This is a genomic window from Bacillus sp. PK6-026, assembly GCF_054161455.1.
This window is the reverse complement of record NZ_CP096418.1, coordinates 1,697,966-1,928,651: the sequence shown is the minus strand read 5'-3', so window position 1 is coordinate 1,928,651 and position 230,686 is coordinate 1,697,966. Positions and strand designations below refer to the sequence as shown.

Genomic DNA, 230,686 nt, shown 5'->3' with positions numbered 1-230,686 from the left:
GCCTTCATAGCCGAATTGGCCGAAAACCTCCATTGCTTTATGAAGGACGAGGGCGGTATCGAATTCTTTGCTTCTTCCCAAGCCTTTATCACCTCCTTTATTTGAAGAATACACTTTTTAGATCGATCAGTCAAGAATTATCCGCTTCACGGATCTATTCACCATTCCGATTGAGAAAATCGGCGCATGATCCTTCAGCGCCGGTCATAGACATAGCATAAAACCCCTGTCACATACAGAGGAACAAAAGGAAGTGTGCCCGTTGTTTATTTATACGGTTCAGCCGGGAGATTCATTATTTGTCATCGGTGCCAGGTTCGGAATTTCGATTGACCAGATCCGATTGGTAAACGGGTTGGTCGAAACAAACATTGTCCCCGGACAGGCTCTTTTAATACCGCTTTATACATATACGGTTCAGCAGGGAGACAATTATGATTCGATTGCCCGCCGGACGTTTGTAACCGCCGAAGCATTGCAAAAAGCAAATCCGTCTGTAACGCCTGCCAATATGAGGCCGGGGATGAAAGTGACGATTCCGGAATTACCGAAAAAACCGATCACCGCTTTAGGATATTACACATTGAGAAACCCAGGCTTAGACCAGGAATTGATTCATAATTTTGCCCCCTACGCCACATATCTGGCATTTTTTGAATACCATATTTCAAGCGACGGATCGTTAAGCGAGCTGAATGATTCACCGGCGGTACAAACGGCCTGGAGGCGGCGCGTTCCTCCCCTCATGACAGTCACCAATCTGACAGAAACAGGCTTTAGTCCGTCTCTTGCGCACCGCGTATTAAATCAGCCTGTCGTAAGAAACCGACTCATCGACAATATTGTTCAAACGATTTCCAGAAAAGGATATGCTGGCGTCAATATTGATTTCGAACAGATTGTGGAGGAAGACAGAGATTTATTTTCAGGTTTTCTCCGCCTGTTGAAAGAGCGGCTGAAGCCTTCCGGTTATGTGTTGACGGTTGCCGTTCCGCCGAAAACAAATGAAAATATCGCCTGGCTGAAAGGGTATGACTATGGCGGAATCGGCGCAGTGAGCGACCTTGTCTTTATCATGGCATACGACTGGCACCACGGAACAAGCGAACCCGGCCCCGTCGCTCCGATCAATGAAGTCCGGCAGACGATTCAATTTGCCCTTCGCCATATTCCAAAAGAAAAAATCATTCTCGGCTTTCCGCTTTACGGCTATAACTGGACGCTGCCCTATCAGCCTGGTACCGTATATCCGGGAATCGCCAACCAAGGCGCCGTTCATCTCGCCATGAAGCACCAGGTACCGATTCAATATGATACAAAGTCTGAGTCCCCTTTTCTCCAATACACAGATGAACAAGGCAGAAGGCACATCATATGGTTTGAAGACGCACGCAGTATTGGAAAAAAACTGCAACTCATCATCGAATACGGACTTGGCGGCGGCGGTGTCTGGCAGCTCACGCTCAGTTTTCCGCAAGGAACCTGGCTCTTGACCAAATTCTTTCGCGTCAGAAAAGCCTGACAGCAACATGTAATTTATTGTAAAACAGCAAACAGAATAATCCCGCTAACGAACCTTGATACTAATGATGTGTCCTTCACACCATAACAAATCTGAAAGGAATGTTTGCAATTGAATAATGGGATTCATGAAACATTGGAACTGCATGAGCTGTTAATGTTTAAAAACCTTTGCCTGACTAAGTCATCAACAATGACGGGAATGGTGCAGGATCAAGAGCTTCGCGACATCTTGGAACGGGATGCTTCCCAAACAAAGCATCAGATCGAGCATTTGCAAGGACTGCTGTCAATGAGAGGTGAAACCGTATGAACGAATTCATCCAAAACATGACAGGAATGGGCGCGATGACTGAACAAGTGATAGCGACCGACTTTTTAATCTCAGCGAAAACCGGTGTCAAAAACATTGCCACTGCTATCACAGAAACATCTTCTCCAGAAGTGCGTGAAACGCTTAAGCAGTATTTAAACGACGCGATTGATACTCATGAACAGATCACAAACTATATGATGTCAAAAGGTTATTACCATCCTGCCAATTTATCTCAACAAATTCAAGTTGATACCAAAGCTGCCGAAACAGCTAAAGATCTTCCGCAACTGTAATGAAAACGCGTGAATCCCCCGCAGTCCATACGCGGGGGATTCTTATTTAAACGGTTTCTTCTTTTTTCTCATCATAATCAATGACTGCCTTTGGAAGGGCCGTATATTTCGCCCAGTAAAATACCGCAATCGATCCTGCTGCGATCAAGATTAAATCGACCGGCGTCCTCAATAGGCCCACGCCGTTACCGAATGAGCCGAGATACGACAAAATCAAGAGCATGACATAATAACCGACAATCCACCAGCTTGATTTAAGCTGCTGTGCAAACGAAACATCGTCTTTGGGAACATATTTTTTACACGCGCAATAAACGGCAAACATCACGAGCTGCGATCCGAGCAGCCATGACACGGTGTTCCAGCCTGACCAATAGACGATATACGACGCAAATACGAAGGAGACAGGAGCAATGACAGCCATCCCCTTGATTTGCAGAGGCTTGTTGAGCTGCTTGGCATTCACATTCAGCGCTGCCGCTGAAACCGGAGCAATCGCATAGGAAAGAATCAAGGCTACAGAGCAAACATTGACGAGCGCGTCCCAAGACGGAAAAGGAAGCGTCCAAAAAACGGCGAGCGCGAACGACAGCCACAACGACGGACGCGGAATTCCCGTCGATTTATTCACCTTGGCAAACACTTTGAACAACGTGCCGTTCCGCGCCCATGCATAAACCAAGCGCGACGTCGTATTCATAAAAATATTGCCGTTTCCGCCGGGTGATAAGATCGCATCCAGAACGACAAGAGTGGCAAGCCAGCCCATCCCAAGAAGCACCGCGATGTCTTTGAATGGAAGAGAAAATTCCTTGCCGATCGCTTTCCAGCCGTCATTCAGCATATCAGTCGGGATTGCTCCGATAAACACCACTTGCAGTATCGTATAAATGCAAGCCGAAACAATGATGCAAATCAGCAGAGCGACCGGGATGTTCCGCTGCGGATTTTTCACTTCACCGGCGACCGAAACGATCGGATGAAGACCGAGGTATGCAAACATCACCCCGCCGGTCGAAATGGACGCCTGCACCCCGTCAAAGCCAAACGGGGCAAATTCTCCCGCAAAGTTGGCCGACTTAAAATGGAATATCAATACGACAATGATCGTCAAAGGAACAAAATACTTAAAAACCGAAATGATTAAATTTGATTTCGCAAACGCTTTGACACTCCAATAATTGAGTAAAAAGAACAAACAAAGCAGCACAAACTGCAAAAGCCAGCCGATAATCGTCGGCGATTCAGAACCTTTTATCGTCAAACCGGGAAACCAATAAGCTACGTATTGCCTGACAGCGGTCACTTCGATTGAAATCAGGCTTGTATAGGCAACGATCGTGATAAATGAAATCAAGTATCCGACAAGGTGGCCGTGGGTATACACCGGATAGCGGATAATCCCGCCCGTCCGCGGCAAAGCAGCTCCCAGCTCTGCATAAACGAGGCCGATTAAAAGGATAATGACACCGCCGATAATCCACGAAAAGCTTCCCGCGGGCCCGGCTTTTGAAGCGACATTGCTGACGGCAAACAGCCAAGCCGAGCCGAATATCGCTCCCATGCCGATCAAAATCAGGTCAAGCAGAGAGATCGTTTTTTTGAAATTGCCCTGATTTGACAAATCACTTCCTCCTTTTTAATACATTTAATAGAAGGTAGTATGTTCAAAAAGCGCCTCTGTATACTTTTCCCGCTTCCTTTCGGCTGCAACAAAAAACCCGGGGATTTCCCGGGTTCCTTCATATGGTTATTTCACTCCTGCCGGTGCTAAAAATGACTCAATTTCATCTGCGGCTTTCTCGGCTCCTCCTGCTTGTTTAATGTGCTCTTGCATGTCCTTTACGCGTTTCAGGACATCCAGGTTACCGTCCGTCTGGGAGACGGCTTCCCGCAATGAAGCAACTGTTGTGTCCTCCGGCTGCAAATGCTTGCCAAGCCCGAGTTCTTCGACGCGGCGGGCAGTGATTTCCTGTTCAGGCATTTGCGGGACGGCAACAAGCGGTACACCGGCATTCAATCCTTCCATCGTACTGTTCATACCCCCATGGGTGATGAAAAGCTCTGCTTTCTTCAGGATTTCCAGCTGGGGAACGCGCTGATGAATCGAAAAGTTATCAGGTATGTCGTCAAAGCTTTCAGGATCGATTGTCGTGCCGACAGCCATGATCACCTGCCACTTCGTGTCCCTGAATGCTTCGATGCACATATGATAAAATTCCGGCCAGGCATTGAACGCCGTCCCTAAAGAAATCAGCATGACAGGACGGCCGCTGTCCGAAATAACCGGCGTGTCTTTTTCCTGAAACTTGCGTTTGGCTAGAGAGGGACCGACAAAAGAGAACCGTTCATCAAACGTTTCGCCGTAAGGCTGAAAAGCACGAGGCATAAATACAATGTTCAATTTTGCCGGTTCGAACATCTCTTCAAAATTAAATGACGGAAGATTCGCATTTTTCAAAGCGGCTTCTTGCTCAGGCGTGAGCTCGATCTTAAACTCTTCAGACATTGATTTGAATGAAAAATGTTCGTTCTGTGCATATGTAGAACAAAGGCGAACCGCCTCTATTCCAAACTTCTCAGCCAGCATTTTTCCCGCCATGGCCATAAAGTCAAAAAGGATGAGGTCAGGCTTGTCATTCTCATAAAGCGCTTCAAGCTGAGGAAGAACCTCCTCCATTTCTTTCATAAACATCATCGGAGCCTGTGTCATATCCTTTTTATTTTTCATCAGCTCCCGAATTTGCTGCGGATCGATATTTAAAGTTGAGCGGTAGTTGAGCGGCTCTGCCCCAGTTTCCTCAACAGCTTTCACAAACTCATCCGTTACCGGATATGTTACCCGATAACCGCGTTTGACAAGGCTTGCCGTTAAAGCAAGCGTCGGATTAATATGCCCGTGAGCGGGAATATTAAAAATCGCGATATGTTTTTGGCCCATTTTTTAACCTCCCGTTATTTTTCGCTTCATAACAGTAACGATGATTTTAAATCTCTTTCACTATGTTAAACAACATATTATAGATAATAAAGGAAAAACCCTTCAAAATTAAATTAAAATTAAAAAATACTAATATAGTCCTTTTTCTCACAAAAAAACACCAAACTTTAGACCTTAGTTTAAGGCCGCACTCGACTTTATTCCCCTTTTCGATACTGCCGACTTATATTTCAATCGTTTTAAAACAAAAAACAACCGTCAAAACAGCACTCGTTTTAACGGATGTCATGAAATTGCCATATTTTAAATTTAGTTTAAATTATTCTGTAAATGATGGTAAATACAAAAAAATTTTTATAATGTTATTTTGTCGCGCTTCCTGCTTCATTTCCTTTCAAAACTATCGTTTATCGTTTCCTTCTCCTCATAATTAGATATGAAAGGACTGTTGTTATTGGTATATACAGCGGAACATCTTGATGATTATTTAATGGAACAAGCATCCAACAATCATTTTCACGGCAGCATTTTGCTGGCAGACTCAAACGGTATTCTGCTATCGAAAGGATACGGTTATGCTAATTGCAAGGACAAAGTGAAGAATAAACCGTCTACACGCTACCAAATTGCTTCGCTGACAAAGCAATTCACAGCCATAGCGGTCATGCAGCTGCAAGAAAAGGGGCTGCTTCGTACTGATGATCCGGTACAAAACTATTTAGAAGGCTATCCGAACGGCGACAGCATTACCATCAAACATTTATTAAGCCATACGTCCGGAATTCCTGATTTTCTAGAGGAAGAATTGCTCGATATTGAGCTGGAGCGCGCACCGTTAGACCAATTTATCGGCCGGTTTATTGACAAACCGCTCGAATTTCGCCCGGGACAAAGGTTTAATTACAGCAATTCAGGATACATATTACTCACAAAAATCATTGAAACAATCACAAATGAAGCTTATGGAGATGTCATTCAAGAATTGATCTTTGACCCTTTAGGCATGAAAAACTCCGGTTTCTTCGCTTCCCCGGAAGATATTTCGCCCACAGTCGGATATTTATGCCTGAATCGCGAAATGATCAAAGCGCCTATCGTATACGGCTACGGGGAAAGCGGGCTGTATTCAACCGTTGAAGACTTGTACTTATGGGACAGGGCGCTTTACACTGAAAAGCTTGTCACAAATGGCGCTTTGAAAGAAGCGCTTTACAGCTGTGTCAAAAAACCGGCTTTTACAGCCGAAGGCCCTTCTCCGGCACTCATTCAAAACAATTCGATCGGATACGGATGGTTTATTAATCATCAAAACAAGTATAAAATATGGCATGATGGAGAAATCCACGGTTTTATCAGCTCGATTAACCGATACATAAACGAGAAAAAATTGCTGATTATGCTCAGCAATTGCAACCTGTCAAAAACAGACGAGATTTTGGCAAACGTGGAACAAGCTTTATTGCAAATATAGAAGCTAAAAACAAAGAAAGGCAGCGGGAGCGGTATGATCAGAAAACTATTCACTATCATCATCATGGCAAGTATCATCGCGGTCGGATTCGTCTGCAAAGATTCCTGGCTCGGCATCATCAGGGACGGAGGCATTTATTCGGTGCTATTCAGCATGCTGCTTGTGGCGGCCTGTGTATTTTTCCCGATCGTCCCGTTTGCGCTCATTGCCGGATTAAACGGCGCTTTGTTCGGAATCGCAAACGGCGTGCTGATCACGCTGACAGGGTCGATGCTCGGCACCATGCTCTTGTTCTTCCTCTCACGTTACGGATTCAGAGATTTGGCTCGCAAACGCTTAACGAAATACCCGAAAATGAGCGAATATGAAGCCTATTTTAACCAAAATGCTTTTACAGCCGTACTATTGGGCAGACTGATCCCCGTTATCCCCGCCGTTGTCATGAATATTGTCTGCGGTTTAAGCAAGGTGAAATGGGCTGTCTTTTTCGCGGCTTCGACACTTGGAAAAATCCCTAACGTTCTCGTCGTCTCGATCGCAGGTGCCAATTTCAGTGAAAACAAGCTGATCTCTATCGGTGTCTACGGCTTATACATGGCGATCATAGCGCTTGTCATCTACAGAAAGTATCCCCATCTGACTCAAAAACATAAAGAGACCAAACAGACAGGGAAGCCTTCTTGACCCGCTGAGGCGGCAATGATAGCCGCCGCCTTCGTTTTTCGGTTGAACGTCAGCCGATTACAACAGCCGTACCATATCCGATTAGTTCGGAGGTACCCTGGCCTGCAGATAGTTCGAACCTTAGACCGACGATCGCGTTTGCTCCGAGTTCTTCAGCTTGATTCACGAGCCGTTCCCTCACAGCTTTTTTCGAATCCTCAAGCATTTGGGTGTAATTTTTTAATTCTCCGCCAATGACCGACTTCAATCCTGACAGAATATCTTTTCCGATATTCCGCGACTGAACGATGCTGCTGGTGACAAGCCCTTTGACTTCGACGATATTTTGATTCGCGATTGTATCTGTTGTGACGATGATCATTCATATCCTCCCTTTTCCTATACTTACTAGCTACCATACCATATACGCCGGAAGCGTGCAGTTATTTATCCATCATATCGGCTGGATTTTTAAAATGTTAAGTTTTTTATGCAAAGTTTTACCACATTGCATAACCGCATCGTTTCAATCGCGGGATTTCCGCAAAATGGAAAATGACTCGAAAGAAGTGAATATAGATAACTTTATAGCATTGTTAATTTCAGATTCACAAGAAAAATTGAGTTTCTTTTGAATGCACTTCTTCATGTTAACACTCTTTCATCCCAGTTGATTCTTCTTCCACTTCCTTATTTTAGTCCTGAAGTTTTTAAATGGAGCCACAGAGTTGACGTGAATGAACCTTATAGCGGGCCACTTCGGGTTTTCACCTGTCCAATTCAAAGTACCTTGGGTGAATAATTCTTCATCCGTGAGCGTATCAATCCAAGACTGAAGTTGTGCCTCTGCTTTCTTGAATTCTTGGCGAAGCTCAGTTAACGAAAAGTGAGAATACATATCGTAAAAAGATTGATAAAGAGCACCCAGTTGGTTCCATTTATAATGAGGAGAGGGAGTGACAACGGTTTTTCCCAAGCGCTCATCCCTGTCCCAGCTCATCAACAGGTTTAACCATCCGAGCTGATAAGCAAGGATTTCCCCTGGCGTTCGATCTACATCTTGATCCCGAACATCTCTAAACTGATCGGGGATATCGTCAAACTCCCCATCTAGTAACAAATAACGCTTATGAATTTCTTCTTTTAAATGTTTCTTGGACTCGTACACCGTAATCCCTCCTTGATATCAACTATAGTGTACACTACACGGATTGTCCGCCTTATTTTAAAACAAATCATGAACTTTTAAGAGCAGTTTGGGAGACTTCCCTTACATTGCATGTATATTAATTTGTTCGACGGTTCCCGCTTCAATATGAGGTAATGTGAATCGGCTCCCCTGCCGTCGTCTCTACGTCAACCTCTCTTGATACCCAAATTCAATTCAAATGCCTCCATGCATCACTAGAATCGGCTTCCCTTCACCTATTCGCGAATATTCAATTGTCAGTCCGTCAATTTCAAAGGTGCCGATGCTTCTTTCATAATTTCTTCATCCTTTACTTTCATCATGTTTCAGAAAATCCATACAACATAAAAAACGGCTGGGCGGTCCCGCCCAACCATTCGAATATGTTAAGATTTTTTGCGTTTGCAAGTCAATAAATATAGCAATCCGCCAGCCCATACAAAGACTGTGAATATGGCAAACGAGCGGCTGAATACAGCGCCCCAGGCATTGTCCATTGCCGGAAGCGCAGAATAGCCGAACCCGCGCACTGCCATCAAGCCTCCTGCAAATGCGACGCCTATTCCTTCAGATAAAAAACAGGCAAAATTCAGCATCCCCATTCCAGCGCCTGCAGCCTCTTCTTCCAAGCTTTCTGCGGCACTATTGGAAATCGACGTCTTCACAAATGAAAGACCGCCAAATATAAACACGAGCAGCATCGTCATCAACCATGGTGTCCGGTCACCGAACTGTGACGCGGCCGCTATGGTTGCCAAGATCAATAACCATCCAAGAGTAAAAACAAACCGGCTGCCGAAGCGATCGGTAAGGGCTCCCCCCGCGACGCCGAAAAAGATAACGCCCACACTACCCGGAAGCATAATGCCGCTTCCGATAATATCGGCATTTAAACTGAACAAGACTGTCATCATATATGGAACGATAGAGACGATTCCCGCAACGCTTCCCAATACGACACATCCTGCCAAAACGACGCCTATATATCTGCGATTCTTGATTAAAGACCGGTCAATAAAAGGATGTTCCGCATATCGGGTATGAACCGCAGCTCCAATCAAGCAAAAAATGCCCGCCGCTAAATAAAAGACATGATACAGCGATATATATACAGCGAACATCACAATGCTGATTGTCAGCAGGACGATCCCAATGATATCCAGATTTGCTTTTACAGCGGCTTCAGCAGGCATATTTCTGAGGAAGAAAGGAATCGACATCAGCGCCGCCATCGGAAGAAGGAACAGAAACGACCAATGAATATGATGTACAATCATTCCGCCGATAGCCGGACCTATTCCCTCGCCCATTGCCACTAGTGATCCGACAAGGCCGAACGCTTTGCCCCGGCCCTCCGGACGAACATAGCGTGTAATGATGACCAGGATAAGCGCGGGTACAGCGGAAGCCCCGGCTCCTTGAACAAAGCGCGCAAAGATCACGGCCGTGAAATAAGACTGAGCCGAAAGGCCTATTAATGAACCTCCGCCATAGATGATTAGTCCGGCCACAAACAGCTTTCTGACACCATACATATCAGAAAGCCTGCTGTAAACGACCGAACCAGCAGCAAAGGAAATGATAAAACTCGTATTCACCCAATTTGCCGCGGCAGGCGACACGCCAAATTGATTTTTTATGTCCGGCAATGCAACATTAAATACGGTTTCGTTCATCACACTGAAGAAAGCGACAAAGCTAAGCCACCAAAACGCCTTCTTTTGATGCTTGAAGGACTGCATTTTACTGTTTTTCAATTGAATGATACCCCCAAAATTATAGGGGAATCACGCAGTTTATAGGGTTAATGATGCGCTTTCCCCTCGAATGTTAACCCATTTATTTTTTTGCACTTCATCATTCATGCGCCTCCTCATATTTGATTTTTAAATTATACAATTGATCAACAAAGGGATCAATGTAAGGAACATAAGCTGAACTTTCACATTGCAAAAAAAGGCCAATGAAGAATACCGGTGCAGTACCCTTCATTGACCTTTATTCGTGACATACTGAGCAAGCAAGCCAGCCTTGTCCTGTGCTTTTCCGAAAGCTTAATCAAATTCCCTGTTTAATAATTTTTTCAGTTCCTTTTTTTGTTTTTTCGATACGAGAATATACAAAATATCGCCTGATTTAATTTTCGTTTCTCCGTGCGGCGTGACCAAATCCCCGTTTCGGATGATCGCATTGATCAGGGCATCTTTCGGAAAGCTGATGTCTTTCAGTGCCTGCCCGGTGATGGCTGTTTGGTCATCGACTTCAAATTCGATAATTTCGGCGTTCGCCTTGCCGATGGAAACAAGCTCGAGCGAATGCGGCGCTTCGACTTTCTGCGGTCCGTTCAATTTCAATTTTTCTGCGAAGACCGATATGGTTGATCCTTGGATCAAAGCAGATGTTAAAACGACGAAGAATACGACATTGAAGACCAATTGGCTGTTTTCAAGCCCCATCGTCATGGGGAATGTTGCGAGAACGATCGGAACGGCCCCTTTTAATCCGGCCCACGACAAGAAGATTTTTTCGTTAAAATGAAAGCCCATTTTGATGGTCGACAGAAAAACGGCAACCGGTCTGGCGATAAAAATTAAAATCAGCGAAAGCAGGAAGCCTTTGAAAATGATATCGAAAGATAAAAATTGGGCAGGAAAAACCAATAATCCTAGAATAATAAACATCAAAATCTGCATCATCCAGGCAAAGCCTTCATTAAACCTGAAAATAGAATGTCGGTAAGTCAAATCTTGATTTCCGATGACAAGCGCAGCAATGTAGACGGCAAGCAAGCCGCTCGCCCCGATGACATCTGTAAGACTGTAGGTAAGAAGCGCAAAAGCAAGAGCAAAGATCGGATAAAGTCCGCTTGAATCCAAGTTGATTTTATTGATGGCAAAGCTGGCGAACCGCCCGAGTACATATCCGAGCAAAAGCCCCATTCCCATCTGCCAGAAAAATGAAATCACAAGCATGAAATAAGATGAATGATCAGCCGTCAGCAGCTGGATGAGCGATAAAGTCAAAAACATCGCCATCGGATCATTTGTACCCGACTCTGCTTCCAGTGTAGAGCTCAATCTGTCTCTAATATTCTGACCTTTCAAAACGGCGAAAATCGCGGCCGCATCTGTAGAACCGACAATCGCTCCGAATAAAAAGCCTTCCATCCAGGAAACATTAAAAATCAGTTTGGCCGCAACCGCAACCACACAGGTGGTCAGCAAAACGCCAATCGTTGCGAGCGACAATGAAGGAACGGCGACCGCTTTGATTGAAGACCATTTTGTTTGCAGACCGCCTTCAAAAAGGATGACGACGAGTGCGATAACTCCGATCAGCTGGGCTAGCTCGGGATTATTAAAATAAATAATTCCGAGACCGTCGCTCCCCATGATCATCCCGACAATCAAGAACAAGACGAGAGCGGGCACTCCGAGCCTAGTCGAAAATTTCGTTGTCAGTACACCGATAATCAGCAATAAGGCCGCTAATAAAATAAACTGCTCCATATTAATGTGTTCCAACCATTTATCCTCCTCCCAATCTTAACCGATACTGGTGCTGTCCCCCGTTCTTTTACCCGAACAGGCACCCTCATAAAACGTATGTAACAAACGATGTTCGCGTATGCTCGTGTATGGGACCGTCCTTCAGTCTTCACTCCGTCCGTGAAACTTTGTGCCTGCAATCGCAATAATCCCAATAATGATTGTGATTGGAATCCAAATCACGGCAAACGGATGCGCAGGCTCAGCAAGTGCGGCGATGACGGCCCCCAGGCAATAGAGCACAATCGTCAAAGCGCGAAGCCATGCGTCCTTATGGATGACCTTTTGGTCGTTTTTGCTGAGGAACCGTTTTGTCACATCTTCGAAAAAGTTTGCGAGCGTCCCCGTTAGGACAGTAGTGGAAATCCCTGCAATGCCGAGCTTTCTGGCTGCTGTAGTCTGAAGCCCCATCGCCATGCTTAACAGCAAGATCAAAAAGTGTGGCGAACTTTCATAGAAAGTCAGACAAGCAAATAGAAGCAATACGGCTGCTTCAACAGCAAGTGCAATCGTGACGCCTGACGGCCAGAACGATTTTTCTTGTTTTCCGACAATGGCTGCTGAAATAATCACGCCGATGATAAATCCGAACAATGCGATCAGCGAGTACACGGCGGTCGCATGAAGAGAATTGCCGATTGATAATCCTAACAGTACGATATTCCCGGTCATATTAGCAGTAAATACGTGACCGATACTTAAGTACCCAATCACATCTACAATACCTGCTGTCAAACAGAGAAGCAAAAGCATGATGTTTCGTTCAAGAGCAGCATTCAATGTGATTCAATCCTTTCGAAGCTATTCTGCCCGGCGGAATGTTAAACCATTCCATCCGGTATGTCATGAGCCTTTCCTAAGGGAAAACTCGATTTGGGGGCTTTTTTATTGTTAGAAAAAGAGGGGTTCTTAACGAAAAAATGCGGGCGATCCGATCATGCACCTCAGCAAAACACTTATCGCTCATCGTGTTACATCTACAATTCAATTGTATCATAAGCATTAAAATTTTTTATAAATGAAGTTCTTAAAAACTTGTTTTTAAGAACCGGGAACACATTTCTTACTGTTTAGGAAGCAGCCGATCGGCGTTTATTGCATGATCCGTCTGTTTGCCTTAAATAAAAACGAACGAGCCGCCTTTTAAAAGCGACTCTTTCCCATTCCTTCAATACTTGCAAAGTTCATGGTTACACGCGGGAGGACTGATTCACTTCATATGCCGCCCGTATTCCCGATTCAATCGCTCCCTGCATCCACCCGTGAGTGAGGGAAGCGTGCTCCCCGGCAAAATACACCCTTCCCTCAGGCATAGGAATATAAGGATACAGCTCCAATTCCTGACCAGGTTCGAAAGCTGTAAATGCTCCCGCTGAAAAAGGATTTTGCGTCCAGCTGAAAGAAGCGCCTGATACAAACTCGGAATACACGATATCTCCATATATTCTCGCTAAATTTTTCAGCGTATAGCGGATCCGCTCTTCTTCCGGCTGACTGTCCCATATCAGCGCTTCATCAGCCCACGTATAGCTCGCTAAAATAACAGCATGACCGTGTGCCCCTATGCCGCTGCTTGGGTAATATGAAAAGCGAATCGGCAAATCGGTAATGGATCTCCCGCCGCGCTGCCCGACTCTTTCCCAAAACCTGCTCTTAAATTCGATTCCTATTTTTGTCGCGGCAATATAGTTAAGCTCCCGAATCGCTCTCCGCTTATGGTAGGAAAACGAATCAAACGGCTCAAAGGTCACAAATCGCAAAGTTGAAAAAGGAATTGTTACGATTGTGAAATCACTTGTCAGAGCTGAATGTTCTGCCGACTGTTGGTGGATACAATGGGCTGTCACATTGTTTTCAGTTTGAGATATTTTCATCAATTTATGACCAAATAAAATATCGCCCTTTAATTGCGGAAGAAAAGCTTGCGTCAGCAAGTCCATGCCACCTGTAATCTCATAGAAACGAGACGGCGATGTAAAAAAGATCGATTCCCTTAATACTTCGACAAGTGACAATCCCATGTACGCTTCCATGTCCAAAAGCACACCAATCATATCAATGGAGCCGTGTGAAAAATGAGTGTTGAGAAAAGAGCCCAACGATTCGTTTCTGTATTGTTTTTCAACAATACGCCAATTTCTCGCCGGATCTTGGCTGATAAAATTGAGGATAGGCTGCAATGCAGAAAGCATCAGCTGTTCAGCCGTTTTCCCCTGCTCATGGGGAGCAGCCGGGAATCTTAAAACACCCGGATATCTTTCAAACTCATGAAGACGAGTTTTCACGCCGTTGACGTAAAGAATATCCATGGGGGTTCTGTTGATAAACTCATTGACAGGCAGATTAAATTTCTTAATGTATTCTATCGTTAAAGTATGAATATCGGGGATGCGCATCGGACCGGCATTGAAATACAACCCTTCGCTAAAGGGCGCACGGGAAGTAAAAACACGTCCTCCCGCTCTGTCATTCGCTTCCACGATCGTCACTCTGTGCCCGGCACTCTTTAATAAAGACGCTGCGACAAGCCCGGACAACCCGGCACCAACGATCATTACTTGCTTGGGATACTGTGTTGTTTGAAGGCCGTTTCTAATGATATAAAGCATGTCTCCCTCAGTTAATTGAAAATTCAATTTACTCAGCGCCCTTTTCGGTGGATTTATTGCATTATATTCCGTTTAAAGGACGCCAATCACCATTTTCATCCTCTCTGCACGAAGACTCCGCATGAGGGCGCAGTTGCAAATGGGTCAACTATTTTTAAAAATGTAAATCAATATCCTATACCGAATTGATAAAGATACATAGGATAAACTATGTATCTTTAGGGAGGTGAAACATATGAGCGGAGGTTACGGATACGGAAGCGGTTTTGCTTTAATTGTTGTCCTGTTCATTCTCTTAATCATCATTGGTGCCAGCTGGTTCGGCGGTGGTTATGGAGGCTATTAAGTTCTAAAATGGTTCTGTTTTAAAAAGCAATAACCTATGACCTTCTCCTTATTTTACATGTTCTCCCCTCTTGCTTATCGTTATTGACTCCATTATGAAAGGCTCTTTTTAAAAAGAGCCTTTTTTTAATACAATACAGGAAAACGCCCCTCTATTGAGCTTCACTTTGCTCCAAAGAAATTCTATTTTCCACTATGCTTTTGTTTCGCTTTTTGCTTTCTGAGTAAATACTTTTGTTCTTTTTCCTTTTCCCGCTGCTCTTTTGTCAGCCGCTGTTTCTTTCGTTTTCTTGCTTCCAGCTCTTGTTTTATCGCTTCTTGCGCCTTATGAGACACACCAGCATTTTTCAATTCTTTAGACACTTGCCGCTGCAGCCTTTTCGGATTTATTTTGCACGGGCGGCGGGCGTCCAGCCTAACTCCTTCCTGATCTGCTTGTGACAGTGCCTGTAAAAGTTGATGATGAACAAAATGCAAAACTTCCGAATCCTTCGGCTCTTTGCCAAACAAATGCCGGACGGCTCTCAGCTTACCTTCAATCACAACTTCAATGACTCCTATCCAAAACTGACCATCATAGTAAACCGTTAATTTCATAACGATTCCCTCCTCCATCAACATGTACTTCAGAGAATGACGGACATCCCGAGGAGGGGAAGGTTACTGGCATGATCAATCATGCATCCGGACTACCAACCGAATCGTGTTTTTTCATTCTCCGCTAAAAATTTTATCAATTTTTCCAGCTTAGGAAAAGGGGTAAAGTTCTTTTATATTCAGTACAATAATATAATGCAAACCCTCCCCTGAGCCAGATAGGCTCTGGCTGAAAAAGAAGCTGCTCAGATCTCATTGGCACCGTTTAACCTCTTCTATTTGCGTTTGACTTGAAAAAGAGATAAAATGATTTTTAAATCGTAATAATTACGTTTTGTTTGCCGTATTGAAAGAGAGACCATATAAATAAACAACCAAAGGCGGCAAGAGAAGGCTGAAATATAGAGAGCTTGCGAAAGGAGTGAAAAGCTCAAGGTGACGATGAAATGCGGAGCTTACCCCACCGTCTCCCCGGTTATCGGTATCACCTTTCGGGACAGTTATCGACCGGGGCTTACTTAGTTCTTTATCATTTTACCGTTTGCAAATCGTAATAATTCTGTTTTACTCAGAGGAAAGATACATATGGCGACATGGGATTTAAGTAATATGAAACATCATATCTTTATCTGCAACGGCAGCAGCTGCAATCGGGTCGGAGCTGAGGAACTGACTCAAGTGATTCGGCAAGAAATTTCAGACCGGGAGCTTGACGATGTCATTCATACAACGCGCACGCGGTGTAATGGAAGATGCCAAGATAAGTGCGTGGTCATCCACTATCCGAAAGGAACATGGTATAAAGATTTAAAAACGGAGGATGTCCCCCTCCTGATTGACTCGCTTTGTACCAATGAAGATTATCAAGAAAAAGCAAGCCATTTGTATGATGGCCAACGTTTCGAACGTTCATCTGGCGTCATCGCCGGGATTCCAAAAGACAAAGAAAAAGTAATCAAAGTATCAAAAAAATTGTAAATGAGGTCGAATGATCATGCCTTTAACTAAAAAGAAAATTCCTGTCACTATTCTCACTGGATATTTAGGCGCCGGGAAAACCACACTTTTAAATCGAATACTTACAGAAAAACACAATCAAAAGATTGCGGTTATTGTCAATGAGTACGGAGAAGTCGGGATAGACAATCAGCTCGTCGTTGATTCTGAAGAAGAAATTTTGGAAATGAACAACGGCTGTATCTGTTGCACGGTCCGCGGAGATTTGATTCGCATTCTGAGAACTCTTGTATTCTCAATGGATCAAGGGAAAGTTGCATTTGATCGAGTTTTAATCGAAACAACAGGACTGGCTGACCCTGCCCCCGTTGCCCAGACCTTTTTTATGGATGAACTGCTATCCGACATATTTGAAGTTGACAGCATCGTCACGGTAGTAGACAGCAAGCATATCGCCAGACATCTGGATGATCAGGATGAAGCTCAAGAACAAATTGCTTTTGCTGACGTCATCATCCTCAATAAAACAGATTTAGTATCAAATGACGATTTGGAATCCTTGGAGCAAAGACTTGTCAACATTAATCCTACGGCTAAGAGGCTGCATGCCAGAGATTGCAACATCAATTTAAAAGATATACTGGGGATCAATACATTTGACGTCAATCGAAAAATTGAAATCGATCCTCATTTTCTGGAGGATCATCATCACCACCACCATGATGATAAAGTGTCTTCTATTGCTTTTCGGGAAGAGAAGCCTCTTGACTTGGCAAAGGTAGATCATTGGATGAGTTATCTCGTACGGGAAAAAGGCGAAGATTTATTGCGTTATAAAGGGATCCTTTCTATTAAAGGGGAAGAATATCGAATCGTATTCCAAGGGCTTCATATGCTGTTTTCAGGACGTCCGGACCGGAAGTGGAACGAAAACGAGACAAAACAAAGCGAACTTGTTTTCATTGGAAAGGACTTGGACAAAGAGGAACTGGAGCGGCAATTTAAAAATTGCATCGCAAAGTAACATTTCTCGCTTTGTTGGCCCTCTCTTTGCTTAATAGAAAGACCCGAGATTTGATTTTGCGAGTCTTTTTCAAGGGCAAAATGAGGTTTTAAGCAGGTTATTTGCCTGCTTTTCTTTTTTTATAAGGACTTCCCTGTGTCCCCTGACTATCGGGCTGCATAGTAGTTTACAGCCGCTCTTTTGGGAAAAGGCCCTCCATTTTGGCGGATATAAAACAAGCACTCAATCAAAGGATTAAGTGCTTAATAAGACATGAGAGAAAATACCAATATAAAAAAGGTCAATAGACCTAACTCTAGAAGCCCATAATTAGGGTTTAACTTCAGTTTGCCATTCCTACTGTCACTTCTCCATCATGGTAAAACTCAATGACATAGCCAAGTTCACTATACATAAACGTATCTGAACCAACCGCAGTCACGTCATCAATAACAGTTAAGGCGTTTTCTAAAGTAGTCTTAACTGCCGGATCATCAGAAGGATTCCACAGAATAATGACAGAAGTGTCAGTTATACCGTTATCTTCTAACCATTTGAATAATTCATCAGAATATTCTATTCTCTTTTTGTTTTTTACCTTTTCCCAATCAATTCTTGCCCAACTTGTTATAGGAAACTGCTTACTTAGAGAATTAAAGTATTCCCCAGTGAGCTCTTCAGATAAAATTTCTTTTTGCTCTCCTAAAGCTTCTAAACACTCATCAAATAAATCCAAAATATCCACCTCTATCTGTTAAGATGCTTCAATAGCGCTTTGAATGTCTTCTCGTCACCATCAAAAGGAATATAATATTTTTTTGCTTCTTTTTTTCCCTTTCGGAAATCTTCAATATTTATATGAGGTCCCTTTTCGGGATCGTAATCCAAACGCCACCTTACTTTTTTGTCACTAGATCTTCTGCCGATAATTTTACCATAACCTGCGCTTACTTCTAACCTCCCTACAAGTGGTTTTGAGTCCGGCCCTAGATCTCCAATAATCTCCATGGCTTTATTTCTAGCTTGCTCGTAAGTTTTTACCTTTGGAAGGGCTATTTCTTTTCCACTTTTAGAAGGTTTCCCAATAGATTTAGAGGATTTAAATAAAACACTCTTCTTCTTATCCTCAAGCAGCTCTCTCAGCAAAGGCGTATTTTTCACATTAGGGGCCTCTCCCGCTCTTTGGAGCATCCCTTCTAATGCAGGAGTATAGCGATTTTTAGGCGGGCTGAAATGTTGTTTAAAAGAGTTAACACTTTTCTTTGCTGTTTGGGCTGCAGCCTTGCCAGCTTTGCCGAGACTTTTTGAGCCTGATACGACAGTAGGCCCGGCCTCTGCCAACCCCCATATCGTACCAATCGCATAAGCAATATAGTGTCCGCGAGAATATGAATCCCCATGTACCATCTTTTCATCCCAAGAATCTGCAATTGATTGCAACATACTTTCAAAAGTGGCTTTGTAATCATACTCAAGTACTGAATTTACAGTTGCTTTTGGGTTTTTAACAAAGTTGTCTGCGTGTCCAATAAGAACTTTACCTGTTTCAATCGTTCCTTGGATCGTATCTTTTGCAAATTCATATCCTCCAACCACAAAGCCTTTCATACTTTCTAAGACATGTTTTCCATCTTCCAGAGTTCCTTTAATTGGATCTGCTCTGAACTCATAAGCTTCTTCAATGGCAGTAACATAATTCATCTGTTCAGATGTAAGATTATCATATCCAATCTCTCTAGCAACTTTGAGAAACTCATCCGGATCATCATACAACTTTTCAAGTTTATTCTTCAACGTATCAGTATGACTCATAGGTTCTATTTTGCTGGCCTCTTTTTCAAGCTTTGATCTCTTATCCAGCTTATCCAACATGACACCCATTGCTGTGTCTTGTCCACCACGCAAAGTATCCATCTCATCTGGCTTTAAAATCGAACCTTTTTGATAGCCGGTAATTTCAATTTTAGGCCCTGTGTACATTTTTTCAAGCCTGGTTATGTATCTCTGCATCGTTTCCAGGTCGTTTTCAGCGGTTTTAAGAGCACTTGTCTGTTCGCGGTCAAAAGTGTGCAGCTTTTCAATTGTCTGATTGATTTCCTTTAAGGCTTTCTGATTCTGTTCGTGAAAGCCGCTGTCATTCAAATCAGGCAAATCGACAATGTGGCTGACTTTTGCGACCGTGGCGTTTGTTTTAGATACCAAACGCTTCGTTGTGCGGTCGGCTGAATTCACCCCTTGTTCGAGCTCGTGTTCGAGAAAGGTTTGCGATATAAATCCGTTATGATTCGGTTCAAAGGAATTCAGCGCATTTTTGATTTTTTTCAATGCAGACTGATATTCCCTAATAAGAGTTTCGTAAAACTGAAGGAATGGAGTATGGCATTCTTCATAAAAGTTACGTATCGCGTCTCCCCCTTTCCCCTTTAAAGCATCATCAAGTGATGTAATGCCCTCAACACTTTTTTTAACTTTGGCAATTTCGTCTGATTGATGTTTTAATTGTTCCAGCGTTTGATCAATGGCTTTGTGCAACGCTTGAACATCCAGAGTCTTCATAGCATTCTCCTCTAATACTAAAGTGACATATCTCGAGATATTTTACCACTTTATAGAAAAGAATTGGTGAATAAAACCTGTCAATCCATGAAAATGAATCTTTTAGATTAGGTCATTGAACCTATTTGTTAAGGGATTGAAATACATAAAAAAAGCCGCTAATTAAACGGCTAAAAGGATATTCCAAAAACTCATTTTTAGATTAAATAACAAAATAATGATTGGGTGCGCTTGTGATGTTTCTTGAAGCTGTGTTGATATCATCGTTGTTCGAAAAATGACTGAGAAAGCCAAGTCCAATTATCATAATTCCTAAACCGATCTTCATTTTAGACTTCATACAAACATTCCCCCTTCAATATTTGCTTTTGAGCATAGACCATCTTTTTAAGACAGATGAGACTATCCTCTGTTTTTCCATTATAATCTAGATAGGTGCCGGCTAACAATGCCAGCTCTTCCAAATACGGAAATCCTTTGCTTGTTTCCAGTCGGTTGAAAATTTTAAAAAGTGATGTAGTTTCACCCCGTCTTATATAAAGTGACTCGAGAGCTTCAAAAAGGCTTATAAACAGATGATCTTTAAGCTCCACAGCACTTCTAAGCCCTTTTCGGTAATAATCCTTGGCTTTATCATGCTTATTTTGTTTGAAATTGATTAGTGCCAAGTCGTGATATGCTTGCGGCAAATTTTTTGATTTTAATTTTTTATATTGAATGAGAGCTTGTTCAATATATCTTGCAGCCTTGTTTAAGTTGTCCATTTTGTGATAGCAGTTGCCAAGGTTGTAAAAAGCAGAAGCGTATATCTGTGGATTTTTCTTTTTTAATAGTTCTGCGCCTCTAAGTGCTTGATTTAGGTGTGGAAGAGCCTTTTCATGATTCTCTAAATCATCATAATTCCCAGCAATGACAAAATGACACTGAATAAGGCGAACAGAATAGAGTTCATATTTTTTGTAAATGTTATATGCACGCTCTGCAAAGTACATCGAAACGTGGGTCATTTTCATGTGGTAATAGACTTCAGCCATTTTAAAGTAAAATTCCGCTTTTTCAATCGAATCTGATATAGCAGGAAATTGACGTTCCGCTCTTTTATAATAAGTAATTGCCTTCGTATATTCTCCATTCCTAAATTCGTACATCCCTCGAAAAAAATGATAATAATACGTAAGCATATGATCTAATTTTCGTTTATTCCCTTCAATCCTCTTTAAATATTCTGATAATTCCATCTGTTTTTTACCCGAAGGTGCTATATATTCAATCATTATACTGTGGCGGAAAGCCATCAACTGATAATAGATTAGTAAATCCTGATCTTCTTCCATAAGCTCTATATCCCTTTCAACTTCAGCTTTAAGCATTTCTGCGTCTGTCACATTGAATTTTTGAATATGCTGGTACCACTCAGTAATTTTCATCCCCACTTCTGCAGATGAGATTCTAACCAACCTTTTCACCCTTCCCTTAACTATACTAATGATGTAAATTTTAACAATATTTCATCATTCGAAAAAGACGTTCGGGCCACCGCAATTAAATTTTCGGTTCCCCCCGCAACAGCAATTTGAGAAAGGATTAAGAACTATTGATTTAATGGGGGTGATTTTAGGTGATTAAAGTTAGATGCTATTGCGGCTTTTTAAAAGGGAGCGCTATATAATCCCAAGAGCTGTCGAAAATTTGTAAATGGCTCGCCGTTTGACCAGATAGTATTTGTCCTTTTTCAACCCCATCTCCATATAAATCTCAATGTCCTTTATTTTTTGAGAGCAACAGGCTGGGAATTCATATACTTCTACCTAATCATAAACTTTATATAATGGCCTTTTTTGAACGTTGAAGATTGCATCACCGATTTCTAGGCATATATACAATTATGTATAGACAAACTTCCAGTCCAAAAATAGTCGAATATAATTCTTTATTATAAATCGTAAGATAAAAAGGAGTGATAGGGCTTGTTTTATGATCAATATCCTGTAAACCCGTTTTCATTCCCATCTTTTCATCGGCCATTTGGAATTGAATCCAGTACCTATGTTCGGAATATGCGAGCATTTAGAGATCTTGACCACCTTCGCAGAAATATTGTTCGTTTATTGGGCAGGATGGGGTATGTATTAGTCAGAATTGGAGTGGATCAATTTAATAATCTAGGAGTTACAGGCCAAAGACCCGGTACAGCCTACCAAGAGCTATGTGAAATCTGGATTTATCATAAACACCTTGAGGGCAGAAGTTACGAGGAAACCGTTCTTGCTGAATGTACTACTGATGAAGAGGCTAAAAGACATGTCGATCAGGTTGTCGCCGCGCTACAGGGAATGGTTCGACCTATAGAGCCTTAATTGTTAGAATTTGCTTCATTAAAGTAGAATCAGAATCACATTCAAACCATGCATCATTAGGGGAAAAGGGCCGACAAAGGAATAGAAAAAGTCCATCATTTTGTCGGCTTCAATCGAGTATCGAGTGCTGAAGCTATTGAAAAAATGAAGAAAAATAGCAATGGGCTTTCAGTCTTCAACTATTTTTTTATTTCACATCAGTAGAATTCTCATTAACCTAGCTTGAAGCATCAGGTAGCCGCAATTATCCCAGCGCCCGCGATGAACATATTATATCAATTACTGAATCCCAAGCTGTTGAGGTAGGATCAATAATTTTAAAATGTTCCACATATGGAAGCACAATTAATCTAACATTACTGCCTTGTTCGGTTGCCTTGAAATAGTAGTCCTTGCTTAACTTTATTGGAACATGACGATCCTTCACTCCATGAATTAAAACATGATCGGTTTTTATCGGCAACAACTCAATTGGAGAAACAACTTTATAGCGTTCAGCTACCTCTTGTGGTGACCCACCCATTAGTGCGGATACATGACTTTTCATTCCTTTTTCTTCGTGAAATTCCCACATTTTTTTTAAGTCTGTTACTCCAGCCAAACTTATTACTTTCTTGATAGACACTAACAGCTTATTAAACATTTGATCTGATTTTGTTTCAGTTCGAGAGGCTAGCCAAAGTGCTAAATGAGCTCCTGCCGAATGACCCATAACAATTACATTTGACAGGTCTAAATGATAAGATTCCTTTACCTGTGACAGATGATTTATAGCATCAATTACATCGTTAAATGTCCCTTTCCAACCTCCTCCTTCTTCCCCTACTCTACGGTACTCAATGTTCCAAGTGGCATATCCCCTACTAGTTAAATCCTCAGCAATAAGATTATTTTCTTCTAAGTCATATTTCGACTGCCAAAAACCCCCATGAATCAAAACAACTACTGGGCAAGGCTTTTTCCTTTCAGGCACCCGTAATACACCGTATTGCGAGTGATGTTTTCCATAAGATATTTTAACTTTATTAGACATCATTCTCCTCCCCCTTACGTGAGGCATCTGCAAAGGATCCGAAAGCCCCCATCCGATCGATGCGAAATCGAGCGGGGCTATAGCTGTAGATAAGCAATAATATCTTTTTTTAGTTCTGTCCTTATCGCTTATAAACCAATTTTCCTCATCTAAACATTTTGCGTCGTAATGTTCTTCCTGGAAGTCGTGATCTTCATCAATCAAAGCACTAAACATGTCCTTTTCCAATTAAAATCAAGCCATTCCTAATACGTTTTGATGTTGTCCTCGCTTTTTCAGGTTGACAAACTGATTTCAGGCGCTTTGATGTTCCTTGGCCGCTTTATAGTCTTAGTCAATAGAAAGTTTTCCCCTATACGGAAAAGAATTGATGAATAAATTCTGTCTCTCTGTGAAAATGAATCATTTTATTCACGCTGATAAGCCTAAATCAAAATTCCCCTTCCGAAAAACTTATAAAAAAGGAAAAAGATTGTCAAAGTGACCCATTCTGTAAAATAAACCATATGAAGAAAAAGAAAAGGCTACATACTCATTTTTTAAAAATTTTAAATAGACAAAAGAAAGGATGTAAAGGTCATTGGAAGTTAAACTCGCATCTGAAAAAGTTGCAAAGATGCTTAATCAATGGTACGGGATGATTAAACGCCATCAAATCACAGAAGCCATAGCAAAGTCTCATCAAGCACCTGAGTGAAGATCAAAACCTGCTGCTTTACTTTAATTTGTTAGACTTTAGATATAAGTTGATGACTGAAGAAATTGAGGAGTCCAATAAGCTTTATCAAAGTATAAAAACGATCGGAGCGGAAAATACAGATAATATGATTGTCTATTATTCTTTGTTTTTTTCAGGAGTTTATGAATTCTATAAAAAAGATTACGTTGAAGCCATCAACTTCTATCAGCTTGCCGAAGCCAAACTCCGCAATATACCCGACCAGATTGAGCATGCAGAATTTCATTATAAGATTGCTGAAGCTTACTACCAGATAGATCAACACCTTATTTCAATAAGCCACACCCAAAAAGCAAGAAGCATTTTCAAAGAATACCCGGATTATAAACTTAGATCTGTTCAATGTGAGATGACCCTTGGCGCTAATTTATATGACATGTACAGGTTTAGTGCAGCAGAAGAGCATTACCAAAAAGCGTTGAATGAAGCAAAAAGCGCAAAATACTATAGATTGGTTGGCATATTATATCATAACCTTGGATTAATTTATGACAAGAAAAACATTTCCGGGTTAGCTGAAGAATATTTTAAAAAAGCGATCGAGATCACAGAACATATTGAGTCAATAAATGGAGCCCGGACCCTTTATATGATGGCAAGCCTGTTGTATAGAAATGACAGAACAAAAGAAGCCAGAAGCTGGTATGAGAAAGGCCTTGAACATGTAGATTCAACAGGCGAAGATGAATACCAAGCAAAATTAAGATTAATTCACTCTTTATATGACCATCATAATGATGCTGCAGTGAACGAATCATTACAATACCTCGAACAAAAAAATTTATGGCCAGATATTTCAGAACTTGAAGAACAAATTGCAGAATATTATTTAAAACAAGGAAATTTATCCAAGGCTGTTGAATATTTAAAAAGAGCATTAAAAGCAAAAAATCAAATTTTGAAAGTAACGGAGGCGTTAGCATGAAAAAATTAAGTATCATCGGCGTATTAAGCATCCTTACACTCACTTTTGCTTTTGGCACTTTCGAAAAAGCGAGTAACTTTGGGGAAGAGCAAGAGTTTCATGTTGCCGAAAAAGCAATCACCGGCTAAAAATTAAATCAGTGTTTCAGATTAATTGGTGAAGCGGACTCCTAAAGGGTCTGCTTTTTTGTTCTTAACAGCCCTCGGGATTATCCGAGAGCTGTCGTGAGATTGTAAATTGACCCGCCGTTTTATTTGATAGTATTTCTCCTTTTAAGGCCATCTTCATATAAATCTCAAGGAGCCTTTTAATCCTTCACATTGCTTTTCATTAACCATTCTACTTCCGTTAATTCTTGTTTTTGAACGTCTTTTGTGTGTTTTTTTGTGAAATGGACCTCAAGAGCTTCTTCGTTTTCCCAAATCTCCCAGAGCATGATTTTGCGTTCTGATGGTTCAAGAGGATACGCATGGAATTTAATGCATCCTTCTTCTTTGTTCGTTTCTTCCTCAAGTATTTTGAATTCCTTCATTATTTCATTGAGGTCTTTATCACTGATAATTTTTAAGCATGCCGTTATGTAATGCATCCAAATTCCCCCTTCAAATCATTTATATACCCACCTCTTTAAAATAATGAGGGAGATAAACTCCCTCGCCCCTTGACCGAGATGCTTTTCGGTTACCTCATTTACTTCCTCAAGTCTACCTTCTTCGCTTAGCTTTCCATCGTTTCCATCCTTAATTCGATCAACATCATATTGGTCACATACATATTTCGTAGCATATTTTGAGAAAGCATCAACTTCATCAACAATTATGGTTTGATAAGCTTCTTTAGCCTTTTCGGGATTTTTTGTAAGCTGTTTGTTCACTTTTTTGAAATCTCCCCAGCTATTAATCGGCATGAAAGGGACTCCAGCAATTGCGTTCAATCCTTTTTCAAACGGAAGATAAAGTGGCTTTTTCATTCTGGTACTTTGCTTTGTTTTCCCTAAGTTGTAGATCCGTATATCGTAATAACTTTTCCTTCAAGTCCTTTTGTTACTACAGAAATCTGAGGGTTAAAAATGGCTATCGACATCAATATTCTCCTTTTAATTATTTTTATATTGCTTTCTTGATAGCCATTAATTATTAAAATGGCACATCATCTTTAGAGATCGATTGAGAAGAGCCTGTGACTACTTTCCCTCCGAATCCAGTTTTCTTCTCATTTTTATTGCTTTTCTTAGTGTCATTCTTCATTTCCTCTAGTTTAAGCTCTCTCTCAGTCAATGCTGCTTTAACTGCTGCTTCGTCAAAAGCTGCTTTATCGTCTTCGTCATAATGAGACTTTAGGTTCTTTTTGAAATAAGATATGTCTCGTATAATATCAAAAGGGACGCCTTATTACAATTTGTCAAACGACAGGAAGAGTTCAATAAAATGATGCTGGAACGCATTGAGCTTTTTGAGAAACGGCAGAAGAAAAGAGACGAAATGCTGATGAAATCCCTTCGCGAATCCCAGGAAACTCAAAAAATGCTAGCTGACGCTCGCGAGAAAAAATGGTGGCAATTTTGGAAGTAAATATCCTTTCCAAACAAACTTATAGTAAAATGACCTAATAAAGAGATGTACGTTTCCCTGATGCTCTTGAAAAGATAAAAAGGGAGGATAGTTTATTGTTTTTTAAATCAAATGAAAATATAGATAAAACAAGTGTTAATATAGCTTTTTACTGCTCATTCATTTATTGGTCAGGATTTTTATTAATCAATAGCATTCTTGATTTATTTAATAAGAGTATAAAAATAAATTCATTTTTGTTGTTAATAACAGGATTAATAGTTTTTTTTGTCAGTGAATTTGTAGCGAAATGTATCAGAAAAACAAAGAAAAGCAAAAAATAAAAAAAGTGTGAGCATAAAGCTCACACTTCATTCTTTTTATTGAGATCTACAACTATATGTATTTGTTGCTCCTGAGCCCATTTTTGTAATAATGATACCTTTTCCCTTAGAATTACAAGAATTTATAACACTCATGCCTAACATTGGGACAGCTGCTAACATTAGTGTAAGGGCAGTCGGACTTTTAGCGAAAATTTTAGCTATAGCCGTAGCTGTGGCCCAAAATCCGCTATTATAACCAACTGCATTACTCAATTGCTTTATTTTCGAGTTACTAATTTTATATTCTTTATAATTTATACCCAAACCCATTGTAGTGAAAGTTTGTTTCTTCGGGTTACTTAACTTATTTTTATTTAACTCACCAACATATTCACTGAATATTACAAGCGCATCGTCACTTGTCAAAGAAGCAGATGTTTGATTTTTATAACTCGCAATAGAGTCGTACAACTTCTTAGCTTCTGGGGTCAGTTGGTTTATTTCTTTTTGAGAATTAGCCGGCAGATTTTCCATATCCAGCTTTGCATCTAATTCATTGATAGCCCTAACTAAGACTCTAGTATTTTCTACTTCCTTCCCAGATACACTTATCATTTCATCACTAGATATCGTTTTACCTTCAAACGACTCTGTACTAGCTAAAGCACTGAAAGGCATCATACTAAACAAAAGCACTGATGAAAATAGAATTCCAAAAGATTTTTTCAATTAAATTCTCCTTTTTTTCTATATTTAGGCTGCAACCAATACCCACATTACAACAAAATACTTGTAAATGTAAACAATTTTGGAGAATATTCGAATTTATGACACACTTAAAATCAAGTATGGTTTTTAAGATTAGTGATCCGGAATTTTTAACATTCCTAAATCAAAAATAAAAGGAGCAGACCACTACTTACAAATTTCGGAGAAACAGCCGTTACTGTGGCATTAGTGAAAGCTGGAATTCCATTAGCTGATGCACAGTTAATTGCAAAGGTTGTTTATAACTATACATTAAAACAAAAGAGTGAGGCTTATAACCTTCACTCTTTTATTTTAATTAAGTAAGGAGTGCTACACCATGAAACTACTTGTAATGACGCTATCAATTTATCTTTTGTTTTTTATCGTCTTTTATTATGTAAAGGGGAGAAAAGAAAGAAGCTGAAGAAAAAAACACAAATGAAAAATTTTTATTATCTATAGTGATAGGAGCTTTGGTTTTATCACTAATTCCTACTGTAGTCATAATGGGGATAATCTTATTTGCAATCTGTGTTTAGGTTTGTATTTATATAGTAGCATCTTGTGTTCTATTGGGAGTATCGATAACGACAACTTTAAATTATCATTAGGATTAACTTTATTTTTTCTTTTATTAGAATGTATTTTCTCTAAAAAATCTAATCGTATCTTTAGGGCGGACATCGATAACCCTTTTCCATATCCCTCATTCTCCTTCCCGGCTCCGGCCGCTGATTTGTGTAAATGCGAATTAATAAACCCTGATACTTCTATTTTGATTTTGTCTTTATCCCCTAAACGTTTACGCATATGACACTTAATTTTAATGCTCTTTTCTCCATGTCTTTTCGCTGTTTTGGCGAGGCTGCATTACTTGTATTCAAAAATAAATCCCTCTTCTTCTTTTGGAACTTGTGAACATTCGTTTGTTTTCGGCTTAGAATTGACATATATATCCTCGCTTAATATTTTATATTCTTTACCCTGTTTAAAAATGGGATTACTGTGTTCATTCTCAAAAAAACATCTCTTTTAAAAACAACTAAATCCATTCTAATCACCCTTTCCTTATTTCGCTTCATCATTTAACAGCTAACAGTGCCTTCACTTCATTGTTGACGCCCACGTTTTCAGTGTATTACCAAGATCTAAATATTGTAACGCTCCTTCATTTCTTCAATTTTACAGTTAATTTTCAGCAACAGATCTTATTCGCTTTTAATGTCATCATCTGTTATACCTTCACGTTGCATATACTCCAATAAAGCGTGCTTCAATGTGTATAACTGTTTGTATGAAAGTTTTGTTCTAACACCACTCATCTTCCATCTCCATCCCTTTTCTTATTACAGTTCAATCCCTTAATTCTCGCCGAAATCCTCAATGTGCTCCTTCAGGATATCGTCTAATTGATCATCTTCAATACCGAGAATAATTTTATCTATTTCCGCATCAAATAGAGCCATTTCTTCACCAACACCGTTTTCTAATTGAAGTCTCATAAAGATTCTAAATGCTTGCCTTGGATTCATTTTATTCTCCTTGTCCTCGTTATTTATATTTTTAATTGCCTTTTAGATAATCGTATATTTTGATCTGTGCGGTCTTTTATGTATGAATTCAGGAATATCAATACGCTTATTGACTTTTGATTTAGTTCTTACAAGAACACGGTTTTCAAGAAACTGAACTTCTTCCACTTTCTGAGCATGAGACTCAAAGTAAAAATCAAAAATCTCTTTAAGAGTCTCATCATTAAGATTGTAATTCATCATTGAACCTCCTTAATATCTGTACTTTAACGTTTAAGCGACACACAAAATCCATATATATGGTAATTCATTCGCTATTTCTCCCTCCTAAAAAACCATATAATGTAATTGTAATAAATTCAAAGGAAATGGAGATGGTTTAAATGAAATTAAGAAAAGTATTGACTGGTTCTGTTTTATCTCTTGGATTACTCGTTTCTGCTTCTCCAGCTTTTGCTGCTACCCCATCACCTATGGTTAAAACAAATAACGTTGTCAAAGACGAAATAGGTGTAAAAGCCTTACACACAAAATACATTTATCATCACAATATCAATGATTTTAAAAATATTGAACGGGACGAAAACGGTAGAAACTGGTATTTGAAAGGTATTGAATATATAGATGGATGGTATAGAGGGGAGTACCAAGCAAATTTTTGATCTTTTGAGGGGGTTTCCCCCCTCTTTTATTATTTTAGACCATTTTCTTTGTGCTCAATGCTTCCAGTTACCCTCTAAGCACACAATCAAATCAGCGATTGATTGTGTGCAACTATCATTTTTAATCTTCTCTACCCTTATTTTCACTTCACAGTTATCAAGATGCCATTTAACCCACACTATGTTAAACCTGTTGCAACCTCCCCCAATAAGGGGAACGCTGGCGGCTTAATGCCTATTTAACGTCGCCACCACGACTGTTATACGATGTCTGCTGTATCCTTTTCATTATGAATATCCTTTTAATTTATATTTATTTCTATTTTAATAATCTTTTTTGTGTCATTACCCAGTCACCTATCTTTTCAACAACTTCACAAAAATCATTATCCTTATTATTAAATCACCACTAAATATATTGAATAATCATGGTGTGGAAATGGAAGTGCTAGGGGAATATTTGTTTACAATGCTTCTTATACCAAAATCAACAGATTCAATGTACTTGCATAGCCTATTCATTACACAGTCGCTCTCAATCACAGGGTTAAACCTTTCAAATAGCTTAAGGAATTCATGTTGCTCCTTTGTTTTTCGTTTTACTTTCCTTAGCCTCAAGGCTAATTCCAAACTTCTGCTTGCAAGTGATATCGTAGGTTTTGACATGTTTTTTGTACTTGTTCTTTGTGCCTTTATACAAATAGATAAAGAGGTAGGGGTGCTTATCCAATAAGATTTTATTGTGAAATTCCTTTTCCAGTTAGATGAGCATAGTGACGGTCTAATGACAGGTGCTAAAGCTGGAGCTAACCTTTCTATTTATGAGTCTGGTAAAGGCCGGATTATTCTCAGTACAATTACATATTGAACTAATTATATATTATTTTTGGGAAGGTCATGGTGGGGGTTGCTCCCACCTCCCTCTTGATAAAGAGGTGGAGAATTGATAATTGATCAAGAAATTAAAGTGAAGGCAATGTACAGAAATATAGAACATTATAAAAGCATAGGCTATGAGATCAATAAAGGTATGCAAGAATTATCGGTTAAAGTCGAAGACCTGCCTATAAATAGTCACTTAAAAATTAAAATACGTTGCGACTATTGCCAGTGCATATTCGAAAGATCATACAGAGATCACATTAAACATCAATCAAAGTCATCTATCAAAAAAGATACATGTAAAAACTGCAGAGGTTTAAAGATTAAAGAACATATGCTAAAAACCTATGGTGTAGAAAGTGGCATAGCCTTTCATTATAATTTTCTCGAAAAATGAAAACAACTGCGAAATTTGTCTAATGGCTGCCTTATGGGTTTCCACTTAAAAAATGGCTTCTCTTTGAGATGAAGCCCTTTTTCCCTATCTTGAGAATAACCGGACGATATACGCGCCGCTTCCTGATGTTCTGGACACTAAACTTTTTAATGGGTGTTGAAACAATCCGTCTAAAAGTGGTCAAAATGTGGCCAATAAAATGAAAATCGCTCACAGCCGTTGATGTAGCAAGGGCTGTGAGCGATTAGATATTTACATGACCCGTTTAAAAACAGCATTCCGTGAACATTCATTTCCTTTCGCTTTCTAAACAATTCTAAGTTTGCACAAACATCACTTTTACTATTTTTTTATGTTTTTTCAAGACGTTTTGAAAAATTTGTGGTCATTTTGGTGGTCACATTTAAGTATGTGGTCAAAAAGCAACTACACTGCCAGTGTAAATGATGCCTTCTGAAGACTATATTCAATCTGATAACCCTTTCACTTTCAAGAAACATTGAACTTATTAAGTTTACTAGACCGCTTTACGAAGAGTAAAATAGAAAGAGCATAATATGTAGTGAATAAATTACAATTCTTAAAATTCATCAAATGAGTTCACTATTTTTAGCGAATTTTCAGTTATCATTCTTTTTAATCCTTCTCCATAAGAAAGGGTCGGGCAATCGTGGATTTTGTAATTTTCGCATCCGTAAAATGATGATAGATTTTTATTGTTTAAGATTAAATGTAGTCTTCCCCCACAATTTTCACATTCTATGTATCTTTCTGAGAATTCATCAGCAAATTGATTAACACCCAAAACAACACCTGTCACTTTTTTTACACCTGCGTTATATAACGTTTTCGCACACTCTAACATTGTAGCACCAGTAGTAAAAACATCATCAATGATTACCACATGTTCTAAAGGTTTGGTGATATATGCTTTGAATTGATTTTTAACATTGATGAACCTTTGTTCTTTGCCAAGGTTTTTGTGAGATGGATAATTATTTATACAGTTTAAATTAGGTGACAAATCCGCAAATTCCAAATCACTTGATAGCATTTTAACTATAGGGGCAAGCCTATCCCCTTTTTCTGGTCTGCTTGGTACTCTTGTTATTCCGCTTACAGGATTTTGTTTATTAATAAATTTAATAATAGGTTGATAGATTGATTTAAATAATTTATTTTGCGAGGCTTCATTTTTACTTTTTTTTATTCTTTTAGATAATTGAATAGATTCATATAAAGAGTGTTTCGGCCCAAAATACCTTCCCGCTGAAATTATTTCAACATTTGTTTGTTCAGATTGAGCAAAAAACCTAAATACATAACCCGAACTACTTAAATTGTTATGTTGTGTCATATATGTTGACACTATTTCAGAGAAGTGCCCAGTAGATATCTTGAATAATTCCGGAATAATTTTAATATCTTCAACTTTTAAATCAGGTAAATGTCCAATATCCTCATATAATATATGAGGATTTTCATTGTATAGTACTGTACCAATAGGCAAGTTAATAGCAGGCTTCAACTTCTGATGGCTTTTTGTAACAATTAACATTTGGTATGACTCAAGGTCGGTGTGATTCATTGCACTTTCAATTAATTTTCGCGGACCAAACAACCTGTCTTGAATCGTTTCGTGTAATACTAACTCTTGTGATGGAACATTTTGCTGCAAGGCTTCATCACATTTTATAAAAATTATTTGTTTTCCCAAATCATTAATTTCTTTATAAAGGTAACTTATTTCTTGTTCTGTAAATGCCTCTAAATAAAGCAATAGGCACTGTAAATCATTCGTCTTTAGAAACATATTTTACTGTTACCTCACTTATATTTACTGGCGATTCTTCAGGGTCTTTATTGTAGTTTTGAAATAAAGCATTATTATTTGAAGCTAATTGGGACAATAGGTCATTAATTGTTGAAAACTTAAAAGCACCTCTCTTTGCAATATATTTATTTGGCCATTTTAATCTTATATCATCAAGCGCACTTTGCGGAATAAAAACTAAACGTCCTTGTTTGAGAGCATAATCTGCTTGAATTAATGAACCACTTGTTTCTCCAGCTTCAATTATTACAGTAGCTAGTGATAAGCCACTCATAACGGCATTTCTCATAGGAAAATTCCATCTTTGTACAGACATTGAAGGCGCAAATTGGGAAATAATCAATCCGTTTTCTTCTATTTGTTTTTGGATCTTCATATTTTCTTTTGGATAATACTTATTTAGTGGTGTTCCAATAACAGCTATTGTAGGATTCCCCATACTCAAAGCACCCATGTGAGCGTTAGCGTCAATTCCTTTAGCTAAACCTGAAGCCACCACAATTCGATTTAAACCCAATTTTTCAGCTAATTTTCTAGCCCTTAACGCTCCATTTTCCGAAGGATTTCTCGTTCCAACAACTGAAATAGCATTAAACTTTAATAAATTCGGATTACCTCTCATAAATAAGAACATTGGTGCTTGGTCAGTTTTGGCGAGAAGGGATGGATACATATCAGTCCCTATTTTTACTATTATATCATCTTTTTGTAAGGTATCAAACCCTCGTTTAACTTTATCTGCTTCAAATTCAATATCACTTTTTAAGAAACCTGTCACTTCTGATAATTTACCACTAATGCTACTTATATCCTGAGTTAAATCTATTTCATTCTCTAAATGATTGTATATAGGATCACACTTCTTTACTTTATTCTTAAAGAGAGCTAGAAGCGTAAAATAACAAATCGCATCGTTAACCACTTCCTTACTATTCATTTCTTCAATACTATTCAAAATTTTGTTGTTTCTATATGTTTTTTCAATTTCAAATTTTCTTTCATATAATTCATCTTTTAAGAACAACGACCCTGCCCTAGAGGACTTTATAGGTTGGATCTTTCCAGATTGAGTTAACTGATGGAGCCTCTGAGTGCTTATATCTAAGTATTCAGCTGCTTCTTTAGTTAAGAGAACCTCTTTTGAAATGAATTTTTTCAATTCATCTATATTCTCAAATTTAATCATAATAACCCTCCCATTATGTATAATAGGATTTTACACAAGTTCTTGATGATTATCAAGATGATTATCATCAAGATCTCTTTAGATTTCGGAAAACCTTGATTCTAAAAACCTTGACATTTGCTTTGCTGAATAAGCCTGTTATCTTTTAATCCCCTTGAGAAAAGTTTCAAACATGATTGATTTAGAAAAAAACTGAAGATTTATTATATGTCGAAGTATCGTGTTGATTAATACTAATAAACCTATGGTGAGGAAAATATTGAGCTAAATCACTGCTTTCTAAGCTGAAAAACTAGCAAAAATAAGGAAACTGACCTTGATGACAATGAATGTTATAGATTAGAATGTCAACATTTTTAAAATGTTTAAACAGTTAATGACGCAGGTGGGTAGAAATAATATTCAGAAATTAATTTTGAGTCTTCTTTTTAGAGGATCCTTTAGTGTTCAGGGCGGCTTTATCAATGACGGCTATTGATATCTCCATAAACCCCAATATATGCTAATAAGATTCCTACATTGCTTTAATTGTTAAAAAAAGTAAAAATGTATAATATCCCTTAAAAACGGTTAAACAAATATTAGTCAACTTAAAATTTAAAAATGAAGGAGAAAAAAAATGAGAAATATTCACACTGTTCCACCGTCTCCTGAAGTTATTACCTATTTAACAAATGACTTCAACAAAAATTGGAAGGATTTGGGTTTTTCTTACAGTCAATTTCTTTATTCACGTGGGTATACGAACCATGCTCACACTATTCACGGTATGGATGATCATATCATAGGGGTAGAAGATAAAAGAGATATTGACTTAATCAACATTCCTCGAACACCTGTGATTGGAAAATTAAACGTAATGGTCTTATTAGTTGATTTTCCAGATTTACAAGGAACATTGTCTAAAGAGCACTACGAAGACTTACTTTTCTCCAGAAATTCATATCCATCGGGAAGTATGGCAGACTACTACCATGAAGTAAGTAATGGAAAAGTTCAAATTCAAGGGGAGGTACACGGTTGGTTTAGAATGCCTCAAGACTATAAATATTACACTAACAAAAATTCGGGAATAAAGGAAGCTTACCCCCGAGATGCAAGAAAACTTGCAGAAGATGCTGTAGAAGCTGCACTTAGCCATGGAGTGAATTTCAGCTCAGATTTAGATAATCTAAGAAATGGTACTGTCACAGCACTATTTATTGTTCATGCAGGACAAGGCGCTGAAAAATTACATCCTTCCTTAAGCGGAGACCAAATTTGGTCACATAAGTGGAACATGGAAAAGCCGAAAGAAGTGGCGCCAGGCCTCAAGACAGTTACATATTTAATGGTTCCACAAGAAGCTTTACTAGGGGTCTGTGCACACGAACTTGGTCATTTAGCTTTTCAATGGGATGATTTTTACGATCCTAACTATGATGAAGATCAAGATTACTGGGACGGTAACGGTATGTGGGATTTGATGGCTTCTGGTTCATATGCTGGCAGAGAGTTGTATCCTGTTCATCCAGCTGGCCTCCATAAATTACAGCATGGTTGGGTTAGTGTTGAAAAAATAAATGAAACTCGTAAAGAAATTCTCTTAAAGCCCGTTACACATACAGACGGCAAGGTATTAAAAATCACGAGTCCGGGCTATAAAAGAAATCAGTATTTAATATTAGAAAATAGATGCAGAGAAAAATTTGATCGTTATTTACCTGGAGAGGGGCTTTTGGTTTGGAGAATTGATGAGGAATTAGGGCAAGAAAAAAGTACTTCACCAGGAATGTTTTTAATTCAAGCAGATGGAAATAACGATCTAAGTGATCCTTATGATAGAAACTCAGGTGATTCAGGTGACCCCTTTCCTGGGGTAAAAAACGTAACGGAACTTTCTGATATAGGGAGCGGCATATCAACCTCTTTCTCTGATGGCCCTTCAGGCGTAAAGCTAAAGAACATTTCCTTCAATCCTGTGAGCAAGCATATTCAGCTTGATGTGATAATCGACCATTAATAATTAAAGTTACTTGTTGAATTGGTTTTAGAATGAGGCCCTATATAAAAAGAAGAGCCTCATTCTAAACTTTATTTTATACGTATCTTGTTCCCAGCATATATTTTATTCGCACTCTTAATACCATTCCAATTCTGCAGCGTCTTTATTGATGTGTTGAATCTTTTGGAGATTCCGGATAAAGTATCGCCGGATTTGATTGTGTAATACTGTTTTTTAGTCGATGCTGTTGAAGCACTGCTGCTAATCTTTAATTTTTGGCCAACATAAATTTTATTAGGGTCTTTAATATTATTCAAACTCTGAAGAGCTTTGACAGTCGTGTTGTATTTCTTCGCGATAACTGAAAGTGCATCCCCTTTTTTAACAGTGTAAACCATCTTCGTTTTAGCTGGCTTTTTGTTTGAAACAGGTTTTACAGTAGTGGCAGCTTTTTCAGTTGCCACAGCCACCTGTGCCCGTAACCCGTCACGATAACAAATATTCATATCAACATTACCAGAAATACCTGACACCTTTCCGCTAGAAGAATACTGCCAGATATCCGCATGACGGCCAAGTGTGCTGTTATAACGAGCAACCCATAATGCAAAAGGCTTCATTTTAGATTCATCAAGACAGTACTTGCCGCTGTAAATCATGGCGAAGTAACCGGCTTTTTCAACTTCCCGTAAAAAGGCAACTGCTGCATCTGTCAAAACTGATTTACTGACATTCCGCTGATTGACTTCAAGATCAAGCACAAGCGGATATGTGAGACGGACCTTATTAGCAACTGACAAAAAGAACCTGGCCTCTGCCAATGCTTCTGACTTGGAACCGAATCTTGCAAAGTGGTAGGCTCCCGTTTTAATCCCCACAGCGTTAGCACCTGAAATATTCGTTACAAATTTATTGTCCTTTAATGTTGTCCCTTCTGTTGCTTTGATAAAGGCGAATTTAATACCGTCCCCCGCAACTTTCTTCCAATTGATATTACCTTGCCAGTGTGATACGTCGATTCCTTTGATTCCCATTATTAAAATCCTCCTTTAAATTATTAAAAGGCTGCCAGCCGGCAACCTCATTTTGTTAATCCTTTTTGTTTCAAAACTTCTTTTTGCTGCTTTCCTTTACCGGTGACATAGTTGTTTTTAAACCAAGCGACCAACGTCGTGAAGATTGTAAAAATCGTAGAGCCGGCCAAGTATAAAGCATCTGCAAGTGTATTGACCTGGTCCTCGTTGATCGGCAAAGCTGTCTTTCCAAGCATGATCAACGTCTGGTTAACCAATGCAATAAAAAGAAGCACCGTCCTGATGACCGTGCCTTTGTCTAAGTTTTTCATATTGTGTTTTCCTCCTTATTTCTGCAGTAAATTATAAAATACAGCGATTGCCCCGCCGATGATGCCGGTGCTTAACGCTGTAATGATCGCGCCAGTGATGCTGCGCTTGATCCAAGTTGTGTTTTCCTCGATCTTGTTCAGCTTTTCATTGATAGAGATAATCTGCTGGTCATGTCGGTCAGTCGTTCTTTCGAGAGTAGTGATCCGCTGATCTTGTGTTTTTTGATCTGCTTTGATCTCTTCGATTTCTTTCTGTAAAACATCATAATCATTCGGTTGCGCCATGTCCCCTAATCCTCCTGTTCTCACATCGTTTCCACCTCCTCCGAGGCAAAATAAAAACACCGTTTACGGCGCGAACTTACAAGAAATGAGTAACCACAAGGTTTTTAATTTTCACGTCTGTTTCCCCGTTATTGCTCAACATAAGCCGCGGAGAGGCAGCTAATAGATCAACCTTCTGAGCGTCCCGGTCATTATTTTCTAACACAATGACATCTTCATAACCCTTCAGTGTATAGTTGCTTGTTCCCGGGATAATGTAAGTCATTCGAACACTCAGATTCGTCTTTTCATAAAGATAAATCGCGAGTCCAAGCTGATGACCTGCCACATCAATATTTAGATAGATGGACTCTCCCGCTTTGATGACCTGTTCTTCTAAAAAGCTTTCTGAAGTAATAGTTTTCAGTGCTTTTACAGGGAGACCATCAGCTGGAATGTCTAAAGAAGGCGCCTCAAATCCTCCTGAAACCCGGACATCCTGTTCACCTGATCCAAGTGATTGATATAGGGCAAAATCAGACTGTTCCAAGTTGCCGTTAACATATCGAAAACGATAATACCTTTTGGATAGATAAACCCATCCTGTGTCACCTAACTCATGTTCTTTTACATCGATAGATTTCACTGTGGACCAAGAATTCCCGTCGTCACTTTCTTCAACATATAATGACCCAGCTTTATCTGCAAAAGCATGGCCCCTCACTTTAGAGATGAGTACATCTCCCAGCCGGTCCTGGCCATATTGGTTATAAACCTCTGTAGCTTTAAGAGGCAGATTGGTCAACAGCTCTGCACTGCCGCTGACATCCATATTAGGAACTGTAAAATCTGTATCCCCCTCCCGAAATGGTTTCACCGCACCTGGTCTTGAATCGGCATCCAACGGAAACAAAAAATTGTATTTAGCCAATGTTCATCCTCCTCTGTTTATATATATCTTTAATCTGGCTAATCGAACGGATGAAGCACGCGCCCATAGATCACCCCCTAAAAGGCAAAATAAAAAAGCCTATATGACGGCTTCCGGCGGGTATTCTTCATTAAAGATTTCTTTATATTGCTCAGGAGACACAAGCCTTTTATCTACACCATCTTTGAAGTCTTCTGCAGTGCAGTCTTTATAATAGAGTGCTTGTTTCACCATGTCTGTTGTGGCCCAATTATAGTAAAGTGCCAACACCCAAAAGTTCATTGCTGCTCCCCCCCTTTCAATCGAAGCGATTCAATCTTAAGTTTTGCCAATTCCTGACCCATAAGTTTGTATGACTCCTCGAGGACTTTTCGCGCCAGCCTCTCCTCTGTCAACTGACGGCCAAGGGACTCTGTTAAGCTTGGCGGCGTATAGAGCTGACTCTTTTTTGATTCTTCCCACCACAACTGCAGCTCTTCTTTCGTCGGAATAGGCGCCCTTAAATTCCATTCTTCAATATAGGATCCATTCCCATCGTTTCTCAAGACAAAATCCTTTTTTGGGATGGCCTCAGGATACTTGTACATGATGGCATCATATAAGATCATAAGCTCACCTCCTACATATTCGGGTAATTCCGACCACCTAATTCTAAAATATCGAAATAATTAAGCACCCCATCGCTGTCCATGAGATAACGGGTCTTGGTTCCGGAATAACCTGCATACACGTAAATTTCGATATAATCTCCTTCATCAAGTGGAACGCTTACTGTGCCTGTCACCGTCGCATGAAATTCAGTTGAATCACTGTTATCTTTTGGAGATGGAATGATGAAGCGATTCATCAATTTATATTTAGTGCCGTTCTTGTAAACATAAAGCTCAAAGTTTGAATATTGGAGTGAGTTTTCAATATACAGACTTGCGCCCACCAGGTACATTCCTGAATGACTGGCCTTAAACCTGTTGTTTTTCGTATCAAACAATTTATGGCTGTCTTTGATAATGCGATTGAATTTGATTTTCTGGAGTTCCCCTCTTATCAAAGCTTGTCTGCCTGTCGTCCCCACGTTCGCATGGGCAAAACCAGATATTTTTTCCCATTGGGTCCAGCCAGACTCATTCCACCAGTGCCGAATCCATGTCCCCGTATTATAGTAATAATCAACGGTTTCATTTGCGGTCCCATAAAAGTATTGAGTAAAACGATAGTTCGAACGCTTTTCGTTTTTCACAAATCCATAGCTAAGTGGATAGCCAGTTTTATTGCCCTGGCCAATATCCATTAACGTAATGCCGAGAGGATATTCACTTCCTGCAGTCCGGGCATCTTGAATCGCCTCTGAATCTGGTAAAACAGTCAATTTCTCATTGGTGAACGTCTGATCCGCGTATGTTTTCGCATTCTCTTCAGCGCGATCCGCTTTTTCCTGGGCAGCATCTGGGATTTCCTTGGCATTCCATTCTGCTCTTTCATCTGCTGTAATATGAATCGTTTCATCGCCAACATGCCGATTAAATTCAGCTTTTGAAGCTTGCTGCACATCTTCTACATTTCCAAGCCCGATTTGGTCCTTTGTCGTGCCATGCGGATTATTCAGGTCATTTTTATGGGCAGCCAAATCGGTATGCGCCTCTTTAATGCCTTTTTCCCAGCGGTTCACATCATCCTCATTTATCGGATCGTCTGGCAGCCAATCCGTCTTTGCTTTATAAGCCATTTATTCCACCACCTCAAATGCAAATCGGAAATCGAGCGTGCGGTTGGTGCTGACATCCAGATCGGGGGTTCGTTCTGTAATCACATGGTCTTGATCATCGATGACCTGGACACTTTCAATGTGACTGACATCTTCCTCACGTTTGGTCAGTACAGTGACAGTCGTGCCATTGATCGTGATGTCTGCAATCTCAGTTTCTTTCCCATTCAACAATACCTTTTTGATCTTGCTTTTCAGATCGGCAGCCACGCGCGCCCTGTATTTTTTTGTGATCATGTTAAAACCACCTCATTATTATCGAGAGTGACAGAGTAACCGACCCGGAGTTCCTTTATTTTTCGATACCTTCGATGATTCATGATGAACGTATCCTCAATCTTGAGCTGTTCATTAAAGCCCGGCCGAAATGTATATGCGAGGTGAGCCGGCTTTATATTTTCAAGTGTTTCAATAAGCTCTCTGACATTCTGCAAGTCGTCAATGTTGATATCTACATTAAAGCGGTTCTCCTTTGGAAGCAGCTGAACGCGAGCCGAAGGATTCTTTAAAAATCGGTTTAAAGCTTGTTCGATAGCCTGATAAGTAGCTGGCGGAATATTAGATGTCTTCGATATCAGCCGTAGTCGCCTTATCTCTATAGAATCTCCAGATTCTCTGGCCACATTTAATAAAGCTTCCCACCGATCAAGGCCCCATGTCGCTGTTGTAATGAACAGCTGATCTGTCAGATCAAAAATATCATTGTTCTGCTGCTCAAACTCCGGAGCCTCCGCTTGTAGAATCTCGCTCATTTCTCTGACTTTTGTGAGGAACGGCGGCAAATAGTTCTCCATTTCTTCAATCTTGCTCAAGGATCGTCACCGTCCCAAGCTTTGGAATGTCTTCGTCCTTCAGCTCTAAGTTTTTCGTGTCCCCATTGATTTCCACACCGGAATAATCGCTGACAGACTCCGCGTTAAACACAATGTTATTGATTTTCGAAAGCCGGATAATGCTTTCTGTAAAGGCGATATCCTTAAAAAAGCTTTTCACTTTTTCTTCAATTTCTTTTTGAACATCTTCAAGTGTGTAATCAGGTTCGGGAACAATAACGACTTCAATATCAATCGTTTTATATACCGCACTCTCGACGGTGACCGTCGCCCCGATCGGAGCCTGCCCCTCCCCGTTTCCGGGATCGGGATCAATATAGTCTTTTACCTTATCGACTAAGGTATCTGATGCAGGTTCCATTTTGGCATTCGTAATCACGATTTTAACCGTTCCGTCTCCATCCCAAAGAGGAAATACCTTCGCCCGACCAACGCCGTCTACCTCTTCCGCCCATTGCTTATAATGCATTTTATTTGCACTTACGGCTTCCCGCCGGACCCGGACGGAATACCGAGTATACAATTCTTCGTCTGTTTCCTCTTCTTTGCCTGGTACCAAGAGTTCCCCCATGACAGCTGAATCAAGTCCTGGAATTGTATCGAGAGAAAGAAGAGGACGCCCGTCTAAATTTGCGTTTCCGGCTTCTCCCGCAGTTTCACATTCCAAATATCCATCCCTCGTATATTTGAAATACAGATTGTCAATAAAGAAGCGGGAGCCTACGGGAATGTTAACGCCCTTTGTAAATCTTGCGGCCCTGACCGCTTTTGTTGCTGGCTGCCTTTCCAAACCGGCTTCAGTGGCCCGCCTGTCTAAAAATTCACCTTGGGCAGTGTCGGCGAAGACCAATTCCAACACCGTGTCCAGCCAGATATAGGATTGAGCAAGTTCTGCAGCCGCTGGCGCCAGCGCATTCCAAATCACACTGTTTTCCCGTTTATCAATATCAGCTGGGACACGATCAAGCATACGCTCCATAATCTCATCAAACGTCTGATCTTCAAACATCTTCGCCAATCACCTCCTCAATCTCCAAGGTTCCTTTATCTGTTTCAACCGTAAATGATACAAGAAAGGCGTCCTCTATTTTCTCGATTTCAAAATCTTTGACGGCCGTGATTCTTTCGTCAAAAATCAGAGCCTCCTCGATCAGTCGCGGGATCTCCATTTCCTTATAAGCATCGGTCGTTTCATTGTCAGAAAGAACCTCCTGCAGTTCATTTCCGATATCATGGCTATAGATCGGATAACCATAACGTTCCGTTCGAAGGGCTATATAAACCATTTGTTTAATGGCATCAAGTCCTGATATGATTTCATTCGTTATTCGGCCGGAATCAAAATCAATTTTGTATGTTTTTGAAGTCTCAATGACGTCACTGTCATCCTCGATATCTTCAAATTCCACTTCCGGGGAAAGCGCCATGTCAGACACCTCCTATATCTTGTCGATCACAAAAAAAGATTGCCCGCCTGGCATGGCTGCAATCATTACGTGGTCACCTGTATTCAATTGATTGTAAAAACGGATGGTCTTTTTCTCTCCGTCAAGCTCTATTTCCCTTGTATGTTCCATTAAATGTTCAGCCACAACTAACAAATCAGAGGGAATCACCAATTTGTCATTATCCCGAATTTTAATACTGAGAGGTGAAGCTGATACGATTTCCGCGGGCATCACATCGACAGGAGATTCTGCATTCACGGCTCCGAGAGCCAATTCCTTTATGGCATCACTTAATCTCATGATGCCGATGCTCCACTGGGCATATGGTTTTTAGGGACAACATCAATCGTCATCGTGTGTTTGGAACCCTTAAATTCATGCTTGTCTGTATCGACCCAATACTTTTGTTTAAGACCGATCTCCGGGATCGAGATGTAAACCGGCATGCCGCTTTGAAGATCCGGAATCCCAAGTGCCTGAATGCTCTTCAGCTCCTTTTTGACACCCTTTTTCTGTGACTGTCTAACTTTGGCCCGCTCTTGAAGCTGCGCCTGGTTGATGTTATCCGATACCGTTTCAACATACTGCAAAACACCGTATTTTTTTATGCCGGTGCTGTCGCTTGCAGCGGCCGTATAAGTTTTGTTGTCTTTCTGCCGGCGCATTTTAACGCGTGTTGCCGTATCATTTATGGATGTACTGTACTGATAGTCCATAATATTGACGCCGGTTTCTAATACCCAAATTTCCGACGGGTCCGGCCATGCCCGCAAACCGAGCTTTCCTTTGGATGAATAGAGCTGAAAGTTTTTTCCCGTTTGCTTCTTGGTCTCTTTTAAGGCCTTCAAAATAATGTCATAGAGCGATGTATCGTCTTTAATGACTAGGGATTTAATTGTATACCCTGTATTGGCGATCGAAGTCTTTGGGATTTGAAAATCATTGGCGATCCGGTGGACAATTTGATCCGCCCGTTTGTTTGAAAAAACATAGACATCTTTATTTTTCACAAGATACTGCAGCATATCATAAGCAGTGAACACTAACGTATGTTCATCAGGTATCCTGGAAAACACAATTCCGCGGAACAGCTCTTTGCCTTTCCACTTGAATAAAACCGTGTCGCCTTCCTGGACACTATAATATTTTTGATTACCTTGTTTGACAACGATCGTCGCTTGAATAGAGCGGGGAGCCTGGTACCGCTGCCCTTCAAGGGAAACACTTTCTGTCACCAGTTCCCGCCATTCCGTTTCTTCTACTACGAATAGTTCAATCATATTCGTTCACCCCACCTGTTTTCATTGAGGTATTTTTAGTTTCTGGCCAGGGAAAATCCAATGACCAGGCTGCCTTATGTTTCGTTTACTCCGCTTGATCATCGCTATTTTATTCGCATTCCAGATTTTCCGCCACTGCAGGCTGTTTCCATAAAATCGGCCAGCAATATGCCAGAGGGTATCCCCCTTTTTTACGGTGTATACTTTCGGCGCTGCCTTTGACGGCCGTTTCTTTTTCGTCTTCTTTTTTTGTTTGATCTTTCGCGGAGACGCTGTTTTATATTCCTTTAAGGTGATATCGAAATCACGATCCCCAATGTCTTTTTGGCCTTCATGATGAGTAAAAGCATCGATGCTGCAATTTAAATTGATCTTCGTTCCGGTAACGAGAAAACGAACCGGCTTTTTATTTTTCATCCACCGTTCGATCGTGGCAATTGCATTTTCCGGTGAAGGGAATCCCTTATATTCAGCCAAAGGGGAATACTTCTTCGGAAAATAAGAGGAGAACGAAATAGTTTTGGCATTCGGATCGTTGATGAATGTCAGCTCGCCAAATTTGGCCACTTGAACGGTTTCATTTGCCGTGTTGTTGGTTACGTCTATTTTTTCAGGAAGCACGGGGAAGCGCAGCTTTTCCTTCCCCTGAGATAGCCAAAATTCATAAACAGATTTAGTCAAAAGCTACACTTCCCTTCGTTCCAATATTGATGTCCTCTTCTAACTCATCAACTAAGGCCTGTTTGATTTTATCAATTAAGCGTTCCACATCTTGATCATTGTGAAAATGCTGATCGCCACTAAAATGGATGTTGATTTCTTTGGTTCCAGACGGGACGACAGTGGCAGCCCCAGTTTGGCCAGATGTGGCAATATCCACTTGATCAGATGACATGCCAGGTTGTTGAGCCGATGGATCGATCACATCAAGACCAAGAGCTTGTGCTGCCTGGGAAAGCAGATAACGACCGCGGATGCCGCGCTCTTCTGGAATAATCCATTCCCGTTTTCCACCTTCACCGATGCGAGCAATTTGTTCATTTGTGATTAACCCCCCGTTCGCGTAACCCTTATAGCCACCGCCATTTCGCTTACTTCTCATCCCTGGTGTATTAAATACAGAACCGTACCGAGCTTTGATGTAATTGATGGCAGCCACCGCATTATGAATCGGGTTCCAAATATCATTTAACCCTTTCATCTTATAGGCGTTAAAGGTTGGATCAATGGTTTGCATTAATCCTTTTGATGGCGTGCCGCGCTTGGCGTTGCTGTCCCACAGGTTAATGGCCCGCGGGTTTCCGCCTGATTCATGCATGGCCATTTGAGATAGTGGGCCAAGCCAACTCATCGACGTGCCTGTGATCATAAGTGCCTTCTGCAGCCAGTCTTTTATGTTGCCGCCGACTGACCCCATCCCTGCGAAGGCTGCGGCAAGAGAGCCGGCTTGTTTTTCGGCGAAGCTCTTCACATCAACTGAGCTTAAACCTTTCACGACACCGACAGACGCAAAACGCCCGAGACTCATCATGACTCGGGATGGGGAGTGAATATCCAACTCATCGCGGAAAGCTTGTTCCACTTTCTTGGCCAATTCCTTGGCAGCTTCTTTTACTTCATTCTCTTTTGAATTCATGCCGGATACGAAATTGCCAATCATGCCAGATCCCCAGCCTCTTGATGACTGTTTCGAATCAAGAAACGGCTTATTGATATGGGTGTTGACATATTGGTTTGTACCTGTAGGCGTAGCATTCTGGCCAGCCGCAAATCCTCTGACAGTATTCACACCCCATGAAGAAGCTGTATTCACTGTGTTTTGAAATGGCGTCTTCACTTTTGACTGCAGGAATCCATCTGTGCCGGTAGCTGTTGCATTCTGCCCTGAAGCATATCCGGTTACAACATTTTTCCCGAAGGATGGGGAGCTTGTAATCAGGTTATTAAAAGGCGTTTGAATGTTTTCCTTCTTCCAGTCTTCTATAGAGACAACGTTTGAATTGAGTCCTTCGTCAAAGCCTTCTGTAAATTGCTGACCAAAAGACGATGCTTGATTCGTCATGTTTCCCGCATTCATTGATGGCGATACAGAAGCAGAATAGGAAACTGCACTCGAAATAGGTGCGACAGTTCCGGCATCCGTAGAAACAGAGTCGATATCATCAACAACCCGCATACCGAGTTGAGTTGCCGCTTGTGAGAGCAGCAGCTTTCCGCGGCCCCGGTTGTTTTGAGTTGGGATAACAAATTCGTTCCCGGCTTCGCCGATCCATGAAATGGTTGGTTTTGTGATATAGCCACCTGTAGCATTTTTCTCAGGTTTATCTTTTGGCTTCCACCCTGTCTTTTCTTCACCGATTTTTTCAAATACTGATTTATCCTTACCATAGACAAGATTATCCCAGCCTTCTTTTATTGACCCTCCGAAACCTTTAGCTTTATCCCAGACTTTACCGACCCAACCAAACGCTTTTTCAAACGCTTTAGAAATATCATTGGCCACTCCAACAATTGGCTCTTTTACATTTTCATCAAACCAATCAGAAATATCGGTCCAGTATTTGATCACTTTATTTTTTGCCATCCAAAAATGACCGTAAATTTGGATAGCTGCTTTAATAAGATTTTTAATGATCGGATGCCAGACGTTCTCAGTGAACCATGTCGAAACAGTGTCCCATGTTTCCTTGATCCAATTCCATGCTTGGACAAGCCCCTTCCAGATATCTGTTGCGGTCTGAATCGCAGGCTCCAAAATTGGATCCCAGACATTTTCAACGAACCAAGTCGAAACAGTATCCCATGTTTCAGAAATCCAGTTCCATGCTTTGACGAACCAATCCCACACATCTAACGCAAATTGGACAACGTGGGACAATATTGGATCCCAAACATTTTCGACAAACCAGGTCGAGACGGTTTCCCATGTTTCAGAAATCCAGTTCCAAGCCTGAACAAGCCAGTTCCACACATCTATTGCGAACTGAACTACATGGGACAATATTGGATCCCAAACATATTCCATGAACCATGATGAAGCAATTCCCCATACCAGCTGAATGGTATACCAGGCTACCGCAAAGAAGCCTACGACATTGTTTATAACTCTTACTCCAATATTGTATATAGGCGTCCAAACGTTATCTTGAAACCATGTCTTTACGGTTTTCCATGTATCCTGTATCCATGCCCACGCTTGTTTGAACCAACCCCACACTTGAATGGCAAAATCGACGACAGGTTTCAGAAAAGGATTCCAAACATTTTCTTCGAACCACGTTGTGACGGTTGACCACGTATTCTTAATCCAGGTGAGCGCATCATCAAACGTTTTAGAGACAGGGTCGGATACATTTTCCTCAAACCAATCAGACACCTTTTCCCAGGTCTTTTGAATGTTGGTCCAAGCTTCTGACGATTTTTTCACAATAGTATCCCATGTTTTCATGATGCCGCCATCATCAATCCACTTTCCAATGGATTGTCCAAAGTCTGAACCGCCAATGCCGCCGGCGACACCACCAATAACACCACCGATTGCGGTTCCGACTCCTGGCGCAATTAAGGTTCCGACGGCAGCCCCTGCACTTGCTCCTCCAGCTGATCCTGCCAAGCCGCCACCAAAACCGCCTAATTTTTCACCAGCATTGTCTTTATTCATGCCAATGAGTTCGGTTGCAGCAAGCGCGGTTCCTAAGATTGGGACGCGTTTACCGACTGATTTGGCCCCTTTTCCTGCTTTGCTCCAGAACCCGCCGCCTCTCGTTTGATTTGGATTTGACGGAGAAACCTTCTCTCCTTGACCAAACCAAGGGTTGCGGTATTCTGGTCCTCGACGGCCTCCGCCAGCTCTTTTATTTCTACCACCAGGGGTGAGAGGGCCTCCTGTATTTCCACCGGAACCCGGTCTGTTTTTTAGCCACTTGTAGCCTGCGAAAACACCAGAAACAAGCTTTCCAACAGGCTTGAGAAGACGTCCCACCTTACCGATAAAGGCTAAAGCGAACGCATCAGCAAGAAGGGCCCCACCAACAGAACCTTGACCGGTGACCGCATCCCAATTTAATTTAGCGAGCTTTTTCGCAATCTGCATCGACAGCTCAACCGGATCCAAAGCATCCACAAAGCTGACAACAAATGTCCGGCCGGCTTTTGTTCCGGCATTGACGAATCCATTTTCGGATGATTTATCATCAATTCCAAGCAAACCATTGATAACCCCATTAATGATGCCGCCGTAAGTGCTGCCGAGATTACCAGCCATTTTAATTAAGCCAGGTTCTCCCGTCTTTTTCCACCATTCTCCGAAAACATCCTTCGTATTGTCGAGAACAATATGCCAGCGGGTTTCAAAATCCATATCCCTGTATTTCTGCAGCTGATCAAACCGTTTTTTCAGCTTAGGATCCTCTTTAAATTTAAGCTCCAGCTCTTTCTTTTGTTTTTTCGTGAGCTCTCCAGGAAAAAGGATTTTAAACTGTTCACCGATGAAGCCAAATACATTTTTTGTCGGATTCAAGAAGCTTTCCGCAAAGGCCTTTCCTGCCTTCTGAGCTTTATTTGTAAGGTCTGTCAGTACAAAAGAGTATTCACCGCGCCATTCTCTAAACGCTTCAAGAGCCGGCTGAAACGCCTCCGCCAGCCCTTTTCCCCATGGCATGAGAATGGAGTTATTGATAAAGGATTTAACCCCTAAAAATAAGTTAGCGAGATTGTCAGACATCTTGACCATCATGTCATTGTATTTGCTGAATTCTTTTGTGACCTGCGGCCAAGTTTTAGAAATGTCCTGTCCACTCTCTGCTAATTTCTCAAGTTTGCCGCGAACCTCACCCGATATCGCCCCCATTTCTTGCAGGGCTGCCGTAGCATCCCCGATGGGACGGCCAGACTTGATCCCATCATAGAGGCGTCCCATCCAAAGAGCGACTTCCGAGAATGGCCGCTGCACACCTGCAGCCACGTCCCCGACAAGCTTCATCCCTTCAGCAGTAGAAAGGGCATTTCCTGTAAAGACCTGCAGCACCCGGCTTGATTCAAATATTTCATCCCGGGTAAATGGAGTTTGACCAGCGAATGTTGTTAATTCGTCCAGCCTTTGATTGGCTTTAGCTTGGCTCCCAAGTAGGGTTTCAAATGCAGTCGTCATATTCTGACGATCGGCGACCATCTTTAAAGGAACAACAACCCCTCCGGTTGCCCCGGCTCCTACACCGAGAATTCCGAGTGTTGAAGTTGCCGCAGAAGCGATCGCCTTCAAAGGCTTAGTCGCAAGGTCTAACACTTTGACAGTGGCGGTCCATGTACGATTCAAGTGTTGGTTCGCAAAAGACGTAACCCGACGGGCAGGCGCTGTAAACCGATCAATCGCTTGAATGCTTGATCTGTAGTATTCCGGTATTTCACGCCTGGCACTTGAGACAATTCGATTCACGGTTTTCGTCACCATGTCTACCGCCCGAACCGTGACATGATAACCTTTTCCCAGCTGATCTTTGGCATACCTGGAAATACGGCGAATGACAGCTGTCGCCCGATCATTTGCCTCAATAAGGATTCTGCGAGAACCAGATAAGTGCCGATCCAAATATCGCCTCAGTCGCAGAATCTGCGGTGTTGCCCGGTCTACCACTTTCATCATGATTTCATGAGTACGCGGCATCCGCCGCGCGATAAACCGATTCATTTTTTGCATGGATCGGGTAGCCAAATCTTTCACAGAAAGGACAAGCTGATGAGACTTGCCGATATCCTGAAGGATGAACATATGAATTCTTCTCAATGTTTGGCTGGCCCTATCTCTTACCCGAATGACAAAAGGACGCTGTTCAGTCCTTTGTCTGAGTCTATCAATACGAACCATCTCACCACGAATCGCACGTAGACGGGAGGTCATGCGATCCTGCAGATCAAAGCGTGCAGTTAATTTGGCCATAATCTATTTACCTCCCTTCTTTGCCTCTTTCTCTAAAACTTCAAGCTTGTGACCGATAAGTCCAAATAAAAACGCCTTAAAATGTCGCGGCGCTTCATAGACTTCTAACAGTTGGGATGGAGAATAATGAAGCTCATGCATGCAGTAATACAAATACACGGCCTCCTTATTCCCATCCTTGATTAGTTTTTTACAGCGGCTTCTAAATCTTCTGGATCGTCTTCAAAGCCGTTGATTTCGATTGCTTTGTTGAGCCAGTTCGCATATTCACCGCCGACAGACAGCACGCGCTTGGCGACTTCTACTGGATCAGGTGTTTTATATGCCTCTCGCAACTCTTTTGAACGGAAATCCGGGTAAACAGTAGACTCAACCGCAATTCGGGCATAGAAACGTTGAGTGTCCAGGTCTTTCACGCGACCCCGGCCTTTCACATTTTTATAAGTTGTGTTCTCTTTTTCTAACTCATCGATGCGCTCTGTCGTGATGGCTTTGAACACAAAAGGAATAACGTTCCCCTCTTTATCTTTAAAACGCTTTGAGATAGGCACCTTTACTTCTTCTGCTTCCTCTGTTTGTCCTGGCATAAAGAAGGAAAGATCATATACTTTTTCATTTTGTTTTTCGCTCATGTGTATTAGCTCCTTTTCATTTTGTCTTTAGGCAATAAAAAAACACTCTCGGTGTTTGAGAGTGTTATGGTAAAATATTCTTTGTGCAAAGTTTTCGGCTCACTCAAGGGAAGTTGGCTCATCCCCTATGGAAGGGGGTGATGCTTATGACAACATACGAAACAATCTCATTAATGATTGCTTTTGGCATGTTAATTGCCGTGTTGTCTAAAAAAGAAAAATAGACTTCCCTTGAGACCCGCAAAAGTTTAAAGGGAAAGTCTATTTTAAAAAAGACGATTTTGAGCCAGCCCCTTGAGGGCCACTTTGTACATTTGACTCGACTGTTGGCCGCAGTCGGGTCTTTTTTAGTATATGCATTTTCTAAAGAAGTAATACCTCAATCATGTTGTAGTCATTTCACAGTCTTATACTATAATATAGCATATTTTATCCTAAAAGCGTACTTTTGAAAACAAATTCGCCCCAAAAGTTCTCTTTAAGTAAAAATTCAAAAAGTGTCTGTGGTTCTTAAAATCAATCCGACAAAATTGAAGAGCACTGTCTTTCTAACAAATTTGATAAAACGCATAAATAATTCTTCAAGTAACAACTAATCATCGTGCACTTAGTAAGAGTCTACTTTTTTTCTTGGACTCTTTGTATAATAAGTCATATAACCAAAAAGGAGGTGTCAAAATGAAAATAACACTATATGAGATGTTAAGCTTAATGATCGCAAATAACGCTTGCTTAATCTCATTGTTCACTCTCATATTGATGTTGACAAAAAAAGATCCTACTAACTCGTAGTAAGATCCAAAAAAAAAACAGAAAGAACAAAATTTGTTGACCGTACGGTGTAGCAGCACCTGCGGTCTTTTTTGAAATGCACTTAAAAATATTAGTTTAAACATCTTATTGAGATGAAAAAACCAAACTTCGCAATACTTTTGTTTAATGAAAATGTAATGCATTTCACTAATATTATTATTACATCATTATTAATTAGTTACGTCAATAGGTATACTTTTTGTCAATTGCGGCCTTCTTTGGTTTCAGTCGGTTAGAATATTCTAGACAAAAATTGAAGAAAAATTGTAATGCATTTCATCTAAAAATCAAAAAATATTACATAGCTCTCACTTGAATTGCAATACTTTTAAAAAGTGTCATTCAATTTCTCAGGAAGATCAAAATCTTCAAAAGTGAACGGCACTTCCTCCTCAAGCGCTTCTGAGTCCACGTCGAGACCTGCGATTTTGGCGGAGTCAAAGTTCACATCAAACAGTGTGACACGTTCTGTTCCGCGGCCGGAAGACTGGTCATCTAGGACGGCCTGCAATGTGAAGTATGGATCTTCTCCCTTTTTCACATAGTTCAGCATCAGCTGCACAAATCGTGATGTAACTTTGTAGAACGTGGCTGTTCCTGTTCCATTTGCCCCCGTTGTTTTATGCCCTGTCATACGACGACCCATGACATTGACCTCTGCTTTGTTTTTCTCCACGTTTGCTTCAAATGTTTTAATAAAGGCCAGTTCTTCCCCGTCCAAAAACAGACGGCCTTCTTTTCCTGAAATCGTGTTTTGAGCTTTAAAAGCCATCTTACTTCACCTCCACATTGAAGTAGAATTTTTCAGCTGCGTCAACCGGCTGAACGGCCAGGTCAATCAAGAATCCGTCACGGTCCTCATTCAGCTTGATAGTCAGATCATTTTCTGAATCAAAGCCTATAATCCCGTCTCCATCTTCAAGTGTCGTCAGGTATTGAATGATGAGCGTTTTGACATACTGCAAACCATCATCAGAAGCCGGGATATCGCTGCCGGTTCCTTTTCTGGATTTAATGAGTGCTTTCAGTTCCCGCGTGAGATCGTTATTGATCGCATCCAGAACCCGGATGATTTTGTTTTTTGAGAATTTCTTGTTTTTCTCGGCAGTAAAGGTCGTAAGAGAATTAATATCCTTTTCAACGCTGACAGATTTATCGCGAGCGTCAAAAGTGAATAAAAACTCCCCATTGTTCAGCTTCTCAATGACTGTGTCATCGTCAAGGCGGTTCAGGACATCCACCGCGCCTTCGTATTCAACAAAGGTCAAGGATTGATTGAAAGAAGCTCCCGCGCTGGCCCCGGCAACCCATGCTGTAGCCTGATGCGGCGCAATCTCTGTACCGTCTTCCAACAGCACACCTTCTGTCACATTGATAATGCCTTCATAATCGCCTTTATAACCGGAAAGGACACCTTGAACCTTGCGCCCCTGCTTATCGCGTAAACGTTGAATAAAGGATACGAATGTGGCTTTCAGCTGATCACTATTTTTCACCGGTAATGCTATGGTATCGAAGTATTCTGTCTCGGCTGCCTCCAAGAAGTCCATATAGTCTTCATTCGATACACTTTTGTCTGTGCCGCCAGACAACCGGACTCCGGCAGAAGTGTTTAATTTTCCTTCTTCCTTGTCACCTTCAGCCCCTGAAAGCGGAATTGTAATGGTCAGTTCTCCTTTTCCAGTGAAAGTGACGTATTGGTTTGACTTGAGTTCCTCTGCCTTAGAAACCGTTTGTTTATCGACTTCAGACTGATTAAAGAATGTAGTGACATCATATTTTGAAGAATCCAGGACATTTTCGCTGACTTGAATAATAATGTCATTGCCCTTTGTGCCGCCATAATTGGCCGTAGCCTTTACACCTTCGCCGATATCACCCGTAGCCCGGTTTCCTTCATTCAGACGATACAGGAGAACCGTCTGTGCTTTTTTCTTAGCCTCTCTGAAAAGGAGGAGGGTTGGATCATCAATTGGCAGACCGACTTTCTTATTCAGGTCCTCAATGCTTGAAATTGAAATGAACTTTTTCGCTTCTCCCCAGCTCGTTTTAACAGGTACAGCCGCAATCCCACGCTCACCAAGAGAAACGCGTTCCTGGGCTGTCGTTTTAAAATTAAAATAAATGCCGGCACGTTCTTTTTCCTTGCCGGGCGTAAATGTTCCGCCATTCATTTAGTTAGCCTCCTTCCGAAGAAATTCGCGAATGCGTTTCTTCGTCTCTGTTTTTGTCACTTGCTTCTGATCTAAACCAAAAAGAGCACCGTCCAGAACTTCAGGTTTAACCCCAAATAGCTCTTTACTGTGCTCCCGTAAGTCTTGAATATGAAAAAGAGATTCAGGGCGGCGCGTGGCATTCTCTTGCCCCTCAACCTCTTCATTTTTTGATTTCTTTGTATCCATTTATTTCACCCCGCTTGTAAAATCAAAATCTTGAAGAGACGGCTTTTCATCTCTTTTGTACCAATACCGGCTGTTCCATTGAACAACCAACACAGCGACCCCTTTATCGGATATTCGTGATTCTATCCGATTGATACGCAAAGATTCCCCCGTCTCCGTTCCTTCGGTATCAACAAGAGGAATCGTGCTGCGCCTTTCCCTTACAGCTTCAGCGATCTTCTCAGCTTCATCGTGGGCCTGTTGTGAATCCTTATGAAACAGCTTCACATTGAGGCTGTACGTTTTCATATACGTTGACACTGTGTCATTCCCATCCGCTACAGAAGGCGGCGGGAAATAGAGAGACGGGGTTTTAATTTGAATAGGAATCTCCCGGTCATATATTTGGACGGGAAACACCCGATAAAAGAAGTTCATAATGGACCCAACTTCATCGTTCAAGCCATCACCACCTTTAGAATTCATCCAGCCATTCCTGAAGCTTGCGGTCTAAACTTTTTTCAAACATTCGCTCAAAGATCGCCAGGGCATTGTCCCAGAACCCGGATCCGTCAATCCATTGAAACTTCAGCAGCATTCCAGTTTCCGCAGCGGGATCATATTCAAAGCGGTCACCTTTCCATCGCCCAGGAACCCACCGGCGGTCGAGATTCTTTGATGGATCAATTGTAAAGTGCCCATCGTTTACAAAAGAAGCATAGTCCAAGTTGGTCCCTACATCCAATGTCAGATTGCCGGCTGTCGTAGAGAAAATATTGTCTGCGTCACCCTTCTCAAAGGAGTTTAAAAGGCGGCGCGTTTCGACGGTTTCAGTTTTCATAATTTCATCTTGCACAATATCCAAAAACTCATAACCCATCGCCTCAAGCCAGAGTTCATATTGACTTTGAAGCCCTCCGTCAATTGCGTCATCGAGGGCCTGAATAAATTCATCTAAGCCGTCAATTCTCATAGATCGTCACTCCTGACTGCCATCACTTCGATGTGATGATTTTTAATTTTTCTTGGCTTCTGCAGCTTATAAGAAGTTCCTTCCCAAATCACTTTGTCATTGAGTCGAATATCCGCTGAAGCTGGAAAATGAACCAGAAAGGAGTGAACGATCAATGTATTCGGCTCCTGCTGCACAACGGATTGATTTTTCTCCGTAAAGTAACAAGCTTGATCTAAAATATCCGGTTCATCGGGATACGAGAATTCTGGCTGGCCATCCTGAACCGGAACACCATACCGGGATTCCGCCGGCTGTCCCTCTTTTAGATGGTAGATGTCACAGCGGTGTGTTAAGAGCCGGCTGTAGCTCATAACGCCCTCACCCTAAGGAGAACAGATCCTTTACCATCAGGTGGGACATTTGGATCCTCAACAAAATCTTTTAATAGATTTGCGACATCTGGCTTTTGAATGGTCTGACCATCTCCAAGCGTATAGGAATAGTCTCCGATTTTTTCAGATTTATAGCCCTTGACGATAGATTCATCAGAATTAATCAAAGCGAAATATTGCGCCAGCTTTAATAAGGCCAGCTTGACTTTTTCCGGCAGCGGCTGATATTTCTCACCAGAGAAATCATGGCCGACGATGCTTTGAATTTCGGTTTCTGCCTCCAAAATGTCATGCTGAAGCAGATCCTCAGGCCGAGCCTTGACCGCTTCGAAAACAGAATAGGCAATCACTTCGTCAGGAGTGATCAGCATGCCGCGTCACTCCCCTTGTTTCTGCAGGATGAAGGCAATCCTTTCATCTGCGTTTTTGAATGCTGTTGGATCGCCACCAAGATCAGAGATAATGTCCTCTTGTCCTGCCTTCGTCATGCCTCGCAATTCTGATTCTGTGTATGTTTTTGAAGCAGAGGACACCGCTGATGTTTTAGCGGCCGTTTCCTCTTCCTTCGATTCGCCGCTGTCCTCTGCACCATCATCCTTGGACTTGCCGTCAGTCTCAGGGTCTTCTTTCTCTTCTTTTTCTTTGATCAATTTGCAATCAAATTGCTCATTGTCTTTAAGATAGAGATACACCGATTCCTTGACGTCTCGCTCTGCACCCAGGGTAAAAACATGGTCCATAACATCGTAAGTTTTCCCTTTGATCAGCTGCGCTTTATAGGTATCTGCCATGCGTCTTCACCTACTCTTTGACCTTGATGATTTTGGCTACCGCGTCCTCTTCCTCAAACACGCTGTCCAGTTTTGCTGTCAAAACAATAATGAATTTTCGGCGGCGGATATCTTTATCGACTTCAATCCGGATATTACGAGAGAAGCCGAGCACGATGTTTTTCGGATGCGTCAAAATGACATCTGATACGTCGATCGCTTTTTCTCCTTCGCCGGTGGAATATGGCTGCATGTTTGCAATTCCCTTGATCGGCACACCAAAAGCAGAAGAAAGCCCGCCTTGAACAGCAGCATCCCCCAGGTTGGTTTGACGGTCAGCCACTTTATCCTTCCATTCAACTTCAATGCCAGGTGAAGTATAGAAACGGAATTCCTGCGGCACACGCAAATATTTAGGTGGTACAGCCTTATAACCCCGTTTGAAAATTTGCCGTGACAACTCTCCCCCCGCAGCATCTACAATGTGAGATTGGGCCTGCTTACGGATTCCATCAATTTGTGCAAGGAATGAATCATCTGATTTCGAATCACCGTTAATGATTAATTCCTCTATATCTACTGCTGCACGCTCGGCCAGCATTTGCATAATCGTTTTTTGCAGCCCATCTTTTTCGATGTTGTTTTCAAGTGTGTCATACGTAATGTGGGCTTCCGCGATAACTTCTTTTGTGTTCAGGCTGATTGTGCTTGTAGTTGGAACAGCCCTTTCATCAGAAGAAAGCGACTTTCCTTCCTCCGCTGCCCTGAGAATACGCTGGCCAAAACCGATCTTCTCAAATTTCTGTGTATCATGGTCCATCGGAATGACACGGGCATCATTTAAAATTGTTGGCGTATCTTGCACCATACGGATAAACGTTGACGCTTGAGTTGGGTTCATCAGCCCGCCGCTTTTCAGTGATGCGAGCGTCATTTCTGCCTTGTTGATAATCTCCTGGTTTCTCATCATATTCCTCCTTTAAAGTAAGCCGTCCCAAACGGACTTTTTCACTTCTTCTTTTTCTGATTCTTGATCAGATCCCGCTTGTTTTGAAATTCCGCGGCTCTTTTCCACAGCTTCTAAGCGTTCTTGAATAGGTGAGAGCTTTTGTTCAAGCAGCTCATCCATTTGTTTGATGACGGTCTGTTCTTGTTTGTCATCCTCTCTGTCGCCCGCTGCAGGCTCAGCTTCCTTTTCTATTTCATCAAGTCGCTTGGTGATCGGATTTAATTTGTCATCAAGCAATTTCTCAATATCCTCTTTTTTCAACTCGTCTTCCTCCTCTTCGACTTCTGCCTGACTCAACAAATTGCCGAGTGCAGCATGAGCACTTTTGATTTCATTCAGGTTGGATGCCGAAAACTTGCGACCGGCTTTTTCTACAGAGGTTTCTTCCTCCTCGCTTTTGCCTAAAAAGAAGTTTTTCAGCAAATTAAAAAGCCCTTTCTCTTCATTGGCAGAAGGAGAAAAAGGCTTCTCTTTTTGTTTCTCGATTGTCTCGGCGGTCCCGGCCATTGAATACCCGGTTATCTCACCTTTTTTGATCTGTTCCCAAACCTCATCCGAAGCTTTTGTGACAAGTACCCATGATCCTTTTTTAATGGTCTCGCCATTTATCTCAAAGTCCGCCGGCGCGACATAGGATTCAACCACTTCACCGACGCCGCCTTGAAAATCATGTTGCTTATCAATCTCCCTGGCATCCTTCAGGAAGCCGTGGGCAGCTTTTTCAATTTCTGCAGCTGTCATGAAGTCACCGTGTGCGTCTGGTGTATCTGGTTCATATACAATGCCGTATACAAGCTTTTTTTCATCATCCGCTTTTGTCAGGACCTTGATTTCTTTCTGAAAGTCCGGCTGTTTTTCTGACTTCATAAAAAAGAACTGCTTTTGATTAGCAGCCTTGTCTACGTATGAAACGTGTGTGATTTTTGCGTTTATCAATTCTCGTGGCAAGTTGTTCACCTCCTTTCAAAATAAAAAGACCTTTCAAAAGAAAGGTTTTTTCATCAGACTTTATTTAGATTCGTTATCATCAAATTTTGAGTTTACTCTACTTAAATTTAAAGCTAGAGTAGCCAAAGTTTCCTCTCGCTTTTTATCATCTTTGATATTAGAAATTAGATAGTTGCTAAAATATAGGTGATTAGTATTTACATATCTGTTATGGAACTCTGTCATTGTTTTTATTGTGTTTGTATGCATTTTTAAATAAATAGCCGCTATAAAATTAGAAAGTATAGCTCCCAATGCACCTATTGCAGCAACAATCATTTTGGTTTGGACACCCTTTAAAATATCACTTGCCAGTAAAACAAAGGTAACCCCAATGACAACAAAACCTAATATGATACATATTATACCTACTTTAAAAACAATTTTGTTTTGCTTGAGGTTAAGTTCATAGTAACCATTTAAATCAAAGTGGTGTTGTCTAAAAAGCGTTTCACTTCTGGACTCTGGAGAATCAAGTAGCGATAATTCATTTTTTATCACCTTAATAAATATATCCTCCTGATGTCGTTTGGGATATAAAGCATATACAACCCCTCCCATACCCAAAGTGATACCTATAGCTCCTAAATGAGAAGGATCATCCTTAACCGCAAAAATATAACCAATAGCTATAAGTATCATCGTTATTCCTACGTATAGACTAAATCGACTTAATCGTATAGCATAATCCTTTTGCTGCTCTAGCTCGTTCTTTTGCCTTTTTAATTGAGACTTTAATTGTTCCGTTAACTCTTTCTCGAAATTATCCATATAGTTAACTCCTATTTCCATTGCAAGCTAACATATATATTACAATTTTTTATAATTTTTTCAATAGCTCTTGTCTAATCTCTTCTTTTTCCTCAGCTGACAACCCTAAAATGTTGTTATCAACCACAGGTGATAAAACACAATGACAGTTGACTCGTTCCTTTGCTGACAGCTTTGAATCCCTCGGATGCATGCAGGTTTCACCGCTCCCCGGGATCGTAAATTCTTCATCTACTCCAACAATCATTCCATCGAGAGCCATATGATTTTCCCGAGGATTGTTTTTCTTTCCTCCGCTGTGCCTCCACTTTTTCCCGATGATAGCCGGCGATTGAGAATAAGCCTCCTGCTGCGCCGCAGAGGAAGCGGCAAGCACTTCAGTTATGGCAGTTGTCCGCGCTCGCGATCTATCAAACTGCGGCAAGTCCCGGAGAGTCAATTCAATGTCCTGAATAGAAGAACCGTTCTCAATGGCTTCTGTCAGAACATTTTCTACCGCTTCATGGGTATTTAATTTCATGATCTCGGCCAGCTCTTCGGACCAGCCTTTGATCCAATTAGTTGAACGACTCGAAAGAGCTTTAAACCGGACTTCGAGATCCAATGAATCCATGATGACAGAAGCCAGCTCCTCAATGGTCTGCTGAAGGAAACCTTCTGTCAGCTCCTGAAATTGCTCCTCGAAGTCATCCCCTGCAAATAGATTCTGCGTAAAATACACCAGAATGGCTTCTAACGTCTCTTTTGAGTCTTTGCTTACAAAATCATTCAGACCACTTAAAAACTTCTTACGCTGGCTTCTGAGTAATCTGGCGACCTTTTTTTCATATTCCTGGACATAACCGGGTATTTTAGAAAGGCCGGGGAAATCAGGTATAACCTCCACGAGTGATTTTTCATCATCTTCCTCGGCTTTTTGAATAAAGGTGTTCAGACTGTTTAATAGCTGATCGGTCTTATTCATTTTGCTTCAGCTCCTCGAGGACATCCCTCATATCCTTCAGCAACATGATCAAATCCTCTGACCGATTGTCTTTTGATTTTTGAAAAAGAGCCTGCAGCGGATCAGAAGAATTGTTTTGTGCTTTCCCAAGCGGCCGACTGTATTCATCCTCCGGCCATTCTTCAAGTGTTTTCCCAAGCACACGGCCAGCCAGATCCCGCAGATCGTTGGGAGATACAGCACCGGCATTAATAAAAGGCCCCAACACTTTGGCAATCTCCATCGGATCACGGAAGTCTGGACCTTTTAAAGTAAGCTGAGCATGATAAATATTCAAATCAGACAGAAACAAATTATTCAGTTTGCCGGTTATGATCTTCCTTTCCGGCTGAAAGACTTGTTCTTCTGTAATTTTTCGAGCGGTGTCCGCGGTCGCCTTGTTATACTCGTGTGCTTCCCCTGTATAAAGCGGCGGCAGGCGGAAGGCAGAACGCAGCTTGCTTCTGCTTTTCTCGTCATATTCAAGGAATAGGGCGTCTTGCTGCAGAATTTCGCCCAGGGACTTAATATCAACTTTGACGGAGGAAACATCCTCTTCCCCGGTAATGCCCTTTTCAGTTGGTATTCCCTCTACTTCAAGCAGGAGGAATTTATGAGCGTTTTCTGTTCCTTCAAGGTCATTCATGTACTCCTGAAGCTGTTGATAAGAGGATTCAGAAAGCATCCCGTTTTCAACTGTGATGGCTGCCGGGATATGGCGCCCTTGCTTAAAGTACATGTAATTCAGTTCTTCCGCTTTTCTGGCCCCGTATAGATTTACGATATGCCCAATCCAACGGGGAACGCCATAAGCACCGCTGCCGAGCTTGAAGTGAATGACTTCGTTAGCTTGAAGCTCCTCTGGAGTGTTGTCTTCGTATTTGCCAGTCCGCAAATTCATAATTCGCGGATCCCCGTATTCCTTGAAGAAGACCTGTTTTCCATCTACCATCTGAACGTACTTCCGGAATCTTTTCTTCCGCTTCATCGTTTTGATTTCATTGTGCTCCCGAAATGTGAATTCTACTTCGATAGGCTCCGTATAGTGGCACACCCTCATGTTTTTAACGTCCAGATATTCAACTCCCGCTGGTTTCCCGGCTCCGTTGCGGAGGACTTCTAGAAATCCGTTCCCGGTTTTCTCCCGGTCTTCTATAGCATACCCGACAACAATTTCGGCCGATTCGTCAAAATGAAGGTAGCGGATAAATTCCTCAAGCCGTGTCCAGTCATTTTCCGCAGCCTGCTTTTTTTCAGACTGTACATCATCCCCATTGATATCAAAGGTGTATTCCACATCAAAACCAAAGCCGAGAATATTCGTTTTGTAGGCATGAATGCATTGCTGCAGGATCGTCGAATACTCTGCGATGCTTTTCAGTTCCTTCAAATTGTAAGGAGGAGCAATGATGTCATTTCCTCGATAGGTGAACTGATCTTCATAAATCTGTTTGGTCGTTTCGCTCGGCGCATTCGCTTTGAACACAGTGGCTTTCACAGATTGTTGAGCCATGCTTTACCTCCTCTCTCTATTTGGCCGCGGCCGGATTTTCGGTTTCTCCTTCAGATCGGTGACCTCGTAATCATCGAGGGCGTACCAGATGGCTGAAAGAGTGTGGGGATCGATCTTGAATTCATCTTCAATGATGTTACCCAGCTTGTCCTTTTTGTAGGTCAGCGGCTTGAGTTCAAAAATAGTGTTTTGACATTGATCGGAACAAATGATCTTTTTAAACCGCTTGATTTTTTTCGTATACTGCAGGCGCGAACCCTGGTATTTATGAGCTCCCACCATATTGAAACCCTGCTGCCGGAAATACTGAATCGTTTTAGGCTCCGCTGAATCAGCTTTGATCAACTCCTGGGTTTTCTTGAATTCTTGGAGTTCCTCTGCCGTTCGATCATCCGTCATTCCTCGCTTGTAATACTCCCAGTAGACATAGAGATATTTTTTCTTATGGTCCACCGCAAGTCGGACAACAGCGTTATAGGATTCTTCAAAACCAAAGTCCATGCCTACCCGCTTGATGGGACGGTCAATGTTCGAGATGGCCTGCATAACTTCATCGTGTGGCCACTCTTCAAACTGAGGAAAAACCCGAACCCCATTCACACCAAAATGACCTTTCCTGGCGATGCGGTAAAGGTCTGGATCGTATTCTTTCAGTTCATCCAGCTGCATTACATAGCTTTCTGGTAGAAACAAATTATCTTCCGCCGTGGAATGATGATAGTATGTGTCATTTAAGACGATCGTTCGCTGTTCATAAAGCTCTTTATCATCCAGGACAAATCGATTGTTCAGATCGTCTTTAAAGAAATGCTTATACGTCCAGTTGTCTTCCCCGACCGGATTCGTGGAAAAAATCATATGAAGCGGTAGCGTAGGATGCCGCAGACGGCCGAGAAGCTCTTTGAAACCTTCATATTTGACCTCTGAACATTCCTCAATCCAAATGATCGAGATGTTATTGATCGATTTCAGTTTAGCCGGTTTATCCAGCCCCTTGAAGATGATCCGGCTGCCATTCGGAAACCTGACCTGCATTGGGGATGTCATACACCTCACAATATGATCAATTTCTAAATCATTGATGATCTCTTCAAAAAGAGAGAAAGTGGAATCCCGATGAGTGTCATACACTTCACGAATGACTAATACTGTCCGTTTTTCTTCAAAAAGCTTCAAAATGAGCTTGAGAGCAATGTGATAGCTTTTGGATGATCCGTAACCGCCGACGAGTAGCTGAAATTTTTGATTCCAGTCAAAAAGAAAGTCTTCGAAATGCGGATTGACTTCTTTTACCGTCATTTGCCGTCACCCTTACGAGTAATTGTGATATTCACAGAATTGTCCACAGGGCGAGCAGTCAAGCGTTCAAGCTCTGCCTGTTTCGTCTCGTTTGAAAGATAGATACCACGGAGCTTCAATTCATGCTCATCCATTAAGCGGATCATATCGTATTTCTGGCGAATGGCCTTCAATCGCTTATCCGTAACCCGGGTGAGTGCCTCTTCAATGTTCAAAATATCGTCAATAGCCCTCATCTCGGTTTCTTCAATTTCAGTCACAACAAGACGCTCATTCATGACCGGGACCGGCTTAACAAGTCCGTTTTTATCCGGGGTTTGAACAATGTCCTTGACCTTGCGCATTTGTTGCAGCACGCGGCGCTGTTTTTCAGACAGACCGTTTTCTATCCGGCTGATCCGCTGCATCATTCTCCGCTCCCGAAGGCTTAACTCCCTGATCGTTAAATCAATTTGAAAGAGCAGGTCCGTTTCGATTTCTCCGAACAGCCGTCTCTCATCCTCGTTTAAAAAATCCCACATGATGGTTTCATATTCGCCGGTACGGACGGAATTTTTATTCCCTTTTGGAGCGGCACCGCCCCTATTCCCTTTTGCATTTTCGTTTCCAGGGGGTGCCTTTCCACCCTTGTTTCCTTTGGCGTTTTTATTCCCTTTTGGAGCGCCAGGACGAAAAGGAGCGCTCCCATTCAATTTAGGAGCGCTCCTTTTGAGTTTTTCTTCCCATTTATCTGTTGCTTTCCACTTGCGGACGGTGCTGCTTGAGACGCCCAATTCATCCGCGATGTCTTTTAATTTCTTGGTTCCGCTGCTTTCTTTCCATAAACGGAACGCTTCGTCACGCCTTGGATCACGCGGTCTCGCCATTACATTTCACCCACCTCCGCAACCTGAATTGAGTTTGAGTTTGTTTTTAGAAGTTTAAAAGCATCCGACCATTAGATGCCTAATCAATGTACATTTTTATTGTAGCATCATATCTAATAATGCTTGCGCCCATCTAGGATCATCGACCACAGTTCGAAAAATTTTAAGTACCCCTTGTTCTCCAATATCATATATTTTTCGAGCGAGTTCTTTCAATTTGGATTCGGAGGGTTCACTCTGGGATAGCTCTTGTTCTAGTTCTGTTGCTACTTCTTCAACTACATCTATTGATTCTTCCGAAAGTAGATTCGCTTCCCTTACTTTTTTAATTATTTCTTCTTTAATATTTTTATAGTGTATAGATTGATGAATATCTTTACCAATAGCTATATTCCCCCCCCTTTCGGCATTAAGGGTTCCATAATTAATAATATTAAGTTCAGCACTTGGAATTTCTTTTCTTCCATCAACTTGATCTTCAATTAAGTCATTTAATTTATAATTTAATTCTCTTAAACACGGATAAGCAATTTGAGAAATATATCTTTGTATATTTTCTTGAGGACTTCTTTGTTTAAATATTTTGAAACCCAAACTCTCGAGGGATATTTCCTCCTCAGCAACTTGTTTAAAAACAGTTAAAACATAAGCAATTTGCTCATCCACATTCGATGGTAAATTTAATTCAATCCTATCAAAGCTTTTTACATGTATATGTTCCAACTTAATAGGTATAGAAAAAAAAGGTACAACAATAGAGTTAATAACAGGATTACCTTTACACAAACCCATTAAAGTTTTAATTCTTGATTTGTAAGTAGTATATCCAGCTTGTAAGATATCCTGAACTGTTGATTCAAAACTCCTAATTGATCTTAAAACTTCTTTTTCTGAAAACTCCATAATATCCCCTCCTCCTTATATAATATAATAATTTTCAAGTAGCTTCCAAGCACTCCTTTTCATCTATAAACTCTCGTCCTTCTGAAGCTGTATATCGAGCTCGATGAGCTTTTTTAAATCTTCAACAGTGTTCACCTTAATATGGCCGCTTTGAAAATCTTTGACCCATTGGGTGATACCTGCCTGAATAATTTTTCGGTATTTCTCTTTAGATTGACTGATGTTTTCAAGCAATTCAGCACTATGAAGGAGAAGCAGTTCTTCTTTTTCTTCATCGCCATAAGAACGTATGTTTGTATTTTCTGTTGCCATTTGCCTGGTCCTCCAATAGAATAGAGATGAGAGCGTGATTTTCCCACAAAACGCGGCCGCGTCTTCATCACGCTCTTACCAGGCTGATGGCCTTGGGTAAGGGAGGGTGTTGTCAGCACCCTCTTTTTTATTTTTCAAACCACTGTTTGTAAATTTGTTCCGATATTTTTTTCATCATGACCGGAGGAACACTCATCCCACAAACATATTGAACAGATGCGTCCATAAAATCATAATCCAGTGGGAAAGATTGCATCAAAATGATATCTCGTTCAGAGATATAGTAGGGCTCATCATAACGGACAAAGACCGAACCACTCGCGAGAGTAGGCGGGACAAGGCTATTTTTCACTAAAATCGTATTGAAATTAGATTCTTTCCCTTCAATCCTTTTCGTGATGTCTCCCACATTATTATCCGACGGCCGTCGCTTCACCCATCTTTTATAAAGCTTTGATGTTTCTTTAAGCCTTGCACCATGGCCGCTTCTGAATTCTTTATATACAATCGGCGGCTCATTGAAGGACAATTTAAGTGGCAGTAAATTCAAGTCCTTCCTTCGGCCAATAAAAAAGACCCGCTCTCTACGTTGCGGGACTCCCATTGTGGCAGCATTCAACAAGAACAGTTGAACATCATATCCAATTTCCTTTGCCCGTTCAATCACCAGCTTCACATAACCTTTTGCATTTCCACTGACCATTCCTTTGACATTCTCGGCCACAAAGATTTTTGGCCGCAACCTTTCAACAGCATCAAGGTAATGAAAAAACAGATCATCAAGTGACTGTTTGGCCTGTCCTTCACGAAAGGCTTTTTCTTTTCCCCAAGCCTTTTCCCGATCACCCGCAATAGAAAACACGCTGCAGGGCGGGGAACCATCAAAAATATCTAAATCGAACAACTCATCAGGCAGATTTTCCATTTTGTTAAAGTCTCTGATGTCCATAAGAAAAGGATATTTCGGATTATGATTCTTCCTGTAAATCTTCATCATTTGCGGATCGATCTCACAGTTCCCCAAAAGATCGTAACCGGCGAGCTTATAGCCCATAGAGGAACCCCCGCCGCAAGAAAATGTGCTGAGTACTTTAAGGCCATTTTTCTTGATGTTTTTTAAATCGGCCAACTTCCAACGATATTCTTTCTTTTCCATGTAATCACCTATTCATTAAATGAAAATCCGCATTTGGGGCAGGTATGTTGGAAATGATCATCTTCATAATCATCTAGGTCTAATTCCTGGCTGTCATTGATTTTTCCTCCGTTGCCTTCATGCTCAGCCAGCTCTCCCAAGATTTCATCTATTTCACTTTCTGAGAAGCCTGTAAGGGATAGATCAAAATTATTGTGCTGCAGGTCTTCCAAAACCTGTTCAAGTTTGTAATCATCCCAGTCACCGCTGATCTTATTTAAAGCCAGGTTGAGCGCTTTTTCCTCAGCCTCATCCAGATTTACAACTGAAACCAAGAGAGTCTTTGGATTTTCTTCTATGAGGATTTTAAAGCGTTGGTGGCCGCCTACAAGGTTGCCAGTCCTTTCATTCCAGACTAATGGTTCGACTGCACCAAAACGTGTCATAGACTGTTTAAGGGCTTCATATTCTGGATCCCCCGGCTGCAGATCGATGCGGGGATTATATGCTGCAGGATTAATTTTTTCAACCGGTATTTCTCGAATGTTCATACACTTACCTCCAATAAAAAAAGCGCCCCCGCTCATTAGCAGTGCCGCTCTTCGCTTTATTACCTATTATTCGCTCTAAGACAAAATGCTTTGCCAAGACCGTGTTATTTCATTTCCGCTTTGCTTTTCTAAGAATTTCACGATCACCATTTTCTTTAATACTAGTACGACCATGTAACCGCGGATCAAGATCAGCTCGATTAACGATGCGCGTTTTTCCTTTGTGAGATTTTCTAGCTTCTTCAGTTGCAGCTCTTGCCCCCTCTTTAACTCTTTGTAAGAGCTCTGGATTCTCTATGGCTCCAAAAAAAGCATCCGCAACCTCACTGCCATTGACCTCGGTCATCCGCTTCTTAAATTCTTCTTTATCCTTCCTCAAACTTAAACCTCCCGATTCGCCATGTTTTCATTAATTATAACACAATGGAATTTCTTTCTACTATTTGCGGCGAATGCGGCCGCCTTGTCGTTTATAGGTGTCTTTCCTGACTCCCATGAGCTCTTCCCAATGCCATCTCGTTAAATGTTCATCTTCCTTCGCTGAGGAGCTTAATACTTTTTTAAGCTGCTGCTTCATGTCAGCTGATAAAGCATCTCTCATCTTCATGTTTCATTCTCCTTACCGAATAAACACCACCTTGCGCTATTCGCTTTTTTGAATTAAAAATGGCTCCGGCTAATCTCCAGGAGGACGCAAAGATTATAGGGAGCCATGTGAAAATGACTTCCTTTGCAAACGGGATCTCACCGTTTACGTTCCCCGTGACTATCGCGCGCAATCCTGCATAGACTCCAGCCGCTCCTCCTGTGAAGCTGACGACCTTCATCATCATTCGATACATCCGGGTACACACTTGATAAGGGAAAGGTGCGTCTCCCATTCTGGCCAATAAAAAAGCGGCCACCAATCAGCTGCACAACATCCGTGTGCAAAAGATCAGTGTCCGCAGGCTCTCCTTCTTGGACTCGATATTCACGTTCGTTTTTCTTGTCTCTATCGTATGACAAAGTGGAATATAAAAAGTCCCCCATTTTATCCCCCTTTTTGTCGGATTTTTCTCGGATTTGAAACATAAAAAAAGCACTCAACCAAAGTTAAGTGCTTAATAATTTCTACTATCCACAGAAGGCTATATCAACGCAAAAATGGTGCAAAAATTTAAGTTCATCATAAAAAAACTTCTCTTTATTCCTCTTCTTCATACTCTCTTAGACTGTTAATTAATTCAGTGAAATTATCACATACATAGGTTACCGCTGCTTCTGGATTCTCAAATGCTTCTTCGTGATCCCAAAAAACCACAGTTGGGCTTGTTTCAGAATTTCTATAATCAAAGCAAAATAAGTTGCCTCCTGCATCAGTTGCAAAGGGAATAATGTTGTCAACTAATCTATCCTTAACATTATTGACTGTTTTATAAAGATCAATTGGCCTCTCTGGGTCTCCAATGCTTAGCAGGTTATTAATCGATTCTCTAAATCCCGCAATAACAACAACACGTTTATCTACTGGAGAGCATCCATTGAATTCTTTTATGTATTCTTTATAATCTAATGGAAATTTAATGTTAAGAGTTGCTTCAAGACTATGAATTTGCTCATGAGTTGGTTCTTTAAACGTACTGCGCTTTCTCCAGTGAATATGCTTCATAATTGACCTCCACATTTATATTACGGGTAGTTTGTCTTGGCCAACTATGTTGATAGTCAAAAGGATTTCCCCACAATCCAAATACCACAAAAGAAAGAAGGCACCAATTGCTCAAGAAAGACTTGTTCTTAACGCTTCTTCTAACATTGAATTGAAATTTTCGTATTCGTTCATTGTGGTTCCTGAAGGCTTATCTAATTCTAAATATTTCCCTTTGGCAGTGTCTAGACAGTACAATGAGACATCTGAATCTCCGAAGAAAAGATACCTTTTTTGCCAATCATTCTCATGCCAAAGTTCATTTGTTTCTATAAATCCATGTATTTCTTCATCTGCTTCATGTTCACTTATAGAACTGTCTACCCCATAAATCACCAACCCGTTAAAATCAAGTCCATTGACAGCACTGAGGAACTGTTTATATCCCTCAGGTAGCACGGCACTATAAAATTTTTCTTGAACGTTTTGTTCCAGTTCTTTTATGACGTCAATAGAGGCTGGTTTATTGAGATCATCTCCATATTTTCTCTCTATTTTCCGGATCTCTTCTAAATGTACTTTCCACATTAAAACTTCCCTCCCGTTACTTTTCAATAGGATAAATTTCCCCACTTGGTATTGGCCAGTTTTTTATTTTCTTTGTTTGTCCAGGAGTCAATCCTCTTGTTAAAGCATTCTGCTCATTAGTAATTGCTTTATGGAAAGGATCGTTTTTCATTAAAATTAAGTTATCCATAGAATTTGTGCCCCCATCATCTAATGGAAGTTTATGATGAACTTGCCAACCTTTTGGATTTAATCCATCCTGCATTCTTGCTATATCTGAATCAGACAAACCAGCATTCTTAAGCTGTTTCAATTTTTGAGGGTCATTAACCAGGCTTTTTAAAAACTTCTTTTTCACAGAGCCATTAAAAGTGCTTCTAAGTTTTTTTGTCTCTGCAGGATCTCTTTTAGTATAGGTTATTTCTTTAACTTTCACATTTTTCAGATGGATCTGTTCTCCCTTTAAGGAGCCCACAAAGTCACCATTCTTATCGATTGATTTGAAAAGCACACTTTTCTTTTTATCCTCAAGGAGCTCTCTCAGCAAAGGCGTATTTTTCACATTAGGGGCCTCTCCCGCTCTTTGGAGCATCCCTTCTAATGCAGGAGTATAGCGATTTTTAGGCGGGCTGAAATGTTGTTTAACAGAGTTAACACTTTTCTTTGCTGTTTGGGCTGCAGCCTTGCCAGCTTTGCCAAGACTTTTTGAGCCTGATACGACAGTAGGACCGGCCTCTGCCAACCCCCATATCGTCCCAATCGCATAAGCAATATAGTGTCCGCGAGAATATGAATCCCCATGTACCATCTGTTCATCCCAAGAATCTGCGATTGATTGCAACATACTTTCGAAAGTGGCTTTGTAATCATACTCAAATACTGAATTTACAGTTGCTTTTGGGTTTTTAATAAAGTTGTCTGCGTGTCCAATCAGAGCTTTACCTGTTTCAATCGTTCCTTGGATCGTATCTTTTGCAAATTCATATCCTCCAACCACAAAGCCTTTCATACTTTCTAAGACATGTTTTCCATCTTCCAGAGTTCCTTTAATTGGATCTGCTCTGAACTCATAAGCTTCTTCAATGGCAGTAACATAATTCATCTGTTCAGATGTAAGATTATCATATCCAATCTCTCTAGCAACTTTGAGAAACTCATCCGGATCATCATACAACTTTTCAAGTTTATTCTTCAACGTATCAGTATGACTCATAGGTTCTATTTTGCTGGCCTCTTTTTCAAGCTTCGATCTCTTATCCAGCTTATCCAACATAACGCCCATCGCGGTGTCTTGGCCACCACGCAAAGCATCCATCTCATCCGGCTTTAAAATCGAGCCTTTTTGATAGCCGGTAATTTCAATTTTAGGCCCTGTGTACATTTTTTCAAGCCGGCTTATGTACCTCTGCATCGTTTCCAGGTCGTTTTCAGCGGTTTTAAGGGCGTTTGTTTGCTCGCGGTCAAACGCATGCAGCTTTTCAAGTGTCGTGCTGATTTCCTTTATTGCTTTCTGATTTTGTTCATGAAAACCGTTGTCATTCAAATCCGGTAAATCAACGATATGGCTGACTTTTGCGATCGTGGTGTTGGTCTTAGAAACCAAATTTTTTGTTGTGCGATCAGCGGCATTTAAGCCATTCTCCAACTCGTGTTCGAGAAAGGATTGAGAAATAAATCCGTTATGGTTGGGTTCCAGGGAATTCAGCGCGCTTTTCATTTTTTTCAGCGTAGAACTGTATTCCTCTATGAAACTGTCATAAAACTGTAGAAAAGGGGTGTGACATTCCGCGTAAAAGGCGCGGATCGCGTCGCCGCCTTTTCCTTTTAAAGCATCATCAAGTGATGTGATGCTGTCAACGGCCTTTTTGACTTTGGCGAATTCGTCTGATTGATGTTTTAATTGTTCCAGCGTTTGATCAATGGCTTTGTGCAACGCCTGAACATCAAGAGTCTTCATAGCATTCTCCTCTAATACTAATGTGACATACCTCGAAATATTTTACCACTTTATAGAAAAGAATTGGTGAATAAATCCTGTCAATCCATGAAAATGAATCTTATTGAGTAGGTCTTATACCCTGACACGTTCGACTTGTTATTTTCAAATGCCAAAAAAGGAAAATCATTGTCAAAAAATGATCCTTTATGTAAAATGAATCATATGCAGAAAAAGGAAAAGACCAGACATTAATTTTTTGAATATTTAAAAACAACTATATGAAAGGATGCTGGGGGCATTGGAAGCTAAAGTTGCGTTTGAGAAAGTCGGTAAAATGCTTAATGATTGGTATTGTTTTATTAGACAAAACAATATTCAAAATGCTACTAAACTGCGGGAAGAAATTAAAAATATACTGCCTAATATGAAGGAAAATCAAAATGTGCTGTTATATTTTAACCTTATAGATTCACGATTTAAACTGATGACTGAGAATTACAAAGAATCTGGAGATCTGTTAAACGATATCAAATCAAAAGCTTTAGAATCCTGTACTGATGATATGATTCAGTACTATTTCTATTTCTTTTCTGGATTGTATGAGTTTTATAAAAAAAGATTTACCAAAGCCATTAATTTTTATAGAATCGCGGAAAGTCGTCTACATAAAATCCCTGACGAAATCGAAAGGGCAGAGTTCAATTATCAAGTTGCCATTGCATACTATGAAATTCGGCAAAATTATTTTTCCTTAAATCATGCTGAAAGAGCATTAGAGAGTTTTAAAGCAAACGGTATGTATTCCAATAGAGCAGCAACGTGTCAAATGGTTATTGCCTGTAACAAAATGGATTTACTTCAATACAATGAAGCTGAAGACATTTTCAAAAGAGCAATTAAGGATGCTGCTCAAGCAAATGAAAAAAGGGCTGAAGCCCTGGGATATTTCAACCTTGGCATATGTTATGAAAGACAGGAAAAGTTAGACGAGGCCCGACAATCCTTTGAATCAGCATTGGATATTCCAGAGCATCAAAGATCAGTTTATTCTGTCCGAAGTATGTATATGTTAACCCGGGTGCTCTGTAAAAAGGGTCTTATTGAAGAGGCGCAAGAATGGTACAAAAAAGCAATCTATGAAGCTGCTAAAGCTGGAGAAACAACATATGAAGCCAAACTGAATATCATAAAATCTTTATATATGGATTTAAACGAGACATCATTAGAGAAAGGATTTAATGTTCTCAAGGAAAATAACCTCTGGAGTGATGTTGCGGAGTTGTCACAAAATGCAGGTAAACACTTCAAAAAGAAGGAACACCAGGTACTTGCGGCGAAATATTTTGAGGAAGCATTAATTGCCAAAGACCAAATCCAACGATTAACGGAGGGGATTGACTGATGAAAAAATTCCTGATCACCCTGGCTACAGTATCATTAACAAGCTTTATGTTATTAGGAGCTGTTCATACACCGAGTGACAACTTAGTCAAGACAACAACTATAAAAGTAGCTGAAAATGGAGCTTTCGGATAAAAATTCGCGGACTCATAAGAGTCTGCTTTTTTTGTTCTTAACAGCCCTCAGATTATCCCGAGAGCTGTCGCTAAATTATAAATGGCTCGCCGTTTGACCTGATAGTATTTGTCCTTTTTCAACCCCATCTCCATATAAATCTCAATGTCCTTTATTTTTTGGGGAGAGAGATACTTGGCCTTTATAATCTTTAATTCATCATCATCAAGGCTTTGTTTAAGCGCCCTGTCCATCTGACAAACTTTCAATTCATTTAAAGAGTGCTGGTCCCTGAGCTGCGGGAAAAGGTTATTCATCCCGGCCTCTTCCCGTTCTTTCCGGTTTTCAAGCTGGACCTTCAAAGCCTTATATCTTTTAAGCTCCTTTATGATCGTGTTTCTGACTTCTTTTTCGTCTATAGGCGGCAGAAAAGTCAATTGTGTAGCTGACATGCTAAATCCCTCCTAAAAACAAATTAGACACTAAACAAACGCATCAAGCGTTGGTTCAGTGTCCGCAGGCTCTCCATCTTGGACAATTTAGGTAATCTTCTTCTCGAGAGTGATTCATTTAATTATTTTAAAGGCTCACTTCCCCCTTTTCAGTCGTATCAAGTTTGCTTTCTTTATTTGTCCGAAAACAACAGGCAAGTCTTAAGAACGACTGGCATATCTATAAATGAGGAAGGGGGAGCGCAATGGTTTTCCGAAAAAAATATCACCCAAGATTTAGAATATCACCTAAGGGGCCAATCTCTCCAAAACATTTATTTTTGTTTACATGTTTGATTTTCTTTTTTATGAATATTGTTTCGCTTTGGTTTATAACCACAGTTGTGGAACCATTAATAATGAATGTCGCTAAACACGAAGTTAAAGATACAGCAACAGAAGCAATAAATGAAGCAATTCACAATAACGCCAAAAATATTGATATTAATAAGTTAATTATTATTCACGAAAGCAGCGATAAAGCTAAACCAACATATAGCTTCAATCCCTCTATTTATAATGAAGTTTTAACGAATCTAACTTCAGGAATACAACATAATCTTGGACTCAAAGTAAACCAATTAAAGGAACGGAATTCCTTATCAAACAAAAATAAATCTGTGATCTATTACATCCCTATAGGTGCAGCAACTCAGAATGCATTGTTTGCAAACATAGGACCAAAAATGCCAATTAAAATGACTCTTCTTGGCAGTGTTGAGCCAGAATTAAAAACCAAATTAACGAGCACTGGAATAAATAATACTTATTTAGAGATATTTGTTCGTGTTAATGTTGAGATCCAAGTTGCTATTCCTTCTTTAACTGAAGATACCTCAATAGTTACTAACATTAAAGTAGGAGACTTATTTATTCCTGGAGAGGTACCTGATTATAATGGAAATGGTTCACCAGCAATTTCTTTACCTCCGAAAGAAAATTAAAACAAATCGAGAGTAAAACTTATAAGGTAAATACTTGAATTCTAACCATTTCATGATACAATAACTAACAAGGAAGGAGGTAAAAATATGAAAAGATTGATAATGTTGGCTGCCCCTCTATTACTTTTGGTTTTTCCAAGCTCAGTTTTAGCAGAATCACCACAACAAACCCCATCTAATGTAATCATTAATCCTGTTGGTGCAGGTGAATGGGACCTTATTGGCACAGAGTATCCTTATATTACACCATCAGATTACAAGACCAAAACATACGGCTCTGGTGGAGGTAATATAAAAATAACAGTTTCGAATGCACAAAATAAAACAGTATCAGTAGGATTATATAAATCTAACGGCACATTAGTTGGCAGCTATCAAGTTAAAAGTGGGTCTCAATCAACCAAAACTTTTACTTGGAAAAGTATAAGTAAAGGCTCTTATTACTTCAAAATAGGTTCAAACAAAAGTTTTTCCTCTACAGTAAGAATTTACGATTGAGCATCATTTGAAAAAATGCAGGAATGAAGGATTTTCCCTTCATTCCCTTCTCGTTTTTATTGCTCCAAAGTATTTCTATCAATCATGTGGGCTGGCAATTCCCAAGGATTTTGCATCTCAACATCTCTATCCTTTTGGAAGAACCAATGGACAATAACATTATTCAAATGAATATGCAGCTCTGCTTTTGGTTCATAGTGAATTACAAAAGCCACTGATCAATACAAAAAACTTGTTTATTTCTGTAATCTTCATTACGGTAGCTCCATCTTTAAACCCTGGCGGGTGGCATGGTTCGCTTCGCCCAAAATATAGGTATTTGAATTAACGGTGATTGATTTACTGACTTCATATTATTCAATCTAGAGGGGCAGAAGCCCCCTTACTTGATATAAAACGTCTTGGATTCAAACGTCCCGATATAGTTGTTTTTCTTCGCATCCGTGTAGCAATCAAGCTGAATGACATATGACCCTTTCCCGGTGCGCTTCCGAATCTCGTTGACACTGAAAGACTTTAACGGCGTTGAGTGCTTGAAGTATCCCCGCTGTACAAGGTTTGTATCAGTCAAGCCGCCGCCCGAACGTTTTTTATACACGCCCGTTGAGTAGTAAAGTGTGCTTGATCCTTTCTTTTCGGCTCGCCAGTCAACTGTTTTCGCTCCCGAATAGTAATTAGTGTCATCCGTAAAAACTCGCGCTGTATGGCCGAATAACTCTGTTTGCCAAGGCGACCAAACAGCCGCCACAGATTGTGAGAATAGAAGTGAACCAGCAAGCAAGAGTGACAACGCAACAATAGTTTTGAATAGGTTTTTCATCGATTTTTCCTCCTTTTAGTTTTCTTCCACAATCACAACAGCATTGTTGATCATTATTCGCTTGCCGTTCAGATCGAATTTGACTTTATTTCCATAGTCGTTGATCTCGACATCAAACATCCCTTGGTAAGTTTTGATCTTATTCCCGCTCTGGTCGTAGACGGTTGCTGTCCGCTCCAAACCGTTATGTGATGAATCAATATCTTTCACCATTCTGTCCCATGACTCACAGCCAGCTATAACTGCTATAAGTAGCAAAACCGCAATAGTTGCAATGAATTTTTTCATGTTTAATCCCCCTTTCAATCTATGACGTTTCCTTTTCCATCTAAATCAAAGTATTCATTTTGCATAACGCTATAGCTGACCTCTTTGATATTCCCCTCTACGATCTCGCCGTTTTCATAATTGCAGGATTGGCCTTTCATGAAAATTATCCCGCTTCTTAATTCAGAAATATCTATTTCGGTTGCGATGATAAACTCGTATTCGCCAGCTAATTCAATTAATTGCGGCGTTTCTAACTTCTGATAATCTTTCAGTTCTAAACCCCTCCCTGGCAGGGACAGCTGCGCGGCCCCTGCTTTTTATCTGAATTTGTATGACGACTCAATCTGAATCCTGGAAAAATCACCTTTTGCCGTTTCAATGATCGTTTTTCCGTGTTCCGGTGCCTCGGCTTCATAAGCTTCACCGTTTATGCCATCTAAAACGATGACAGTTACTTTTCCACGCTGAATTTTGCTTTTAACTGAAAAATCTTGATTGATGTCTAACACTATTGGACGGTTCACCTGCATCGCTCCCTGTGCTATGATAGAAGTGCCCATATTGTGTACCATAGCCGGAGCGATCGCTTCGGTTTTTTTATTGGTTAATTTCAATGATGTCGCTCTCTGCTTTTTTCTTGGTTCCAAGAACGACATAACCTGGTTTCTGCATATAATCTGTGACGTACGTGACCACAACATCCACCGATTGCCCAGTAAAAACACCGTCTTCCCATTCATGCAGACACAAGCTATCTCCTTCTCGAAATCCCCTGTCATTTTTTCTAATTTCAAAGTTCTTTCGTCCATCTTCTATAGCTTTAAAATATAGTGGCAAAACTTTAAGATGATGCGTCACACTCATTTTTAAAACTCCTTCCACATTTCGGACAGAAAGGTCCATTATATTTTTCTGTGGCTAAGTTATACCAATAACCCCTTTTTACTGACGTAATTGATTTACAGTTAAAACAGAGAAAATGCTTGTATGTGAAAATTCGTTTGATTTTCTTCAGCATTTTACTTTCCACCTTTCAAAGTCGGTAGGCTGCTGATATTTAAGGAATATAGAGGAGGCGGCTTGTCCCCCTCTATGCAGCGGTTGATCATGCGGCACCGTGTTCCTCATCTTCCTGGTCATCCTGATTGTCGTTTGCATCAGGAGAATCTTCTGCTACAGGCACATCGTTTTCTTGCTTGAACAGCGGCTCCGCTTCTGCGTCCTGGTCTTGCTTCCAGTCCCACCATGTATCAGCAAGCGGCGCAACTTTCGCGAAATATTGATCCATTAGATCAACAATTTTGCCTGAAGATATTTCAAGCTCCGACGCCAATTTGCTATAGGATTCACCTTCAATTTTGCGCTTCACGAAATTAGGAAAATCGCTCGGAAATTCCTCAAAATTAGGCGCCATTCCGCTGGTGATAAACTCCTCTATAATGGCTCGTTCAATCTGTCGTTTTTCTTTTTTGGTTGGAATGTTTTCTTTAGGCAACCCAAGCTCAGCCTCAAGTTGTTCGGGCTGCGGCTCAACCTCTGATACTACTCCATGCTGATCAACCTTATAGCTGGTTGTGGGTTTGTTCGTGTTAGGATTGATTTCAACGTTATAATTGACCAGTGTTGATTCCAGTTGAGATTCCACTTTTTGATCAATCATTTCAGAGAGGTGTTGAATCTTCCCGTCTAAATCCGCACTATTGACCTCCAAGGTAATTTCCGTTAAGCCCTTCGGTTTCATATTCACCTTTTTTACAATTGCTTTGAAATCAATGAAAGACATAATTGTTCCTCCTCCTGGGATAATGGGGTAACTTTAATTTCAATTCTTGGTTTCTCGCTATAAAATTTACTGACATGCAAATCAACAATCTGGCTGTCATCTTGCCATAGCACTTTGTTCAAGCCGTCCTTGATACCCTTGATATAGTTATCAACGTCCGGCTTTTTGCTGGGCCGGAGTTCTCCTCTTTCAGCTGCAGCGGCCTTTTTCTTGCTAAAACTCTTAAGAGTCGATTTATAAACCTTTACTTCTAACTCCAACGGCCCTTTGAATAGATTAGGAGGGCGATGATCAGAAGCGGCCAATTTCACATACTGCTTGAAATCTCTTGATTTCTTAGGATCATACATCCGCACCATTCCGTTGATAGTCGTCGCACGGGGACGACCTTGCGCAACTGGTTCTCCGTAAATCGTGAATTCAATCATTTCTGTGGCTCTCCTATTCTGATAAATAATGTGAGTGGCAGAAAGGTCAATCTGACCAATCTCATTCCGTTGACTAAATGAACTTCAAAGCCGATGTTCCAATTCAGAAGCACGATGGCAAGGAAAAACCTCGGCATTATCTCATGACCTCCCGGCGTCGCTCTGCCAACTCGTCAAACCATTTTCTATCTCCCAAATCCAAGGCAAGATCAATGAGCACTTGAAAATCTTTGTCTCTCAGTCGTTCATCGAGTTTCGTTACAGAACGGATAGAGACTCGCGATAGAGTGCCAGAAGGGATCTGAACTAAAAGAACATCTTGTGCTTTGTCCACCACAAATGCATTTCCTTTGTATTTTCGTGTACTTAAATAAACCCAATCGCCAATTCTAATCAATAACCTCTACCTCCCGTCATCAGATAGCCAGCTATGAAACTTTGAATCTTCTCTTCTGGCGTGAATAATAATAAATGCTAAACATCGTAGTGATTGAAACACACTCATCAATCTCCCGCCTCGCATGACATTTTACGGCCAAAATCACATTTCACTTTTATGTGAAGCCGCTCAAGCTCGGCAAGCGGTAGCTCATAGAGCTGACGGCCATCATCTGCTTCATATTGACCATATCGAATAAGATCATGAATCAAATAATCCTGCCGCTCACTGGCGGCGGTTATCGTTGATTTTTCAATCAAAAAACATTTCTCCCTTCTTATCCAACCAAACCGGCATCCATCTGCCTGGAAAGGTTTAAAAACCTTCCGTATTCTTTGATAAAGCTTGCTTGTATTATGCCGGTCGGACCGTTCCGCTGCTTGGCAAGATCAATTTCAATAATGTTTTTCAGTTCAGAATTCTTGTTGTAGTAATCATCGCGGTACAGAAACATGACGACATCGGCATCTTGTTCAATGCTTCCGGATTCCCTTAAATCGGACATCATCGGCCGCTTATCTTGCCGCTGCTCAACTGCCCTGGATAACTGAGAAAGAAGAATGATCGGTATCTCGAATGTCCGGGCCATTTCCTTCAATTCCGCGGTAATGCTCCCGACTTCTAAATCCCTTCTTTCAAATTTTCCAATCGACTTAATGAGCTGAAGGTAGTCAATGACAACCAAGTGCTTTTTATTACCTGTGTTTTCTTTTTTCGTCTTTCGTATTTTCGACCGTATATCAGCCAGTGTTTGGGCTGGTTTGTCGTGAATATTGATATTCCATTTTTCATATTCTCCAATGGCTTTGGTTGCATTCTCATAATCGCGATCGCTAAAGAATTTTCGGGGGTTCTTCCACTTCGACCCCTCGATATTCCCAAGATTACTTAGAAGGCGGTGAGTCAATTGCTTATTTGGCATTTCAAGCGAGAAAATATCTGTAACACCTGAATTATTTTCGCAATTTGCTTTCCCAAGACCCAAGGCAAAAGCAGTTTTCCCCATAGAGGGCCTCGCTGCCAAGATAATGAGGTCACCGTTTTGCCAGCCTCCGGTCATTGCGTCCAGATCCTGTAATCCAGATGGGATCCCCGTAATATCCTCTTTTTCTTCGTGCATGTCATTGTAAATCTCCATGAGGACATCCTGTTTCGTTCGAGTTTTTTCAATGCCGATTTCCTGAAGTTCCATTGCTCGTTTGTACAGCTCCGTGATCCCGTCGTCGGTCGGAGTGTTTGCGAACTCAATCGCGTTTTTTTTCATTTCTCGTAATCTATAAGCATCGTAAATCAATGTCTGATAAGCCAAGAAATTGGCGGTGCTGGCCACTGCACTACCTAAGTCCGTTAAATATTGAAGGCCGCCTACTTGCTCAACGGAATCGCCTAATTTTGTAACCGTGGTGACCATATCAACGGACTTACCGAGCCTTTGAACCTCACGCATGGCCTTAAAAATGACTTGATGTCTCGTTTCAGAAAAATGCTCGGGCTGCAGAGACATTTCTTTAATCAGGTCACCTTCTACGAGAATGCAGCCGAGCAGAGCCTGTTCAGCCTCAACGTTTTGGAGAATATTTTGCATGGCGTTCCCACTCTTTCTGTTTTGCTAAAAATTCGTTTTTCTCTGGCTGTCTGACTTTAATCTCAGCAATAGATGGTGGAAATCGATTGTTTAAAATATGCTCGTCCACTTTCGCGAGAACCGGTTCATATGGCAATTTGCTAAGATGATCAATCCAGAGTTCAATTCGCTTTTTACCAACATCACCGGTTAAATCAAATTTTGTATAAGCAGCAGCTATTCTTTGCAGGATCTCCATTGCCTGGTTCACTTCCACGTTTATCCCCCCATCTGAATACCGCGCTCTCTGGCGTATTCGGCCAAAGCATCAAAACTGTTCTTGATTTTCTTATTCGGGAACTCTTTGACATTCGATTGCTCTCGCTGAAGCTTGGCCAATCGATCAAGAATGCCTTTTTCACAGTAAGCAAAAGATTTGATGGTATCGGCACGATGTTTCGGCTTGTATTCGTCGAATATTTCATCAATCCATTTCAGGATGTTCTCCAAGGGAATTTGGTCTTTAAGAAGTCTGTTGATTGACTGCGAATCCATAGGCGATAAAAACAAGCTGCCTTTCCGCTGCAGAAATTTGTTTTCAATTTGTTGAAAAGCTGAGAGTTTCTCTTCCTCTTCTTCTCTTCTTAAATTCTTTAATTCTTGTTTTTGTTCCGCGATCGTTCCGTGATCGTTCTGCGGTCGTTTCGCTAAAGGTTCATTATCCGTTTCGTGAAACGATTCATCTGTAAGGCTAAACCCTTGATACAATTGATATTTAACGATGGTAAACAACGTTCCGCTATCCGTTTCACTAACGGTGATCATTCCGTTTTTCACGAGTTTTTTCACAGAACGTAAAATGGTGCTTTTTGAGACTTTTTTAAACGCCCGTCCTTCTTTAAATTCAAGGTCGTCACATAATTTTGAATAGGATCTTATGTACTGACCTTTTTTTAGCTCTATACCATTAATTTTTATTCCGTCCTGATGACTTGCCTTTAGCAGAAGTAAGGTGAACAGCCGAAATGTCGTTACATCACTCCATATCTCATGATCAACTATCTTCCGGTGCAGCTTAATCCATCCCTGCACGTCAATCTCCTCCTTTCTGTTTACAAAGAGCTGTCATGCCGCTGATGCGGACTAAATATAAATTAGGTTCACTTGCCCTTAAGTATCCCTCAACATAGGCGCGGAACAATTCAGCCCGGTTAGAAGCCCCTTCCGTCATCCACTTGTAACAGAAGGGAATTGCCACCTTAATCATCGAATGGGGACTCATCCTGCTTGATGTTTATAGGCTCGCTATTGAATGGATCAGCGTCGTCCTGCACGCTTGGTTTTACTTCTTGATTTTCTTCTTTTGTCTGTTCGGGTTCAGGGGCATTGATAACCGGGACATCTGAACTCCCGTGAACTAATTCATCATCATATACTGACTGTGCTTCTGCTGTTATATCCTTACGAACCGTCTCATCCTGAGAAACTTGTTGCTGAATTTCTATGCTTATCGGAAGGTACTTCCACATACGGCGAATGACAGTTTTCTTTGCCATTTCTTCATAGTCAGTTTTCCATGGGCCGTTATCCTTCGATTTACTCCGTTTACGCACGTTTTCAACATCTTGCTTGCTGAATACTTCGAATTGATAACCGCCGTCTTTAAAATGGGCAACTGCATAAACATGAGTCATAGCCCCTCTATTACCTGTCGCGGGTTTATGGATCAGCTTGGGATGCAACCCCAATTCATAGACAAAATCATCGTCTTCATGGACAGTATGAGCATATATGCTTTGTATATGTCCTGATCGCCTAGCAAGATCAATCATGCCTTTATACCCAATGATGAACTGAACCTCTTTTACCCATTGATCTGGCGCTCCATTTTGACCTTTAATTTTTCTATTGAATGGTACAAGGTAACAGTGTCCTACTATCCCAGGTTCGAGTCCTAACTGGGCAGACTGCATAACTGCACCAAGTAATGAAGCTGGTGAACACTCTTGCAATGCTGGATTGTTCCTAATTGTTGTCAAAACAATTCTTGTAATTCGCTCTGGTGTAATGTGTTTCGGTAAAGCTTTTTGAAGCTCTGGCTGCAGTTTCTTAAGATAACCTGCAATAGTTTTAGGTTCTTCCTCTGATTGTGTTTGAACAGCATTAACTTTATTTGCTAACTGATTACGAATATCTACGTTTTTAGCCATTTTCTTTAAGCTCCTTTACGCTGAATCTTCTATGAGTTGAAGGTTTAGTGAATTTTTCAAAGAGTTCAGGGTGTTCAGCAGCAAATGCTTTCTTATCAAAGCGGTTAGCCGTGACAGTTTTCCAGATGACTCGGACATTGCCGGCATTGCCCGTCTCATACTCTCCAAGCATCCCCTTTAATTGATTTTCTACCTCTTTCAGCTGTTCTTTTACTTTATTCTCTTCAGCCTTGGCTTCTTTATAGCGCTCAATCAGTCCATTCGCCGCATGAGGAAGTTCTTTTTCATCCTCAAGACCAATAGGGTACATATGGGTTAAAAGCTCTGTGGAAGCCTCAGAACCATCAAACATAGGTGGAATCTCATTCAGAACATGGTTTTCCCAAAATTCCTTTTCAACCTGAATGAGGTATTTGATAAGCTCTTCGTCCCGTTCTACCTTCTTATAAACGAATTTATTTCCGCCGATTAAAACAGCAATCCACCAAGCTTTAAAACCTGTCACCGCCATATAATGCTGGCATTGGACCAGGTAAGCGTCCGGAACTTCCTCATCATCCCACTCGTTCTTGAGGTATTCTGACGCCGTTTTACATTCTAGACCCACTTGTTCACCAACAATGAGCCTGTCAACATTGGCAAGCATAAAAGGATAATCAGGATGCTGCAGAATGGCCTTGCGACGGCGTACCTTTTTACCCGTCCGCTTTGAAAACTCTCGGGCAACCGTCTCCTCGAGAATATTGCCCCAATATGCTGCCTCGCCTGATGAGTCCTCTTTCGGAGCCTGCCCAACCTTATCCAGATAGACAGACATTGATGTTTTCCACTTACTCAGCCCGGCAATGGCCGCGGCGTCAGATCCACCGATGCCCGCTCGCCGCGCTTCAAGCCATTGTTCCTCTGTCATGTTCTCTGTTGGCATGTAAACCTGCGCCAGCATCAAACACCCACCCTTCCACGGAAGCTATTCAACTGAAGGTAACGGTCAAATTGTTCCTTTGTATCGAACTGGAAAGCAGGTTTTCGATCTTTCACAGTGATTACACCCTTTACTTCTGATAAACGCCATTGATCAAATCGATCTGAACTAAAACTAATGATTCTATATGGTTTTGCCATGTATTGAAACCTCCTTGTTTTTCATGAGGCATTTTGATAAACTATCATCAAGAATATTGTGTATTGTGAAAGAGACCCCAAACCCTTTCACCACCCACTTGTGCAGAGTGGGCTTTTTTTTATTTGCCGGTATAAAATTCAAATGCAAGCTCCTCTTTTAAATAGCGCGGCAGGTTATCGATAAAGATGATTTCGCCTTGATTTTTATCAAAGACATAATCATCATGAGCCAGCGATACCTCTTCACCATAGAAATCCCTGACTTTCTCATCCTCTTTTGGAACAGATGCGGGATAGCCCGTACGCTCAATTTGAGTGATGATTGGATGATCCATTCGATTTCCCCCTTATAATTTGTGTTTGTCTAACGTCTCGGAAAGTTCGCGAGCGATCTCTTCTAATGCACCCTGAAGCAAAGTGATGTCGTCTGAATCAGATAGCAACTCAGCTTTGGTCTTTGCTACACAGATCGCCATACGTAGTTCTCCAGCAACTTTTGTTGTATAAAGCAGTTCCTCTACAGAATCAAATGTTGCACCCATAATTTCACCTTCTTTCTGATGCTTGCGCGCATCGTCACAGCCAGGGACAGTATATGGAGGGTATACAAATGGAATGGATACGTCCCTAGCCATGACGACAAGCACAAGCTGGCTTGCCGATTTTCAGATAAAGTTTTATAATGAATTCACAACGTCTTTGGTTGAAGCAGTGAGCGTGCCGGCTTGCTGCTTTTTCATTTGTAATGCCCTTCTGATATCCGCTTCTACAAGTAAGAGAAGAGCTGGATTTTCTCTCATTCTCTTACAGTCTTCACGAATCTCTGAGCCTTTCTTTAACTGGCTTACAGTAAAAACAAACTTCATTTAAAACATCCTTTCCAATTTTTCAATTAATTCAGTAGGAGATTGAGACTGTTCCATAATCTTCATAGCATCTGAAAATTTCCGCTTGTTTTCTCTTAATCTCTTAAGCTCGTTATGGGATTTTTGTATATCTCGAATCGCATTGTCGACTTTTTCTGAATCCCCTTCATGTACTGCTCTAATCAACATCCCAGCTAACTCCTCGATGCAAATAATCTCGACTATTGCCATTGTCAAATCTGATTCAAGAAACTGATTCATTTTCACGATGTCATCCATCCTCTCGCTCTCCAAGTGATCTGGCGCTTTCGGTAACATTCTTTAAGAGAAATCCCATATTCTTTACAAAGTAAAGCAGCTAAATTTTTAGCCCATGCTTCTACATCAAGAAGCTCTTTTATAGCTTCTATCACACGCTCTTTTTCTTCTGCAGTCACAATTTTTGGGTTCTTTACAAAGCTGACTTCATGAAGGGTTTTAACGATTTCTTGTGCCTCATTGACCATGATTTCTTCAAAAGCCAGACGATGTCTTTCAACACTATCTCCTGAAAAAACAGGCGGCGCACATCCATCCGAAAAGTGATGCATGATGCCCATTGCAAAGAACGGTTGATCAAATTTTTTTAACGCCGCTTCCGCAATATCAATAGACATTTTTCTGCGATCATTTTTCATATGGCTGACCATTTGTTCAGACACATTCAAGTCATTAGCTAACTGACTTCCGGTCATCTTCTCAGCTTCAAGAAGATGTCGTATTGAACGGCTAATCACTGACATTTTCCATTCCTCCCTGGTATTTGTATAGAATCCCTTATTTTCTTATACATTTAAGGGATGTAAAGTTTATTTAGGATACATTGCTGGCGGCTATTCATTTAATTTATAAATGGGGGAGATACACCTTTGAATAGGCTTATGCTGTTACACCTTTCTTAAAATAATCTGTATTTTTTTCAACCCAACGTGTATTATTGTTTATCCATTCAAACAACATATGAGTAGGAACCTTTTTGCCAATGAGATCATTCACAGGAAAATCAGGCCTTTTAAAAAGCTCAGCAATTTTTGTGTCCTTTATCTTGAGTACTTCCTTCACTTCTGATCGAGTCAATACATGTGGAAGTTGTTCGGTAACACTTATTTTTTCTTTAAGAAGTTCGAAAGCTCTATCAGCGATTTGAGAAGCAATTTTTTCAATGAATTCATCATCAAAATTAATATTGACCATAGAGATACCTCCTACGCGGAATGAGACTCACGACTCGAATTGTGTACTGTATCTTCAAAAAAAAGAGTCCAGTCAAACCCAAGAACGTTGGCGATATTTTTTGCATTAGGAACACTAGCATTTCTGTCGCCTTTTTCTATTGATGCATAAGTTGTTCGTGCTATTCCAGCTCGTTTGGCAACCTGTTGTTGAGTTAAATTCATTTGTGTCCTTATATCTTTTAACCATTGGCGATACTTTTTTGATTTAGCCATTATCAACACCTCCATTACTCGCATTGCGTCCTGTGATTAAAATATAATACACATTAAGTGTCATGTAAACCCCTTTTTTAAAAAAATTACTCTTTTTGTGTAATATCCTCAACTACGCTATTTGTGGAGTTATAATACAAAATGTGTACTAAATTTTCGAGGAGAATCGATACATGGCTTTCTCAAAAAGATTAACTATGTTAAGAAAATCAAAAAATTTGCTTCAAAAGGAAGTCGCTGACAAGATTGGTGTAGCTAGAACAACTTACGCATCTTATGAGCAAGGCAAAAGAGAGCCCGATATCGAAACGATAAATAAAATCGCAGATTTTTTTGATGTTTCGACCGACTATCTTTTAAGGGGAATTATCAACCAAAAAGTAGATAAGATTATGAATGATCCGGAGACATTAATTGCTGCTCGGGACGGGGATATCACTAAGGAAGAAGCTCGCGAGCTTTTAGAGTGGTTATTGAAAAAAAGCTTTGATGATGAAAACAATTAGTGCTTCTTATTTTATTCCTTTTAGATTAAATGTTATCAAATAATTCTTTAGATGTTCTATTTCAAGTCAATGAAAAAGAACATCTAAAATAATATAGATACAATACAACAATATAAAAGGGGTTACAAAATTGAAGAAATACTATATGTCATTCATTGCTCTACTAGCAGCCCTAATGCTTTTAGTTGCTTGCAGTAACAATGAAACGTCATCATCTAAAAATGAAAAATCATCTCAAAAAAGCGAAGCAGAAGGAGATTCTCTTAAAACCGATGGCCCTTTAGAAAAAGTGGGTCAATGGAAGACGGAAAAGAACGGAACCAAAGTTACATTAAAAAAGATCGCAAAAGTTAATAAAACCTTTAATTTAGACCCAATTAAAATGAATCTTGACGAGATAAAGATTATTGAAAGATCTAATCTTCAAGCAAGCGATAAGGAGTTATTAAAAGAAAAAGGGATCAAATCCAATAAGTTCTTAACAATTCAATTTACATATAATATTGAAAATAAATCAGAGCAGGAGATTCTTTTCCAAGGAATAAAGATTATTACCACTAATACAAAAAAACAAATTGATGCCTCTCGTGACGATATGATTCAAAGCAGAGAGGAAACCGGGACGGGTATTTTTCATGGACAGGTACGTAAAGAAGGATATATAGTGGTTCCTTGTCTAAATACAAATCCGGATGACTTAAACTATATAAACATAAAAATTGGAAACGTTCTTAAAAATGAAGACGCATCAATATTGCATGAAGGAATTACTGAAAAAATAAACTTTTAAACCCGTTTAATCGGGTTTTTAAATCGCCAAAAAAGAGAACATACGTTTTCATTATGCAGGGGGATTTTAATGTACTACCTTTCAAAATTAGAAGAAGAAGTTCAAAACATATATAAAAAAATAAACATATTGGAACCTTCCCAAGTCGATATGGAAGTTATTGCTGATAGATTAGACATTCAAATTAGGTACATGCGTAACAAGTGTGGGATCTTTAAGTTTGGTTTAGGTAAAGTGATTATTTTAGATAGTCTTAAAAACAAGCAGCAGCACTGGGAAGATTTTTGCCATGAGTTAGGTCATATAATGAAACACGCTGGAGCTCAATTCAAAACACCACTTTTATTAAAGGAAATGCAAGAAAATCAAGCTAACTCTTTTATGTATCATTTCAGTGTGCCAACTTTTATGTTAAATAAAATTCAGTTACCGCCCTTGAAAAGAGACGCAGTACAACTATTAACTGACCTCTTTAATGTCACCCCCCCTTTTGCAGAAAAAAGGTTGGAAATGTACTTGAGAAAATTGTATAGCCTGAAATCTCAATCTTTTTTTGTACAGAAAATTCAACAACAAGCTTTATAAATAAGGTGAACACTTTAATTCTCTGGGAGATGATTTAATGGCTTATTTTAGAAAGGTATCTGCTAAGAATAATAAGGGTTACACTTGGTCATTCACTTTAGATCTCGGTCGAGATCCTTCAACAGGAAAGCGAAAGCAAATAACAAGACGTGGATTTGAAACAAAAAAAGAAGCGGAACAAGTGGCAGCTACTATTACTCATGAAATAGAAAAAGAAACATTTATTAGAGAAAAAGATATTCTGTTTAAGGATTTTATAACAGATTTTTTGGAGCTCGTCGCAAAAAGCTCTGTAAAACCGTCGACCTTCTCAGGCTATACCAAAGTAGTCAATAAACGGTTAATTAAAAGCTTTGGACATATGAAACTCAAAAGCCTTACCCCCCACCTCATAACAAAATATTATAATGATCTTTTAAGTGAGGGATTGACACCAGAGTACATTCAATATATACATTCCATCCTCAAATCATCATCTAAGGTAGCTGTGGAATGGAAGTATATAAAAAATAACTTTATGGATCATGTTAAAGCGCCAAGGCGTACTAAAAAAAATGTGGAGACTTGGTCGATTGAAGAATGTAATACGTTTCTAAACAGAATGAGGCAGCAAAAGGAGCATATCTTTATGCTTTATTATTTAGCCCTATACACTGGTATGAGACGGGGTGAAATATTGGGATTAAAGTGGCAGGACATTGATTTTGAAGACAAAAGGATATATGTACGTAACTCTCTGTATTATGTTTCTGGTCAAGGACTTGTCTTGCAATCTACTAAAACGAAAAGCGGAAATAGAAACATAGCCATCACAAAAGAAGATATTGGAGAATTAAAAGCATACAAAATCAAGAAACAAGAACAACTCCTACAGGTAGGAATGAACCTTACAGGAAATCATTTTGTAATCTCCGCGTTTGGTGGTGAACCAGTAAACCCAAATACAATCCATAAACAATTTTTATATGACATTAAATTGGCTGGTGTTAAACGGATACGATTTCATGATTTGCGCCATACCCATGCAACAATAATGCTTGAAATTGGGGAAAATTCAAAAGTTGTATCTGAACGGTTAGGACATGCAAATACCTCTATAACTCTAGATAAGTACAGTCACGTAACACAGAACTTACAAAAATCCTCTGCAGAAAATTATTCAAAAGCACTTAGAACAGACCAACTTGACAATTAATGTGGTCAAAATGTGGTCAAAAAATATACTAATCGCTCATAACCGTTGATGTATCAAGGGCTATGAGCGATTAGAAATTACATGACCCGTTTAAACATCTTCTCCATCTCATATGTCGAGTAGTGAATGATGATTGGCCGGCCGTGCGGGCATGTGAATGGGTCGGATGTTCTGCGCAGCTCATCGAGCAGGGCGATGATTTCGTCGTCCCGCAGATGATGGTTGGCTTTGATGGAGCCTTTGCAGCTCATCATGATTGCGGCTTCTTCACGCAGTTTTTTGATGTCGATCGTGCGGTCATCAAGGACCTGTTGAATGATGTCTTCAATGATCGTCGTTTCTTCCCCTTTTGGAAACCAAGTCGGGTGGCATCGGACGATATAGCTGCCGGCGCCGAACGATTCGAGAAAGACGCCGACTTTGGCTAAATCGTCCAAGTGCTGGTCGATCGTCAGCGCTTCATTTTTTGAATAATGGAATGTCAGCGGCACAAGCAGGTCCTGGACTTCCGATTCGACTTCCCCGACTTTTTCACGGAAATATTCGTATTTAATCCGCTCCTGTGCGGCGTGCTGATCGATGATGTACAGCCCGTTTTCATTTTGGGCGAGAATGTAGGTGCCGTGCATTTGGCCGATCGGATACATGATCGGCACCCTTTCTTTTGGCGTCTCTTCGTCATGGGCGTTTTCGCCTGCCTGTTCCGGTTCGGCTTGTACGGCCGGTTCGGCTTCCGCCGTATACTCTTCCGCTCCAGGCCATTCAGGTTTGGTGTCTTGCATAATGCTTTCTTCGCGCTCTGCGGGAGCGGGAGGAGGCGGGTCTTTGACTACCGAGCTTAATTTCATCGCCGAAAACGATGGCTCCGGCTTATATTCTCTTTCAATATCAGGATCAGAAAGAGGTGCCGGCTCTCGTACCTGGTCGAAATCAAGCTTTTGCTGTTCCGGTTTATTGATCAGAGGTGCGGTTTTTTTCGGAACTTGCACGCTTGGAATGAGCTGCTGCTGTTTAAAGACGTCTTTGATGGCGTCGCGAATCAGTTCGTGAAGCTCCGTCTCTTTGCTCAGCCTGACCTCCAGCTTTGACGGATGCACGTTGACATCCACAAGCAGCGGGTCCATGTTGATTTCAATAAACGTGATCGGATGGCGGCCGATCGGAAGAAGCGTATGGTAGCCCTCGTGGATCGCTTTCACGAGCGGAAAATTTTTAATGTATCTGCCGTTGACGACAGATGACATGTAATTTCGCGATGCACGCGTAATTTCAGGAAGGGCGATATAGCCTTTCACTTCAAAATCAAGAGATCTCGCTTCAAGCGGGAGCATTTTTTTGGCAACCGCCGTGCCGTAAATCGCCGCAAGCACGTGGCGGACATCGCCGTTTCCGTTTGTCTGCAGAAGCGTTTTCCCTTGATGACGCAGCCTGATCGAAACTTCCGGGTGGGCAAGGGCAATTCTGTTGACCACATCTGTAATGTTGCCAAGCTCCGTATGGATCGTTTTCATATATTTCAGCCTTGCCGGCGTATTGAAAAACAGATTGGTAACCGTAATTTCGGTTCCTCTGCGGCTTGACGCTTTTTGCTCGGAAATGATTCTTCCCCCCTGAAGCGTCAAATGGGTGCCTGCTCCTTCTCCGGTGCTCGTTTTAATGCTTAAATGTGAGACAGACGCGATACTTGGCAAAGCTTCTCCGCGAAATCCGAGCGTTCTGACGCGAAACAGATCGTTTTCGTCTTTGATTTTGCTTGTGGCATGACGCAAAAAAGCCGTTCTGCAGTCTTCTGCATCCATCCCTTCGCCGTCGTCAAGCACTTTAATCGAGGCGAGACCCGCTTCTTCAACATCGATTTCAATCACGGAGCTGTTCGCATCGATTGCATTTTCGACAAGCTCTTTGACGACCGACGCAGGCCTTTCCACTACTTCACCCGCCGCGATTTTATTCGATAAATCGTCTGGCAGCTGAACAATTTTTGCCAAGTTGGATCACCTCTTTATTACTTTAATTTTTTTTGCAGCCTGTACAGTTCATTCATGACTTGTATAGGCGTCATATCGAGCAGATCCATCGTTTTAAATTCGGCTAAAACAGCCTGCTCTTTTTTGGAGAGCTTCGTCTCTTTTTCTTTCGGCTTGTCCGTTTCAAAAAATGACAGCTGGGCCGGTTGATCTGCAACAGTTGCCGCGACTTCTTCCGCCGCCTCTTTTACCGTATTCGGAGCCGTTGATGGAACCGCTTCTTTGGCGCCGGATTCAAGCTCTTTCAGGATCGTTTTCGCCCTGCTGATCAAACCGTCGGGCAATTCGGCAAGCTGCGCGACATGGATACCGTAGCTTTTATCTGCTGCGCCTTCTTTTATCTGGTGAAGGAATACGACCTTTCCTTCGTATTCTTCCGCACGAACGTGAACATTCTTCAAGTCGGCAAGCTTTTCTTCAAGGGATGTCAGCTCGTGATAGTGAGTGGAAAACAAAGTCTTCGCGCCGATGTGCTCGTGAACGTACTCGATGATCGCCTGCGCAAGCGCCATTCCGTCGTAAGTAGACGTACCCCGGCCGATTTCGTCAAATAGAATCAAGCTGTTTTTCGTCGCATGAACGATCGCATTTTTGGCTTCAAGCATTTCCACCATAAACGTGCTCTGTCCGGATATAAGATCATCCGCAGCACCGATTCTTGTAAAGATCTGATCAAAGATCGGCAGCACCGCTTTTTTGGCAGGAACAAAACAGCCGATCTGCGCCAAAATGGAGATCAGCGCCATCTGTCTCATATACGTGCTTTTCCCTGACATATTCGGCCCGGTGATTAAAAGCATCTGTCTGCCTTTACCCATTTCGCAGCTATTCGGAACGTAAGACTGGCTGTCCATCACCTTTTCTACGACCGGATGCCGTCCGTCGATCACCTGAACGACGTCCTCGGAAAACTCCGGTTTAACATAGTGGCGGCTTTCGCTGATCGTCGCAAAACATTGGAGCACATCAAGCTCGCTCATCATTTTTGCCAGCTGCTGCAGGCGCGGAATATATTCCTTCACCTTGCTGCGAAGCTCGGAAAACAGCTCATACTCCAGCTCGCAAATATTGTTTTCCGCTTCGAGAATCAGCGCTTCTTTTTCTTTCAGCTCCGGCGTGATGTAGCGTTCTGCATTGGTCAGCGTCTGCTTCCGTTCATAGCGGCCTTCTTCAAGCAGATGGATGTTGGCTTTCGTCACTTCAATATAATAGCCGAACACCTTGTTAAAGCCGACTTTTAAAGAACGGATTCCCGTGTACTCGCGTTCCTGCTGCTCAAGCCTTGCGATCCAGTCCTTTCCGTTCTTGCTTGCGTCCCTGTATTCATCCAGCTTCGCGTGATAGCCGTCTTTGATCAAGTTCCCCTCTTTTAATGAAAGCGGCGGATTCTCGTATAGCGCATCTTCCAAAAGATTCAAAAGATCGCCGCACGGATCGATTTTCTCGGCGCGCGCTTTTGCTTTCGGATGGTCGAGGGAGCCGACAAGCTGTTTGATGGCCGGCACTTGTTTCAGCGATTCCTTTAGCTGGATCAAATCTCGGGCATTGACGTTGCCGTAAGCGACCCTTCCGGCGAGCCGCTCGAGATCGTATACTTCCTTCAGCCGTTCGCGCAAATCTTCCCGCTCAAACAAATGGGCGATCAGCGTTTCGACGATTTCCTGGCGCTCTTCAATCTGTCCCTTTCTGATCAGCGGCCTGTCGATCCATTGCTTTAACAGCCGCCCTCCCATTGCCGTTTTCGTTTCATCCAAAAGCCAAAGAAGCGAGCCTTTTTTGTTTTTCGAACGGATCGTTTCCGTCAGTTCAAGATTGCGTTTCGAATACAAATCGATTTTCATCGCTTCTTTGAGCTCGTAAGCCTGAACGTTTTGAAGGTGGTCAAGGCTTCTTTTCTGCGTTCGCTTCAAGTAGACGTAAAGCCTCATAAACGTATCGACAAGCTCTTTGGACGCCAGACAGTTCACAATGTCAGGCCATTCATCTGCTTGTTCATCCTCGAAAGAGATCGTGGCGCCGCAGCGCTCTTTCAGCAGCGCGACATCTTTCTCGTCAAAGTTGCGGCTGACGACGATTTCCCTTGCTCCGACAGAGTAAATCTCGGAAACGACATCATCAAGCCTTTCGATAATCGTCACTAAGTTCTCGCCCGTCGTCAAATCAGAAAAAGCGAGCCCGTATGTATGCTGAAATTCACTGACAGAGGCGATAAAGTTGTTTTCATTTTCATGAATTCCTTTTCCGTCCATCACGGTGCCGGGTGTGATCAGCTGCACGACTTCCCTTTTGACGACTCCTTTGGCCGATTTAGGGTCCTCCACCTGCTCACAGATCGCGACTTTATAGCCTTTTTTAATGAGCTGTTCGATATATGAAGAGCATGAATGATAAGGAACCCCGCACATCGGAATTCTTTCGCTCGATCCACCGTCTCTGCTCGTCAGCGTGATTTCGAGTTCCTGAGACGCCTTTTTGGCATCTTCAAAAAACATTTCATAAAAGTCTCCAAGACGAAAAAATAAAAAGGCATCCTGATACTCTGCCTTAATCTTTAAATATTGCTGTATCATAGGCGTGTAGCCTGCCATATTTAATCCCTCACTATGTATAAACGTTTCTATTGATTCCAACACTCATTATACCATAAAGATTCATGCTGAAAAAAAAGAAACTAGGGTGGTGTTTCCCTAGCTTCCTTTTATTCTTCTGGATCTCCGACCAAAAACTCCGGATTGATGTCCTCAAGTTCTTCATCAAGTTCTTCTTCCCACGCCTCTTCCTCATCGCTTTCCGTCCAATCAGAATTGACCTCAACGACGACCTTCGTCTCGCCGACAACCTCTGATAAAAATTCCCTTTCCGCCTGTACAACCACTTTGTTTCCGTTCGGAGAAATGGTCACTTCAAGGCAGTTCGGCTGCTGAAGCACCTTCGCAATCACTTCGTGTTCATCATCTAAGTAATTTTTGTCGCGATACCGGAGCTTAATAACATCAACATAGGAAACGCGTTCTGTCACAACTTCGGTTTTGGTGTTGTCCGCATATGAATACCAGACGTTGATATCATATGTCCCTTCAATTTCCACGGTTTTTCCGATTTTTTCGGCGTCATACTTATGATTGATAATCCAACCGCCTAAAATACTGGTTGGCTTTTGCGAAGGGGAGATTGTATGAGTGGACTGGGTGAATTTCCGGCCTTTCGCGACCACCGCTTTAGTAATAATTTCCCTGTATTCAGACATTCGGTCATGCCTCCTTGTTTTTCCTCGTATTATCCTATGCTGGGCATTCGTCTAATGTGCGTTCCTTGAGAAATCAAAATAACATCCCATATAATGAATCTGTTTAAGTGTATGCAGATAAAAGGATAAACTTGACTTAAATCAGAAAAGAAAAAGACAGACCGAAAACCGAATCTTTTCAATTAGCCGTCGCGGCGGGAAATTGCATTCAAAAAAACGACACCTTTAAAAGGCGCCGCCAAATTATAGAGAACAGCTCGGTGATGAATTTTTTACTCTTGAACCGGTCTCGCCTTTCAGCAGGTCTCCACCGGTTGATGTGATGATCTCGTTTGTCACTTGGTTTGATATTGTATGCGCGACGAGCTGAAGAAGGTCGTTGACTTCCATTTGGGAGTCTCTGAACTCTTGAATGATCGGGATCTCGTCAAGCTCTTCCTGAAGCGCGTCAATCTTTGCTTCCGTTTGTTTAAGCGCTTCGTGCTTTTCGTAATGTTTAAAGTTGACGGCTTGCTTTTGCAGGGCTTTGATTTGGTTGATAATGCCAGTTATTTTGGCATTCTCATTAATCTGTGCCTCCGCTTTTTTGAAAAAGTCGACTTCTTCCGTTTCGGCAATCATTTTTGCGAGCTCCCGCGCTTTTGCAACAATCTCTTTTTTCGTATAAAGCGTCACTTTATTTCACCTCGATTGCTTCTCCTACCATTTCTCCGTCAAGCGACCAAGTTTTCGCCTGGTGGATTTTCACGTTGACAAGCTGGCCGATCGCTTCTTTTGGTCCTTTGAAGTTAACAAGCTTGTTTTTCCGTGTATAGCCGGCAAGGATATCAGGGTTGTTTTTACTTTCACCCTCTACTAACACTTCGACAACCTGCCCCTCATATTCCTTCATTTTCTTCGCGGAAATTTCGTTGACCACTTCATTTAATCGCTGAAGCCGTTCTTTTTTCACGCGCATCGGAACATTGTCTTTCATTTTTGCAGCTGGCGTTCCTTCGCGAGGCGAGTAAATGAACGTATAGGCGCTGTCAAATTCAACTTCTCTGTATAAGGAAAGCGTTTCTTCAAATTGCTCATCAGTTTCGTTCGGGAAGCCGACGATAATGTCTGTTGTTAAAGACGCGTTCGGCATCGCTTTTTTAATTTTGGCGACAAGCTCGAGATAGCGTTCCCGGTCGTATTTGCGCGCCATAAGTTTCAAGACATCCGAGCTTCCGGACTGAACAGGCAGGTGGATGTGGTCCAGAAGGTTCCCGCCTTTTGCGAGCACATCGATCAGATGATCGTCAAAATCACGCGGATGGCTTGTCGTGAAGCGGATTCGCGGAATATTGATTTTGCGGAGCTCATCCATCAAGTGTCCGAGTCCGTATTCCATATCCTCGAAATCTTTGCCGTAAGCGTTGACGTTCTGTCCGAGAAGCGTGATTTCTTTATAGCCTTCAGCCGCAAGTCGTCTCACTTCCTGAATGATTTCTTCAGGACGTCTGCTTCGTTCTTTTCCTCTTGTGTACGGCACGATGCAGTACGTACAGAACTTGTCGCAGCCGTACATGATGTTGACCCAGCCTTTAATTTTGCCGGTGCGGACTTTCGGAAGGTTTTCAATGACATCGCCTTCTTTAGACCACACTTCGATGACCATTTCTTTTGACAGATAAGCTTCTGACAAAAGTTCCGGCAAGCGGTGGATATTGTGTGTACCGAAAATCAGATCGACGAACGGATGTTTCTTTAAAATCCGGTTGACGACTGATTCTTCCTGGGACATACATCCGCATACGCCAAGGATCAAATCCGGATTGTCTTTTTTCAAAGCTTTTAAATGGCCGATTTCACCGAATACTTTGTTTTCCGCATTTTCGCGAATGGCGCATGTGTTTAACAGAATCACATTAGCGTCTTCAGTCGAATCCGTCGGCTCATAGCCGAGGGTCATGAAAATACCGGCCATGACTTCTGTATCGTGTTCATTCATCTGGCAGCCGTATGTGCGGATGTAGAACTTCCGTCCTTCACCCATCCCTTTGTACTGCTCGGAAATTTTAAAATCGCTATGGTATTTAACCTCTTCTTTGCCGCGTTTTTTCGCATCTTTTAAGGAAGGCGGAACATAAACAGCTTCGAAGTACTTGCTGTAATCCTTCTCGGATTTTTTGTCCGATGGATTGACCTGTCCGCTTTCAATGCGCTGTTTCTCATTCATGTTTTTGATCTCCTTTCAAACAAAGCTCCACTCTTCAGTATAAAGGTTCTGGGTTGTCAGCACAACCCAGAACCTATCATTGTACACTAACTGAAAATGATTATCAATGGTTATTTGCTTTGTTTAAAAAGAAATCGACGAGTTTAAAGCAGACCCGCTTTTTTGGCGCCGGTTTCAATGATTTCAAGGGCTTTATCAAGTTCTTCTTTCGAATGCTGGGCGGTCATGATCGTTCTGATCCGCGCTTTGCCTTTCGGGACGGTCGGAAATACAATGGCCTGGGCAAATAAACCGAGCTCGAAAAGCGTGCTTGAAAAGCGGCATGCCTCGGCTTCATCACCTATTAAAATCGGCGTGATCGGCGTTTCGCTCTTAATCAGCGGAAGGCCGATTTTTTCAAGCTCTTTTTTGAAGTACGAAGTATTGTCCCAAAGCTTTTTAATTAATGAAGGTTCCTCCATCAGCACATTGACCGCTTCAATGCATGCCGCAGTGACGGCCGGCGGATGGGAGGTACTGAAGAGAAACGGTCTGCCTTTATGCTTTAAATAGTCGATCAGCACCTTGGAACCGGCCGCATAGCCTCCTAAAACACCGATCGCCTTGCTGAGCGTGCCGACTTGAATGTGAACCTTCCCGTCCAGCCCGAAATGGTGAACCGTTCCGCGTCCGTTCTCGCCGAGAACGCCGGACGCATGCGCGTCGTCGACCATGACAAATGCGTCATACTGTTCAGCGAGCCGGACGATTTCGGGAAGCGGCGCGATGTCTCCGTCCATCGAAAACACGCCGTCTGTAACGATAAGCCGCATTCTGTAATTCATTGATTTTTTTAAAATCTTTTCTAAATCTTCCATGTCCGCATGCTGATATACTTTTTTGCCCGCTTTGGTAAGTCTGATGCCGTCAATGATGGAAGCATGGTTTAATTCGTCTGAGATGACGATATCATCTTTGGTAAGAATGCTTGAAAGAATGCCTTGATTTGCGGTGAAACCGGACTGGAATACGAGCGCAGCTTCAGTATTTTTAAATGAAGCGAGCTTCTTTTCGAGCTCATCATGCATGGTGAATGTTCCGGCTATTGTCCGGACCGATCCCGTTCCAGCTCCGTACCGTTTTACCGCCTCTTCGGCCGCTTTTTGGAGGCGCGGATGTGACGTCAACCCGAGATAGTTATTGGATGAAAGCTGAATGATGTCTTTTCCCTTCATTTTGACAGTTGATCCTTGCAGCGATTCGATGATCGGCAGTTCCTGAAAAGTTCCGTTTTCTTTCATTGTATCAAGCTCGGAAGCTAAAAAATTAAATTCTTTCATATCCATCTCTCCCTTCACGGTATCAATACGACTTTTCCGCATTGCCCTTTTCTCATCAGTTCAAAGCCTTTTTCAAACTCTTCCATCGGGAAACGGTGGGTGATGACAGGCTTGATTTGAATCGTACCGGACTGGAGAAGACCGCTGACCTGCCTCCACGTTTCAAACATTTTGCGGCCGGTAATTCCCTGAACCGTCAATCCTTTAAAGACGATATCATTTGTCATATCGATGCATACGGGATGCTCGGGCAGACTTAAGACATGCACCCGCCCTCCGTTCGCAGCCATTTTTAAACTTTGGCGGATGGCCGTCGGATGGCCTGACATTTCGCAAACCAAGTCCGCCCCTTCACCGCCTGTTAAAGCGCTTACATTTTTGAGCGGATCTTCTTTTTCAACGGAGATGATATCGGTTGCCCCCATTTGCAAAGCAAGGTCGAGCCTGTATTCGTTTTTATCGATGGCGATCACTTGTGACGCGCCTGACGCTTTTGCAACTGCCACGGCCATCAATCCGATCGGTCCGCAGCCGACGACAGCGACTTTCACTCCAGCTGTCATTCCCGTCAGAACCGTATGCACGGCGTTTCCGAGCGGTTCTTGAATAGAAGCGAGATCCTCAGGCATGCCGTCCGGATTTTTCCAAATGTTTGCGGCAGGCACTTTGACATATTCAGCAAAACAGCCGTCTGTATCGACACCGAGAATCAGCGTTTTTCTGCAGACATGCTCTTTTCCGGTCAAACACGGCAGGCACTTTCCGCAAACGATGTGCGTTTCTGCCGAAACATACTCCCCTTCTTGTACCGCAGTCACATTTTCCCCCACTAGTACAACCTCGCCGGAAAATTCGTGGCCAAACACATAAGGCGGTTTCACCCTGCTTTTCGCCCATTCATCCCAATTATAAATATGGACATCCGTTCCGCAAATCGATGCGGCTTTGACTTTGATCAGCACCTCGTGTTTGTCGATCTTCGGTATCGGGACGAGCTCGAAGCTGGCGCCTGGCTCCCCCGGCTTCTTGATAAGCGCCTTCATATTTCCGTCCAAGATGAACAGACCCCCTTTGCAAAATCGCTTTACAAAAGGATTGTAGCACGATAATTCATATTGGTAAACACCTGTGTCCTCCTGATAAAAACAGATGAACACCCTCTGAAAAATGTATGATATTTTTTTAAAATGGGATGCGGCTGAAGAAATTTTGAAAGAGAAATCCGTCGACTTGACTTGGTGTATATGAGCGCTGCAAAGCTTCGATCAGATTCCCGTAATCTTTGTGGGCTTCCAGACCCGGAATGACCCGGTCGATGCCGTCAAAATCAGATCCGAATCCGATATGCCGCTCACCTCCCAAAGAGCAGACATGGTCAATATGTGAGAGGATATCTTTGATCACAGGCGTTTTTCCGTTTCTCACGAATTCAGGGACAAATGTCAAGCCGATGACGCCGTTCTTTTCAATAAGCGCTTTGATTTGATCGTCTTTTAAATTTCTCGGATGAGGGCAAAGGCTGTGCGCATTCGAATGAGAGGCGATCGGATACGCTGCCGTTTCAACCGCACCCCAAAAGCTTTTCTCTGATAAATGGGAGAGATCGGTCCATGCCCGGTTTTTGTTCGCCTTGCGAATCAGCCTTTCCCCATAAGAAGTCAAACCTGCGTTTCTTTCTTCTAAAGCGCCGTCTGCGAACGTATTGGCCCAGTTCCACGTCAGGCCGAAACTTCTGACTCCGAGCTGAAAAAAGATGTCAAACAGCCTTAAGTTTTTTGAGATCGGCTCACAGCCTTCCATCGTTAGAATGATGCCGGTTTCATCGCTTTTGAGCTTGTCGATATCGGCTTTATGTTTGATCAGTTTGATCCGCTTGTACTTTGCAATTTTTTCGTGAAACAGCCGGATCTGCACGAGCGCCATTTCAAGCCTTATTGTGTCGGGTACGGTTTCGGGCAGAAAAATCGCCAGACACTGCACTTTCGCCTTTCCGTTTAACAGAGCCTGAACCGGCGTTTGAAGCGACGGGTCACTGTACTCATTAAGCTTCGGATTTTTCCACAGCTTCAGCAGCAAATCAGAATGGGCATCAAAAATTTTCACGTTCATCCTCTCCCGGCTGCATTTTTCAAAAACGGCTAAACCAAAAACAACCCGCTTACGTGAAAGTAAGCAGGTTGAAGCATTTGAAAAAGAGTGATTTTTCTATCAGCGAGGCTCTACGATTAGCTTAATCGCTGTTCGTTCTTCACCGTCAATTTGAATGTCCGTAAACGCCGGAATGCAAATCAGATCGACACCGCTCGGTGCTACAAATCCCCGTGCAATCGCTACCGCTTTAACAGCCTGATTTAATGCTCCGGCTCCGATTGCTTGAATTTCTGCAGCTCCTCGTTCCCTCAAGACTCCTGCGAGCGCACCTGCGACCGAGTTTGGATTTGATTTTGCTGAAACCTTTAATATTTCCATTCCTGCTCCCCCTTAAGTTTACAATGGATAAGTGAGTGTTCATTAGAACAATCATTATTAGATGTTGCTATTTTCAAAGCCATCCCCTTTTAATTGCTTTTCAAAAATAGCAGGGTACCTTCCATTTTTACTATATTCACTATAGGACCGGGATATTCCTGCTTTCCTTTTAATATTTTTCTAAAATGATTTTCTGTTCAGTCATTCAAAAAACATGTGGTCATCATTAATTAATATCCGGTCAATTTTAACGGCTTTCTTGTTCTGTTCGTCAATGTCAATGACAACTCCGCTCAGTGTTGTGCGGCCTTCGGCAATCTCAAAACGAACGGGCAGGCTCGTTTTAAATCGTTTGATAATCGTCTCGCGGTCGACGCCGAGAATTCCGTCGTAAGGCCCTGTCATCCCTACGTCTGTTATATATGCCGTGCCTTTCGGAAGAATGCGGTTGTCAGCTGTCTGAACATGCGTATGCGTTCCGACAACTGCTGAAACGCGGCCGTCCGTATACCAGCCGATCGCCTGCTTTTCGCTTGTCGCTTCGGCATGAAAATCGATAAAAATGAACGGTGTTCTTTTTGACGCTTCTTCTATTAATTCATCAGCTTTTCGAAAAGGGCAATCGATCGCAGGCAGAAATGTGCGGCCTTGCAAATTGATCACAGCCAGTTCCTTCGAACCGTTTGTTTTTATGTATGTGATGCCTTTTCCAGGCGTGCCTTCGGGAAAATTGGCGGGTCTGACGATCTGCGGCGCATCATCAATAAAATCAAATATTTCCCTTTTATCCCATGTGTGGTTTCCCATTGTGAGAACGTCGGCTCCCGCTTGAATGAGCTGGTGGTATATTTTTTCGGTAATGCCTTTTCCGTGTGCGGCGTTTTCTCCGTTGACGATGACGGCGTTCGGTTTATATTTCAGCTTCAGCTTCGGCAAATAGGTTTTGATCATGTCTCTGCCGGGCGAACCGACAACATCTCCAATAAATAAAATTCTCATAATTTGACCCTTTCTTTTTTAAAATAGGTTTTAATCATAGTGTTACACAAGGAAACAAAAAAATAAAGTGGCGCATTCGCACCACTTTATTTTGCGTATTCAACGGCTCTCGTTTCCCTGATCACGGTTACCTTGATGTGTCCAGGGTAGTCAAGCTCGTCCTCGATTCGTTTTCGAATATCACGCGCCAAACGATGGGCTTCAAGATCGTTGATTGAGTCAGGTTTGACCATGATCCGCACCTCTCGTCCCGCTTGTATCGCGAATGATTTTTCAACACCTTCGTACGATTCAGAGATTTCTTCCAGCTTTTCAAGCCTGCGAATATAGTTTTCGAGCGTTTCGCTTCTTGCGCCTGGTCTTGCGGCGGACAGCGCATCGGCTGCGGCCACGAGCACGGCGATGATGGAAGTCGGCTCCTGATCTCCGTGGTGAGATGCGATACTGTTGATGACAACTGGATGCTCTTTATACTTAGTGGCCAGTTCCACACCGATTTCAACGTGGCTTCCTTCCACCTCATGGTCAATCGCTTTCCCGATATCATGAAGAAGTCCTGCCCTTTTTGCGAGCGTCACGTCTTCCCCGAGCTCTGAAGCCATCAGGCCTGTCAGAAACGCCACTTCCATTGAATGTTTCAGTACATTCTGTCCGTAGCTCGTTCTGAACTTCAAGCGGCCGAGGATTTTGATTAAATCGGGATGAAGACCGTGAACTCCAACTTCAAACGTCGTCTGTTCACCCATTTCGCGGATGTAATCATCCACTTCACGGCGGGATTTCTCAACCATTTCTTCGATTCTGGCAGGATGAATGCGGCCATCCTGAACGAGTTTATCAAGAGCGATCCTGGCTGTTTCACGCCTGATCGGATCAAATCCTGAAAGGATAACGGCTTCCGGCGTATCGTCGATGATCAGATCGATCCCCGTCAATGTTTCCAATGTACGGATATTACGTCCTTCACGTCCGATAATGCGGCCTTTCATCTCATCATTTGGAAGGTTGACAACTGAAACCGTCGTCTCGGCCACATGATCTGCCGCACAGCGCTGTAAAGCCAATGAAAGAATATTTTTCGCTTTTTTATCAGCCTCTTCTTTCGCTCGATTTTCACTTTCTTTCGTCATGATCGCGATGTCATGGGAAAGCTCGTTTTCAACCCGTTCCAGAATGATTTGCTTCGCTTCATCTCGCGTCAGACTTGAAATACGCTCCAACTCTGACTGCTGCATACGAATCATTTCATCCACTTTGCTTTCCATCTCTTCAATATGTTGTTGTCGTTCATTCAGAGAATGATCTTTCTTCTCCAACATCGCTTCCCGTTTATCTAATGATTCATCTTTTCGGTCAAGGTTCTCTTCCTTTTGAAGTAAACGGTTTTCTTGTTTTTGAAGCTCATTTCGTCTTTCACGAACTTCTTGTTCAGCTTCTATCCGAAGCGTATGAATCTCGTCCTTTGCTTCAAGAAGGGCTTCTTTTTTCAACGCTTCAGCATCCCGCTTTGCGTCTCCAAGAATTTGTTCGGCTGCATTTCGCGCACCTGAAATTTTTGCTTCGGCAATGATTTTACGAACATAGTAGCCAACAACTAAACAGAATAGGCTCAGCAAAATGGAGATGAGAATTGCTAAAGGATTCATAACTTTCACCTCCTCTTGCTATGAACTTGTCTTGCTAAAAGTAAGTGTCGGCATGTACATTGTACTTCTTCTCAACATACAGAACCTTCACAGGGAGTGAAGCGGCTTCACAGCCCTTGTCAAGTTTAAATGTTTATCAATCATGTTAAGAAAAACAAGTGATACAATTTCATTGTAATTGTGTGGGAAATACTTGTCAAGCTTACGGTCTTAACGTTTCCGGATTAAACGCCTTTTCAAACGGCGCGGATGAAGGTGATGGACAAAGGAGCTGCGTCTGAATGCGCAGATGAAAGGAAAAGGCTGCCGATCGGGCCGGCAGCCTTTCACATGTTTCATGATTAAAATTCGAGTTCTTCTTGAGCTTGGGCCTCGTCTTCCTGAGCAGGAGCAACGCCTCCAGTGTCCAAACCGTAGTGCTCCCGGATCTGTTCTTGAATCATCAAAAGGATGTCCTTGTTTTCTTTCAGGAACTGTTTGGCATTTTCACGGCCTTGTCCAAGACGTTCCTCCTGATAAGAGTACCATGCACCGCTCTTCTGAACGATGTCAAGCTCTGTTCCGAGATCGATGATTTCCCCTTCTTTTGAAATCCCTTCCCCGTACATAATGTCCACTTCGGCAGTCCGGAATGGAGGGGCCACTTTGTTTTTCACGACTTTGATTTTCGTCTTGTTCCCCATGACATCGTTGCCTTGTTTCAGCTGCTCTGCGCGGCGCACTTCAAGGCGGACAGAAGAGTAGAATTTCAGCGCTCTTCCGCCTGGCGTCGTCTCAGGATTTCCAAACATGACGCCGACTTTTTCACGAATCTGGTTAATAAAGATCGCGATGGTCTTCGATTTATTGATCGCTCCGGAAAGCTTACGAAGCGCTTGAGACATCAGTCTGGCCTGCAAACCGACGTGGGAATCCCCCATATCTCCTTCGATTTCAGCTTTCGGCACAAGCGCTGCCACAGAGTCGATGACAACGATATCCACCGCTCCGCTTCTGACAAGAGCTTCGGCGATTTCAAGCGCCTGCTCGCCCGTATCAGGCTGTGACAGCAAAAGCTCATCAATGTTGACGCCCAGCTTTTGTGCATAGACGGGGTCGAGCGCGTGCTCGGCGTCGATGAACGCCGCCTGTCCGCCCTGCTGCTGAACTTCGGCAATCGCATGAAGCGCCACCGTCGTTTTACCGGAGCTTTCAGGCCCGTATACTTCAATAATCCGGCCGCGCGGGTATCCGCCCACTCCAAGAGCCGTGTCGAGCGCTAATGAACCGCTCGGAACTGTTGAAATTCTCGTTTCAGTTTGTTCGCCGAGTTTCATAATCGAACCTTTACCAAACTGCTTTTCTATTTGTTTAAGCGCCATATCTAAGGCTGCCTGACGATCACTCATTCTATTTTCCTCCTTTATCACTTCCGCTATATCTACTATACCTTGTTTGCGCGGATTTGCCAAGAAAAAAGCGAACGCATATTCGATTTTTTTAAGAGGAAAAAATCGATCTCCTAAAATGGAATGACTTTTTTCATAAGAAAGATATACCGAAAATCCGGTTTCCGCTTATTTTTCCATCATTTTCAGCAACAGATGGCAGCCGTATTTGGCAGAACGCTTTCGCACCGCAGATCTGGATCCGGCGAACTGAAATTCGAACGCTTCTTCAGCCTGGTCCTTCACGGAGATGCCGATAAACACCTTTCCTGCCGGATGGCCTTCTTGCGTATTCGGCCCGGCTACTCCAGTAAAGCTGATGCCGATATCGCTTCCTGTTTTGACTCTGATGCCTGCGGCGAGTTCTTTTGCGCATTGCGCGCTGACCGCACCGTAGCGCTGCAGCGTGTCTTCAGCAACGCCGGCCGCTGAAACTTTCAATTCGTTTGTGTAGCAGACGGCACCGCCTTTGAAATATTCGGAAGCGCCGCTCATTTCCGTCAGCCAGGTGGAAAAAAGCCCGCCTGTAAAGCTTTCCGCAGCGGCCAAGGTCATTCCCTTGCTCCTGCATGCTTTCGCAAGCTCTTCTGCAAGAGATGTATCATCATACCCGTAAAAGAACTCTCCGACCCGCTCCAGGATGAGGTCTTCCGTTTCTTTTAACAAGCGGTTTGTCTCCTTCGGATCCGCATGCTTTGCCGTGAGCCTGAGCGTGACTTCCCCGTCGGCCGCAAGCGGGGCGATTGTCGGATTAGTCTGCGCATCGATGAGATCTTCCAAATCGGTTTCAAGCTGGGATTCTCCGATGCCGAAGAACCGCAGCACCCTTGACACGATCTTTTCCTTCGAGCCGAGCTTTTCCAAAATCAGCGGCTTCGCTTCGTTTTCAAACATCGGCTCCAGCTCTTTCGGAGGTCCCGGCAAGAGCATATAAAAGCGCGATTCATGCTCAAGCAGCATTCCCGGAGCCATCCCGAAGCGGTTCGGCAGAACATCGGATCCTTCGAGGATCAACGCCTGTTTGCGGTTGTTCGGCGACATCTCCCGGTTCGTTTTTCTGAAGTAATCCTGAATCGATTCGAAGGCTTCATCGTCGAGCTTAAGAGGGCGCCCGACAACTTCAGCGATCGTTTCTTTTGTCAAATCGTCTTTCGTCGGTCCGAGGCCTCCCGAAAAAATGATGAAGTCAGACCTTTTCTGAGCTGTCTGAATGACTTGTTTAAGGCGTTCCGGGTTATCTCCCACCGCCGTGTGATAAAAGACGTTAATGCCGATTTCGGCCAAATGCCTGCTGATAAACTGAGCATTTGTATTAGCGATTTGTCCGAGCAGAAGCTCAGAACCGACAGCGATAATTTCCGCTTTTCTTTCCAACTTCATTGTTTCCACTTCCCCACGTTTAGTTCGATGTTTTTAAAGCATCCCAGTTTTTAGCGAAATAATCCCATCCTGATACGACTGTGAAAAAGACAGCCACCCATAAAGCAAGCGATCCGAACGGGAAGGATACAAGCTCAAATGGAAGATTGTGAAGCAAAAGAGCAGAGATGGCGATGATCTGAGCCCATGTTTTCACTTTTCCAAGCATGTTGGCCGCGACGACTTCCCCTGTTCCCGCAAGGACGAGCCGCAGTCCCGTTACGGCAAATTCCCGGCTGATAATGACAATGGCCATCCAGGCCGGAGCAAGATGGTAATGCACCAGAATAATTAAAGCGGAAGACACGAGCAGCTTGTCTGCAAGCGGGTCAAGAAATTTTCCAAAGTTTGTTACAAGGTTCAGCTTTCTCGCGTAATAGCCGTCAACCCAATCGGTGACAGAAGCAAAAATAAACAACAGTGCGCCGATCAAATGGGTGACCGGAATCGACTCGCTGCCGAAGGAGACAGCCCCCCACTGAAACGGCACAAGCATGATGACCATAAAAACAGGAATTAATGCGATTCTAGAAAGCGTGATTTTATTCGGTAGATTAAACATAAAGGTTCCTCCAGATATGTATGTTTTCCTAATGATGATGAACGCAAGAAAAAGTCATCTGTGCAATTAAGATGACTTTTCCTCCTTTTTATTTTGAATCGTTATGTTTTGTGTCATCACAGTCTTAGGATCGAGCTTGTAAGAAAGAACTTCTCCGTTGATTTTAATTTCAACGCCCGGCGCATATCCGATCCGCAAATCAATTTGCGATTGATCGGTAATATTCTTTTGAAAGGTTTCTCCTTTTTTCATCATTCCTTCTTTAAGGGAGCTTCCTTTCTCGTCGCGCACCCTGACCCATGAGTTTGCGTTTGCCTTTACTTCAAGCTCCAGCTTGTCGGATCCTGATACTTCATAAGTTGTGGAAGAGCCTTCGCTTGCGGTCGCTTTCATGGTCAGCTTGTCGTTCTCATCAGACTGCTGATCCTTTTTTTCTTTGTCGCCTTCAGCGCTGTCTTTCTGCGCATCCGTGTTCTGTTGATTTCCCTTTGTCAGCGGGGAATCTTTTGAGACGTCATACTTGCTTTGCGATTCCTCTGTCTTAGGCTCTTCAGCCTGCTGGTTGCCTCCGCCGTTTACAGCCTGAACGATGACGTAAATGATCGCGATCACAACGATAACGCCGGCTGCCACAAGCAGGGTAGGCAAAAGTTCAAGCGCTTTTGAGGCAGACTTGGGCAGCTCTCTCTGCGGCTTGATTGAAGAAAGCTTCTCAGAAACCTCATCATTGTAAGAATTAGGGATATCTTTTTTAAACTCTTCAAACAAGAGCTCCGAGTCGAGGCCGACAGCTTCGGCGTACTGCTTGATAAAAGCCCGCACATAAAATTTTCCCGGAATGATATCATAGTTTCCTTCTTCAAGGGCCGTTAAATACCTTTTTTGGATCTTTGTGGCCGCCTGAAGATCGTCCAATGACATCCCTTTTTCCTCTCTGGCTTCTTTCAGCCGATTTCCTAGTTCAGTCACAACAAACACCTTCCATTTTAAAAATCAAAGCCGGAAAAACCTGAATGGTCAAACATCTGCGGTTCTTCAGCATGTTCATATGTAATCACCTCATCGGGGCTGTTACGCAATTCGATGATGTAATCAAAATCGTCCATCGTATATTCCGTATTTTGCACGAAAATGTCCGGATGCTCGACAACTTTGGTCGCCGGCAGCCGCATGATCTCACTGACGAGCTGCAAATGGCGTTCAGATCCTCTTCTCGTCGACACAATGCCGTCCAAAATGAAAACATTCTCCGGACTGTACTCATCGGCAATCAGCTGGCTTCTGATCGTTTGCTTCAGCAGTGTCGAAGAAACAAAAAGCCACCTTTTGCTTGCACAGACGCTTGAAGCGACAATTGATTCCGTCTTGCCGACGCGGGGCATTCCCCTGATCCCGATCAGCTTGTGCCCGTCTTTTTTAAACAGCTCAGCCATAAAATCGACAAGCAAGCCAAGCTCGTCGCGTTCAAACCGGAACGTTTTTTTATCGTCTGCATCCCGCTGGATATAGCGGCCGTGCCTTACAGCGAGACGGTCGCGAAGCTTCGGCTCGCGGAGCTTCGTCACTTTAATCGTATCCATCGTGTTCAGAATCGATTCCAGTCGCTTAATCTGATCTATATGACGGCATTTTAACAAGAGGCCTCTTCTTTGAGTATCGACGCCGTTAATGGTCACAATATTAATTGAAAGCATCCCCAATAAAGAGGATATATCTCCCAGAAGTCCGGGACGGTTGACTTGTATTTCATATTCTAAGTACCATTCGAGCTTTGCCAAATGATAACCTCCCTACCCATCATCGTGGCAAAAATTTACCTTCCTTTATCATAAAGCATTTTGTCTCAATTAGAAAGCAGAATGTTGTGATTAAATAAGAAAAACGTCCGTTTCCCATAATCGGGAAAAACCCGCTGTAACGGCGCCTGGATGATGTTTACCCTATCGGGGCGGAAAGCAAACAACAAAAGCGGTGCCGCTGACAAAGCCGCGCCTATAAAAAAGAGAGAGTGAACACACTCTCTCCTTAATGCGAGCCGTTGTTTTCAACAAGCTTAACCATCACATTCGCAATGGCGCGCTGCTCTTCTTCGGAAGCCACGCTCCAAAGGTCCGCGAGCACTCGTTCTTGATGGTTTTTTGAATCAACCTCACCGGCCAAATAATCGCCGATCTCATATGCGAGATCTGAGATGGTTTCGTTTGACATTCCTCTTTCTTGGGCATAGTTCAAACGGTCGCCCAAAAAGTTTTTCCACTGATCCCAATTATCCAGTACGGACATATCAGGCCCCTCCATTCTCTTGAAGTTACAGCCTTATTATTCTCTGGGGGACCGCAAACTATACATGTTTTTAACAATGCCAGCCGCCATTAACTGACAAAATTTGACCCGTGATATAAGATGCCTTAGCCGAGAGCAGAAACAGCACGGCGTCGGCAACCTCTTCGGCTTCGGCGAGCCTTCCCATCGGAATCTCATCGGCGATCATCTCTTCTTCCTCTTTTGAAAACGAGCCCATCATCCTTGTTTTCACAGCGCCCGGAGAAACGGCGTTGACTCTGATGCCGCTTGGCGCAAGCTCTTTTGCAAGGGCTTTGACAAACACATTTTGCGCGCCTTTTGTCATGCTGTATAAAACTTCGCACGACGCCCCTGTTTCACCCCAAATGGAGCTGACGGCTACAATGGCACCGGATTTTTTCCTGATCATCGCCGGCAGCAGATTCCTCGTCAACAGAAACGGGCTTGAGACATGAAGCTGCACCATGTCCTGCACAGCCTCATCAGTCATGTCTGTCACAAGCCCGCGAAAGCTTTGACCGCTGTTTAAGACGATGCCGTCAAGCGCCCGCCCGCCGATGGAAGCGGAAACGGCTTTTGCGCCGCCGGGGTCGGATAGGTCGCCGTGAATGATTTCGGCGTGAATGCCGTATGTATGTGACAGCCTTTCTGCAAGTGCTGCGGCTGCCTGCTCATTTGTATGGTAATGGAGGAGAAGATCATACCCGTTTTGCGCCAGCTTTTCGCTGATGCTTTGCCCGATTCCGCCGCTTGCACCGGTGATAAGAGCGAGTTTTGTCATACTATGTTTCCACCTTTCCGTTCAAAAGAAGAAAGGTTCAGCGTGCATCGGAAAATCTCCTGACACGCTGAACTTTCAGACCTTGCTTTATGATTTTGGAACGACTTTGCAGACGGTGATTCTGTCTTCTTCGATTTCTTCCTGAATGACGCGGTGAACGTCCTCAAGCGTAATCGATTCGAGTACAGTGACGATATCAAACAGACTCGTCTCCAGAAAAGCGTACCGTGTAAACTGGTTGGCGATATACTCAGGCGAATTCATCGATTTTAAGAAATTGCCGATTTTTTTCTTTCTAGCCAGCTCCAGCTTTTCGGCTGTGATCGTTTCTTTCGCCTTGAACAGCACTTGTTTCAGCTCCTCGGCAAGCTTGTCGGGCTCAGGCGTATCGCCGCCGACAGAGACGAAACCAAATCCGTGTTCTTCAGTATAGTCATAGCTGAATGTCTCATCGATATATCCTTTTTCATAAATTCTTTCATAATCGCTGGAGCTTTTGCCGAACAGGCACTCGAGAATGAGGTTGATGGTCAGCTCATGCTTCAGCAGGGCTTCTCCCGTATTCATCGGATGAGCGCTTTTTAAACCGACGAGACATTTTGAGCTTTGAACATTCATTTTAATTTCCTGTTCTTTTTTGAATACTGCTCCAGGCTCTTCAACTTCTTTGCGAACGATTTCAGGCTGGTCTGTATACGGCTTTTTCTGCTGATTTTCGCGGACCTGGCGGATGATCGCTTCGGGATCGACCGGACCAACGACAAACAGCAGCATATTGCTCGGGTGATAGAACGTCTCATAGCATTCGTACAAAAGGTCTTTTGTAATATGCGAGATGCTTTCGATCGTGCCTGCGATATCAATCCGGACAGGATGCTCCTGGTACATGTTTTCGATCAAGCCGAAAAACAGACGCCAGTCTGGGTTGTCGTCATACATGTTGATTTCCTGCCCGATGATGCCTTTTTCCTTCTCAACCGTTTTTTCCGTAAAGTAAGGGTCCTGCACAAAATCGACGAGCGTTTCCAAGTTTTCTTCCACGTTGGACGTGCTCGAAAACAGGTAGGCCGTTCTGGTAAAGGAGGTAAACGCATTTGCCGAAGCTCCCTGCCTGCTGAATTGCTGAAAAACATCGCCGTCTTCTTTTTCGAAGAGCTTATGCTCCAAAAAGTGTGCGATTCCGTCAGGCACACGGACCATTTCTTCTTTTCCAAGCGGGACAAACTGATTGTCAATCGATCCGTATTTTGTTGTAAAGACCGCATATGTCTTGTTAAATCCTTCTTTCGGAAGAACATAGACATCGAGGCCGCCAGGCATTTTTTCGTAATATAATGATTCCTTCAGCTGTTTAAATTCGATCGTTTTCGTCAAGATGCTCCCTCCGTCCCTTTGAGAAAGTACGTTGTATCCAAATCGATTTTCTTCCCGACTTCGATAATCTCGGCTTTTCTGACGTTGTCGATTCGTCCAAGCCAGTCTTCAAGAGAAAATTCGGTTTGGGCGGCAGCCTGCTGATAAATAAATTCGACTAAGCCGTACGGTGTATCAAGCGTTTCAAGAATCTGGTTTTTAATGACCGCTTTCGTCTGGTCGATCGCTTCTTCTGTAAAGCTGCCTTTTTTCATTTCCTGGAACTGCTCCTTGATGATGTCGACGGCTTTTTGATAATTGCCGACTTCAATCCCCGACATCACCATCATCAGCCCTTTAAAGCTTTCGATTCTGGAAGCCGCATAATACGCAAGGCTGGCCTTTTCCCTGACATTAATAAACAGCTTTGAATGTGAAAATCCGCCAAACAAACCGTTAAACAGCTGAAGCGCCGGATAATCATCATCCGTAAAATGCGTTCCCGTCCGAAATCCCATGTTCAGCTTGCCTTGCTTGACATCCGCATCCTCGACGACTTCCTGAGGCTCCTTTGCGCGGATTTGCTCAAGCTTGGGAACGGGTCTCAGCTCCCGCTCGTTTACTTCGAAGTATTTGGAAATGTACGAATCCACCTGCTGTTCATCCACATCCCCAACGACGTAAATGTCGAGCTGGTCTTCTGTGACCGCTTTTTGATAAGCTTCATACAGGCTTTGAGGCGTGATGCCGTCCACATCATCAAGCTCTCCGTTGACGTGAAGCGCGTATGGCTCATCTTTGCACATCACCTGAATCAGCCTCAAATTTGAATAGCGCATTTTGTCGTTATATACCGCCTGTATTCTTTGCTTTAGTGTGCGTTTTTCCTGAGACACGTACAGCGGCAGAAAAGCTCCGTCTTCAAGCGCCGGCGAAAAAATGATCTCTGACAAAAGCTCGAGCCCTTTTTCCAGAAGCGGTGTCTGATCCTTTAAAAATTTTTCGTTTGCGATATCGAGCCTGAATGTAATAACATGCATTTCCCCTTTTTTGGAGAGATCGCATGATACGGAAGTGCCGTAAAGTTCATCAAGATACATTCTGAGTTCTGAAGTTTTGGGGCGGGTGCCCGTTCCCCGCAAAAGCACATGCGGAAAAAGCGCCCTCTCTGTCACATCTTCCTTTGTTAAAGGAGCAAGCATTTTAAAAATAATCGAGACGGTTTTGAATTTTTCCGTTTTGACGATGTGGCTTGTCAATCCGCGGTGCTTTCTTTTTATTTCGTTAAGGTATGTCATATAGAACCTCCTTCGTCCTTGTTTATATTATGTATTATGACCACATTTCAGCATATGCGCTTGGACTGTATGGTTGTAATTATATCAACTGGAGGAGATTTAAGGAAACTAAAAACCTTATGAAAAAGACGGTGCAGATTTACACCGTCTTTGCCGCTTCACTTTCGTCTTCTTTCGGGTCGATATTAAACAGCACAAGCGCTAAGGCGGCTAAACCGCACAAAAGCGATACGATGAATATCAGCCAATCCGCATTTGTCATCATATAGGCGAAAACCGGCGGTCCGAGCGCAACCCCGATAAACCGCATACTGTTGTAAAACGAAGATATCGTGCCGCGTTCTTCTTTTTCAATTCCCTCGGTAATCAGCGCATCCAAAGAAGGGAGTGCAATTCCGATCCCGATGCCGCCGATGGACATAAATAAAAACAGCGGGTAAAAGCTGTGGTTCCACCACAAACCGGCAAACGACAGAGACAGCAGGACCATGCCGGTCAGTACGCAGGCCTTCATTCTGATTTTGTCGTTTCCGATCAGCTTTCCGGCAAGGTAGGAGCTGACGGAAAGGAAAAGCAGCGGAATGCTGAGAAGCGCTCCTTTTGCAATCCCGTCAATTTGATGCTGCTTCTCCAATGTATCCGACAGGTAGAAGAGAACTCCGAATAAAAGAAACATAATGATCCCGCCGATGACAAAAATGGAAACAAGCCATCGTCCTTCCCGTTTAAATATCTCCTTTACGTTTTTTGCGAAGTTTTTTAATGTTTGCTTTTCATCATCTTTGTCCTTCGGTTTGGGAACAAAGAACAAGACGAGAAAAAAGCTGGCAAGAGACACGACCGGAATAAACCAAAATGGCATGTACCAAACCCAAGATGCTAAAAAAGCCCCTAATATCGGGCTTAATACTTTACCGGCAGTATTGGCCGTCTCTATATCTCCGAGTCCCGCGCTGATTTCTTCATCATTTTGAAAAAGATCGCCGATAAACGGCATGACGATCGGCGCTGCGCCGGCTGATCCGATACCTTGAAGGACGCGCCCGGCTAAAATCATCGCAAACGGATCTTCGAAAAAAGTTGAAGCCAAACCTGCCAAAGCTCCTCCAGCTCCCGCGATTACAAGACATGGGAGCATGATCTTTTTTCTTCCGAACCGGTCTGACATATAGCCGGTAATCGGGATGCATAAAATCGCCACGATAGAGTAAACCGTGATGATCAGCGACACTTGGAACGAAGAAATGTTTAATTTTTTTTCGATCATCGGCAAAACCGGAATCAACATCGAATTGCCTAGCGTCATCACAAGCGGGACCGAAGACAGCGCAACAATGCTTTTCATGTCTTTTTTTCTGCTCAACTTTTTTTCACCCAATTCATCAGTATTTCCATCTGTTATTGTTCCGTGTTGCGGGCTTATTTATGTATGGGCGCTAATGGGCAAAAAAAAACAGCCGCTCCTAATCGAGCGCCCGTATATCAAAAACGTTTTCTGACGACGTGAAATCTGAATTTATCGGCCCGAAAATAGTTTAAAGAATATAAAACGGGCTTATCGTTTTGGTCATAATGAGTCTGTTTGAGCAGCAGCAAAGATGTTTCAGGATCGCATTCGAGAATTTGAGAAATGGTGTCGTGATACCCGATCGGCACAATATCGGCAACAGCATAGCTGATCACGGCGCCGGATTTGTCCTCAAGCCATTCAAACATCGATTCCTGCTCGTGTGAAAAGCCTTCCGGGAGGATATCCACAGGTATTTTATCAAGACAGTAGACAACAGGCATTCCATTTGCCGTTCTCACCCGCTCAAGCAAAAAGATCTCGGTTTCTTCCGCATATTGAAACCGGAGCATATCTTCTTCGGTAGGAGCGGTAACCTGTGAAGACATAAAAATGGTTCCCGGCGTCATGCTTGCCTGCTCGATCATTTTTGTGACGCTGTTCAGCTGCTCAATACCAGATAGAAATAACGGTCTGGCATTTACAAAGCATCCGACCCCGTGCCTTCTGATGATGACGTTTTCTTCTTCCAGCATTCTAAGCGCTTCACGCAAAGCCGTTCTGCTCACACCAAGCATCTTTGACAGCTCAAACTCAGACGGGAGCCGTTCATTCTCGCAAAAGACCCCATTTTGAATATCATCTTTTATCCGATCAATCACTTTTAAACATAACCGTTGATTGTCAGCTTTTATCGACATGTTTTCCCTCCGTCTGACAGATCAGATTCAAATTACCTTTAATTGAGGATAACTATATCATGTTTTGTCAAATAAATAAATAGACGTTTTCCAGTTTACATAATGAAATTATGTAAAACAAGAACTCTCTTCTTAAGAAGAGAGTTCTTCATATTGCTCTTTTGACAAGAGGACTTCACGGGGCTTTGAACCTTCATAAGGGCCGACGATTCCCCGCTCTTCCATGGCATCGATAAGCCGCGCCGCTCTTGTGTAGCCGATGCGGAATCTCCTTTGCAGCATGGACACGGACGCCGTCTGCATACTGACGACAAGCGCAACCGCTTCGTCGTAAAGATCGTCTGTCACTTCGCTGACCGTTTCCTGCGTCTCTTCTGGAATCATTTCTTCTTGGTATTGGGCTTTTTGCTGGGTGATGACGTGATCGACAACTTTTTCAACTTCTTCATCTGACAGGAAGGCCCCTTGGACGCGGAGCGGTTTGTTGGCGCCGACAGGCAGGAACAGCATGTCCCCTCTGCCGAGAAGTTTTTCAGCGCCTCCCATATCAAGAATCGTTCTGGAGTCTGTCTGCGACGATACGCTGAAAGCGATCCTTGACGGAATATTGGCTTTAATAACCCCTGTAATGACATCGACCGAAGGCCGCTGCGTCGCGATGATCAGATGGATTCCCGCCGCCCTTGCCATTTGCGAAAGCCTTGTGATCGAGTCTTCCACATCAGAGGAAGCGACCATCATCAGGTCGGCAAGCTCGTCCACGATCACAATGATGTATGGCAGCTCCGGCTGCTTTGCTTCTTCTGCGGCATTCATCCGTTTAATATAGTCGTTATACCCTTCGATATTTCTCGTTCCCGTGTGAGAAAACAATTCGTAGCGCCGCTCCATTTCGTTGACGACTTTCTTCAAAGCCTGCGATGCTTTTTTCGGATCTGTCACGACGGGCGCGAGCAAATGCGGAATCCCGTTGTAGACGTTGAGCTCGACCATTTTCGGGTCGATCATCATCATCTTCACTTCGTGGGGCTTTGCCCTCATCAAAATGCTTGTAATAATCCCGTTGACACAGACGCTTTTCCCGCTTCCTGTCGCTCCTGCAACAAGAAGATGGGGCATTTTGTTCAGCTCTGCCAATACAGCTTCTCCGGAAATGTTCCGGCCGAGTCCGATCATCAGCTTTGCATCCGGCCGGTCATTCAGTTTCGATTCGAGCACTTCTTTCAAGGAAACCATCGCGACTTCCGCATTCGGGACTTCGATTCCAATCGCCGATTTTCCGGGAATCGGGGCTTCGATGCGGATATCTTTGGCCGCGAGCGCAAGAGCCAAGTCATCACTTAAATTGACAATTTTGCTGACTTTGACGCCCACATCAGGATAGACTTCATATTTCGTTACGGCCGGGCCGAGATGAACCTGGGTGACTTTCGCCTTAACTCCAAAGCTTTGAAACGTCTTTTCCAGCTTCCTGGCATTGTCGTAAATATTCTTTTTATCCGCCTGCTGCCCTGTGTGCTTCGGCTCATCCAGCAATTGAATCGACGGAAGCTGATAATCCTTGTTTTCAAGCTCTGTGAACGTGATCTCGGGCGCGCCTGTAGCCTGCATGTCCTCACCGGCTTCAGGCTCAGGAGAATGCTCGGCAGGGGCAGGCGCCTGAGCTTCGTACGCTTGAACTTCGGGTTTTTCATCACGGTCGGAAAAGCTTGAAATAATCGGTTCTGACTGAATCACCGGATCTGGATCAAGCTCCGCTTCTTGTACAGGCTCTTCAGACACTTTCGGTTTTCTCTGCGCCTTTTGTTTTTTTCCTGATTTCTTTTTGGGCGAACTGCTTTTCAATTGTTTAATGTCTGCTAAAAAGGCCTGCCACTGGTTTTTAATGAAGGAGGCGACCGGGGTCATCCATTTGATCAGCGTCTCCTGCAACGAACGGTCCGTAATCAAAAGAAGGCCGATCAAGATCAGGAAGACGGCGATGATTTTAGACCCTGCAGATGCAAACAGAAAGTATGACGCCGCAAATAAAACGGCTCCAATCATTCCGCCTCCAAGATCAGGTGATCCTGTCTCGCCTTTTACATCCATCAGAAACAGCTCCCACGTATTTTGGATTACGCTCGGAGACTGAACGATTCCCCTTTCGGTCAAATGCTGAAACAGCTGGACATGGGAAAGAAGCAGCATGCTTGCGATGATGCAGTAAAGGCCCGCTTTTCTCCTTGTTAAAAAACTGGGTGTTTTCTTCTTCCAAAATAAAGACACACCCGTTAAAAAAAGGCCGAGAAAGCAAAGGATGAACCATTCACCGGCGAAAAAGCGGAACATGTAAATGAACGTTTGCCCTGCTACGCCAAGCTGCAAAACCGCAATAATCGAGATGGCGATACAGATTAATCCGTACAATTCAAATTTAAGATGAATCCGTTTTTTTCCTTGTTTTTGTTTCTTTGTTGATTTTCGTTTTCTTTTTGCCATGTTCCATCACCTTACTGCGTGTTAAAAAATGTAAAAACAAAGAGAAAGCAGCCTTTTTTCGGCTGCGATTTTCCTCTGGATTCCCCTATTATAGCATATTTATCCTTGCGACACTTCAGCTATTTATAAAATGTCAGTTTAAGCGTCTGCCCAGGTGCTGTTTCTTGTTTTAAAAAATCCATCGGGTTCGTGCTGAGAACTTGGACGACTCTTGCTTCCTCTCCGTTCATTTCGACTAAAAGGGGCACGCCGTTGACATCGATCTGTTTTAAGTTCGAGTTTTCCGCCTGCCCTGCGAACACGATTTCCTGCGGCATTGTCGTATACAGAATCATTGGATCATCCCTTCCTGGGCGCCTTTGTTTTGTTCGATTAATTCATTCAGCTTTTGAATCGCCTGTCCGACTCCGCCGGTTTCATCGATTAATCCGTATTTCACGGCATCGTTTCCTACGACATTCGTCCCGATATCGCGGGTCAAATTGCCTTTTGAAAACATCAGTTCTTTAAATTTGTCTTCCGATATGTTCGAATGACTTGTCACGAAATTGATGACCCTTTCCTGCATTTTATCGAGATACTCAAATGTCTGCGGCACACCGATGACAAGCCCTGTCAGTCTGACCGGATGGATCGTCATCGTCGCTGTTTCAGCGATATAGCTGTGGTCGCAGGACACCGCAATTGGAACTCCGATTGAATGTCCGCCGCCCAGCACGATAGAGACCGTCGGCTTTGACAGAGACGCCAGCATTTCCGCAATCGCAAGACCCGCTTCAACGTCTCCTCCGACCGTGTTTAAGATGATGAGCAGCCCTTCGATTTTAGGATTCTGCTCTACTGCAACGATCTGGGGAATCACGTGTTCATATTTTGTTGTTTTATTTTGGGGAGGAAGCTGTACGTGACCTTCAATTTGCCCGATAATGGTCAGACAGTGAATGTTGGTATCCTGACCCATTTGCGGGAGTGTCGTTTCGCCGAGCTGCTGGATTTTGTTGACGAGACTGTCTTTTGCGTCCGGCTTAGCCGGCTGCTCCCCCTGGCTGTCCCCGTTTTGTATCCGGTTTGAGTCCATCTGGCTCACCTCTTTCTCGAGTTTCTTTTGTATTATGGACAATGGCGTTTTTTTCATTCAACGCAAAAGGCATGAAAAAAAACCAAGAGAAATCTCTTGGTTTTATACTTCCATGATGATTGGAATGATCATTGGTTTTCGTTTCGTTTTTTCGTATAGGAACTGGTTTAGTGCGTCACGCATCGCCTGTTTTAAGGCGGACCATTCGACGACGGCGTTTTCTGTGCTTTCGTTGACGAGTTCCCTGACAAGTTCCGTCGCTTCAACGATCAGCTGTTCAGATTCTCTGACATAGACAAAACCTCTCGTGATAATTTCGGGTCCTGATACAAGATGTTTTTTCTTTTTATCAAGGGTAATCACAACGATTAAGATTCCGTCCTGGGACAGAAGACGGCGGTCTCTGAGCACGATATTGCCGATGTCGCCGACACCGAGTCCATCGATCAAAATATTGCCTGAATGCACTTTATCGCCGATTTTCACGTTTTGTCCGCGGAATTCCACGACGTCTCCTTTTTCAATCAGGAAAATGTCGCTCCGTTTCATACCGATTTCTTCGGCAAGCTTGGAATGCGCTTTTTGCATTCTGTATTCACCGTTTACGGGGATTAAATACTTCGGCTTCAGCAGGTTGAGCATCAGCTTCAGTTCTTCCTGACAGCCATGGCCTGATACATGGACGCGTTTTTGGGCGAAAACGACCTGCGCGCCCGCTCTTGTTAAGAGGTCGACCGCTTTGGAGTAGACAAGCTCCTGACCCGGAATAGGGGAGGATGCGATCAGGACGGTATCCCCTTTCTCAATGTCGAGCTGCTTATGCCCTTGTTTTGCGATCCTGGTCAATGCGGCGAGCGGCTCTCCATGGTTGTCCCCTGTCAAAATCGCGACTTCTCTTTTCGGATACTTTTTAACTTCCTGGACAGGGATGAACAGATCTTCATCTGCCGTGACATACCCGAGCTTCATCGCCAGCTGGAGTATCGTCGAAATATTTTTTCCTGAAACCGCAAGCTTCCTGCCGTTTTGGAGCGCAGCATCAATGACCTGCTGAATCCGGTTAAAGTTAGACGCGAACACGGCAATAATGACGCGGTTTTCGGCATTGTACATTACATCGGATATCTCTCCGCCGACGACTGCTTCTGAAGGCGTATAGCCCGGTTTCTCAGCATTGGCACTGTCGGAAAGCAGGCACAGCACACCGCTGTTGCCGATTTTGGCAATTTCGCCGATGTCGCTTGTCTGGTTTAAAACAGGTGTCTGGTCAAATTTAAAATCGCCAGTGCACACGATGGACCCGAGGGATGTTTTAAAGCTGACACCGACGGAATCCGGAATGCTGTGATTTGTTTTAAAGAATGACACCTTTGTCGATTCAAATGTAATAACAGATTTTGAATGAATTTCTCTTAAATCGGGCTTTTTGTTTACACCGTACTGCTTCAGCGTTTCCTTTAAAAGGGCGAGCGTCAGCTTCGTTCCGTAAACAGGCACAGAAAGTTTGTTCAGGCAGTAAAATACGCCGCCGATGTTTTCCTCATGCCCGTGTGTGAGAAAAATCGCCTTTACGCGGTCAGATCGTTCAATTAAATATGAAATGTCAGGAATGACCACATCGATACCCAGCATTTCATTTTCTGGATGCATGAGACCGGCGTCAACCACGAATATGTCAGAATCGATTTCAATGACATAAAGGTTTTTTCCGATCTCTCCGACGCCTCCTAAGGCGATAATTCTAATATTTTCTGTATTTTTTTTCAAATTGTAATCCTCCTAATCTAAGTACCCGTCCACCATCACTTGTCCCTATTATACCTGAATCTAAATTTAGAAAACAAGAACCATTATGTATATGACAAACGGTCATCCCCTCCAAAAGAGAATGACCGTTTTCGTCCGTATTGTTTTTTACAGGCCGTTCATCAGGCTGCTTAAACGGAGTCGTTCATCTTCATTTAGCGGAATCAAAGGGAGCCGGACGGACCCGACATCAAGACCCTTCAGCTGAAGAGCCGTCTTTAATGGAGACGGATTCGGTGCGGCAAAAAGCCCTTTCATCAGCGGAAGCAGCTTTTGGTGGATCAAAGCAGCCTGAGCCGTGTTCCCCTCTGTATAATGTTTGATCATTTCCTGCATTTCCGGTCCGATGATATGTGATGCAACGGAAACGATTCCTCTCGCTCCTACGGACAAGGCCGGCAGTGTCAGGCTGTCATCTCCTGAATAAACGGCAAAGTCCTCAGGGGTTTCAGCTACGATTTTTGTAATCGCATCTAAGTCGCCGCTCGCTTCTTTAATCGCAATGATATTCGGGATCTCCGCAAGGCGGATCGTCGTTTCCGGTGCGAGCGAAGCAGCCGTTCTTCCCGGTACATTATAAAGCATGACAGGCAGTGACGTTTCCTCCGCAATCGCTCTGAAATGGCGGTACATGCCTTCCTGAGAAGGCTTGTTGTAGTACGGAGTGACGAGCATGACGGCGTCAGCGCCGGCTTCTTCAGCTTTTTTCGTCAGCTTGATCGACGCTTTCGTGTTGTTGCTTCCCGTGCCGGCGATGATCGGGACGCGGCCTGCCGCTTCCTTGACGGAATATTGAATGAGCGCTACCTTTTCTTCTTCGGAAAGCGTCGGCGATTCTCCGGTTGTTCCGGCAACCACCAGGGAATCCGTCCCATTGTTTATTAAATAATCGATCAGCTTTGACAGTTTTTGAAAATCGATATTTTCATTTTTGTCAAAGGGCGTAACCATTGCGGTTGCGATATTTCCGAAATTCATTTTTTTCACCTCATCATGATTCAATCATATTTATTTTGACAGTTCAAACACTTCATGCAACGCATTCACGGCCGTCGCCATATTTTTCTCGTGCACGAGCACCCATATCGTCGTATGGCTGTCAGCAGACTGCAAGATCGGAATGCCTTTTTCTGATAAAGCGGTAACGATTTTTGAGGTAACGCCCGGAACGCCCATAATTCCCGCGCCAACTGCTGACACTTTCGCGCAATTTCTTGTCACGGCCGGTTCATAGCCCAATTCTTTCAGGATGCCAGAGGCGCGGTCGGTCATGTTTCCAGCCACCGTGTAGACAATTTCACTTGGTGTAATATTGAAGAAATCGACGCTGATGCCGGCATTCGCCATCGCTTTAAACACTTCAGTCTGTACGTTATATTGTCCTTCTTTTGCCGGGACTTTAAACTGTGTCACGTCTTTCACATGGGCGATGCCAGTGATAAGCCGCTCAAAAACGTCGCTTCCGGCTTTTGAGTTGTGATGGCTTGTGACGAGCGTGCCCGTCTCGTTTGAATAGGTTGAACGCACGCGGATCGGCACTTTCGCCTGCATTGCGATTTCAACGGCTCTCGGGTGGATCACCTTGGCCCCCTGATAGGCTAAATTACAGATTTCCGTATAGGTAATCACAGGCAGTGGCTTCGCTTTCTCAACGATGCGCGGATCAGCGGTCATGACGCCTTCGACATCTGTATAAATATCGATAAATTCCGCGTCCAGCGCCGCACCGAGCGCAGCGGCCGATGTATCGCTTCCGCCGCGGCCGATCGTTGTAATGTCCCCTTTTGCAGTCGCGCCTTGGAAGCCTGCGACGACAACCGCATCATGGTCGGCCAGCATGCTGACAAGCCGCTCCGGCTTCATTTCGAGAATCTTTGCATTCGTATGGTTGTTGTCCGTTAAAAAGCCCGCTTGCGCACCGGTTAAAGCAGCTGCTTTAATCCCGTTTTCCAAAAGCATGCTGGCGAACACAACAGAGGAAATCGTTTCTCCGCATGATAAAAGCATATCCTGCTCGCGCTCGGTAATCGTATCCTGTCCGCCGTAAAGCAGATCAAGCAATGAATCAGTCGCATACGGATCGCCTTTCCGGCCCATGGCCGATACGACGACAACCGCTTTGTATCCTTCATTGACCGCTTCCTGAATATGGCTTAAGGCAAGCTTTCTGCCGCGGTCATCTTTTACAGACGTTCCGCCGAATTTTTGAACGATGATTTTCACTTTATTTCACTCCAAGTTGATTTCGGACGTAACAGAAGAGAGCAGGCTTTCATTTTTGCCTCACTCTCTTCTCACATCCCGTTAGAAATCTTAAACTAAATTTAAAGCTTTTAGGCTTTCTGCGATTTGTACGGAATTCCATGCTGCGCCTTTCAGCAGGTTGTCGGAAACGATCCACAGATGGAAACCGTTCGGGCGGTCAAGGTCTTTTCTCACCCGGCCGACAAACACGTCTCTTTTTCCTACTGCATCTGCAGGCATCGGATAGACCTGTTCAGCCGGATCATCCTGCAGAACGACGCCTGGAGCTTCTTTTAACAGATTTTTAATATCTTCTGCTGTCACATCATCACGGTCTGTTTCGATGTAGACGGATTCTGAATGCCCTGTTGCAACCGGCAGTCTGACACATGTGGCTGAAACTTGAAGCTCAGGCATGTGCATGATTTTTTTCGTTTCATTTATCATTTTCATTTCCTCAAACGTAAAGCCGTTTTCCTGAAATTTATCGATTTGAGGAATAGCGTTAAATGCGATTTGGTAGTGTTTTTCATCACTCTTCACCGGCATGATCTCAGGCTCGAACGGTTTGTCGTTCAAAATGGCTTCGGTTTGCCCGTAGAGCTCTTTTACCGCTTCGTTTCCGGCTCCCGACACCGCCTGATAAGTCGACACGATGATTTTGTTTAAACCGAAAGCCTTGCGGATCGGTTCGAGCGCAACAACCATCTGGATTGTTGAACAGTTCGGATTTGCAATAATGCCGTTGTGCTTGTGCAAATCTGCCTCATTGACCTCAGGTACGACGAGCGGAGTGTTTTGGTCCATTCGGAACGCGCTCGTATTATCAATAACGATCGCCCCGCGTTTGACAGCCTCGTGAGCAAGCGCCTGCGAAACGCTTCCCCCAGCGCTGAAAAGCGCGATGTTGACGCCTTCAAAGCTCTCTGGACGAGCTTCTTCTACAGTGTACTCTTCGCCTTTGAAAGTCTGCTTCGTACCTGCTGAACGTTTTGAGGATAATAAAGTCAGTTTATCCAGTTCAAAATTCCTGTCTTCTAGTGTTTTTAACATTTGCTGTCCTACAGCGCCTGTCGCACCAACTACTGCTACATGTAATCCTCTGCCCAATTGTAAAACTCCTTCCACCTTAATCGTCGTAAACGATTGGTTGACTATGCATTTTACATTTTATTTTAACATAGATGTGTGCCGTGGTGATTGATATTTTTTGTTACAACTTTATTTTCAAAAGATTTATTGATCACTGTGGACCAGGATAGGCTGCATTTGTTTATGGGAGAGCGCTTCTTCGACCGCCGGCACTAAAAGATCCATTTTGGCGACGAGCGAATTCGGCTTTTTATAAGGATCATCCTGGCCGAACGGAATAAAGTAAACGTTTTTTGCCGCCATCAGCCTCATCAAGTTGACGCCGTTCAAGCCGAGCGCATCATTCGTTGAAATACCGAGGACGACGGGACGGGAGTTTCTCATCGTCGCCTTGGCCGCCATGAGAACCGGACTGTCCGTCTGGGCGTTTGCGAGCTTGCTCATCGAATTTCCCGTCAGTGGCGCAACAACCATGCAGTCCAGCGGAGTTTTCGGTCCGAGAGGCTCCGCTTTCGGAATGGAATCAATGACTTTAAATCCAGTTAGTTCCTCTATTCTCCTGACCCATTCTTCTCCTTCTCCAAAGCGTGTGTCCGTCGACTTGACAGTATGTGTGACGACCGGTCTCACTTCAGCTCCATTGTTGATCAGCGCTTCGATTTGCGGAAATACAGCATCATACGTGCAATGTGAACCCGTCAGACCAAATCCGATTCTTTTTCCTTTGATCGACATTATGACAGCCCCTTTCGGTCGGTTGTTAATTCAGACAAAAGGTTGCACAAAACATTGGCAATAATCTGTCCCGCCGTTTTAGGCGCGACGATCCCGGGGAGTCCCGGAGCAAGCAGCGCTTTAATGCCTTGCTTTTCAGCAAAATCAAAATCGGTGCCTCCGGGACGGGTTGCTAAATCGAGAATTAATGTTCTGGGTGTCATTCGTGAGAGGACGTGTTTATCGAGAATCAGGCTTGGAATGGTATTGATGCAAATGTCGATATTTTCAACATGCTCTGCAAGTTCGTTTGTGTGGAAAGGAGTGAGGCCCATCTCCAAGATTCTGGCGAGGTGGGCGGAGTCGCGCGCTCCGACTTTTACGCGTGCTCCGAGCGCCGAGAACGACCGGCTGATGCTCATTCCCGTCCGCCCGAGCCCGAGAACCATCACATTCGAGCCGTGAATCGTAAAGTCTGTATGCTGTATGGCCATCATAATGGCACCTTCGACTGTAGGTATCGAGTTGTAAATCGCAATATCGTCTCTTTCAAAGAGCTTGACAAGACGGCGGTTTGCCCCTTTGGCCATGCCGTCTAAATACTGGTTTGAAATCCCTGAATAAATCGCACAGTGAGGCGGAGTTTTTTCTAAATGTTCCTGTTTTAACACCACTTTTTCATTGGAAAAAACAGTCGCAACCGTTCCTTCCATCGATGTGCCTGATACAGGCAGAATAATGCTGTCTATTGTGCCAAAGTCGAGTTCGTTCAGCTTTAGTTTTGTAGCTCCGGTAAACCCGTGATCAAGCTGGTCAAAACCGATTAAAAAGACCTTTGCATCCTGTTCCGTCAGCTTGCGGATGATCTCGAGCTGCCTTGCATCGCCGCCGATGATTGCAATCGTTAATCCGGTTAACATGGCTCTAACATTCACCTTCTTTTTTGACAAGGATCTAATTCATAAGCTAATTTCATCATATGACAAAAAGGAAATAGCGGTGAATTGAAATCCAGAAAAACAAAAAGCCCGCCCCAAGGGACGGGCGGGTGTTCTAGGCTTGCTTATTCTTCTTTTGTCACGCTGCTTTCCGGCACATCCAAAATGATCATATCCGATCCGATTTTTTGAATTTGCGACCAGGGCACCTTGATGTCATTCCCCTGTTTTCTGCCAAGTCCGAACCATTTTACAGAAGGGATAATAAGAGCGGTAATCTGTCCGTCCTGCTCATTGATCTCAAGATCCGTCTGCCCCAGTACGCCAAGCCGTTCAGCCCGCTTAACATCGACGATTTCTTTTCCCGAAAGCTCACTCAGCCTCATGAAAAAACCCCCTTTTGTTATGATGTATGAACCGATAACAAAAAACATGCCTGCCTAAAAAGACAAGCATGTTTTAACGAGGTATTATTTCGGCAGCTCACCCGACGGGCTGATCAATGCAGACGAGTAATCATCGGTGAAAATCCGGTTGGCAAGATTGTTCACACGCTCAAGGCTGACGGCATTCAACTTTTCGATGATTTCATCAAGCGTCCGGTGTTTGCCGAGCAAAAGCTCATTTTTGCCGTTGCGGCTCATTTTGCTGTTTGTGCTTTCGAGACTGAGCATCAGGCTGCCTTTCATTTGCTCTTTGCTGTTTTCAAGCTCTTTCGGTGTAATTCCGTCGCTTTTCAGCACATGCAGTGTTTCATGAATCGTTTCTGACAGAAGCTGAAGCTGATTTGCGCCGGTTCCGGCGTAGATCGTCATCATGCCGCTGTCTTCATAGGAAGTGTGGTAGCTGAACACGGAATATGCAAGACCTTTATCTTCCCGGACATCCTGAAAGAGGCGGCTGCTCATGCTCCCTCCCAAAATATTATTGAGAACGATCAAATCGTAGATTTCCGGGTGACCTGCTTCCAGCCCGTTAAAGCCGAGACAGAGGTGAGCCTGTTCGGTTTCTTTTTTGCGCGTCATTTTCTCATGATGAAAATCCGGTTTTGTCATGCCGGTTCTTTTGCCTTTGGCTTCATATGAGCCAAAGTGCTTTTCAGCTTCTTTTATAAAAGCTTCCGGCACATTTCCGGCTATCGAAATGACGACGCGGTCAGGCGTGTAATATTCGTCCATATATTTTCTGAGCGAATCTCCGTCAAATTCAGCAAGCGTCTCCTCTGTGCCGAGGATCGGATAACCGAGGGAATGGCTGCCGAATGACGCTTTGCTCAAGAGATCGTGGACGATGTCGTCAGGCGTGTCCTCATACATTTTAATCTCTTCATAGACGACGTTTTTTTCTTTTTTCAATTCTTCCTCGTCAAATGATGAATGAAAGAACATGTCAGAAAGCACTTCCAGAGCATAGCTTGCATGCTCATCGAGAACTTTGGCGTAATAGCACGTATATTCCTTTGAGGTAAACGCGTTGACCTGTCCGCCGATTCTGTCGAAAGACTCTGCGATGTCCCTTGCAGTGCGCGTTTTAGTCCCTTTGAAAAACATGTGCTCAAGAAAGTGCGAAATACCGTTAATTTCAGGTGTTTCATGTCTTGATCCGGTTCCAATCCAAACTCCGATGGCCACAGACCGGACAGTGGGATTGTTTTCGAATACGATTCTTACCCCATTTTGACAAGTATACCGTTTAATCAAATTTGTTCCTCCTATTCAAAGAACGGGCCGCACATCCTATTCTTCAACAAGCCTTTTTTCATTCATCAGCTGTGAAACAGTTCCGATTTGATAGCCTTTTTCATGAAGGTTCTGTATCAAAACGGAAAGACTTTTTGCAGTTGGATCTGTCGGATGCATTAATATCATGGCGCCGTTATGTACTTTGCTTAATACCCGTTGCTGTAAGACGGCCGGCTGCGGTTTCTGCCAATCGATCGTATCAACTGTCCACATGATCGTTCCCATCCCCATCTTGTGAGCCTGATCCACAACCTCTTTGCGGAAGCTGCCGCTCGGCGGGGCGAACCATTTCGGCTTGACGCCGAGCGTTTCCTCTATTTGTTCATTTGTCATCCGCAGCTGTTCTGAAATACGTTCTCTCGTCAGTTTGCTCATATCCGGATGATTGTATGAATGGTTTCCGATTTCATGTCCGCCGTTTTGGATGGCTTTTGCGAGCTCGGGGTGATGTTTCACCCATCTGCCCTCCAAAAAAAAGGTGGCTTTGACACGATGCTTTTCTAAAACGGGAAGCATCTCCTGCAAATATTCATTACCCCAAGCGACATTGATAATAAACGATACCATCGGTTTATCCGGGTGTCCGCGGTAGATCGGCTCAGGCTTTAAGGATTCTAAATGAACATCAGGTTTCACTTGATCATAAACGAGCAGCTTCTCATCAAATGCTCCGATCCGTTTCATTTTTTTGTACGATTTTTCGATGTTTACTTTTAAGCCGTTGTAGCCGGGAATCGCTTTCCATATTTGATCAATTTTCGCATTCTGGGCCTTTACTTCATATTCAGGCGCTTTTTGCAAAAGCTCCTGGTACAATTCGTCCTTCTGAGCGGCAACCGTGACCGCATCTTTTTTCATCGCATCTATGTAATGTTGTGAATACGGACGGTTCATCATCTGATAGGACATCAGCAAAAGAAAGAAAAAAACGGAAACACGAACAATCGTTCTTTTCAATTGTATTCCTCCCTTCCCCACAAAATATGTGAGAAAAGGACAAGATAGAACCGGACCGTTTTCACGGCTTAAAACAAAGAAGCCGGGTTACCCAGGCTTCCTTTTGCTTTGAAGACGAAGACAGAAGCAAGATAAAACACCGTTTTTTACGATTTTTGTTCTTCTTTTTCCTTCTGTTCACGCAGTACAGCTTTTCTTGATAAGTTGACGCGTCCTTGTTTATCGATTTCGGTAACCTTAACAAGGAGCTCGTCGCCGATTTTGACGACATCTTCGACTTTTCCTACCCGTTCGAGCGCAAGCTCTGAAATATGGACCAAACCGTCTTTTCCGCTGAACAGTTCAACGAAAGCTCCGAATTTTTCAATCCGCTTTACTTTACCTAAGTAAAGCTGTCCGACCTCAACTTCTCTGACAAGGTCTTCGATGATTTTCTTCGCTTTTTGGTTCATGCTTTCATCGGTGGAAGAGATGAAGATTGTGCCGTCTTGTTCAATATCGATTTTAACACCTGTATCTTCAATGATCTTATTGATTTGTTTTCCGCTTGGTCCGATGACGTCGCGGATTTTATCCGGATTGATCGACATCGTCAAGATTTTCGGCGCATAAGGAGAAAGCTCTTTTCTTGATTCAGCCAATGTGCTCAGCATGCTTTCAAGAATTTCCATTCTGCCTTTTTTCGCCTGCTGAAGAGCCTCTTCCAAAATCTCTCTTGATAGGCCTTCAATTTTAATATCCATTTGCAGAGCTGTGACGCCTTTGGAAGTTCCCGCTACTTTAAAGTCCATATCTCCGAGATGGTCTTCCATACCTTGAATATCGGTTAGGACCGTGTAGTTGTCACCTGATTTAACAAGACCCATTGCGATTCCGGCCACCGGAGCTTTAATCGGCACCCCTGCATCCATCATAGCAAGCGTGCTTGCACAAATGCTCGCCTGGGAAGTTGAACCGTTTGATTCAAGCACTTCAGAGACGAGGCGGATGGTGTACGGGAAGTCTTTTTCAGACGGAACAATCGGCTCAAGCGCACGTTCCCCGAGGGCTCCGTGCCCGATTTCGCGGCGTCCCGGTCCGCGCATCGGCCCTGTTTCCCCGACGCTGAACTGCGGGAAGTTGTAATGGTGCATAAAGCGTTTTGATTCCTCGACACCGAGACCGTCCAAAATTTGTACATCGCCAAGCGCACCGAGCGTACAAATGCTGAGCGCCTGCGTCTGCCCCCGTGTGAAAAGGCCTGAACCGTGTGTTCTCGGAAGGAGTCCGACTTCTGAAGAAAGCGGGCGGATCTCATCGACTGCCCGGCCGTCAGGACGAACTTTTTCCTCCGTGATCAGACGGCGCACTTCATTTTTAACAAGTTGCGACAAAATGTCTTTCACTTGTTTCAGCGTGTCTTCATCGTGTTCCTCTTCTTCAAACTTGGCCAAAACCTCGTTTTTCACTTCGCTGATCGCGTCCTCGCGCGCGTGCTTTTCATGAACCTGGATCGCTTTTAAGAGGTTTGATTCGGCCATTCCCCGCACTTTTTCTTTCAGATCGGAATCGATCTCATACAGGGTGATTTCTGATTTTTCTTTCCCGACAGCGGCGACGATTTCCTCCTGGAACGCAATAAGCCGCTTGATCTCCTCGTGACCGAACATGATCGCTTCAAGCATGATTTCTTCCGGAACTTCGTCTGCTCCTGCTTCAACCATGTTGATCGCATCTTTCGTTCCCGCTACGACGAGGTGAATGTCGCTTTTTTCAAGCTGTTCAAGTGTCGGATTAATAATAAATTCGTTGTCAACCCGGCCTACCGTCACTCCGGCAATCGGCCCTTCAAACGGGATGTCCGATACGGACAGCGCAAGAGACGATCCGAACATTGCCGCCATTTCCGACGAACAATCCTGGTCAACACTCATGACGATGCTGACGACTTGAACTTCATTCCGGAAGCCGTCTGCGAACAGCGGACGAATCGGCCGGTCGATTAACCGGCTGGCGAGAATCGCTTTTTCGCTCGGTCTGCCCTCTCTTTTAATAAACCCGCCCGGAATCTTTCCGACGGCGTAAAGTCTTTCTTCATAATTCACGGTTAACGGGAAGAAATCTACGGTTTTAGGTTCTTTTGAAGCCGTTGCGGTGCTGAGCACAGCGGTGTCTCCATAACGCACCATGACAGCTCCGTTTGCTTGTTTTGCAAGCTGGCCGGTTTCTACCGTCAGCTTGCGGCCGGCCCAATCTATGGAAAAGACATGTTTCTCTTGTCCCATTCTTATATGAACTCCTCTCTTCGGATAGTTTTTACGTTACTCCTATTATGAACGAAATGAATTGAACATATCAATGGCAAAGTGCTATGTAAAGAATGAATCGTGTCATTTAAAATCATTTATATGAACAACGCGTTTTAGAGTTGCCGGATATTCGTTCTTATACGATAAAAAAGCGGGAATCCTCCCGCTTTTTACGATTATCGACGTAATCCTAGTTTGTTGATCAACTCACGGTAACGAGTTACGTCTTTGTTACGAAGATACGTAAGAAGATTACGACGTTTACCTACCATTTTAAGAAGACCGCGACGTGAGTGATGGTCTTTCTTGTGAGTGCGTAAATGCTCGTTCAAGTTGTTGATTTGATCTGTTAGGATAGCGATCTGAACTTCCGGTGATCCCGTGTCAGATTCGTGGGTTTTGAACTCATTGATGAGTTGTGTTTTACGCTCTTGAGTAATTGCCATCCTGTTTCACCTCCATATAATATTAGCCCCGATTACCTAGCAAACGCCGGTGATTCGATTTGCCAAGTGAACGGTTTTAAAGCTACAGACAATATGATACTAGAAATGCGGGCCTAATGCAACCATTTATGATGAAGTTTAGCTATTATCACCATTGTTGACGCGTATTGCCGTTTCCATACATCTAGATTTCGGCCGGCTTCCGCTCTCTGAAGAAGCGGATCGCTTCTTCTTTGTCTCTAGAAATCTGTTCGACAAGCTCGTCAACGCTGCCGAATTTTTTTTCGCTCCTCAGCCGCTTATACCATTCGACCTTAATTTCGGACCCGTATATGTCACGGTCAAAATCGAATAAGTTGACTTCGATTGATGGCTGCCCCGGCCGTTTTTCGTAAAACGTCGGCTTGTATCCGACATTGCAGACGCCGTTGTAGACAGCGCCGCCGATTTCGGCTTTAACGGCATACACACCTGTCGGCGGGACGATGTATGTGTCTTTAAGGCCGATATTGGCGGTCGGAAATCCGATCGTTCGGCCCCTTTTATCGCCGTGGATCACAAAGCCTTTCACATGGTACGGCCTGCCGAGCAGTTCAGCGGCGTACTCGACGTCTCCGGCTCCCAGGACGGTGCGGATTCTCGTGGAGCTCACCTTTTGGTCCTGATTGGAGTATTTTGCGACAGACGTGCTTTTGACACGGCCTTTCGCATACTCCTGGAAGTTTTCCATTGTGCCTTTGCCGAATTTCCCGAAGGTAAAGTCAAATCCGGCTACAACATGAGTAACGTGAAAGCCGAGTATATATTGATCGATAAATTCTTCAGGCGATAGAGAAGCGAATTCAGGGGTAAATGTGACAACGTATAAAAAATCGACCCCTAAATCTTCAATGATGCTGATTTTGTCCTGCAATGGCGTGATTAAATCTTTTGGCTCCCGGCCTTTTTTGAGCACGGCAGAAGGGTGGGGATGAAAGGTCATCACCGCCGTTTTGACCCCTTCTCTTGCCGCGGTGTTTTTTGCTGTAAGAATCACTTGCTGATGTCCCAGGTGAACACCGTCAAAATAGCCTAATGCCATAACTGATGTCGGAAAATCCTCACGCTTCAAGTCGTGTGGGTGGGAAATATGTATCGTCTTCAAGAACGGTCACCTTTTCTATTGTTCGCTTTTTTGCACGAGTACTTTTGCCGGCTTCAACAGGCCGGTTTTGGTCGGATGCGGATAATAGACGGCTGTGCACCGGCCTGCTTCCGTAAAGACCGCAATGCGGTCTTCGCTCGTCAAATGAGAAAAGCTGCCGGGCGTTTCAAGCACCGCTCCATTTTCCACTTTCTTAGCTAATGTATCACTAATTATCCATTTCGGCAAATGATCAAGCGCACGTTCGATGGGGACGAGCTTTTCAGACAATGTTCCGCCAGCAATCAAGCCTTCAACGTCTTCAAAGGTCAAGCATTCATCAAGGGTAAAAGGGCCTGATGCGGTCCTGACCAGGTTGGACATATGCGCGGGATATCCGAGCTTCTCCCCGATTGTTACCGCCAAGGTCCTGACATATGTACCTTTTGAACATGTCACAACAAACCGGAAACGGGCTTTATCCTGCTCATGGCGAATCTCGGATGTCAGTTCGATATGATGGATGGTGATGGCTCGCTTCGGCCGTTCAACCTCGATACCGGCCCGCGCGTATTCATACAGCTTTTTGCCGCCTACCTTGACAGCGGAATACATCGGCGGGACTTGCTCAATCGTTCCTTCAAGAGATCTCAGGACGCTCTGCACGGCCTGTTCATCAGGCGGCGCTAAGACGGGTTTCTTTTCCGTGACTTGCCCCGTCTGGTCTTCTGTCTCCGTGGAACAGCCAAGCGTGACCTCTGCATCATATGTTTTGGACTTTTCCGTCAAATACTCGACGACTTTGGTTGCTCTCCCGACGCAGATCGGGAGAACGCCCGACACCTCGGGATCCAATGTGCCGGTATGGCCGACCTTTTTTGTTTTCAACAGTTTGCGGATCTTCATGACGCAGTCGTGCGAAGTCATGCCCACCGGTTTATGTAACAGAAGGACTCCGTTATACATTCGTGTTTCTTCGCCCCTTTCTCATTTGGAGCTAAAAAGGACAGGCAGTCGCCCGCCTATCCTTTTTCAGCTTATGATTCTTCTTTGTTTGCGTTCAGCTCGTGAATCAATGTTTCGATACGGTTTCCGTAATCGATCGATTCATCGAACTCAAAATGGATTTCAGGTGTTTTGCGAAGCCTGATTCGGTTTCCAAGTTCGGAACGAATAAAGCCCTTTGCTTTTGCCAGGCCCTTGAGCGTTTCTTCCCGTTTCTTTTCATCGCCTAAAACGGAAATATACACTTTGGCAATTTGCAAATCACCTGAGACCCTGACATCAGTGACTGTTAAAAATCCGATCCGCGGATCTTTCAGCTTTCTGCCGATAATGTCACCAAGTTCTTTTTTCATCTGCTCACCCACACGGGTAGCTCTCATCGTCATGACCATACCACCTCTACGTTAAAACCACTCTGTTCTCGTGATCGTCCGTTCAATTTCCGGAAAAGAGTCGATAAAGCTTAAAACCCGTTGCAGCTCTTTTTCCGTTTGCACGCGAGAGGAAGAAACGGCGGCGATACCAAAGCTTGTGCGCTGCCAAGTGTCCTGGTAGTCAATTTCTGAAACAGAAACGTTGAACTTTGCGCGGATTCTTGTGATCACCCGCTTCAGCACCGCCCGTTTTTCCTTGAGTGATGATGCATCGTAAATGATGCATTCGCATTCAACGAAACCGATCACTTTCTTTCAATTTCTTGCATGACATACGCTTCGATCATATCGCCTTCGCGAATGTCGTTGTATTTCTTAATGGTGATACCACATTCATATCCTTGTGAAACTTCTTTCACATCATCTTTAAAGCGTTTCAGCACATCGACTTCCCCTTCATAGATGACGACGCCGTCGCGGATTAAGCGGATTCCGCTGTCACGTGTGATCGTACCTTCCGTTACATAGCCTCCGGCAATCGTTCCGATTTTAGAGACTTTGAATGTTTGACGGACTTCAACCATGCCGATCACTTTTTCTTCATACTCAGGATCAAGCATGCCTTTCATGGCTGCTTCGATCTCATCGATGACTTTATAAATGATGCGGTGAAGGCGGATATCCACATTTTCGGCTTCGGCGGTACTCTTAGCATTTCCGTCAGGTCTGACATTAAACCCGATCACGATTGCATTTGAAGCAGAAGCTAAAATAATGTCTGATTCGGTAATCGCACCTACGCCTGTGTGGATGATTTTGACTCTGACGCCTTCGACTTCTATTTTTTGCAGTGCTGCAACGAGAGCTTCAGCAGAGCCTTGAACATCAGCTTTGACAACGAGATTAATGTCTTTGACATCGCCTTGTTTAATCTGTTCAAACAAGTCATCAAGGCTGAGCTTCGCTTTATCGCTGCGCTGTTCTTCAAGCTGTTTTGTAGCGCGGGCTTCGCCGACTGAACGGGCTGTTTTTTCGTCTTTGAACACAAGGAACTGATCCCCTGCGTTCGGAACTTCGTTCAATCCGGTGATTTCAACAGGTGTTGACGGCCCCGCCGATTTAACGCGTCTGCCGACATCATTGACCATCGCGCGAACGCGTCCAAATGTGTTCCCGACGACAATCGGATCTCCGACGTGAAGCGTTCCGTTTTGAACGAGCAGTGTTGCGACAGAACCTTTTCCTTTATCAAGCTCGGCTTCGATGACCGTTCCTTTTGCTCTGCGGTTCGGATTCGCTTTGAGCTCCTCGACCTCGCTGACGAGCAGGATCATTTCGATCAGCTCATCGATTCCCTCTCCTGACAGTGCTGAAAGAGGAACGAAAATCGTCTCGCCTCCCCATGCTTCAGGAACAAGACCGTGCTCTGTCAGCTCCTGCATCACCCGGTCAGGGTTTGCCGTCGGTTTGTCGATTTTGTTGACAGCGACGATGATCGGCACTTCAGCCGCTTTCGCATGGTTGATCGCTTCGACCGTCTGCGGCATGACCCCGTCATCTGCAGCTACGACGAGAATCGTAATATCCGTAACTTCCGCACCGCGTGCGCGCATCGTTGTGAATGCGGCGTGGCCCGGAGTGTCAAGGAAGGTGATCTTTTTGCCGTTTTCCTCGATCTGATAAGCGCCAATATGCTGTGTGATGCCTCCGGCTTCGCCTTCGACGACCTTCGTTTTTCTGATGCTGTCAAGAAGCGTTGTTTTTCCGTGGTCGACGTGGCCCATGATTGTTACGACAGGAGGACGGATTTCAAGGTCTTCTTCTTGATCCGGCTCTTCGTATTTTTCGAGCTCGGTTTCTTCAAGGACGATCACTTCTTCGACGTCGACGCCGTATTCTGAAGCGATCAGCTCAACGGTATCTTTGTCAAGATCTTGGTTGATCGTTGCCATAGTGCCGAGAAGCATTAATTTTTTAATGATTTCTGACGGTTCTTTTCCGAGCTCTTCGGCAAGCTGCCCGACCGACATTGAGTTGGTAAATTCGATTTTTTCAGGCAGTTCTTTTTTCGGCTTGAACTGCTTCTCCTGCGGAGATTGATGATTTTTACCGCGCTTGTTCTTTTTGTTATTGTTGTTGTTGTTTTTCTTCTTGTTTTTATTGTTAAATTGAGTATTCTGCACGTTATTCTTCTTTCCGTCTCGATTTTTGTTTGGCTTACTTCCGGCATTCTGTTTTGCGGCTTCTTGCTGCGGCTTTTGTCCGCCTGTACCGGCATCCTTTTTATTTCCCGCAGGTTTAGCGCTCTTCTTGAATTTTTGATCGAGCTGTTTGATCGCATTTTCTTCGATCATCGCCATATGGTTATTGACTTCGATATTCATATCTTTCAATGCCGCGATAATATCCTTACTTGAAACATTTATGGCTTTTGCATATTCATAAACTCTCATTTTAGCCATTCGTTCACCCCCAAAAAAATTAATCGAGCTTTCGGAGCAACGTATTCGCAAAACCTTGATCAGTGACAGCAACAACCACACGGGATTCTTTGCCGATTGAACGGCCCAAAAGCATACGATCTCCGACTTTTTTCACCGGTACATCGTAGTGCCTGCATTTGTCGGTTACTTTTTTCTCCGTGTTAGCCGATGCGTCGTCTGCAAGCAAAACAAGCTTTGCGCGCGAATGCCTGATTTCTTTCACAACCAGGTCTTCTCCGGACACGACCTTTCGAGCTCGATTCGCCAGACCCAGCAAGGAAAACCATTCTGATTCCGACATTTATCTAATTCTCCTTTTCCGCCAGTTCCAGCAGTTCATCAAAAATCTGATCATCAATCTGTGCTTGAAGCTGATTTGCTAAGCTGTTTTTCTTTTTTGCAGTTAAAATGACGTCTTTATCAAGAGTAAGGTAGGCTCCCCGGCCGTTTTTCTTGCCGGTCGGGTCTACGGAAACTTCCCCTTCTTTCGAACGGACGACGCGGATGAGCTCCTTTTTAGGCTTCATTTCCCCTGTTACGACGCATTTTCTAAGCGGGATCTTCTTTCGGCTTTTCACCAAAGGTCACCTCTTATTCATCCGATTCTGGAGTTTCGCTTTCAAAGAAAAGCTCTTCCGGCTCCTCTTCTTCAAGCTCCCTTGGATAAATTCCAAGCTCTCTTGCATCTGTTTCGCTTTTAATATCGATCTTCCAGCTTGTCAGCTTGGCTGCCAGGCGGGCGTTTTGACCTCTTTTTCCGATGGCGAGCGACAGCTGGTAGTCAGGAACGACAACCGTTGTCGCCTTATCCTCTTCATTGACGATGACGTCGAGCACTTTTGAAGGGCTCAGCGCATTGGCGACGAATTCAACCGGGTCGTTTGACCAATGAACAATATCAATTTTCTCGCCTTTCAATTCATTGACGATCGCCTGAACGCGCTGACCCTTCGGTCCGACGCAGGCGCCGACGGGATCGATGTCGGGATTATCCGTGCGCACGGAAATCTTCGAGCGGTCTCCCGCTTCTCTCGCCACGGATTTGAGCTCGACCGTTCCATCGTAAATTTCCGGGACTTCGATTTCAAAGAGACGTTTTAATAAACCTGGATGAGTTCTTGAAACGTAAATCTGCGGACCCTTCGTCGTTTTTTCGACTTTTGTAATGAACACTTTGATCCGGTCATGGGGCTTGTAGACTTCATTCGGCATCTGTTCTGAAACCGGCAGAAGGGCCTCGATTTTTCCTAAAGAGACATAGATGAACTTATTGTCGATCCGCTGAACGATGCCTGTCATGATATCTTCTTCGCGATCGATGAATTCAGAATAGATGACGCCGCGCTCCGCTTCGCGGACGCGCTGAGTCACGACCTGCTTTGCCGTCTGGGCAGCGATGCGGCCGAAATCCTTCGGCGTCACTTCGATTTCCACGACATCTCCGACAATGTAGTTCGGATTGATGTTTACGGCATCTTCAATCGAGATTTCAAGGCGCGGATCATATACTTCATCCACGACATCTTTGCGGGCGAAAACGCGGATTGAACCGGTGTCGCGATTTAAATCTACCCTGACGTTCTGCGCCTGGTTGAAGTTCCGCTTATAAGCGGAAATGAGCGCAGCTTCAATTGCTTCAATAATAATGTCCTTACTGATTCCCTTTTCTTTTTCAAGAACAGTCAGGGCATCTAACAACTCACTACTCATGTTTATGGTTTCCCCCTTAAACAGTCAAAAATTAATTGAACGAAACAGCCAGCCTTGCTTTGGCTACTTTATCATATGGAATATTGATCGTTTTCCGGCGCGTTTTGATCATCACCGCGACTTCCACGTTTTCACCGTCAAATGCGGAAAGTTCGCCTTCAAACTCTTTATTGCCTTCAATAGGTTCGTACGTTTTAATATATACGTTTTTTCCGAGCGCTTTCATGAAATCGGCTTCTTTCTTTAAAGGCCTCTCAGCTCCAGGTGACGATACTTCAAGAAAATAGTTTTGCTTGATCGGGTCAGCCTCGTCGAGCTTTTCACTAAGAGCTTCGCTAACCTTGGCACATTCCTCGATGTCCACGCCGTCATCTGAATCAATAAACACGCGAAGAAACCAGCTCGGACCTTCCTTGACAAATTCGATGTCAACGAGTTCAAGCTGAAGATTGTCTAGTATAGGCTGGACCATTTCGCTGACGGTATCGATCACTTTGTTACTCATACTTTTCCTCCTTGTGCAGGCTCCCATTCATCAGCTCCCTCGTAAAAACCCTGCTTCAAAAGCAGGGGATTTTAGAAAAAACGATGAACATGTCGAGACAAAATTGCCTGTTCAATACAAAAGAGCGGGTTTCCCCACTCTTCGCCTCGGCTATCGTTAGCATTTCCAATAAAACTATACCATAACCATATTTTTATTGCAAATCATGACAGCGTTTAGTCTGACGCATTTCGGAAGCGGATGATTTCTCATTCATCCGCTTCGCATGTTCTGAAATGACAGAAGCGGCAGAGCTCGGATAAACGATCCGAAAACCGTCATAATCCGGATAAAGGGTCCCGTCATCCTGAATACCGGTCAAAATCCAAAATTGGCTGCCCGCTCCGCCCTGCTTTTCTATGAGTTCAAGCCATGTTCTGTAGACGTCGTCCCTTCTGGACTTATCCTGATAGCCGTACTCTTCTAAAACGACCGGCTTGCCGATTTCTTTTCCATCGCAAATATGGTCTGTGATCCACTGATTTCCCCATTCGGCCGTTTTGCCCCAATGATCCGGATAGAGGTGATATGTGCCGTAATCAATATGCTTAAGAGCAGTCAGCCTTTTCCAATCCACACCTTCTCCGCCGCTGTAATGCCAATCAGGGTGCCCTTCTATATGATAAAATCCTTCATCTCCAACTGCTACAAGATGGTTCTGATCTAGGATACATAATTTTTATACGCCTCTTTAATGTCCGGATGAGTATAAAAGGCGTCATGTCCATCCGCCTGAAACCACCTGACATATTGATTCATTCCGCCGAAATCATCCCAGTTGTTCACAAAAGGGATGACTAGTTTTATCCCTGTCTGTCCCGCTTTATAAATGGCATAGTCAAGCTTTGAAAAGCCTGATTCATCATATATGCCCGGCCTTGGCTGCATGACGGTATTTTCCTGCGGCTGGCCGTCAAGAAATCCCCAGATGCGGATCACTTTCAATTTCATCGCTTTCATATCTTCAAACACATCGTCGACCATTTTTTTAGATTTATAATGGAAATAATAGTTATTCGTCCCGGCAAAATAAAAGTCTTTTCCATTTAAAATGAACGATGTTCCGGATGTCACAACAAAAGGAGACGCAGCTAGTGCCGGCCGGGGATTGCCAAATTGAATGGCGGAAAGCGCAAGCAAAAACGGTATCAGCAGTGTCAAAAAAAACTTTTTCGTCATCATTATTTTTCCCTGCTTTCATAAAGAAGATCCATGGACGGCGCCATTCAGAGATTAGCAGGCCGTTCAAGGCGTGACTTTCACCTTCACGACCGTCTCGACGCCTTTCGGCCACAGTTCAAATGTAAAGGTGGAATCGCTTTTCAAATACTTTAAAACCCGCTCTCTCAAATACAAATCCCCGTCTTTTTCGTAAAAATCCTCGTCATAGTTCAAGTAGGGCGTCCATGACCATACTTCTTCAAGAACCGGCCTTCCTGTAGAATCGACGACTCCTTTAACCGTAGCCAGCTTCGTTCCGTTCAGTGACGCCGGGATTTTGAGATCACCGCTGATTGCCGATTGACTGACGGTGAATTCGCTTTTTTCAAGCTTCGGGTCATCATAAAGAATGATATCCATAACCTGGCTGGCTCCTTTATGAAACGTAAACGTGAGCTGCGCTTTTACCCCAGGCTGCCCGGACCCGTTCAGCAGCTTTGCCAAGCAGGATTCCTTAATAGAGACCGTTTTTCCGGCATTATCAACTGTATAATCACTGCCTTCCTTTAATGGTTCGGATTTCTGATAAATGCCGGTCAGCACATTGCCGGTCAGCTGAATGTCCACCGTCTGATCGCTGAGGTTTTGACCTTTTTTTATAAAAAGATCTGCCGGTTTGATGATCGCATTGGGAACGCCGCGTCCCGCCTGAATGACAATCTCTTTAACAACAGGATCGCGCCACTGTCTCTCAGTCCGGTCAAACTGGTCATTCCCGTTGTCCCACCACATCGGGACCATTTGATATTTGTGGGCAAGGCGGACAAACGTATCATGATAGAGCCGCTTTGAATGATTTTCATTGGCGCCGAGGGTACCGTATTCGCCGATGATAACCGGGTATCCTTCCCTTACAAATTTTTCATAAACCGGTTTGATATCCTCCTCCATCTCGGAGATTTCGGCTGCCGATCCCCAAGTCGTCCGGCCCCACCAGTTTGATACGTAATCCCACGGAGAATAGTAGTGATATGTGAGGACAATCCGGTCATCATCAGGCGGTTCAAATGAATGAAGCAATTCATCTTTGTTATCTTCAAGCCCCCCGACGATCACGAGCCGCTGGCTGTTGTTTCCGCCGGTCGAACGGATGATGTTCAGCATCTCGCGGTTAAGCAGATTCATTTGATATGCGTTCATTCCAGTCGGTTCATTGACGATTTCAAACAGGAGGCGTTCACTTTTGTTTTTAAAACGCTCGGCAATTTGCTTCCAGACTTTCCCCAGCTTATCTAATGTCTCCTGCTGGCTGTTTCCCATGCGGCTGATCCATAGCCAAGAATCGTGGTGAATATTTAACACGACATAAAATTCTCTTTCCAACGCCCAATCCGTCACTTCTTCCACCCGGTTCATCCAAGCGGTGTCGATCAGATACCCGGGAGCGCTGCCGATGTGGGAGTCCCATGTCACCGGAATCCGGACGCTTTTAAACCCCGCGTCGCGAATATCATCAAAAGTATGCTCGCGAACCGGCGGATTGTTCCAAGAGCCTTCTGTCGGAACAGCATCCAGCGTGTTGCCAAGGTTCCATCCGGGACTCATGTTTTCCAAAAGGTCTGCCGGGGTGATGATGCTCTGCTTTTCTTGCTTTACTGGCCCGCTTGTTCCCGAAGCTTTCGGAACTGTGGATAAAAGAACGGTTCCCATGATCAAAACGAACAGAATGATCGACTTTAAACACAAGGCTAACCATTTTTCTCTCAAACTTTTGAACTCCTTTTTTATTAGATGATCGTGCAAAACACTGGCTAAAATCCCTCAATTTAAAAAAGGCGGCTGAACGCCGCCTTTTCCCAAACGTTCAAGCGCATATCAATCTGACATTCTCTTACAGATTGTTATGCATTTCCGATTAAACGGTCATACTCAGCGTAAGCTGTCGCCATATCGACCTGAGACCAGAAGCGGTGATACACAAAAGTCGGCAGACCGTTTTCCCATTTGCCTGTATTCGGATTCCACGAGGTCTGATATTTATTTTCCAAATAAGGCCACATCGGATCGTTTTTAATTTTCGGACGGAGGTCGGCATGACTGATATAGACGCCGTTACCGCCCTTTGCCGGATCAGACGGCACAGTGTTGGAACCAGGAATGGTGTTGCCCTGCCCGTTTTTGCCGCTCCAGCCATTCGGAAAATAGACTTCCTTCGTAAAGTAGCGGATATAATCTTCATGTTCTTCCTCTGCTGCGATACCGATTCCGTCATTTTTATTCCATGCTGCTTCAAGCAGTTCTTTTGCCACGTTTTTGGCCTTGTTTCCAAGAGTGGTAAAGCCGCCGGTTTCGGCTTTTGTTCCGGCTGCAAAGAAGACAAGCGTTTTAATATAGCTGCCGAGAACACCGACATCTTGAGAAGGATTCTTCGTCGTGACATGCAGTCCCGGATTTCCGGTAAATGAATCAAATCCCTTCCACGGATCAGGCTGGCCGCTCCATTCAAGGTTTGCCGGAATCCAAAACTCGCCTGGATCGGATTGTACGGCGATCTGCGGGTTTTGGCCGCCAAGGACGCGTTCTCCCGCTTCATTTAAATAATAGCCTTCTTCATCCGTAACAGGCCGTTCGCCCACAAACACATAATCAAGCGAATACGCGATCCATTTTTCAATCACATGCTTTGCCATTTGGAAGTTTTCAGACGATTTGTCACCTTTCTCTGCGAAAATATAATACAGTTCCGCCACCCTTTCCAGCGGCCAGACTTGCATCCCGAACCAATTGTTAGAAGGCGGATCGTGATATACAGGCGCTTCTGTGTATGCCATTCCGTAAAATGTGCTGACATTCTGCGGATATGCGCTGTAGCTGCCGTTCCAGCTATTCGTGGCGCCGCCTGCAACAGCTCCTTCTGAAGAAAGCAGCCATGTGTAAAGTTCAAGCTGCCTTTTCAGCGCCTGTTCCCAATCGCTGCGCGCTGTGGATGAATTTGGAACCAATCCGCCTTCAGCTGTTGACAGTGCATAAGAAGCGACAGGGTTTTGATAACCTTGGTGCACATGACTCGCACCGATCCGCCACGCCCAGTTGGCATACTGTCCCAATCCGCCTCCCCAAGCAGTGTACCATGCCATTAAATAATGACAGGCATTTTTTCCAGTTCCGCGGGAAGGCGAGCCGTCAGCAGCGCTTCCAATCTCTTGAAAGTATTTGTCATACATGCCGTAACGGAGAAAGTCCCCCATTTTTTTAGCTTTTTCTAAATACTTAGTATTGCTGTAGCCCCATTGCCTTGCCCAGTACATCGCCTGAACAGCGCGCGCATCGGCGTCGGTCGCATTAGTGTAGCGCCATTGCGGGGCAGGAGCCTGATTTTCTTTTGTAAACAGACTCATTAACCCTTCATTCGGTTTTCCAAACGTCTGATTATCTTGAGAGGGGTGCGGAACCGTTTCCCAAACAGACTCCTGTTCACCGCGCTGGTAAGTGTTCACATAAACGGCGGTGTGTGATGGGTTCAACAGGTTCCCGAATCCATACCAGTTATCGACATCAAGCAGCCAGTGCATTAAATACGTTTCATTGCTTCCGTATGTGGATCTAAGCTCACTGTCAAGCGGATCGTTTCCGGCCGGATATTGTCCGGTCAAAGCCGAAGGATAAAGATCTGGGTAGCGGTGTTCGGCGGCATATGTGGCAGGGCTTGAGGGGTTATAATAGTTCATCGTCGGCTGTTCTTCGTTTCCATCGCCTTCATTGACCGGGATGATATATTTCTCCATATTGTCCCAGGCGGCTTCTAGCTTTGACCAGTCCTGTGTGTATCGGCCGTACATCGCTTCAAGCCAAAGCCAATAACTGTATGCTTCAGATGTTGTCATATGGCCGTAATCAGGCGCTTCGCATATGAGCGTTTCAACTGAATGATAAGGAATGCCTTCAGGCGAAAAATAGCCGTTTTGCGGATTTTTAATTTGCTCATACAATTGCATAAAGCGTGTTTTATTGTCCATGATGCGTCCTCCTTTTGAAGCTTCAAGCTTTCGTTTCATATGATGGGACTGCCGGGGATTGAATCCGGGTGTTTTTTAGTCAGGCTCATTTCCAAAAACAAGCCGGCCTTCATCATATACTGGTATATACCGGGTTTTTGCCAGCGTGTGTGACAGCCCCCGGTAAGAGTGGTCATTTTTCGGATTCCAAAAAGACGTCCCCGCCGGAGCCGCTAGGCGGAACTGAACTTCTTTCTTATGGGCGGATTGACCCCCAGGGTATATCATAACCCCGCTGAAGCTGACTTCCGTATAGTAAATGTGTTCGCCGATGTGATATGGCTTCAGCTGGGACACCGACGCCCCTTCGTTGTATCCGGTTGAGATCTTTATATCTTCCGAAGAAAATCCGGCATTCACCGCTTCAGTCAGGTCCACGTAATAGCGGAAAGACAGCTTATCGGTTTTCTTTGCCGGCCATCCTGATCGGTTATTAAGCTGCACTCTGATTTCTGAGTAGTTGTTTCCCGAGCTGTTTATGGATGCCTCCGCAAAAAATTCATCTTCTGGTGTTTCCTTTTCGGGAAAATGAGGCAGCGGTGATTGCCCGGCACCATACAGTTGAAACATTTTGGCTGCATTGCCCGTGAAAGCCGCATTGTAATCGATCGCAACTTCGTTTGACACATAATCATTTGTTTCGTCCCGGTACGAATCATCTTTTCCCGGTCCGCCTACTAACGCGCCGTAAAGGGTATGGCGGTGGTTTTCAGGCACATTCATATGATCGGCCCATGAACCGTGTGCGGTGCGGTGATGCGGGTGCTTCGGCGGATTTGTTCCGTACCCGACGATAAAGCTGCGCTGTTGCGGATTATCCCCAAGCATATAGTTCATTTGCTGAACCGCAAAATCCCGATACCTTTTTGCTTTGCCGGCATCTTTTACCCAATCTGAATAAACAAAAGCGAGAAAAGCGGCGTTTGAAGCGTAGCGCAGCGATCCCCACTGCTCAAGCCATGCCAGCCCGCCTGGTGTATAAGTGATACGCTCTGTGCTTCCATTATGATTGTAGCCTGTCGACCAATAATCAAGATTGCGTTCGACAGATGCGGTAAATCGGGATTCGTTCGTCAGACGAGCGAGCAGCAGCTGTGCTCCGTAAGTGACGTCATCCCAGGAAAGCGTCCAGCGGTAAGGCCAGTTTGCGGGATCGCCCCAATCTGAGACCGAAGCAAGCGCTTTATCCAAATAGTTTTGTTCGCCGGTTGCCAAGTAGAGCCAGACAGCTCCCCAAGTCAGCTCATCTTTATACCCGCTCCACGAATTATAATATTGCTGCGCGTCTGTAATGCAGTCTGAATATTTGCCGCGGTAGCGGTCGGCAAAATCGTACAATTCCTTGGCATGGGCCAATAGTTTATTTGAATAAGAAGCGTCTGTCGGCTTGAAAATGATTGATGCAGAAGCTAGGGCTGCTGCTGTACCGCCGGCAAGGTCTGAACCGGGACAGGCTGCATCTATCTTATAAGCCGGCCGCTTCATAGGCATTACTTCGGCCGGGCCCCACCAGGCATGATCTTGGGCCCCATGGCCGACTTGGCCCCAAAACTCATAAGGGCCTGTATGCGCTTTAATAAAATAGTCTGTCGCCCATCTGATATTGTCTAATATCGCATCAAGCTGTCCGGCCGCTTCATAGGCATCGCGGTACTCATAGACGGACCATGACAGAACGGCCGCAGAATAAGCCATTGGAAGGCCGAACTTCACGTGATCTCCTGCATCATACCATCCGCCTGTCAAATCATGGCCGACATCTTTTCCATCCTCAAGCGCAGAGTCCCCTCTCCAATTCAGACGGCTGCCTTCCGGAAGCTTTCCGGAGCGCTGCGCCTCATAGAAAAGAATTGATTTTTGCAGCAACTCCGCATAATTTTGGTTCTCTTTCGCAAATGCAATGTCCGCCTTGCCGAAAGCCGGCATGAACAACATCGCAAACGTAAGCAGTAAAACAAAGAAAAACGCTTTCATTTTCAAAAAAGCTTTCTCTTTCAACGGACTCCTTCCTCCTCATTTTGTTTTCCTTCAAAACAGCCGATGTTTACATGACACTCACCTCCTTTAGTGACGGACAAATGGTGTCTTTCGGTAAGCGGAGAAGAGACTGATTGAATTTTTGAAATTTGAAGATGTGCTGCAGATTCACGCAGGTTCAATGTTTGCCGGAGGAACGAAGAACTTTGTTTGTTTAATCAAGAAACTAACTTCTGTTCACTGAAAAAGTGAACTTCTTTATAGAATAATATCATTTTGAAAATATTAACATTAATGTATTTTTATTGTCAATTAATCTAACAAACTTTCCGCACTTTTCGCGCCTCTGAATCTTCGAAGCACGCGCTGGGTTAGAAAACAAAAAAGAGACTGCCGAATAAGTCGGCAGCCTTTAAAATAAAGACAGCTGGTTCTGATCTGGGAGCGACTCGAGACAGCCGTGGCGCTCCAAGTATTCCATGATCGTTTTTGACACCTTGCCTCTTTTTTGCAAATCTTCTTTGGAAAGAAATTCGCCTTCTTCCCTTGCTTTGACAATATTCAAAGCGGCGTTTGTTCCAAGCCCCGGTATTGAATTAAACGGCGGAATCAAGCTGTTTCCGTCAATGATGAATTCGGAAGCGCTCGATCTGTATAAGTCGACTTTTTGGAAAGAGAAGCCCCTTTCGCACATTTCAAGCGCCAGCTCAAGCACCGTGAGCAAACTTTTCTCTTTCGGAGAAGCGTCAAGGCCTTTAGAGTTGATGTCATCCATGACGGCTTTAATCGCTGTCGACCCTTTGATCATCGTTTCGATATCAAAGTCATCGGCCCGCACCGTAAAGTATGCTGCGTAGTAGAGCAGCGGATGATGGACTTTAAAATAAGCGATTCTGACCGCCATCAAAACATATGCCGCAGCGTGGGCTTTCGGGAACATGTATTTGATTTTTTTACACGAGTCGATATACCAGTCCGGAACATTATTATTCTTCATTTCTTCTTCCCATTCAGGTGTCAGTCCCTTACCTTTACGGACAAATTCCATAATCTTAAAGGCGAGGGATGGCTCAAGCCCCTGGTAGATTAAGTACACCATAATATCATCACGGCAGCCGATCACTTCGCTCAGTTCACAAATATTATTGTGAATCAGCTCCTGCGCGTTGCCGAGCCATACGTCCGTACCGTGTGACAGGCCGGAAATCTGAACGAGCTCGGAAAATGTCGTCGGCTTGGTGTCTTCGAGCATCTGTCTGACAAAGCGGGTTCCGAATTCAGGGATGCCAAGCGTTCCGGTTTTACAGCCGATCTGCTCTTCGGTTACCCCTAAAGATTCTGTCCCTTGGAAAATTTTCATCACTTCGGGATCATCGGTCGGAATCGTCTTCGGGTCAATCCCGCTCAGATCCTGGAGCATACGGATGACCGTCGGATCATCGTGTCCGAGAATATCCAGCTTCAGCAGGTTGTCATGGATGGAATGGAAGTCAAAGTGCGTCGTCTTCCATTCGGAATCGGTGGCATCCGCCGGAAACTGGATTGGTGAAAAGTCGTAAATATCCATGTAATCAGGCACAACGATGATTCCGCCCGGGTGCTGCCCTGTCGTCCGCTTGACGCCTGTACAGCCTTGGACAAGGCGGTCGATTTCCGCCCCGCGCATATGCAAATTGTTGTCGTTAGCATACCCTTTGACATACCCGTAAGCCGTTTTTTCGGCGACTGTGCCGATCGTTCCCGCACGGTAGACGTTATCCTCTCCGAACAGGACTTTCGTGTAGTTGTGGGCGTGCGGCTGATATTCGCCCGAGAAGTTCAAGTCGATATCAGGAACCTTGTCCCCTTTAAACCCCAGAAACGTCTCGAACGGTATGTCGTGGCCGTCTTTTCTGTAGGCCGCTCCACACTTCGGACAGTCTTTGTCAGGCAAATCAAATCCCGAACCGACCGATCCATCGTTGAAAAACTCGGAATGGCGGCAATCCGGACAGACGTAATGCGGCGGCAGCGGGTTGACCTCGGTAATTTCCGTCAATGTTGCGACAAGGGAAGAACCGACCGATCCCCTTGAACCGACAAGATAGCCGTCATCAAGGGAGCGTTTTACAAGCTTATGAGAGATCAGATAGATGACGGCGAATCCATGGCCGATAATGCTTTTCAGCTCTTTTTCGATCCGCTTTTCGACGATTTCCGGAAGGTCGTCGCCGTAAATGCTTTTTGCTTTCTCATAGCTCATGCGGCGGATTTCGTCATCTGCGCCTTCGATCTTCGGTGTGTAAAGATCGTCTTTGATCGGCTTGATTTCTTCGATTCGCTCGCTGATCAAACGGGTGTTCTTGACGACGATTTCTTTCGCTTTTTCCTCACCCAAAAATGAAAAGGCCTCAAGCATTTCATCCGTCGAACGGAAATGAACGTTCGGCAGTTCGTGCCTGTTGAGCGGATTTGCGCCGCCTTGTGAGGAAACCAGAATCTTGCGGTAAATTTTATCCTCAGGGTTCAGGTAATGAACATTCCCTGTTGCTACTACTGGAATATTCAGTTTCTCGCCGAGCTTTGTGATGTTGGCGATGATTTCTTTTAACGCTTTTTCATCCCTGACGAGTTCAAGCTGGAGCAGGTGCCGGTAGACTTCAGGCGGCATGACTTCAAGATAGTCATAAAATGAAGCGATGTCTTCGACCTCTTCCGGCGATTTCTGCATCATGCCTTCGAATACTTCGCCTTTGTCGCATGCCGAACCGATTAAAAGGCCTTCTCTGTACTTTTCAAGCTGTGACCTCGGGATCCTCGGCACCCTGTAAAAATAATGGATATGTGAAAGCGACACGAGTTTGAAAAGGTTTTTCAAACCTGTCTCATTGACTGCCAAAAGGGTCGCGTGATATGGCCTTGAACGCTGATAGGCATTGGACTGCCCCATATTTTCATTCAGCTGATCGTGGTACATGATATTTTTTTCGGCCGCGTCTTTCAGCATTTTCACAAGGAGATAGCCCGTCGCTTCGGTATCATAAATCGCCCTGTGGTGCTGGGTGAGCTCGATGTCAAACTTTTTACAAAGCGTATTCAGCCTGTGGTTTTTGAATTCCGGATAAAGAAAACGGCCCAGCTCAAGTGTGTCAATGACCGGGTTCTGCACTTTCTCCGAATTCAGCAGACGCTTGTAGGCGACATTGATGAAGCCGATGTCAAAGCTTGCATTGTGAGCGACAAGCGTGTGATCTCCGACCCATTCTTTAAAATCTCGGATGACCTCTTCGGCTTCAGGCGCATCTTTCAGCATATCATCGGTAATCCCAGTCAGCTCGATGATCGTAGCCGATAAAGGGCGATGCGGGTTTGCAAACCTTTCAAAGCGTTCGATGATCTCCCCGCCTTTTACTTTTACGGCGGCCAGCTCGATGATCGTATCATAGACGGCCGACAGCCCCGTCGTCTCGACGTCGAACACGACATATGTCTCCTCTTCAAGCAGACGGTGCACCGGATTGTAGGCAATCGGCACGCCGTCGTCGACGAGGTTGGCTTCAAGTCCGTAGATCATTTTCACGCCATGCTTTTTGCTCGCCGCGAATGCATCAGGAAACGATTGGACAACAGCGTGATCAGTGAGCGCGATAGCCGGATGCCCCCATTTTTTCGCCTGTTCGACAAGCTTGCCGATACTTGATACGGCATCCATCTGGCTCATCGGTGAATGGAGGTGGAGCTCGACACGTTTTTCGTCCTCCGGTGCTGTATCCTCACGGGTTTTCCCTTTGATTTCATTGACATCGTTGGCGATCATCACCAAATCGCGGACGAATGTATCGTTTTGTATGCTTCCTCTCGCCTTTACCCACATCCCTTTTTTCAGGGACTTCATCAAAACAGCGTCCTCTTTTTCACGTGCGAACATTTTGACGAGAATGCTGTTTGTATAGTCGGTTATCTTAAAGATACAAAGCGTTCTGCCGCTTTTCAGCTCTCTTGTTTCAGCGTCGAATACATAGCCTTGCACCGTAATTCTCCGCTCTTCATCCATGATGCTGTCAAGCGTTCTGATCTCTTCAGAGTCTTTAATCTGGTAGCCGATCTGAAGAGGGCCTGACGGCGCTTCATCGTCTTGGGCTTCCTTATCCTGCTTTTCCATTTCGATTAAAGCCTGAAGGGCTCTCTCTTGATCTTCGGCCATTTTTTGCTCTCTGAATTTCTGAATCTCTTGATCTGACACAAAGATTTCTGTGTCGAGCTGGAGCTCAGGAAAACCGAATGTGCAGTAGCTTGACTGGATGAGTGAGCTGTATTTCTTTTTTAAAGCGGATGCTTCTGTATCTGTTTTCGTTTTAAGCAGGATTTTGTTCCCCGTAAGCTTGGGCTTTTGGTCGTTCAAAAGCGTCAAAATCGGCGGGGAAATACCATCGAGTTCCTGGATGCAGCGCGTCCAGTAATCCTGAACAAGCTGCTCGTCAATCGAAGGGTTTTCCGCCTCGATGGAACAGGTGACCTGAGCGATATGGGAAAAGGTGCGGGTCAGCTGGGTGTGAAACCGTTCGAAGATTTGATAAGGCAGGACATTTTTCAATTTAAAGTGAAAGTGCCATGTCTTCTTGTTTTTATGAACGGTCAGCTTTATGATTTGTCCGCCTTCAAGGTGACGGATCATCGTATCTTCCGTTACATTCAGCTGCTGCAGAAGAATTTGAAACTGTCTTCTGTTGACAGAAAGCTGGTCTTCCAAGACAGATTCCTCCCTAAAAGAAAATCATAATTGAAGGTACCTTGGGACGATTCCCGAGGTACCTTCCTTTACTCTAGTTTAACATCTTTAAGAGTGAGAAGATAAGCTCTTGACTTGTTTTTCGATAAAGTCCAAAAGCTCTTCAGCGGCGACTTCAAATGATTCTCCGGTTTTGCGGATCTTCACTTCGACAACGCCTTCATCAGCTCTTTTTCCGACCGTGATGCGGATCGGCAGACCGATCAAATCGGAATCTGCAAATTTAACGCCGGCCCGTTCAGCACGGTCATCAAACAATACGTCATAGCCGTTCGCTTTAAAATCTTCATACAGCTTTTCGGCAAGCTGAACCTGCGCGTCATTTTTCATGTTAAGCGCGAGGATGTGCAGGTCATACGGCGTCACTTCCAGCGGCCAGATCAAGCCTTTATCGTCATGATGCTGCTCAACGATGGCCGAAAGTGTCCGGGAAATCCCGATTCCATAGCAGCCCATCAGCATCGGCTGAGCGCGTCCGTTTTCGTCAAGGTATGTTGCGTCCATCGCTTCAGAATAGCGGGTGCCGAGTTTAAAAACTTGTCCGACTTCGATTCCTTTTGCAAAACGGATCGTTCCGTTTCCATCCGGTGAAGGGTCTCCTTCCTGGATCAAGCGGAGATCGGCGAATGTCACATTGTGCGCATCCCTGCTGATATTCACGTTTTGATAATGGTAATCTGTTTTATTCGCTCCTGCTGCTGCGTTTGCCATCGCCTTCACAGCAAAGTCTGCAAAGATTTCGATTTCACGGTCGAGCCCCACCGGTCCGACAAAGCCAGGCTCAGTACCTGTTATCTCAGCAACCTCTTCGGCGCTCGCGAATTCGATCGTTTCTGCTTGGAGCAGATTCTTCACCTTAATATCGTTGACTTCATGATCCCCTCTCGTCAACACGAGGACAAAACGTCCGTCTGCTTTCATGAGCATTGATTTCACGCAGTCTAACGGGGATATGCCAAGAAATGCGGCAACTTCTTCGATCGTTTTGACCGAAGGTGTGTGGACTTCCTGGAGCTCTTTCATTTCAGCCTGCTCGCCAGCACCGGCTTCCTTCACTTCAGCCATTTCGATGTTGGCAGCGTATGAAGACTGATCAGAATACGCAATTGTATCTTCACCGACATCGGACAATGCCATAAATTCATGGGTATCCTTTCCGCCCATCGCGCCTGAATCTGCAATGACCGGTCTGAAATTCAAGCCGCAGCGCGTAAACACATTCGTATACGCCTGGTACATATCATTGTACGTTTCATCAAGGCTTTCGGCGGAAGAATGGAAGGAATACGCATCCTTCATGATGAATTCCCGGCCTCTCAACAGACCGAAGCGCGGGCGCTTTTCATCGCGGAATTTCGATTGGATCTGGTAAAGGGTCAGCGGAAGGCGCTTGTACGATTTCACTTCATCTCTGACGATGCTTGTGATGACCTCTTCGTGTGTCGCGCCAAGGGCAAATTCGCGGCCGTGGCGGTCTTTCAGCCTCATGAGCTCAGGACCGTACGTGTACCATCTTCCCGATTCCTGCCAAGTTTCCGCCTGCTGGAGAGCAGGCATCAGCATTTCGACGGCATTGATTTTCTCCATTTCTTGGCGGACAATGCTCTGGATTTTATGAATGACTTTATTGGCAAGAGGCATATAGCTGTATACACCGCTTGTGTTTTGTCTGATAAACCCCGCTCTGAGAAGAAGCTGATGGCTTTTTGCTTCAGCATCAGCCGGCACTTCGCGGAGCGTAGGAATTAAAGTCCTGCTCTGTCTCATTCGTTCGCACCTCATTTGTTTCAGTTGGTTACTTTTTGAGTCGGGAACGGCGTCCCTAAAAAAGAGCCTTTTAAAAGGCTTGGCTGCACTTAAAAAAGGCAATTGGTTTTACAGAAATAAGCGCTGGATATCGTTCCATGTGACGACAAGCATTAAGAGCATCAAAAATGCGACGCCGACAAAGACGACAAACGCTTCTTTTTCTCGGTTGATCGGCTTTCCGCGGATCGCTTCAATAAACAGGAACAACAGTCTGCCGCCGTCCAGCGCAGGGATTGGCAGAAGGTTGACGATCCCGAGGTTAATGCTTAAAAATGCGGCCAGCTTCAGCAGATTGATAACGCCTGTCTTGGCCACTTGGTCTGTCATGTCATAAATGCCGACAGGACCGGCCAGCATGTCGATTGAGAATTGTCCCGTGACGAGCTTTCCGAGATTGGTCACGATGCTCTGCGCTACTGTCGCCGTTTCGGTCGCACCGTAGGAAATTGATGTCAGGATTCCTGTTTTCACCGGGTTGTAAGCGCCGAATCTGCCGACGGTTTCGTCCCCTGCCTTGACTGCTTCAGGTGTTACGTATTTCGTCACCTTGACGTTGTCGCGCATCACAACGATTTTCAGTTCTTTTTCAGGGTGTTCCCTGACCGTGTTGACAATATCCGTCCACGATTTCATGTTCTCCCCGTTGATCGTTTGAATGCGGTCTCCTTCCTGGAGTCCCGCTTCCGCCGCCCGTCCGTTGTCTATCAACTTGCCGAGCACCGGCTCGTCAGACGGCACTCCCTGCATCAGGCCGAGCATTACGAGAATGACATAAGCCAAAATAAAGTTCATGATCGGGCCGGCCGCAATCGCCTTTATACGCTGCCAAACCGTTTTTGAATGGAATTGGCGGTTGTAAGGAGCGATCTGGACTTCTTCCCCGTCTACGATGAAAAAGGACGTTTCACTGACAGAAAAGGATGAGAGATGATCTTCATTGCCGTGCTCATAGCCCGTAATCCTCATCTGATGCTCCAGGTCAGCCTGCTCCACTTCGATGACCAATGCGTCAGGATACTTTTCTTTTTGGTTGATAATGATCTTTTCGACTTTGTTTTCGCTGTCGAACAACAGCCCGACCGTATAACCGGGCTTCACTTCAATCATCTCAGGATCTTCACCGGCCATTCTGACAAAGCCGCCGATCGGAAGAAGCCTGATCGTATAAACGGTCTCATTTTTCTTAAAAGAAAAGATTTTCGGACCGAAGCCGATAGCAAACTCCCGGCACAGTATTCCGGCTCTTTGAGCAAGGATGAGATGACCAAGCTCATGGAAAAATACGAGCGTTCCAAAAATAAGAATAAACGCGATCACAGTATTCACGAACATACCACCTTATGTGAGTAATGTTTGGACAAACTTTCTGGCGTCTTTGTCCACTTCACGGATCTCTTGAAGGCTCGGCTTTGCGATCACCTGATGGCGTTCCAAAGCTTTTTCAATGATGTCTTCAATCCCGAGAAAGGAAATCCTGCCTGAAAGAAATGCCGCAACGGCTTCCTCGTTGGCCGCGTTTAAAACAGTCGGCATTGTACCGCCTATTTTACCTGATTCATAAGCGAATTGTAAGCAGCGGAACCTTTCAAAATCAGCTTGGGCAAAATTCAGCTGTCCGACTTCCCAGAGTTCGAGTGATTTGGCTTCATCAAACGGCAGGCGTTCCGGATAGCTGAGCGCGTATTGAATCGGCACTCTCATATCAGGTGTGCCAAGCTGGGCGATGACGCTTCGGTCGTGGAATTCCACCATTGAATGAATGATGCTTTCTTTGTGAAGGAGGACATCGATCCGGTCATAAGGCAGATCAAACAGCCAGTGCGCTTCAATGACCTCGAGCCCTTTATTCATCATTGTAGCCGAATCGATCGTGATTTTTGCACCCATCGACCAATTTGGATGATTGAGGGCTTCTTCCACTGTGACCCCTTCAAGTTCCTGCCTTGTTCTGTCCCTGAAGCTGCCGCCTGAAGCCGTGACGATCAGCCGTTTAATATGCTTCGGATTTTCCCCCTGGAGCGCCTGGAAAATCGCAGAATGCTCGCTGTCGACTGGCAAGAGCGGGACATCGTATGTTTGGGCGTGTTCTTTCACTATATGACCGGCTGTCACGAGAGTTTCCTTATTTGCAAGCGCGACTGTTTTTTTATGCTCCATCGCCTTTAAAGTCGGCAGAAGACCAACGCTGCCGACGAGAGCATTGACGACGACATCCGCTTCCGGACTAACGGCCGCTTCGATTAAAGATTCCTCCCCGATCCCTGTTTTAAAGGTGTAAGAAAAAGAATGCTGTTTTAATGCTTCATATGTATGCTCATCCCCTACAGATACATACTTCGGTTTAAATGTTTCAATGATTTCTGCCGCTTTTTCGGCGTTTTTTCCGAAAGACATGGCGGTCAGCTGAAACTTATCGTCATGCGCTTTGATCACATCAAGCGTCTGTTCTCCTATGGAGCCTGTCGCCCCCAATAGACATATGTTCTTCAAAATTGCCGCACCTCTGTTTCTTTCTAGCTATCAGTACCCTTTTCTATCATAGCCCGAACGGCTGAAAAAGAACAAGCAGGAAGTATAGAACCGGCATGACAAATAAAAAGCTGTCAAAGCGGTCCAGCATTCCGCCGTGTCCCGGAAGGATCCGGCCCGAGTCTTTCACTTTGTAGTGTCTTTTGAACGCAGACTCGGCCAAATCGCCGATCTGACCGACGATTGATAAAAGCACGGTAATGATCAGCACAAACAGATAAGCGTGCGGAAAACCTGTGGCAGCCTGATAAATCGCGGAAAAAACGACCGCTGTCAAAATCCCGCCCCAAAAGCCTTCAACCGTTTTGTTAGGGCTGATTTCAGGCCAGAGCTTCCGCTTTCCAAACGCCTTTCCGATAAAATAAGCGCCGGAATCCGTTGACCAGACGACACCGATTGCAAAAAAGACATAGCTGAGTCCGATGTTTCTGATTTCAATAAAGTAATAAAACCCGAATCCGATATAAACTGCTGCCAGCGCCACGAATGCCGCTTCGTCAAAAGTAAACGAGTTTTTGCTGAGCACCGTGTATGCCAAAAGCAAAAGGACGGCCAAAAAGACGACCTCCCCTTTGGTTATGCCCAGCCCCGCGTCTTCCGCATATTGGCTTGGATACAGCAAAACCGCCAAAAGCAGCAGGCTGATGATACCCGGAGCGCTGATAAGCTTCAGGCCTTTCATTCTTAAAAGTTCAAATAGAGCGAGTATACCTATTGCATAAACTAGCAGGGTGAACGGCAGCTTGCCGAAAATCACGAGCGGCAGAAAAACCGCTGCCGCGATCACACCCGTCAATATTCTCTGTTTCATCTGCACCATCCTCTAAATTCCGCCAAACCTTCTCCCGCGACGCTGATATTCTCCGATAGCCTGAAGCAAGTGAACGTCTTTAAAATCAGGCCACAATACATCGGTAAATAAAAATTCGCTGTAGGCAAGCTGCCAAAGCATGAAGTTGCTCAGCCTGATCTCGCCGCTTGTGCGAATCAGCAAATCAGGGTCCTGCAAAGCTTCTGTCATTAAATAATCGGAAAATAGCTTTTCGTCGATTTCCTCGGTATTCAATGTGCCTTTTTTCGCTTCTTCGGCAATTCTCTTTGCGGCTCTGACGATTTCTGCACGTCCCCCGTAATTCAATGCAAAATTAAGAATAAGTCCGTCATTGTTTTCCGTATCACGGATTGCTTTTTCAACCGCGCGGATCGTGTGGGGCGGCAGTCCTTCCCTATCGCCTGTCAAGCGGACCCGGACATTTTCTTCGACCAGCTCCGGGAGATACGTTCCCAGGAACTCTTCAGGCAGCTTCATCAGAAAGTCAACCTCAAACTTAGGACGCTTCCAATTTTCCGTCGAAAAGGCATACAGCGTCAACGCTTTGACACCGAGCTCATTGGCAAGCTTTGTCGTCTGTCTGACTACCTTCATGCCTTCGTGATGACCCGCGATGCGGGGCATCGCCCGTTTCTTTGCCCAACGGCCGTTTCCGTCCATAATAATGGCGATATGTTCAGGAATTTCTCCTTTTAAAATATTTTCTTTTGTGTAACATTCCATGTTGGAAGCAGCTGAATGCTGATTCTTCCAATTTTTGAGTATATTGAGCATGAGAGTCCTCCATCACCCAAAAGGTTGCTTTCCTGTTATATCGTTCTTGATAACAACAGTATTAACAAAAAAACCCCCTGTAAACATGAGAGGGTCTTTTCACTATTATCTATTGTACAGAGTTTTTCATTAAACTTCCATGATTTCTTTCTCTTTATCTTTTGTGATCTCATCAATTTTTGACACATATTCATCTGTCAGCTTTTGTACGTCTTCCGTTGAAGAGCGCAATTCATCCTCAGTCATTTCACCATTTTTCTCTAGTTTTTTCAGATCGTCATTGGCATCGCGGCGGATGTTGCGAACCGCGACTTTAGCATCTTCCGAATATTTTTTCACGAGCTTGGCAAGCTCTTTTCTGCGCTCCTCAGTTAGAGGAGGGATCGTGATCCGGATGATGTTGCCGTCGTTTGATGGAGTTATGCCGAGGTCGGCTTTTTGAATCGCTTTTTCAATATCGCCGAGCGCTGTTTTGTCATACGGTGTGATGAGAAGCATGCGCGCTTCCGGAACCGTAATGGACGCGATCTGGTTTAAAGGCGTCTGCGCTCCGTAGTATTCAACTGTCACTTTGTCCAGCAAAGACGGATTTGCACGTCCTGCACGTACAGTCGCCAATTCGCGCTGATAAGCGCCTATCGCTTTTTCCATCCGTTCTTTTGTTTCATTCATCACTTGAGTTGACACGTTATTTCCCCCTTACGATTGTACCGATTTGTTCGCCTAAAACGGCTTTTTTAATATTTCCTTCTTCCATAATAGAAAAGACGATCAGCGGGATGTCGTTATCCATGCAAAGTGAAGAGGCGGTTGAATCCATGACGGCCAAACCGTCTTTTAACACATCGAGATAAGACAATTTTTCATATTTTACGGCTGTTTCGTCAGTTCGAGGATCGGCATTGTATACACCGTCGACATTATTTTTAGCCATTAAGATGACGTCGGCTTCGATTTCAGCCGCTCTGAGCGCTGCTGTCGTATCCGTTGAGAAGTATGGATTGCCTGTACCGGCAGCGAAGATGACGACGCGCTTCTTTTCAAGATGGCGAATCGCTTTTCTTCTTATGTATGGCTCAGCGACCTGCCGCATTTCGATGGATGTCTGAACTCTTGATTGAATGCCGAGCGTTTCAAGGCTGTCTTGCAGCGCAAGGGAATTCATGACCGTTGCAAGCATTCCCATGTAGTCCGCTGTTGCGCGGTCCATTCCGAGATCGCTGCCCGTTTTTCCGCGCCACAGGTTGCCGCCGCCGACGACGACCGCCACTTCAACATCAAGCTCGGCGATTTCTTTCACCTGTTTGGCGATGGACTGGATCACGGTCGGGTTGATGCCGTTTCCCTGTTCACCCGCAAGGGCTTCTCCGCTAAGCTTTAATACGATACGATTATACTTTGGTTTTTCCATATTAACCTCCAAGTGCATGCTTGCCGTTATTTATTATGCAAGAGAAAAAAAGGTTTGTAAACTGTTTTAAAAATAGGGACACAAATTGTGTCCCCTATTTTCTTTGAAAAGATCCTGCCGTGTGTTTTAAGGCAAGCGGCTTTTCAATCTTATTTTTTCACTTGGTTCATAACTTCTTCAGCAAAGTTTTCTTGGCGTTTTTCGATACCTTCTCCAACTTCGTAGCGGACGAATGTTTCAACTGTTGCATTTTTCGCAGCAACGACCTGTTTCACTTTTTCATCCGGGTTTTTAACGAATGCTTGATCAAGCAGGCAGATTTCTTCGAAGTATTTGTTCAGGCGGCCTTCAACCATTTTTGCGACGATGTTTTCAGGCTTTCCTTCTTGAAGCGCCTGCTGAGTCAAGATTTCGCGCTCGCGGTTCGCTTCTTCTTCTGACACTTGGTCACGGGAAATGAAGCGAGGGTTTACAGCTGCAACGTGCATCGCGATGTCTCTTGCTGTTTCTTCGTCAGTTGTGCCGTTAAGGACAGTCAATACGCCGATTTTTCCGCCCATGTGCAGGTATGCGCCGAATGCAGCGTCATCGCCTTTTGTCAGGACAGTGAAGCGGCGAAGCGTGATTTTTTCTCCGATTTTAGCAACCGCGCTTGTGATGTATTCTTCTACAGTTGAACCGTTAGCCATTTTTTGAGCCATAGCAGCTTCAACGCTTTCAGGCTTTTCAGCAAGAATGTGGTCAGCAAGGTCGTTCAAAAGCTCTTTGAAGCCTTCGTTTTTCGCAACGAAGTCCGTTTCGGAGTTCACTTCAAGAATAACGCCTGTGTTGCCGTCGGTTTTGATCAAAGTCAAACCTTCAGCCGCGATGCGGTCAGCTTTTTTGGCAGCCTTTGCGATTCCTTTTTCTCTTAGAAGATCGATCGCTTTATCCATGTTGCCGTCAGTTTCAGTTAACGCTTTCTTGCAGTCCATCATGCCTGCGCCAGTTTTTTCACGAAGCTCTTTTACCATTTGTGCAGTAATTGCCATTTTTGATTTCCTCCTTATATATCAAACAAAATATGTAAGTGTTGATCTGGTGAAAAAAAAGGTGATAAAAGGCAGACCCCCTTATCACCTTTTGACCAGGTTAAGCAGTTGTTGTTTCAGTTGTTTCTGCTTCTTTCGCTTCTGTTTCAGCTACTTCTTCACCTTGTTTTGCTTCAAGGATGGCATCTGCCATTTTAGAAGTCAGCAATTTAACAGCGCGGATGGCGTCATCGTTCGCAGGGATGACAACATCGATTTCATCAGGATCACAGTTTGTGTCAACGATTCCGATGATCGGAATGTTCAGCTTGCGCGCTTCTGCAACCGCGATGCGCTCTTTGCGAGGATCGATGATGAACAGTGCGTCAGGAAGCTCTTTCATTTCTTTGATTCCGCCGAGGAATTTTTCAAGACGCTCTAATTCTTTTTTCAATTGAACGACTTCTTTTTTAGGAAGTACGTCAAATGTGCCGTTTTCCTGCATTTTTTCGATATCTTTAAGGCGTTTGATACGCTTTTGGATCGTTTCAAAGTTTGTTAACGTACCGCCAAGCCAACGTTGGTTGACATAGTACATTCCAGAACGTTCCGCTTCTTCTTTAACAGAGTCTTGAGCTTGCTTTTTCGTACCGACGAAAAGGATTTTTCCTCCGTCAGCTGCAAGGTTTTTCGTGAAGTTGTATGCTTCTTCAACTTTTTTGACTGTTTTTTGAAGATCGATGATGTAGATTCCGTTACGCTCCGTGAAGATGTAACGCTTCATTTTTGGGTTCCAGCGGCGCGTTTGGTGGCCGAAGTGAACACCAGCTTCAAGCAATTGCTTCATAGAAATGACTGACATGTGTTATTTCCTCCTAATATAATGGTTTTTTTCCTCCGCTTAGGTCATTTTTATGCAGGACTGCACGCGAGAACCGCACAGCACCGCTTGCATAAATCGTTAAGCGTGTGTAATTAACACCAAGAAATAATATAACATAAGCTTTCTCGACAATCAAGAATCGTTTTTCAGCTTTCCGCGAAATTTTAAGAAAAGCTCGATTTCTGTTTTCCCGCTTTTCAGCTGTCTTGCGATTTCCTCCGGAGAGAGCCCCTTTTCATATAATGCGAGAGCTTCTTCTTCATAGGATACGGATTCCTGCTCTTTTTGATTGAGCTCATCCTCTTCCTGCTCCACCTCATTGATCATCGCTTCGATGTGAAGCGGCAGATCGCGCGATTCGTCCGCTTCCGGAAGGGCGGGGGTTTGAGCAGGAATGTCAGGCTGTGTTTGCACTCTTTGCGGCTCTTCTTCGGCATTCGCCCGAATCTCGCGAACGAGTTTTTCATTTTCGTCTTTTAGCTCCATCAAAAAAGCGGTCAATGTATTCTCGGTTTCTTCCAAAAGCTGTTTTTGCTCTTTCTCCGCCGCCTTAAAAGCGCTGAGCCTCGCATTCAGAATGATGACGAAATAAATCAATATACCGTGGAGCGTAAAGCTCACAAGCCATAATATTGTTGACATATTTTTCACTCGCTAACCATGAAATTTAATCAAAAAAAGACTTCCCTGTCGGACGCTTAAAAAATGCTGCCGGTTTCATGCCGGCAGCTTACATGTTATTGTACCACTTTATCCAGCAGATGCTTCAGTTTCAAAAGCGCCTTGGAGTGAATCTGTGAAATGCGGGAAGTCGACAAATTCAAAACCTGTCCGATTTCCGTCAGGGTCAGCTCTTCTTTATAGAATAAGCTGATCACGAGCTGTTCTTTTTCTGAAAGCTCGTTTATTTTTTCCGCAAGCTGGGAGATCAGTTCGTCTTTGAGCATTTTTTCTTCCGGCGTGCTCGTTTTGTCGTCCCTGATCATCACCTGGACGTTCTCCCCGTCTTCATGGTCGTGAAGCTTCTCATCAATTGAAAGGAGATTCGCAAAGAAACCTTCATTGATTGTGGTCACGACGTCTTGCTCGCTCATTCCCAGCTCAGCGGCGATTTCGCTCGGCGAAACATTTCTTAAGTAGCGCTGTTCGAGCTTTTCGATCGCAGCTTCCACTTTCTTCGTTTTTTCACGGGATGTTCTCGGAAGCCAGTCTTCTTTGCGAAGGCCATCGATAATAGCGCCTCTGATTCTGAAGGAAGCGTATGTATCAAACTTCAAATCCCTTCCCGGATCAAATTTTTCAAGGGCGTCATACAAACCCAGCATGCCAAGGCTGACCAAATCGTCTTTATGAACGGACTTGGGCAAGCCGACGGCTATCCGGCCGACATGATATGTCACAAGCGGCATATAGCGGCGGATTAAATCATCGCCTGCCTGAGGATCTTTCCATTCTTTCCACCGCGACCAAAGCATCTGATCTTCATAGTTCAAGGATTGCATCTTTATCCCCCTATATTGCATATTAAATCATCGTTACACCTTGTTTAACTGTCCGGATGACAAGTTCGGCTGACTGCGGATCGAACTCGATCGTTCTTCCGCTGTTTCCGCCTGTATCCTCGCTTACAATCGGAATGTTTAAGAGAGATAGATGTTTTTTAATCGCAAGCACATTTCTTGGCCCGACTTTCATCAAATCATTTGTCATCTTAAATTTAAACATTTCGGCTCCTCCGGCCATTTTCGCTTTCAAAGCGTATTTTCGGCATCCGGCTTCAAGCAGCATCTTGACCGTCGCTTCGACAGCTGTGTCCGCGTACTTTGCCACATTGATGTCCGGTGTCTTGGATAAGGAAGAGTCGGGAAGCATGACGTGGACGAGACCGGCCGTCTTCGCTTCCAAATCATAGAGCACGAGTCCGACGCACGAACCGAGACCCGATGTCCTGATCTTGTCGGGAGTGCGGACTATTTTCACATCGGCAATTCCCACTCTGATAATCGATGTTTCTTTTTCTAAGATTTTCATAGAGCTGCACCCAATGCATGAAAGAGCTTTTCAAAAGAATCATAGTCCGGCAGAAGGAACAAATGCGCTTTTACTTTCCGGTTGTGCTCCTCGTCAAAAATGGAGTTGTCGATCACGATAACCTGGTCTCCAACTTGGCTGAGCTCGATCAGCCCTTCGCTGATGACGGCTCCGAACATATCAAGCGTCAGTTCAGGGACGCTCGGGTACATTTGCCGGTTTGTCAAATCAGCGAGAGCGGTCAAATAAGATCCCGCCATAATATTCCCGAGTTCGTGCAGGGCGGAGGCTCCGATATCATTCGGCGTCATGCTGTCAATCTCGAATTCCGGATTGCCGACAAGCTCCCTGATCAGCTGCTCGGCCTCTGAAAAAGGCATGATCACGAACATAGAACCGGGAAAATCCCCTTCCATGCGCAAAAAGATGCTTGCGACAGGAAGGTCTGCACCGCCGAATAGGTTGACAAGCTCATCAAACGACATCAGCTTGACAAACGGCACTTCCATTTCGATTTTCCTGTTCAGCAATAGAGCCAGGGCAGAAGCGGAATGACCCGCTCCGATATTCCCGACTTCCCGCAATATATCAAGATGCTCTTCTCTAATTCCGTTAAATACGCTCATCATAGGCTCCTTATTTCTTCACATTTTCAGAAGCGGCGGCAAGGCTCGACTTCCGGTTTAAAACAGCTTCAGAGTCAATCAGATTGAGAAGTCTGGACCCTTGCTTGACGATGCCTTTAATCCATTGCCTGCCGTCTTTTCCTACCGTTTCGGGAGCCGATTCAATTTCCTCTTCCTCGACAGTGATGACATCGTTCGCCTCGTCCACCACCCAGCCGACTTCAATGTCCTGATGGGTGATGATGATGATTCTCGTTTCATCTGTAATTGTATCTCCAGGCGCTTCAATCCGCTTTCTTAAATCGATGACAGGCGTGACAACACCTCTCAAATTAATGACGCCGCAAATATACGGTTCCACTCCCGGCACCCTTGTTGGCTGCTGCCATTTTTCAATGGACATCACTTCGGATACAGAGATGGCATACTCTTTATGATTTACTTTGAACACAATCATTTTTTCACCGGTGGTAGTCTGTGTGGTCAAGAGGATCGCTCTCCTTTCGCTTTCTATTTGATAAGGGCGTTGCAGTCGATGATCAGGGCTACTTGTCCGTCTCCCAAAATCGTTGCGCCGGAAATGGCAAAGACGTTTGTTAAATAATCGCCGAGTGATTTTAGTACGACTTCCTGCTGGCCGATAAAGGAGTCGACAACAAATGCCGTCAGCTTGTCTCCTTTTTTCACGACGATGGCGTGAAGCTGATCAAGATCATCCGAAGAATCCTCAACATTAAACTGTTCTTTCAGGTAAACCACCGGTACGATATGGCCCCTGAAATCGATCACTTCGCGGTCGTGCGTCTGAAGAATATCTTTCTTATCGATGACAGCCGTTTCTATAATAGAAGAAATCGGTATCGCAAACGTTTCGTTTTCAAGTTTGACTAGCAGCACGGATATGATCGACAGTGTAAGCGGAAGCTGAATGGAGAAAAGCGAACCTTCGCCTTCGCTCGACCTGATGCTGACAGAACCGCCCAAAGATTCCAGCTTGCTTTTGACAACGTCCAAGCCGACCCCGCGTCCTGAAATATCCGAGATTTGATCTGCGGTTGAGAATCCCGGTGCAAAAATGAGTGCGTCGATTTCATGATCTTCGATCGTTTCGGCGTCACGTTCGGTAATGACGTTGCGTTCAAGCGCTTTTTCAAGCACCTTTTTGCGGTTGATGCCGGCTCCGTCATCCTCGACCTCGATAAAGACGTGGTTCCCGCTGTGATATGCTTTCAGACGGACTTGACCCGTTTCAGGCTTACCATTTTTCACCCTGACTTCAGGCGCCTCGATCCCGTGATCAAGGCTGTTTCTCAAGAGGTGGACAAGCGGGTCGCCGATCTCATCTATTACCGTTCTGTCAAGCTCGGTTTCCGCCCCGAAAATCGACAGCTCGATCTTTTTATTTAATTCTTTTGTCAGCTGGCGGACCATGCGCGGGAAGCGGTTGAACACCGTTTCTACCGGAACCATTCTCATGTTGAGGATGATCGATTGCAGGTCGCCTGAAATTCTTGTCATCCGTTCGACGGTATCTGTTAATTCGCCGTGTTCAAGCTCTTTGGCGATCTGCTCTAAGCGCCCTCTGTCAATGACCAACTCCTCAAACAGGTTCATTAATGAATCGAGGCGGTCGATGTTGACGCGGATCGTCTTCGTTCCGCCGCCTGCTGCAGGTTTCGCCGCTTCTTTTTTGCCGTCCGGCTGCTTAGCCGGGGTTTTCTCCGCGTCTTTCGGTGCCGTTTCTTTTTCAGGCGCTGCAGGCGCGGCTTCTTCCTGTGCCGAAAAATCGTTTTTCAGCTCGGTTACTTCAATTTTTTCGATTTCAGATACGCCGTTGATTTTGTTGAAAATCTCTTCTTCCCCGTGTTTGCTTAAAAAGCACACGACGAATTCGGAATCAAAATCTTCCGACTCGAGAACTTCCGTTTCCGGAATCGTTTTGACGACTTCGCCGATTTCGTTCAGCTGTTCAAATACCATGTACACCCGAACTCCCTTCAACAGGCAGTCCTCTTTCAACGCAACATTGATTTCGTAACATTTAAAGCCTTGTTCCTCAGCTTCGGCGATGACCGTCCGCTGAAATTCGTCATAGGCCCATTTCGTTTCAGACGACGCCGCTTCAGGCGCTTCTGCCGATGCGGCCGCCTCCTTGTTTGCGCCTGTCACATCAAGCTTGGCGCAGACTTCTGAAACGTCTCTTTTGCCGTCGCCCCCTTCAATGATCGAAAGGACAATCGCTTCAAGGTCATCGAGCGCTTCAAACATGATGTCCATCCACTCTGACGTAATGGTCATTTCTTCATTTCGGATCGCGTCCAGCACGTTTTCCAGACTGTGCGTTAAATGAGCCATATCTTCATAGCCCATCGTAGCGCTCATCCCTTTCAAGGTATGAGCCGCTCTGAAAATATCATGGACAAGCTGCAGGTCTGTCGGATTTTTTTCGAGTTCGAGCAATTTTTCGTTACAGGTTTGCAAATGTTCTCTGCTTTCTTCAATAAAGACGTCTAAATATTGATTCATATCCATATGAGTCACGCCCTCTCTTTTTTCATATACGTCATAATGGCTGCGGCAATCTCATCAACATGCTTGATGTCGTTTGCAAGCCCGTTGTTAATGACCGATTTCGGCATTCCGAAAACGACGGACGACTCGGCTGCTTCGGCGATCACCGTTCCGCTTCCATGTTTCAAAAGGCCTTTTACGCCTTCTGTTCCGTCGCTTCCCATCCCCGTCATAATGACGGCGATTTTTTCAAACTCCCGAAGTGAGGCCAGGGAATGGAACAAATAGTCAACAGAAGGCTTGTGACGGCTCTCTGTGTCGCGGTCATCGAGCGTGATCACCAATTCGCCCTTTTCAAGGCCGACTGCCATGTTTTTCCCTCCGGGGGCAATGTAAACCCAGCCGTCTTTCGCTCTCTCACCGTTTTCAGCCTCCTTCACGGTTACTTCTGAGAGGTGGTTCAGCCTGTTCGCTAATGAGGCTGTAAACCCCTTTGGCATGTGCTGAACGACAAAAACAGGCGCCTTCAACGTTTTGGGAAGCTTGGGAAGCACTCTTTGCAGCGCTCTCGGTCCCCCTGTCGATGTACCGATGCAGATGAGCTGTTTTCCAGCCCGAACACGGACTGAATCGCTGCCGCTCACCGGCGGCCGCTTTGCCGTCTCGATGGCGGGTTTTGAAATTGGAACAGGCCGGCCTTTCAGTTTCACCCGCCCTGCTGTCAACACTTTCTCAATCAGCATGTCTCTTACTTTATATAAATCAATTGAAATTGAACCCGACGGCTTTGCGACGAAATCGATCGCCCCCAGCTCAAGACATTCGATCGTGATATCAGCCCCCTGCTGCGTCAGACTCGATACCATGACAACCGGAAGCGGATCGCTCGCCATGATCCTTTTCAATGTTTCTTTTCCGTTCATCACAGGCATTTCAATATCCAATGTGATCACATCCGGGCGGAGCTCCTTGATTTTTTGGAGCGCTTCCTCGCCGTTTCTTGCCGTTCCTGCTACAGCAATCTCGTGATTGGATGTTAAAAACTTGGTGATCATGTTTCTCATAAAAGCAGAGTCGTCAACGACAAGAACACGAATCATAATGTATTGCCCCTCCTCAGGAATGAAGATAATTTATCGATAAAGGACCGGTTTTCGCCTATTTCCGTTCTGCCGTTATCAAGCAGCGATTCTGCCAGCAGGTAAACCGCCCTGCTCGGCTTGGAACGCGGGTTCTTCATCAGAAACGGCTGCTGCTCCACAACGGCTCTTGGTACCAGGGGATCCTCAGGAATCGGCCCTGCATATGCAAGCTTTTGCTGTAAAAAAGCGTTTACCGTGTTGGAAAGGCGGAGAAAGGCGGAAATTCCGTCTTTTTGGGTTGTACAGCGATTGACAGCGACTTTCAGCTGAAGATCGCGTCCCGTTAATGCCAAATGCTTGATCGCGCTGTAAGCGTCCATAATGGATGTCGGCTCCGGCGTGGTGACGACCAGAATTTCATCCGCTGACAGGACGAATGGCAGCTGATCTTTTGACAGCCCCGCTCCCATATCAAATATGACATAATCGAAGCTTATCAAAGCCCGCGTTAATTCTTTCAGAAAGAACGCCCAGTTTTCCCCGTTCAATTCGAACATCGCATCCAGTCCCGTTCCGCCCGAAATGTATTGAAGGCCACGCGGACCGGCTGACAAGGCGCGCTCAAACGGTATTTTTTGCTGAAGGAGATCCATCACGGTGCAGAGCGATTGCCGGCCGATCAAAATATCGATGTTCCCCATTCCGACATCTAGATCGATCAACAGCACGCTCTTTCCTTTTTCTAAGAAGGCGAGAGCCGTATTCAGCGATATATTCGACTTCCCGACGCCTCCTTTTCCACTCATAACAGCGAGCGTTTTCGCTTTTGGATGAGCGACAGGGGCGGGCGGTTCGGCGAAGCGCTGCCCCATCCGCCTTCGTAAGCTTTCTGCCTGATCCATGTTCAACACCCCGTAAGCAGTCTGACAAATGATGCATTTGACAAGTAGCGGATATCTTCCGGAACATTTTGTCCGTTTGTCATATAGCCGAGGCCGATTCTCGATTCGGCGAGCAGATTCATGACGCTTCCCAATGAATCGGTTTCATCCACTTTTGTGAATATCAACTGATCGATCGGAATGCTTGAGAACTGCTTAATGAGCTCCTTCATATCCTCGTACTTGCTCGTCGCGGACATGACGAGAAACGCCTGTATCTTACGCTCAAACGGAATGATTTCCTTCAGCTCCCTGACATATTGCCCGTCTTTGAAATTCCGGCCCGCCGTATCGATGAAGACGTGGTCAAAATCGGCGAACTTTTGCTGGGCCGCTTTAAATTCTTCTTTCGTGTAGCACACCTCGAGCGGCGCATTCAGAAGCTCGGCATATGTCCTGAGCTGTTCAACCGCTGCAATCCGGTACGTATCCGTCGTGATAAAAGCGATTTTTTTCTGCTTTTCCAGCACGGAAGAAGCGGCAAGCTTTGCCAATGTCGTCGTTTTGCCGACTCCGGTCGATCCGAAGAGCACGACATATTGGGAATGAATCGCCACGTCCTGTTCCCGATTATCGGGAAGAAGATCGGCCAAAGCATCTGTTAAGTGGGCCAGCGCCTTTTCATCCGTCCATTCTTCGCCGTTTTTTAAAGAAGTGCTGATCAACCGGCCGAGCGCTTTCGTACGGATGGCCGGCGATACCCCTTGCTTTGCCAGAAGCTGGTCCGCCTTTTTCAGCGGCTCAGGCAGCACATCAACAGGCTGCTCATGATGCCGCATTTCCAGCAGTTCTTTCAGCTCTTTCACTTGGCTTGCCAAATCGAGGTGGTCCGGCTGCGGGACAGGCGAAGGGCTTTGTTCACGTAAAACTGGCTTTTGCCGCTCCGGTTTCCTCGCGTCGGAAAAGTCCTGGTCGACAACCGCAATCACTTCAACCCCGGCTTTTTTCACAAAGCCGAGAAATTTTCTCGTATGAATTTTTTTAGAATTCAAGATTACGGCGTCATTCCCGAGCTCTTGTATAATTTGCTTTGTGGCTTCCTGCATAGAACCAGCTACAAATTTTTTAATTTTCATTGAATATCCACCACTCCGATGCTTTGAACTTCTACATTGGCTTCCAGTTCGTTATAAGAAAGAACCGGCAGATCAGGGAAATAGCGCTCTAACAGCTGTTTGACATACATTCTGACAGGCGGTGAACATAGAAGGATCGGCACTTCCTGCCTTAATGAGAGCTGTTCGATTTCTCTTGCTACAGATTGAATGATATTTTCGGATAATGCAGGTTCAAGAGATAAAAAGTTGCCGTGTTCAGTCTGCTGAATTCCTTCCGCCACGGCCTTTTCGACACGGCCCGAACACGTCACCACTTTCAGCGTCTCATTTTCCTTCGCATATTGGGCGGTGATCTGCTTGGCAAGCGCCTGTCTTACATACTCGGTCAGCATATCTGAATCCGTCGTCAGCTTTCCGTAGTCGGCCAGTGTTTCAAAGATTGTCACCAAGTTCCTGATCGATACTTTTTCTTTCAGAAGTTTGGCCAGCACTTTCTGAATATCACCGACAGACAGCGGATTCGGCGAGACCTCTTCGACCAGTACAGGATAAGATTCTTTCAAGTGGTCGATCAGCTGTTTTGTTTCCTGTCTTCCGATCAGCTCATGGGCGTGCTTTTTCACCTGCTCTGTAATGTGGGTCGACACGACTGAAGCCGGATCGACAACCGTATATCCGAGCATTTCGGCCTGATCTTTCTGAGATTCCGGTATCCATTTTGCCGGGAGGCCGAAGGACGGTTCGATCGTGTCAATTCCTTCGATCTGATCGTCTTCGCCTGTCGGAGACATCGCCAAAAAGTGATCGAGGAGAAGCTCGCCTTTTGCGACTTCGTTTCCTTTAATTTTGAGCCTGTACTCGTTCGGCTGAAGAGCGATGTTATCCCTGATTCTGACGACCGGAATGACGAGACCGAGTTCAAGCGCAAGCTGACGCCTGATCATGACGATTCTGTCTAAAAGGTCGCCGCCTTGATTTGCATCTGCAAGCGGAATCAATCCGTAGCCGAATTCAAATTCGATCGGATCAATATCGAGCAGATGAACGACGCTTTCGGGACTTTTTAATTCGTCCACTTCAGCTTCTTCCTCAAGGATATCCTCCACTTTTTCCTTCTCTTCACCGGCTTTGGAGAGCGTATAGCCGCCGATGGCGAGAAGAAGAGCCAGAGGACCTGTCAGGAGAATGCCGATCGGTGTGAAAATCCCGAGCAGCAAAATCGTTCCCGCCGTCACATACAAAAGCTTTGGATAAGCAAACAGCTGGCCTGTAATATCGTGTCCGAGGTTCCCGTCCGACGCTGCTCTTGTGACGACGATACCCGTCGCCGTTGAGATCAAGAGCGCAGGCAGCTGAGATACGATCCCGTCGCCTACAGACAAGAGCGTAAAGTGTGAAGCGGCTTCCTGAATGCTCATTTGTTTTTGCAGCATGCCGATGACAATTCCGAAAAGGACGTTAATGAGGACGATGATGATCCCTGCGATCGCATCCCCTTTCACGAATTTGCTCGCACCGTCCATCGCGCCGTAGAAGTCGGCTTCACGGGCCACTTTCTCACGGCGCACTTTCGCTTCCTGTTCGGTCACCATTCCGGCGTTCAAATCGGCATCAATGCTCATCTGTTTCCCCGGCATGGCGTCGAGCGTGAATCTGGCAGCAACTTCAGAAACCCGTTCCGCCCCTTTCGTGATGACGATAAATTGGATAATGATCAAAATGATAAAGACAACGAGACCGACCAAAACGTTTCCGCCGACAACGAAAGACCCGAACGTCTCGACTACTTTTCCCGCATCTCCGTTGGACAGAATCGAACGTGTCGTCGATACATTCAGCCCGAGGCGGAACAGCGTCAAGAGGAGCAGCAAAGAAGGAAATATCGAAAATTGCAGCGGTTCTTGCATGTTCATTGTGGTGAGAAGCACGATTAACGCAAGAGAAATATTCACGATAATTAAAACGCTCAACAACCATGGTGGAAAGGGTATGATAAGCATTGCCACAATGAGGACAACGCCTGATAAAACTGATAAATCTCTTGCTGACATGCTGTTTCTCTCCTTTTAAAACTGAAAAATTCACTAGATTTTTTGCTTTGTTTTGTAAACATACGCCAGGATTTCGGCTACGGCCTTAAAGAATTCTTCCGGAACGGCCTGGTCGATCTCAACCTGGTCATAAAGCGCCCTCGCCAAAGGTCTGTTCTCGACTGTCATGACATCGTGTTCTTTGGCGATCTGCCTGATTTTCAGAGCCATCAGATCGACCCCTTTTGCGATGATAAACGGCGCATCCATTTTGTTTTCGTCATATTTCAGCGCGACGGCGTAATGGGTCGGGTTTGTGATGATGACATCCGCTTTTGGCACATCCTGCATCATGCGGCGCATCGCCATTTCCTTTTGCTTCTGCTTGATCTTCGACTTAATCAGAGGATCGCCTTCGGTTTTTTTGTATTCGTCTTTAATGTCCTGTTTTGACATGCGAATATTTTTTTCATAATCAAATTTTTGATAGAGGTAATCGAGCACCGCGAGAAAAATCAGGGCGACTGCAGCGGAAACCCCCATTAAAAAGGTGAGCCAGCCGACATATGACAAAGCCTCGCCCGCGGACAGCGCCGGGATTCTGAGAATTTTGTCAAAGTTCAGCCATAGAACGGCGAATGTCACGCCGCCGACAATCACGATTTTTAAAATCGATTTAAGCAGTTCAACGATCGCTCTGATGCTGTAAATCCGCTTGAATCCTTTAAGCGGGTCAAGCTTTTTCAAATCAGGCTTGATCGCTTCAGGGGAAAATAAAAACCCGACTTGCATATAGTTGCTCAAGACCCCGGAGACGACGGCTGTCAGCAAAAGCGGTGCCATAATGAAGCCCGATTCAAGCACAAGACTTTGAAACAGGCCGGGAATATTGGCGACTGACACCTTCATCGTGATCAACTCTTTGTAATACTTTTCGATCAGTGCGAGCAGGCGGTCTCTCATAAAAGGTCCGACGAATAAAAACGCTAAAAACACGATAAGAAGCGTAACCGCTGTATTGACATCTGCGCTTTTGGCAACCTGTCCTTTTTTTCTGCTTTCCCGCCGTTTTTTCGGCGTCGCTTTTTCCGTTTTTTCACCTGCGAAAAATTGCAAATCCAACGTCAGCTTCATCATGCCACCCCAAGCAAAGTTAATAGATCTCTCATTGTCCGAATGGCAAATTCGAAGACGTGCTGCATCATGCTGAACATAACGGCCATGCAGATGATGAGCATGATAAAGGTGATTGCGATTTTCAAAGGAAGCCCGACGACAAACACGTTGAGCTGCGGCACCGTTCTCGCCACAATCCCCAATGCCAGATCGACTAAAAACAAACAAGCCACAACAGGCGCAGACAATTGAAATGCTGTTATAAACATCGTGTTGAAGCTCTTTGCAATAAACTCGGCAAATCCTTCGCTTCCAAACGACAGCGCCATCTTATCGACCGGGATGTATTGATAGCTGTAATAAATCCCGTCAAGCAGGAGATGATGCGCATTCAGGCTCAGCATGAGGAGCAGCGCCAACGTATATAAAAACTGGCCGACAAGCGGGCTTTGCGCTCCTGTCTGGGGATCGATCACATTCGCCACCGCAAATCCCATTTGAAAATCGATGAATGATCCGGCGATTTGAACGGCCGAGATCATCATGTAGGCGATCAGCCCAAGCAGAAGCCCGATCAGCGCTTCCTTCATGGCCAACATCATGTAAACTCCGTCAACATCAAGCTGAGGAGGCTTTTCAATCGCCTGAAAACTGACGAGCGCAAGAAAAAATGCAAAACCTATTTTATGAACGGCAGGAATTGACCGATAAGAAAATAGAGGCACCGTTACATAGAATGCTGTGATTCTGACAAACACAAGTAAAAAGGCTGGAAATGATTCAATTATTGACATGTTAAAACTACCCTGCAAAACGGTTTAAATTAGAGAACAGCTCAGTCGCGAATGACAAAATCGTCGACAGCATCCACGGGCCGAAAATGACGAGTCCGACCAAAACGGCGACGATTTTCGGAATGAATGCAAGAGTCTGTTCCTGTATTTGGGTGGTTGCCTGAAAAACGCTGACGATCAGCCCGACGAGAAGAGCGAGCGCCAAAAGCGGCCCGCTGATAAGCAATGTAACGTATACAGCCCTTTCAGCCATCGATATAACAAATTCTGAATTCATGTATTAGCACCTACTCTAAAAGCTTTGCAGCAAAGATTTAACGATTAAATACCAGCCATCTACAAGCACAAACAGCAAAATCTTAAACGGCAGTGAAATCATGACCGGCGGAAGCATCATCATCCCCATCGACATCAAAACACTTGCCACAACCATATCGATAATCAGAAACGGTATAAATATCATAAATCCCATTTGAAACGCGGTTTTCAATTCCGAGATGACAAACGCGGGAACCATCGTTGAAAGCGGAATATCTTTAATGGATTCAGGCGTCTCCATCTTTGCGTAATTCATAAATAAAGCCAGATCCTTCTGTCTTGTATGCTTGCTCATAAAGGTTTTGATCGGGGTTTCCGCTTTTGTGTAAGCTTCATCCAAGGTGATTTTATTGTTCATTAACGGCGTCAGCGCTTCTTTATTAATCTCGGAAAAAGTCGGCCCCATAATGAAAAATGTCAGAAACAGTGCAAGTCCGATCAGCACCTGGTTTGGGGGCATTGACTGTGTTGCCAGCGATGTCCGGACAAAGGACAATACGATGACAACCCTTGTGAAACACGTCATCAGGATCAAGATCCCCGGAGCGATCGAAAATACTGTCAAAAGCAGCAAGAGCCGGACGCTGGCGCTGACGTTTGCCGCATCGCTTGAATTAAATAAATCCATAAACTCATTCATGTTGATTTTGGCCTTTCTTTCTGCCTTCTGCGCGATTTTGTTTCAGTTCCGCGAGCTGTGCTTTTAACGACTCGGAAAAAGATGCCGTGCCGCTTTGCTTTTGCACGCCTGGAACTTTGACTTGATCCATCCATTTCTGCCATTCAATCTTGCTGTTCATCGCAGCTTCATGCTGCGTGAGAATTTCTTTATATTCCCTTTCATCATCGATCTCTTTCAGCAGCTGGATATTATCGCCGACACCGACGACCAGCACCCTGTTCCCTACTTTAATCAGCTGTACGGACTTGTTTTGCCCGAGCGAAGTTCCGCCGATGTTTTCGACATACTGGAAGGGTTTTAACAGGCGGTTGCGTTTATTCATGAATTTGACCAAAGCGTAGATCAGAAAAATGACGAACAGTAACGCGCCGATCATTTTCACAAAATCAAATATGGAAACGGAAGGAGACGGGGGTTCGGCCTCCGCCTCTTCCTTAAGAGAACTTTTTTCCTCGGTTTTGTCTTTGTCTTTTGCTTTTTCTTTCTCTTTGCCCGCACCTTTTTGCTCAAACAGATGGTCAACGGTCTGATCCCCCGATTCCTCTGCGAGAGCCGGAGCGTACGGCAGCACGAGAAAGGCAAATAGACAAAGGCCGGCTATGAAAATAAGAGGTTTCTTAAACAAGTTGTACACCCTTTAGCTTAGCGTTTTATTGATCGCTTCCATGACGCGGTCAGCCTGGAACGGTTTGACGATAAAGTCTTTCGCTCCCGCCTGAATAGCGTCGATAACCATCGATTGCTGGCCCATTGCCGAACACATGATGATTTTTGCCTGCGGATCGATTTCCTTGATTTCTTTAAGAGCCGTGATTCCGTCTTTTTCCGGCATCGTGATATCCATTGTGACAAGATCAGGTGAATGCTCTTTATATTTTTCAACAGCCTGCGCTCCGTCTTGCGCTTCTGCGACGACTTCAAAGCCGTTTTTCACTAAAATGTCTTTAATCATCATTCTCATAAATGCTGCATCATCAACTACTAAAATCTTGTAAGCCATTATTAATCTCTCCAATCAATCTGTTATTATCGTAATTTGCTGATTCGTTCCGCCTGACTTAAAATGTCTGTCACCCTGACGCCAAAGTTTTCATCGATGACGACGACTTCGCCTTTGGCAACGACGCGCTGGTTGACCAGGATGTCGACAGGCTCGCCTGCGAGTTTGTCAAGCTCAATGATACTGCCGGTTGACAGTTCAAGCACCTCTTTGACGCTGCGGTTTGTCCTCCCCAGCTCGACTGTGACGGACAAAGGAATATCCATGAGCATGTCAAGGTTTTGAAGGTGCGGCTGCGCGTCAGTCTGAGGGGCAAAGGATTGAAACTCTGCCGGTGCCACCTGCACAGGCTCTGAAACTTTTGCCGTCCCTTGCCGTTTAGGCGCAGGCTCCTGTCTTTGTGTCTGAGCAGGTGCCGGACTCGGACTAGGCGCCGGGTTTTCCTGTACGGGCGGCTGCTTTACCTCTTCAGTCTGCACAGGCTCTTCTCCGCCGTCCTGATTCGTTAATTCATCGATCAGGTCTTTTGCAAAGGTCAGCGGATAAAGCTGCATAATATGCGAATCGATCAGTTCTCCGACTTTCAGTCTGAAAGATACTTTGACGAGCGGGTCCTCTTTCGGAATTTGCTCTGTTCCTTCCCCTTCATTCACATCAAGGAGGTCAACTTCCGGCGGAGAAATATCAATCTTCTTGCTGAAGACGGTGGACATCGACGTCGCTGCGGAACCCATCATTTGGTTCATCGCTTCCTGAACGGCGCTTAGATGAATTTCGCCAAGCGACGGATCTGCGTTCGTCCCGTCTCCACCCATCATCAAATCAGCGATGATCGCGGCATCTTCCTGCTTGATGACGAGAAGATTGTTTCCTGAAAAACCTTCCGTATAGCTCACACCGATTGAAACATACGGGTGCGGGAACTCATCATTTAAATGGCTTTTTTCAATCACCGAAACAGTCGGTGTTGTAATTTCGACTTTTTGATTCAATAAAGTGGACAAAGCTGTTGCAGAGCTCCCAAAGGAAATGTTTCCGATTTCCCCGATCGTATCCTGTTCCATCAGGGACAACCCTGATTCCGGCTGCTCTTGAGCCGTATCATCGCCGCCTTTAAGCAGCGCATCAATTTCATCCTGTGATAACCTATTGTTATTCTCCATATTCTTCACCTCTTATGTCGTGATCTAGAATTTGAATCGCAGTCTTTCGATTCATTCGGCCGGCTTGTGCTAGAAATTTCGGTTTATCTCCGACCAAAACAGTAAGAGGTTCTGCTACTGATTTGTCCAAAGTGATACAATCTCCAATTTCTAAATTTAAAAACTCTTCAATGGTTAATTCCGATGATCCGAGTTCTGCGACAATTGGAATTCGCGCCGTCATAATCCGCTTTTCTATCGACTTTGTTTCCTCCGGTTTTGGTTCAATTCTGTCTGATTGCATCCAGTAGTGAACGGAAAGCTTAGGAATGATCGGTTCCAGGACGACGTGCGGGATGCACAGGTTGATAACCCCGCTGATGTCTCCTATTTGCGTGTTCAGCGAAATGACAACGACCGTCTCATTCGGCGATACCATTTGCACAAACTGCGGATTCACTTCAAAATCGGACATTTCCGGCTCGATTTCCGTGATGGATTCCCACGCATCTTTATAATTCGAGAGGCAGCTTTCAAATAAATTGGACATGATTTTCGTCTCAATTTCCGTCATGCTGTCAATTTTGTTGTGGCTCGAACCGATCCCGCCCATCACCCGGTCCATCATCGTATAGGCGATGGTCGGGTTGATCTCCATCATGATTCTTCCTTCAAGAGGGCGAACCTCAAACAGATTGAGGATCGTCATATTCGGAATGGATCTGATGAATTCCTCATAAGGAACCTGATCAACCGAGCTGACCGAGATCTGGATATAGGTTCTCAGCTGAGCCGAGAAATAAGTCGTTAGCAGCCTTGCAAAGTTATCATGAATCCTTGTCAAGCTGCGGATCTGATCCTTTGAAAAGCGGAGCGCCCGTTTAAAGTCATAGACTTTTACTTTTTTAACGGACTCTTCTTTTTTCAGCTCGTCGGCGTCCATTTCACCGGTCGATATCGCTGAAAGCAGTGCATCGATTTCATTTTGGGAGAGTACTTCTCCTGCCATCTGTTTTCACCTCCATGGTTCTGTCATCTATGTTCCTACTGCAGATTAAAGGAGGTAATGTATACAGTTTTCACTTTTCCCTCTTTCATGTAGTTCGTGTTCAGCTTTTCTTTCAGCTGCTCTTTAAATTTTTCTTTTCCTTTTTGTCCTTCAAGATCATCTGCGTTCGTGTTTGCCAAAAGGGAGATGACTGAATCTTTAATTTGGAAATCCCGCTTTTCAAGCTCTTCTTTCGCTTCTTTCGAATCGGTTTCAAGCTTGATTGACAAACGGACCACATTGTCCGATTTCAAGTTTGTCGTGATTTCGGCGACTTCAACTGATGATTCGACCACTTCATCGATCGAAGGTTCTTTCGTTTGATCTTTTTCACTTGCGCTTCCCTTAATGACAAAGAACGCAGCGGTTCCTAACACAGCAATTGCCAGAATAATCGTCAGCATAATTCCTAGAAGTTTTTTATTCATTCAGATTCCTCAATTCTTTGGTCACAAGAAAGTATTTGGATTTTTTGATAGAATGACACGATTGTATCCACAACTGTATCTTCATCTTCTTTGACAACAAACTTTTTTCCGTTTGACAGCGTAATTGTCGTATCCGGAAAACATTCAATTTGCTCAATGAATAGCGCGTTCAGAATAAAAGGCTGTCCGTTTAATCGCGTAACTTTGATCATGTGTTATCAAGAGGCGCCTTTACGAGGGCGCCTCCTTCCCTCCTATCGCTTCAGATTGACGAGTTCCTGAAGAATTTCATCAGAGGTTGTAATGATTTTCGCATTGGACTGGAAACCGCGCTGCGCGATAATCATTTCGGAAAACTCTTCTGAAAGGTCGACGTTCGACATTTCAAGCGCACTCGTTTGAATCTTTCCTGAGCCGCCTTCTCCAGGCACGACGACTTGCGGAGCTCCAGAACTCAATGTTTCGCGGTAAAGGTTGTCTCCCGCTTTTGACAAGCCGGATGTGTTGCTGAATGTCGCAAGCGAGATTTGGCCGGCAGTCTGGTTCTCGTTGTTTTGATCGACATAAGACACGGTTCCGTCAGGTGCGATGCTGAAGCTTTGCGCGTCTTGCGGGATATTGATTCTTCCGTTGTTGGCCGTTAAGACGAACAGCCCATCAACAGTGACGAGGTCACCTTCATCAGAAAGGTAGAAGTTTCCGGATCTTGTGTAGTATTCTTCTTCTCCTGTTCCAACTCGGAAGTAGCCGTCTCCTGTAATGGTCATGTCAAGCTGGCGGCCTGTTGTTGAAGGCGCTGCGTTTGTGTGAATGATATCGATCGATCCGATCGTTGCACCGAGCCCGACCTGCTGGCCGTTGACAGAACCGCGATTTGCAGTAGACGACGACGCACCGGAAAGCTGTTGGCTGACAATATCTTTAAACGTAACCCGGCTTTTCTTATAGCCTGCCGTATTGACATTCGAAATGTTGTTTGCCACGACATCAAGCTTTGTCTGAAAGTTTTTCATGCCGCTGATTCCTGAATATAGTGAACGTAACATAATTATTCCTCCCTGAATTATCTGTTTTTATTTGTCAGAATGGCTTACCGCCGTCACATTCCACGGATTGACTTCGGTTCCATCGTCAAGGACAAGCAGATACTGTCCGTCTGAGCTTTTAACTGATTTGACGAGCGCCGTTTTCTCTTCGCTGTCTTCGCCTTCATAAGTAACTTCTTTTCCGATCCAGCTGACATACATCGTCATCGGGTCCTGAAGTCCGACAAACGTCGACATCGTTGAGTTTAGATTCGTTAGTTGCTCAAGGCTTGAAAAGGTCGCCATTTGCGCAATGAATTCACGGTCTTCCATCGGATTTAAGGGGTCTTGGTACTGCAGTTGTTTCATGAGCAGTTTCAAAAATTCATCCTTGCCAAGGTTGGAGCCGCTCCCTGCTTTCTCGGCTTTTTTTGCCTCGGACAAATAATTGGATGTCGTTGATTTTGTGTTTGTTGTCCCTATGGCAGTTCTTGTATCAATTGAAGTGTCAGGCATTAGATCTCCTCCTCGCTGTCCTGTGATCGAGTCTCGATAAGATCATCCAAAAACTCCTGAAAGCCCTCATTTTCCTGCTCTTTTTGCTGATCTTGCTTCGGCTGCTGCTGGTTTTTCTGTTCGTCCGCCAGCTGTCCGAAGGTCTGATCACCGTTTTGAAGCGGTACACCGAAGCGGTCAATTTGTACAGACATGTTGGGCAGCGCCTGTTTAAGATGCGCGAGATTGTGTTCGAGCAGCTCTTTAGCCGACTGGGTCGATGCGATGATTTTGCTCGAAAACATCCCGTGCTGTTTGACGAGTTTGATCGTGATAAAGCCAAGATTTTCAGGATTCAGGCGGATCGTGAAACTGCCTGTCGATCTGCCGAACGGTGTATACTTCATCTGTTTCCATGAGCTGAGAATTTGTTCTGAAAAGCTTTTCGGCTGAGCGGAAGATTCCTCTGCCGCCGAAGTTTGGAGACCCTGGATCAGCACTGCGCCTGTCCGATGATTGGCCAGTACAGAGGGTTGAATCGGCTGTTCCTTTTGGCCTTGCTTTCCTTCAGTTTGAATTTCCCTTCCGTTCAAAACAAAGGACAACGGCTTCTCAGAAAGAGAGACATCGGTTTTTTTGCTCATGAGCATTGCCTTTAGTTCGCTTTCCGCCATTTTCCACTCTTTTTGATCCGGTTCAGCGTTTGCGTTCATCATCTGCTCCATTACACTTTTCAAGCTTTTCAGCTCGGCGTTTGACATGGACAAAAGCTGCGACTCACCCGGATCTTTTGTGAAAAATTGGCGTTTAAGTTCATCAATCAGCCCTTCTGTTCCCGCCTTTGTCTGAAAAGCGGCGAGAAATTCCGGCGCTTGTTTCAATATTTCTGCGATTTGTGAAGTTTTGAGTGCCGGTTGATTTTCATTTACGATCACAGCGAGCAGCTGCTGAATCTGACCAAGAATTTGCAGGTCAGTCAGTTTCGGCTCTTCTGTCCCGCTTTCGTCAGCAGGCACAGCTTCAATAGCATCAGCTGTTTTGCCTGATTGTCCAGGCAGAGCGGCATTTTCAAGCAGCTCTTTTATTTGCTGTAACAGCTGTTCTGCCAATGCGAGTTCATCCGGAGATGGATTCAGCTCTTCAACATGCTGGAGGGAATTCAACCAGTCTTCATTGAAGGAGCCGCCTTCATTATTTAAAAGCCATTGCTTCAGTTCATGCAAAAGCCCTTCCAATGACGTGTCCTGAGAAGGTTCTTCTCCCTTTTGAAAAGGGGAAAGTGAGCTGTTTTCCTTTTGGAGCACATTTTGAAAGAGTCCGCCCAGAGGCGTCCTGCTCGTTTTTGCAGTTGCGGTATCCGCCGCAGGCTTGGCATCAAAAGAGATTGCGTCAAAAAGCCTCAAGCTATTCCCCCCCTTCTTTTTTCTTGTCATTTTTCGCTTCGTTTTTCACAAGCTTTTCTGTGAATACAGCCGCTTTATCAGGAGACATTTTGGAGAGGATCTCAGTCACTTTCTTTTTGCTTAAAGAATCTAAAATGTTGATTGCCTCTTCTTCTTTTAATTCGCTTAAAATTTTTGCAGCTTTATTGCTTTGCATGCTTTCATAAATTTTGACGACTTTTTTTCCGTCTCCTTGACCTTCGGTGTTCTTTTCTTTCTGCTCTTTTTCATCTTTTTCCGTTTTTTCGAACGAGCTGATTTTTTGTTTCAGCCTTTTAATCTCTTGATCACTCGTTTTCAAGTCACTCGTCAGCGTTTCGATTTCGCTTTTTTGTTCATCGATCGTCTTTTGGAGCTTTTCTGCTTTGTTCTCCTGCTGCTTTGCTGCGTGATCTTTGTCCTGATCCTCGCCGTTTTTCACAAGCTCTTTAACAACGGGGATTTTGGAGGCTGCATCCTGGAAATTGACGCCCAAAAGCCACATGCCGACAAACGCTGCAACGATTAAAAAGATCAGCGGAATGACGATGACAAACAAAAATGTCTGAAATTTACCGGCTTTTTTTTCTTCGGTCATCGTTTTTCTACCCCTAGCTTCCTTGAGTTATGTACTGGGCAATGGAGATATCGTCCATTTCCTTTAACTCATTTGCTTTGTTTTGCAGCGAATACATTTCAAACTGCTTTTCTTTCATTTTTTCAAATTTTTTCAGCTCGATATTTTTTTCCGTCAGATCGTGCTGTTTTTCATTCATTTCATTTCTCTTCATCATGACGAGCTTTTGATAATGGTAGATAGTCGTTTCAAGATTTGTGACAAATTGCTGATAATGCCGCATTTCCTGAACGCTCATTCCTGTCTGCATCTTGATTTCCTTGTTTTTTTCTAGCGTTTCTTTTTGGTTCATGCTTTCATACAGCTTTTCCGCGACCTTTTCGAATTCGGAAACTGAGTGCTGATATTCAGCGAACGATTGGTCTTTTTCATTTTCTTTAAGCTCGAGGAGCTTTTGAAATTTAAATGAATAAGCCATTCTTAATCCTCTCTTCCTGTAAGACTCTTTAATAAAGAAATGCTCTCTTCCAGCGACGCCGCTTCATCCACTTCCTGCTTGAGGAAGCTGATCAGCTTAGGGTGGAATTGTATGGCCTCATCAATTTCTCTGGAAGACCCTTTTTTATAGGCTCCTATGTTAATCAGGTCCTCTGAGTTTTGATAGGTTGACAGCATTTCCCTGAACCGGTTCGCTGCTCTTATATGATCTTTCCCGGCGATGTTTGACATCACCCTGCTGATGCTTTTTAAAATGTTGACTGCCGGAAACTGGCCTTTATTCGCAAGGCTCCGGTCAAGAACGATATGACCGTCCAAGATTCCCCTGACAGTATCGGCGATCGGTTCATTCATATCATCACCGTCGACAAGAACCGTATAGAAAGCAGTTATTGACCCGTTTTCCGTCGTTCCTGTTCGTTCTAAGAGCTTAGGTAAAATAGCGAACACTGAGGGTGTATAACCTTTCGTCGTCGGCGGTTCGCCCGTCGCCAGGCCGATTTCCCTCTGAGCCATGGCAACCCTTGTCACCGAGTCCATCATGAACATCACGTTTTGTCCTTTGTCGCGGAAGTACTCGGCAATCGCTGTTGCTGTATAGGCCGCTTTCAGCCGCATCAATGCCGGCTGGTCCGAAGTAGCCACTACAACGATCGTGCGCTTCAGCCCTTCTTCGCCGAGATCTTTCTCAATGAACTCTCTGACTTCGCGGCCCCGCTCTCCGACAAGAGCGATGACATTCAAGTCTGCGGCCGTCTCTCTTGCTATCATGCCCATGAGCGTGCTTTTTCCGACGCCGCTTCCGGCGAATATCCCAACACGTTGTCCTTTTCCGACGGTCAGCAGACTGTCGATTGATCTGACGCCGACCGCCATTTTTTCTCTGATTGGCGGCCTTTTCATCGGATTAGGCGGCGCCTGTTCTGTCGAAACTTGAGCCAAACCTTTCGGAAGCGCGCTGCCGTTGAGCGGATTGCCGAATGCATCGACAACTTGCCCGATCAAGCCGGAGCCGACTTTGACTCTGAGCGATTCTCCCGTCGCTTCGACAATGCTGCCGGGTGCAATATTGGCCGCTTCCAAATATGGCATGAGAAGAATATTTTGGTCTTTGAAGCCGACGACCTCAGCTTTGATGGCCTTTGGCCCGTCACCTTTTGTATAGATTTTGCAGACATCGCCGATTGAGCATTCAGGTCCTTTGGATTCAATCATCAGGCCGACCGCTTGTTTGACTTTTCCGTAACGTTTGTAGGAGTCTGCGGTTTCTATACATTCAAGCAGCTGCTCAAGCATCACTGGACAACACCTGCCGTTTCAAGCAGGCTGAGCAGTTTTTGTTTCAGCTGCTGTAATTGAGTGTCGATTCCTGCATCAATTCTTCCGAAAGCCGTTTCAACATAGCACGTTCCCTTTGGCGCTTTTTCATCGGCGTATATCGCGAGATGGGCGCCATATTGGAGGAGCTGCTCAAGTTCGTTTTTGTGGCTTTGAACCTCTGTGTAATACTCCGGATCCACATAGACGGCAATGTCATCGAACTCCTTCATTTCGGACAGCACCTGTTTGACGAGGGCTGAAAAAGCTTCTTTGTCGTCAGCCTTTTGATTCCAAACTTTTTTAGCCAGCGACACGGCAAGTTCGACAATTTCTTCGGAAGATTGTTCGATTTTTTCTTCATAGTCACGCCTCGCCGCTCCGACGATGGCGTTGGCTTCATCCAAATAGGATTGATAAGTGCTTTGGGCCTCGGCCTTTCCCTGTTCAAACCCCGCTTGAAAGCCTTCTTGTTTCGCCTGGTCTATCAGCGCTTCGCGTTCTGTTTCCCAGCTTATCCTTTCCTCTTCGATTTGCCGTCTGACCTGTTCGAGTTCAGCGTTCGCTTTTTCGTATATTTTCCCTGCTTCCTGTCTGGCATGATCGAGGAGGAATTCCGGATCCTGTCCGGTATCAAGTTCAGTTTCTGTTTCAGGAAGTTTGACTTCCTTTAATGAAATCGTCCGCCTTTCTTTTGGCGGTATTGATGATAATCGCTGTTTAATAATGTTAGACAATGATATCATCTCCTCCGCCTCTGGCGATTACGATCTCACCTGCTTCTTCAAGTCTTCGGATGACGCTTACGATTCTGGATTGAGCTTCTTCTACGTCACGCAGACGCACAGGGCCCATGAATTCCATTTCTTCTTTAAATGTTTCAGCCATACGCTGCGACATATTGCTGAAGACGATGTCTTTGACCTCTTCGCTGGCCACTTTGAGGGAGAGAAGCAGATCGTCGTTTTCCACATCGCGGATAACCCTTTGAATGGCGCGGTTATCAAGCGTAACGATATCTTCAAAGACGAACATCCGCTTTTTAATCTCGTCGGCAAGCTCAGGATCCTGGATTTCAAGGGAGTCAAGGATCGTTTTCTCTGTACCTCTGTCAACTCCGTTCAACACTTCGACAACGGCTTCAATGCCGCCGGTCTGCGTGTAGTCCTGAGTGAATGTGGAGGATAGCTTTTGCTCCAGAATCTGTTCGACTTCATTGATGATTTCCGGCGACGTCCTGTCCATGACAGCGATCCGTCTTGCAACCTCTGCCTGCACATCCTGATTTAGTTCTGATAATATCTGACCGGATTGCACGGGATCGAGATAAGACAGAATCAATGCGATCGTCTGCGGATGTTCATGCTGGATAAAGTTCAGAATCTGCTCGGGATCCGCTTTTCTGGCAAAATCGAACGGTCTGACTTGAAGAGACGATGTCAACCTGTTGATAATGCTGGCGGCTTTGTCTTCGCCGAGCGCTTTGTCAAGCACCTGCTTGGCGTAGTGAATGCCGCCTTGTGATATATATTCTTGAGCAATAGCCGTTTCATGAAATTCCTGAATAATTTCATCTTTTTTCTCTGGTGATACAGCTCTGACATTTGATATTTCAAGCGTCAGCCTTTCGATTTCTTCATCTGTTAAATGCTTGTAAACGGAAGCTGACACATCAAGCCCTAAGGATATCATGAGAATGGCCGCTTTTTGTTTGCCTGTAAGCCTATCTTGTTTCATTTTTGCCATTTCAATACTCCTCCTAATCCTCGGTCAGCCAGCTGCGCAACAATTTGGCGAATTCTTCAGGCTTATCTTTCGCCATTTTTTCAAGCTGTTTTCGTCTGACAGTTTCTTCCGTCTCTTTTTCATTGTTCACATCAGCAACACGAATCGGTTCCTGAGGCGTTTCATACCATTCTTCCTCGTATTCGTCATCTCTATTTTTACGTCTTCTGACAAGCCAGATGATGAGGCCGATTACAGCAACAAGCGCTGCTCCGCCTGCGATGTAAATCCACATCGGTATACCGCCTGTTTCCGTTCCTTCATCGATTGTCTGCTTGCCGTCGAACGATTGGACAGAAACAACGATTTTATTTTCAATATCCTCATCTGTCAGCGGCTCTTCTTCATACTTCTTGTCGATCGATGTTTTCACAATGGTTGAGAGGATTTTTTTAATATCATCTTCTCTTTCAGCAGGCAGTGACTGCGGGTTCTTCGCATCAGGCGGTTCAACCATGACCTGGACGCCCAGATCTCTGATTTTGTACGGACTTTCGGCGATTTCTTTATGAATTTTGTTGACTTCATTGTTGATTCGTTCTTCGCTTTTTTCGTAGTCTCCGTTGCCTGTTCCGCCTTCTGTCTCCGCATAGTTTGTTACATCGTTTTCACCTGTTCCGTTGACGCCTCCAGCTTGCGCTCCCTGTCCGGAATACGTTTCACTGACGCGCTCTGCGCTGACCGTGATCCCTTCCATATTTTCTTTGTCGACAGGTTCAACCAGATCTTCCGTCCTGTTTTCTTTTGTGAAGTCGATGTCGGATGTGACGGATACAACTACTTTATCCTGTCCCATCATCGTGCCGAGCATGGTTTGAATTTGTCTCTGCAGGTCCTTTTCGATCTGAGCTTTGACTTGCCTTTGTGAAGAGTAGCTGTCAGCGTATGAACCTGAATCTTTGCCGGTTTGATCGTAATACGTGGAGTTTTGATCCATGATCACGATGTTTTCCGGATCAAGGTTCGGCACGCTTTTCGATACGAGATGATAAAGGCCGTTGATTTCATTTTGATCAAGCGTGTGGCCGGGCTTCACCTGAAGAACAATCGAAGCGGATGCTTCCGGCTTTTCCTCTCCGACAAAGACGGATTCCTTCGGCAGGTTAATCATGACCTTTGAATCTTTAATCCCGTCTATTCCTTTGATGAGGTTGGAAAGCTCGGTTTGCGTTGCTTTCACTTTCAATACGTCAAATTCGTTGTCCGTCATACCGAAACCGGCATTTTGACCAAAGAACGAATAATCGATGCTTCCGCTTTTCGGAAGACCCTCTGCCGCAAGATCGACTTTCAGCCCGTCGACTTTTTCTTCCGGAACTTTAATGACTGAACCGTCAGCTGCAACCTCAGATGGAACACCTTTTTCATCGAGCACTTTTTTGATTTGGCCGGTTTCTTCAGCTGACAAGTCTTTATAGAGCGGCACCATTTTATTCGACGAAGCAACAATTCCAATGATGATTGACAGGATCACTGCCAGAGCGACGATGCCGATCATCAAAAACTTCTGCAGCTTTGATCTGTTTTTCCAAAAATCTGTTATTTTCGTTTTGATTTGCAATAAAGTACGATTCATCTTACTCCCCCGGTAGTTACACTAATTCTCTTCGCTTTCAGACTCCTTTCTTACATTTGCATTCTCATGATTTCCTGATAAGCTTCAACCGCTTTGTTGCGGAATTCCGTCGCAGCCGTCAATGTAATATTTGCCTTCTGGGCTGCAACCATCACTTCATCAAGGTTGACATCCTGACCGAGAGCAAGCGCGTTTGTCAGTTTATCAGATTCATTTTGAGATTGATTCAAAGCATTGATAGAATCTTTCAGCACGTTGGAAAAGCTGACTTGGTTCTCTGAACCGTCCTGCTTGTTCGTGATCTGATTTGTTGCATTCGTTCCCGCCTGCACGGGTTGAATTCCAAATGGAGAGATTCCATTAACCATTCGTGTCATCACCCTACTTTCCGATTTCTAGTGCTTTCATCAGCATTCCTTTTGTCGCGTTCATCGCTGTGACATTCGCTTCATATGACCTTGTGCTGCCCATTAAATCAACCATCTCTTTTAGCGGATCGACATTCGGCATCTGCACGTATCCGTCTTCGTTTGCGTCGGGATGCGTCGGATCATAAACGAGTTTAAACGGTGTTTTGTCTTCGGTGATCTTGGTCACCTTTACCCCTTCACCGACTCTCGCCGATGCATTCATCGATGATTGGAGCACGGATGAAAAAGATTCGCCTTTCGGAGCCGTCGATACAAGCTTTCTCCTATACGGCTGCCACTGTCCGTCGACCAGCTTCGCTCTTGTTGTGTCCATGTTTGCCAGGTTGGAAGAAACGGTATCCATTCTGACTCTCTGTGCAGTCAACGCCGAAGCTGAGATGTTGATGCTATTGAATACCCCCATTATTTACCTCCTGTAATCGCGGTCCGCAGTGAGTTGAATTTGCCGCTTATTCTTTCAACCAGCGCTTGATACTGGATTTGATTTTTCGCCATTTCACTCATTTCCTGATCAACGTCCACGTTGTTCCCGTTTTCCTGATAACTTGTATTCTTTCTCGACACAACTGAATAATTTGACTCATTCCCTTTGAAGTCAATGTGTCTATAGTCTGTTTTTATAGCGTTAATTCGGGAGGACTCCTCATTCAGCACATTTTTGAAGGATACTTTTTTCGCCTTGTAGTTCGGTGTGTCTACATTGGCCAGATTGTTCGTTATGACTTTTTGCTTAATGTTCGCTTGATTCAAGGCTCCCTCTAGTCTATGTATTGTTCCTGAAAATATATCCATCGCCAAATACCTCCAATCTTTTTCCATCTGTCTCAAAATCTTGTCGAGAATTGTAAAAACCATAAGCCTATTGTAAGGAATAATAGGCTTAAAGTCTATGATCTGGACGCAAAAAAAAATCGTAATAAATATCTATTTTATGAATAGGTATTTCGACCTAGATTATAAGAACTATGTAATGTTACGTTTGTTAAAGTTTCAAAACATTATGTTAGTATATTTTTTATTCAAGCAACGCATTGATTCAGCACCGCATTTTAGTTGTTTTTGATATGAAAAAATTACGATAATATAGTTTAAAACGTGAAATAAAAAAAGCCGCAGAACGGCATGTTCTGCGGCTTTCATCTTTTAATGAGACTTTAGTTTTTCTAATTCCATTAAAAATTTGTTGTTCAGGACTTTAATGTATGTGCCTTTCATCCCTAATGACCTTGATTCAATGACACCGGCGCTTTCAAGTTTGCGCAGCGCATTGACAATGACCGAGCGGGTGATGCCGACGCGGTCTGCAATTTTACTTGCGACAAGCAGACCTTCATTTCCGTCAAGCTCTTCAAAAATATGTTCAATTGCTTCAAGCTCGCTGTAAGATAATGAACTGATCGCCATTTGAACGACCGCTTTGCTGCGTGCTTCCTCTTCGATCTCTTCAGCTTTCTCTCTGAGAATTTCCATTCCTACGACCGTTGCGCCATATTCGGCAAGGATCAGATCGTCATCCTCGAATTTCTCCTGAAGGCGGGACAGAATCAAGGTGCCGAGTCTTTCGCCTCCTCCGATGATCGGAACGACTGTGGTCAGACCCGCTTGGAACAAATCGCGGTTTTCCACAGGGAAAGCCGTATATTCGCTGTTAATGTCAAGGTTGGATGAAGTTTCCGGAATGTTGAACAGACTTTTTGTATAGTCTTCAGGAAACTGGCGCTCTTCAAGCATTTTTTTCATCCGGTCATTTTCGATCTGCTGGTTGATCGAGAAACCGAGAAGCTTTCCTCTGCGGCTGACGACGAAAATGTTCGAATCAATCACATCGCGAAGCGTTTCGGCCATTTCTTTAAAATTAACCGGCTTCCCTGCCGCATTTTGCAGCATTGCATTAATCTTTCTTGTTTTTTGTAATAAAGCCATAATAAATTGATCCTCCTAAATTACTCTTATTTAATTGTTTATAAAATAAACTGGCTTAAATCCTTATTCTTAGCGATCGAACCGAGCTTTTCTTCAACATATTGAGGCGTGATGACAACTTCCTCCATCGTTACATCCGGAGCCTCGAATGACAGTTCTTCCAAAAGCCGTTCCAAAATGGTGTGAAGCCTTCTCGCCCCGATATTGTCTGTGTCCTGGTTCACATGATAAGCCACTTCTGCAATCTTACGAATAGCATCGTCAGAAAATTCAAGAGATATACCTTCCGTCTTCAATAAAGCCTTATACTGCTTTAGAAGAGCGTTGTCAGGCTCAGTTAAGATTTTCACAAAATCATCGATGCTCAGCTTTTGAAGCTCAACGCGGATCGGAAAGCGTCCCTGCAGCTCTGGAATTAGATCTGAAGGCTTCGCCATATGGAATGCACCTGCAGCGATGAACAGCACGTGATCCGTTTTGACCGCACCGTACTTTGTCATGACGGTAGAGCCTTCTACAATCGGAAGAATATCGCGCTGCACGCCCTCTCTTGAGACGTCGGCCGATGAAGAAGCACCGCTCTTTTTGGCGATTTTATCGATCTCATCGATAAAGATGATTCCCGACTGTTCGGCTCTCAGGACGGCCTCCTGGGCAGCTTCGTCCATATCGATGAGCTTTGCCGCTTCTTCATTCGTCAGCACTTTTCGTGCTTCCCTAACCGTCAGCTTGCGGCGCTTTTTCTTTTTCGGCATCAGGCTGCTGAGCGCATCCTGCATGTTCATGCCCATCTGTTCCATACCCGAGCCTTGGAGCATATCAAACATGGATGGCTGCTGCTCCTCCACCTCCACGGTGACATAATGGTCTTCAAGCTCGCCGAGAGCAAGCTGATGTGCAATCCGCTTCCGGTTGTTTTCGATATCCGTGTCTTCATGCTTTTCCGCTTCATTCGTCTCTTGATCCTGATTACCGCCAAACAGCATTTCAAAAGGATTTTTCGCACCTGACTGTTTTTTCCTTCCCGGTACAAGCAGGCGGACGAGGCGTTTATTTGCGTTTTCTTCGGCGATGCCTTTCACTTCGTTCATTTTTTCCTCTTTGACGAGGCGGATTGACGTTTCCACAAGATCCCTGACCATCGATTCAACATCTCTGCCCACATAACCGACTTCCGTGAACTTCGTCGCTTCGATTTTGACGAACGGAGCGCCGACGAGCTTCGCGATTCGTCTTGCAATCTCGGTTTTTCCCACACCTGTCGGACCCATCATCAATATGTTTTTCGGAACGATTTCTTCGCGCAGTTTTTCATCAAGAAGACTTCTTCTGTAGCGGTTCCTCAATGCCACGGCGACCGCTTTTTTCGCATCGAGCTGGCCGACGATGTATTGATCAAGCCTTTCGACGATCTGCCTAGGAGTCAGCGGCTTTTTTTCCATATGCCTCATATCCTTTCTATTCAAGTTCTTCTACAATGATCTGATCGTTCGTATACACACAGATTTCGCCCGCGGTTTCAAGTGAGGCCCTCGCAATCGCTCTTGCGTCAAGCTGGCCGCCTGCATGACGTTTCAACGCCCTTCCGGCTGCCAGGGCATAGTTTCCGCCTGAGCCGATCGCCAAAATGCCGTCGTCAGGTTCAATCACCTCGCCTGTTCCGGAAACGAGCAGCATGCTGTCAGCGTTCATGACGATCAGCATCGCCTCAAGCTTTCTGAGGACTTTATCGCTTCGCCACTCTTTTGCAAGCTCGACTGCCGCACGCTGTAAATTGCCGTTGTACTCTTCAAGCTTCGATTCAAACATTTCAAAGAGCGTGAAAGCGTCCGCAACAGAACCGGCAAAGCCGGCAATGACTTTCCCGTTGAAGAGCTTTCTTACCTTTCTAGCGGTATGCTTCATGACGACAGCCTGACCGAACGTAACCTGGCCGTCTCCCGCCATCGCGCTTTTTCCGTTGTGCTGGACGGCGAATATCGTCGTTGCGTGAAAAGATGACATAAAAGAACCTCCTTTATTTCCCTTTATGTGCCCGAGGGTGATGAGACATATATGTCTTTCTGAGCATATCTTTAGATACATGCGTATACACCTGGGTTGAAGAAAGGTTTGAATGCCCAAGCAGTTCCTGAACGCTCCTGAGATCCGCACCCTCATTTAACAAATGGGTGGCAAAAGTATGGCGGAGCATATGCGGATGTATATGTAATGTACCCGAAGTCTTTTTGACCAGTTCTCCCAAAATGTAACGAACCCCCCTCGGGGTTAAGGGCCCGCCCCTTTGATTCAAAAAAATAAAAGGGCAAGGCTCTTTCGCTTTTAACAGCAGGATGCGTCTTCCATTTTGCAAATACAGATCCAAAGCCTCCCGGGCGAATGAACCAAATGGAATATACCTTTGCTTCCTGCCTTTCCCGTGAACCAAAACCGTATCTAAAAACAGATCCAAATCGGATTCCTTCAGGCTGCAAAGTTCGCTTACCCGCATGCCTGTTGCGTAAAGAAGTTCCAAGAGCGCCTGATTCCTTTGGCCGAGCGGTGTACTCAAGTCCGAAACCTCAAACAGTTCTTCAAGTTCTTTTTCATATAAAAATTTTGGAATCCGTTTATCCTGTTTCGGAAGACTGACAAGCAGAAACGGGTTTTCTTTTACCATCTTTTCCCTTAATAAAAATTTATAGAAGCTTCGCAGAGCCGAAATTTTCTTGCTGATCGTCCTGCGAGTAAGCCCTTTTTCATGCGCTTCCGTCAAGAAAATTCTCACATCCGGATAAGTCACGTCTTCAAAACCTTTTATGCCCTGAACTTGTAAAAAGCGTTCAAAGTCTTCAATAGAAGAAATGTAACCCACAATTGTATATTTTGAATAATTCTTTTCTATTTGTAAATATTCAATGAATAAAGTTAAAAAATTCTTAACATTTGCCATCATTACACCTCTTCGAAAAGGGCTTTTAAATGTTATCACATAACAAGTTCATCTGGCAATGAATAACTATAGCGTTTTCGAAATATTTTGAATTGTCTCCAATGCGCGCGAAGCATACTGTTCATTTCGTTCCTGCTTGTTTTTAATTTTAACCCCCAATTCCTTGAACAGACCGAAGTTCGCATTCATCGGCTGGAAGTTTTTCTTGTTTGTTTCCGTGATGTAATGGGCCATGCTGCCGATCGCTGTTTCATTTGAAAAAGTGACCGGTTCTTTTCCCTGGATGAGCCGAGCCGCATTTATTCCGGCAACAAGACCTGAAGCCGCTGATTCAACATACCCTTCAACACCTGTCATTTGGCCGGCGAAAAACAGATCGTCCCGTTTTTTAAACTGGTAGGTCGCTTTTAAAAGACTCGGCGAGTTGATGAACGTATTTCTGTGCATTACGCCGTAGCGGACGATTTCAGCTTGTTCCAGTCCCGGAATAAGGCGGAGTACTTCCTTTTGGTCGCCCCATTTGAGGTGGGTCTGAAAACCGACGATATTGTAAAGCGTGCCGGCTGCATCATCTTGGCGCAGCTGCACAACGGCGTATGGACGCTTTCCTGTTTTGGGATCTTCAAGACCGACAGGCTTCATCGGGCCGAACAGCATCGTTTTTTTGCCGCGCTTCGCCATGACTTCAATCGGCATGCAGCCTTCAAAGAAGATTTCCTTTTCAAATTCTTTCAATGGAACAGTTTCCGCAGACACAAGGGCGTCATAAAATCTGTCAAACTCTTCTTCAGTCATCGGACAGTTCAAATACGCTGCCTCCCCTTTGTCATAGCGGGATTTCAAATAGACTTTATCCATGTCAAGGCTGTCTTTCTCAACTATCGGCGCAGCGGCGTCATAAAAGTACAGATAGTCCTCTCCTGTCAGCTCCCGGAGCTTCGCGGAAAGCGATTCTGACGTCAGCGGTCCTGTTGCAATAATAGTCGGTCCTTCCGGTATTTCCGTGACTTCTTCATTGAGCACAGTCACATTCGGATGATTCTTTACTTTTTCGGTAACGTTTGCGGCAAATTCATGCCTGTCTACGGCAAGCGCACCGCCGGCAGGAACAGAACATTCGTCAGCAGCAGCGATGATGGCCGAGTCAAGAACCCGCATTTCTTCCTTTAATACACCGACAGCGTTCGTTAATGAATTCGCCCGAAGCGAGTTGCTGCAGACAAGTTCTGCGAATTTATCTGTATGGTGTGCCGGCGTTTGTTTAACAGGCCTCATTTCGTATAAACGGACATTGATACCTCGCTTGGCAAGCTGCCATGCAGCTTCGCTTCCGGCAAGTCCTGCACCGATGACATTTACTGTTTGATTCATATTCACATCTCCTAATTTATGAGTTGACTTCATCTTTTAACACAACAAAGAAGGTGAGCAAAGCCCTGCTCACCGCTACTTTTGTTGTTCTTCCTTATAATCGCAATTCACGCACTGCACTTGAACGCCTTTTTTGAGCTTTTTCTCGACAAGCATGTCCTCACATTTCGGACATTTCCGTTCAAGCGGTTTATCCCATGATACGAATTCGCATTCAGGATAGCGGTCACAGCCGTAAAAAATACGGCGTTTTTTCGATTTGCGCTCGACGATGTTGCCGGTTTTGCATGAAGGGCATTTGACCCCGATCTCTTTTACAATCGGCTTGGTGTTGCGGCAGTCCGGAAAATTGGAGCAGGCCATAAATTTGCCGTAGCGGCCCATTTTATAGACCATCGGGTGGCCGCACTCTTCACAGTCCACACCCGCATACTCCGGTTCGATTTCCACTTCCTGCATCTCGGCTTCCGCCTTTTCAACGCGTTTTTCAAAGTCCTTGTAAAAGGAATCGATGATCTGCACCCATTGAATGTTTCCGTCTTCAACGTCATCAAGCTCTTTTTCCATTTTGGCGGTGAACTCAACATTAATGATCTCAGGGAAAAACTCCATGATCAAGTCAAGCACGATTTGACCGAGTTCAGTCGGGATAAAGCGTTTGTTATCAAGGGCGACATACCCGCGCTTTTGAATTGTGTCAAGCGTCGGCGCGTAAGTCGACGGACGGCCGATTCCCAGCTCTTCAAGCGTTTTGACCAGCCTTGCTTCCGTATAGCGCGGAGGCGGCTGTGTGAAGTGCTGTTCGGGTTCGATATCTTTTGAAAGAACGGTGTCGCCTTCAGCGAGATCCGGAAGCATCTTATTCTTCTCTTCCATCTGATCGTCTTTTCCTTCAACGTACACCTTCATGAAACCTGAAAACTTGACTTTACTGCCGTTCGCCCGAAATGTCAACCCGTTGTTTTCAAGATCAACGCTCATCGTATCGAGTGTCGCCGGAGCCATCTGGCTTGCGACAAAGCGCTCCCAGATCAGCTTGTATAGTCGAAGCTGGTCTCTTCCCAATACCGCCTTCAGATCGGAAGGCTTTCTGAGCACCGAGGTCGGCCTGATCGCTTCGTGGGCATCCTGGGCGTTTTCATTCTTTTTGGCAGGTTTTCGCTTGCTCCCCAAAAATTCTTTTCCGTACTGTTCGCCGATGAATGATGCCGCTTCTTCTTGAGCTGTATTCGAGATGCGGGTTGAATCCGTTCTCATATAAGTGATTAACCCGACAGTTCCTTCTTTGCCGAGATCGATTCCTTCATAAAGCTGCTGGGCGATCATCATCGTTTTCTTTGCCCGGAAATTTAATTTACGCGCCGCTTCCTGCTGAAGCGTCGATGTTGTAAACGGGAGCGCAGGGTTCCGCTTCCGTTCTTTTTTCGTAACCTTTTTAACCTCAAATTTGTTCCCTTTGATCTGGGAGAGGATTTGTTTTACATCTTCTTCGCTTTTCAGCTGGTGCTTTTCGCCGTTTATTCCGAAGAAACTCGCTTCAAATGTTTCTTTGCCTTTGAGAAAAGACCCTTCAATGGTCCAATATTCTTCAGGTTTAAAATCGTTGATTTCTTTTTCTCTGTCAATGATAAGGCGGAGTGCAACAGATTGGACACGTCCCGCACTCAAGCCTTTTTTTACTTTTTTCCATAAAATCGGGCTGATTTTGTACCCTACAAGGCGGTCCAGAATTCTTCTCGCCTGCTGGGCGTCGACAAGATCCATATTGATCATGCGCGGATGCTTAAATGAATCTTTGATCGCATCTTTTGTAATCTCATTAAATACGACGCGGCAGTCGGAATTCAGATCCAGATCAAGGCTGTGTGCCAAATGCCACGCGATCGCTTCCCCTTCCCTGTCGGGGTCGGCTGCGAGATAGACTTTTTTTGCCTTTTTGGCGGCCGTTTTTAATTCTTTTAACACGGGGCCTTTCCCGCGGATCGTGATGTATTTTGGTTCAAAGTTCTGCTCGATGTCAACGCCCATCTGGCTTTTCGGCAAGTCTCTGACGTGTCCCATCGAAGCTTTCACTTTATATTTTTTTCCTAAGTATCGCTCAATCGTTTTTGCCTTTGCAGGCGATTCCACGATGACTAAGTATTCGGACATAACATTATCCCCCTCAAGAGGTGTTCTCTCTCTTTTCAATTTAGCCTTTTTATTGTATTCAGCATAATCGTCGTTTATATAATCATTATTTTTACGAAAAGTGTCTGATTTAATCCTTCTATATGTTGAACGCCGATTAAAGCGTTTAAACTTGAAATCCTCACTATTATTAAATATTACAATACAGTTTGTCAAACGATAATTCTAAACAGGTTCCGGATATTGAGTGCGTGAAGGCGGCAGTTCGCTCAAAATATCTTCAATATTCAATACGAGTTTCGCCCCTTCCTGGATCAGCCTTGAAGGACCGAAAGAGTTGGCGTCAAAGATCGGACCAGGCACGGCGAACACCTCCCGCCCCTGCTCAAGGGCTTGATATGCTGTGATGAGCGACCCGCTCTTTTCCTTTCCCTGGACGACAACGATTCCTTCCGTTAATCCGCTGATCAGCCGATTTCGCATCGGAAAGTGCCATTTTTGAGGTTTAACGTGGGGAGGGTGCTCTGATACCAGCAGGTGGTTTTCGGCCATTTGACCGGCGAGCTGGCGGTGTTCACGGGGATATATGCTATTGAATCCGCCCGCGATGACGCCGATTGTCCTTCCCTTTGAACAGATGCTCTCCTGATGGGCAAGACCGTCAATTCCTTTTGCAAGGCCGCTGACGATCGTCCAGCTTTTTTTGCAAAGCTCCCTGACAAGGTGAACCGCTGCTCTTTTTCCGTATAATGACGGGCTGCGGGTTCCGACGATTCCGATCAGTCTTTGTTCATTGAGAAGTTTAACATCTCCTTTTAAAAAAAGGACGGGAGGCGGGTCATGAATGGTTTTCAGGCTGGCTGGATAATCGGGGGAACATATGGCGGCCATGCGGACTCCGGCCGCTTCGTAAGAACGGATGAGCCGTTTAACATTAGACAGTTCTTGTTTCGCCAGTTTTCGTATGGAGCACAAGTCTGATCTTTTTAATGAAAGCTTCGTTAAAAGATGGTTTTTTTCGCCCGTAAGAGACAAGGAAGGATCCTGCTTCCACCACTTGGTCAGCAGAGAAGGGGAGAGTGTGCCGCGAAGGCGGAGCAATATCAAAAGCTCGCTGCTGTCGTTCATTCAAAAACCTCCAAACATTTTTAAAACAAAACAATCTGAAAGTACTAAACGATTTAACCAGTTATGAAAAAGCAGGAATAGACCAATCGGACTATTCCCGCTCATGTTAAGATCAATGTGTTTTACACGTTTCGTAAAGGCCTTTTTCCTTCAGCACTTTAATCAATGTTTCTCCCATAACAGAAGGCGTTTCAGCCACTTCGATTCCGCAGGCGTTCATTGTTTTGACCTTTTCGTCCGCTGTTCCTTTTCCTCCGGAAATGATGGCGCCGGCATGCCCCATACGTTTGCCAGGAGGCGCTGTTTTTCCTCCGATGAAACCGACGACAGGTTTGGTCATGTTGGCTTTCACCCATTCGGCCGCTTCCTCTTCAGCTGTTCCGCCGATTTCGCCGATCATGATTACCGCATGTGTATCAGGATCTTCATTAAACGCCTTCAGCACATCGATGAAGTTCGTCCCGTTGACAGGGTCTCCGCCGATGCCCACTGCCGTTGACTGGCCGACTCCTGCTTCTGAAAGCTGATGAACCGCTTCATATGTAAGGGTTCCTGAACGCGACACAACGCCGACATGGCCTTTTTTATGGATATATCCGGGCATGATCCCGATTTTACACTCCTCAGGCGTAATGACTCCTGGACAGTTCGGACCGATGAGCCTTGTTTTCTTGTCTTCCATATACCTTTTAACTTTTACCATATCCAGCACCGGAATGTGCTCAGTAATACAGATGACAAGATCAAGCTCAGCATCTGTCGCTTCCATAATCGCATCGGCTGCAAAAGCCGCAGGAACGTAAATGACAGACGCATTTGCCCCGGTCTGCTTTACAGCCTCTTCGACCGTGTTGAACACAGGCACCCCTTCAACCTCTGTTCCGCCTTTGCCTGGTGTGACTCCGCCGACAATTTTCGTTCCGTATTCAAGCATCTGCTTTGTGTGAAACAAAGCGGTTGAACCCGTTATCCCCTGAACAATGACTTTTGTGTCTTTATTAATAAATACACTCATTTTGGTCCCCTGCCTTTCTTACTTCACTAAGGATACGATTTTCTGCGCGCCGTCAGCCATTGATTCCGCAGACGTAATATTGAGTCCTGAATCATCGAGGATCTTCTTGCCGAGATCGACATTGGTGCCTTCAAGGCGAACGACAAGCGGCAATGTCAGACCGACTTGTTTCGTCGCTTCAACAACACCTTCTGCAATGACGTCGCATTTCATGATACCGCCGAAAATATTGACAAAGATCCCTTTGACGTTTTGATCAGACAAAATGATCTTGAACGCTTCCGTTACCTTTTCAGCTGTCGCGCCGCCTCCAACGTCAAGGAAGTTGGCCGGTTCCCCTCCGTAGTGCTTGATAATGTCCATGGTCGACATCGCAAGCCCCGCTCCGTTGACCATGCAGCCGATGTTTCCATCGAGCGAAATATAGCTTAAATCATACTTGGATGCTTCGATTTCCTTCGGATCTTCTTCATCGAGATCTCTGTACTCCAAGATGTCTTTTTGTCTGTATAGCGCATTGCTGTCAAAGTTCAGCTTGGCGTCAAGGGCCATGACTTTTCCGTCACCTGTGACGACGAGCGGATTGATTTCAGCAATGGAACAGTCTTTTTCAGTAAACGCCTTGTACAATCCCATCATAAACTTAACAGCCTGGCCGACAAGCTCTTTCGGGATATTGATGGCGAAGGCGATTTTTCTCGCCTGGTAACCCTGCAGTCCGACAGCCGGATCGATCACTTCTTTGACGATTTTTTCCGGCGTTTTTTCAGCGACTTCTTCAATTTCCGTGCCGCCTTCTTCGGATGCCATCAGCACGATGCGTGAAGTCGCCCTGTCAAGAACCAGACCGACATAGTATTCTTTTTTGATATCGCAGCCTTCTTCAATAAGTAAGCGTTTTATTTGCTGGCCGTCAGGACCCGTCTGGTGAGTGACAAGCGTCTTCCCCAACAATTCTTCCGCATAGGCTTTGACTTCTTCTTTTGATTTTGCAATTTTAACCCCGCCAGCTTTACCGCGTCCGCCGGCGTGAATTTGAGCTTTCACGACATAAACCGAGCTGGACAGCGCTTCCGCTGCTTTGACCGCTTCATCTGCTGTAAATGCCACTTTACCTTCCGGAACAGCCACTCCGTATTGTCTGAGTACTTCTTTCCCTTGGTACTCATGGATATTCATTTCCCATCCTCCTAACTTATGTAGCAAAAATAAAAATAGACTGCGCTTTCATTTTATATAATCATAGATCGATTGTCTAGGTTTCGATGAGAAATCGTAAAATCCTTCTAAACATTCACACTTTTATTTTATTAAAAATATAAAATTAATAGAGGAAACGGCTTTTTTTCAAAAGTCATTCCCTCTTTTTCATTTTTTCATCAAGCGTATAGACGAATGAAAAGATCTCGGCGACGATTTCGTAAAGCGCTTCAGGAATGTGATCGTCAAGCTCCAAGTGGCGCATTAATTCGACAAGCGTCGCATCTTCCTGAATCGGAACGCCGGCTTTCTGCGCCTCTTCAATGATCTTCTCCGCCGTGTATCCCGATCCTTTGGCAACCACCTTCGGCGCCTTATCCTTCATTTCATCGTAGTGAAGCGCAACAGCTCTTCTTAATGGAACAGATTCTTCCTTCATATTTTCACATCCACTGCGCTCTCTGTAATTTGTTCAAAGCGGGCGTCCAGAAAAGGAGCAAGCTTCATGTTTTCCCGTTTTTTTGCTGTGACGCCTGACAAGCTGTAGCCCAGTTCTTTCAGATTTTCCTTTAAAGCGGGGACCAGCGGTTCAAGCAAAGGCTCCAAGTCGAATCCTGTTTCAATTGTAACCGTCATGACGTTTTGCTGGATTAAACAATCGATCACCGTCTCTTCCAAGGCCTCCAACTGAAGGTAAAACATAAGGCGGCACTGGGAAGGGTCGATCTTTCCGTCGTCCTTTTTCTGCCCTTTTAAGAAAACGGTCAAATCCTGAACGCCGTTTTTTGAAAACAAAGGGTACGACAGAAAAAGCTGGCTCTGGGCAGGCTGATCATTTTGCAAAAACAGCTGTCCGTTTAAACGGTGAAAGATTTGATCAGCTTCCTGTTTTACAGGAGCGGGAAGATCGGAAGCATGCCTCATTTCATTCAGCACGAGCTTTAAAGATTGAAGGCCCTGATCTTTGTGAACAGCGCCGTTTTCCATCGCTCTCAACAATGAGAGTTCATCTCTGACGCCTAAAAGGTCTTTGATCTTGAGGAGAACGGAAAATACATCGGCTTTATTCGTTAATGCAGGTGCTGTTTCTTTCATGATATGCTGCAATAATTCCGTCTCTTTTGGCGTGAATCCGCCCGGAACGGCCGGAGCTTGTCCTAGAGATCCGCTCGATTCAAGCGCTCTGATGACGCCTGCCGCTTCTTTTACAATATGCGTCCCGTTCGTTTCGGCTTGTGCCGCCAATTTAGCGAGCAGGTCTTTAGCTGCCGCGATTTCTGCTTTTTGCGGCTGCTGCTGAACAGCTTTTGCTTCTTGTCCTTGGGTGCCGCCGGCGTCAGCTTTTTGCAAAGGATTCCCGACTTCTGAATGAACCTGCGGCTTTAATGGCTGAACGCCCTGCAGTTCTCCTTTTTCGAGCGACCTGACGTGTTCTGCAAGCTTTTGAATCAGCTTTTCGGCATGCACCTCGGTCTCCGCTTGTAAAACAGGCAAAAGCGCCTGCTTCAGCTTTTCCATGCCTACGGATTGCTGAGTGGCGTTCGTGATCATATCAAATGTTTTGGCAATCTGCTCGTTCAGCGGTACTGGGTTTTTGACGGCCAAAATCGAATCGAGCACGCCGGGATGGACGGGAAGTTCGCGTTTAAGAGCGAACATGACGGCATCGGCGCCTTTTTGGGCGTCAGACTTCGGCAGATTTTCAAGCCACTTGATGGCGGCTCTTAAATCGTTTTCCCTGATCGGCTGCTGCTCCTTCAGCAACGCTCCGACCAGAAAGACAGCTTCCTTCGTCCGCTTCAGAGAAAGCCCGTTCAACAGCTTAAAAGCGGCATCCTGCACTGTCTTTGGGTTTTTGTCAAACGCTTCAACGACCTGAAGGCGGCCTGTCGCTTCATCAGGCTTCTTTTCATACGAAAACCAGTAATGAGCGCCCGCTTTCAGGGGTGCCTCAAGCTTCCCCTGCCATTTCGTATTGCCGATTTGTATTTCGGCGAACTGCTCGCTGATAAAGCGGAGCACTTTGCCGAGCATCAGCCTTTTCTGATCCGTCTCCGTTCCGCTGATCCGCTGGAGAGGATCAGCTTGTTCAAATTGTTTTCTTAAGCTGTTATGTACATCGTTCAGCATCATCAAAGTCATTCTTCCTCCGGAACGTTATTCATGTGCTTTAACAGGGGCGAACGATCTTCGGTGTATCGGCGACGGGCCGTATTTGGCAAGGGCATGCAGATGCTCTTTTGTTCCGTAGCCTTTATGCTTTTCAAAGCCGTAGAGAGGATACTTTGCGGCGTATTCATCCATCAGCCTGTCTCTCGTCACTTTTGCGATGCATGCGCCTGCCGCTATCGATGCGCTTTTTGCATCCCCTTTAATGATCGATGACTGCTCTGTTTCGACTGCAAGCGACATGGCGTCGATTAGAAGATAATCCGGAGCGACGTCCAGCGCTTGGACCGCTTTCAGCATCGCCGCTTTCGAGGCTTCATAAATATTCAGCTCATCGATCTCATCAGCGTCAGCGATCCCGACGCCGACTGCTGCAGCTTCTTCCATAATGTATGAATAATAGTCTTCTCTTTTTTGCTTTGACAGTTTTTTCGAATCTGTCAGCCCTAATATTTCACAGTCTTCTTTGAGGATGACAGCGGCGGCAACAACAGGCCCTGCGAGAGGCCCTCTGCCCGCCTCGTCGATTCCGGCGATATATTGATAGCCCCGCGCTCTCAGCGACCGTTCGAAAGACGTCATCACCTGCCACTCTTCCTGCATGGCCGAAAGCCTTTCATTTTTCTTCAGCCAGGCGTCGACAAGCGCTTGGACGCTTTTCCGCCCATCATTTTTGCACTGCTCTATAAAAGGGTCTTTTTCATCACTCACCGATTGAAGATGTTCTTTAATTTCTTTGACGGTTAATGTTTTCACTTTCTCTTCTCCCCTAATGTTCTTATCGGCGCATCTCCTGCAAAAATAAAGGCCCGCTCTTTTAAAAGCGCGCCTTTTTACATATCCTCCGGCTTTTCAAAAGAAAGCGGACCGAACTTTTCGGTGCGGATATCGCGGATGATGACTTCTGTCGTCTTGTCGTAATTGATCTCGCCTCCGGCCATGAGACAGCCGCGTTTTTTTCCGATCTCATCAAAAAGCGCTGCAATCTCTTCTGGAATCTCTTCCAGATCATAGCGCTTTTTTAAGCGCTCAGGGTAATTCTCTTCCAAAAAGCGCAAACCGTAGACGGCGACATCCTGCAAGTTGATAATCGAATCTTTAATTGCACCTGTTGCCGCAAGCCTCAGCCCGACAAGCTCGTCCTCAAACTTCGGCCATAAAATCCCCGGGGTATCGAGAAGCTCGAGCTCTTTTCCCACCTTCACCCACTGCTGCGCCGTTGTGATCCCGGGTCTGTCGCCCGTTTTGGCGATGTTTTTTTTCGCCAGCCGGTTGATTAAAGTCGATTTGCCGACGTTCGGAATGCCGACGATCAACGCTCTGATCGCGCGCGGCTTTACACCTTTTGCTTTCATTTTATCAAACTTTTCTTTCAGCAGCTCTTTTGAAGCGGGAAGAATTTGATTGAGCCCCTGTCCGTTGACCGAGTTGATGGCGAGAGAAGGAATCCCGTCTTTTTCAAAGTGCTGCTTCCAAGCCTTCGTCACGGAGGAGTCCGCTTTATCCGCCTTGTTGAGCAGCATGATCCTCGGTTTGTTTTTTAAAATCTCTTCAATCATCGGGTTTCTTGAAGACATCGGAATTCTGGCGTCGACCAGTTCGTATACAATGTCGATCAGCTTGAGTTTCTCCGTTACTTCCCGCCTCGCTTTGGCCATATGCCCTGGGAACCATTGGATCACCATTTGTCTGACACCTACTTTCTGTTATTGCTATTCTTTTAATGGTGTGGTGCATTTATACTTGTTTGACAAAAAAAGAGCTTGTTATGGTTAACAAGCTCTTTTCGTTCGTTATCTTTATCGTCTGATTTCTTTAATACGAGCCGCTTTTCCACGAAGTTCGCGCAGGTAATAAAGTTTCGCACGGCGTACTTTACCATGACGGACAACTTCGATTTTCGCGATTTTCGGTGTGTGCAATGGGAATGTACGCTCAACTCCGACACCGTAAGAAATCTTACGAACTGTGAAAGTTTCGCTGATTCCGCCACCACGACGCTTAATCACGACACCTTCAAAAACCTGGATACGCTCACGGTTACCCTCGACAACTTTAACGTGTACACGTAAAGTATCACCAGGACGGAACGCAGGCAAATCAGTGCGCAATTGTTCTTTTGTGATATCTTCAATCAATTTTTGCATCGTCTTCAACTCCTTCCAACAGATGCTCTTGCGCGAGTTAACCGGCACAGCGGAACATCGTTTTCAAACTTAAACGAGCGTTCCCGTTCAAGTCACAAGTAGTATCATACCACACCTTTTTTCCGGGTGCAATAGAATCTACCGGTTTTTCCATTCAGAAATCCATTTTCGCTCTTCTTCAGATAAAGGATAGTTTTCCAGAAGGTCGGGCCGCCTTAAAAAAGTGCGCCTGAGAGACTCCTTCCGCCGCCATTCTTTGATTTTCGCATGGTTCCCGGATGTCAGAACGTCCGGCACCTTCAGGCCTTTATAATCTGCCGGCCGCGTATAATGAGGGTGTTCAAGAAGCCCCGTGCTGAAAGAGTCTTCAAGGTGCGATTCTTCCTTGCCGAGCACGCCCGGCAAAAGCCGCACAACACTGTCTGCGATCATCATCGCCGGCAGCTCTCCCCCTGTCAAAACGAAATCTCCGATCGAAATTTCGTCTGTAGACAGGTGCTCTCTGATCCGCTCATCATACCCTTCATAATGCCCGCAAATGAACATTAAATGCTCTTCCTGCGCCAGTTCTTCAGCCTTCTGTTGGGTATAGCGTTCCCCTTGGGGGCAGACGAGGATGATTCTCGGAGACCCTTCGGCTTCAGCTGTCAGCTTTTCGACCGCATCAAAGACAGGCTGCGGTTTCAGCACCATTCCTGCTCCCCCGCCGTATGGATAATCATCAACGGTTTGATGCTTGTTGTCGGAAAAGGCCCGAAAGTTCACCACGCGAAAGTGGACAGCGTCCTTATCCTGAGCTTTTTGCAGGATCGACGAGCCGAGCACACCTTCAAACATTTCCGGAAAAAGCGTTAAAAAATCGATTTTCATTCGTCAAGTAACCCTTCCATGATATGAATCTTGATCGTTTGATCCGCCACATTAATCTCTTTGACAACGGCGTCGATATAAGGGATAAGCGCGTCTTTCTTTCCCGGTCTGGCCACGACCCAGACATCGTTGGCGCCCGGCGTTAAAATTTCTTTGACCTTGCCGATTAAATCCCCGTCTTCCGAAAAAACATCGCAGCCGATGATTTCGTGAAAGTAGTACTCGTCTTCCGCCAACTGGCTTAATTGGTCTTCGGGAACTTTAATCAAGGCATTCTTTAAGTTTTCGGCTTCGGTGAGCGTTTCAACCTCTTTAAACTGCAAAAGGTGGAACTGTTTATGAAGCCTGTGGGCGCTGACGGTCACCTTGACAGGCTCGTCTGTTCCTTCACGGAACAAGTAGAGCGCGTTTCCGGGCTTGTACCGTTCCTCAGGAAAATCGGTTCTTGAAATGACGCGGACTTCGCCTTTTACCCCATGAGTATTAACAATTTTCCCTACATTAAACCATTGTTTCAGCATTTCTTCACCTCGGACGAATTTCAATGACGATCCCGTCTTTAATCACGATTGTTTTTCCCGTCGTCATATCATGCCAATTATCCCCGACTTCAATGTCCATTAAAGCGTCGATTTCTTTTTCCTTTACTTCGCTGCCAAGCGGCAGTGTATGGATTTGATTGATTTGAAAAACGATCATTTTAATCTTGTCCTGACGTTTTTCAATTTCTTTTTTAAATGATTCAGTCGCTGCCGGATTGTGGTGTTCCTTTTCGTGCTTCCTGAGCTGAAAATAGAGCTGGTTGCATTCGCGCTCAAGGATTTCCTTTCGTTCTTCAAAAGAAGCCAGCAGCTTTTTTTTGCTGTTTTCAGTCAAAACCTGCATAACGGTAACACGTTGGATAATTTGCATGGCATCATCACCTACTGTCCCGTGATTTTTCCTTTCCCTGAAATCCGGCAGCCTGGCATAAGCTGACAATCGGAATCGTTCATCTGTTTCTATTTTTCTTACATGTTAAAAAAGGGGGAGGTTTTCACCCTCTCCCCTTAGTCTGCGATCTCAAGTTGAACTTTCTTAGAAGACTGTGCGCCTGCCGCAAATACGACAGAGCGTATCGCCCTTGCAGTGCGCCCTTTTTTGCCGATGATCTTGCCGGTATCCTCTCTGTTGACAGACAAGCGGAACATCGTCCGCTCTGGATTTTCCTCTCTGAAAACCTGAACGTCATCCGGATGATCCACAAGCGGTTTGACCAGTGATACAATCAGCTCTTCCAAGTGCAGATCACTCATTATTTGCTTTGTTTAGCGTTGTGGAATTTTTCCATAATGCCTTCTTTAGAGAACAGGTTGCGAACCGTGTCAGATGGTTTAGCTCCTGTTTGAAGCCATTTAAGCGCAAGCTCTTCGTCAATTTTGACTTCCGCTGGTTTTGCAACCGGGTTGTAAGTTCCGACTGTTTCGATGAAACGGCCGTCACGCGGTGAACGAGAATCTGCTACAACAATACGATAGAAAGGAGATTTTTTTGCTCCCATACGTTTTAAACGAATTTTTACTGCCATTTTACTAGCACCTCCGAAAATATTTCAACAAGATAGTATATTAACAATGATAAAAGTGTTTGTAAAGTGTTTTTTCTTAACAACGTTTTTATCATCTGAAAACAGGTTTACATGAAGGGCAGTTTAAACCCTTTTTTCTTGCCTTTTGTCATGTTTGTCATCTGTTTCATCATTTTTTTCATTTCTTCAAATTGCTTTAAAAGACGGTTGACTTCCTGTACGGATGTCCCGCTTCCTTTCGCAATCCGTTTGCGCCTGCTTGCATTGATGATCTCAGGCTGCTCTTTTTCCTTCCCGGTCATCGACTTGATGATGGCTTCGATATGGCTGAGCTGTTTTTCATCAACCTTAACGTTTTTTAAGCCTTTCATTTTGCCTGCGCCGGGCATCATTTGAATCAGATCTTCAAGCGGCCCCATATTGCGGACCTGTCCGAGCTGTTCCAAAAAGTCGTCGAGCGTAAAGCTCATATTTTTCATTTTTTGCTCGAGTTCTTTCGCCTTTTCTTCGTCTACGTTGGCCTGGGCTTTCTCGATAAGGGTGAGCACATCGCCCATTCCGAGAATTCGCGAGGCCATCCGTTCGGGATGAAACGGCTCCAGTGCATCAAGCTTTTCGCCCATTCCGGCAAATTTGATCGGCGTGTTGGTCACGGCGCGGATCGACAAGGCCGCCCCGCCTCTTGTATCACCGTCAAGCTTCGTCAGAATGACACCCGTCACACCGAGCTGTTCGTTGAAGCTTTTGGCAACATTTACCGCATCTTGACCCGTCATGGAATCAACGACAAGGAAAATCTCTTCCGGCTGAGCTGTTTCTTTTACCTGCTCAAGCTCATCCATCAGGTCTTCATCAATGTGAAGGCGTCCCGCCGTATCGATGAGAACGTAGTCATGATGATCTTCTTTCGCCTTTTCGATGGCCTGCTTGGCAATCTCAACCGGACTGACCTTGTCACCCAGTGAAAATACCGGCATATCGAGCTGTTTGCCGAGCGTTTCCAGCTGTTTGATAGCCGCCGGGCGGTAGATGTCTGCTGCCACGAGCAGCGGGTTGCGGTTATGTTTTTTGCGAAGCAGGTTGGCGAGCTTTCCGGTCGACGTCGTTTTACCGGCCCCTTGCAGACCGACCATCATGATGACGGTCGGCGGACGCTTTGCAGCGGCAATCTTGCTTTCCTCGCCGCCCATCAGCTCCGTCAGTTCTTCTTTTACCACTTTAATGACCTGCTGTCCGGGCGTCAGGCTTTTCATGACGTCTTGTCCGACAGCTCGTTCGCTTACCTTTTTCACAAAATCTTTCACGACTTTAAAATTGACGTCCGCTTCAAGGAGCGCTAAACGGACTTCGCGCATCATGTCTTTGACGTCTTGCTCCGTTACTTTTCCTTTTCCGCGGATTTTTGAGATCGTTTGCTGCAGTCGGTCGGCTAATCCTTCGAATGCCATATTAAGTGCCGCCTCCTAATCTAATTTCTCAAGCGCGTCGATTAGGGATTCCGCTTCGGGCTGACCGTCAGTCAGCTTTCTCAGCTCTTCAAAAATCTTATTGCGCTCTTGAAATTTTTTAAACAAAAGTAGCTTTTCTTCATATTGCTCAAGCATGGCTTCGGTCCGCTTGATATTGTCATAGACCGCTTGCCTTGAGACATGATATTCTTCAGCTATTTCGCCAAGGGAGAAATCGTCTAAGTAGTAAAGCGACATGTAGCTTTTTTGTTTTGATGTCAACAACGACTGATAGAAATCGAATAGGTAATTCATTCTCGTTGTTTTTTCAAGCGTCATGAGACTCTCCCCTTTGTTAAGTCAAATCCCTTTACGATACATTAGTTTACGCTGAAATATTTGATCTGTCAAGTTTTTATCTTGTCATACATGACGGCGAAAAAGAAAACCCCGGCGAAGGGGTTTTCCGCGCCTACTCTTCTTTCTCGATCAGATCGGAAAACAGGCCGTATACATATGACTCTGCTTCAAACGGCTGCAGGTCATCCATTTTTTCTCCCAGTCCGACAAACTTGACCGGAATCTGGAGCTCGTGGCGGATGGCGAGGACGATGCCGCCTTTTGCCGTTCCGTCGAGCTTCGTCAGCACGATGCCGGAGACATCAGTCGCTTTGGAAAATTCGCGCGCCTGTGTCATCGCGTTCTGTCCTGTCGTCGCATCCAGTACGAGCAGCACTTCATGAGGTGCATCAGGCACTTCGCGCTGAATCACGCGCTTTACCTTTTCGAGTTCTTTCATTAAGTTCACTTTATTTTGGAGACGTCCTGCCGTGTCGCAAAGCAGAACATCGGCGCCGCGCGCTTTCGCGGCTTGAACGGCGTCATAGATAACGGCCGCAGGGTCCGAGCCTTCAGCCTGTTTGACGACATGCGCGCCGACGCGCTCTCCCCACACTTCAAGCTGATCGATCGCGCCGGCTCTGAATGTATCTCCGGCAGCAAGGACGACATTTTTGCCTTCTTTGATGAATTGATGGGCAAGCTTGCCGATCGTCGTCGTTTTGCCGACGCCGTTTACGCCGACGAATAAAATGATGTTTAAGCGGCCGTCTTCGACGCGGAGCTCTGCTGCTTCCTGCTCCCCGCCTTCATAGATTTCGACGAGCTTTTCAGAAATGACGGACTGAACCTCTTTCGGGTCCTGAATATTTCTTCGTTTGACCTCGCTTTTCAGTTCGTCAATCAGCTCCATCACCGTTGAAACGCCGACATCAGCGCTGATCAGAACCTCTTCAAGCTCTTCAAAAAAATCCTCGTCCACTTTCCGGTAGCGGGAGACAAGCTCATTGACCCGCTCCTGAAACGTATTTCTCGTTTTCGCCAGGCCTTCTTTAAATTTGCCTGAAACCGAATCGGTCTGCTGTGTGATTTTTTCTTTCAGTTTTTTAAAAAAGCTCATGTCCTGTAACCTCGCTTTATTGAACTAGTTCTTTTGTTTCTTCAAGCTTGACTGAGACCAGCTTGGAAACGCCTGATTCCTGCATCGTCACGCCGTAAAGAACATCGGCTTCTTCCATCGTTCCTTTTCGGTGGGTGATGACGATAAACTGGGTTTCATGGCTGTATTTTTTCAAGTATTGGGCAAAGCGGAACACGTTCGCTTCGTCAAGCGCCGCCTCGACTTCATCCAGCACGCAGAACGGAACCGGTCTGACTTTGAGGATCGAAAACAGGAGCGCGATCGCCGTCAAGGCCCGTTCCCCGCCGGAAAGCAGGCTCAGGTTCTGCAGCTTTTTGCCCGGAGGCTGAGCGATAATATCGACGCCCGATTGGAGCAGGTCATTCGGATCTGTCAGCTTGAGTTCGGCTCTTCCGCCGCCGAACAGCGCCCGGAAGACGTCTTCGAAATGAGAACTGATCTGTGCAAATGTTTCCGCAAAACGCTTCGTCATTTCCTCATCCATTTCCTCGATAACCTTAAAGAGCGTATTTTTCGCTTCGAGCAGGTCGTCTTTCTGCTCCGAGAGGAAGAGGTAGCGTTCATTGACCCTTTCGAATTCCTCAATGCTGCCGAGGTTCACCGTTCCCAGCTCTTCGATTGCAAGCTTGATCAGCTTGACGCGCTTCCTCGCCTCTTCAGGGGAAAGCTCCAAAGGATATTTTTCCCTCGCCCCTTCAAATGAAAGTCCATACTCTTCCCGCAGGAAAGAGAGCAGGTTGTCGAGTTCGACTTCCATGCGGCCGAGCTTGACTTCTTCGTCTTTTAAGAGGCCTGCCATCTGCTTATACTGGCGCTTCATTTCTTTCAGTTCCAGCTCTTCGGTTTCAAGGCCTTTTTGCAGTTTCATCCGCTGCTCTCTTCTTGATGCGATAAGCTCTGCGGTTTTATTTTTGTCGTTCAGCTTCTTTTTCGCAGCTTCTTCAAGTTTTTCCTCCCCGGAAGTATTGGAGGACATTTCTGTCGTCAAGAAAGAGAGATCCTCTTCGGCAATTTTGAGCGCTTCCGCATTCTCGGCATACTCTTCTTCAAGCCTTGTGAGCTTTTCCCGTTCATTCGCACACGACTGTTCGGTTTTCGCCAGCACCACTTTCAAATCGGTCAGCTCGCTTTGCAGCGCTTCTTTCGTCGAGGTCTGTGTCTGTTTCCGCTCCGTCATGGCTTCGATTTCGGAATCGAGGCGCTTCAGCCCGCCGGCGATCGATGTGAGCTTTTCTTCAAGCTCTTTTTTACGCCGTTTCTTGTCTTCGTCCCCTTCGAGCAGAGCCGATTTTTCCTGGTCGTAGAGCTCCAAATGGCTGTTGACGTTTTTCTCGGCGATTTCGAGTTCGTACAGACGCCCTTTGATTTCCTGCTGTTCGGTTCTTAAGCCTTCCCCGTCCTCGCGGAGTGACTGAAGTTTGGCATCAAGCTCTTGCATCGTCTGCTTCAGGGCTTTCACTTCTTTTTCGAGCAATTCGGTTTTCTCTTCCATCTCGGCGAGACGTTTTGTCTGGGCTTCCAGCTCCCTGTTGCGTCCCAGAAGCGAGCTGCTTTTTTTCTTAACGGCTCCTCCCGTCATTGAACCGCCCGGATTGACGACATCCCCTTCAAGGGTGACGATCCGGTATCTGTGGCCGAGCCGTTTGGCAAGATCGTTGGCGCCTTTTAAATGCTCGGTGATCAGCACGGTGCCAAGCAGGTTTTGCACGACGGTCCGGTAGGCCGGATCAAACGAAACAAGCTCGCTGGCGATGCCGATGAACGACGGATTTTCTTTCGCCGCTTCGATATCTCGCGACTGAATGCGGCGCTCTTTGATGACGGAAAGCGGGAGAAAGGTCGCCCTTCCGAACGAATGCTTTTTCAAATATTGAATCGCCCGTCTGGCGGCGTCTTCATCGTCAGTGACAACATGTTGGGCCGTTGCGCCGAGCGCGATTTCAATCGCTGTTTCATACCGCTCGTCCGTCTTTAACAGCTCGGCAATCGCACCGCGAATGCCCGGAAGCTCGCTCTTGGCCTTTAATACTTCTTTGACGCCTTGATAAAACCCTGAGAAGTCCTCCTGCATCGCTTCAAGCATTTCCTTTTTGGAGCGCGCCTGCTGAACGTATTGATAAGCTTGGTAAAGGGCGGATTCCTTTTTCTCGTACTGGCTTTTTTTCTGTTCATAGCTTTTTTGCGCGTCCCTGAATGCTTGAATCTGGCTGTGAAGGCGCTCGTCGACGAGGCTGAATTCGTGTTCGGTTTTCATCTTTCGGTCGGCGATTTCCTTCCGCTCGCTTAAATATTTTTCATTGTTTTGCGCGAGTCGTTTTTGCTGCGCCGCGGATTGGGACATTTGGTCTTCAAGAAATTGAAGCTCGTTTCGGACGGATGCCTGTTCGTTCAAGAGCTCGAAATAATCGCTTTTCAGCTGTTCGATTTCTTCTTCTACATTTTCGCTGTATCCGGATAGAGCCTGATTCTTTTCTTTCACCTTTCGGGCAAGCTCTTTTGCTTCGGCCTCGAGCTTTTCAAACACAAGCTTCTGCGCGGCGATTTTTTCTTTCAGGCTTCGCTCTTTTTCACTGCGCTGGACGAGCGCTTCTTCAAGCTGAGCTCTGTTTTGCGTCGCGTTTTTTTTGCGTTCCTTCAGCACTTCTTTCCGGCCTTCAAGCTTCTCCAGTTCCTCGCTTGTCAAAAGCAGCACTTGCTGAAGCTCATCGACCGATTCGTCGAGCGCTTGAATTTTGTCTCTTGCCTCTTCGATTTTGGCTTCCTTTGCCTGGATGGCCGCAGACGAAGACATCTCTTCGTCTTTCGCCTTTTCGACTTTCTGCTGAAGGGCTTCCCATTTTCCGTGAAGCTCTTCGATATCATACGCCGTTAACGCGATTTCGATTTTTTCAAGCTCATCCTTTTTTTCAAGGTAGTCTTTGGCGATCGAAGCCTGCACTTTCAGCGGCTCCACCTGCCCCTCGAGCTCGTGGAGGATGTCTTCGACACGGTTCAAATTGTCCTGTGTCTCAAACAGCTTGTTTTCGGCTTTTTTCTTTCTCGTTTTGTATTTTAATACGCCGGCCGCTTCTTCAAAGATGCTTCTCCGCTCTTCAGCCTTGCTGCTTAAAATCTCTTCGACTTTGCCTTGGCTGATGATGGAAAACGCTTCTTTTCCAAGCCCCGAATCCATAAAAAGATCAATGATATCTTTCAGACGGCACGGCTGGTTGTTGATGAGAAATTCGCTTTCCCCAGATCTGTAGACTCTTCTCGTCACACTGACTTCGTGAAAATCGATCGGCAAAAAGCGGTCGTCATTGTCAAGCGTCAGCGTCACTTCGGCAAGATTCAGCTTTTTCCGCGAATCGCTGCCTGCAAAAATGATGTCTTCCATTTTACCGCCTCTGAGCGATTTGGCGGACTGTTCACCGAGCACCCAGCGGATCGCGTCGGTAATGTTGCTTTTTCCGCTGCCGTTCGGACCGACGACAGCTGTCACGCCTTTTACAAAATCTACAGAAATTCGTTCTGCAAACGATTTAAATCCTATCACGTCTAAACGTTTGAGGAACATGGTGATCCTCCTTATGTATTAAAGTATTACAATTCTATCATAACCCCATCGAAAAGGCTTAAAATACATTGAAATCCCCCTGAGTTTTGCAAGGGGGATTTATTGTTTCATATGGTGTTTTTGCAGCCTCGCGAGCGCTTCTTGAGCGGCATGCTGTTCTGCTTCTTTTTTGGAACGGCCGCTTCCCACCCCAAGTACTTCTCCTTTTAGCGATACGTTTGCTTCAAATTCGCGGTTGTGCGCCGGTCCTTTTTCCTGAAGGATTTTATACTCCAGAATACCTCGTCCGTCGCGCTGTACAAATTCCTGCAGCTGGCTTTTAAAATCCATCACATGAGAAAAAGCACCATCGTCGATTTTAGGGAAAACGTACGCTTTCAGAAAGGCCACGACAGCTTCGAGCCCCTGATCCAGATAGAGCGCACCGATAAAAGCTTCAAACACATCGGCTAAAAGCGCCGGACGCTTTCTTCCTCCAGTCATTTCCTCTCCTTTTCCCAATAGAACAAGCTCTCCGAAAGAAAGCTCATGGGCCAGGGAAACTAAAGAAGGCTCACATACGATCGCCGCTCTCAATTTCGTCAAATCACCCTCGCTCATCGCCGGGTATTTGGCGTATAAAAATTGAGAAATCGTCAGTTCCAAAACGGCGTCTCCTAAAAATTCAAGCCTCTCATTATCTTCATATGGCTTCTTTCGATGCTCATTCACATAAGATGAATGTGTAAATGCTTGATATAAAAGCTTCTCGTTTTGAAATTGAACCGAAATCCGTTCCTGAAACTTTTTAAACTGCTCCGCTTTCTTTTGAAACATTTTTTTGTCTCTGAAATGTGAATGTTTTGACATAGCAACCTCCATATGGGCACATCAAGTTCACCTCACCTCCTATGAAAAGGCAGGTTCGTGTATCATTGGGCAGCAAAACATTAAAATTAAAGCCGCATTTATAAAGGGATAAAGCCCCGTCTTTAAACGGGACTTTAAATGAGCTTACTGCTTACTATTTATGTAGTTCACAGCGTCACCGACTGTTGCAATCTTTTCAGCATCTTCGTCAGAAATCTCCATATCAAACTCGTCTTCAAGTTCCATGACAAGCTCAACTACATCAAGGGAATCAGCGCCTAAATCCTCTTTAAAAGAAGCTTCAAGAGTGACGTCGGCTTCATCCACGCCGAGGCGGTCTACGATGATTTTTGTTACACGCTCTAATGCGTCTGCCATAGCTATTCACCTCCCCTCAAGTATTATAGTTGATTCGTTTTTAAAAAACCAGAGATAATTCAATTTTTGATTTCGTTTAAACCATAGCCATTCCGCCGTTGATGTTCAGCGTCTGGCCGGTCATGTAGCTCGCATGGTCAGATGCGAGGAAAACAACGGCGCTGCTGATGTCAGACGGATCGCCGAACCGTGCAAGCGGAATCTGCTTCAGCATTTCGTCTTGAATATCTTTTGTCAGCTTGTCCGTCATTTCCGTCGAAATAAACCCCGGAGCGATTGCATTAACGGTGATATTTCTTGACGCAAGCTCTTTCGCCAGCGTTTTCGTCAAGCCGATCACGCCTGATTTAGCCGCGACATAGTTGGCCTGTCCGGCGTTACCGACGACGCCTACAACCGAGGTGATGTTGATGATCCGGCCGCTTCTTTGTTTCATCATCTGTCTTGTTACGGCTTTTGAACAATTGAACACACCTTTTAAGTTTATGTTAATGACGTCGTCCCATTCATCTTCTTTCATTCTCATGAACAGATTATCTTTTGTAATACCCGCATTGTTGACAAGGATGTCAAGCGTGCCGAAGCGGCCGACCGCTTCCTTCATCATCGCCTGAACCTCATCCGCATTGGAAACGTCTGCTTTAAAAGCAAACGCATCGCGGCCGAGCGCTTTGATTTCGTCTACAACTTCGTTCGCTTTCGCTTCATTGCCCGCGTAGTTGACGACGACATTTGCTCCGTTTTTCGCCAGGTCCAGGGCGATCGCGCGGCCGATCCCTCTTGAGGCTCCTGTAACAACGGCTGTTTTATTCTCCAGCATTTTCGTTTTCCTCCTTCAACGTTTGAACGGCAAGTTCAATTGTGTTCGGGTCTGACACAGCAATCGTTTTGACTCTGCGGTTCACTTTCTTCACAAGCCCTGACAAAACCTTTCCGGGGCCGATTTCGATGAACGTCGTCACGCCTTCGTCAATCAGGCGGCTGATTGTTTCTTCAAATCGCACAGGAGAATACAGCTGTTCAATCAGTTTATTCTTAATGTCGTCTTTATCTGTTACAAAGTCGGCTGTTACGTTGGAGACGACCGGAATGGCTGCATCGCTGATCTTGCACGCATCAAGAACTTCACGAAGCTTATCAGCTGCCGGCTTCATCAGGTCGGAATGGAACGGCCCGCTGACTTCGAGAGGAATCGCGCGTTTTGCGCCCTTTTCTTTGGCAAGCTCTGAAGCGAGCTCGACGCCTTTAGCTGTTCCCGAGATGACGATCTGCCCGGGGCAGTTCAAATTGGCGAGCTGAACAAGGTTTCCTTCTTCGGAAACTTTGTCCGTCACTTCTTTCAGCGCCTGGCTGTCCATGCCGAGAATGGCCGCCATCGCGCCTTCACCTGCGGGCACGGCTTCATTCATGAATTCGCCGCGCTTTCTGACGGCATAAACCGCGTCTTTAAACGACAAGGCGCCGGCAGCTACCAATGCGCTGTACTCGCCGAGGCTGTGCCCTGCCGCATAGTCGGCTTTAATGCCGTATTCCTTCAGTTTTTGAAGCGCTGCGGTACTCGCTGTTAAAAGGCTTGGCTGCGCGTTGTATGTAAGTGTCAGTTCTTTTGCATCCCCTTCAAACATGAGGGTGCTCAGTTTTGTTTCAAGCGTTTGATCCGCTTCTTCAAAAATCTTCTTTGCATTCGGTTCTTTTTCATACAATTCGTGTCCCATGCCGATATGCTGCGAACCTTGGCCCGGGAATAGAAAAGCAATCTTGCCCATATGTTAAAACCTCCAGACTATTCATCTGCTTTTTGTTGAATTTTTTCTTCGATAAATTCAGCGACATTTTGGCTGACCATCTCTCTGGCCTGGCGGATCGCGTGATAAACGGCCCGTCCGTCAGATGATCCGTGCGCTTTGATGACGGGCGCCTTTAAGCCGAACAATCCGGCTCCGCCGTATTCAGAGTAATCCATCTTCGTTTTCATTTCTTTCAGCTTCGGCTTCAGCGCAGAGGCGGCGAGCTTCGCCGTGAAGCTCGAAGTCAGCGTCGTTCTCAGCATTTTAAAAATGGACAGCGCCGCGCCCTCGACCGTTTTCAAGGCAACGTTACCGGTAAAGCCGTCTGTCACGATGACATCAGCGACTCCGTCCAGCATGTCGCGCGCTTCCACATTGCCGATGAAATTCAAATCGGTTTCCTTTAATTTTTGAAAGGTCTGCTTGGCAAGCTCATTTCCTTTTTTGTCTTCGGTTCCGACGTTTAAAAGTCCGATGCGCGGATTTTTGACGCCCAGCACCTGTTCTCCGTAAACAGATCCCATAATGGCATATTGAACGAGATGTTCGGGCTTGGCGTCCACATTCGCTCCGACATCAAGAAGGAGAAAGCCGTCTCCGGAGACAGTCGGCAATGTCGGCGCCAACGCAGGCCTTTCAATCCCTTCAATCCGGCCGACGATAAAGAGCCCGGCCGTCATAAGCGCTCCGGTGTTTCCGGCGGAAATGCAGGCATCCGCCCTGCCTTCGGCGACTTCTCCGGCCATCAGAACCATCGATGAATTCTTCTTTCTTCTGACGGCTCTGACAGGTTCGTCTGTCGCCTCGATGACTTCTTCCGCGTGCTTGACAGTGATCCGCCCGTGCTCCGTTAAATGGGCAGCAATTTTTTCCCGGTCGCCGATCAGCGTAATCTCGAGGTCTTCAAAATCTTCGACCGCTTTCATCACGCCTTCAATAACCGCTTTGGGAGCATTGTCTCCTCCCATGGCATCTACAGCAATTTTCATGACTTACGCGCCACCTTCTATGATTGTTTTGAACGATACATGACAAATTCGCCTGAAAACACAGGCTCTTCGGCAACATAGCTGTTCACTTCAACAACCGTTCTGCCTTTATCTTTATCAAGCTTTACGACTTTCGCTTTTGCAACGACCCGTTCGCCTTGCTTGACCTGCCTGGTAAAGCGGATGTCCGCTTTGGCCGTCAATGCGAGCTCATCGTCGATGAGGGCGACGGCGAGCGAGTTGGCCTGGGCAAACAAATGGTGTCCCCTGGCGATTTGATTTCGGCTGAAAACGTGCTCCGTTCTGATCTCCAGAATGGAAATCGCGTGCTCATCCAGCTCCAAATCAATGATCTCGCCGATGACCTCGTCGAGCGGGAGAGACTTGACTTCATCTTCAAGAGATTTCTCGGCAACACTTTTGATTCTTTCTCTCAGTTCAGGTATGGAAAGTTCCAAACGGTCCAAGCGAATCGTCTGAATGCTGACGTTAAATTTCTCCGCTAACTCCTCGTCCGTAATAAACGGGGTCGTACGAATCGTCTGCTGCAGCAATTCTTGGCGTTCTCTCTTACTTTTTCTCATGTTTTTAAACACCATCCGCGCAATTATGACTAGGTACTAATAGTAGTATATAATTTCATAGATTGGAATGCAATCTTTCTTTACCCGCCGACAATAAATTTTCACAGGACTTCCAGGTCAGCTCAGCTTTTCTCCTTCCATCACCCCGCTGTTTTGCAAGTGTTCCCGCAGGCTTTCATATTCGGCATCCGTCCAGAACGCCTTTGAAGAGACAAGTTCTGCAGCGTCTCTTCTTGCCGTTTCCAGCGCGCGGTAGTCGTGAACCATGTCAGCGACTTTAAACTCCGGCATCCCGCTCTGTTTTTTGCCGAAGAAGTCCCCGGGTCCTCTGAGTTCAAGGTCCTTTTCAGAAAGCTCAAAGCCGTCGGTCGTCTCAGACATGATGCTCATGCGCTCTTTGCCCGTTTCAGATTTCGGGTCTGCCATCAGGATGCAATACGACTGGTGGTCGCCCCGCCCGACCCGGCCGCGAAGCTGGTGCAGCTGGGAAAGACCGAACCGGTCGGCATCATAGATCAGCATGACCGTCGCATTCGGAACGTTTACGCCGACTTCAACGACGGTTGTGGAAACGAGAATCTGGCATTCGTTTTTGCTGAACTGCCTCATCACCTGTTCTTTCTCGTCATTTGAGAGCTTTCCGTGCATGAGACCGATCTGCCACCTTCCTCTGAAAGCATGGGTCAGCATGCTGTGCACATCGATGGCGTTTTGAACGTCGAGCTTGTCCGATTCTTCGATCAAGGGACAAATCACATATGCCTGTCTGCCTTTTTTCAGTTCTTTTTCGATAAACGCGAGAATTCGTTCGAGCATGTCGTGCTTCACCCAATAAGTCTCGATCCGCTTTCGCCCAGCCGGCATTTCATCGATGACGGACACATCCATTTCCCCGAAAACCGTAATCGCCAGTGTCCTTGGAATCGGCGTCGCCGTCATAAACAAGACATCGGGATCTTTCCCTTTGCTTCTCAGTTTTTTTCTTTGCTCGACACCGAAGCGGTGCTGTTCATCGGTGATCACGAGACCGAGCTGTTTAAAATGGACATCGTCCTGAATAAGGGCGTGCGTCCCCACCAAAATATCAATTTCTCCTTCTTTTAATCTTTCTAAAAGCTCTCTTCTCCTTTTCCCTTTCACAGAGCTTGTTAAAAGCGCAACATTGACATCGTACTGCTCAAAGAGGGATACCAATGAATCGGCGTGCTGTTCCGCCAGTATTTCGGTCGGCACCATCATCGCTCCCTGGAATCCCGAAAGCAGCGAGGCGTATAACGCAATCGCGGCGACGGCCGTTTTGCCTGATCCGACGTCTCCTTGTAAAAGCCGATTCATTTTATACCCTGAAGCCATGTCCCTTAATATGTCGTCGAGCGCTTTCGCCTGCGCGTTTGTCAAAGGAAACGGGAGGCTTTTGACAAACGAATTGACGTCTTCCGTTTTAAAGGTGTGGCTGATTCCGACGGACGCTTCCCGCTCGAACTTCCGTAAAGCCTGCATTTTCAGCTGAAACAGTAAAAATTCTTCATATACAAAGCGGCGCCGCGCATGTTTTAAAGCTTCCCTCGACTCGGGCTTGTGCATCGCCTTCACCGCCTCCTGGTAAGACAGAAGTTTATAGGCGGTCCTAAGCTTTTCCGGAAGGGGGTCTTCGGCAGACGGCAAATGGCTGCGGACGGCTTCCTGAATCAATTTCCTCATTGTCTTTACGGTGATATTTTCTTTGACGGAGTAAACGGGCTCAATCGACTGGTCACCTTGGTGCGGCCCGTTTTTCAGCTCCTGTACCATCACGGATTGTCTGTGCTTGTCCCATTTTCCGGTTACGGTAACGATCGAACCGATCGCAAGCTTTTTTTTCAAATAAGGCCTGTTAAAACAAACTGCTGTGATCAAATAGTTTCCGACCAATAGCCGGAACGTGAGGCGGCTCCGCTTTTTCCCGTAATAGGCAAGAGAAGGCTCGCTGTGAACCTTCCCTTCTACCGTCACTCGTTCGTCGTGTGCCACTTCTTCCAAATCGCGCAATTCATAATCGTCATATCGGTACGGGAAGTAGTTTAAAAGATCAAGAACCGTATAGATTCCGAGCTCATTTAACGTTTTTTCCGTTTCCGTCCCGACGCCTTTTATAACAGATATACTAAGTTGCAGATTGTGTTCCACGTGCAGCTGACGCTCCTCCGAATATTTTTTTCTCCAATTCTTTGCCCGTCGGTGTTGCAGCAAGACCGCCCCGGCCTGTTTCCCTCAGTGCCGTCGGCATCGTCTGCCCGATTTTATACATCGCATCGATCACTTCATCGCATGGAATGCGGCTTGTAATGCCGGCAAGCGCCATATCAGCCGCGACCATCGCGTTGGCTGCGCCCATTGCGTTCCGCTTCACACACGGCACCTCAACAAGCCCTGCGACAGGATCGCAGACTAGACCGAGTACGTTTTTTAAAGCGATGGCCATCGCTTCGGCGCACTGTTCAGGGGTTCCGCCCGCCATTTCGACGATGGCGGCAGCCGCCATGCCCGAGGCCGAGCCGACTTCAGCCTGACAGCCTCCCGCGGCTCCCGAAATGCTCGCATTGTTGGCAACGACGAATCCGAACGCTCCCGATGTAAATAAAAAGCGGACCATCTGCTCTTTCGTCGGCTGAAGTTTCTCTTTTACCGCAAAAAGCGTCCCCGGGACAACGCCGGCCGAACCGGCCGTCGGCGTTGCGCAAATCGTTCCCATCGCAGCGTTGACTTCATTTGTCGCAACCGCTTTGCTGACAGCGTCAAGGATGACATCCCCTGACAGCCCTTTGCCCGATTTGAGGTAGGCTTGAAGCTTAACGGCGTCTCCCCCCGTCAATCCGGAGTGCGACACGACGCCTTCAACACCTTTTTGCACAGCATCTTCCATCACGGTCAAGTTGGCTTCCATCTGCTCGAATATTTCTTCCCGCGTCCGGCCTGACACCTCGATCTCCTGCGCGATCATGATTTCAGAGATGGACACGTTCTTTTCTTTTGTCAGCTGAATTAATTCTTTTACATTTCGAAACATATCGTCTCACCCTCCTTTTATTCAGCGATCTGGGTCACCTCAATGATGTTCGGCAGCGCTCTCAATTCTTCAAAAACAGCCGGATCGATCGTTTGATCGACCTCAATCGTCATGAGCGCTTCCTGGCCGACGTCTTTGCGGGCCACTTCCATATGGCCGATGTTGATTGCGAACTTTGCAAGCACATTGGCTACGCCTGCAATCGTTCCGTAGCGGTCGTTATGGACGACTAAAATAGCAGGGTGATTTCCCGACAATCTGAGCTCAAAGCCGTTCAGCTCAATGATTTCGATTTTCCCCCCGCCGATTGAGATGCCTGCGAGTTCAAGGGAGCCTTCATCATCAGAGATGAGGATGCGGGCTGTATTGGGATGCATTGGAACCGCTTCTTCTTCCCGGAACTCGATGGCGATTCCCTTTTCTTCAGCTAGGCGGATCGAATCTTTGATTCTTTCATCAAATGTATCAAAATCCAAAAGGCCGCCGATGATCGCAACATCTGTTCCATGTCCTTTATACGTCTCGGCAAAAGAACCGTACAATGACACAACGATTTGTTTCGGCTCCCTCCCAAACACGCTTCTGGCGACTCTGCCGATTCTGGCCGCGCCGGCCGTATGAGAACTTGACGGACCGATCATGACGGGCCCGATAATATCAAACACACTTCTGTACTTCATCCTTATCCCCCTTTTACACACAGATTCCCCCGCTGTACGGAGGAAAAAAAGCCGTTTTTTTTAGACTAATCGATCATTCCCCAATTGGCAAGCAGACAACGTCCGAGCGGGCTGATGCTTTAAAAAAAGCCAAAAGAAGAGAAGGGCTTTTATCATCATGCCCTTCTGCCTTTGATCGATTATTCAACAGCCAGAATGTAGGAATACAGCGGCTGTTTTCCGTCGTGCACTTCCACTTCAACGTCTTCGTACGTCTCGCTGATAAAGGCTGCGAGTTCTTCGGCCTCTTCTTCCGGCGCGTCTTCCCCTTTGATCACAGTGACGATTTCACTGTCTTCATCGATCATGCCTGCGAGCAGCTTTTTCGCTGCTGCTAACTGGTCTGATGCCGTCTCAACGATTTTACCGTTTAAGATGCCCATAAAATCGCCTTTTTTAATATCGATGCCGTCAATGTTAGTGTCTCTGACCGCATAGGTGATTTGTCCGCTTTTCACCTCGCCGATCGCACCGAGCATAGCGGCTTCATTCTCGTCCGCTCCAAGGGCCGGGTTGAATGCGAGGAGCGCGGCCATTCCTTGAGGAACGGTCTTCGTCGGGATGACAATCACATGTTGTCCGGCAACATCCGCGGCCTGGTTCGCCGCCATGACAATGTTTGAATTATTCGGCAGAATCACGACCGTGTCCGCGTTGGCGTCTTTTATCGCCTGAACGATGTCTTCCGTGCTCGGATTCATCGTCTGACCGCCTTCGATGACCTTTGTGGCGCCGATGCTTTCGAAAAGTTCGGCGATTCCTTCTCCCATGGCCACTGTGACGACGCCGTACGGCTGCTTTTCAGCCGGCGCTTTTTCTGCCGGGGCAGCTGCCTCCTGTTTGTTCTGATTGAGAATCGCGCTGTGCTGCTCTCTCATGTTTTCGATTTTCATGTTGATTAAGCTGCCGTATTTTTGAGCATAAGTCATGACTTCCCCCGGATATTCGGCGTGGATGTGCACCTTGGCGATATTTTCGTCTGAGACGACGAGCAGTGAATCACCGAAGCCGCTTAAATCCTGGCGGAACGCATCTTCATTAAAGTTTCTTTTACCGCTGTCGAGCTTTACCATAAATTCCGTGCAATAGCCGAATTCGATGTCTTCTGTATTCATGTGGCTTTGAGCGTTTTTATGGTGCTCCGCGCTGACAAGATCATCCAATGACGGAAGAGCGGCCGCTTTTTCAGAAAGCTTTTCTCCCTTTAAAGAAGCGAGAAACCCTTCATACACGTAAAGAAGCCCTTTTCCGCCGCTGTCGACGACACCGACTTCCTTTAAAACCGGAAGCAGCTCAGGCGTCCGCTCCAATGAAGCCTCCGCTTCATTCACGACGGCTTCCATCACCTTGATGATATCGGTTTCAGTTTGAGCGGTGAGCACTGCTTTTTTTGCCGCATCTTTGGCAACCGTCAAGATCGTGCCTTCGACAGGCTTCATGACGGCCTTGTAGGCAGTGTCCACTCCGGCCTGGAACGCGGCGGCAAATTCTTTGGCGTTAATTTCCGATTTCTGTTCAATCGATTTGCCAAAGCCTCTGAACAGCTGGGATAAAATGACGCCCGAGTTTCCCCGCGCTCCCATCAGAAGCCCTCTTGACAGGCTTTGTGCCACTTTGCCGATATTGGCGGCATCGATCTGCTCCACTTCTTTTGCACCGGATGTCATCGACAGATTCATGTTCGTTCCTGTATCTCCGTCCGGAACCGGAAATACATTTAACGCATCAACTACATTTGCGTTTTGAGACAGATGGCGTGCGCCGTACAGAACCATTTCTGCAAAAGCTTTTCCATCCAGATTTCGTATAGACACTCTTGTTTTCCTCCTAACTACGGGTTCGTCACTCGTACTCCTTGAACGTAAATATTTACGGAATCCACTGCAAGACCCACTGTATGGTCGAGCGTATATTTGACTTTTGTTTGAACATTATGTGCCACTTCTGAAATTTTTGTTCCGTAGCTGACAATGATGTACATGTCAATATGAATACGATCTTCTTCTTGGCGGACGATGACGCCTCTTGCAAAGTTTTCTTTTCTGAGGATTTCAGTCAGTCCGTCTTTAATTTGGTTCTTGGATGCCATACCTACGATCCCGTAGCAGTCGATCGCTGCGCCTCCCGCAACCATGGCGACCACTTCGTTTGATATATCAATCTGTCCGTATTTTGTTCGGAATTCAATGGACACGTTGGTTCCTCCTTTTCGAGTCTCGCTTCTGACCTCTGGTTAACATCATTCTACTATAAGGACCTTCTTTTTAAAAGAACAGGCAGGCTTCTCTCCAAACCTAACCCTACTTATACTACAGCGCGTTCATTTTTTCAAGATGTCAAGGGATTTTTCTTGAAAGCAGAGCAATCAATAGTTGCAAACGGTTTTCAGCTGTGGTAAATTATTAAAGTATCTGAAGCATCACAGGTGATCAACTGATAATGAATGATGATGTTTTTTTTGATAGTTAGGAGGGAAACAAATGGCACGTAAATGCGTTATTACAGGCAGAAAATCACGTTCTGGCAACTCTCGTTCTCACGCGATGAACGCTTCTAAACGCACATGGGGCGCTAACGTTCAAAAAGTGCGCATCCTTGTGAACGGCAAGCCTAAAAAAGTATATGTATCTGCTCGAGCTTTGAAATCTGGAAAAGTTGAGCGTGTATAAGAAAAAATAAACGCCTGCCAAGAGCGACTGTACGCTTTAGGCAGGCGTTTTTTCGTTCTTTTGCTTGCCATCCGGGGAGAGCCCTTTGACCCGCTCCGCAAAAAAAGCGCACCCGGCGCTTCTTAGTCTTTGCGAAACGAGCCAAGCATCGCCCGGACGATTCCCCCTAAAAACTTCGGTAATTTAATGGTGTAAAATTTCATTCCCTTCCCTCCTCAAAGAGTCCGCAACCGCATCCACCTTCAACATCGGATCCCAAACACAAAGCGAGCGGAAGCGCCAGGATATTTAATCAGTGCTTCTTATCATTATTAATATGCCTTCAGAAAACGAAAAAGCACCTTGTGAATGGATGAGTTCGTTACTAATACATAGTGTCGAACCTAGAGCAATATGACACTTATTTAAAGAATACTTAAATCCTTCGAGGGAAAGGTTTTTTACCGTCTCCGTAAACGGCAGGAATGAAATGTACGGTTTTGTTTGATCACGCATGACGGTGTAAGAGCCTTGGGGGTGCATGCTGATCGTATTTTGGCGGTCGATCATGACGGTCTTGACGTTTTGCTTCATCGCGGTGTAAAGGAGATGCAGATTCCCGAGAAAATGGTCTGCTCTGCCTCCCGAAATGCCGAACATTCTAATGCATGAAGGCCGCTGTCCGACCGCCCAGCTCAACGCAAGGTCCAAATCCGTCTGATCTTTTTCCGCCTGATAAATATGGAGGCGGGGAGCCGCCTTTTCAATAGCCTTTTTTTGCTCGTCTGTGATGCTGTCAAAATCCCCGAACGCTTCATCAGGCACGATCCCCGCTGCCAAAAGGGTTACAGCGCCTCTGTCAACCCCGACCCAAAGCGCATCGCCGTCCTGATACTGCAGCAAGTCGGGAATGAGATGATCGGGACCTCCCGCTACAATATTGATCGTTTTCATCGCATTGTCCTTTCTGTAAACGCCGTAAAAAAAGAGCTCAGCTTGAGAAAGCCGGCTCTTTTTCATCGGGAAACCTTACCCAAGCGCACCTTTTATATCGGAAATGGCTTTTTTGCGGTCTTTTTCGTTATAAACGGCAGAGCCCGCAACAAGCAGATTTGCCCCTGCTTCGATACACTGTCTTGCCGTCATTTTGTTGACGCCGCCGTCCACTTCAATCAGCAGGTCGGCGAGCCCTTTTTGCTCGGCCATCTCCTTGACCTGCCTGATTTTCGGCAGGACTGAGGAAATAAACGACTGTCCGCCGAAGCCCGGATTCACTGTCATCAATAGTACGAGATCAAGGTCTTCAAGCACATGCTCGATCTGCTGCACAGGGGTATGCGGATTCAAGACAACACCCGCTTTGACTCCTTGCTCTTTGATGAGCTGGATCGTCCTGTGAAGGTGCGGGCACGCTTCAACATGGACGGACAAAATATCGGCGCCCACTTTTGCAAAAGCAGGTATATAGCGGTCAGGCGCTTCAATCATTAAATGAACGTCGAGCGGAAGTTCTGTGATCGGGCGGACGGCTTCCACTACAAGCGGCCCGATGGTCAGGTTGGGAACGAAATGGCCGTCCATCACATCGATGTGGATGAAATCGGCGCCGCCTTGTTCAACATCCCGAATCTCTTCCCCTAGACGGGCAAAATCGGCTGAAAGAATCGAAGGAGCAACATATACCATATCTTAATACCTCGGCTTTCTGTCTTTGATCTCTGTTAAAAATTCAACATAATGGTCGTAGCGATACTGGGCGATTTCACCGTTTTCCACGGCGCGTTTGACGGCGCAGTTCGGCTCTTTCATATGCAGGCACCCGCGGAACTTGCATTCGGCGCTTTTTTCGCTGATTTCCAAAAACGCAGACCCTAAACCTTCAGCTTCAATACCGGCAAACTCAAGCGAGCTGAAGCCCGGGGTGTCCGCGACGAGCCCGCCGTTTATATCGATCAGCTCCACATGGCGGGTCGTATGCTTTCCCCTTCCCAAGTGAGCGGAAATCCCGGCGGTTTTCAGTTCAAGCTCGGGGCTGATCGCATTTAAAAGCGAAGATTTGCCCACGCCGGACTGGCCGGCGAATACGGTGATTTTGTCTTGAAAATGGGAGACGATGTCTTCGATGCCGCTTCCGTTTTTCATCGATGTCGTATAGACGCTGTACCCGATGTTCCGGTAGTCTTCGGCATAATGGTGAATCCGCTCTTTGAGCGCGTCATCATCCACGAGGTCCATTTTCGTAATGCATATGATCGGCCTGATGCCACCCGCCTCAACCAACACTAAAAAACGATCCAATAGCGACGTGCTGAATGTCGGCTCTTTTGCCGAAAACACGAGAACCGCCTGATCCACGTTGCTGATCGGAGGTCTGACCAATTCATTGAATCTGTCTTTAATCTCGAGAATGTAGCCTTCTTTATCGTTATCGGCCTGGTAGACGACATCGTCGCCGACGAGAGGGGTGATTTTATTTTTTCTGAAAACCCCTCTTCCCCTGCACTGAATGATCTGATCACCATCCAAAACATAGTAAAATCCGCTTAATGCTTTAATGATTTTGCCCTCAGGCATATCGCACCTCCCTTATTCATCCTCAGGATATTCAATCGTTTTTGACCTGACTACTTTATCGTTGATCGTTACTTGATAATACCCTTTTTGCCCGGGCGCAATCCTGAATTTGATCGTCCGCTCTGCCGGCGCCGTGATTTTAAAATTTTCATAGACGTCGGAAATGCTGTGTTCTTCATCATCGATCGAAATTTGGACGTTTTGTTCTTCGCCCTCCGCTCCCGGTTCATAAGGGATATCAATTTTCTCGGTCACCGTTTTGACGGGTTTTTTCTCAGGTCCGAGCGAAAACGTAACCTCGACTTTGTCTCCCGGCTTGACGGATGCCCCCGCCCCCGGCTTTTGTTTGATGACCTGACCTTCCGGCACATCTTCAGAATGCGCCTCCTTTTCGACAAGGACAAGCTGATGGTCGTCCAAATAGCCCGAAGCCGCCTGTTTGCTGTATGTTTTTAAATCCCTTAAAGTAATGGCTTCCGGACCGAGGCTGACCGTTAATTTGATCTCGTCGTCGGCGGCAACGATTTCGGTGCCGGCTGCGGGGTCCTGTTCGATGATGGTGCCTGCTTCTTCTTCATGGTGCACTTCTTCTGTCTTGATGTTTTTAAAGCCCTTTTGCTCGAGAAGCTTTTTGGCGGCGTCGACTTTCTGGCCGACCACATCTTCCACTTCTGTTTTCTCTTTGCCTGAGCTTTTATAAAGCTTGACAGTTGAGCCTTCCTTTACGATATCGCCGGCTGCAGGGTCCGTTTTCACGATCAGCCCTTCTTCAATTTTATCGTCGGCAATGTCTTCAGCATTCGGATCCACTTCAAACCCTTCGTCTTCAAGCTTGATGACGGCTTCTTCATACTCAAGGCCTGCTACATCGGGAACGGCTACATCTTTTGGAATAAAGAGCGACGGAAACACCGTCAAAGCCAAGACGGCTGACACAACGAGAACGAAAAACACCGTCAGCAATATAAGCGGCCATTTCTTTCTTTTTTTCTTCTTGTTTGCTTTTGCCTGCTTCTTCTTTTCTTTCTTTGATAACGGAGCCGCTTCCGCTTCTCCGTCGCCGGACTTGTCACCGCTCTCGTCTTCCGGCAGGTTTTTGATGATCGGAACAGCTTTCGTCATCTCATCATCAGCTGGAATCGTGAATCGCTTTTCGTTGAGCCTGTCCGGGTCGAAAGCCGTTTTTAAATCGGATTCCATCTCTTCGGCCGCTTCATAGCGGTGGAATGGATCTTTTGCCATCGCTTTCAGGACGATGTTTTCTATGCTTTGCGGCACAGCCGGGTTCCACCTTTTCACCGACGGCGTTTCTGATTGCAGATGCTTCAGCGCGATGCTGACCGCCGATTCTCCTTCAAACGGCATACGCGCCGTCAGCAGCTCGAAAAGCACGATGCCGAGCGAGTAGATATCGGATTTTTTCGTAGACAATCCGCCTCTCGCCTGTTCGGGCGACAAATAATGGACAGAGCCCAAAACCGAGTTGGTGTGCGTGATGGTCGTCGAACTGAGCGCCATGGCGATGCCGAAATCGGTCACTTTAATGTGGCCCATATGGTCGATCAAAATGTTGTGGGGCTTAATATCCCGGTGAACAATCTGGTTATCATGAGCGTGTGCGATGGCGGATACGATCTGCTCCATGATTTGGACCGCTTCTTTTGGATGAAGCGGGCCTGTTCGGTTTATGTATTCTTTCAGGGTCATCCCCTCGACATACTCCATCACGATATAATAGATGTCATCTTCTTCTCCGACATCATAAATGCTGACGATATTCGGGTGGTCGAGGCTTGCAGCGGACTGCGCTTCCCTTCTGAACCGCCTGATAAAATCGGCATCGTGAACGAAGTCAAACCGCAGCACTTTTATCGCGACTTCACGGTCGAGGATGATGTCCAGCGCTAAATAAACGTTCGCCATCCCCCCGCCGCCGATGGCGCGCAGGATTTCGTAACGTCCGCTGATCCGTCTGCCGATTAACACTTGTCTTCACCTTCTTCTATTTGAGAAGGAAGTTCCAATAGCGCGACGGTGATATTGTCCTCGCCGCCGTTGTCATTGGCCAGCTGAACGAGCTGTTCCGCTTTCTCCTCCGCAGAAGAAAGAGCTGTAAGCATATCCTTCAGTGACTCATCGTCTACTTTATTCGTCAGCCCGTCAGAGCATAATAGAACTTGATCGCCCGGTTCGATTTCAAAAGTATGGGCTTCAACCTTCACTTCCGGATCAGTGCCAAGCGCTTTTGTCAGCACGTTCTTCCGCGGATGGTGTTCGGCATCTTCCTTCGAAATCCCCCCTGTCCGCACGAGTTCATTGACAAGCGAGTGATCTTCCGTCAGCTGTATGAAATGGCCGCCTTGCAGGAGATAGCAGCGGCTGTCTCCGATATGGGCGACTGTCAGCGTTTTTCCCGTGTATAAAGCGCAGACGACCGTTGTTCCCATTCCCTGGCACTCTTCATGCGCCCTCGCATGGTCGAAAAGTTTTTGGTTGACGGCTGAAATCTGCTCTTTCAGCCAAGCTTCGCATTCAGCCGGCGAAGCCGGGACTTCTTCGGTTTCCTCCCAGATATCCCGAAGGGCTGAGACGGCCATCCTGCTGGCAACGTCGCCGGCCAGATGACCTCCCATTCCATCGCAGACAACAGCTAAAACCAGTCCGTTTTTTTCTGTGAAAATGCCGGCATCGTCTTCATTGTGCTGGCGTATTTTTCCCCTGTCCGTTTTTAAGGCTGTTTTCAACCTTGATTCACCTCGTCTCTTCCTGGCGCTCCTTTGCACGAAGCTGTCCGCAGGCAGCGTCAATATCATGGCCTTGCTCTCTTCTGATCGTGACATTTACTCCATGAGACTTTAATGTTTTTTCAAAGGCGAAAATCTGTTCTTTCGGTGTTCTGACATAGTCTCGTTCAGGTACATAGTTGACCGGAATCAAGTTGACGTGGCATTTGATTCCTTTTAGCAATTCAGCCAGCTCTTCCGCGTGTTCAACCTGATCGTTAACACCGCCGAAAAGCCCGTATTCAAACGTAACCCTTCTGCCGGTTTTCTTAATGTAGTAATCGACCGCTTTCATCAGCTCCGGCAGCTTGTAGGCTCTGTTGATCGGCATCAGCCGGCTTCTGATCTCAGTGTTCGGGGCGTGCAGAGAAATCGCAAAGTTGATCTGCAGCTTCTCGTCTGCAAACTCATAGATTTTCGGAATGATCCCGCTCGTTGATACGGTGATATGGCGCGCCCCGATATTCAGCCCTTTATCATGGTTGACGATTTTCAGGAATGCAAGCATTTCCTGAAAATTATCGAACGGCTCGCCGATTCCCATAATGACGATGGAACTGACGCGTTCATCTGTTTCATCAAGCGCCTGCTGCACTTTGACAACCTGGGCGACGATCTCTCCGGCTTCCAGGTTCCGCTTTAAGCCGCCGAGGGTCGACGCGCAAAACGTACAGCCGATTCGGCAGCCCACCTGTGTCGTTACACAAACAGAATTGCCATATTCGTGCCGCATTAATACGGTTTCGATCGTGTAGCCGTCATGAAGCTCAAATAAAAACTTCATCGTTCCATCTTGTGAAGTCTGCTTGACGGCCGTTTTCAGCGTCGTTAATACGAAATGCTCGTTCAACTTTGTCCGCAGCTCTTTTGAAAGGTTTGTCATCTTTTCAAATGACGTGACTCTCTTTTCGTAAAGCCATTCGAATATTTGCGCGGCGCGGAAAGGTTTTTCGCCGTTTTCCGAAAGCCAGCTTTTCAGTTCTTCTATTTCAAAAGAATAGATGGACGGTCTTTCTGTCCGCAATTCTTTTCTTACTTTTTGTTTCGATTCCATTATTGTGATCCCTTCTTTCTCATGCTGCAAATAAAGAAGCCGTCCGTTCCGAAGTAGTGGGGAAGGATTTGAATGCTTCCATCCTTGACATACGGCGCCGCTTTTTCGGGCAGCCGCTCGGCGAGGGTGGGGTCTGCTTCAAATTCATCGTGTTCTTTCAAAAAAGCATGCATGACTTGTTCATTTTCGGTCGGGTCCATTGTGCATGTGCTGTAGACCAATGTCCCGTCTGTTTTCAATAAAGGTGCGATTTCGTTTAAAATCGCCAGCTGAATCCCAGCGAGACGCGCGCTGTCTTCGGGCGTTTTGCTGTATTTGAGATCCGGTTTTCTGCGGATGACACCGAAGCCCGAACACGGAGCGTCGACGAGAATCCGGTCAAACTGCTCCGGTTCGAAGGCTTCGCCGGCTTTTCTGGCATCCAGCGCCCTTGCTTCAATGTTGGAAAGCCCGATCCGGCCTGCCGCTTCTTTGATCAGCTTTACTTTATGCTGATGAAGGTCAAGGGAAATGATCTTTCCCGTATCTTCGAGCAGTTCGCCGATATGAGTGGATTTTCCTCCCGGCGCTGCGCAGGCGTCCAGCACCGTTTCTCCCCGCTCAGGACCGAGGGCTCGCGCTACCAGCATTGAGCTTTCATCTTGTATGGTGACTTCGCCTTCTTTGAAAAAAGGAGTGGACGCAATCGTTCCTTTTTGCAGTTTGACAGCGTCTTCGGACAAGTCGCCTTCTTCCGCCTCAATCCCCGCTTCATTCAGGCGGGAAAGAAGCGTATCCCGGTCGTGTTTCAGCCTGTTGACGCGGATCGTCTGCTTCGGCGGGATCATGTGAATCCGGCAGATTTGTTCTGCCGCTTCGAACCCGTAGGCATCGGTCCATTCCCTGACAAGCCATTCCGGATGGCTTGTCTCAACCGCAAGGCGTTCAACCGGGTCGGCAATATCAGCAAAAGAAGGCACGCCTTCTCTCTGAACAGAGCGCAGAACGCCGTTAACAAATGAAGAAATTCCTTTATGCCCGCGTTTTTTAGCGATTTCAACAGCTTCAAAAAGGGCGGCCCGGTCAGGGATTTTCTCCAGGTATTCCATCTGGTACAGCGACATTCTCAACAGATGGATGACCCAGTCTTTCACTTTTTCCGGTTTTTTAATAAACGGCTTCAGCATATAATCGAGCGCCAGCTTGTTTTGAAGGGTGCCGTAAACGAGTTCTGTCAAAAGGCCTCTGTCTTTGTCGCTTAAATCGTTCGCTTTCATGACAGACTGAAGCAAAAGATTGCTGTATGCCTGATTCTGGTCAAGCTTAATCAGTGCATCAAGCGCGACTTCCCTCACATTATTTTTCATCGCTATGACCCAATTTCATTCCGGCTTGAAGACCCGCTCCCCTGACAAAATCTTCGGCCTTCATTCTTTTTTTGCCCGCAGGCTGCACTTCCGTTAATTTTAACGCGGTGCCATTTCCGGTAGCGACGACAATGCCGTCTTTTTCAACGGAGACGATTTCTCCCGGCTCTGCCTGTTTTAAGGCTTCGCATTTTTTTGCAGCCCATACTTTCAGCGTCTGGCCGCTTAAAACCGTGTATGCGACAGGCCAAGGATTCAAGCCCCTGACTTGGTTGTACAGGACTTCGCCGGGCTTTGACCAGTCGATCAGTTCCTGTTCGCGTTTAATGTTCGGCGCATATGTCGCTTCCCGTTCATCCTGTTTTTCAGGGGTTGCCGAACCGTCAATGACCTTCGGAACCGTTTCGGAAAGAAGCTCAGCCCCGGCCTTGCTCAGCTTGTCGTGGAGCGTGCCGACATTATCGGTTTCTTCGATGTCAACTTCGACTTTGGCAAGCATATCGCCTGCATCCAATTTTTCGACCATGTACATGATCGTCACGCCCGTTTTCTCTTTGCCTTCCAGAATGGCGTAATGGATCGGAGCTCCTCCGCGCAGCTCGGGCAGAAGAGAGGCATGGACATTGATACAGCCGTATTTCGGATAATCGAGGAGCTTTTTCGGCAGGATCTGCCCGAATGCCGCGGTTACAATTAGATCGGGTTCAAGCGCCAAAATCCTGTCCGTCTCCGCATCTTCCCTCACTTTTTCAGGCTGGAGCACGGGAATGCCGCGGCGCAGCGCTTCCTCCTTGACAGGCGGAGGGGTCATCACTTTTTTTCTGCCTTTCGGGCGGTCAGGCTGGGTGACGACACCCACCACCTCATAGCCGTCATCAATCAATGTGCTGAGCACCGGGACGGAAAAATCCGGCGTTCCCATAAAAACGATCCTTGTCATCCAATCATCCTTCCATTTCCTCAAGTTCTTCCGCATCATAATAGCGCGTAACTTTTGATGTGAATAAAATACCGTCCAAATGGTCGATTTCATGCAGCAGCGCCCGCGCCAAAAAGCCTTCAGCTTCAATCGTGAACGGTTTTCCGCGGCGGTCGAACGCCTTGACCTTTACATAATCCGAACGCTTCACTTCACCGTATAGATCGGGAAAGCTCAAACAGCCTTCAGGGCCCGTCTGTTCGCCGCTCTCTTCGATGACCTCCGGGTTGACCAGTTCAATTCTGCCCGTGTCATCGCCGATATCGACGACTGCCGCTCTTTTTAAAACGCCGATTTGCGGGGCGGCAAGCCCGACTCCGTCCAGCTCAAGCATCGTATCATACATATTGTCGAGCAGTTTCTTTAATGATTTATCAAAAGACGCAACGGGTTCGGCAGGGGTTTCAAGAACCTCCGCCGGATACGTTACGATCGGTTTTACTGCCAATCTAGAAGCCCTCCATCACACTGTTATTTTTACATCATCATATATGGATTCATGTCGATCGAAATCATCAATTGCTTTTGTTCAATATCTCGTTTGTAATGATCCATAATGTTTTTAAGCAACGATGTAAGCTGGTTTTCCTGTTTGTATTTTATCACGCATTGATAGCGATATCTATCTTTGATCCTGGCGATCGGCGATGCGACTGGGCCGAGAATCTTCGCCTCGCTTGAAATGTTCTTTTTTAAATAGTTGGCGATTTTTTCAGTCACGAGCGCCGCCTTCGTCACTTCTTCGTGCGATACGCTGACGAGCGCCAAATAATAATAGGGAGGATAGGCCTGTTCCCTTCTGTGCAGCATCTCCTGCCGGAAGAACGTTTCATAATCGTGCGTTTTCGTGAGCTGAATGCTGTAATGGGACGGGGTGTACGTCTGAATGATCACCTTGCCCGATTTTTCGTGGCGCCCCGCTCTTCCGCTCACCTGTGTCATCAGCTGGAACGTTTTTTCAGCGGCTCTGAAATCGGGGATGTGCAGCATCGTATCCGCGCTCAAAACACCGACGAGCGTGACGTTTTCAAAATCGAGCCCTTTGGCGATCATCTGTGTTCCGAGCAGAATATCGGCTTCACCTTTGCCAAAGGATGTGAGCAGCTTTTCATGCGCTCCTTTTCTCGAGGTTGTATCGACGTCCATGCGGATCACCCTTGCAGCCGGCAGTACCTTCGTCAATTCTTCTTCGACCCGCTGTGTGCCTGTGCCAAAGTAGCGGATATGCTCGCTTCCGCATTCGGGGCAGCTTGACGGCATGCCGGTTTCATAGCCGCAGTAATGGCACTTCAGACGCTGTCCATACCTGTGGTACGTCAACGAGATTTCGCAATGAGGGCACTGGATGACATATCCGCAGTCCCTGCACATGACAAATGAGGAATATCCCCTTTTGTTTAAAAACAGAACGGCCTGCTCTCCTTTTTCAAGGGTTTCCTCAAGTCCGGCCATTAAGTCTTTGGAAAACATCGAGCGATTTCCGCTGCGCAGTTCCTCCCTCATATCGACGAGAGACACGTCAGGCATGACTTGGTGATTGACGCGGTGCTTGAGAGAAAGAAGCTTGTACACGCCTTTTTTCGCCCTTGCGAACGATTCGAGCGTCGGCGTCGCACTGCCGAGGACGACCGGACAGCGGTGGTATTCGGCCCTTTGAATCGCCGCTTCTTTCGCATGGTATCTCGGCATCTCTTCCTGCTTGTACGATGTTTCGTGCTCTTCATCGATAATAATCATGCCGAGATTTTCAAACGGCGCGAAAATCGCCGAGCGCGCACCGACGACAAGCCGGACTTCTTTGCGGTGGATTTTCCGCCATTCATCATATTTTTCTCCTGTTGAAAGCCCGCTGTGCAGGACGGCTACCTGTGAGCCAAAGCGGCCTTTAAAGCGGTTGACCATCTGCGGCGTCAGCGAAATTTCCGGAACGAGAACGATCGCTTCTTTGCCGGCTTCCAGCACCTTTTCGATCGATTGCAGATAGACTTCCGTTTTTCCGCTTCCGGTCACTCCGTGAAGAAGAAACACATCGTGCCGCTTGTCTTCGATCGCCTCTGCTATCGCCTCATAGGCCTGCGCCTGCTCTTCAGTCAGCGGAAGCGGTTCGGTTTTTTTGAACATTCTGTCCTGATAAGGATCCCTGTAAACCTCCTCTTCGCTTTCCTTTAACAGCCCCTTGTCGATCAGCGCTTTTACGGACGCGGAAGAGCCTCCCGTTTTGCCGATCAGCTCTTTTGCCGGAACAGCACCGGATTCTTTGCGGTCGATGAAAAACTGAAGGACCGCTTTTTGTTTGACAGCTTGCGGGGAGAGGCCGTCAAGCGCTTCTTTTAAATGTTCTTTCGCACAAAGGGGAGCGATCATTCTCCGCGTTTTTTTGTTTGTTTTCTGCTTTACTTTATAGGCCACTTCAAGGTTGCCCTCTTGAACCTGGCGCTGAATCAGCTTTAATGTCCCATGGTCATCTATATCGGAATAAGAAAGTGTTTCTTTTTGCAAAAACAGGGTTTTAAGCGGTTCGGGAAGCGGCTTATCACCGATCACCTTGATTTCTTTGCCGTATTTTGCTTTCATAGCCGCGGGGAGCATCGCCTGAAGAGCCGTAATTTTAAAAGAAAGTGTTTTTTCTGTCAGCCAATCTGACAGCTCAAGCAGCTCCTCCGTCAAAACGGGCGTCAGATCAAGGATATCCTCGATAT

244 protein-coding genes and 6 pseudogenes (2 of these 250 cut by a window edge) are annotated in these 230,686 nt (G+C 44.9%); 28 read left to right on the top strand and 222 right to left on the bottom strand.

Annotation, left to right across the window (positions count from 1 at the left end; all coding sequences use genetic code 11):
- Positions 1–81: the beginning of a TetR/AcrR family transcriptional regulator gene (locus tag M1D59_RS09900; RefSeq protein ID WP_020451490.1), read on the bottom strand. It extends 504 nt beyond the left edge of the window; 81 of the gene's 585 nt are visible here — the first part of the coding sequence; its start codon is at positions 79–81; its stop codon lies off the left edge, out of view.
- A 181-nt stretch (positions 82–262) separates the two neighbouring features.
- Here M1D59_RS09900 and M1D59_RS09895 point away from each other — a divergent pair, with 181 nt between their 5' ends.
- The 3 genes from M1D59_RS09895 to M1D59_RS09885 all read left to right on the top strand — a co-directional run bounded on the left by M1D59_RS09895 (position 263) and on the right by M1D59_RS09885 (position 2,130).
- Complete coding sequence (locus tag M1D59_RS09895) at positions 263–1,522, top strand: glycosyl hydrolase family 18 protein (RefSeq protein WP_458118006.1); 1,260 nt, start codon at positions 263–265, stop codon at positions 1,520–1,522.
- Between the two features lie 111 nt (positions 1,523–1,633).
- Complete coding sequence (locus M1D59_RS09890; RefSeq protein ID WP_023857660.1) at positions 1,634–1,834, top strand: spore coat protein; 201 nt, start codon at positions 1,634–1,636, stop codon at positions 1,832–1,834.
- Positions 1,831–2,130: a spore coat protein gene (locus tag M1D59_RS09885; RefSeq protein WP_020451487.1), complete on the top strand. Its 300-nt coding sequence runs from the start codon at positions 1,831–1,833 to the stop codon at positions 2,128–2,130. Before M1D59_RS09890 ends, M1D59_RS09885 begins: the two co-directional genes overlap by 4 nt.
- Before the next feature lie 46 nt (positions 2,131–2,176).
- Here the strand turns inward: M1D59_RS09885 and M1D59_RS09880 are convergent, their stop codons facing one another.
- Positions 2,177–3,754 (bottom strand): APC family permease, encoded by a 1,578-nt coding sequence (locus tag M1D59_RS09880; protein WP_075213253.1) that lies wholly within the window; start codon positions 3,752–3,754, stop codon positions 2,177–2,179.
- Between the two features lie 126 nt (positions 3,755–3,880).
- Positions 3,881–5,071: a UDP-glycosyltransferase YjiC gene (gene yjiC, locus M1D59_RS09875; RefSeq protein WP_020451485.1), complete on the bottom strand. Its 1,191-nt coding sequence runs from the start codon at positions 5,069–5,071 to the stop codon at positions 3,881–3,883.
- Positions 5,072–5,525: 454 nt separating this feature from the next.
- Here yjiC and M1D59_RS09870 point away from each other — a divergent pair, with 454 nt between their 5' ends.
- Both M1D59_RS09870 and M1D59_RS09865 read left to right on the top strand, forming a co-directional pair.
- Positions 5,526–6,542 carry a serine hydrolase domain-containing protein gene (locus tag M1D59_RS09870; RefSeq protein ID WP_224146053.1) on the top strand — a complete coding sequence of 339 codons (1,017 nt, stop codon included), beginning with the start codon at positions 5,526–5,528 and terminating at the stop codon, positions 6,540–6,542.
- A 33-nt stretch (positions 6,543–6,575) separates the two neighbouring features.
- Positions 6,576–7,226 carry a TVP38/TMEM64 family protein gene (locus M1D59_RS09865; protein WP_458118005.1) on the top strand — a complete coding sequence of 217 codons (651 nt, stop codon included), beginning with the start codon at positions 6,576–6,578 and terminating at the stop codon, positions 7,224–7,226.
- A 49-nt stretch (positions 7,227–7,275) separates the two neighbouring features.
- Here M1D59_RS09865 and M1D59_RS09860 read toward each other — a convergent pair whose 3' ends face one another.
- From M1D59_RS09860 to M1D59_RS09835, 6 genes are all read right to left on the bottom strand, one after another.
- The gene (locus tag M1D59_RS09860; protein WP_003182008.1) at positions 7,276–7,587 is read right to left on the bottom strand and encodes a YbjQ family protein; all 312 of its coding nucleotides are present in this window, start codon (positions 7,585–7,587) and stop codon (positions 7,276–7,278) included.
- A 279-nt stretch (positions 7,588–7,866) separates the two neighbouring features.
- The gene (locus tag M1D59_RS09855; RefSeq protein WP_025811465.1) at positions 7,867–8,379 is read right to left on the bottom strand and encodes a ClbS/DfsB family four-helix bundle protein; all 513 of its coding nucleotides are present in this window, start codon (positions 8,377–8,379) and stop codon (positions 7,867–7,869) included.
- A 401-nt stretch (positions 8,380–8,780) separates the two neighbouring features.
- Entirely contained in the window at positions 8,781–10,151 is a 1,371-nt protein-coding gene (locus tag M1D59_RS09850) for an MFS transporter (protein WP_458118004.1), read from the bottom strand.
- 297 nt (positions 10,152–10,448) lie between these two features.
- Positions 10,449–11,918: a potassium/proton antiporter gene (locus M1D59_RS09845; RefSeq protein ID WP_020451480.1), complete on the bottom strand. Its 1,470-nt coding sequence runs from the start codon at positions 11,916–11,918 to the stop codon at positions 10,449–10,451.
- A 126-nt stretch (positions 11,919–12,044) separates the two neighbouring features.
- The gene (locus M1D59_RS09840; RefSeq protein ID WP_020451479.1) at positions 12,045–12,722 is read right to left on the bottom strand and encodes a YoaK family protein; all 678 of its coding nucleotides are present in this window, start codon (positions 12,720–12,722) and stop codon (positions 12,045–12,047) included.
- Positions 12,723–13,132: 410 nt separating this feature from the next.
- Entirely contained in the window at positions 13,133–14,551 is a 1,419-nt protein-coding gene (locus M1D59_RS09835) for a flavin monoamine oxidase family protein (RefSeq protein ID WP_035399875.1), read from the bottom strand.
- A 235-nt stretch (positions 14,552–14,786) separates the two neighbouring features.
- Between M1D59_RS09835 and M1D59_RS09830 the strand changes: the two genes are divergently transcribed.
- The gene (locus tag M1D59_RS09830; RefSeq protein ID WP_020451477.1) at positions 14,787–14,897 is read left to right on the top strand and encodes a YjcZ family sporulation protein; all 111 of its coding nucleotides are present in this window, start codon (positions 14,787–14,789) and stop codon (positions 14,895–14,897) included.
- 182 nt (positions 14,898–15,079) lie between these two features.
- Here the strand turns inward: M1D59_RS09830 and M1D59_RS09825 are convergent.
- A pseudogene (locus tag M1D59_RS09825) lies at positions 15,080–15,566 on the bottom strand (YjdF family protein).
- 512 nt (positions 15,567–16,078) lie between these two features.
- On the opposite strand from M1D59_RS09825, the gene M1D59_RS09820 reads away from it, so the two are divergent.
- Both M1D59_RS09820 and M1D59_RS09815 read left to right on the top strand, forming a co-directional pair.
- Positions 16,079–16,471 carry a (2Fe-2S) ferredoxin domain-containing protein gene (locus tag M1D59_RS09820; RefSeq protein WP_458118003.1) on the top strand — a complete coding sequence of 131 codons (393 nt, stop codon included), beginning with the start codon at positions 16,079–16,081 and terminating at the stop codon, positions 16,469–16,471.
- Positions 16,472–16,481: 10 nt separating this feature from the next.
- The gene (locus tag M1D59_RS09815) at positions 16,482–17,474 is read left to right on the top strand and encodes a CobW family GTP-binding protein (RefSeq protein WP_458118002.1); all 993 of its coding nucleotides are present in this window, start codon (positions 16,482–16,484) and stop codon (positions 17,472–17,474) included.
- A gap of 322 nt (positions 17,475–17,796) precedes the next feature.
- Here M1D59_RS09815 and M1D59_RS09810 read toward each other — a convergent pair whose 3' ends face one another.
- From M1D59_RS09810 to M1D59_RS09795, 4 genes and pseudogenes are all read right to left on the bottom strand, one after another.
- Complete coding sequence (locus M1D59_RS09810; RefSeq protein ID WP_020451473.1) at positions 17,797–18,189, bottom strand: CDI toxin immunity protein; 393 nt, start codon at positions 18,187–18,189, stop codon at positions 17,797–17,799.
- A gap of 11 nt (positions 18,190–18,200) precedes the next feature.
- On the bottom strand, positions 18,201–20,009 hold the full coding sequence (locus M1D59_RS09805; RefSeq protein WP_020451472.1) for a T7SS effector LXG polymorphic toxin: 1,809 nt from the start codon (positions 20,007–20,009) through the stop codon (positions 18,201–18,203).
- A gap of 329 nt (positions 20,010–20,338) precedes the next feature.
- The gene (locus M1D59_RS09800; protein WP_026579712.1) at positions 20,339–21,466 is read right to left on the bottom strand and encodes a response regulator aspartate phosphatase; all 1,128 of its coding nucleotides are present in this window, start codon (positions 21,464–21,466) and stop codon (positions 20,339–20,341) included.
- Positions 21,467–21,670: 204 nt separating this feature from the next.
- Positions 21,671–21,784: pseudogene (locus tag M1D59_RS09795) on the bottom strand (ArpU family transcriptional regulator); the annotation flags it as partial.
- A 192-nt stretch (positions 21,785–21,976) separates the two neighbouring features.
- Here M1D59_RS09795 and M1D59_RS09790 point away from each other — a divergent pair.
- Positions 21,977–22,366, top strand: coding sequence for a hypothetical protein (locus M1D59_RS09790; RefSeq protein ID WP_020451469.1), 390 nt, complete (start codon positions 21,977–21,979; stop codon positions 22,364–22,366).
- Positions 22,367–22,610: 244 nt separating this feature from the next.
- Here the strand turns inward: M1D59_RS09790 and M1D59_RS09785 are convergent, their stop codons facing one another.
- Complete coding sequence (locus M1D59_RS09785) at positions 22,611–23,399, bottom strand: alpha/beta hydrolase family protein (protein WP_458118001.1); 789 nt, start codon at positions 23,397–23,399, stop codon at positions 22,611–22,613.
- 580 nt (positions 23,400–23,979) lie between these two features.
- On the opposite strand from M1D59_RS09785, the gene M1D59_RS09780 reads away from it, so the two are divergent.
- From M1D59_RS09780 to M1D59_RS09765, 4 genes and pseudogenes are all read left to right on the top strand, one after another.
- On the top strand, positions 23,980–24,096 hold the full coding sequence (locus M1D59_RS09780) for a response regulator aspartate phosphatase (RefSeq protein ID WP_179289492.1): 117 nt from the start codon (positions 23,980–23,982) through the stop codon (positions 24,094–24,096).
- Positions 24,080–24,145 (top strand): annotated as a pseudogene (locus M1D59_RS09775) (response regulator aspartate phosphatase); the annotation flags it as partial. The gene M1D59_RS09780 and the pseudogene M1D59_RS09775, both read left to right, overlap by 17 nt.
- Positions 24,146–24,148: 3 nt before the next feature.
- Positions 24,149–25,063 carry a tetratricopeptide repeat protein gene (locus tag M1D59_RS09770; RefSeq protein ID WP_458118000.1) on the top strand — a complete coding sequence of 305 codons (915 nt, stop codon included), beginning with the start codon at positions 24,149–24,151 and terminating at the stop codon, positions 25,061–25,063.
- Entirely contained in the window at positions 25,060–25,191 is a 132-nt protein-coding gene (locus M1D59_RS09765) for a hypothetical protein (RefSeq protein ID WP_268509387.1), read from the top strand. The genes M1D59_RS09770 and M1D59_RS09765 overlap by 4 nt, the downstream gene beginning before the upstream one ends.
- A gap of 179 nt (positions 25,192–25,370) precedes the next feature.
- Here M1D59_RS09765 and M1D59_RS09760 read toward each other — a convergent pair whose 3' ends face one another.
- Positions 25,371–25,652 carry a putative quinol monooxygenase gene (locus M1D59_RS09760; RefSeq protein WP_026579713.1) on the bottom strand — a complete coding sequence of 94 codons (282 nt, stop codon included), beginning with the start codon at positions 25,650–25,652 and terminating at the stop codon, positions 25,371–25,373.
- A gap of 93 nt (positions 25,653–25,745) precedes the next feature.
- Positions 25,746–26,146 (bottom strand): annotated as a pseudogene (locus M1D59_RS09755) (AAA family ATPase); the annotation flags it as partial.
- Between the two features lie 344 nt (positions 26,147–26,490).
- Between M1D59_RS09755 and M1D59_RS09750 the strand changes: the two are divergent.
- Positions 26,491–26,634 (top strand): DUF3967 domain-containing protein, encoded by a 144-nt coding sequence (locus M1D59_RS09750; protein WP_229078756.1) that lies wholly within the window; start codon positions 26,491–26,493, stop codon positions 26,632–26,634.
- 359 nt (positions 26,635–26,993) lie between these two features.
- On the opposite strand, the gene M1D59_RS09745 is transcribed toward M1D59_RS09750, so the two are convergent.
- From M1D59_RS09745 to M1D59_RS09735, 3 genes are all read right to left on the bottom strand, one after another.
- Positions 26,994–27,668 (bottom strand): hypothetical protein, encoded by a 675-nt coding sequence (locus M1D59_RS09745; protein WP_105980950.1) that lies wholly within the window; start codon positions 27,666–27,668, stop codon positions 26,994–26,996.
- Between the two features lie 1,382 nt (positions 27,669–29,050).
- The gene (locus tag M1D59_RS09740) at positions 29,051–29,221 is read right to left on the bottom strand and encodes a hypothetical protein (protein ID WP_458117999.1); all 171 of its coding nucleotides are present in this window, start codon (positions 29,219–29,221) and stop codon (positions 29,051–29,053) included.
- Between the two features lie 42 nt (positions 29,222–29,263).
- Entirely contained in the window at positions 29,264–29,461 is a 198-nt protein-coding gene (locus tag M1D59_RS09735; RefSeq protein ID WP_105980948.1) for a hypothetical protein, read from the bottom strand.
- Positions 29,462–29,604: 143 nt separating this feature from the next.
- On the opposite strand from M1D59_RS09735, the gene M1D59_RS09730 reads away from it, so the two are divergent.
- The 3 genes and pseudogenes from M1D59_RS09730 to M1D59_RS09720 all read left to right on the top strand — a co-directional run bounded on the left by M1D59_RS09730 (position 29,605) and on the right by M1D59_RS09720 (position 31,162).
- On the top strand, positions 29,605–29,883 hold the full coding sequence (locus M1D59_RS09730) for a hypothetical protein (RefSeq protein ID WP_105980947.1): 279 nt from the start codon (positions 29,605–29,607) through the stop codon (positions 29,881–29,883).
- Between the two features lie 763 nt (positions 29,884–30,646).
- A pseudogene (locus M1D59_RS09725) lies at positions 30,647–30,756 on the top strand (hypothetical protein); the annotation flags it as partial.
- Positions 30,757–30,826: 70 nt separating this feature from the next.
- On the top strand, positions 30,827–31,162 hold the full coding sequence (locus M1D59_RS09720) for a hypothetical protein (RefSeq protein ID WP_458117998.1): 336 nt from the start codon (positions 30,827–30,829) through the stop codon (positions 31,160–31,162).
- 580 nt (positions 31,163–31,742) lie between these two features.
- Here M1D59_RS09720 and M1D59_RS09715 read toward each other — a convergent pair.
- Together M1D59_RS09715 and M1D59_RS09710 are read right to left on the bottom strand one after the other, a co-directional pair.
- Positions 31,743–32,975 carry a ComF family protein gene (locus M1D59_RS09715; RefSeq protein WP_458117997.1) on the bottom strand — a complete coding sequence of 411 codons (1,233 nt, stop codon included), beginning with the start codon at positions 32,973–32,975 and terminating at the stop codon, positions 31,743–31,745.
- Entirely contained in the window at positions 32,956–34,182 is a 1,227-nt protein-coding gene (locus M1D59_RS09710; protein WP_458117996.1) for a DNA-protecting protein DprA, read from the bottom strand. Before M1D59_RS09710 ends, M1D59_RS09715 begins: the two co-directional genes overlap by 20 nt.
- 619 nt (positions 34,183–34,801) lie before the next feature.
- Here M1D59_RS09710 and M1D59_RS09705 point away from each other — a divergent pair.
- Entirely contained in the window at positions 34,802–36,184 is a 1,383-nt protein-coding gene (locus tag M1D59_RS09705) for a M6 family metalloprotease domain-containing protein (RefSeq protein WP_458117995.1), read from the top strand.
- A 71-nt stretch (positions 36,185–36,255) separates the two neighbouring features.
- On the opposite strand, the gene M1D59_RS09700 is transcribed toward M1D59_RS09705, so the two are convergent.
- The 17 genes from M1D59_RS09700 to M1D59_RS09620 form a co-directional block, all read right to left on the bottom strand.
- Complete coding sequence (locus tag M1D59_RS09700) at positions 36,256–37,200, bottom strand: GH25 family lysozyme (RefSeq protein ID WP_458117994.1); 945 nt, start codon at positions 37,198–37,200, stop codon at positions 36,256–36,258.
- Between the two features lie 47 nt (positions 37,201–37,247).
- A complete protein-coding gene (locus M1D59_RS09695) occupies positions 37,248–37,511 on the bottom strand; it encodes a phage holin (RefSeq protein ID WP_458117993.1) in 264 nt (87 codons plus the stop codon).
- Positions 37,512–37,526: 15 nt separating this feature from the next.
- Complete coding sequence (locus tag M1D59_RS09690) at positions 37,527–37,796, bottom strand: hemolysin XhlA family protein (protein ID WP_458117992.1); 270 nt, start codon at positions 37,794–37,796, stop codon at positions 37,527–37,529.
- A 76-nt stretch (positions 37,797–37,872) separates the two neighbouring features.
- Positions 37,873–38,706, bottom strand: a complete 834-nt coding sequence (locus M1D59_RS09685; protein ID WP_458117991.1) for a hypothetical protein — start codon at positions 38,704–38,706, stop codon at positions 37,873–37,875.
- Positions 38,707–38,805: 99 nt separating this feature from the next.
- Positions 38,806–38,988: an XkdX family protein gene (locus M1D59_RS09680; protein WP_268343055.1), complete on the bottom strand. Its 183-nt coding sequence runs from the start codon at positions 38,986–38,988 to the stop codon at positions 38,806–38,808.
- Entirely contained in the window at positions 38,985–39,314 is a 330-nt protein-coding gene (locus tag M1D59_RS09675) for an XkdW family protein (RefSeq protein WP_458117990.1), read from the bottom strand. The genes M1D59_RS09680 and M1D59_RS09675 overlap by 4 nt, the downstream gene beginning before the upstream one ends.
- A gap of 11 nt (positions 39,315–39,325) precedes the next feature.
- Complete coding sequence (locus M1D59_RS09670) at positions 39,326–40,429, bottom strand: hypothetical protein (RefSeq protein WP_458117989.1); 1,104 nt, start codon at positions 40,427–40,429, stop codon at positions 39,326–39,328.
- Positions 40,430–40,705, bottom strand: coding sequence for a hypothetical protein (locus M1D59_RS09665; RefSeq protein WP_458117988.1), 276 nt, complete (start codon positions 40,703–40,705; stop codon positions 40,430–40,432).
- The gene (locus tag M1D59_RS09660) at positions 40,702–41,280 is read right to left on the bottom strand and encodes a putative phage tail protein (RefSeq protein ID WP_458117987.1); all 579 of its coding nucleotides are present in this window, start codon (positions 41,278–41,280) and stop codon (positions 40,702–40,704) included. The genes M1D59_RS09665 and M1D59_RS09660 overlap by 4 nt, the downstream gene beginning before the upstream one ends.
- Positions 41,267–42,310, bottom strand: a complete 1,044-nt coding sequence (locus M1D59_RS09655) for a baseplate J/gp47 family protein (RefSeq protein ID WP_458117986.1) — start codon at positions 42,308–42,310, stop codon at positions 41,267–41,269. The genes M1D59_RS09660 and M1D59_RS09655 overlap by 14 nt, the downstream gene beginning before the upstream one ends.
- On the bottom strand, positions 42,303–42,728 hold the full coding sequence (locus M1D59_RS09650) for a DUF2634 domain-containing protein (protein ID WP_458117985.1): 426 nt from the start codon (positions 42,726–42,728) through the stop codon (positions 42,303–42,305). The genes M1D59_RS09655 and M1D59_RS09650 overlap by 8 nt, the downstream gene beginning before the upstream one ends.
- A 12-nt stretch (positions 42,729–42,740) precedes the next feature.
- Complete coding sequence (locus M1D59_RS09645) at positions 42,741–43,049, bottom strand: DUF2577 domain-containing protein (protein WP_458117984.1); 309 nt, start codon at positions 43,047–43,049, stop codon at positions 42,741–42,743.
- Positions 43,046–44,029, bottom strand: a complete 984-nt coding sequence (locus M1D59_RS09640) for an XkdQ/YqbQ family protein (RefSeq protein ID WP_458117983.1) — start codon at positions 44,027–44,029, stop codon at positions 43,046–43,048. Before M1D59_RS09640 ends, M1D59_RS09645 begins: the two co-directional genes overlap by 4 nt.
- Before the next feature lie 21 nt (positions 44,030–44,050).
- Entirely contained in the window at positions 44,051–44,710 is a 660-nt protein-coding gene (locus tag M1D59_RS09635) for a LysM peptidoglycan-binding domain-containing protein (protein WP_458117982.1), read from the bottom strand.
- Positions 44,703–49,964 (bottom strand): transglycosylase SLT domain-containing protein, encoded by a 5,262-nt coding sequence (locus M1D59_RS09630; protein ID WP_458117981.1) that lies wholly within the window; start codon positions 49,962–49,964, stop codon positions 44,703–44,705. Before M1D59_RS09630 ends, M1D59_RS09635 begins: the two co-directional genes overlap by 8 nt.
- 3 nt (positions 49,965–49,967) lie before the next feature.
- Complete coding sequence (locus tag M1D59_RS09625; protein WP_085959894.1) at positions 49,968–50,117, bottom strand: hypothetical protein; 150 nt, start codon at positions 50,115–50,117, stop codon at positions 49,968–49,970.
- Positions 50,118–50,146: 29 nt separating this feature from the next.
- A complete protein-coding gene (locus M1D59_RS09620) occupies positions 50,147–50,596 on the bottom strand; it encodes a phage tail assembly chaperone (protein WP_016886606.1) in 450 nt (149 codons plus the stop codon).
- A 140-nt stretch (positions 50,597–50,736) separates the two neighbouring features.
- Here M1D59_RS09620 and M1D59_RS09615 point away from each other — a divergent pair, with 140 nt between their 5' ends.
- Positions 50,737–50,820 carry a putative holin-like toxin gene (locus M1D59_RS09615; RefSeq protein WP_016886607.1) on the top strand — a complete coding sequence of 28 codons (84 nt, stop codon included), beginning with the start codon at positions 50,737–50,739 and terminating at the stop codon, positions 50,818–50,820.
- Between the two features lie 917 nt (positions 50,821–51,737).
- Here the strand turns inward: M1D59_RS09615 and M1D59_RS09610 are convergent.
- The 24 genes from M1D59_RS09610 to M1D59_RS09495 form a co-directional block, all read right to left on the bottom strand.
- A complete protein-coding gene (locus M1D59_RS09610; protein ID WP_216928679.1) occupies positions 51,738–52,181 on the bottom strand; it encodes a phage tail tube protein in 444 nt (147 codons plus the stop codon).
- Position 52,182: 1 nt separating this feature from the next.
- Positions 52,183–53,583: a phage tail sheath family protein gene (locus M1D59_RS09605; RefSeq protein ID WP_458117980.1), complete on the bottom strand. Its 1,401-nt coding sequence runs from the start codon at positions 53,581–53,583 to the stop codon at positions 52,183–52,185.
- Positions 53,584–53,811 carry a hypothetical protein gene (locus M1D59_RS09600; RefSeq protein ID WP_076793401.1) on the bottom strand — a complete coding sequence of 76 codons (228 nt, stop codon included), beginning with the start codon at positions 53,809–53,811 and terminating at the stop codon, positions 53,584–53,586.
- Positions 53,812–54,252 (bottom strand): phage tail terminator family protein, encoded by a 441-nt coding sequence (locus M1D59_RS09595; protein ID WP_026080870.1) that lies wholly within the window; start codon positions 54,250–54,252, stop codon positions 53,812–53,814.
- Positions 54,253–54,265: 13 nt separating this feature from the next.
- Positions 54,266–54,763, bottom strand: coding sequence for an HK97 gp10 family phage protein (locus M1D59_RS09590; protein ID WP_458117979.1), 498 nt, complete (start codon positions 54,761–54,763; stop codon positions 54,266–54,268).
- Positions 54,760–55,116, bottom strand: a complete 357-nt coding sequence (locus tag M1D59_RS09585) for a YqbH/XkdH family protein (RefSeq protein WP_326089646.1) — start codon at positions 55,114–55,116, stop codon at positions 54,760–54,762. The genes M1D59_RS09590 and M1D59_RS09585 overlap by 4 nt, the downstream gene beginning before the upstream one ends.
- Positions 55,113–55,508: a protein YqbG gene (yqbG, locus tag M1D59_RS09580; protein ID WP_458117978.1), complete on the bottom strand. Its 396-nt coding sequence runs from the start codon at positions 55,506–55,508 to the stop codon at positions 55,113–55,115. The genes M1D59_RS09585 and yqbG overlap by 4 nt, the downstream gene beginning before the upstream one ends.
- Before the next feature lie 6 nt (positions 55,509–55,514).
- Positions 55,515–55,928 carry a YqbF domain-containing protein gene (locus M1D59_RS09575; protein WP_458117977.1) on the bottom strand — a complete coding sequence of 138 codons (414 nt, stop codon included), beginning with the start codon at positions 55,926–55,928 and terminating at the stop codon, positions 55,515–55,517.
- Between the two features lie 10 nt (positions 55,929–55,938).
- Positions 55,939–56,874: a phage major capsid family protein gene (locus M1D59_RS09570; protein ID WP_216928664.1), complete on the bottom strand. Its 936-nt coding sequence runs from the start codon at positions 56,872–56,874 to the stop codon at positions 55,939–55,941.
- 12 nt (positions 56,875–56,886) lie between these two features.
- The gene (locus M1D59_RS09565) at positions 56,887–57,864 is read right to left on the bottom strand and encodes an XkdF-like putative serine protease domain-containing protein (RefSeq protein ID WP_458117976.1); all 978 of its coding nucleotides are present in this window, start codon (positions 57,862–57,864) and stop codon (positions 56,887–56,889) included.
- Between the two features lie 60 nt (positions 57,865–57,924).
- Positions 57,925–58,674 carry a TRADD-N-associated membrane domain-containing protein gene (locus M1D59_RS09560; RefSeq protein ID WP_085059476.1) on the bottom strand — a complete coding sequence of 250 codons (750 nt, stop codon included), beginning with the start codon at positions 58,672–58,674 and terminating at the stop codon, positions 57,925–57,927.
- 49 nt (positions 58,675–58,723) lie between these two features.
- Positions 58,724–59,638 (bottom strand): phage minor head protein, encoded by a 915-nt coding sequence (locus M1D59_RS09555; RefSeq protein WP_458117975.1) that lies wholly within the window; start codon positions 59,636–59,638, stop codon positions 58,724–58,726.
- Complete coding sequence (locus M1D59_RS09550; RefSeq protein WP_458117974.1) at positions 59,631–61,169, bottom strand: phage portal protein; 1,539 nt, start codon at positions 61,167–61,169, stop codon at positions 59,631–59,633. The genes M1D59_RS09555 and M1D59_RS09550 overlap by 8 nt, the downstream gene beginning before the upstream one ends.
- Positions 61,170–61,172: 3 nt before the next feature.
- On the bottom strand, positions 61,173–62,468 hold the full coding sequence (locus M1D59_RS09545; protein WP_458117973.1) for a PBSX family phage terminase large subunit: 1,296 nt from the start codon (positions 62,466–62,468) through the stop codon (positions 61,173–61,175).
- Entirely contained in the window at positions 62,465–63,334 is an 870-nt protein-coding gene (terS, locus tag M1D59_RS09540) for a phage terminase small subunit (protein WP_458117972.1), read from the bottom strand. Before terS ends, M1D59_RS09545 begins: the two co-directional genes overlap by 4 nt.
- A 96-nt stretch (positions 63,335–63,430) precedes the next feature.
- On the bottom strand, positions 63,431–64,237 hold the full coding sequence (locus M1D59_RS09535; RefSeq protein WP_198479898.1) for a hypothetical protein: 807 nt from the start codon (positions 64,235–64,237) through the stop codon (positions 63,431–63,433).
- Between the two features lie 63 nt (positions 64,238–64,300).
- Entirely contained in the window at positions 64,301–64,549 is a 249-nt protein-coding gene (locus M1D59_RS09530) for a hypothetical protein (protein ID WP_458117971.1), read from the bottom strand.
- A 127-nt stretch (positions 64,550–64,676) separates the two neighbouring features.
- A complete protein-coding gene (locus M1D59_RS09525) occupies positions 64,677–65,603 on the bottom strand; it encodes a DNA cytosine methyltransferase (protein ID WP_232626501.1) in 927 nt (308 codons plus the stop codon).
- Positions 65,604–65,713: 110 nt separating this feature from the next.
- The gene (locus M1D59_RS09520; protein WP_268412465.1) at positions 65,714–66,235 is read right to left on the bottom strand and encodes a ParB N-terminal domain-containing protein; all 522 of its coding nucleotides are present in this window, start codon (positions 66,233–66,235) and stop codon (positions 65,714–65,716) included.
- 109 nt (positions 66,236–66,344) lie between these two features.
- On the bottom strand, positions 66,345–66,614 hold the full coding sequence (locus M1D59_RS09515) for a hypothetical protein (RefSeq protein ID WP_458117970.1): 270 nt from the start codon (positions 66,612–66,614) through the stop codon (positions 66,345–66,347).
- 60 nt (positions 66,615–66,674) lie between these two features.
- Positions 66,675–66,842: a hypothetical protein gene (locus M1D59_RS09510; RefSeq protein ID WP_179290809.1), complete on the bottom strand. Its 168-nt coding sequence runs from the start codon at positions 66,840–66,842 to the stop codon at positions 66,675–66,677.
- A 579-nt stretch (positions 66,843–67,421) separates the two neighbouring features.
- A complete protein-coding gene (locus tag M1D59_RS09505; RefSeq protein ID WP_458117969.1) occupies positions 67,422–67,886 on the bottom strand; it encodes an SMI1/KNR4 family protein in 465 nt (154 codons plus the stop codon).
- Between the two features lie 111 nt (positions 67,887–67,997).
- Positions 67,998–68,453 (bottom strand): YrhA family protein, encoded by a 456-nt coding sequence (locus M1D59_RS09500; RefSeq protein WP_458117968.1) that lies wholly within the window; start codon positions 68,451–68,453, stop codon positions 67,998–68,000.
- Positions 68,454–68,469: 16 nt separating this feature from the next.
- Positions 68,470–70,389 (bottom strand): T7SS effector LXG polymorphic toxin, encoded by a 1,920-nt coding sequence (locus M1D59_RS09495; RefSeq protein ID WP_458117967.1) that lies wholly within the window; start codon positions 70,387–70,389, stop codon positions 68,470–68,472.
- 280 nt (positions 70,390–70,669) lie between these two features.
- Here M1D59_RS09495 and M1D59_RS09490 point away from each other — a divergent pair, with 280 nt between their 5' ends.
- Positions 70,670–71,773: a Rap family tetratricopeptide repeat protein gene (locus tag M1D59_RS09490; protein WP_245117712.1), complete on the top strand. Its 1,104-nt coding sequence runs from the start codon at positions 70,670–70,672 to the stop codon at positions 71,771–71,773.
- Entirely contained in the window at positions 71,773–71,907 is a 135-nt protein-coding gene (locus M1D59_RS09485) for a hypothetical protein (RefSeq protein ID WP_017474965.1), read from the top strand. The genes M1D59_RS09490 and M1D59_RS09485 overlap by 1 nt, the downstream gene beginning before the upstream one ends.
- A gap of 47 nt (positions 71,908–71,954) precedes the next feature.
- Here the strand turns inward: M1D59_RS09485 and M1D59_RS09480 are convergent, their stop codons facing one another.
- Entirely contained in the window at positions 71,955–72,338 is a 384-nt protein-coding gene (locus M1D59_RS09480; RefSeq protein ID WP_146910881.1) for an ArpU family phage packaging/lysis transcriptional regulator, read from the bottom strand.
- A gap of 245 nt (positions 72,339–72,583) precedes the next feature.
- Here M1D59_RS09480 and yunB point away from each other — a divergent pair, with 245 nt between their 5' ends.
- Both yunB and M1D59_RS09470 read left to right on the top strand, forming a co-directional pair.
- Positions 72,584–73,321 carry a sporulation protein YunB gene (gene yunB, locus M1D59_RS09475; RefSeq protein WP_085059485.1) on the top strand — a complete coding sequence of 246 codons (738 nt, stop codon included), beginning with the start codon at positions 72,584–72,586 and terminating at the stop codon, positions 73,319–73,321.
- Between the two features lie 87 nt (positions 73,322–73,408).
- Positions 73,409–73,819: a hypothetical protein gene (locus M1D59_RS09470; protein WP_085059486.1), complete on the top strand. Its 411-nt coding sequence runs from the start codon at positions 73,409–73,411 to the stop codon at positions 73,817–73,819.
- 382 nt (positions 73,820–74,201) lie between these two features.
- On the opposite strand, the gene M1D59_RS09465 is transcribed toward M1D59_RS09470, so the two are convergent.
- From M1D59_RS09465 to M1D59_RS09360, 22 genes are all read right to left on the bottom strand, one after another.
- Positions 74,202–74,639, bottom strand: a complete 438-nt coding sequence (locus tag M1D59_RS09465; RefSeq protein WP_458117966.1) for a hypothetical protein — start codon at positions 74,637–74,639, stop codon at positions 74,202–74,204.
- Between the two features lie 15 nt (positions 74,640–74,654).
- Complete coding sequence (locus M1D59_RS09460) at positions 74,655–74,927, bottom strand: DUF5052 family protein (protein ID WP_085059487.1); 273 nt, start codon at positions 74,925–74,927, stop codon at positions 74,655–74,657.
- Positions 74,928–75,226: 299 nt separating this feature from the next.
- Positions 75,227–75,523, bottom strand: coding sequence for an XtrA/YqaO family protein (locus tag M1D59_RS09455; protein ID WP_458117965.1), 297 nt, complete (start codon positions 75,521–75,523; stop codon positions 75,227–75,229).
- Complete coding sequence (locus tag M1D59_RS09450) at positions 75,507–75,773, bottom strand: DUF3850 domain-containing protein (RefSeq protein ID WP_458117964.1); 267 nt, start codon at positions 75,771–75,773, stop codon at positions 75,507–75,509. Before M1D59_RS09450 ends, M1D59_RS09455 begins: the two co-directional genes overlap by 17 nt.
- Positions 75,774–76,014: 241 nt before the next feature.
- The gene (locus tag M1D59_RS09445; RefSeq protein ID WP_458117963.1) at positions 76,015–76,692 is read right to left on the bottom strand and encodes a hypothetical protein; all 678 of its coding nucleotides are present in this window, start codon (positions 76,690–76,692) and stop codon (positions 76,015–76,017) included.
- Positions 76,662–77,120: a RusA family crossover junction endodeoxyribonuclease gene (locus M1D59_RS09440; RefSeq protein WP_061578243.1), complete on the bottom strand. Its 459-nt coding sequence runs from the start codon at positions 77,118–77,120 to the stop codon at positions 76,662–76,664. Before M1D59_RS09440 ends, M1D59_RS09445 begins: the two co-directional genes overlap by 31 nt.
- A complete protein-coding gene (locus M1D59_RS09435) occupies positions 77,117–77,257 on the bottom strand; it encodes a hypothetical protein (protein ID WP_441077866.1) in 141 nt (46 codons plus the stop codon). The genes M1D59_RS09440 and M1D59_RS09435 overlap by 4 nt, the downstream gene beginning before the upstream one ends.
- On the bottom strand, positions 77,257–77,517 hold the full coding sequence (locus tag M1D59_RS09430) for a hypothetical protein (RefSeq protein ID WP_458117962.1): 261 nt from the start codon (positions 77,515–77,517) through the stop codon (positions 77,257–77,259). Before M1D59_RS09430 ends, M1D59_RS09435 begins: the two co-directional genes overlap by 1 nt.
- 107 nt (positions 77,518–77,624) lie before the next feature.
- Positions 77,625–77,819 (bottom strand): Fur-regulated basic protein FbpA, encoded by a 195-nt coding sequence (locus M1D59_RS09425; protein ID WP_458117961.1) that lies wholly within the window; start codon positions 77,817–77,819, stop codon positions 77,625–77,627.
- 17 nt (positions 77,820–77,836) lie between these two features.
- Positions 77,837–79,144 (bottom strand): replicative DNA helicase, encoded by a 1,308-nt coding sequence (gene dnaB, locus M1D59_RS09420; protein WP_458117960.1) that lies wholly within the window; start codon positions 79,142–79,144, stop codon positions 77,837–77,839.
- Positions 79,119–79,400 (bottom strand): replicative helicase loader/inhibitor, encoded by a 282-nt coding sequence (locus M1D59_RS09415; protein WP_017474951.1) that lies wholly within the window; start codon positions 79,398–79,400, stop codon positions 79,119–79,121. The genes dnaB and M1D59_RS09415 overlap by 26 nt, the downstream gene beginning before the upstream one ends.
- 2 nt (positions 79,401–79,402) lie before the next feature.
- Positions 79,403–80,215, bottom strand: coding sequence for a hypothetical protein (locus tag M1D59_RS09410; RefSeq protein ID WP_458117959.1), 813 nt, complete (start codon positions 80,213–80,215; stop codon positions 79,403–79,405).
- Between the two features lie 167 nt (positions 80,216–80,382).
- Positions 80,383–81,333, bottom strand: coding sequence for a recombination protein RecT (recT, locus tag M1D59_RS09405; RefSeq protein WP_458117958.1), 951 nt, complete (start codon positions 81,331–81,333; stop codon positions 80,383–80,385).
- Positions 81,326–82,276, bottom strand: coding sequence for a YqaJ viral recombinase family nuclease (locus M1D59_RS09400; RefSeq protein ID WP_458117957.1), 951 nt, complete (start codon positions 82,274–82,276; stop codon positions 81,326–81,328). Before M1D59_RS09400 ends, recT begins: the two co-directional genes overlap by 8 nt.
- A complete protein-coding gene (locus M1D59_RS09395; RefSeq protein WP_146874854.1) occupies positions 82,276–82,455 on the bottom strand; it encodes a hypothetical protein in 180 nt (59 codons plus the stop codon). The genes M1D59_RS09400 and M1D59_RS09395 overlap by 1 nt, the downstream gene beginning before the upstream one ends.
- A gap of 119 nt (positions 82,456–82,574) precedes the next feature.
- The gene (locus tag M1D59_RS09390; protein WP_458117956.1) at positions 82,575–82,790 is read right to left on the bottom strand and encodes a YqaI family protein; all 216 of its coding nucleotides are present in this window, start codon (positions 82,788–82,790) and stop codon (positions 82,575–82,577) included.
- Positions 82,791–82,802: 12 nt separating this feature from the next.
- Positions 82,803–82,997 carry a hypothetical protein gene (locus tag M1D59_RS09385; protein WP_458117955.1) on the bottom strand — a complete coding sequence of 65 codons (195 nt, stop codon included), beginning with the start codon at positions 82,995–82,997 and terminating at the stop codon, positions 82,803–82,805.
- 135 nt (positions 82,998–83,132) lie between these two features.
- Entirely contained in the window at positions 83,133–83,321 is a 189-nt protein-coding gene (locus M1D59_RS09380) for a hypothetical protein (protein WP_458117954.1), read from the bottom strand.
- Positions 83,322–83,600 carry a hypothetical protein gene (locus tag M1D59_RS09375; protein ID WP_146874846.1) on the bottom strand — a complete coding sequence of 93 codons (279 nt, stop codon included), beginning with the start codon at positions 83,598–83,600 and terminating at the stop codon, positions 83,322–83,324. It abuts the gene before it with no gap.
- Positions 83,585–84,103, bottom strand: coding sequence for a helix-turn-helix domain-containing protein (locus M1D59_RS09370; protein WP_458117953.1), 519 nt, complete (start codon positions 84,101–84,103; stop codon positions 83,585–83,587). Before M1D59_RS09370 ends, M1D59_RS09375 begins: the two co-directional genes overlap by 16 nt.
- Before the next feature lie 136 nt (positions 84,104–84,239).
- Positions 84,240–84,554: a hypothetical protein gene (locus tag M1D59_RS09365; protein ID WP_309539537.1), complete on the bottom strand. Its 315-nt coding sequence runs from the start codon at positions 84,552–84,554 to the stop codon at positions 84,240–84,242.
- A gap of 11 nt (positions 84,555–84,565) precedes the next feature.
- Entirely contained in the window at positions 84,566–84,808 is a 243-nt protein-coding gene (locus tag M1D59_RS09360; protein ID WP_458117952.1) for a helix-turn-helix transcriptional regulator, read from the bottom strand.
- A gap of 173 nt (positions 84,809–84,981) precedes the next feature.
- On the opposite strand from M1D59_RS09360, the gene M1D59_RS09355 reads away from it, so the two are divergent.
- From M1D59_RS09355 to M1D59_RS09340, 4 genes are all read left to right on the top strand, one after another.
- The gene (locus M1D59_RS09355) at positions 84,982–85,314 is read left to right on the top strand and encodes a helix-turn-helix domain-containing protein (RefSeq protein ID WP_245117699.1); all 333 of its coding nucleotides are present in this window, start codon (positions 84,982–84,984) and stop codon (positions 85,312–85,314) included.
- Between the two features lie 130 nt (positions 85,315–85,444).
- A complete protein-coding gene (locus tag M1D59_RS09350) occupies positions 85,445–86,104 on the top strand; it encodes a hypothetical protein (RefSeq protein ID WP_458117951.1) in 660 nt (219 codons plus the stop codon).
- Between the two features lie 69 nt (positions 86,105–86,173).
- Positions 86,174–86,689, top strand: a complete 516-nt coding sequence (locus M1D59_RS09345; RefSeq protein WP_458117950.1) for an ImmA/IrrE family metallo-endopeptidase — start codon at positions 86,174–86,176, stop codon at positions 86,687–86,689.
- 37 nt (positions 86,690–86,726) lie between these two features.
- Positions 86,727–87,884 (top strand): site-specific integrase, encoded by a 1,158-nt coding sequence (locus M1D59_RS09340; RefSeq protein ID WP_458117949.1) that lies wholly within the window; start codon positions 86,727–86,729, stop codon positions 87,882–87,884.
- A 77-nt stretch (positions 87,885–87,961) separates the two neighbouring features.
- Here the strand turns inward: M1D59_RS09340 and mutL are convergent, their stop codons facing one another.
- From mutL to M1D59_RS08715, 125 genes and pseudogenes are all read right to left on the bottom strand, one after another.
- Positions 87,962–89,872, bottom strand: coding sequence for a DNA mismatch repair endonuclease MutL (mutL, locus tag M1D59_RS09335; protein WP_458117948.1), 1,911 nt, complete (start codon positions 89,870–89,872; stop codon positions 87,962–87,964).
- Between the two features lie 17 nt (positions 89,873–89,889).
- A complete protein-coding gene (gene mutS / locus M1D59_RS09330) occupies positions 89,890–92,499 on the bottom strand; it encodes a DNA mismatch repair protein MutS (RefSeq protein WP_101560851.1) in 2,610 nt (869 codons plus the stop codon).
- Positions 92,500–92,609: 110 nt separating this feature from the next.
- Complete coding sequence (cotE, locus tag M1D59_RS09325) at positions 92,610–93,158, bottom strand: outer spore coat protein CotE (protein ID WP_020451464.1); 549 nt, start codon at positions 93,156–93,158, stop codon at positions 92,610–92,612.
- A gap of 243 nt (positions 93,159–93,401) precedes the next feature.
- The gene (locus M1D59_RS09320) at positions 93,402–93,833 is read right to left on the bottom strand and encodes a RicAFT regulatory complex protein RicA family protein (RefSeq protein WP_020451463.1); all 432 of its coding nucleotides are present in this window, start codon (positions 93,831–93,833) and stop codon (positions 93,402–93,404) included.
- Between the two features lies 1 nt (position 93,834).
- Positions 93,835–95,364 (bottom strand): tRNA (N6-isopentenyl adenosine(37)-C2)-methylthiotransferase MiaB, encoded by a 1,530-nt coding sequence (miaB, locus tag M1D59_RS09315; RefSeq protein WP_101560850.1) that lies wholly within the window; start codon positions 95,362–95,364, stop codon positions 93,835–93,837.
- A gap of 143 nt (positions 95,365–95,507) precedes the next feature.
- Complete coding sequence (locus M1D59_RS09310) at positions 95,508–96,683, bottom strand: glycine C-acetyltransferase (protein ID WP_020451461.1); 1,176 nt, start codon at positions 96,681–96,683, stop codon at positions 95,508–95,510.
- Positions 96,684–96,697: 14 nt separating this feature from the next.
- On the bottom strand, positions 96,698–97,741 hold the full coding sequence (gene tdh / locus M1D59_RS09305) for an L-threonine 3-dehydrogenase (RefSeq protein WP_095290538.1): 1,044 nt from the start codon (positions 97,739–97,741) through the stop codon (positions 96,698–96,700).
- Positions 97,742–97,865: 124 nt separating this feature from the next.
- Positions 97,866–98,786, bottom strand: a complete 921-nt coding sequence (locus M1D59_RS09300) for a dipeptidase (RefSeq protein ID WP_020451459.1) — start codon at positions 98,784–98,786, stop codon at positions 97,866–97,868.
- 105 nt (positions 98,787–98,891) lie between these two features.
- Positions 98,892–99,152: a stage V sporulation protein SpoVS gene (gene spoVS / locus M1D59_RS09295; RefSeq protein WP_003181955.1), complete on the bottom strand. Its 261-nt coding sequence runs from the start codon at positions 99,150–99,152 to the stop codon at positions 98,892–98,894.
- A gap of 201 nt (positions 99,153–99,353) precedes the next feature.
- On the bottom strand, positions 99,354–100,151 hold the full coding sequence (locus M1D59_RS09290) for a TIGR00282 family metallophosphoesterase (RefSeq protein ID WP_020451458.1): 798 nt from the start codon (positions 100,149–100,151) through the stop codon (positions 99,354–99,356).
- A gap of 86 nt (positions 100,152–100,237) precedes the next feature.
- Positions 100,238–101,797 (bottom strand): ribonuclease Y, encoded by a 1,560-nt coding sequence (gene rny / locus M1D59_RS09285; protein ID WP_020451457.1) that lies wholly within the window; start codon positions 101,795–101,797, stop codon positions 100,238–100,240.
- 341 nt (positions 101,798–102,138) lie between these two features.
- On the bottom strand, positions 102,139–103,185 hold the full coding sequence (gene recA, locus M1D59_RS09280) for a recombinase RecA (RefSeq protein ID WP_020451456.1): 1,047 nt from the start codon (positions 103,183–103,185) through the stop codon (positions 102,139–102,141).
- A 168-nt stretch (positions 103,186–103,353) separates the two neighbouring features.
- Positions 103,354–104,604, bottom strand: a complete 1,251-nt coding sequence (locus tag M1D59_RS09275; RefSeq protein ID WP_020451455.1) for a competence/damage-inducible protein A — start codon at positions 104,602–104,604, stop codon at positions 103,354–103,356.
- A gap of 19 nt (positions 104,605–104,623) precedes the next feature.
- Positions 104,624–105,205, bottom strand: a complete 582-nt coding sequence (pgsA, locus tag M1D59_RS09270) for a CDP-diacylglycerol--glycerol-3-phosphate 3-phosphatidyltransferase (protein ID WP_003181921.1) — start codon at positions 105,203–105,205, stop codon at positions 104,624–104,626.
- Between the two features lie 66 nt (positions 105,206–105,271).
- Positions 105,272–106,174: a helix-turn-helix domain-containing protein gene (locus M1D59_RS09265; RefSeq protein WP_020451454.1), complete on the bottom strand. Its 903-nt coding sequence runs from the start codon at positions 106,172–106,174 to the stop codon at positions 105,272–105,274.
- A 17-nt stretch (positions 106,175–106,191) separates the two neighbouring features.
- Positions 106,192–106,983, bottom strand: a complete 792-nt coding sequence (locus M1D59_RS09260) for a YmfK family protein (RefSeq protein ID WP_003181917.1) — start codon at positions 106,981–106,983, stop codon at positions 106,192–106,194.
- A gap of 247 nt (positions 106,984–107,230) precedes the next feature.
- Positions 107,231–107,488 carry a DUF3243 domain-containing protein gene (locus M1D59_RS09255; RefSeq protein ID WP_020451452.1) on the bottom strand — a complete coding sequence of 86 codons (258 nt, stop codon included), beginning with the start codon at positions 107,486–107,488 and terminating at the stop codon, positions 107,231–107,233.
- Between the two features lie 70 nt (positions 107,489–107,558).
- A complete protein-coding gene (ymfI, locus tag M1D59_RS09250) occupies positions 107,559–108,290 on the bottom strand; it encodes an elongation factor P 5-aminopentanone reductase (RefSeq protein ID WP_020451451.1) in 732 nt (243 codons plus the stop codon).
- 87 nt (positions 108,291–108,377) lie between these two features.
- Positions 108,378–109,664: an EF-P 5-aminopentanol modification-associated protein YfmH gene (gene yfmH / locus M1D59_RS09245; protein ID WP_020451450.1), complete on the bottom strand. Its 1,287-nt coding sequence runs from the start codon at positions 109,662–109,664 to the stop codon at positions 108,378–108,380.
- Positions 109,661–110,941, bottom strand: coding sequence for an EF-P 5-aminopentanol modification-associated protein YfmF (gene yfmF, locus M1D59_RS09240; protein WP_020451449.1), 1,281 nt, complete (start codon positions 110,939–110,941; stop codon positions 109,661–109,663). Before yfmF ends, yfmH begins: the two co-directional genes overlap by 4 nt.
- Positions 110,942–111,080: 139 nt before the next feature.
- The gene (locus M1D59_RS09235; RefSeq protein WP_149208610.1) at positions 111,081–112,286 is read right to left on the bottom strand and encodes an MFS transporter; all 1,206 of its coding nucleotides are present in this window, start codon (positions 112,284–112,286) and stop codon (positions 111,081–111,083) included.
- A 137-nt stretch (positions 112,287–112,423) separates the two neighbouring features.
- Complete coding sequence (locus M1D59_RS09230; protein WP_020451447.1) at positions 112,424–113,149, bottom strand: GntR family transcriptional regulator; 726 nt, start codon at positions 113,147–113,149, stop codon at positions 112,424–112,426.
- A 132-nt stretch (positions 113,150–113,281) separates the two neighbouring features.
- On the bottom strand, positions 113,282–115,630 hold the full coding sequence (locus tag M1D59_RS09225) for a DNA translocase FtsK (RefSeq protein WP_023857194.1): 2,349 nt from the start codon (positions 115,628–115,630) through the stop codon (positions 113,282–113,284).
- A 119-nt stretch (positions 115,631–115,749) separates the two neighbouring features.
- Positions 115,750–115,965 (bottom strand): YlzJ-like family protein, encoded by a 216-nt coding sequence (locus tag M1D59_RS09220; RefSeq protein ID WP_003181904.1) that lies wholly within the window; start codon positions 115,963–115,965, stop codon positions 115,750–115,752.
- A complete protein-coding gene (locus M1D59_RS09215) occupies positions 115,962–116,708 on the bottom strand; it encodes a ClpP family protease (protein ID WP_020451445.1) in 747 nt (248 codons plus the stop codon). Before M1D59_RS09215 ends, M1D59_RS09220 begins: the two co-directional genes overlap by 4 nt.
- A 102-nt stretch (positions 116,709–116,810) precedes the next feature.
- Positions 116,811–118,475: a ribonuclease J2 gene (rnjB, locus tag M1D59_RS09210; protein WP_020451444.1), complete on the bottom strand. Its 1,665-nt coding sequence runs from the start codon at positions 118,473–118,475 to the stop codon at positions 116,811–116,813.
- A gap of 147 nt (positions 118,476–118,622) precedes the next feature.
- Positions 118,623–119,492: a 4-hydroxy-tetrahydrodipicolinate synthase gene (gene dapA, locus M1D59_RS09205; protein WP_020451443.1), complete on the bottom strand. Its 870-nt coding sequence runs from the start codon at positions 119,490–119,492 to the stop codon at positions 118,623–118,625.
- Between the two features lie 30 nt (positions 119,493–119,522).
- Positions 119,523–120,737: an aspartate kinase gene (dapG, locus tag M1D59_RS09200; protein ID WP_020451442.1), complete on the bottom strand. Its 1,215-nt coding sequence runs from the start codon at positions 120,735–120,737 to the stop codon at positions 119,523–119,525.
- 90 nt (positions 120,738–120,827) lie between these two features.
- Entirely contained in the window at positions 120,828–121,868 is a 1,041-nt protein-coding gene (asd, locus tag M1D59_RS09195; RefSeq protein WP_025811420.1) for an aspartate-semialdehyde dehydrogenase, read from the bottom strand.
- A gap of 126 nt (positions 121,869–121,994) precedes the next feature.
- Positions 121,995–122,588: a dipicolinate synthase subunit B gene (dpaB, locus tag M1D59_RS09190; protein ID WP_025811418.1), complete on the bottom strand. Its 594-nt coding sequence runs from the start codon at positions 122,586–122,588 to the stop codon at positions 121,995–121,997.
- Positions 122,585–123,484: a dipicolinic acid synthetase subunit A gene (gene dpaA, locus M1D59_RS09185; RefSeq protein ID WP_020451439.1), complete on the bottom strand. Its 900-nt coding sequence runs from the start codon at positions 123,482–123,484 to the stop codon at positions 122,585–122,587. Before dpaA ends, dpaB begins: the two co-directional genes overlap by 4 nt.
- A 143-nt stretch (positions 123,485–123,627) precedes the next feature.
- A complete protein-coding gene (locus tag M1D59_RS09180) occupies positions 123,628–123,888 on the bottom strand; it encodes a YlmC/YmxH family sporulation protein (protein WP_003181887.1) in 261 nt (86 codons plus the stop codon).
- An 84-nt stretch (positions 123,889–123,972) separates the two neighbouring features.
- The gene (locus M1D59_RS09175; protein ID WP_458117947.1) at positions 123,973–125,202 is read right to left on the bottom strand and encodes a M16 family metallopeptidase; all 1,230 of its coding nucleotides are present in this window, start codon (positions 125,200–125,202) and stop codon (positions 123,973–123,975) included.
- A 36-nt stretch (positions 125,203–125,238) separates the two neighbouring features.
- Complete coding sequence (locus M1D59_RS09170) at positions 125,239–126,201, bottom strand: polysaccharide deacetylase family protein (protein WP_197407276.1); 963 nt, start codon at positions 126,199–126,201, stop codon at positions 125,239–125,241.
- 146 nt (positions 126,202–126,347) lie between these two features.
- Positions 126,348–128,465 (bottom strand): polyribonucleotide nucleotidyltransferase, encoded by a 2,118-nt coding sequence (gene pnp / locus M1D59_RS09165; protein ID WP_020451436.1) that lies wholly within the window; start codon positions 128,463–128,465, stop codon positions 126,348–126,350.
- A 200-nt stretch (positions 128,466–128,665) separates the two neighbouring features.
- Entirely contained in the window at positions 128,666–128,935 is a 270-nt protein-coding gene (gene rpsO, locus M1D59_RS09160) for a 30S ribosomal protein S15 (protein ID WP_003181879.1), read from the bottom strand.
- 184 nt (positions 128,936–129,119) lie between these two features.
- On the bottom strand, positions 129,120–130,079 hold the full coding sequence (gene ribF, locus M1D59_RS09155) for a bifunctional riboflavin kinase/FAD synthetase (protein WP_020451435.1): 960 nt from the start codon (positions 130,077–130,079) through the stop codon (positions 129,120–129,122).
- A 15-nt stretch (positions 130,080–130,094) separates the two neighbouring features.
- Entirely contained in the window at positions 130,095–131,024 is a 930-nt protein-coding gene (truB, locus tag M1D59_RS09150) for a tRNA pseudouridine(55) synthase TruB (RefSeq protein WP_025811410.1), read from the bottom strand.
- 71 nt (positions 131,025–131,095) lie between these two features.
- A complete protein-coding gene (gene rbfA, locus M1D59_RS09145) occupies positions 131,096–131,449 on the bottom strand; it encodes a 30S ribosome-binding factor RbfA (protein ID WP_003181873.1) in 354 nt (117 codons plus the stop codon).
- Between the two features lie 18 nt (positions 131,450–131,467).
- Positions 131,468–131,746 (bottom strand): DUF503 domain-containing protein, encoded by a 279-nt coding sequence (locus M1D59_RS09140; RefSeq protein ID WP_020451433.1) that lies wholly within the window; start codon positions 131,744–131,746, stop codon positions 131,468–131,470.
- A complete protein-coding gene (gene infB, locus M1D59_RS09135; RefSeq protein ID WP_020451432.1) occupies positions 131,743–133,899 on the bottom strand; it encodes a translation initiation factor IF-2 in 2,157 nt (718 codons plus the stop codon). The genes M1D59_RS09140 and infB overlap by 4 nt, the downstream gene beginning before the upstream one ends.
- Positions 133,900–133,918: 19 nt before the next feature.
- On the bottom strand, positions 133,919–134,221 hold the full coding sequence (locus M1D59_RS09130; protein ID WP_020451431.1) for a YlxQ family RNA-binding protein: 303 nt from the start codon (positions 134,219–134,221) through the stop codon (positions 133,919–133,921).
- A gap of 4 nt (positions 134,222–134,225) precedes the next feature.
- Positions 134,226–134,498, bottom strand: a complete 273-nt coding sequence (rnpM, locus tag M1D59_RS09125; RefSeq protein WP_020451430.1) for an RNase P modulator RnpM — start codon at positions 134,496–134,498, stop codon at positions 134,226–134,228.
- 13 nt (positions 134,499–134,511) lie between these two features.
- On the bottom strand, positions 134,512–135,630 hold the full coding sequence (nusA, locus tag M1D59_RS09120) for a transcription termination factor NusA (RefSeq protein WP_020451429.1): 1,119 nt from the start codon (positions 135,628–135,630) through the stop codon (positions 134,512–134,514).
- A 31-nt stretch (positions 135,631–135,661) separates the two neighbouring features.
- Complete coding sequence (gene rimP / locus M1D59_RS09115; RefSeq protein WP_023857195.1) at positions 135,662–136,135, bottom strand: ribosome maturation factor RimP; 474 nt, start codon at positions 136,133–136,135, stop codon at positions 135,662–135,664.
- 193 nt (positions 136,136–136,328) lie between these two features.
- Positions 136,329–137,356, bottom strand: a pseudogene (locus M1D59_RS09110) (glycoside hydrolase 5 family protein).
- Positions 137,357–137,419: 63 nt separating this feature from the next.
- Entirely contained in the window at positions 137,420–139,102 is a 1,683-nt protein-coding gene (locus M1D59_RS09105; protein WP_154059142.1) for a cellulase family glycosylhydrolase, read from the bottom strand.
- A gap of 134 nt (positions 139,103–139,236) precedes the next feature.
- Entirely contained in the window at positions 139,237–141,351 is a 2,115-nt protein-coding gene (locus tag M1D59_RS09100; RefSeq protein WP_458117946.1) for a glycoside hydrolase family 48 protein, read from the bottom strand.
- A 75-nt stretch (positions 141,352–141,426) separates the two neighbouring features.
- Positions 141,427–143,388, bottom strand: coding sequence for a glycoside hydrolase family 9 protein (locus M1D59_RS09095; protein ID WP_458117945.1), 1,962 nt, complete (start codon positions 143,386–143,388; stop codon positions 141,427–141,429).
- Between the two features lie 391 nt (positions 143,389–143,779).
- Positions 143,780–148,096 (bottom strand): PolC-type DNA polymerase III, encoded by a 4,317-nt coding sequence (locus M1D59_RS09090; protein ID WP_020451423.1) that lies wholly within the window; start codon positions 148,094–148,096, stop codon positions 143,780–143,782.
- An 87-nt stretch (positions 148,097–148,183) separates the two neighbouring features.
- Positions 148,184–149,902, bottom strand: a complete 1,719-nt coding sequence (locus M1D59_RS09085) for a proline--tRNA ligase (RefSeq protein WP_271725189.1) — start codon at positions 149,900–149,902, stop codon at positions 148,184–148,186.
- A 108-nt stretch (positions 149,903–150,010) separates the two neighbouring features.
- Positions 150,011–151,276 carry an RIP metalloprotease RseP gene (gene rseP, locus M1D59_RS09080; RefSeq protein ID WP_105978898.1) on the bottom strand — a complete coding sequence of 422 codons (1,266 nt, stop codon included), beginning with the start codon at positions 151,274–151,276 and terminating at the stop codon, positions 150,011–150,013.
- A gap of 6 nt (positions 151,277–151,282) precedes the next feature.
- Positions 151,283–152,434, bottom strand: coding sequence for a 1-deoxy-D-xylulose-5-phosphate reductoisomerase (gene dxr, locus M1D59_RS09075; protein WP_026579731.1), 1,152 nt, complete (start codon positions 152,432–152,434; stop codon positions 151,283–151,285).
- A 46-nt stretch (positions 152,435–152,480) separates the two neighbouring features.
- Complete coding sequence (locus M1D59_RS09070) at positions 152,481–153,284, bottom strand: phosphatidate cytidylyltransferase (protein WP_020451419.1); 804 nt, start codon at positions 153,282–153,284, stop codon at positions 152,481–152,483.
- A 12-nt stretch (positions 153,285–153,296) separates the two neighbouring features.
- Positions 153,297–154,079 (bottom strand): isoprenyl transferase, encoded by a 783-nt coding sequence (locus tag M1D59_RS09065; protein ID WP_020451418.1) that lies wholly within the window; start codon positions 154,077–154,079, stop codon positions 153,297–153,299.
- 129 nt (positions 154,080–154,208) lie between these two features.
- Positions 154,209–154,751: a ribosome recycling factor gene (frr, locus tag M1D59_RS09060; RefSeq protein ID WP_154495759.1), complete on the bottom strand. Its 543-nt coding sequence runs from the start codon at positions 154,749–154,751 to the stop codon at positions 154,209–154,211.
- Positions 154,752–154,767: 16 nt separating this feature from the next.
- Positions 154,768–155,490, bottom strand: coding sequence for a UMP kinase (gene pyrH, locus M1D59_RS09055; protein WP_020451416.1), 723 nt, complete (start codon positions 155,488–155,490; stop codon positions 154,768–154,770).
- A 149-nt stretch (positions 155,491–155,639) separates the two neighbouring features.
- The gene (tsf, locus tag M1D59_RS09050; protein WP_020451415.1) at positions 155,640–156,521 is read right to left on the bottom strand and encodes a translation elongation factor Ts; all 882 of its coding nucleotides are present in this window, start codon (positions 156,519–156,521) and stop codon (positions 155,640–155,642) included.
- A gap of 100 nt (positions 156,522–156,621) precedes the next feature.
- Positions 156,622–157,362 (bottom strand): 30S ribosomal protein S2, encoded by a 741-nt coding sequence (gene rpsB, locus M1D59_RS09045; protein WP_020451414.1) that lies wholly within the window; start codon positions 157,360–157,362, stop codon positions 156,622–156,624.
- Positions 157,363–157,515: 153 nt separating this feature from the next.
- A complete protein-coding gene (locus tag M1D59_RS09040) occupies positions 157,516–158,025 on the bottom strand; it encodes a DUF6115 domain-containing protein (RefSeq protein WP_023857198.1) in 510 nt (169 codons plus the stop codon).
- A gap of 95 nt (positions 158,026–158,120) precedes the next feature.
- A complete protein-coding gene (locus M1D59_RS09035; protein WP_003181822.1) occupies positions 158,121–158,885 on the bottom strand; it encodes a FliA/WhiG family RNA polymerase sigma factor in 765 nt (254 codons plus the stop codon).
- 22 nt (positions 158,886–158,907) lie between these two features.
- Complete coding sequence (locus M1D59_RS09030) at positions 158,908–159,414, bottom strand: chemotaxis protein CheD (RefSeq protein WP_026579732.1); 507 nt, start codon at positions 159,412–159,414, stop codon at positions 158,908–158,910.
- Positions 159,411–160,040 (bottom strand): chemotaxis protein CheC, encoded by a 630-nt coding sequence (locus M1D59_RS09025; RefSeq protein ID WP_003181818.1) that lies wholly within the window; start codon positions 160,038–160,040, stop codon positions 159,411–159,413. The genes M1D59_RS09030 and M1D59_RS09025 overlap by 4 nt, the downstream gene beginning before the upstream one ends.
- Positions 160,041–160,050: 10 nt before the next feature.
- Positions 160,051–160,527, bottom strand: a complete 477-nt coding sequence (locus M1D59_RS09020; RefSeq protein WP_003181816.1) for a chemotaxis protein CheW — start codon at positions 160,525–160,527, stop codon at positions 160,051–160,053.
- 23 nt (positions 160,528–160,550) lie between these two features.
- On the bottom strand, positions 160,551–162,572 hold the full coding sequence (locus tag M1D59_RS09015) for a chemotaxis protein CheA (protein WP_023857200.1): 2,022 nt from the start codon (positions 162,570–162,572) through the stop codon (positions 160,551–160,553).
- Between the two features lie 5 nt (positions 162,573–162,577).
- Complete coding sequence (locus M1D59_RS09010) at positions 162,578–163,651, bottom strand: protein-glutamate methylesterase/protein-glutamine glutaminase (protein WP_020451410.1); 1,074 nt, start codon at positions 163,649–163,651, stop codon at positions 162,578–162,580.
- Positions 163,648–164,535: a MinD/ParA family protein gene (locus M1D59_RS09005; protein WP_020451409.1), complete on the bottom strand. Its 888-nt coding sequence runs from the start codon at positions 164,533–164,535 to the stop codon at positions 163,648–163,650. The genes M1D59_RS09010 and M1D59_RS09005 overlap by 4 nt, the downstream gene beginning before the upstream one ends.
- A gap of 2 nt (positions 164,536–164,537) precedes the next feature.
- A complete protein-coding gene (flhF, locus tag M1D59_RS09000) occupies positions 164,538–165,650 on the bottom strand; it encodes a flagellar biosynthesis protein FlhF (protein ID WP_020451408.1) in 1,113 nt (370 codons plus the stop codon).
- Complete coding sequence (gene flhA / locus M1D59_RS08995) at positions 165,647–167,683, bottom strand: flagellar biosynthesis protein FlhA (protein ID WP_020451407.1); 2,037 nt, start codon at positions 167,681–167,683, stop codon at positions 165,647–165,649. The genes flhF and flhA overlap by 4 nt, the downstream gene beginning before the upstream one ends.
- Before the next feature lie 33 nt (positions 167,684–167,716).
- Positions 167,717–168,796, bottom strand: a complete 1,080-nt coding sequence (flhB, locus tag M1D59_RS08990) for a flagellar biosynthesis protein FlhB (protein WP_020451406.1) — start codon at positions 168,794–168,796, stop codon at positions 167,717–167,719.
- Complete coding sequence (fliR, locus tag M1D59_RS08985; RefSeq protein WP_020451405.1) at positions 168,796–169,572, bottom strand: flagellar biosynthetic protein FliR; 777 nt, start codon at positions 169,570–169,572, stop codon at positions 168,796–168,798. The genes flhB and fliR overlap by 1 nt, the downstream gene beginning before the upstream one ends.
- A 7-nt stretch (positions 169,573–169,579) precedes the next feature.
- Positions 169,580–169,849: a flagellar biosynthesis protein FliQ gene (gene fliQ / locus M1D59_RS08980; RefSeq protein ID WP_020451404.1), complete on the bottom strand. Its 270-nt coding sequence runs from the start codon at positions 169,847–169,849 to the stop codon at positions 169,580–169,582.
- Positions 169,850–169,864: 15 nt separating this feature from the next.
- A complete protein-coding gene (gene fliP / locus M1D59_RS08975; RefSeq protein WP_020451403.1) occupies positions 169,865–170,530 on the bottom strand; it encodes a flagellar type III secretion system pore protein FliP in 666 nt (221 codons plus the stop codon).
- Positions 170,523–171,197 carry a flagella biosynthesis regulatory protein FliZ gene (fliZ, locus tag M1D59_RS08970; RefSeq protein WP_020451402.1) on the bottom strand — a complete coding sequence of 225 codons (675 nt, stop codon included), beginning with the start codon at positions 171,195–171,197 and terminating at the stop codon, positions 170,523–170,525. Before fliZ ends, fliP begins: the two co-directional genes overlap by 8 nt.
- A 12-nt stretch (positions 171,198–171,209) precedes the next feature.
- Entirely contained in the window at positions 171,210–171,572 is a 363-nt protein-coding gene (locus tag M1D59_RS08965; RefSeq protein ID WP_003181796.1) for a response regulator, read from the bottom strand.
- A 26-nt stretch (positions 171,573–171,598) separates the two neighbouring features.
- Positions 171,599–172,735: a flagellar motor switch phosphatase FliY gene (gene fliY, locus M1D59_RS08960; protein ID WP_020451401.1), complete on the bottom strand. Its 1,137-nt coding sequence runs from the start codon at positions 172,733–172,735 to the stop codon at positions 171,599–171,601.
- Positions 172,725–173,723, bottom strand: coding sequence for a flagellar motor switch protein FliM (gene fliM / locus M1D59_RS08955; protein ID WP_020451400.1), 999 nt, complete (start codon positions 173,721–173,723; stop codon positions 172,725–172,727). The genes fliY and fliM overlap by 11 nt, the downstream gene beginning before the upstream one ends.
- Before the next feature lie 35 nt (positions 173,724–173,758).
- Complete coding sequence (fliL, locus tag M1D59_RS08950) at positions 173,759–174,190, bottom strand: flagellar basal body-associated protein FliL (RefSeq protein WP_020451399.1); 432 nt, start codon at positions 174,188–174,190, stop codon at positions 173,759–173,761.
- Complete coding sequence (locus M1D59_RS08945; protein ID WP_003181786.1) at positions 174,187–174,402, bottom strand: flagellar FlbD family protein; 216 nt, start codon at positions 174,400–174,402, stop codon at positions 174,187–174,189. The genes fliL and M1D59_RS08945 overlap by 4 nt, the downstream gene beginning before the upstream one ends.
- 42 nt (positions 174,403–174,444) lie before the next feature.
- Positions 174,445–175,236, bottom strand: coding sequence for a flagellar basal body rod protein FlgG (gene flgG / locus M1D59_RS08940; protein ID WP_075752825.1), 792 nt, complete (start codon positions 175,234–175,236; stop codon positions 174,445–174,447).
- Between the two features lie 27 nt (positions 175,237–175,263).
- The gene (flgD, locus tag M1D59_RS08935; RefSeq protein WP_144497632.1) at positions 175,264–175,731 is read right to left on the bottom strand and encodes a flagellar hook assembly protein FlgD; all 468 of its coding nucleotides are present in this window, start codon (positions 175,729–175,731) and stop codon (positions 175,264–175,266) included.
- Positions 175,731–177,113, bottom strand: coding sequence for a flagellar hook-length control protein FliK (locus M1D59_RS08930; RefSeq protein ID WP_458117944.1), 1,383 nt, complete (start codon positions 177,111–177,113; stop codon positions 175,731–175,733). The genes flgD and M1D59_RS08930 overlap by 1 nt, the downstream gene beginning before the upstream one ends.
- A 1-nt stretch (position 177,114) precedes the next feature.
- Complete coding sequence (locus M1D59_RS08925) at positions 177,115–177,729, bottom strand: MotE family protein (protein ID WP_105978906.1); 615 nt, start codon at positions 177,727–177,729, stop codon at positions 177,115–177,117.
- Positions 177,730–177,742: 13 nt separating this feature from the next.
- Entirely contained in the window at positions 177,743–178,186 is a 444-nt protein-coding gene (gene fliJ / locus M1D59_RS08920; protein WP_020451394.1) for a flagellar export protein FliJ, read from the bottom strand.
- Positions 178,187–178,188: 2 nt separating this feature from the next.
- Positions 178,189–179,502, bottom strand: coding sequence for a flagellar protein export ATPase FliI (gene fliI, locus M1D59_RS08915; protein WP_391509279.1), 1,314 nt, complete (start codon positions 179,500–179,502; stop codon positions 178,189–178,191).
- Positions 179,502–180,269, bottom strand: coding sequence for a flagellar assembly protein FliH (gene fliH / locus M1D59_RS08910; RefSeq protein ID WP_020451392.1), 768 nt, complete (start codon positions 180,267–180,269; stop codon positions 179,502–179,504). The genes fliI and fliH overlap by 1 nt, the downstream gene beginning before the upstream one ends.
- Entirely contained in the window at positions 180,253–181,269 is a 1,017-nt protein-coding gene (gene fliG / locus M1D59_RS08905) for a flagellar motor switch protein FliG (protein WP_020451391.1), read from the bottom strand. The genes fliH and fliG overlap by 17 nt, the downstream gene beginning before the upstream one ends.
- Positions 181,270–181,282: 13 nt before the next feature.
- Entirely contained in the window at positions 181,283–182,884 is a 1,602-nt protein-coding gene (gene fliF, locus M1D59_RS08900) for a flagellar basal-body MS-ring/collar protein FliF (RefSeq protein WP_020451390.1), read from the bottom strand.
- 50 nt (positions 182,885–182,934) lie between these two features.
- Complete coding sequence (gene fliE, locus M1D59_RS08895) at positions 182,935–183,252, bottom strand: flagellar hook-basal body complex protein FliE (protein WP_020451389.1); 318 nt, start codon at positions 183,250–183,252, stop codon at positions 182,935–182,937.
- A 13-nt stretch (positions 183,253–183,265) separates the two neighbouring features.
- Complete coding sequence (flgC, locus tag M1D59_RS08890) at positions 183,266–183,718, bottom strand: flagellar basal body rod protein FlgC (RefSeq protein WP_025811385.1); 453 nt, start codon at positions 183,716–183,718, stop codon at positions 183,266–183,268.
- Positions 183,718–184,107 carry a flagellar basal body rod protein FlgB gene (flgB, locus tag M1D59_RS08885; protein WP_020451387.1) on the bottom strand — a complete coding sequence of 130 codons (390 nt, stop codon included), beginning with the start codon at positions 184,105–184,107 and terminating at the stop codon, positions 183,718–183,720. Before flgB ends, flgC begins: the two co-directional genes overlap by 1 nt.
- A 351-nt stretch (positions 184,108–184,458) precedes the next feature.
- The gene (gene codY, locus M1D59_RS08880) at positions 184,459–185,238 is read right to left on the bottom strand and encodes a GTP-sensing pleiotropic transcriptional regulator CodY (RefSeq protein ID WP_003181756.1); all 780 of its coding nucleotides are present in this window, start codon (positions 185,236–185,238) and stop codon (positions 184,459–184,461) included.
- 38 nt (positions 185,239–185,276) lie between these two features.
- Entirely contained in the window at positions 185,277–186,680 is a 1,404-nt protein-coding gene (hslU, locus tag M1D59_RS08875) for an HslU--HslV peptidase ATPase subunit (RefSeq protein WP_020451385.1), read from the bottom strand.
- 16 nt (positions 186,681–186,696) lie between these two features.
- Positions 186,697–187,242, bottom strand: a complete 546-nt coding sequence (gene hslV / locus M1D59_RS08870; protein ID WP_458117943.1) for an ATP-dependent protease subunit HslV — start codon at positions 187,240–187,242, stop codon at positions 186,697–186,699.
- 13 nt (positions 187,243–187,255) lie between these two features.
- Positions 187,256–188,170, bottom strand: coding sequence for a tyrosine recombinase XerC (gene xerC, locus M1D59_RS08865; protein ID WP_020451383.1), 915 nt, complete (start codon positions 188,168–188,170; stop codon positions 187,256–187,258).
- 66 nt (positions 188,171–188,236) lie between these two features.
- Positions 188,237–189,541 carry an FADH(2)-oxidizing methylenetetrahydrofolate--tRNA-(uracil(54)-C(5))-methyltransferase TrmFO gene (gene trmFO, locus M1D59_RS08860; RefSeq protein ID WP_020451382.1) on the bottom strand — a complete coding sequence of 435 codons (1,305 nt, stop codon included), beginning with the start codon at positions 189,539–189,541 and terminating at the stop codon, positions 188,237–188,239.
- A 75-nt stretch (positions 189,542–189,616) separates the two neighbouring features.
- Positions 189,617–191,692 (bottom strand): type I DNA topoisomerase, encoded by a 2,076-nt coding sequence (gene topA / locus M1D59_RS08855; RefSeq protein WP_020451381.1) that lies wholly within the window; start codon positions 191,690–191,692, stop codon positions 189,617–189,619.
- A 204-nt stretch (positions 191,693–191,896) separates the two neighbouring features.
- Positions 191,897–192,799 (bottom strand): DNA-processing protein DprA, encoded by a 903-nt coding sequence (gene dprA / locus M1D59_RS08850; RefSeq protein ID WP_026579738.1) that lies wholly within the window; start codon positions 192,797–192,799, stop codon positions 191,897–191,899.
- 112 nt (positions 192,800–192,911) lie between these two features.
- The gene (gene sucD, locus M1D59_RS08845) at positions 192,912–193,814 is read right to left on the bottom strand and encodes a succinate--CoA ligase subunit alpha (RefSeq protein ID WP_020451379.1); all 903 of its coding nucleotides are present in this window, start codon (positions 193,812–193,814) and stop codon (positions 192,912–192,914) included.
- 18 nt (positions 193,815–193,832) lie between these two features.
- Positions 193,833–194,993 carry an ADP-forming succinate--CoA ligase subunit beta gene (gene sucC / locus M1D59_RS08840; RefSeq protein WP_020451378.1) on the bottom strand — a complete coding sequence of 387 codons (1,161 nt, stop codon included), beginning with the start codon at positions 194,991–194,993 and terminating at the stop codon, positions 193,833–193,835.
- 175 nt (positions 194,994–195,168) lie between these two features.
- On the bottom strand, positions 195,169–195,453 hold the full coding sequence (locus M1D59_RS08835; RefSeq protein WP_025811381.1) for a FlhB-like flagellar biosynthesis protein: 285 nt from the start codon (positions 195,451–195,453) through the stop codon (positions 195,169–195,171).
- Positions 195,450–197,147 (bottom strand): hypothetical protein, encoded by a 1,698-nt coding sequence (locus M1D59_RS08830; RefSeq protein WP_458117942.1) that lies wholly within the window; start codon positions 197,145–197,147, stop codon positions 195,450–195,452. The genes M1D59_RS08835 and M1D59_RS08830 overlap by 4 nt, the downstream gene beginning before the upstream one ends.
- Before the next feature lie 24 nt (positions 197,148–197,171).
- A complete protein-coding gene (locus tag M1D59_RS08825; protein WP_048350339.1) occupies positions 197,172–197,939 on the bottom strand; it encodes a ribonuclease HII in 768 nt (255 codons plus the stop codon).
- A 77-nt stretch (positions 197,940–198,016) separates the two neighbouring features.
- Complete coding sequence (gene ylqF / locus M1D59_RS08820; RefSeq protein WP_020451374.1) at positions 198,017–198,868, bottom strand: ribosome biogenesis GTPase YlqF; 852 nt, start codon at positions 198,866–198,868, stop codon at positions 198,017–198,019.
- 114 nt (positions 198,869–198,982) lie between these two features.
- On the bottom strand, positions 198,983–199,330 hold the full coding sequence (gene rplS / locus M1D59_RS08815; RefSeq protein WP_020451373.1) for a 50S ribosomal protein L19: 348 nt from the start codon (positions 199,328–199,330) through the stop codon (positions 198,983–198,985).
- Positions 199,331–199,468: 138 nt separating this feature from the next.
- The gene (gene trmD, locus M1D59_RS08810; protein WP_020451372.1) at positions 199,469–200,200 is read right to left on the bottom strand and encodes a tRNA (guanosine(37)-N1)-methyltransferase TrmD; all 732 of its coding nucleotides are present in this window, start codon (positions 200,198–200,200) and stop codon (positions 199,469–199,471) included.
- A complete protein-coding gene (rimM, locus tag M1D59_RS08805; protein WP_035338777.1) occupies positions 200,197–200,721 on the bottom strand; it encodes a ribosome maturation factor RimM in 525 nt (174 codons plus the stop codon). Before rimM ends, trmD begins: the two co-directional genes overlap by 4 nt.
- Before the next feature lie 4 nt (positions 200,722–200,725).
- Positions 200,726–201,112, bottom strand: coding sequence for a YlqD family protein (locus tag M1D59_RS08800; protein ID WP_020451370.1), 387 nt, complete (start codon positions 201,110–201,112; stop codon positions 200,726–200,728).
- Positions 201,113–201,249: 137 nt separating this feature from the next.
- Positions 201,250–201,495: a KH domain-containing protein gene (locus M1D59_RS08795; protein ID WP_023857213.1), complete on the bottom strand. Its 246-nt coding sequence runs from the start codon at positions 201,493–201,495 to the stop codon at positions 201,250–201,252.
- A complete protein-coding gene (rpsP, locus tag M1D59_RS08790; RefSeq protein ID WP_006638197.1) occupies positions 201,495–201,767 on the bottom strand; it encodes a 30S ribosomal protein S16 in 273 nt (90 codons plus the stop codon). The genes M1D59_RS08795 and rpsP overlap by 1 nt, the downstream gene beginning before the upstream one ends.
- Positions 201,768–201,874: 107 nt before the next feature.
- Positions 201,875–203,215 carry a signal recognition particle protein gene (gene ffh, locus M1D59_RS08785; protein WP_020451368.1) on the bottom strand — a complete coding sequence of 447 codons (1,341 nt, stop codon included), beginning with the start codon at positions 203,213–203,215 and terminating at the stop codon, positions 201,875–201,877.
- A gap of 15 nt (positions 203,216–203,230) precedes the next feature.
- Positions 203,231–203,554 carry a putative DNA-binding protein gene (locus M1D59_RS08780; RefSeq protein WP_020451367.1) on the bottom strand — a complete coding sequence of 108 codons (324 nt, stop codon included), beginning with the start codon at positions 203,552–203,554 and terminating at the stop codon, positions 203,231–203,233.
- A 133-nt stretch (positions 203,555–203,687) separates the two neighbouring features.
- Entirely contained in the window at positions 203,688–204,674 is a 987-nt protein-coding gene (gene ftsY / locus M1D59_RS08775; RefSeq protein ID WP_020451366.1) for a signal recognition particle-docking protein FtsY, read from the bottom strand.
- A 16-nt stretch (positions 204,675–204,690) separates the two neighbouring features.
- A complete protein-coding gene (smc, locus tag M1D59_RS08770) occupies positions 204,691–208,251 on the bottom strand; it encodes a chromosome segregation protein SMC (RefSeq protein ID WP_075213241.1) in 3,561 nt (1,186 codons plus the stop codon).
- A gap of 99 nt (positions 208,252–208,350) precedes the next feature.
- On the bottom strand, positions 208,351–209,100 hold the full coding sequence (gene rnc, locus M1D59_RS08765) for a ribonuclease III (protein ID WP_023857216.1): 750 nt from the start codon (positions 209,098–209,100) through the stop codon (positions 208,351–208,353).
- Positions 209,101–209,244: 144 nt separating this feature from the next.
- Entirely contained in the window at positions 209,245–209,478 is a 234-nt protein-coding gene (gene acpP, locus M1D59_RS08760) for an acyl carrier protein (protein WP_003181706.1), read from the bottom strand.
- A 76-nt stretch (positions 209,479–209,554) separates the two neighbouring features.
- Positions 209,555–210,298, bottom strand: a complete 744-nt coding sequence (gene fabG, locus M1D59_RS08755) for a 3-oxoacyl-[acyl-carrier-protein] reductase (protein WP_023857217.1) — start codon at positions 210,296–210,298, stop codon at positions 209,555–209,557.
- Entirely contained in the window at positions 210,285–211,244 is a 960-nt protein-coding gene (gene fabD / locus M1D59_RS08750) for an ACP S-malonyltransferase (protein ID WP_101560832.1), read from the bottom strand. The genes fabG and fabD overlap by 14 nt, the downstream gene beginning before the upstream one ends.
- Before the next feature lie 17 nt (positions 211,245–211,261).
- Positions 211,262–212,254, bottom strand: a complete 993-nt coding sequence (plsX, locus tag M1D59_RS08745) for a phosphate acyltransferase PlsX (RefSeq protein WP_020451361.1) — start codon at positions 212,252–212,254, stop codon at positions 211,262–211,264.
- Between the two features lie 17 nt (positions 212,255–212,271).
- On the bottom strand, positions 212,272–212,838 hold the full coding sequence (gene fapR / locus M1D59_RS08740; RefSeq protein WP_020451360.1) for a transcription factor FapR: 567 nt from the start codon (positions 212,836–212,838) through the stop codon (positions 212,272–212,274).
- A gap of 117 nt (positions 212,839–212,955) precedes the next feature.
- Positions 212,956–215,004, bottom strand: coding sequence for an ATP-dependent DNA helicase RecG (gene recG / locus M1D59_RS08735; RefSeq protein WP_396279153.1), 2,049 nt, complete (start codon positions 215,002–215,004; stop codon positions 212,956–212,958).
- A complete protein-coding gene (gene sdaAA, locus M1D59_RS08730) occupies positions 214,982–215,884 on the bottom strand; it encodes an L-serine ammonia-lyase, iron-sulfur-dependent, subunit alpha (RefSeq protein WP_020451358.1) in 903 nt (300 codons plus the stop codon). Before sdaAA ends, recG begins: the two co-directional genes overlap by 23 nt.
- 17 nt (positions 215,885–215,901) lie before the next feature.
- Entirely contained in the window at positions 215,902–216,564 is a 663-nt protein-coding gene (gene sdaAB / locus M1D59_RS08725; RefSeq protein WP_458117941.1) for an L-serine ammonia-lyase, iron-sulfur-dependent subunit beta, read from the bottom strand.
- Positions 216,565–216,743: 179 nt separating this feature from the next.
- Positions 216,744–218,417, bottom strand: a complete 1,674-nt coding sequence (locus M1D59_RS08720; RefSeq protein WP_023857220.1) for a DAK2 domain-containing protein — start codon at positions 218,415–218,417, stop codon at positions 216,744–216,746.
- A gap of 17 nt (positions 218,418–218,434) precedes the next feature.
- The gene (locus M1D59_RS08715; protein WP_003181687.1) at positions 218,435–218,797 is read right to left on the bottom strand and encodes an Asp23/Gls24 family envelope stress response protein; all 363 of its coding nucleotides are present in this window, start codon (positions 218,795–218,797) and stop codon (positions 218,435–218,437) included.
- 286 nt (positions 218,798–219,083) lie between these two features.
- On the opposite strand from M1D59_RS08715, the gene rpmB reads away from it, so the two are divergent.
- A complete protein-coding gene (rpmB, locus tag M1D59_RS08710) occupies positions 219,084–219,272 on the top strand; it encodes a 50S ribosomal protein L28 (protein WP_003181685.1) in 189 nt (62 codons plus the stop codon).
- 122 nt (positions 219,273–219,394) lie between these two features.
- Here rpmB and spoVM read toward each other — a convergent pair whose 3' ends face one another.
- From spoVM to priA, 11 genes are all read right to left on the bottom strand, one after another.
- Positions 219,395–219,475, bottom strand: coding sequence for a stage V sporulation protein SpoVM (gene spoVM, locus M1D59_RS08705; RefSeq protein WP_003221545.1), 81 nt, complete (start codon positions 219,473–219,475; stop codon positions 219,395–219,397).
- Positions 219,476–219,560: 85 nt separating this feature from the next.
- Positions 219,561–220,205 carry a thiamine diphosphokinase gene (locus tag M1D59_RS08700; RefSeq protein ID WP_025811376.1) on the bottom strand — a complete coding sequence of 215 codons (645 nt, stop codon included), beginning with the start codon at positions 220,203–220,205 and terminating at the stop codon, positions 219,561–219,563.
- A gap of 75 nt (positions 220,206–220,280) precedes the next feature.
- Positions 220,281–220,937, bottom strand: coding sequence for a ribulose-phosphate 3-epimerase (gene rpe, locus M1D59_RS08695; protein WP_105978917.1), 657 nt, complete (start codon positions 220,935–220,937; stop codon positions 220,281–220,283).
- A gap of 3 nt (positions 220,938–220,940) precedes the next feature.
- Positions 220,941–221,825: a ribosome small subunit-dependent GTPase A gene (rsgA, locus tag M1D59_RS08690; protein ID WP_458117940.1), complete on the bottom strand. Its 885-nt coding sequence runs from the start codon at positions 221,823–221,825 to the stop codon at positions 220,941–220,943.
- 12 nt (positions 221,826–221,837) lie between these two features.
- Complete coding sequence (pknB, locus tag M1D59_RS08685) at positions 221,838–223,811, bottom strand: Stk1 family PASTA domain-containing Ser/Thr kinase (RefSeq protein ID WP_023857224.1); 1,974 nt, start codon at positions 223,809–223,811, stop codon at positions 221,838–221,840.
- A complete protein-coding gene (locus tag M1D59_RS08680) occupies positions 223,805–224,569 on the bottom strand; it encodes a Stp1/IreP family PP2C-type Ser/Thr phosphatase (RefSeq protein WP_026579742.1) in 765 nt (254 codons plus the stop codon). Before M1D59_RS08680 ends, pknB begins: the two co-directional genes overlap by 7 nt.
- A 7-nt stretch (positions 224,570–224,576) precedes the next feature.
- A complete protein-coding gene (gene rlmN / locus M1D59_RS08675; RefSeq protein ID WP_020451350.1) occupies positions 224,577–225,662 on the bottom strand; it encodes a 23S rRNA (adenine(2503)-C(2))-methyltransferase RlmN in 1,086 nt (361 codons plus the stop codon).
- Positions 225,662–227,008, bottom strand: coding sequence for a 16S rRNA (cytosine(967)-C(5))-methyltransferase RsmB (rsmB, locus tag M1D59_RS08670; RefSeq protein WP_020451349.1), 1,347 nt, complete (start codon positions 227,006–227,008; stop codon positions 225,662–225,664). The genes rlmN and rsmB overlap by 1 nt, the downstream gene beginning before the upstream one ends.
- Positions 226,998–227,948 (bottom strand): methionyl-tRNA formyltransferase, encoded by a 951-nt coding sequence (fmt, locus tag M1D59_RS08665; protein WP_020451348.1) that lies wholly within the window; start codon positions 227,946–227,948, stop codon positions 226,998–227,000. Before fmt ends, rsmB begins: the two co-directional genes overlap by 11 nt.
- 4 nt (positions 227,949–227,952) lie before the next feature.
- The gene (gene def, locus M1D59_RS08660; protein ID WP_020451347.1) at positions 227,953–228,435 is read right to left on the bottom strand and encodes a peptide deformylase; all 483 of its coding nucleotides are present in this window, start codon (positions 228,433–228,435) and stop codon (positions 227,953–227,955) included.
- 29 nt (positions 228,436–228,464) lie between these two features.
- Positions 228,465–230,686, bottom strand: the 3' portion of a protein-coding gene (priA, locus tag M1D59_RS08655) for a primosomal protein N' (protein WP_309539930.1). 196 nt of this gene lie beyond the right edge of the window; the window shows 2,222 of its 2,418 coding nt (coding positions 197–2,418); the start codon falls outside the window, past its right edge; its stop codon occupies positions 228,465–228,467.

Coding starts and splice junctions, on each gene's coding strand:
- M1D59_RS09885 (WP_020451487.1), top strand. CDS start 1,831: ATGAACGAATTCATCCAAAACATGACAGGAATGGGCGCGATGACTGAA.
- yjiC (WP_020451485.1), bottom strand. CDS start 5,071: ATGGGCCAAAAACATATCGCGATTTTTAATATTCCCGCTCACGGGCAT.
- M1D59_RS09865 (WP_458118005.1), top strand. CDS start 6,576: ATGATCAGAAAACTATTCACTATCATCATCATGGCAAGTATCATCGCG.
- M1D59_RS09860 (WP_003182008.1), bottom strand. CDS start 7,587: ATGATCATCGTCACAACAGATACAATCGCGAATCAAAATATCGTCGAA.
- M1D59_RS09835 (WP_035399875.1), bottom strand. CDS start 14,551: ATGCTTTATATCATTAGAAACGGCCTTCAAACAACACAGTATCCCAAG.
- M1D59_RS09830 (WP_020451477.1), top strand. CDS start 14,787: ATGAGCGGAGGTTACGGATACGGAAGCGGTTTTGCTTTAATTGTTGTC.
- M1D59_RS09820 (WP_458118003.1), top strand. CDS start 16,079: ATGGCGACATGGGATTTAAGTAATATGAAACATCATATCTTTATCTGC.
- M1D59_RS09815 (WP_458118002.1), top strand. CDS start 16,482: ATGATCATGCCTTTAACTAAAAAGAAAATTCCTGTCACTATTCTCACT.
- M1D59_RS09805 (WP_020451472.1), bottom strand. CDS start 20,009: ATGAAGACTCTGGATGTTCAAGCGTTGCACAAAGCCATTGATCAAACG.
- M1D59_RS09785 (WP_458118001.1), bottom strand. CDS start 23,399: ATGTCTAATAAAGTTAAAATATCTTATGGAAAACATCACTCGCAATAC.
- M1D59_RS09770 (WP_458118000.1), top strand. CDS start 24,149: ATGACTGAAGAAATTGAGGAGTCCAATAAGCTTTATCAAAGTATAAAA.
- M1D59_RS09765 (WP_268509387.1), top strand. CDS start 25,060: ATGAAAAAATTAAGTATCATCGGCGTATTAAGCATCCTTACACTCACT.
- M1D59_RS09760 (WP_026579713.1), bottom strand. CDS start 25,652: ATGCATTACATAACGGCATGCTTAAAAATTATCAGTGATAAAGACCTC.
- M1D59_RS09750 (WP_229078756.1), top strand. CDS start 26,491: ATGATGCTGGAACGCATTGAGCTTTTTGAGAAACGGCAGAAGAAAAGA.
- M1D59_RS09740 (WP_458117999.1), bottom strand. CDS start 29,221: ATGAATCCAAGGCAAGCATTTAGAATCTTTATGAGACTTCAATTAGAA.
- M1D59_RS09735 (WP_105980948.1), bottom strand. CDS start 29,461: ATGAATTACAATCTTAATGATGAGACTCTTAAAGAGATTTTTGATTTT.
- M1D59_RS09730 (WP_105980947.1), top strand. CDS start 29,605: ATGAAATTAAGAAAAGTATTGACTGGTTCTGTTTTATCTCTTGGATTA.
- M1D59_RS09715 (WP_458117997.1), bottom strand. CDS start 32,975: ATGTTTCTAAAGACGAATGATTTACAGTGCCTATTGCTTTATTTAGAG.
- M1D59_RS09710 (WP_458117996.1), bottom strand. CDS start 34,182: ATGATTAAATTTGAGAATATAGATGAATTGAAAAAATTCATTTCAAAA.
- M1D59_RS09705 (WP_458117995.1), top strand. CDS start 34,802: ATGAGAAATATTCACACTGTTCCACCGTCTCCTGAAGTTATTACCTAT.
- M1D59_RS09700 (WP_458117994.1), bottom strand. CDS start 37,200: ATGGGAATCAAAGGAATCGACGTATCACACTGGCAAGGTAATATCAAT.
- M1D59_RS09695 (WP_458117993.1), bottom strand. CDS start 37,511: ATGAAAAACTTAGACAAAGGCACGGTCATCAGGACGGTGCTTCTTTTT.
- M1D59_RS09690 (WP_458117992.1), bottom strand. CDS start 37,796: ATGGCGCAACCGAATGATTATGATGTTTTACAGAAAGAAATCGAAGAG.
- M1D59_RS09680 (WP_268343055.1), bottom strand. CDS start 38,988: ATGAACTTTTGGGTGTTGGCACTTTACTATAATTGGGCCACAACAGAC.
- M1D59_RS09675 (WP_458117990.1), bottom strand. CDS start 39,314: ATGATCTTATATGATGCCATCATGTACAAGTATCCTGAGGCCATCCCA.
- M1D59_RS09670 (WP_458117989.1), bottom strand. CDS start 40,429: ATGGCTTATAAAGCAAAGACGGATTGGCTGCCAGACGATCCGATAAAT.
- M1D59_RS09665 (WP_458117988.1), bottom strand. CDS start 40,705: ATGATCACAAAAAAATACAGGGCGCGCGTGGCTGCCGATCTGAAAAGC.
- M1D59_RS09655 (WP_458117986.1), bottom strand. CDS start 42,310: ATGTTTGAAGATCAGACGTTTGATGAGATTATGGAGCGTATGCTTGAT.
- M1D59_RS09650 (WP_458117985.1), bottom strand. CDS start 42,728: ATGGCGCTTTCCCCGGAAGTGGAATTTGAAGATATCGAGGATGACAGT.
- M1D59_RS09645 (WP_458117984.1), bottom strand. CDS start 43,049: ATGAGATTAAGTGATGCCATAAAGGAATTGGCTCTCGGAGCCGTGAAT.
- M1D59_RS09640 (WP_458117983.1), bottom strand. CDS start 44,029: ATGATTGAACTATTCGTAGTAGAAGAAACGGAATGGCGGGAACTGGTG.
- M1D59_RS09630 (WP_458117981.1), bottom strand. CDS start 49,964: ATGGCCAAATTAACTGCACGCTTTGATCTGCAGGATCGCATGACCTCC.
- M1D59_RS09620 (WP_016886606.1), bottom strand. CDS start 50,596: ATGAGCGAAAAACAAAATGAAAAAGTATATGATCTTTCCTTCTTTATG.
- M1D59_RS09615 (WP_016886607.1), top strand. CDS start 50,737: ATGCTTATGACAACATACGAAACAATCTCATTAATGATTGCTTTTGGC.
- M1D59_RS09610 (WP_216928679.1), bottom strand. CDS start 52,181: ATGGCTTTTAAAGCTCAAAACACGATTTCAGGAAAAGAAGGCCGTCTG.
- M1D59_RS09605 (WP_458117980.1), bottom strand. CDS start 53,583: ATGAATGGCGGAACATTTACGCCCGGCAAGGAAAAAGAACGTGCCGGC.
- M1D59_RS09600 (WP_076793401.1), bottom strand. CDS start 53,811: ATGGATACAAAGAAATCAAAAAATGAAGAGGTTGAGGGGCAAGAGAAT.
- M1D59_RS09590 (WP_458117979.1), bottom strand. CDS start 54,763: ATGAGAATTGACGGCTTAGATGAATTTATTCAGGCCCTCGATGACGCA.
- M1D59_RS09585 (WP_326089646.1), bottom strand. CDS start 55,116: ATGAGCTACAGCCGGCTCTTAACACACCGCTGTGACATCTACCATCTA.
- yqbG (WP_458117978.1), bottom strand. CDS start 55,508: ATGCTGATCACTCCTGACGAAGTGATTGCCTATTCTGTTTTCGAAGCG.
- M1D59_RS09575 (WP_458117977.1), bottom strand. CDS start 55,928: ATGGCAGATACCTATAAAGCGCAGCTGATCAAAGGGAAAACTTACGAT.
- M1D59_RS09570 (WP_216928664.1), bottom strand. CDS start 56,874: ATGAGAAACCAGGAGATTATCAACAAGGCAGAAATGACGCTCGCATCA.
- M1D59_RS09560 (WP_085059476.1), bottom strand. CDS start 58,674: ATGGATAATTTCGAGAAAGAGTTAACGGAACAATTAAAGTCTCAATTA.
- M1D59_RS09555 (WP_458117975.1), bottom strand. CDS start 59,638: ATGAATAAGACCGATCAGCTATTAAACAGTCTGAACACCTTTATTCAA.
- M1D59_RS09550 (WP_458117974.1), bottom strand. CDS start 61,169: ATGGCTCAACAATCTGTGAAAGCCACTGTGTTCAAAGCGAATGCGCCG.
- M1D59_RS09545 (WP_458117973.1), bottom strand. CDS start 62,468: ATGACGGTAAAAGAAGTCAATCCGCATTTCGAAGACTTTCTTTTTGAC.
- terS (WP_458117972.1), bottom strand. CDS start 63,334: ATGGCGAGACCGCGTGATCCAAGGCGTGACGAAGCGTTCCGTTTATGG.
- M1D59_RS09535 (WP_198479898.1), bottom strand. CDS start 64,237: ATGGAGTTTTCAGAAAAAGAAGTTTTAAGATCAATTAGGAGTTTTGAA.
- M1D59_RS09530 (WP_458117971.1), bottom strand. CDS start 64,549: ATGGCAACAGAAAATACAAACATACGTTCTTATGGCGATGAAGAAAAA.
- M1D59_RS09525 (WP_232626501.1), bottom strand. CDS start 65,603: ATGGGCTATAAGCTCGCCGGTTACGATCTTTTGGGGAACTGTGAGATC.
- M1D59_RS09520 (WP_268412465.1), bottom strand. CDS start 66,235: ATGAACATTCGAGAAATACCGGTTGAAAAAATTAATCCTGCAGCATAT.
- M1D59_RS09510 (WP_179290809.1), bottom strand. CDS start 66,842: ATGAAGATGAGAGATGCTTTATCAGCTGACATGAAGCAGCAGCTTAAA.
- M1D59_RS09505 (WP_458117969.1), bottom strand. CDS start 67,886: ATGAAGCATATTCACTGGAGAAAGCGCAGTACGTTTAAAGAACCAACT.
- M1D59_RS09500 (WP_458117968.1), bottom strand. CDS start 68,453: ATGTGGAAAGTACATTTAGAAGAGATCCGGAAAATAGAGAGAAAATAT.
- M1D59_RS09495 (WP_458117967.1), bottom strand. CDS start 70,389: ATGAAGACTCTTGATGTTCAGGCGTTGCACAAAGCCATTGATCAAACG.
- M1D59_RS09485 (WP_017474965.1), top strand. CDS start 71,773: ATGAAAAAATTCCTGATCACCCTGGCTACAGTATCATTAACAAGCTTT.
- M1D59_RS09480 (WP_146910881.1), bottom strand. CDS start 72,338: ATGTCAGCTACACAATTGACTTTTCTGCCGCCTATAGACGAAAAAGAA.
- yunB (WP_085059485.1), top strand. CDS start 72,584: ATGGTTTTCCGAAAAAAATATCACCCAAGATTTAGAATATCACCTAAG.
- M1D59_RS09470 (WP_085059486.1), top strand. CDS start 73,409: ATGAAAAGATTGATAATGTTGGCTGCCCCTCTATTACTTTTGGTTTTT.
- M1D59_RS09465 (WP_458117966.1), bottom strand. CDS start 74,639: ATGAAAAACCTATTCAAAACTATTGTTGCGTTGTCACTCTTGCTTGCT.
- M1D59_RS09460 (WP_085059487.1), bottom strand. CDS start 74,927: ATGAAAAAATTCATTGCAACTATTGCGGTTTTGCTACTTATAGCAGTT.
- M1D59_RS09450 (WP_458117964.1), bottom strand. CDS start 75,773: ATGAGTGTGACGCATCATCTTAAAGTTTTGCCACTATATTTTAAAGCT.
- M1D59_RS09445 (WP_458117963.1), bottom strand. CDS start 76,692: ATGTCTTTCATTGATTTCAAAGCAATTGTAAAAAAGGTGAATATGAAA.
- M1D59_RS09440 (WP_061578243.1), bottom strand. CDS start 77,120: ATGATTGAATTCACGATTTACGGAGAACCAGTTGCGCAAGGTCGTCCC.
- M1D59_RS09435 (WP_441077866.1), bottom strand. CDS start 77,257: ATGCCGAGGTTTTTCCTTGCCATCGTGCTTCTGAATTGGAACATCGGC.
- dnaB (WP_458117960.1), bottom strand. CDS start 79,144: ATGCAAAATATTCTCCAAAACGTTGAGGCTGAACAGGCTCTGCTCGGC.
- recT (WP_458117958.1), bottom strand. CDS start 81,333: ATGGCTAAAAACGTAGATATTCGTAATCAGTTAGCAAATAAAGTTAAT.
- M1D59_RS09400 (WP_458117957.1), bottom strand. CDS start 82,276: ATGCTGGCGCAGGTTTACATGCCAACAGAGAACATGACAGAGGAACAA.
- M1D59_RS09395 (WP_146874854.1), bottom strand. CDS start 82,455: ATGGCAAAACCATATAGAATCATTAGTTTTAGTTCAGATCGATTTGAT.
- M1D59_RS09390 (WP_458117956.1), bottom strand. CDS start 82,790: ATGGATCATCCAATCATCACTCAAATTGAGCGTACGGGCTATCCCGCA.
- M1D59_RS09385 (WP_458117955.1), bottom strand. CDS start 82,997: ATGGGTGCAACATTTGATTCTGTAGAGGAACTGCTTTATACAACAAAA.
- M1D59_RS09380 (WP_458117954.1), bottom strand. CDS start 83,321: ATGAAGTTTGTTTTTACTGTAAGCCAGTTAAAGAAAGGCTCAGAGATT.
- M1D59_RS09375 (WP_146874846.1), bottom strand. CDS start 83,600: ATGGATGACATCGTGAAAATGAATCAGTTTCTTGAATCAGATTTGACA.
- M1D59_RS09370 (WP_458117953.1), bottom strand. CDS start 84,103: ATGTCAGTGATTAGCCGTTCAATACGACATCTTCTTGAAGCTGAGAAG.
- M1D59_RS09365 (WP_309539537.1), bottom strand. CDS start 84,554: ATGGTCAATATTAATTTTGATGATGAATTCATTGAAAAAATTGCTTCT.
- M1D59_RS09360 (WP_458117952.1), bottom strand. CDS start 84,808: ATGGCTAAATCAAAAAAGTATCGCCAATGGTTAAAAGATATAAGGACA.
- M1D59_RS09355 (WP_245117699.1), top strand. CDS start 84,982: ATGGCTTTCTCAAAAAGATTAACTATGTTAAGAAAATCAAAAAATTTG.
- M1D59_RS09345 (WP_458117950.1), top strand. CDS start 86,174: ATGTACTACCTTTCAAAATTAGAAGAAGAAGTTCAAAACATATATAAA.
- M1D59_RS09340 (WP_458117949.1), top strand. CDS start 86,727: ATGGCTTATTTTAGAAAGGTATCTGCTAAGAATAATAAGGGTTACACT.
- mutS (WP_101560851.1), bottom strand. CDS start 92,499: ATGGCAGGCTACACGCCTATGATACAGCAATATTTAAAGATTAAGGCA.
- cotE (WP_020451464.1), bottom strand. CDS start 93,158: ATGTCTGAATACAGGGAAATTATTACTAAAGCGGTGGTCGCGAAAGGC.
- miaB (WP_101560850.1), bottom strand. CDS start 95,364: ATGAATGAGAAACAGCGCATTGAAAGCGGACAGGTCAATCCATCGGAC.
- M1D59_RS09310 (WP_020451461.1), bottom strand. CDS start 96,683: ATGAAAGAATTTAATTTTTTAGCTTCCGAGCTTGATACAATGAAAGAA.
- spoVS (WP_003181955.1), bottom strand. CDS start 99,152: ATGGAAATATTAAAGGTTTCAGCAAAATCAAATCCAAACTCGGTCGCA.
- M1D59_RS09290 (WP_020451458.1), bottom strand. CDS start 100,151: ATGAGAATTTTATTTATTGGAGATGTTGTCGGTTCGCCCGGCAGAGAC.
- rny (WP_020451457.1), bottom strand. CDS start 101,797: ATGAATCCTTTAGCAATTCTCATCTCCATTTTGCTGAGCCTATTCTGT.
- recA (WP_020451456.1), bottom strand. CDS start 103,185: ATGAGTGATCGTCAGGCAGCCTTAGATATGGCGCTTAAACAAATAGAA.
- M1D59_RS09275 (WP_020451455.1), bottom strand. CDS start 104,604: ATGAAGTTGGAAAGAAAAGCGGAAATTATCGCTGTCGGTTCTGAGCTT.
- pgsA (WP_003181921.1), bottom strand. CDS start 105,205: ATGTTTAATCTACCGAATAAAATCACGCTTTCTAGAATCGCATTAATT.
- M1D59_RS09255 (WP_020451452.1), bottom strand. CDS start 107,488: ATGTCCGTACTGGATAATTGGGATCAGTGGAAAAACTTTTTGGGCGAC.
- ymfI (WP_020451451.1), bottom strand. CDS start 108,290: ATGACAAAACTCGCTCTTATCACCGGTGCAAGCGGCGGAATCGGGCAA.
- yfmF (WP_020451449.1), bottom strand. CDS start 110,941: ATGACATACCTTAACGAAATAAAAAGAAAGCACCGCGGATTGACAAGC.
- M1D59_RS09235 (WP_149208610.1), bottom strand. CDS start 112,286: ATGAAAAGCATTGTTGCGCTGTCTTCGGTCCCGCTTGTGATGACGCTA.
- M1D59_RS09230 (WP_020451447.1), bottom strand. CDS start 113,149: ATGTCGATAAAAGCTGACAATCAACGGTTATGTTTAAAAGTGATTGAT.
- M1D59_RS09225 (WP_023857194.1), bottom strand. CDS start 115,630: ATGGCAAAAAGAAAACGAAAATCAACAAAGAAACAAAAACAAGGAAAA.
- M1D59_RS09220 (WP_003181904.1), bottom strand. CDS start 115,965: ATGATTCTGTATACGACAATGCCGCAGGAAATCGTGTTCGCAGGGCAG.
- M1D59_RS09215 (WP_020451445.1), bottom strand. CDS start 116,708: ATGGACTCAAACCGGATACAAAACGGGGACAGCCAGGGGGAGCAGCCG.
- dapA (WP_020451443.1), bottom strand. CDS start 119,492: ATGAATTTCGGAAATATCGCAACCGCAATGGTTACGCCCTTTGACAAA.
- dpaA (WP_020451439.1), bottom strand. CDS start 123,484: ATGTTAACCGGATTAACGATTGCAATCATCGGCGGCGATGCAAGGCAG.
- M1D59_RS09180 (WP_003181887.1), bottom strand. CDS start 123,888: ATGAGGCTGAGTGAGCTTTCGGGAAAAGAAATCGTCGATGTTAAGCGG.
- pnp (WP_020451436.1), bottom strand. CDS start 128,465: ATGGGACAAGAGAAACATGTCTTTTCCATAGATTGGGCCGGCCGCAAG.
- rpsO (WP_003181879.1), bottom strand. CDS start 128,935: ATGGCAATTACTCAAGAGCGTAAAACACAACTCATCAATGAGTTCAAA.
- truB (WP_025811410.1), bottom strand. CDS start 131,024: ATGTATAACGGAGTCCTTCTGTTACATAAACCGGTGGGCATGACTTCG.
- rbfA (WP_003181873.1), bottom strand. CDS start 131,449: ATGACGATGAGAGCTACCCGTGTGGGTGAGCAGATGAAAAAAGAACTT.
- infB (WP_020451432.1), bottom strand. CDS start 133,899: ATGGCTAAAATGAGAGTTTATGAATATGCAAAAGCCATAAATGTTTCA.
- M1D59_RS09130 (WP_020451431.1), bottom strand. CDS start 134,221: ATGTCGGAATCAGAATGGTTTTCCTTGCTGGGTCTGGCGAATCGAGCT.
- nusA (WP_020451429.1), bottom strand. CDS start 135,630: ATGAGTAGTGAGTTGTTAGATGCCCTGACTGTTCTTGAAAAAGAAAAG.
- rimP (WP_023857195.1), bottom strand. CDS start 136,135: ATGAGTAACAAAGTGATCGATACCGTCAGCGAAATGGTCCAGCCTATA.
- M1D59_RS09100 (WP_458117946.1), bottom strand. CDS start 141,351: ATGGACAATAAAACACGCTTTATGCAATTGTATGAGCAAATTAAAAAT.
- M1D59_RS09085 (WP_271725189.1), bottom strand. CDS start 149,902: ATGAGACAGAGCAGGACTTTAATTCCTACGCTCCGCGAAGTGCCGGCT.
- rseP (WP_105978898.1), bottom strand. CDS start 151,276: ATGTTCGTGAATACTGTGATCGCGTTTATTCTTATTTTTGGAACGCTC.
- M1D59_RS09070 (WP_020451419.1), bottom strand. CDS start 153,284: ATGAAACAGAGAATATTGACGGGTGTGATCGCGGCAGCGGTTTTTCTG.
- M1D59_RS09065 (WP_020451418.1), bottom strand. CDS start 154,079: ATGCTCAATATACTCAAAAATTGGAAGAATCAGCATTCAGCTGCTTCC.
- frr (WP_154495759.1), bottom strand. CDS start 154,751: ATGAATGAAACAAAAGAACGGATGGAAAAAGCGATAGGCGCTTATCAG.
- pyrH (WP_020451416.1), bottom strand. CDS start 155,490: ATGGAAAAACCAAAGTATAATCGTATCGTATTAAAGCTTAGCGGAGAA.
- tsf (WP_020451415.1), bottom strand. CDS start 156,521: ATGGCAATTACTGCACAAATGGTAAAAGAGCTTCGTGAAAAAACTGGC.
- rpsB (WP_020451414.1), bottom strand. CDS start 157,362: ATGTCAGTCATTTCTATGAAGCAATTGCTTGAAGCTGGTGTTCACTTC.
- M1D59_RS09040 (WP_023857198.1), bottom strand. CDS start 158,025: ATGTCAACAATATTATGGCTTGTGAGCTTTACGCTCCACGGTATATTG.
- M1D59_RS09035 (WP_003181822.1), bottom strand. CDS start 158,885: ATGCAATCCTTGAACTATGAAGATCAGATGCTTTGGTCGCGGTGGAAA.
- M1D59_RS09030 (WP_026579732.1), bottom strand. CDS start 159,414: ATGAAAATCTTAGAAAAAGAAACATCGATTATCAGAGTGGGAATTGCC.
- M1D59_RS09025 (WP_003181818.1), bottom strand. CDS start 160,040: ATGAGCGTATTTAACGGAATTAGAGAAGAGCATCTTGATATATTGCGG.
- M1D59_RS09015 (WP_023857200.1), bottom strand. CDS start 162,572: ATGGATATGAATCAATATTTAGACGTCTTTATTGAAGAAAGCAGAGAA.
- M1D59_RS09010 (WP_020451410.1), bottom strand. CDS start 163,651: ATGATTCGTGTTCTTGTCGTTGACGACTCTGCTTTTATGAGAAACATG.
- M1D59_RS09005 (WP_020451409.1), bottom strand. CDS start 164,535: ATGGATCAGGCAGAAAGCTTACGAAGGCGGATGGGGCAGCGCTTCGCC.
- flhF (WP_020451408.1), bottom strand. CDS start 165,650: ATGAAAATTAAAAAATTTGTAGCTGGTTCTATGCAGGAAGCCACAAAG.
- flhA (WP_020451407.1), bottom strand. CDS start 167,683: ATGTCAGCAAGAGATTTATCAGTTTTATCAGGCGTTGTCCTCATTGTG.
- flhB (WP_020451406.1), bottom strand. CDS start 168,796: ATGAAGCTGACGTTGGATTTGCAATTTTTCGCAGGTGAAAAAACGGAA.
- fliR (WP_020451405.1), bottom strand. CDS start 169,572: ATGTCAATAATTGAATCATTTCCAGCCTTTTTACTTGTGTTTGTCAGA.
- fliQ (WP_020451404.1), bottom strand. CDS start 169,849: ATGAATTCAGAATTTGTTATATCGATGGCTGAAAGGGCTGTATACGTT.
- fliP (WP_020451403.1), bottom strand. CDS start 170,530: ATGAATGAGTTTATGGATTTATTTAATTCAAGCGATGCGGCAAACGTC.
- M1D59_RS08965 (WP_003181796.1), bottom strand. CDS start 171,572: ATGGCTTACAAGATTTTAGTAGTTGATGATGCAGCATTTATGAGAATG.
- fliY (WP_020451401.1), bottom strand. CDS start 172,735: ATGGAGAATAACAATAGGTTATCACAGGATGAAATTGATGCGCTGCTT.
- fliM (WP_020451400.1), bottom strand. CDS start 173,723: ATGGCAGGAGAAGTACTCTCCCAAAATGAAATCGATGCACTGCTTTCA.
- fliL (WP_020451399.1), bottom strand. CDS start 174,190: ATGAATAAAAAACTTCTAGGAATTATGCTGACGATTATTCTGGCAATT.
- M1D59_RS08945 (WP_003181786.1), bottom strand. CDS start 174,402: ATGATCAAAGTTACGCGATTAAACGGACAGCCTTTTATTCTGAACGCG.
- flgG (WP_075752825.1), bottom strand. CDS start 175,236: ATGTTACGTTCACTATATTCAGGAATCAGCGGCATGAAAAACTTTCAG.
- flgD (WP_144497632.1), bottom strand. CDS start 175,731: ATGCCTGACACTTCAATTGATACAAGAACTGCCATAGGGACAACAAAC.
- M1D59_RS08925 (WP_105978906.1), bottom strand. CDS start 177,729: ATGACCGAAGAAAAAAAAGCCGGTAAATTTCAGACATTTTTGTTTGTC.
- fliJ (WP_020451394.1), bottom strand. CDS start 178,186: ATGGCTTATTCATTTAAATTTCAAAAGCTCCTCGAGCTTAAAGAAAAT.
- fliI (WP_391509279.1), bottom strand. CDS start 179,502: ATGCTTGAGCAGCTGCTTGAATGTATAGAAACCGCAGACTCCTACAAA.
- fliH (WP_020451392.1), bottom strand. CDS start 180,269: ATGATATCATTGTCTAACATTATTAAACAGCGATTATCATCAATACCG.
- fliG (WP_020451391.1), bottom strand. CDS start 181,269: ATGGCAAAAATGAAACAAGATAGGCTTACAGGCAAACAAAAAGCGGCC.
- fliF (WP_020451390.1), bottom strand. CDS start 182,884: ATGAATCGTACTTTATTGCAAATCAAAACGAAAATAACAGATTTTTGG.
- fliE (WP_020451389.1), bottom strand. CDS start 183,252: ATGGTTAATGGAATCTCTCCATTTGGAATTCAACCCGTGCAGGCGGGA.
- flgC (WP_025811385.1), bottom strand. CDS start 183,718: ATGGGGGTATTCAATAGCATCAACATCTCAGCTTCGGCGTTGACTGCA.
- flgB (WP_020451387.1), bottom strand. CDS start 184,107: ATGGATATATTTTCAGGAACAATACATAGACTAGAGGGAGCCTTGAAT.
- codY (WP_003181756.1), bottom strand. CDS start 185,238: ATGGCTTTATTACAAAAAACAAGAAAGATTAATGCAATGCTGCAAAAT.
- hslU (WP_020451385.1), bottom strand. CDS start 186,680: ATGGAAAAAAAGCCGCTGACTCCTAGGCAGATCGTCGAAAGGCTTGAT.
- hslV (WP_458117943.1), bottom strand. CDS start 187,242: ATGTCATCTTTTCACGCAACGACGATATTCGCCGTCCAGCACAACGGA.
- xerC (WP_020451383.1), bottom strand. CDS start 188,170: ATGGCAAATGTTAAGAATTTTTTAACTTTATTCATTGAATATTTACAA.
- trmFO (WP_020451382.1), bottom strand. CDS start 189,541: ATGAATCAAACAGTAAATGTCATCGGTGCAGGACTTGCCGGAAGCGAA.
- topA (WP_020451381.1), bottom strand. CDS start 191,692: ATGTCCGAATACTTAGTCATCGTGGAATCGCCTGCAAAGGCAAAAACG.
- dprA (WP_026579738.1), bottom strand. CDS start 192,799: ATGAACGACAGCAGCGAGCTTTTGATATTGCTCCGCCTTCGCGGCACA.
- sucD (WP_020451379.1), bottom strand. CDS start 193,814: ATGAGTGTATTTATTAATAAAGACACAAAAGTCATTGTTCAGGGGATA.
- sucC (WP_020451378.1), bottom strand. CDS start 194,993: ATGAATATCCATGAGTACCAAGGGAAAGAAGTACTCAGACAATACGGA.
- M1D59_RS08835 (WP_025811381.1), bottom strand. CDS start 195,453: ATGAAGGAAGAATCTGTTCCATTAAGAAGAGCTGTTGCGCTTCACTAC.
- M1D59_RS08830 (WP_458117942.1), bottom strand. CDS start 197,147: ATGATGCTGAACGATGTACATAACAGCTTAAGAAAACAATTTGAACAA.
- ylqF (WP_020451374.1), bottom strand. CDS start 198,868: ATGGTGATCCAATGGTTCCCAGGGCATATGGCCAAAGCGAGGCGGGAA.
- rplS (WP_020451373.1), bottom strand. CDS start 199,330: ATGCAAAAATTGATTGAAGATATCACAAAAGAACAATTGCGCACTGAT.
- trmD (WP_020451372.1), bottom strand. CDS start 200,200: ATGAAAATCGATTTTTTAACGCTTTTTCCGGAAATGTTTGAAGGTGTG.
- rimM (WP_035338777.1), bottom strand. CDS start 200,721: ATGCTGAAACAATGGTTTAATGTAGGGAAAATTGTTAATACTCATGGG.
- M1D59_RS08800 (WP_020451370.1), bottom strand. CDS start 201,112: ATGCAAATTATCCAACGTGTTACCGTTATGCAGGTTTTGACTGAAAAC.
- M1D59_RS08795 (WP_023857213.1), bottom strand. CDS start 201,495: ATGAGTGATCTGCACTTGGAAGAGCTGATTGTATCACTGGTCAAACCG.
- rpsP (WP_006638197.1), bottom strand. CDS start 201,767: ATGGCAGTAAAAATTCGTTTAAAACGTATGGGAGCAAAAAAATCTCCT.
- ffh (WP_020451368.1), bottom strand. CDS start 203,215: ATGGCATTCGAAGGATTAGCCGACCGACTGCAGCAAACGATCTCAAAA.
- M1D59_RS08780 (WP_020451367.1), bottom strand. CDS start 203,554: ATGACGCTTGAAAAAACAACGAGAATGAATTACCTATTCGATTTCTAT.
- ftsY (WP_020451366.1), bottom strand. CDS start 204,674: ATGAGCTTTTTTAAAAAACTGAAAGAAAAAATCACACAGCAGACCGAT.
- smc (WP_075213241.1), bottom strand. CDS start 208,251: ATGTTCCTCAAACGTTTAGACGTGATAGGATTTAAATCGTTTGCAGAA.
- rnc (WP_023857216.1), bottom strand. CDS start 209,100: ATGTCAAAACATTCACATTTCAGAGACAAAAAAATGTTTCAAAAGAAA.
- acpP (WP_003181706.1), bottom strand. CDS start 209,478: ATGGCAGACGCATTAGAGCGTGTAACAAAAATCATCGTAGACCGCCTC.
- fabG (WP_023857217.1), bottom strand. CDS start 210,298: ATGCTGGAGAATAAAACAGCCGTTGTTACAGGAGCCTCAAGAGGGATC.
- fabD (WP_101560832.1), bottom strand. CDS start 211,244: ATGGGCAAGATTGCTTTTCTATTCCCGGGCCAAGGTTCGCAGCATATC.
- plsX (WP_020451361.1), bottom strand. CDS start 212,254: ATGAAAATTGCTGTAGATGCCATGGGAGGAGACAATGCTCCCAAAGCG.
- fapR (WP_020451360.1), bottom strand. CDS start 212,838: ATGAGAAAAAGTAAGAGAGAACGCCAAGAATTGCTGCAGCAGACGATT.
- sdaAA (WP_020451358.1), bottom strand. CDS start 215,884: ATGTTTCGAAATGTAAAAGAATTAATTCAGCTGACAAAAGAAAAGAAC.
- sdaAB (WP_458117941.1), bottom strand. CDS start 216,564: ATGAAGTACAGAAGTGTGTTTGATATTATCGGGCCCGTCATGATCGGT.
- rpmB (WP_003181685.1), top strand. CDS start 219,084: ATGGCACGTAAATGCGTTATTACAGGCAGAAAATCACGTTCTGGCAAC.
- spoVM (WP_003221545.1), bottom strand. CDS start 219,475: ATGAAATTTTACACCATTAAATTACCGAAGTTTTTAGGGGGAATCGTC.
- M1D59_RS08700 (WP_025811376.1), bottom strand. CDS start 220,205: ATGAAAACGATCAATATTGTAGCGGGAGGTCCCGATCATCTCATTCCC.
- rpe (WP_105978917.1), bottom strand. CDS start 220,937: ATGGTATATGTTGCTCCTTCGATTCTTTCAGCCGATTTTGCCCGTCTA.
- rsgA (WP_458117940.1), bottom strand. CDS start 221,825: ATGCCTGAGGGCAAAATCATTAAAGCATTAAGCGGATTTTACTATGTT.
- rlmN (WP_020451350.1), bottom strand. CDS start 225,662: ATGGAATCGAAACAAAAAGTAAGAAAAGAATTGCGGACAGAAAGACCG.
- rsmB (WP_020451349.1), bottom strand. CDS start 227,008: ATGAAAAATAATGTGAGGGAAGTCGCGCTTGATGCACTGATTAAGCTT.
- fmt (WP_020451348.1), bottom strand. CDS start 227,948: ATGACAAGGATCGTTTTTATGGGAACGCCGGATTTTTCCGTCCCGGTG.